Raw genomic sequence first — 223,356 nt, 5'->3', positions numbered from 1 at the left:
CCCTACAAGCCGCGCGTCACCGAGGGCGTGGACCTGATGATCGTCCGCGAGCTGACGGCCGGCACCTATTTCGGCACGCCGCGCGGCATCGAGACGCTGCCCGACGGCACGCGCCGCGGCGTGAACACCCACAGCTACACCGAGGCGGAGATCCGCCGCGCCTTGCGCTTCGCCTTCGAGCTGGCGCGCACTCGGCGCCAGCACGTGACCTCGGTGGACAAGGCCAACGTCATGGAGGCCGGCGCGCTTTGGCGCGAGATCGCCGGGACCATCCACAGGGAGGAATTCCCCGATGTGGGCTTCGAGCACATGCTGGCCGACAACTGCGCCATCCAGCTCGCCCGCAATCCCAGGCGCTTCGACGTGCTGGTGACCGACAACCTCTTCGGCGACCTGCTGAGCGACGCGGCCGGCGCCATCATCGGCTCGCTCGGCATGCTGCCCTCGGCCTCGCTCTCGGAGCCGGACGCCGATGGCCGCCGGCGGGCGCTCTACGAGCCCATCCACGGCTCCGCGCCCGATATCGCGGGGCAGGGCATCGCCAACCCGCTGGGCTCCATCCTCTCGGTCGCAATGATGCTGCGCTGGAGCGCGAACCGGCCGGAAGACGCGGCCCATCTGGAGAGGGCGGTGGAGGCCGCGTTGGCGAAGGGCGCGCGCACGGCGGATATCGCCGCACCGGGCGAGGCGGCGGTCTCGACGAAGGCGATGGGGGATGCGGTGATCGCGGCGCTGTAGGGCGCCCGCATTCAGGCGGAGGCCAGCGGAAACCGCAGGTCCCACGTCACCCCGTCCTCCGGGAAGGCCAGCTCCACCGCGCCGCCCACCGCGCTCGCCACCGCCCATTCGATCACGTCGCGCCCAAAGCCCCGGCGGCTGCTCGGCCGCACCCGCGGCCCGCCCGACTCCCGCCAGGACACGACGCATTCCGTCGCCGTCCTCTCCCAGGCCAGCCGCACGCGCCCGCCGGGCACGGACAGCGCTCCGTACTTCGCCGCATTCGTCGCCAGCTCGTGCAGCGCCATGCCGATATGCAGCACCGCCGCGTTCTCCAATGGCACCGGGGGGCCGGCCAGCTCGATCTGCTCGTCGCGGAAGGGCGCCAGCTGCGAGCGCGCCACCTCGTCCAGCGTGGCGCGCTGCGCGCCCTCGCGCATTAGCAGCTGCTGCGCCTGGGCCATGGACCTCAGGCGCTCGTCGAAGCGCTCGGCCAGCTCCTCGACAGTGGCCGCGCCCTTGGCCGTCTGCCGCAGCACGGCATGCACGACCGCGAGCAGGTTGCCCACCCGGTGCGTCACCTCGTTATGGAGGAAGCGGATGCGCGCCTCGCTCGCCTTCTGCGCCGTGATGTCCACCGCGCCGCCGATCAGCCCCGGGGCCTCGCGCAGCGGCTCGACGATCACGTCGAACCACCGCTCGCCCGCCTGCACCTCCGCGCGCGCCGGCTGGCCGCTCTCGAGCACGCCGCGCTTCAGGGCCAGGACCTGCGAGCGCGGCGGCTCGGGCAGGATCTCGGCGTCGGCGCGGCCGATGACATCGCCGGCGGGACGGCCGAGCTCGCCCTTGCTGATCCAGGTGAAGACGAGATTCTCGTCCTGCGTGAAGACCGTGACGCCGGAGGCCGCCAGCGCCGTCTCGAAGCGGCGGTTCACGGCGGCGAGGCTTTCGGTCCGCTCGGCCACGCGCCGCTCCAGCGTGGCCGCGAGCTCCGTCAGCTCGGCCTCGCGGCGCTCCAGGGCCCGGACCAGCGTGTTGCGCTCGGCGACCTGGCGCTCCAGCGCGGCATTGGCCTCGCGCAGGGCGGAGGGCGAGGGCAGGGCCGTCAGCCTGGGCAGCAGCGGCCAGAGGAGGATGGCCGTGACCAGCGAGACGCCGGCCGTGGCTGCCTTCACCGAACCCTCCAGCCAGTAATAGGGCTGCCAGAGCGTCAGGATGGAGAGCACATGGGTCGTGCCGCAGAACAGGATGAACGCGGCGAAGAGCCAGACGAGCCAGCCGAACTCGATGTCGGGGCGGCGGCGCAGGAAGGCGACCATGGCGATGGGGATGGAGAAGTAGGACAGCGCGATCAGCAGGTCGGAGACCGTGTGGAGCCAGATCAGCCCCGGCTCCCACAGCAGGCAGAAGCCGTGCGGCGTCAGCTCCGACGGCTCGAACAGGCTGCGAATCAGGTGTCCCATGGCTCCCCCGGCGACTCGCTGTTCGTCTGGACCATAGACCAGCGGTCGGGCGCGCCGAGGGTCAATCCGTCAGTCGGCGGCGCCCAGCACGACCGAGACGTTCTGCCCGCCGAAGCCGAAGGAGTTGGAGATCGCGGCGCGAAACCGGTGCGGCCGCGCGACAGGGATCGTGTCGAGGCCGAGCCCCTCGTCCACGTCGTCCTGGTTGATGGTGGGCGGCAGCACCTGGTGCCGCAGCGCCAGGAGGCAGATGGCGGCCTCGATGGCGCCGGCGGCGGAGAGCGTGTGGCCGATCATCGACTTGGTGGAGCTGATGGGCGGCGGGGTCTCCCCAAACAGCATCCGGACGGCCTGCGCCTCCATCTTGTCGTTCTCGGGCGTGGAGGTGCCGTGGGCGTTGATGTAGCCGATCTCGGCCGGCGTCAGCCCGGCATCGTCCAGGGCGCGCTGCATGCAGCGGACGATCGCGGCGCCGTCGGGCGTGGAGCGGGTGCGGTGGAAGGTGTCGGCCGCCTCGCCCGCGCCCAGCACATAGCCGAGGATGGTGGCGCCGCGCGCGCGGGCGTGCTCCTCCGTCTCCAGGATCAGCGCCCCGGCGCCGTCGCCCATGACGAAGCCGTCGCGGCTCAGCGTGAAGGGTCGCGACGCGGCCTCGGGCGGGTCGTTGCGGGTGGACAGGGCCTGGAGCAGGCCGAAGCGGATCAGCGTTTCCGGCTGCAGGCTGGCGTCGGCGCCGGCGGCGATGGCCTTGGGCGTCTCGCCGCGGCGGATCGCCTCGATCGCGAGTTGGATGGCCGAGCCACCGGAGGCGCAGGCGGTGGTGACCACCTGGGGCACGCCGGTCGTGCCGAAGCGCTCGGCGAGCCGGGTGGACGCGCCGCCGAAGAGGAACTCCTCGTAGAGCGGCGCCGCGGCCGGCGCCTTCTCCATCAGCTCGGGATAGGTGGCGGCGCGGAAGGCCAGCCGCTGCGGCCATTCGATCTCGACCGGCGGCATGCCGATGGCCAGCGGCCCGCCGAAGGGCGCCGCCAGGCCGGATTGCGCCAGCGCCTCGGCGATGGCGAGCTGGCCCAGCCGCTCGACGCGTGCGGCGGTCGTGAAGTTGCGGCCGGCGTCCTCGGGGAAATCCACGCAGCCGGCGATGGTGGCGCGCATGCCGGTCGTGTCGAAACGCGTGATGTGCCGGATGCCGGAGGTGCCCGCGGTCAGCGCGGCCCAGTTCGTCCCGGTGCCGAAGCCCAGCGCGGTGACGAGGCCGATGCCGGTGACGGCGATCCTCATGAGGGGGTCTCCAGCAGCGCCACGGCCTCGCCGCGCCACTGGCCGGTGCCGGTGACCAGCACCTGCGGCGCGCCGGCGGCCACGGCAAGGGCGCCAAGGGCGAGGCCGGCCGGGAAGGCGGCCTCGACGGAATGGCCGATCAGGTCGGCCGAGAAGAGGGCCGGCGCGGCGCCGAGGGCCGCCAGCTCGTCGCGCGTCGGTGCCGCGGCGCCCGTCGCGGTCGAGATCACGAGGCAGCCCGGCCGCCGCTCCGGCACGCCCGCCAGCAGCGACGCCAGCCGCGCGGGCCGCGTTTGCGCGCCGCCCTGGTCGGTCGCGATGTGGGAGAGGATCGCGAGCGGCGCGGCGGCCGTCGCCAGCGGCTCCAGCGTCAGGAAGGCGGCGGCGCTGCCGAAGGCGATGCCCTGCCGCTCCGGCAGAGGCGCCCACGGGCCCTGATGCATCGCGCCGCCCATGGCATAGAGCAGCAGCTGGTCCCACCGCTCGGCCACGAAGGCGCCGCCCACGAGGCCGAGATCCGAGCTGCCGGCCGCGATGCGCGCGGCGAGGATCCGCACCGCCTCGGCGCCGGCGATCTCCTCGCCCAGCAGGGTGCGCGAGGAGCCGGCCACGTTGTGGGTGATGGAGATGGAGCCGGCGAGCAGGTTGGAGAGCTGCGCCAGGAAGAGCGTCGGCCGCAGCCCGTCCATCAGCATCCGGTGGCGGGCCGCCTCCTCCGGGCGCAGGGCCAGGATCTGCTCGTCCAGCGCGGTGTCGCGCTCGCCGCCGCCGGCGGCGACGATGAGGTCCATCCCGGCCACGCGGTCGCGCAGCCCCGCATCGTCGATGGCGAGCCCCGCCGCATACACGCCGAGGCGCTGCCAGGTCTCCATCTGCCGGAACTCGCGGCGGGGAATGGCCTTGTCGAAGGGCAGGGGCGCCAGCGGGTGCACGGGGTAGGGCGCGAAGCGCGCCTCCTCCAGCACGGGCGCGACGCCCTTCAGCAGGGCCGCATGCGCGTCGCGGCCCTCCCCTTGGGACGAGGCGAGGCCCAGGCCGGTGATGGCGACGGGACGCCTCACGCCGCGAGGCCGATCGCGGCGGCCCGGGCGCGCACGCCCGCCTCCAGTTCGGGGCTGGGGAAGGCCATGGTGCGGAGCGTCAGCTCCGCCTCGGCGACGCGGGTGTCCCCCTCGGCCAGCGTGCCCTTCAGCACCGCATAGCCCGAGCCGTCATGCACCAGCTCGGCCGTCACGGTCAGGGCGGCGCCCGGCTTCACCATGCCGCGCAGCTTGGCCTCGCCCACCTTGGCGAGCAGCGCCATGCGGGTGAAGCCGCTGCGGGCCAGCATCAGCCAGCCGCAGGCCTGCGCCATGGTCTCGACCATCAGCACCCCGGGCATGAGGGGAAATCCGGGGAAATGGCCCTCGAAGACCGGGCTCGCCTCGGGAACATGCGCATCGGCGGTCAGCCGGGCCTCCTCCCAGGAGGTGACCCGGTCGATCATCTCGAAATATTCCAGGCGCAAGGGTCGGGCCTGCCAATTCTCAGCTTTGCTTCGCGGCCACGAGTTCCTCGATCCGCTCGGCGAGGGGGCCCATGACGAAGAACTGCTCGGCCGGGGCCTTGCCGCTGTTCACCTGCTCGGTCCAGGCCTCGACCGGCACCTTGATGCCAAAGCGCTTGTCGATCTCGAAAACGATGTCGAGGAAATCCAGGCTGTCGATGCCCAGGTCGTTGATGACGTGAGCCTCGGGCGTGATCTTGGCGCGGTCGACATTCGCCGTCTCCGAGATGATGTCGGCGATGGTCTCGAAGGTCTGGTCAGGCGCGGCCGGGCTCATGGCGGCGGACTCCGGGTGGCGAGGGGAGGGCAAGGCGGGGTGGCAGGGTTTGGCGCGGATGGGCGCGGCTGTCCAGACGGGCCCTTCCCAGGGGGGAAGCCAGTCCCGCTCCGGCTGGTCGAGGTGGTCCGGCCGATGCCGCGAACATCTGCCTGCAAAGCGCACAGCCCTCTTGGGCCGGCTGACGCGGAATCGGGCGTGGGGACCCGCATGGCGCGACCGGAGCGCCGGATCGTCCTTGCCGTTCCGGGGCGTGTGGGCAAGTCTTACGCCGAACCACAGCCGGAACGCCGCATGCGCCGCCGTAGCCTCGCCCTCAGCCTTCTCGCCCTCGCGCCGAAGGGCGCCGGCGCGCAGACCGTCACGCGCGACGTCCGGCTGATCGTCCCCTTCGCCCCGGGCGGCACGGTGGACGCCCTCGGCCGCATGGTCGCCGATGCGCTGGGCCAGCGGCTCGGCGGGCGCAACGTGATCGTCGAGAACCGTTCGGGCGGGGGCACCTTCATCGCCATGCAGGCCGTCGCGACCGCGCCTCCCGATGGACACACGCTGGCCCTTTCCGCGACGGCCCTGCTCGCCACGGGGCCGGTCATGCCCGGCTTCGTCATGCCCGTGGACACCGACCAGGCGCTGGCGCCGGTGACGAGCATGATCCGCGTTCCGATGGTCCTGGTCGCCCGGCCGGACGCGCCCTACCGGACCCTGCCCGAGCTCATCGCCTATGGGCGCGCGCATCCGGGCCGGCTCAACATCGGCAATTCCGGCCTGGGCGGGCAGACCCATCTGCTCGCTGCCCGGCTTGCCCACGAGGCGGGCATGGTCGTGGAGCAGGTCCAGTACCGCGGCGGCACCCCCGCGCTGCTCGACATCCTCGCGGGCAATGCGGACATCTATTTCTCCCTACTGCCGGAATCGATGCCCTTCATCCGCGACAACCGGCTGCGCGCCATCGCCTTCGCCTCGCCGGAGCGCTACCCCGCTTTGCCGGACGTGCCGCTGCTGCGCGAGACGCTGCCGGGCTTCACGGGCGATGTCGGCTACGGAATGGTGGTGGCCGCAGCCACGCCGCCCGAATGGATCGCCTTCTGGAACACCCAGCTGAACGGGGTGATGAACGACCCCGCCTTCCGCCGCCGGCTGGAGGAGCGCTTCCTGGTGCCGATGAACGGAACGCCCGGGGCCTATCGCGACGAGATCGTGACCGACCGGCGGATCTGGGGCGAGGTGATCCGCGCCGCGAACATCCGCGCCGGGAGCTAGGTCCTGGGCGCGGCCGGCTGGACCTCCGGGTCCTGTCCCTCCCCGGCATGCGACAGCGGCCGCGCGACATCCTCGAGCGACCGCCCCTCCGCCGCGAAGCCCAGCTTCCACTCGGTCCCGGCGGCCAGAAGCATGAGCGCCGCGCCCAGCAGATAGCCCCACATGATGTCGGTCCTCTGGCCGCCCTCGATCAGCCAGCCGAAGAGCGCCGGCCCCGCCACGCCGCCCACCAGCGTGCCCAGGGCGTAGAACAGGGCGATGCCCATGGCGCGCATCTCCAGCGGGAAGCTCTCGCCCACCGTCAGATAGGCCGCCGAGGCCGCGGCCGAGGCGAAGAAGAAGATCACCGTCCAGGCGGCCGTCTGCTCCCAGGCGGAAAGCCAGCCCTGCGCGAAGGCGAAGCCGGTCAGCGCCATCAGGACGCCGGCTATGCCATAGGTCGCCGTGATCATGATTCGCCGGCCGATGCTGTCGAAGAAGTGCCCCAGCGTCAGCGGCCCGGCGAGGTTCCCCAGCGCGAAGGGCAGCATGAACCAGCCGATGCTCTGGGCCGAGATGCCGTAGAACTTCGTCAGCACCAGCGCATAGGTGAAGAAGACCGCGTTGTAGCAGAAGGCCTGGCAGGCCATGAGCACGACGCCGAGCGTCGCCCGCCGCGGATAGGTGCGGAACAGCGTCGTGGCCACCTCGCCCAGGCTGGTGTGGCTGCGCGGATTGATCGCGATGGGCGCGCCCTCGACCGCGGGCAGGGTCCGGCCCGTGTCGCGCTCCACCCATTCCTCGATCTCGCCGACAATCCGCTCCGCCTCCTCCTTGCGGCCATGGGTCATGAGCCAACGCGGGCTCTCCGGAATCCAGCGCCGCAGGAAGAGCACGATGAGCGAGAGCGAGCCGCCGATGCCGAAGGCCAGCCGCCAGCCGATCTCCGGGTCGATCACCGCCGGGTCGAGCAGGACGACCGAGGAGAGCGCGCCGATCGCCGCTCCGCCCCAGAAGGTGCCGTTCACCGCGAGGTCCGTCGTGCCGCGCCGCCGGGCGGGGATGAGCTCCTGGATCGCCGAGTTCACCGCCGAATACTCGCCGCCGATGCCCGCGCCCGTGAGGAAGCGGAAGAAGGCGAAGGACCAGAAGTCCCAGGAGAAGCCGGTCGCGATGGTGGCCGTCAGATAGACCAGCACGGTCAGGGTGAAGAGCTTCTTCCGCCCCAGGCGGTCGGCCAGCCAGCCGAAGAGCAGCGCGCCGAGCACCGCGCCCAGCAGATAGGCCGAGGCGGTGAGGCCGACCTGGGTTTCAGTCAGCCGCAGGCTCGGCGAATTGTGGATCGCACCGGCGAGCGAGCCGACCAGCGTCACCTCCAGCCCGTCCAGCACCCAGGTGACGCCAAGGGCGACCACCACGAGCCAATGGAAGCGGCCCCAGGGAAGCCGGTCGAGGCGGTGCGGGATGCGGGTGGTGAAGGTGGCGGACATGCTTCGCAGAGAAGCGGCGGAGGCCGCGAAGGTTGCCTGTTACGTGGCCGGCCGGCTTCGCAGGACAGCCCGGCCGCGGGGCGAGAGGCGGTAGCCCACGGCCAAGCTCTCGGTGAGGCCGAGTTCCTTCAGCCGGCGGATCCGTCCCTTGAGCCTGTCGCGATCGATCTCCAGGGCCTCGGCGATCTCCCGCGCGGCGACGCCCTCGCGCGTAGCGATGAGGTGGAGCGTCCGCAGCGTCCAGGGCGCGGTGGCATCCATCCGCGACAGCTTGTCGGTGATGCGGGCCAGCTCGTCCTCGCCGGGCTCCGCCTGCTGCCGAAGGGCGGCGCGCGGGTCGGGGCCGGCCAGGCGGAAGGCGGTGCGGTAGAGCGGCGCCGTGCGCTGGGTCTCCAGGTTCCGCATCAGGGCGGCCAGGTTGGCGAAGCCGGCGCGCCGGGCCTCGGCCTCGCTGGCCGCCTCGACGCGGTCGACGCTCTCGATGGCCAGGATGCCCGCGGCCGTGCGCAGGGTGCCGCCGGCCCTGACGGTCGGCCGCGACCAGCGGCGGAAGGCGAGGGTGACGGTTCCGGTCCGGATGCCTTCCAGCGTCGCGGCCCGGAACAGCATGATCAGAACCGCTCTGGCCGGTACGGCGCCGGATCCACGAAGGGCTTTTCGCCGGTCATCATCTCCGCGACCAGCCGGCCCGTGGTCGGCCCGAGGGTCAGGCCCTGGTGCCCATGCCCGAAGGCGCACCAGACGCTCGCATGTTTCGGCAACGGCCCGATGACGGGCAGCATGTCCGGCATGCAGGGCCGCACGCCCAGCCAGGGCTTGTCCTCCACCCGGTCGGCCAAGGGGAGTAGCTTCCGCGCCACGGGCTCGGCCCGGTCGAGCTGGATGGGGGTCGCCGCCGCGTCGGTGCCGGCAAACTCCGCGCCGGTGGTAAGGCGCACGCCGGCCCGCATGGGCATCAGCGCGAAGCCGGCATCGGTGTCGATGATCGGGCGGTTCAGCACCGCATTGCCCTGCATGCCGTAATGGTAGTGGTAGCCGCGCTTGCCGAAGATCGGCGGCGCATAGCCCAGCGGCTGCGTCACCTTCGGCGCCCAGGCGCCGAGCGCCACGACCGCCCGTGCGGCCTCGACCGGGCCGTCCTGGGCCTGGATCTTCCAGCCGGAGCCGGCGGAAGCGAGCGTCGTGGCATCGCCGGTCATGAAGCTGCCGCCCGCTTCCAGGAAGCGCCGGAAATAGGCGAGGGTGAGGGCGTGCGGGTCGCTGACCGAAAGCGGGTCCGTCCAGTGGAGGGCGCCGGCCCGCTCCACGAGCAGATGCGGCTCGGCCGCGGCCAGCGCCTTGCTATCGAGGATCGAGAAATTCACGTCGTGCTCGCGCTTGCCGATCTCGGCGGCGGCGGCGGCGGCTTCGAGCGCGGCCGGATCGCGGAAGAGGCGCATGAAGCCGATGGGCCGCAACAGCGCCATCGCCTCCGTGTCGCGGGCCAGCGCGAGGTGCTCGTCCAGGCAGGTGCGGATCAGCGCGGACCAGGCCAGCACCACCTGCGCGTAGCGGGCCGGCTCGGAATGCCACCAGTAGCGCAGCAGCGGCGAGGCGTAGCTGGGCAGCGCGAGGGGGTGGTAGGAGACGTCGACCGCGTTGTTGCGCGCGATCCGCAGCAATTCGGAGAAGGAGCGGGGGAAGGCGTGCGGATAGACCGCCTCGCGCTGGATCAGCCCGCCATTGCCGAAGGAGGCGCCCTCGCCGGGGCCCTGACGGTCCACCAGCACCACGTCGCAGCCGCGCCGCCGCAGGTGCAGCGCCACGGAGACGCCGACCATCCCCGCCCCGAGCACTACCACCGAATCCGCCATCAAACCCTTCCCGGCCTTGTCGCGTGACATCCGACGGTTGTTTCCCTGGGCTGGCAAGGCCACATCGGGAGCGAACCGAATTCAGAAGAGGGAAATCCGATGACCGAACGTGCCGTGCTCGCCGGTGGCTGCTTCTGGGGCATGCAGGATCTGATCCGCCGCATGGACGGCGTGGTCTCCACGCGCGTCGGCTATTCGGGCGGCGACGTCCCGAACGCGACCTACCGCAACCACGGAACCCATGCCGAGGCGATCGAGATCGTCTTCGACCCGGCGCGGATCAGCTACCGGCGGCTGCTCGAGTTCTTCTTCCAGATCCATGACCCGACGACGCGCAACCGCCAGGGCAACGATGTCGGCCTGAGCTACCGCTCGGCCATCTACTACACGAGTGAGGAGCAGAGTCGCGTCGCCCTGGACACCATCGCCGATGTCGAGGCCTCGGGCCTCTGGCCGGGCAAGGTGGTGACCGAGGTCGCGCCGGTGGGCCCTTTCTGGGAGGCGGAACCGGAGCACCAGGACTATCTGGAGCGGATCCCCAACGGCTACACCTGCCACTTCATCCGGCCGAACTGGAAGCTGCCGGTGCGCGCCAGCGCCGCGGAGTAGGGCGAGGCGGCCACGCCCGCAGCGCGCCATCCGTCATGGGCGGGCGCGCCGGCTCGGGGGCGCGCCAAGCAAAGTGGTGCGGCTGAGCGGAGCGATGCCGAACCCGCGCGATGGGTTGGCGGGCGGCATCGCGCCAAGCAAAGTGGTGCGGGCGGTCGGAATCGAACCGACACTCCTTGCGGAACCGGATTTTGAGTCCGGCGCGTCTACCAGTTCCACCACGCCCGCAGCGCCGCCGCGATAGCACGCCCCGCGCCATCTTCGCAATTTGCCCCGGGGCGGGACAGCAGGGCGGCGTCCGCCTCAGGGGCAATCCTGTTACAATTCACGACGCACCGAAACCGACGCCGATTGTAACATGCCACGCATGGAACCCACCCCTCACATCCTGGTCCTCGACGACGACCGGGAGATCCGCGAGCTCCTCGGGCGCTTCCTGGAGAAGCAGGGCCTGCGCGTCACCCTGGCCCGCGACGCGCGCGAGGCCCGGCGCGTCTGGCCGCTCGCGCGCTACAGCCTGGTCGTGCTCGACCTCATGCTCCCCGGCGAATCCGGCCTCGACGTCGCGCGCTGGCTGCGCAGCCAGTCCAACGTGCCCATCGTCATGCTGACCGCCATGGGGGAGGAGACCGACCGCATCGTGGGCCTGGAGCTCGGCGCCGACGACTACATGGCCAAGCCCTTCAACCCGCGCGAGCTGCTGGCCCGCATCCGCGCCGTGCTGCGGCGCGCCCAGGGCGGCGGCGACGCCAATGGCCATGGCGAGGAGGCCGGCGGCACGCTCACCTTCGCCGGCTGGATCCTCGAGGCCTCGCGCCGGCGGCTGCTCAACCCGCAGGGCGCCGAGGTGCCGCTCACGGGCGGCGAATACGAGCTGCTGACGACCCTGCTGGAGCGTCCCAACCGCGTCCTGACCCGCGACATGCTCATGGACCTGCTGCACAACCGCCAGCCGGGCCCCTTCGACCGGGCAATCGACGTGGCCGTCTCGCGGCTGCGCCGCAAGCTGGAGGATGACGGGCGCAACCCCTCGGTTATCAAGACGGTCCGCGGCGGCGGCTACGTGCTCTCGGCCAACGTCGAGCGCGCCTGAGTGGCGGCCGGACTGCTCCGCCGCTTCTGGCCCGCGAGCCTCGCCGGCCGCACCGCGCTCGTGCTCATCCTCGGCCTCATGGCGGTGCAGGCGCTTGGCCTCACCATCCACGCCTTCGACCGCGTGGAGCTGCAGCGGGCCTCGGAGGCGCGCGAGAACTCGGTGCGGGCCTTCAACCTCTGGCGCGCGCTGGTGATCTCGCCGCCCGACCGGCGGGCGGCCATCCTCGGCGAGGCCGAGCTCCCCAACACCCTGGCCGCCTCCTATGATGCCCAGGCGACCACGCCCTCGGGCCTGCGGCCCATCCCGCTGCAGATCGCGCGCCTCTTCCGTATCGAGGGCCCCGGCCCCAACGCGCTGCCGGCGCCGCCGCGCCGGTTCCGGCCCGCGGAGGTCCGCACGGGCGAGATCGGCCCCGACAGCTTCGCCATCTCCATGCGCTTCCCGGACCAGGGCTGGCTGAACCTCACCTTTCGCCATCCGCATCCGCGGCCCTGGCATTCCGACACCTTCCTGATCGCCTTCATCGCCATGTCGGTGACGGCGGCGCTGCTGATCCTCTGGGGCGTGCGCCGGCTGACGCGGCCCGTGGCCGACCTCGCCGCCGCCGCCACCCGGCTGGGGCGCGACGTGAACGCGCCGGCGCTGCCTGAATCCGGGCCGGCCGAGATCGCCACCGCGGCGGCCGCTTTCAACACCATGGCGGCCAACATCCGCCGCTTCGTCGCCGACCGCACGCAGATGCTGGCCGCCATCAGCCATGACCTGCGCACGCCGATCACGCGCCTGCGGCTGCGCGCCGAGTTCCTCGAGGATGAGGAGCAACGCGCCAAGATGCTGGCGGACCTGGCCGAGATGGAGGCGATGATCGCCTCGACGCTGGCCTTCGCCCGCGACGATGCGGCCAACGAGCCGGCGGCCTCGGTGGATATCGCGAGCCTCGCGCGCACTGTGCTGGACGAGGCGGCCGACGCGAACCCCGAGCACGCCGCCGGCATCGCCTTCGACGGGCCCGAGCACCTGGTGATGCGCGTCCGGCCGGTGGCGCTGAAGCGGGCGCTCTCCAACCTCGTGGGCAATGCGCTGAAATACGGCGATGCCGCCCGGCTGGCCCTGGAGCGGCGGGGCGAGAGCGTGGTCATGCTGCTGGACGATGCGGGCCCGGGCATCCCGGAGGCCATGCAGGAGAAGGTCTTCCAGCCCTTCCAGCGCCTCGAGGACAGCCGGAACCGCGAGACCGGGGGCACCGGCCTCGGCCTCACCATCGCCCGCAGCATCCTGCGCGCGCATGGCGGCGAGGTGAGCTTGCACAACCGCCGCGAGGGCGGGCTGAGGGTGGCGATCCGGCTGCCCGGGTGATAACCGGAAGCCTGGCGTCTCCGGAGCACCCCATGGCCCTCAAGGCTGGCATCATCCCCGTGACCCCTTTCCAGCAGAACTGCACGCTGGTCTGGGACGACGCGACCCTGGAGGCCACGGTCATCGATCCCGGCGGCGACGTGGACCAGATCCTGGCCCAGCTCGAGAAGCAGGGGCTGAAGCTGGTGCAGATCCTGCTGACGCATGGCCATATCGACCACGCCGGCGGGGCGGACGAGCTGCGCGAGCGGACCGGCGTCGCGGTGATCGGGCCGCATGTCGCCGACAAGATCCTGGTCGACCATCTGGAGAACCAGGGCCGCGCCTATGGCCTCGACGGTGCGCGCAACCTCGTGCCCGACCGCTGGCTGGACGAGGGCGAGACGGTGATGATCGGCGGCGCGGAATTCGCCATCTACCATTGCCCCGGCCATTCCCCCGGCAGCCTCGTCTATGTGAGCACAAGGCTGAGGGTCGCCTTCGTGGGCGACGTGCTGTTCCAGGGCTCCATCGGCCGCACCGACTTTCCCTATGGCGACCACGCCGCGCTGATATCCGCGATCAAGACGAAGCTCCTGCCGCTCGGCGACGAGATCGGCTTCGTCTGCGGCCACGGCCCGAGCTCGGATTTCGGCACGGAGCGGCGGACCAACCCGTTCCTCAACGAATAGAATGGGCCCCAACGAATAGGATGGGCTTCGGCCGCGCCTTCGGACGGGGCTCTGGCGGACGCCGTGCTAGGCTGGCTGGCGATGATCCCCGTCACCGCGGCCGTTGAGCCCCGACTCCTGACTTCAGCGGTGCTGGCCGTGGCGCTCTTTGCGGCATTGCCGCTCTGGTTCCTGTCGATCCACCAGAACAGCGCGCGCCGGTAGCCTTGCCGGCCGCCGCGCCGGCACGCCATTCTGACCCGGAGCAATCCTGGGGAGCCTGGCATGGCGGAGTTCGATCTGGTGGTCCGCGGCGGCGAGGTCGCGACCGGCTTCGGCACCACGCGCTACGACATCGGCGTGAAGAGCGGGCGCATCGTGGCGCTGGCCGAGACGCTGGAGACCTCCGGCGCATCCGTCGATGCCCATGGCCTGCTCGTCCTCCCGGGCGGCGTGGACACGCATTGCCACATCGAGGAGGCGCAGCCCAAGGGCGTCGCCGAGGAAAGCTTCGTCACCGCCAGCCGCTCGGCCTTCGCCGGCGGCACCACCTCGGTCGTCTGCTTCATCCCGCAATGGAAGGGCGGCGGCGTGCTGGAGCGCCACGCCGATGCCGAGGCGCGGGCGCGGAAGGGAATGCTCGACTACAGCTTCCACCAGATCATCGCCGACCCGACCGACGAGGTGATGGAGAAGGAGATCCCGCAGCTCGTCGCCAAGGGCATCCGCAGCCTCAAGGTGTTTCTCACCTATGACGCGGTGCACCTGTCGGACGCGCAGTATCTCAAGGTGCTGACCACGGCGCGCAGGCTCGGCTGCCTCGTCACCGTCCATTGCGAGAATTACGACGCGATCAACTGGCGCACCCAGAAGCTGCTGGAGGCGGGGATGACCGCGCCGAAGTACCACGCCTGGTCGCGCCCGCCCGTCGTGGAGCGTGAGGCCACGCACCGCGCCATCGCGCTAGCCGAGTTCGTGGATCAGCCCATCCAGGTCTTCCATGTCAGCTGCGCCGAGGCGGCCGAGGAGATCGCCCGCGCCCAGGCGCGCGGCGTGAAGGTCTGGGGGGAGACCTGCCCGCAATATATCACGCTGACCGCCGACGACATGGACCGGCCGGGCTTCGAGGGCGCCAAGTTCATGTGCAGCCCGTCGCCGCGCGGTGCCGACGAGCACGCCCGCATCTGGGACATGATCCGGCGCGGCGTGCTGGACGTGGTCTCGTCGGACCACTGCGCCTTCAGCTTCGGGGGCGACAAGGGCAAGGCGCAGAATGGCCGCGACGCGGTGTTCCGCGACATCCCGAACGGCATCCCCGGCCTCGCCGCGCGGCTGCCGCTCCTGTTCAGCGAGGGCGTCTCCAAGGGGCGCATCACGCTGGACGATTTCGTGCGGCTGACCTCGACCAACCCGGCGCGGCTGATGGGTCTGGCGCCGCGCAAGGGCAGCATCGCCGTCGGCGCCGATGCCGATCTCGCGATCTGGGATCCGAAGGCGAAGAAGACGCTGACCAACGCGCTCATGCAGCACGTGGCGGACTACACGCCCTATGAGGGGATGGAGGTCACGGGATGGCCGGTGATGACCATCCGCCGCGGCGAGGTCGTGATGCGCGACGGGGTGGTGCAGGCGGAGGAGGGGACGGCGCAGTTCCTGCCGCGCGGGCCCTATTCGTTCATCGCGCCGCGCGGCGTGCTGGCGAACGACTTCGTGGGTTCGTGAGAGGGCTCTGCCCTCTCACACTCTCCCGCCAGGGCTTTTGGCCCTGGACCCTAGAACTATCGGGGTGCAGGGCATAAAGCCCTGCCGGGGGTTGGCCGCGAAGCGGAGACAACGAGGGGCAGAGCCCCTCAATTCTTCCAGATTTTCGCGCGCAGCGGCCACAGCACCGCCACCACCGTCATCCCCCACAGCACGATCGACACCGGCGACGCCGCCAGTTCCATCACGCTCCCATCCGACAGCGCCAGCGCGCGCCGCAGATTGTCCTCCAGCATCCGCCCCAGCACGAAGCCCAGCACGATCGGCACCAGCGGGATATCCAGCTTCCGGAACAGCCAGCCCATGATCCCGAAGCCGATCGCCATCAGCAGGTCGAAGGCGGAGTTGCTCACCGCGTAGACGCCGCCGAAGCTGAGCGCGAGCACGCCCGGATAGAGCACCCAGGCCGGCACGGACAGCAGCCGCGCGAAGACGCCGACCAGCGGCAGGTTCAGCAGCAGCAGCATCGCATTGCCGATATACATCGAGGCGATGAGGCCCCAGGCCACGTCCGGCCGCTGCGTGAAGAGCAGGGGGCCGGGCGTGATGTTGTACATCAGCAGGGCGCCCAGCAGCACCGCGGTGGTGCCCGAGCCGGGGATGCCCAGCGAGAGCATCGGCACGAGATTGCCGATCTGCGCCGCGTTGTCGGCGGTCTCCGGCGCCGCCACGCCGCGCAGGTCGCCCTTGCCGAAGGTGTCTTTGCTCTCGTGCAGCCGCTTCTCGGCCGTATAGGAAAGGGCCGAGGCCACCGAGGCGCCCGCGCCCGGCAGCACGCCGATGACGAAGCCGATGCCCGTCGCGCGCAGCATGGCCGGCAGGCAGAAGAGGATCTCGCGGAGGGACAGCCGCTTCCCGCCGCCGAGCTTCGCCGCCTCGGTCCGGAGGCTCGTCTCGATCAGCAGCAGGATCTCGCCGATGGCGAAGAGGCCGACCGCCAGCACCGTGAAGTCGACCCCGCCCAGCAGCTCCAGCGAGCCCGCGGTGAAGCGCTCCACCCCCGTGCCGGAATCCACGCCGATGAGTGCCAACAGGATGCCGAGGCATCCCGCCGCCCAGGCCTTGGGCGCGGAGGCCCCGCCGACCGCGCCGAGCAGCGAGAGCGCGAAGGCGATCAGCGCCACGTAGTCGGCCGGCGAGAACGCCACCGCCACCCGCGCCAGCGGCACGGAGAGGAAGCTCATCAGGATGACGGAGAGCGTCGCACCCACGAAGCTGCCGATGCCCGAGATGGCCAATGCCGCACCGCCGCGGCCCTGCCGGGCCAGGGGATGGCCGTCCAGCGTCGTCAGCACGGCCGAGGGCTCGCCCGGCATGTTCAGCAGGATGGCCGTGATGCGCCCGCCATAGCCCGAGCCGTAGTAGACGGCGGCCAGCAGGATCAGCGCGCTTTCGGGCGGCAGCCGCAGGGCGAGGCAGAAGGGCAACAGCAGCGCGATGGCATTGAGCGGCCCGATCCCCGGCAGCACGCCGATCGCGGTCCCGATGACGCAGCCGAGGAAGGCCAGGGCCAGGTTCGTCGGCACCAGCGCCACCGCGAAGCCGCCGCCCAGTGCGGCGAAGGTGTCCATCATGCGCCGAGGAAGCCTCGGATCGGCCCCTGGGGCAGCGGCAGGTCCAGCAGCTTGTCGAAGAGCGCCCAGAGCGCGAGGCCCGTGACCGCGCCGGTCGCCAGCGCCGGCCACGGTCCTGCGCCGAAGAGCAGCGCCACGCCGAGCGCCAGGGCCGTCGTCGCGAGGATGAAGCCCAGCGTCTCCAGCAGCAGCGCATAGGCGACCATCGCGAGGACGAGCAGGAACGGGGCCGCGCGCCGCTCGGGCCAGGCGAAGGCCGGCCCGCGCTCCAGCAGGATGAGCGCGCCGCAGATGGCCAGGATCACGGCGACGGCGTAGGGGAAGCCCTTGGGCCCCAGCGGATCGGCCGCGAAGGGGACGATCAGCGACTGCGCGGACCAGAAGACCAGGGCCGCCAGGATGATCAGCAGGAGGCCGAGGATCCGGTCCGCGGAAACAATGCTGGTGCCTCGCGCGCCTTCGGCGCTGCCGGCACTCATTGGCTGACGAGGCCCACGTCCCGCGCGAGTTGCCGGAACTCCGCCGTTCTGCGCTTGGCCAGCTCCGTGAATTCGGCGCCCACCATGTTGAACTCGAAGAGCCCCTGCGCCGAGCGCTGCGCCGGCCAGTCCGGATGCGCCGTCAGCCGGCGGAGGGCGTCCACCCAGAAGTCGTAGGCGGTGTCGGGCATCTGCGGCGGGCCGTAAAAGCCGCGCACGATGGGCCACTCCACCTGGAAGCCCTGCTCCCTGGCCGTCGGCACCGAGGCCAGCGCGCCTGGCAGCCGCTCGGCCGCGAGCACGGCCAGCAGCCGGATCTCGCCCGCCTCGAACTGGCCGCGCGCCTCGGAGGCATCGGCCGGGGCCATCTGGATATGGCCGCCGAGCAGCGCCGCCAGCGCCTGGCCCCCGCCCTCGAAGGGCACGTAGCGCATGCGGCGCGGATCGACGCCCGCCGCGCGCGCCACCAGCGCGGCCTTGGTCCAGTCCTGGCTGCCGACCGCGCCGCCGGCGCCCATCGGCACGCCGGCCGAATCCGCCTTCAGCGCGTTCACGAGATCGGCCAGCGTCTGGAAGCGGCTGTCCTTCTTCACCGCGATGACGCCGTAATCGGCGCCGATCGCTCCGATCCAGCGCACGTCGTTCTCGCCGAAACGGCCGAAGCGCCCGGTGGCCATATTGACCCAAGAGCCGGTGGAGACGGCCACGATCACGTTAGGATCGGCGCGGCGCTGCGCGTTGATGTGATTGATCGCGACCGCCCCGATCCCGCCCGGCATGTTCTGCGTCCGGATCGACGAGCCCACGATCCCCGTCTGGTTCAGCATGCGCGCGGTGAGGCGGCAGGAGATGTCGAAGCCGCCGCCCGGCGCGGCGCCAGCGATGCATTCCGGATTCTGCGGCGTGAAGCCTTGCGCCTGCGCTGCGACGGGAAGAAGGGTGGAGGCGGCGAGAATCGTGCGGCGTTGCATGGCGTTTCGTCCTGTTATTGGGCGACATCGCGCAGAGCCTGCTGCCCAAGCCCGCGGCATTCCGCCCTCCCTTTGCCTCCGCACAGCGTGCCACGGCCGTAACGTTGTGTGGAAGGGGCGAGCACGCGGTTGACGCAGGGCAGGGGGCGCGTGACCATCCGCGCGACAGGGGTTGAGGATCGGCTTTGGGCGCGGAGATCATCTTCACGGACGGCGCGGTGTTCCGCGGGCTTGCCGGCGGCATGGCCGAGGCCATGGCGGTCGGTGGCGGCAAGGTTCTGGCCGTCGGAACGAAGCCGGAAGTCGAGGCGCTGGCCGGCCCCGGCACGAAGCGGGTGGAGCTGGGCGGCCGCCTCGCGATCCCTGCCTTCAACGAGGCGCATATGCACCTGCTGCCCTTCGGACTGGGGCTGTCGATGGTGAACCTCCGCGCCGAGGAGGTCCGCTCGCTCGACGAGGCGCTGAAGCGGCTGGGCGAAGCGGCCAGATCGCGCCCCAGGGGCGAATGGGTGCTGGGCCGCGGCTACGACCACGGCGCGCTCGACATCGGCCGCCACCCGACCGTCTCGGAACTGGACGCGGCGGTGCCGGACCATCCGGTCTTCATCGTGCGGACCTGCGGCCACATGGGCGTGGCCAATACGGCGGCGCTGCGCGCGGCCGGCATCGGCCACAACACGCCGGACCCCGAGGGCGGCGTGATCGAGCGCAGGGGCGGCGCGCTGACGGGCCTCATCCAGGAACGGGCGATGAGCCTGATCAAGGCCGCCATGCCCTCGCCGACCGAGGACTTCATGGTGGACGCCATCGAGGCCGCCGGGCGCCGGCTGGCCTCGCTCGGCTTCGCCTCCGCCACCGACATGAATGTCGGCATGACCGCCAACCTCGCGGAGGTCGCAGCCTATGAGCGCGCCGTGCGCGAGGGACGCTGCCTGCAGCGCATGTGGCAGGTGCTCGCCGCCAATCCCGAGGGCATCGCCGATGCGGCCTGGGAGGCCGGGCTGCGCCCCTGGCAGCCGGGCGGCGACCTCGACGCGATGCTGCGCTGGGGCGCGGCGAAGGTCTTCGCCGACGGCAGCGCGGGCGGGCTGACGGCGGCCTTCTTCGATCCCTATCTGGCCAGCGCCGGCGGAGGCACCGGCGTCTTCACCTTTCCGACCGACACCATCCACGCCCTGCTGAAGACGTATCACGACCAGGGCTGGCAGCTCGACATCCACGCCATCGGCGATGCCGCGATCGAGCAGGTGCTGACCGGCATGGAGGAGGCCGGCGCCACGCCCGGGCGCCGCCACCGCATCGAGCATTGCGGCTTCGTGACCCGCGACCAGCGCCGCCGCATGCTGGCCCGCGGCATCCTGCCCGTGCCGCAGCCCGTCTTCATGTACGAGTTCGGCGACCTCTACCTGAAGAACCTCGGGCGGCCGCGCACCGAGCACGCCTATCCCATGCGGACCTGGCTGGAGGAGGGGCACCATCCCGCCGCCTCCTCGGATTCGCCGGTCTCCACGGTGGATCCCTTCGCGAACCTCTTCACCATGGTCACCCGCCGGACCAACCAGGGCACGGTCCTCGGCGCGGAGGAGCGGCTCTCCATCCAGCAGGCGCTGCATTGCTACACCTGGTGCGGGGCCTACTCGACCTTCGCCGAATCCGCGCGCGGCACGCTGGAGCCGGGGATGGACGCCGACATCGCGATCCTCTCGCAGGACATCACGGAGGTCGCGCCGGAGGAGTACCTGAAGACCGAGGTCGATCTCACCCTGCGCGGCGGCACGGCGATCTTCGACCGGCACGGGATCCTGGCCTGATGCTCCGCCACGCGGTCCAGCGCATCGGGCTGGCGATCCCGGTGCTCTTCGGCGTGCTGCTGATCGGCTTCCTGCTCATGCAGGTCGTGCCGACGGACCCCGCGACGGTGCGCGCCGGCCCGCAGGCCACGGCCGAGGTCATCGCGGAGATCCGCGCCGAGCTCGGCCTGGACGCGCCGATCTACGTGCAGTTCGGCAAGTACCTCTGGCGGCTGGCCCAGGGCGACCTCGGCGTCTCCATCATCAACAACGTCGCCGTCACGGAGGAGCTGGGGAACACCATCGGCCCGACACTGGAGCTGATGGTCAGCGCGCTCTTCTGGTCCATCCCGCTCGGTATCTTCCTCGGCACGATCGCGGCCTATTGGCGCGGCTCGCTGCTGGACAAGGCGATCATGGCCGTCAGCGTCGCCGGCGTCTCCGTGCCGGTCTTCTTCCTGGGCCTCGTGCTGATCTGGTTCGTCGGCTTCCAGTGGCAGCTGCTGCCCTTCACCGGGCGCGGCGGCCCGCTCTGGAGCATGGACGGAATCCTCGCGATCATCCTGCCGGCGGTGACGCTGGGCGGCGTCTTCATCGGCCCAGTGGCGCGCATGACGCGCACCGCCGTGGTGGACACGCTCTCCGCCGAGCACGTCCGCACCGCGAGGGCCAAGGGGCTGCCCGAGCGGCTGGTCGTCCTGCGCCACGCGCTGCGCAACGCGCTCATCCCCGTGATCACGCTGATCGGACTGCAGATCGGCTTCCTGCTCGGCGGCGCCGTGGTGACGGAGACCATCTTCTCCTGGCCGGGCGTGGGCCGGCTCGCCGTCGGCGCGATCCTCTCCGCCGACTTCCCCATGGCGCAGGGCACCATCATCGTGCTGAGCCTCGGCTTCATCCTGGTGAATCTGGCCGTGGACCTGCTCTATGCAGTGCTCGACCCGCGGGTGCGGCAGGCATGAGCGCCGCCGCCATTCCCGCCATGGACAAGGCGCCGCGCCGCCCGACCGTGCTCCGCATGCTGATGCGCGACACCGGCGGCGCCATCAGCCTCTTCGTCGTGATCCTGATCCTGCTACTGGCCCTTTTCGCGCCCTGGCTCTCGCCGCGCGATCCCTACGAGACCGACCTCCTCGCCATCATGCAGCCGCCGGACGGCCAATACTGGCTCGGCACGGACGGGCAGGGGCGCGACATCCTCGCCCGCATGCTCTACGGCCTGCAGGTGACGCTCTTCATGGGCCTCGCCTCGCTGGTCGTGGGCGGCACGATCGGCGCGCTGGTCGGCTTCCTCGCCGCCTTCTACCGCCGGGTGGACGGGCTGCTGATGCGCCTCATGGACATCATGCTGAGCTTCCCGGCCATCCTCTTCGGCCTGGCGCTGGCCGCCATCTTCGGCCCGGGCCTGACCTCGGTGATCATCGCGCTGTCCATCGCCACCGTGCCGCTGATGGCGCGCATCGTGCGCAGCTCGGCCCTCGTGGTGATGGGCCTGGACTACATCGAGGCCGCCCGCGCCACGGGCATGAGCGACACGCGGCTGATCCTGCGGCACCTGGCGCCCAACTGCCTCTCGGCCATCTTCGTCTTCTCGACGCTGCGGCTCGGGCAGGTGATCCTGCTCGGCTCGGCGCTGTCCTTCCTGGGCCTCGGCGCGCAGCCGCCGGTGGCCGAGCTGGGCGCCATGGCGGCGCAGGGCCGCAGCTTCCTCTTCATCGCCCCGCATATCAGCGTGATTCCCTCGGTCGGAATCTTCGTGATCGTGCTGGCCTTCAACCTGCTGGGGGATGCGCTGCGCGACGCGCTCGACCCGCGGCTCCGCATCTGAACGGGAGAGACCTCGAAAATGATCAAGACATGGCGACGCGCGACCCTCGGCGGATTGGCCGCCCTCGGGCTTGCGATCACTGCGCCCCTTTTTGAGGCTGGGGCCCAGACCCAGCCGCGCAACCAGATCACCTTCATGCGCGAGATCGACAGCGACCGCTACGATCCGCACCGCTCCACCGCCCTGGCCGGCGGCGAGATCATCCAGATGCTCTCCGACACGCTGGTGAGCATGGATTTCGACATGCGCACCATCCGCCCCGGCCTCGCCGAGCGCTGGGAGGTGAGCCCGGACGGCAAGACCTACACCTTCCACCTGCGCACCAACGTCACCTTCTGCGACGGCAAGCCCTTCACCGCCGAGGACGTGGTCTACAGCATCAACCGCTGGATCGGCCGCACCACGCCCCGCGTCGTCTCGCCCGTCGCCTGGCGCGCAGGGCCGGTGAAGGAGATCCGCGCCACCGGCCCGCACACGGTCGAGTATGAGCTGAACGAGCCCTTCGGCGAGCTCCTGCCGCAGCTCAGCCAGTATTTCGGCGTGATGGTCGACCGCGCGACCGTCGAGCGCCTCGGCGACAATTTCGGCGTGCAGGGCTTCAACGGCACCGGCCCCTATTGCTGGGGCAACTGGACGCCGCGCAGCGAATTCGTGATGACGCGCCATCCCACCTATCGCTGGGGCCCGCCCGTCCTGCAGAACCAGGGGCCGGCGCATGTCGAGCGCATCGTCTGGCGCGTGATCCCCGAGGCGGCCGCGCGCGTGGCGGCACTGCAGGCCGGCCAGGCCGACATCACGCAGTTCATCCCGGAAGCCTTCTGGGACACGATGCGCCGCGTGCCGACCATCCGCAGCAGCACCCAGCCCAACTACTTCTGGGACGTCTTCCTGGGCTTCAAGGTCGACAAGCCCGTGGTCAGCGATCCCGTCATCCGCCGCGCCGCCCATATGGCGGTGGACCGCGTGGGCCTGACACGGGCGGTCTGGTCCGGCCACGCGCTGCCGGCGCGCAACATCATCAACCCGAACGCGCTCGACTATGACGCGCAGTCGGACGCGATGGTACCGAACCACGATCCGGCCGCAGCCCGCCGCATGCTGGACGAGGCCGGCTGGCGCATGGGCTCCGACGGCGTCCGCGTGAAGGACGGCCAGCGCGCCAGCTTCCTGATGTACGGCATCACCAACCTCACCAACCAGCGCTCGGCCGAGATCATCCAGCAGGGCCTGCGCCAGGTCGGCATCGAGATGCGGGTGCAGATGTTCGACGCGACGGTGGCCTGGGGCCGGCTCGCGACGCAGGAGTTCGACGCCTATATCCTGAGCTACCCCTATATCTCCGCGACGGACGCGATGTCGCTCTACTGGCATAGCCGCAACCGGCCCTCGCCGAACCGCATGAACTGGAACGACCCCGAGACCGACGCCTGGCTGGAAGAGGCCCGCCGCGGCACCGATCCGGCCCGCCGCGCCGAGGTGACGGCGCTGATCCAGCGGCGCCTGGCCGAGCAGGCGCCCTGGCTCACCCTGGCGCGCACGCAGCTGACGGTCTTCTCGACCCAGCGCGTGGACGGCGTGCGGGCGCATGGCCTCTACGGCATCGGCGTCTATCGCGGGCTCGACCTCCGGGTGGTGCGCTGACCATGGCCGTCACGCTCATCAAGGGCGCCGACCTCGTCGTCGCCTGGGACGCCTCCGAGAAGCGCCACGCCTATATGCCCGGTGGCGACGTCGCCTTCGAGGACGGGGTGATCCGCTTCGTCGGGCGCGGCTACGAGGGCGTGGCGGACGAGGTCATCTCGGGCAGCGGGCTCATGGTCATGCCGGGGCTCGTGAACATCCACTCGCACCCGAGCAGCGAGCCGATGAACAAGGGGCTGATCGACGAGATCGGCAGCCCCGGCCTCTACAATTCGTCGCTCTACGAATACATGCCGATCTTCCGCACGGATGCCGAGGCCGTGCCGGATTGCGTGCGCGTGGCGCTCTCCGAGCTGCTGCTGAGCGGCGTGACGACCCTGGCCGACCTCTCCATGGCGCATCCGGGCTGGCTCGACCTGCTGGCCGATTCCGGCATGCGCGTCTGCATCGCCCCGATGTTCAAGTCGGCGCGGTGGTTCACCCGCAACGGCCATGTCGTCGAATACGAATGGGACGAGGCCGCGGGCGTGAAGGCGATGGAGGAGGCCTTCACCCTTATTCAGCGCGCGGAGCAGCACCCCTCGGGCCGGCTCTTCGGCATGGCCTGCCCGGCGCAGATCGACACCTGCACGCCAGAGCTCCTGCGCGACAGCCGCGCCGAGGCCAAGGCGCGCGGCATCTCCTGGCAGATCCACGCGGCGCAATCCGTGGTGGAGTTCCATGAGATCACGCGCCGCCACGGCTTCACGCCGATCCAGTGGCTGCACGAGATGGGCCTGCTCGACGAGCGTGCCATCATCGGCCACGGCATCTTCCTGGATGACCATTCCAGCACGCCCTGGCACACCAGGAGCGACCTCTCGATCCTGGCCGAGACCGGCACGACGGTCGCGCATTGCCCGACAGTCTTCGCCCGCCGCGGCATCACGCTGCGCGACTTCGGCCGCTATCGCCGCACCGGCGTGAACATGGGCGTGGGCACCGACACCTACCCGCACAACATGGTCGACGAGCTGCGCCTCGTCGCCTATCTGGCGCGGACCCAGGCGAACGACCCGCGCACCACGACGACCTCCGAGATCTTCGACGCCGCCACCATCGGCGGCGCCCGCGCTCTTGGCCGTGACGACATCGGGCGGCTCGCGCCCGGCTGCCGCGCCGACTTCGTGCTGGTGGACGCCACGCATCCCCGCATGCAGCCGAACCACGATCCCGTGCGCGCGCTGATCTACGCCGCCGGCGACCGCGCCATCCGCGACGTCTATGTGGACGGCCTCAAGGTGGTCGGCGATGGCCAGGTGCTGACGATGGACTTCAAGCAGGCGGCGCTGAACCTCTCCGAGGCGCAGAAGCGCGTCGTGGCCAAGGTGCCGCAGCAGGACTGGGCCCATCGCACCGCCGACAAGATCGCGGTCCCGACCTTCAAGTGGCTGTGATGGCGCCGGCCGGTCGCATCGCGGCGTCCGAAGGCCTGTTGCAGCCGGCCGGCGCCGAGCCCCTGCTGCGCGTCGAGGGGCTGCGGACCGTTTTCCGCACCTCCGGCGGCGACGTCACCGCGGTCGACGGCGTATCGATCGAGGTGGAGCGCGGCAAGACCCTCGGCATCGTGGGCGAGAGCGGGTGCGGGAAATCCGTGCTCTCGCTCTCCATCATGCGGCTGGTCGCGCATCCGGGGCGGATCGCCTCGGGGCGCGTGCTGCTGGAGGGGACCGACCTCGCCGGCCTCTCGAACGACGCGATGCGCCAGGTGCGCGGCCGCGACATCGGCATGATCTTCCAGGAGCCGATGACCTCGCTCAACCCGGTCCATACGGTCGGCTTCCAGATCACCGAGGGCATCAAGGTCCACGAGCCCAGGGCCTCCCGTGCCGAGCTGCGCGAGCGCGGCATCGCGGCGCTCAAGCGGGTGCGCATCCCCTCGCCGGAGCGGCGCTTCGACGAGTATCCGCACCAGCTCTCCGGCGGCATGCGGCAGCGCGTGATGATCGCGATGGCGCTGGCCTGCTCGCCGCGCCTGCTCATCGCCGACGAGCCCACGACCGCGCTCGACGTGACCGTCCAGGCCCAGATCCTGGACCTGCTGCGCGATCTCCAGGCGGAGACGGGGATGTCCATCATCCTCATCACCCACGACCTCGGCGTGGTCGCTGAGATGGCCGACGACGTGGCCGTCATGTATGCCGGCCGCGTCGTGGAGCGCAGCTCCGCCCGCGCGCTCTTCGAGGATCCGCAGCACCCCTACACGCTCGGCCTCCTGGGCAGCATCCCGCGGCTGGACGAGGACCGCGAGCGGCTGCTCGCCATCCAGGGCACGGTGCCGCCGCCCTTCGCGCTGCCCCCCGGCTGCCGCTTCAACCCGCGCTGCCCCTTCGCGATCGACGCATGCCGCGCCGAGGTGCCGCTGCTGCGCGAGATCGTCTCCGGCCACGCGGCCGCCTGCCTCCGGGCGCCCGTGGAAGAGAGCGTGGCGGCATGAGCGACACGCTGCTCGAGGTCGAGAACCTCGCCAAGCACTATCCCATCCGCCAGGGCGTGATCCGCGCGAAGCAGATCGGCCTGGTGCGCGCCGTCGACGGCGTCTCCTTCACGGTGAAGCGCGGCGAGACGCTGGCGCTGGTGGGCGAGAGCGGCTGCGGCAAGTCCACCACGGCGCGCCTCGTGCTGCGGCTCATCGAGCCGAGCACGGGCCGCGTCGGCTTCGAGGGGACGGACATCACCCAGCTGAGCGGCGCCGCGTTGAAGGCCTTCCGGCGCCGCGCGCAGATCGTCTTCCAGGACCCCTATGCCTCGCTGAACCCGCGGCTGACGGTGGGCCAGACCATTGTCGAGCCCATGGAGGTCCACGAGATCGGCGACGCCGCCTCGCGCAAGGCCCGGGTGGAGGAGCTGCTGCAGCTGGTCGGACTGGCGCCCTACCACGCGCAGCGCTACGCGCATGAGTTCTCGGGCGGCCAGCGCCAGCGCATCGGCATCGCCCGCGCGCTCTCCGTCGGGCCGGACCTCGTGGTTTGCGACGAGCCGGTCTCCGCGCTCGACGTCTCCATCCAGGCGCAGGTGGTGAACCTGCTGCGCGACCTGCAGCAGCGGCTCGGCCTGTCCTATCTCTTCATCGCGCATGACCTCGCGGTGGTGAAGCACGTCGCCGACCGGATTGCCGTGATGTATCTCGGCCGCATCGTGGAGATCGCGGAGAAGCGCGCGCTCTTCGAGAATCCGCGCCACCCCTATACGCGCGCGCTGCTGGCCGCGATCCCGCATCCCGACCCGTCGCGGCGCGGCCGCGTGCAGCCGCTCGGCGGCGACCTGCCGAGCCCGCTCAACCCGCCCTCCGGCTGCCGCTTCCACACGCGCTGCCCCTATGCCCAGCAAATCTGCAAGGAGAAGGACCCGCCGCTGGCGGACGGGGTTGCGTGCCATTTCGCGGGCCAGCTGCCGCCCGCCGGCCTCGACTTCTCGGGCGGGCTCACGGAGAAGGCCGCGCAGCGCATGGCGCTCTATGCCGCGGCGGCGGAAACCCGCCCGGGGTGATTCCCAGGCCGGGCGGCGGCGGCTAACGTCGTTCCCATGATCCAGTCCATCGTCGCGCCCCGCCAGATGATCATCGGCGGCGGCAGCCTCTCCCGCCTCGGCGAGCTGCTGAAGCAGTTCGGCCTCTCCCGCCCGCTGGTCGTGACCGACCCCTGGATGGTCAGCTCGGGCACGGTGGAGAAATGCCTGGAGCCGCTGCGCGCGGCCGGCATGACGCCGATGGTCTTTCACGAGACCGTGCCGGATCCGACCGACACGGTCGTGGCCTATGGCGTCTCCGTGCTGCAATCGGGCGATTTCGACGTGCTGGTGGGCTTCGGCGGCGGCAGCCCGATGGACACCGCCAAGGCCATGGCGATCCTGGCGGCGGCGCCGTCCGGCACGCCGATGAGCACCTTCAAGGTGCCCTTCGCAGCTGACAAGGGGGCGCTTCCCGTCGTCTGCGTTCCCACGACCGCCGGAACGGGCAGCGAGGCGACGCGCTTCACCGTCATCACGGATGTCGCGCGCGACGAGAAGATGCTGATCGCCGGCCTGGGCGCGCTGCCGCTCGCCGCCGTCGTGGACCACGAGCTGACGCGGACGGTGCCGGCCCGCACCAAGGCCGATACGGGCATCGACAGCCTGACCCATGCGCTCGAGGCCTATGTCAGCAAGCGGGCCAATCCCGTGTCGGACATGTATGCCGAGCGGGCGATGCGGCTGATCGGCCCACATCTGCGCCGGGTCTACAAGGACCCCGAGGATGCGGCGGCGCGCGAGGCGATGATGCTGGGGGCGACACTGGCCGGGCTGGCCTTCTCCAATGCCTCGGTGGCGCTGGTGCATGGGATGTCGCGGCCGATCGGGGCGCATTTCCACGTGCCGCACGGGCTCTCCAACGCGATGCTGCTGCCGGCGGTGACGGGCTTCGGGCTGAACCATGCCCTGCCGCGCTATGCGGAGGCCGCGCGCTGCGTCGGCTGCGCGGCTTCGGGCGATGCCGACCAGCTGGCCGGCGCAAAGCTCATGGAGGAGCTGCGCGCGCTGAACCGGGAGCTGGAGGTGCCCACGCCGGCGGCCTATGGCATCGGCGCCGACAAGTGGAACGGTCTCCTGCCCGTGATGGCCGAACAGGCCCTGGCCTCCGGCAGCCCCGACAACAACCCGCGCGTCCCCACGACCGATGAGATCATGACCCTCTACAGCGAGGCCTACGCCTAAGTTTCGGCAGGGGTCTGGGGAGGAGAGTGTGCCGCCCCGGCGGGGTCCGGAGCAGGGCCCCGATCCTATTCTTTCAGGGCATTGACCGGCGTCTTCCGCCACCGGTCGTTCCAGGCCGCCAGGGCCTCGATGGGCAGTGGCCGCCCGACCAGGAAACCCTGCGCCCGCTCCACTCCCAGGTTCCTCAGCAGCCGGAACAGTGCCGGGCTGGAGACCCCCTCGGCCGTAAGGCAGAGCCCGCGCCGCGCCAGCCTGCGGACCTGCTGCCGCGCCCGGGCCGAGCGGGGCAGCGACTGCACCAGCGAGCGGTCCAGCTTCACGCTGACGAAGGGAAGGCCCAGCAGGTTCCGGCGCGGGTCGTCGAGCAGGAAGTCGTCCAGCATGACGCCGTGCCCGGCGGCATTGAGCCGGCGAAGGGAGCGGCCCAGTCGGCTGCGGTCCTTCACGGGCGCCGTCTCGGTGAGCTCCACCATCAGGCGCCGCCGGGGCAGGCGGGAACGGAGAAGCTGCTGGCCCAGCCAGGCGACCACGTCGCGCTTCTCCATCTCGGGCACGGGCAGGTTCACCGAGACCGGGATGGGCAGGCGCCCGGGCAGGCGCGAGAGGTCACGGGCGGCGATGCGGGTGACGGCCGCGGCGAGCAGGCGCGAGAGGCCCATCTGCTCCATGGCCGGGACGAAGTTGACGGGCGTCAGCGACACCGGCTCGCTCCGCCAGCGGGCCAGGGCCTCGACCATGACCAGGCGCCGGGTGCGGGTGTCGACGATGGGCTGGTAGCGGAGCAGCAGCGAATCGCCCGAGAGCCCGGCCTTCATGCCGCCGGCGCTACGGCCAGCGCGCAGGGCGTCATGGGCGATGAGCCGCGTGCCGTTGAGCAGGCCGAGGAGGAACTCGCCATCCTCGGACAGGGCCGCCAACGCCGTGAGGGGGGAGATGACCGCGCGGGGCGAGGCCTCGGCCAGCGCGTCGACCAGGGAGCGCTGGATCGGCAGCTCGGCGTCTTCGAGGAGGATATGGGCGAAGCCGTTGGTATTGCCCACGACGGCGCTGAGCACCTCCGCCTGGGAGCGCAGGACCAGCGGGGCGGGACCGCGCAGGCGGCCGACGGCACGGGAGGCGGCCTCGATCAGCCCCTCGTCCTGGGCAAGCACCAGAACACGGCCAATTGCGGGGCCTAGCCCAGCGGCGGAGGGGTCGGCCCGCCGCTGGAACGTCTCAAAATCCGACACAGCCGCGAACCGTGATCATAGTTAAGAGACTACACGCAATACGATGCAATCTCAAACGTGGTCTGATCCAAATTGCGAAGGATTTTGACGTGACCCTGCGCCCCTCGGAGCGCCGCGCCGGCCCCCCGGCTCCGGCTCCTAGCGAATGGCCGTCTGTCCCTTGGGGGCGACCGGTTCGCGCTCGCCGCGCCGCAGCGTCTTGCGGCCGCTGAAAAGCACGATCGGCGCCGCGATGAAGACCGAGGAAGAGGCCGAGACCACGATGCCGAAGACCATCACCCAGGCAAAGCCGGCCAGCGTATCACCGCCGAAGAGGGCGAGCGGCAAGGCTGAGAGCAGCAGCGTCATGGAGGTGCCGATGCTGCGGTTCAGCGTCTCGTTGATCGAGAGATCGACCAGCTCCTGCAGGGGCATCGTCTTGAACTTGCGCAGGTTCTCCCGCATCCGGTCGAAGACCACGACCTTGTCGTTGGCGCTGAAGCCGATGACCGTGAGGATGGCCGCGATGGTCGTCAGGTTGAACTCGACCTGGAAGAGAACCATGAAGCCGACGGTCTTCGTGGTGTCCAGGATGAGCGTGATGATGGCCGCGATGCCGAACTGCCATTCGAATCGGACCCAGATGTAGATCAGCATGGCGATCAGGCTGAGGCCGAGTGCCAGCAGCCCGCCGAGGAAGAGCTCGTCCGACACGCGGTTGCCCACCGCCTCCACGCGAAGCACCCGGATGCCGGGCGAGGCCGCCTCCAGCGCGCCGCGGATGCGCGAGACGATCTGCTGGGTCTGCGCCTCCTCGGGCGGCGCCGGCAGGCGGACGAGCAGGGTGCTCTCGTCGCCGAACTGCTGCAGGCCGACATCGCCGAGGTTCAGCGCGCCGGTGGCCGCGCGCAGGGCGTTGATGTCGGCCGGGCCCTGGGTGCGGACCTCCATGATGATGCCGCCCTTGAAGTCGATGCCCTTCTCCAGCCCCGGATAGAAGGCGCCGACCAGCGAGGCGGTGGAGAGCACGCCGGAGATCACGAGGCCCATCACGGCCCCGCGCATGAAGCGGATCTTCGTCACGTCCGGGCAGAGGCGGAAGAGCGGGCGCGCCAGCCGCTGGGCGAAGCTCAGGCCCGGGCGCTCCAGCACGGGCAGCTCGCGCGGCTTGGTCCAGCGGTACCACCAGACGACGAGGAGCCGGGTGAGCACGGTGGCCGTCCACATCTGGACGATGGTGCCGATGGCGACGGTGACGGCGAAGCCCTTCACCGGGCCGGAGCCGAAGCCGAAGAGGCAGGCCATGGCGATCAGATTGGTCAGGTTCGAGTCGAGAATCGTCCCCGAAGCCTTTGTATATCCTGTCTCTAGGGCGCTGATCGGCGATCGGCCGTTCTTCACCTCCTCGCGGATGCGCTCGTTGATGAGGATGTTCGCATCCAGTGCGGTGCCCAGGGTGAGCACCATGCCGGCGATGCCGGGCAGGGTGAGCGTGGCCTCCAGCAGGGACAGGAAGGCCACCAGCAGGATGATGTTCACGGCCAGCGCGATATTCGCGAACCAGCCGAACAGGCCATAGGCGAAGCCCATGTAGAGGAAGACGAAGGCCGTGCCGACCGCCATGCTGATCATGCCCGCCCGGATCGCGTCGGCGCCGAGCTCGGGCCCGACGCTGCGCTCCTCCACCACGGTCAGCGGCGCGGGCAGGGCGCCGGCGCGCAGCAGCACCGCCAGGTCGTTGGCCGAGCGGACGGTGAAATTGCCGCTGATCTGGCCGCGGCCGCCGGTGATGGGCTCGCGGATATTGGGCGCGGTGATCACCTTGTCGTCCAGCACGATGGCGAAGGGCCGGCCCACATTGGCGCGGGTGATCTCGCTGAAGCGGCGGGTGCCGACACTGTCGAAGGTGAAGTTCACCACCCATTCGCCGGAGCGCGTATCCTGGCTGGCGCGGGCATCGGTGAGGTTGGCGCCGTCGACCTCGACGCGGCGGCGGACCGCGTAGCGCTCGCCGGCCTGCTCGCCATTCAGGAAGAGCACGCCGGGCGGGGGCGTCGGCGCCTGGACGTTGGCGGTGTCGTCGAGGAGATGGAAGGTCATGCGGGCGGTGCGGCCCAGCAGGTCCTTGATGCGCCCGGGATCCTCCACGCCGGGCAGCTGGACCAGGATGCGGTTCTGGCCCTGGCGCGCGATCAGCGCCTCGGCGACACCGGTCTCGTCGATGCGACGGCGGACGATCTCGATGGACTGCTCGACGGCGCCGGCCGACTTGGCGCGGATGCCGGCCTCGGTGACGGTGGCGGTCAGCAGCCCGTCGGGGGCGATGGCCACCTCGATGTCCGGCGCCTGGGCGCCGCCGGTGACGGTCACCGGATTGCCCAGCTCGCGCACGATGCGGAGCGCGGAGTCACGCTGGGCCGGATCGGTGATGCGGAGCGACATGCGGCGCTGGTCGGGCTGGGCGGCGAGCCCCGTATAGGCGATGCGCGGATTGGCCTGGGTCAGGCCGCGGCGGGTTGCCTCCACGAGGCCTTCCAGCCGCTCCCGCAGCAGGACGGAGGTGTCGACCTCCAGCAACAGGTAGGAGCCGCCGCGGAGATCGAGTCCCAGCGAGATCTGCCGGATCGGCGCCCAGCTCGGGAAGGCCGAGCGCGGCAGCAGGTTGGGCAGGCTGACGAGCACGCCCAGCAGGCAGACCAGGAGGATGGCGGCCGTCTTCCAGCGCGCGAAATACATCATGAGGGCGGAAAACCTCGAACAGCGATTCGGCCGGAACATGACGAGCGGGCGGGGGGGATGCAAGCCTCGGACGGAGGGAGTAGGGAGCGCGGATGGATTCCCCCCGGATCGGCGTCTTCGGCGCGGGCCATTTCGGCCGCTTCCACACCCTCAAGCTGCGCGCCGCGACCGGCGCGAGCCTGGCCGGGCTGCACGATGCCGACCCGGCCCGCGCCGCGCAGGTGGCGATGGAGGCGGGCTGCCCAGCGCTGCCGGCCGAGGCTCTGCTGGCCGCCTGCGACGCGGTGGTGATCGCCACGCCGACGCTCTTCCACGCCCGTCTGGCCGAGGCCGCGCTGAAAGCGGGCAAGCACGTCTTCGTGGAAAAGCCCATCACGGCGACGCTGGCGGAGGCCGATGCGCTGATCGCGCTCGCGGCCGAACGGCGCCTGGTGCTGATGGTCGGCCAGATCGAGCGCCACTCCGCCGCGATCCGGACCTTGCGGGAAAGCCTGGGCGGCCGCCGGCTGGTCTCGCTCGAGGCGGCGCGCGTGGCCCCTTTCCGGCCGCGCAGCCTGGACGTCTCCGTCGTCCTGGACCTCATGATCCACGACCTCGACCTGATCCTCTCCCTGGTGCCCGCGCCGCTGGCCGAGGTGCGGGCGGTGGGCGGCAGCCTCATGACGGCGCTGCCGGATTGGGCCGTGGCGCAGCTCCGCTTCGAGGACGGTACCCAGGCGCAGGTGACGGCCAGCCGTGTCGCCGTGGGGCTGGAGCGGAAGCTGCGGCTGCTCGGGCCCGAGGGCGAGATGCGGGTCGATTTCCTCGCGCGCAGCCTGGAGTTCCTGGCGCCGGGCGGCGAGGAGCCGGTGGAGGCCATGCCGGGCTGGGGCCTGACCCGCCGGAGCTGGGTGGATCACGACAGCCTGGAGGCCGAGCAGGCCGCATTCGTCGCGGCCATCCGCGACGGAACGCCCCGTGAGGCGAACGGCGCGCAGGGTCGTGCCGCCCTGGATGCGGCGCTGCGAGTCGAGGCGGCGCTAACCTGAGGCAAGGCGCGGGTCACCGATGCCCGCCGGTACACCGCCGAGGATGGCGATCTCTTTGAGACCGGCGCCCGAGCGCCATTCTTCGATGGGCCGATAATCTTGGAAGCCGCGGAGGCGCCGTTTGTCGGGCGGGCTCCGATCAAGAAAACCATTGTTGAACCGGCAGAAGACGAGCCTCAGGCCGGCGGCAAGCAGCGCCGCGGTTTCGAATTCGAGCACGGCCTGAGGCACGTCGGCGTCACGCTTCGAGGCGGCCAGTCCGGCAGCCGCGGTACGATCCGGGAACAGGAAGACGTGGCCGTTGATAAAGACGCGCCAGTCCTCGGGCGAGAGGCCAGGACCAAGGCGGCTCGCAAGACTTTTATCCGGCATCCCCTGGCGGCGCAGCATCTCGCCGCCTGGAACGCACAGCCACCTATCACGGTTGTCCGTGATCGCCTGACCGTGCCGCTCGGCAAGGGCTGCCGCTGGAAGTAATCCCTCATCCAGGATCGGCTTTACCGCCGCGACAGGTGTCGCGTGGTAAAGAAGAGGGACGCGCGCCGCGAAGCCGTTCAATGTCGCCGCAGCAGCTTCCCGGGCAGGGCGCCCGTGGCGATCCCGTTGCGATAGGTCACCACCCCGCGCTTGATCGTCGCGCGATAGCCCCGCGAGCCCTGCATCAGCCGCTTCCCGCCGGCCGGCAGGTCATGGAGCATGCGCGGCGCCTCCAAGCCGAGTTCGTCGCGCGCGATGATGTTCAGGTCGGCCAGCAGCCCGGGCGCCACCACGCCGCGGTCGCGCAGGCCCATGGCGCGGGCGGTGTCGCTCGTCTGGCGGCGGACCAGCTCCTCGATGCGGAAGCCGCGGCTCGGCCAGTGCATCAGCACGAAGGTCGGGAAGGAGCCGTCTGAGATGAAGCCGACATGGGCGCCGCCGTCGGAAAGGCCGATGATGGCGTTGCGGTGCCGCATGCATTCTGCCGATGCATCAAGGGTGTAGTCGGCGAAGTTCGTAAGCGGCGCGAAGAGGAAATTGGCTCCGTCACCCTCGGCGAGATAGTCGTAGGTGAAGTCTTCGGGCTTCTGGCCGGTGCGCTCGGCATGGGCCTCGAGGCTCTTCTCCCGGGGCGGCGCGTAGTCCGGCGGATCGCCGAAGGGGAACATGCGAGCCCAGCTCAGTCGTGTGATGAGCGGGAAATTGGAGCCTACAACGCGATCTTCCGACAGGATTTTCCGGCGGCGCTCCGGGTCGCGCATCGCGGCGGCGCGCACCTTCGGCGGCAGATGCGCGATCTCCTTGTAGGAGGGGCAGCCGGAAAAAGGATTCTGGCTGCCGACGAGGCCGAGCAGGATGCCGATCGGCCGCGGCGGGAAGACCGGCCGGATGTCGAGACCATTGGCCGCCGCCTCGTCCGACAGCGCCAGCAGCTCCTTCCAGGCCTCGGTCCGGTCGTGCCGGGCCGTGAGCGAGAAGAGGATGGGCCGGCCCGACGCCGCCGCCACGCGCCGGACGATGGCGAATTCGGTGGCGGGATCGGGCGTGTTCCAGTCGGAGATCATCTCCAGCAACCCGCCGCCGCCCTCGGTGAGTCCGGCGGCGAGGCCGATCAGCTCCTCCTCCTGGGCCTTGAGCGTGGGGGTGGGATCGCCGGCGAGGGTCTTGTGGCTGATGGTGCGGCTGGTGCTGGCGCCGAAGGCCCCGGCGGCGACGGCCTCGGCCGTCAGGGCGCGCATCGCGTCGATCTCGCTCCGGGTCGCGTTCTCGAGCTCCAGCGCCCGCGCGCCCATCACATGCACGCGGAGCGCGCCATGCGGCAGCAGGGCGCCGATGTCGATGTCGCGCTCCTTCCGCTCCAGGGCGTCGAGATATTCGGGAAAGCTCTCCCAGGACCAGCTCAGCCCCTCGTGCAGGACGGGGCCGGGGATGTCCTCCACGCCCTCCATGAGGGCGATCAGCGTCTCGCGGTCGGCAGCGCGGCAGGGCGCGAAGCCCACGCCGCAATTGCCCATGAGCGCGGTGGTGACGCCATGGATCGAGGAGGGGGCGAGATGGCTGTCCCACACCGCCTGGCCGTCATAATGCGTGTGGATGTCCACGAAGCCGGGGGTCACCATCAGCCCGCGCGCGTCGATCTCCTCGCGGCCGGAGCCGGAGACCGTGCCGACCTGCACGATCTCGCCGTCCTGGATAGCGACATCCGCCTCGAAGCCGGGCGTTCCCGTGCCGTCGACGACATGTCCGCCGCGGATGACCAGATCGTGCTTCATCGCATCGCCTCCGATCGCTGGATAGGGCAGGCCCGAAGGCGTGAATCGGTGGCGTTCATTGCTTTCCTCCCCGGATGAGACGGCCGGGCAGGGCCTCGGTCATCTCGCCATTGCGCTGCGTGACCTGCCCGGAGCAGATCGTCGCGGTGTAGCCCCTGGCGCCCTGGACCAGCCGCTTGCCGCCGGCGGGCAGGTCGTAGCGCATGTCCGGCCGCTCGATAGATAATTCTTGAAAATCAATAATATTGAGGTCGGACTTCAGATTTTCGGCGAGAACGCCGCGATCCTTGAGCCCGAGCGCATGGGCGTTGTCGGCGGAGAGGCGCTTCACCACGAACTCCACCGGCAGCCTATTGCCCCGCGCCCGGTCGCGGGCCCAATGGGTCAACATATGGGTGGTGTAGGAGGCGTCGCAGATATAGCCCACATGGGCGCCGCCGTCGCCGAGCCCCATCAAGGTGTGCGGGTGCGTCACCATCTCCCGGATCGCGTCGAGATTGCCGTCCGCATAATTCAGCAGCGGGCGGTTGAGGATGGCGCGGCCGCCTTCCTCCAGCATCCAGTCGTAGCAGAGGTCCTCGGGGTCGCGGCCCTGGATCCTGGCCTGCTCCAGGACGCTGGCCTCGGGCGGCGGCTCGTAGTCCGGCGTCAGCTTATAGATGCGGGCATAGTTGTTGAGGCGGGCATGCAGCGCCGGGTCCGCGGTGGGCTCGGCCAGGATGCGGGCGCGGCGCTCCGGGTCGCGCAGGGCGGCGGCGCGCTCGGCGATGGGCAGATGCGCCACCTCCCGATAGCCGGTCCGGGTGAGGAAGGGGTGCTGCGAGAGCTCCCAGCCGAACATGAGGCCCACGGGCCGGCCCATCACCTGGCCCGTGATGCGGATGCCCTCGGCATTGGCGTCGCTGACGCGGTCCAGCAGCCAGCGCCAGAAATCCGGGCGAGATTCGCGCTGGAGCAGGGAAAAGGTCATCGGCCGCTTCGCGAGGCGGGCGATCCGCATCAGCCGCTCCCATTCCTCCTCGGCGGGATCGTCGAAGTCGGAGATGAGCTGCATCCAGCCGCCGCCCAGGCCCCCGGCGATCTCCGCCAGCTCGATCTCGGCGGCGCCGAGGGTGGGGGTGGGCTCGCCGGCCAGCGTCCTGTGGGCGATGGCGCGCGAGGTGGAGAAGCCCAGGGCGCCGGCCGCGATCCCCTCGCGCGCCAGCCGGGCCATCTCGGCGCGGTCCTCGGCGGTGGCCGGCTCGCGCTCGAAGCCCCGGCGGCCCATCACGTGCACGCGCAGCGCCGCATGCGGCACCTGGGTCGCGATATCCATGTCGTAGGGGCGGGATTCCAGCGCCTTCAGGTATTCCGGGAAGGTTTCCCAGTTCCAAGGAAGTCCTTCCGTCAGAACCACTTCTGGGAGGTCTTCCACACCTTCCATGAGCTTCACGAGCATGTCGCGGCTCTCCGGCCGGCACGGCGCGAAGCCCACGCCGCAATTGCCGAGCAGCGCCGTGGTCACCCCGTGCAGCGAGGAGGAGAGGATGCGCGAGGTCCAGGTCGCCTGCGCGTCGTAATGCGTGTGGATGTCGACGAAGCCGGGCGTAACGAGCTGGCCGCGCGCGTCGATCTCCTCCGTCCCGCGCGGTACGGAGAGGTTCCTGCCGATGGCGGCGATGCGGGCGCCGTCGAGGGCGATGTCGGCCTCATAGGGCGCGGCGCCGGTGCCGTCGACGATGGTCCCGCCCCGGATGACCAGGCTGGGGTCGTTCATGGACATGTTTCCCGTTGTTTGACCCAGGATGCCACAGCGGCGGCGAAAGGGGGAGATGCGCGCGGCGGGCCGTTGCCGGCAACCTTGCCCGATGCCATGACGTTCACGGCTCCGGACCGGATTTCCCCCGAATGACAAGGGTTTGAGCTTGAGGCGCAGGACCATCGCGATCCTGGTCGCGGTCGCCTCGATCGCGGCCCTGGTGCCGGCTGGCCTGACGGCGGCCTGGTTCCTGCTGCCCGGCATCGAGCTGGCGCCCTATGCCGTGGGCCGCGCCTCGGCCGCGGCCGGTCGGGGCGTGGCGATCGAGAGCCTGCGCGTGACGCCCGGCCGGAACCTTGCCGTGGCGGCGCGCGGCGTGCGGCTCGCCAATATCGAGGGCGGCTCGCGGCCGGACATGATGACGCTGGCCTCCCTAGACCTGGAGCTGGAGCTCTGGCCGCTGCTCATGCGGCGCGAGGTGATCGTCACGCGCGCGGCGCTCGACGGACTGTCGCTGCTGCTGGAGCGCAACGCCGACCGCCAGCGAAACTGGCGCTTCAAGGAGCCTCCGCCCCAGGCTCCGACCCAGCCGGGGCCCGATCCGGAATCGCGGCGCGATTTTCCCATGATCCATGAGCTGCGACTGACGGGGAGCGAGATCGTCATCCGCACCAACAGCGGCCAGGCCCTGCGCGTCCGACTCGACTCCACGCGCCTGGCGGCGCCCGCGCGGGACCAGCCCGTCCGTCTGCTCGCCAACGGCGCCTACAACGAGGTGCCGGTGGTCCTCGACACCACCCTCGGCACCTATCTCCAGTTCTGGGACGTGCCCGAGCCCTTCCCGTTGGACCTCCATGCGACGGCCGGCGGCGACACGGTCCTGACCCTGCGCGGCACGGCGACGGATCCGCTGAACTTCGACGGCATCCAGGCCGACCTGGCCGTGGAAGCGCCCACCCCGGCGACGCTCCTCGCGCTCGGCGGCGGAGGCACGGGGCCCGCCGTGCCTCTCCGGCTCGGCGGGCGGATGGAGCGCCACGGCGACCTCTGGAAGCTCGCCGCGGTGACGGGCGCGATCGACGGCGCGCCGCTCGCCGGCCCTCTGCTCCAGATGGCTGAGGGCGGCGACGGCCATGCGGACCGAATCACCGCTCAGATCAACTTCACGCGGCTCGACCTCAACCGCCTGCTGGGCACGCCGGCCCGCGCCGGCGGGGCCCCCGCGGAGGACGCCGACGTGCCGCTGGTCGTGGAGGAGAAGCCCGACCCGATGGTCGAGGCCCGTCTCACGGCCGGAGACCTGCGCTACGGCCAGCTTCGCGCCTCCGAGGCCCGGATCCAGGCGGCCATCGTCGAGGGCCGGATCGTCGTGGACGAATTCGCCCTCCGGGCCTTCTCGGCGCGCATCTCCGCCCGAGGCCAGCTCGAGCGCCGGGGCCAGGAGGTCGGGGTGCTGGGCATGGTCGCCATGCGCGAGGGCGACGTGGAGACGCTGCGCCGCGCCTTCGGCCTGCGCGCGCTACCGGTCTCGGGGCGGCTGGAGGCGCGCGTCATCGTCCAGGGCCAGGGCCGGACGCTCAATACCGCGGGCCGGATGGCCAATCTCTCGGCCGTGGTCGCGATGAGCGGCGGCCAGATCCAGCGCGAGATCATCGAGATGGCCTCGACCGATATCCGCTCGCTCTTCCGCACGCCGCGCGGGATGACCCCGGTCTCCTGCCTGCTGGCGGTGGCGGAGATCCGGCGCGGGGTGGGGGAGGTGGCGCCGCTGCGCATCGAGGCCGGCACGGGCACCATCGAGGGGATCGCGAGCTTCGACCTGAACCGCCGGCAGCTCGACCTCGTCATCGGCAGCCGGCGCGACACGACCAACTTCTTCGCGCTGGACATCCCGATGCGCGTGAGCGGCAGCTTCGCCGATCCGAGCATCCGCCCGGCGAGCTGGTCGCCGGAGGGGCGGGCGAAGCTGGCGGCCGGCGACACGGTGGCGGCGGTCCCCGCCGAGCTGCGCGATTTCGCGCGCGGGAACCGATGCTTCCGCGTGAGCGAGGGCACGGCGGTGCCGGCCGCCGCTCCGGCGCGTCCCGCCCGGAACACGCGCCGGGCCCCGCCGCCGCAGCGCCGGGGTTCCCGGCGATAGGTCAGCCGGCCCGCACTAGCACGTGCTTCTTCCGCCCGGCCGAAAGCTTCGCCGCCCCGTCCTGCAGGTCCTCGGCCGTCACGGCCCGCTGCGCGTCGCTCACGACATCGTCGTTCAGCCGGATGCCGTTCTGCGCCACCAGCCGCCGCGCCTCGCCCTTGCTGGACGCCAGGCCGGCGCTGACCAGCAGGTCGGCCAGCGAGGCGGGCAGGGCCGACGTGATGCTGGGCAGCGTCTCGGCGGCCGCGCCCTGCTCGAAGGCCTGCCGCGCGGTCTCGGCGGCCGAATCGGCGGCGGCGCGCCCATGCAGCAGCGCGGTCGCCGCCGTGGCGAGGATCTTCTTGGCCTCGTTCACCTCGGCCCCCTGCAGCGCGCCCAGGCGGCGGACCTCGTCCATCGGCAGCTCGGTGAAGAGCGCGAGGAACCTGCCGACATCCGCGTCCTCCGCGTTGCGCCAGAACTGCCAGTAGTCGTAGGGCGAGACGCGGTCGGCGTTCAGCCAAACCGCGCCGGCGGCGGTCTTGCCCATCTTCGCGCCCGAGGCCGTGGTGATGAGCGGCGCGGTGATGCCGAAGGCGTCCTTCTGGTCCATGCGGCGCACGAGGTCGGCGCCGAGCACGATGTTGCCCCACTGGTCGCTGCCGCCCATCTGAAGCGTCACGCCATGGCGCCGGCGCAGCTCCACGAAGTCGTAGCTCTGCAGGAGCATGTAGTTGAACTCGATGAAGGTGAGCGGCTGGTCGCGCTCCAGCCGCAGCCGCACGCTGTCCATGGTCAGCATGCGGTTCACGCTGAAGTGGCGGCCCACCTCGCGCAGGAAGGGGATGTAGCGCAGCCCGTCCAGCCATTCGGCATTGTCGAGCATCATGGCCTTGCCGGGGCCCTCGCCGAATTCGAGCAGGTTGGCGAAGGCGCGGCGGATGCCGGCCTTGTTCTCCTCGATGCGCTCCTCGGTGAGGATCATGCGCGTCTCGTCGCGGCCGGAGGGATCGCCGATCTTGGTCGTGCCGCCGCCCATCAGCGCCACCGGCCGATTGCCCGTCCGCGCCATCCAGCGGAGCATCATGATCTGCACGAGATGGCCGACATGCAGGCTGTCGGCCGTCGCGTCGAAGCCGATATACCCCGCCACCGGCCCCGCCCTGAACGCGGCCGTGAGCGCGGCCTCGTCGGTGACCTGGTGGATGAATCCGCGCTCGCGGATGATCTCGAGGAAGTCGGACATGAAGTTCGGACCCGGTTGGCGTTTGGCCGTGCGGCGTAGCACACTCGGTCCATGTTGAGAATCGTGGGGCTGATGAGCGGCACGTCGCTGGACGGTGTGGACGCGGCCTGGGTGGAAACGGACGGGGAGCGCGTGGGCCAGCTGGGCCCCACCGTGACGCTGCCCTACGAGCCAGCGCTGCGGCGCGACCTGCGGCGGCTGCTGGAACTCGCGCCCGGCATCGCGGCAGAGGATCCCTTCCTGCTCGACTGCACCGCGCGGCTGACGGACCGGCATGCGGCGGCCGTCGCGCGCATCGCGCTGGAGGCGGCGCGGGCCGGGCTGCCGGAGGCGGAGCTCGTCGGCTTCCACGGCCAGACGATCCTGCATCGCCCGGTCCGTCCCGGCGATGGCCGCAACGCACGCGGCTATACGTGGCAGATCGGCGATGCGCGGGCGCTGGCGCAGGCGACCGGCCTCTCCGTCGCCTACGACTTCCGGACCGCCGACGTGGCGGCGGGCGGGCAGGGGGCGCCGCTGGTGCCGGTCGCGCATGCCGCGCTCGCGGCCGGGCTGCCCAAGCCGCTCGCGGTGCTGAACCTCGGCGGGGTGGGCAATGTCACCTGGCTGGGGCCGGAGGGAGAGCTGCTGGCCTTCGACACGGGCCCGGCCAACGGTCCGCTGGACGATTGGGCCAAGCGCTCTCTCGGCAAGGACTACGACAAGAACGGCCATCTGGCGCTGGCCGGCCAGGCCGACGGCGCGGTGCTGGGACGGCTGATGGCCCATCCCTATCTGGCGCAGAAGCCGCCGAAATCGCTGGACCGGCTGGATTTCGACCGGGCCCTGCGCGAGGCGGGGGCGCAAAGCCTCTCGCCGCAGGATGGCGCGGCCACGCTGGTCGCCTTCGCCGCGGTCTGCGTGGCGGCGGCGGCCCGGCACTTCCCCGAGCCGCCGCTGCAATGGCTGGTGGCCGGGGGCGGGCGGCGCAATCCGGCCATGATGCGGGCGCTGGCGGCGACCCTCAGCGAGCCGGTGCGGCCCGTGGAGGTCACCGGCTGGAACGGCGACGCGCTGGAGGCGCAATGCTTCGCCGTGCTCGCGGCCCGCACGGCGCGCGGGCTGCCGATCAGCTTTCCGGGCACGACCGGCGCGCCGCGGCCGCTGCTGGGCGGGCAGGTGCTGGGCGGGCTGCTGTAGCCGTCACCGACGAAAGCTCCAGATCGCCGACCGCAGGCCGCATTCAGAGACAAGAACCGGCGATATTCGCCGTCTCCACGCGACGGCGACTTCGCGTATTCTTGTTGAGGAAGATACTGCCCCACGCCTAGTGTGCCCGCGGGAATAATGGGCGGGACGGAGATGGCCAGACGGGTGGGCTTCGGCGGCATCGCGTTGCTGGTTCTTGCGCTGGGGGTCAGCTGCGCCGACCTGCCCGAGTATCGGCCGCCCAGTACCCTTGCCTTCGCGGAGCAGAACTGGACCGAGGATCAGCGCGCCTGGTTCTACCACGCCTCGCAGGGCACCCGTCTCATGCCCCTGGCCTGGTTCCTGGCGCTGGAGCAACCTGGGGTGAGCCTGGTCGGCTCCCCCCGCTTCGCGGCGCCCGAGTACCTGGCCCGCTTCGGCTTCCTGCCCGATCCCGTCTCGACGGCCAATCCGCATGGCCTGCCGGTGGGCTTCGCCCCGGACGACCGCTTCCCCGCCGCCGACGGGACGCCCGAGACGGTCGTGGGCCTGACCTGTGCCGCCTGCCACACCGGCCAGATCGAGCGGGGCGGCCGCGCCCTTCGCATCGACGGCGGGCCGGCCATGACCAATACGGCCGCCTTTCAGCAGGAGCTCGGGCTGGCGCTGCTGCTGACGCAGCAATCCGAGATCCGCTTCGACCGCTTCGCCACGGCCGTGCTCGGGAGGGGGACGACCTCCGAGGCCCGGCAACGCCTGAAGGACCGGCTGGACCGCGCCGTCGCGGCGGGGCGCAGCGAGCTCGACATCGCGCGCACCGATCGGCTCTATCCGGTCGTGGAGGGCTTCGGCCGCCTCGATGCGCTGGGTCGCGGCGGGAACTTCGTCTTCGGAACCGGGCTGAACGACCGGCGCAACTTTGCCCGGGCGGACGGACCGGTGAGCTTCCCGGCGCTCTGGGACGCGTCCTGGTTCGACTGGGTGCAGTACAACGGCGCCATCCGTCAGCCGATGGGCCGCAATGTCGCCGAGGCGATGGGCGTGCGCGCCGGCACCACGCTCACCGGCTCGCGGGAGGAGCTGTATCGCACCACGGTGCGGCTCGACACGATCCACGAGATGGAGCGCCTCCTGGCCGGACCCGCCCCCCGAGGCGGGCTGCGGCCGCCGGCCTGGCCGGAAGACCTGCTCGGCCCCATCGACCGCGCGGCGGCGTCCCGCGGGGCGGCGCTCTACGGAAACCTTTGCGCCGGCTGCCACACGGGGCGCTGGGCGACGGTGGCGGGCGGCCCCGGCGAGGCGGAGCGCCCGGAGCTGCGCCTGAACATGGTCGCGCTCGGGCATGTCGGCACCGATCCGAAGGCCGCCATGAACTTCGTCCAGCGCCGCGCCTATCCGGACCTGGCCTCGCCTGCGCCGGTTTCCGCCGCCGAGGGCCTGCGGCGCGTGACCACCGAGGTCATCCGGACCTGGTACGAGCAGAACGGCATCCCGCCGGAGCGGCGCCGGGAGATGGACGGCTTTCGCGAGAACGAGTGGCGCGCTCTCGCCGCCTATCGCGCCCGCCCCCTGGACGGCGTCTGGGCGACGGCGCCCTACCTGCACAACGGCTCCGTTCCGAGCCTCTACCAGATGCTGCTTCCCGCCGAGCAGCGCGACAGGACCTTCGTCACCGGCAGCCGCCAGTTCGATCCCCGGAATGTGGGCTTCGAGACCGGCCTCTTCCCGGGGGGCTTCCCCTTCGACACCACCATCCCCGGCAATTCCAACCGCGGCCATGAGTTCCGCGACGGTCCGCGCGGCAACGGCGTCATCGGCCCGGCCCTGACCGAGCCCCAGCGGCGCGATCTCGTGGAGTTCCTGAAGACGCTATAGGCCCATGCCCGTCATCACCGATCCGCCGCCGCCCGATGTCGTCGCCGATCTTGCGGTGCTGAGGGCCGCGCTCGACGACCGGATCCCGAAGCGCAAGCCGGACAACCTCCTGATCGCGACCTGGAACCTCCGCGCCTTCGGCAGCCTGACCCGCAAATGGCACAGCGGCCCGGATGACAGCCCCCGGCGCGACCTGCACAGCGCGCTCGCCATCGCCGAGGTGCTCCGGCGCTTCGACGTCATCGCCATCCAGGAAGTGAAGGCCGACCTCAGGGCCCTGCGCGACGTGCTCAAGCTGCTCGGTCCGCAATGGGCCTTCGCCATGACGGACGTCACCTATGGCCAGGCCGGGAACGCCGAGCGTCTGGCCTATCTCTTCGACACGGAGCGCGTGCGGCTGTCCGGCCTGGCCTGCGAGCTGGTGGTGCCCGACGATCTCGACACGCCCTTCTCGAGCGCGGCCAACGCCTTTCAGCGCCAGTTCGTGCGCACGCCCTACGCGGTGAGCTTCCTGGCCGGGACGAAGACCTTCGTGCTGGTCACGCTGCACGTCATCTACGGCGACCAGAGCGCGAAGCGGAAGGACGAGCTCCTCGCCATCGCGCGCTGGCTCCGCGCCTGGGCCGAGCAGGAGGATGATTTCGGCCATAACCTGATCTGCCTGGGCGACTTCAACATCGATCGCGAGGGCGACCCCCTCTACGAGGCCTTCGTCTCGACGGGGCTGACGCCGGCGCCGGACCATAAGGGCCTGCCCCGCACCGTGTTCGGCGGATCCAGGAACACGAATTTCTTCGATCAGGTCGCCTGGTTCGAGACGGTCCGGAAGAAGCCCTATCTCACCCTCGAATACCGCACCGGCGGCAATTTCGACTTCCGTGGCGTGACGATGCCGGAGCTGACGGTCCAGCAGCTCTCCTACCGGATCTCCGACCATTTCCCGCTCTGGGTGGAATTCGGCCGCTGAACCTTCAGATTCCCGAATTGGGCGCGTCGCACATGTAGCGCGACAGGTGATAGGGCCGCGCCGCGAGGCCCGAGCAGAAGCTCGCCACCACCGGCTCCAGCAGGTCGAACAGCGCCTTCTGCTCGGCATTGGCGGCGTCCAGCCGGTCGCGCGCCTCCTCGGCCTCCGCCGCCAGCTTCGCCATGTCCAGCATGGTGTGCTTCCGGTCGCGATAGACGAAGCGGCCGCCGATCATGACGTGGCGCACGGCCGTCGCATCCTCGGCGTGGATCATCTGGTTCAGCGTCGCGTTGTGCGGCATCCAGTGCGGCGTCGCGAGGTCGAGGAAGACGATGTCCGCCTTCATCCCGGGCTCGATCGCGCCGATATCCGTGAAGCCGGCCGCCCGTGCCGAGCCCAGCGTCCCGGCGTGATAGACCTGCTCCGCCGTCGCCCAGGCCCGCGGATCGGGCGTCTGCACATGCGAGGTGAAGGCGGCCAGCCGCATCGCCTCGTACATGTTGGAATTGTCGCCGCTGGTCACGCCATCGGTGCCGAGGCCCACATTCACGCCGAGGTCCAGCGCCCGCTTCAGCCGGAACATCCCGTTGCCCAGCTTCATGTTCGAGGCCGGGTTGTGCGCGATGGAGGCGCCGCGGTCGGCGAGCATCCGCAGGTCGTCATCGTCCAGCCAGACGCCGTGCGCGACGGTGAACTGCGGCCCGACGAGGCCCAGGCTGTCCATGTAGCGCGCCAGCGTCATGCCGTAGCTCTGCAGGCCGACCAGCGCCTGCACCTTGCTCTCGGCGACATGGCTGTGGAGGCCCACCTCGTACTTCCGGGCGAGGTCGCGGCAGCCACAGAGGAACTCCCGCGTGCAGTGATGCGGGATGGTCGGCGCGACGGCGAAGCGGATGTCCTCCGCGTTCCAGCGCCAGTCGCGGAGCGCCTGCTCCATGACGGCCAGCGTCTCCTGCCAGGGGCGGAGCCTGATCTTCTCGGCCTCGCGGCGGAGCTTGTCGGGCAGGGCGTCCAGCAGGCCGGGGATGGCCTCGTAGAGCGAGCGGTCCGCCACCATGGGCGCGACCACCGCGCGCATGCCCACGGTCGCATAGGCATCGGCCACCGCGTCCAGCCCCTCGACGGAGGGCAGCGGGATCTCGGTGCAGAGGTCGTAGGCGGTGGTGCAGCCCTTGGCGACCATCTCGGCCGCGCAGAGCAGCACCGAGAGCCGCTTGTCGGAAAGCGCGCGGCTGCCGCCGACCCACGGCGCGGAGGCCAGCAGCGTCTCCAGGCTCCAGCGGTCGCCCTGGCCCCGGCCGAGGCCGCCATGGCCGTGGGTATGGGCATTGGTGAGGCCCGGATGCAGCAGGAAGCCGGAGGCGTCGACGACGGCGGCGCCCTCCGGCGCGGCCAGATTCTCGCCGACCTCGCGGATCACGCCGTCCTGGATGACGATGTCGGCATGGCCGGCGCGGCGACGGGTGACCTCCGCCAGCCGCCCGCCGCGGAGGATCTGCCAGCCTGGTTCCGCCTTCGCCATGACGTTCTCCGTGCTTTCGAGGGGGCTCCGCCCTTCGCCTTCAGAACTCCGGGACGAGCTCCAGCGCCTCAATGCTCCAGCTGCCCTGGCCGTCGGGCTTCACCTGCAGCGGCAGCGCATTGGGCGTGCGGACATTGGCCGGCAGGCCCGCCTCGTAGCGGAAGGCACGCCAGAGCGCCCCATGCGCGACCACCAGCACGGGGCCGGGCAGGGCGGTGGCGCGGTTGATGGCGCGGACGCAGCGGGCGCGCAGCTGGGCGAAGGTCTCGGCGCCCTCGGGGGTGAACCTGTCGGCGATCCAGTCGTCATACCAGTCGCCCATGGGCTCGCCCTCCTGGACGCCGAAATTCACCTCGCGCAGATCCTCGTCCACCAGGACGGGGAGCTTGAGCACCTCGGCGGCCATGTCCGCCGTATCCTTGGCGCGGCTGAGCGGCGAGGAGACGATCGTCCTGATCGGCACGGGATGCAGCGTCTTTGCCGCCCGCTTCGCCTGCAGGATGCCGACATGGTTCAGCGGGATGTCCACATTGCCCTGGCTCCGCCCCTCGGCGTTCCAGTCGGTCTCGCCGTGACGGAGGTACCAGAAGGGGATGGGGTTGAGGCTCATGCGGAGAACCCTTCGGCTGCCAGCGTGTCTGCGAGGACGGGGAGGGAGAAGAGGCGCTTCCGGTGGGCCAGGAGCGCATCGGGCGGCGCGACGCCGAGGAAGCCGGCGAGCACGGTAACCAGCGCGATATAGCAGTCGGCGGCGGTCACGGCCTCGCCCACGATCCAGTCCCGGTCCTCCAGGCCCCGGTCGAGGAAGGCCAGCATCTCCTCCACCCGGGCGACGGCCGAGGCGCGGATCTCGCTCTCGGCCGAGGCCGGGCCGAAGCGGCCGGGCGCGAAGCCCGGATGGAAGCTCCGCGGCAGGTGCCAGGCGCACCAGGAGAGCCATTCCATCACCCGCCAGCGCGCCATGCGTTCCGTGGGGATGAGGCCGCTCTCCGGCGCCATCTCGCCGATGGCCAGCAGGATGGCCGGCGTCTCGGTCAGGGCCTGGCCGTCGTCCAGCAGCAGGGTCGGGACCTGGCCCTTGGGGTTGAGGGCGAGGTATTCCGGCGTGCGGCCCTCGCCCTGGCGCAGGCTGATCTCCTGCACGTCTCCCGGCAGGCCGGACAGCGCGAAGGCGAGCCTCGCCGCCAGGCTGGAGCTGCGCGTGGAGACGTAGAGGATCACGCGGCGACCGCCAGGCCTTCGTCGGCCATGACCTTCGCCACCGCCGGCCGCGCCAGCATGCGCTTGTAGAAGGCCGCGACATTGGGCGGCAGCGGCAGGTTCATGCGCTCCTTGGCCCAGAAGGTGACGTAGAAGGGCGCGGCGTCGCCGAAGGAGAATTCGCCGGCGACGTAGTCCTTGCCCTCCAGCGCCTTGTCCAGCCAGGCGAGGCCCTTGAGGAACATCTCGCGGCCCTTGTCTTTCACCGCCTCATGGTCGGCCTCCGACGGCGCGTAGTTGGCGGGGCGGAACATGCGGGAGAAGCCCTGCATGTGGATGGTCGCGACGGCATAGTCGGTCGCTTCCAGCGCCCGGGCCTGGCCGTCCGGCGTGGCGGGCATGAGCTTCGCGGCGGGATTCGTCGCCGCGATCCAGAAGGCGATGGCGGGGAACTCGGTGAGGACCGAGCCGTCGTCCTTCTGCAGCGTCGGCACCTTCGACTTCGGGTTGATCGAGGTGAATTCCGGCTTGAACTGCGCCCCCTCGCGCAGGTTCAGCAACTCGGCCTTGTAGGCGGCGCCGCTCTCCTCCAGCAGGACGTGGATGCCGAGGGAGCAGGCGCCGGGGGCGTAGAAGAGCTTCATGGGACTTTTCCTTCTCGTCGGGATTCAGGCTGCTTCGCGGGCGATCACACGTTGCACGGCGGGGCGGGCCTTCATGGCCTCGAGATGCCTGGCCACCTTGGGCGGCAGGGTCATGCCGGCTCGGCCGGCCGCCCAGTTGGCGAGGAAGAAGAGGGCGGCATCGGCCACCGAATAGCCCGAGGCCAGCAGCCAGGGATCGCCGGCGATCCTGCCCTCGACCAGTTCCAGATAGCCTTGCGCCAGAGCCACGCCCTGTGCGACGACGCGCAGCTTGTCGGCCTCGTCCTTCGCGAAGTTCTCCGGGCGGAACTGCCGGGTGAAGCCCTGCGGGTGCACGGTGCCGCAGAGATAGTCGAGCCATTCCAGAGTGCGCGCCTCGCCCTCGAAATCCGGGGGGATCAGCCCGGCCCCGGGGTGGGACTTGGCCAGCCACCAGGCGATGACCGGGAACTCGGTCAGCACGGAGCCGTCGTCGCGCATCAGCGCGGGCACCTTGGCCTTGGGGTTGATCGCCAGGTAGTCCGGCTTGCGGTTGGAGCCGTCGCGGGTGGAGACGCGCTGGGTCTCGAAGGGGAGGCCCAGCTCCTCCAGGATCACATGGATGCCGATCGAGCAGGCACCGGGTCCGTAGAAGAGCTTCATGTGGTCTCCTGGTTCAGCAGAACAGCGACGAGACCGACCTCTCCTCGCTGATGCGCCGCATAGCTTCGGCGAGAAGCGGCGCGATGGGAAGCTGGCGGATATTGGTCGCCTCCTGCACCGCCGAGGTCGCCGCGATGCTGTCGGTGACGATCATGGTCTCGATGGGCGACTTCTCCACGCGCGCCACCGCGCCACCCGAGAAGACGCCGTGCGTCACATAGGCGCTGACCGAGCGCGCCCCGTGGTCCATCAGCGCCTGGGCCGCGTTGCAATGGGTGCCGCCGCTGTCGATGATGTCGTCGATGATGATGCAGTGCCGGCCCGTCACGTCGCCGATGACGTTCATCACCTCGGAGACGCCGGCCTGGGGGCGGCGCTTGTCGATGATGGCGAGGTCGGAGTGGATCTGCTGGGCGATGGTGCGGGCGCGGACCACGCCGCCCACGTCGGGGCTCACCACCATGAGGTCACGGCCGGCGAATCGGGTCTGGATGTCGCGCGAGAAGAGCGGCGCGGCGTAGAGGTTGTCCACGGGAATGTCGAAGAAGCCCTGGATCTGGCCGGCATGCAGGTCCATCGTCAGCACCCGGTCGGCACCGGCCTGGGTGATGAGGTTGGCCACCAGCTTGGCCGAGATCGGCGAGCGCGGGCTGCTCTTCCGGTCCTGCCGGGCATAGCCGAAATAGGGCAGCACCGCCGTGACCCGCCGCGCCGAGGAGCGGCGCAGCGCGTCCAGGGTGATGAGCAGCTCCATCAGGTTGTCGTTGGCCGGGTAGCTGGTGGACTGGATGACGAAGACATCCTCGCCGCGGATGTTCTCGTGGATCTCGACGAAGACCTCCATGTCGGCGAAGCGGCGGACCGAGGCGTTGGTCAGCGGCATCCCCAGCTTGTCGGCGACGGCCTTGGCCAGCGGCAGGTTGCTGTTGCACGCAACGATCTTCATCGGCCCGGATACCCCTGGTTCGGCTGGCGGGCCGTCGATAGCCCCCCGGCACCGATGTGTAAACTTGCGCTCCGGTTCACCCTGGCGTGCTGGCGTTCCGGATGATGGTCTGCACGCCCCCGGCCGCCTGTTCCGCGGCCACATAGGCGACATCGCCCCAGAAGCGGGAGAGCGAGCCGGCCGGAACCTCGTTGAGCTGCACCACGCGGCCAAGCTCGTGCCCGTCGCGGCGCGAGACGATCCATTGGATCTCCACCCGCTGCGTGGCCGGGTTCACCGGCAGGACGGCGACCTCCGCCGTCACGGCGAAAGCCGCGCCCTCGGCCGTGTCCTGCATGACGTAGCCCAGATTGCCCAGGAAGCCCCGCATCCGGGAGGTCAGCGCCGTGTTGCCGTCGCCCGGGGCACCGGTGATGGGGATGAAGCGCACGCGCGGCGGGCCCGCGGAAATCGCGGAGGGGCTGGCCGCGGCGCGGGCCGCCTGCACCGAGAGCAGCATCTGGGTGACGCGGGGGACCGCCTGGGCGGCCACGGCGCCGATCAGCTCCGGCGTCGCCTCGGCCCAGTTCCGGGCCGCCACCGGCGTGGTCTCCACCACGCCCTGCTCTCGCCCGTCGGCATTGCGGATCGCGAAGCGCGGCTGGACCTGGGCGCCGCTGACCGCGGCGGTGATGTCGAGCTTCCAGTCGAGCGGCAGCGGCGTGACCGTGGAAATGGCCGGGACGTCGGCCGCCTGCAGCCCGTCGGCCACGGCCTCCGCCAGCCGGCGGGCGGCGGTGTCGTCCAGCAGCGCCTCGGGCGGCGGCCGGATGGCGAGCCGGACGGCCAGCGGAATGGCGAGCTGCCGCGAGGCGGCGCCCGGATTGCCCCAATGCGGCGTGATGCTGTTCGAGCAGGCGCCGAGGGCGAGCAGCAGCGCGAGGAGAAGGGGGCTAGGCCAGGACACAGGACGCCATCGCCCCCAGGATCAGCAGCAGCAGGAACAGGAACATGTAGTGCATCGGGCGGTCATAGCACGATCGCGGAGATCTGATGCCCCAGGGGGCCGCCGCCGGCCAGGGTGCGGCGGCGATGGCTGAAGAAGCGGGCCTCGTCGGTCAGGGTGTCCAGGCCGATCGCCGTCGCCGCCACGCCGGCCGCCCGCAGCCGCGCCACGCAATAGCCGGCGAGGTCGAACTGGAAGTGCCCCGCGTCCCGGCCCGGCGCGAAGAAGCGCGGATCGCCCACCGCGTCGCGCAGATCGGCGCGGACCTCGTAGCTCGCCTTGGCGATGCAGGGGCCGATGACGGCGTTGACGCGGTGGCGGTCGGCGCCGAGGGCGACCATGGCCTCGACGGTCGCTTCCAGCACGCCGCCGACGGCGCCGCGCCAGCCTGCATGGGCAGCGCCGATCACCCCGGCCTCGGCATCGTGGAACAGGGCAGGGGCGCAGTCGGCGGTGATGACGCCCAGTGCCAGGCCGGGCGCCCTGGTGACCAGGCCGTCGGCCTCGGGCAGCGCGTCCCAGGCGGCCCCTGTCGCCCCCTCGGCCGCGCCGGTCGCCTCGACGACGCGCGGGCCATGGACCTGGCGGAGCGAGCGCAGATCCGCGGGCTCCACGCCCAGGGCGCGGGCCGCCCGGGCGCGGTTCTCGGCCACGTTCGCCGGCGGGTCGTCGCCGCGCAGCCCGCAGTTCAGCTCGGCATAGGCGCCGGTCGAGACGCCGCCGCGGCGGGTGAAGAAGCCGTGCCGCGCGGCGAGCGCGGGGTGGGTGAGGAACTCCGCCATCAGGTCTCGAATCCGGCCGGGGTGGGGAGGCCAGGGTGGGCGAGGACCAGGGCCTTGAACAGCCGCCCCATGCCCTCGGGCGCCACGAGGCGCTGGGCCGCGGCCAGGATCGGCCCGGCGGAGGCGGGCTTCATGCGAGCCAGCATGGCGCTGCGGGCCATCAGCCCCAGCCGCTGGAGGAACAGCCCCATGGGCAGCGGGCCATGGGCGGCCGCGCCCGCCGCCCGGCCGGCCGCGGCGAGGGCGGCGAAATCCACATGAGCCGTGAGATCGGCCTCGCCCGGCTCGGCGAGCGGCTCGGCCCGCTCGTTGCCGCGCAGGGCCTGGAGCGTGTCGCCGAAGCCGCTCTCGGCGGGGCCGTAGTCGAGGGCGAGCAGCGCGCCGCCCTGGGCCGCGATCCGCGATGCCAGCGCGGCGGCGATGGCCTGGGCCGGCTCGCAGATCTCGCGGACGGCACCGTTCGGAGCCTCTTCATCCCAATCAGATGGTTGCTCGATAAAGTTGCCATCCTGCACGAAGCGCTCGCGCCAGCCTTCCGCGCGCTTCACGAATTGCCGGATCGGCAGCGCGTCGAAGAATTCGTTGGCCAGGAGGATGGCCGGCCCCTCGGGAAGGGTGGAGATCTCCCCGTGCCAGGCGGCCACACGCCCACCCAGCCGGCGGCCCTGCTCGGCCTTCAACACCGGCGAGGTCTCGACCAGATGCAGCTCCGCGGCCCTGGCGAAGGCCGGCGCCATCTCGTCCACCGCGCGCAGCGCATCCGCCATCAGCGTGCCGCGCCCGGGGCCCAGCTCCGCCAGCACCACGCGCTCCGGCGCGCCTATCGCCTGCCAGGTGACCGCGGCCCAGAGGCCCAGGCACTCGCCGAAGGCCTGGCTCATCTCAGGTGCCGTCGTGAAGTCCCGGCCGATGCCCTCGCCCCGGGCGTAATAGGCCGAGGCCGCGCGCGCCATGAAGGCGTCGAGCCGCTCCATCAGCCGGTCCGCTTGGAGCGCCAGATCAGATAGCCTCCGACCAGCAGCATCGGCAGCGACAGGAGTTGCCCCATGGTCGCGCCGGCGAAGAGGAAGCCGAGATTGGCGTCCGGCTCGCGGAAGAACTCGCCGAGGATGCGCGCCACGCCGTAGCCCGCCGCCATGGTGCCGAGGAAGAAGCCGGGGCGCGAGCGGTTCGGCTTGTGGAACCAGAGCGCGATCAGCAGGGCGAAGAGCAGGATGCCCTCCATCCCGGCCTGGTAGAGCTGGCTCGGATGGCGCGGGATCTGCAGCCGGTCACCGGGGAAGACCATGGCCCAGGGCACCTCGGCGGCGCGGCCCCAGAGCTCGCCGTTGATGAAGTTCGCGAGGCGCCCGAAGAACAGGCCGATCGGCGCCACGATCGCCACGCGGTCGCCGAAGGCCAGGGTCGGGATCTTCTGGCTGCGCGTGTAGAGCACCGTCGCCACGACCACGCCCAGCAGCCCGCCATGGAAGGACATGCCGCCCTGCCAGACCATCAGGGCCTCGAGCGGATGGAACAGGTAGTGGCCCGGCCGGTAGAAGAGCACATAGCCGAGCCGCCCGCCGAGGATCACGCCCAGCGTGGCCCAGGTCACGAAATCGTCCACCTGCTCGGGCGTCGCCACCTTCGGCTCGGCCACCACCAGCCGGCGCATGAGCCGCCAGCCCAGCACGATCCCCACGATATAGGCGAGGGCGTACCAGCGGATGGCCAGCGGGCCGAGCTGGATCGCGACGGGGTCGATCAGGGGAAACTGCATGGCCCGAAGGCGTAGCCCGGCCCCGCGCGTCAGGGAAGCCGCAGCAGGGCGGCGCAGGCGGCCGGCAGTTGCGGCCGGGGCCCGGGCGGGCGCGGCGTCGGGCGCCGCGCCGCCTCGCTCAGCCACCAGTCGAGGCCATCGCAGCCGTCGCCGGCCGGGATGGGCGGGCCGGGCCGGCATTCGGGCGAGCCGGCCGGGCAGCGCAGCCGCACATGCATATGGCTGTCATGTCCGAACCAGGGGCGGACGCGGTGCAGCCAGGCCTCGCCGCGATGCATCGCGCAGAGGCTGCGCTTGATGCCGTGGTTGACGAAGATGCGTTCCACGCCGGGCGTCTCGGCCGCGAGCCGGATCAGCCGGGCATGCGCCTCGGTGAAGCGGCGCGGATCCACCGCCGACTGGTCGGGCAGGACCAGCGAGGTCTCCGGGATGCTCTCCCGCGCGGGCCGGCTCATCGCCGGCTTGCGGCTGAGGTCGAGCCAGATGTCCGCGTCGATCCCGGCCTGGTGGCTGGCATGGCCGAAGGGCATGGGCCCGCCGCGCGGCTGGCCGAGGTCGCCGATCCAGAGGTCCTGGCCCGAGCGCGCGGCAAAGGTCTGCACGAAGCGGACGAGGTCCGGATGGCCCCAGTTGCGGTTCCGCGAGAGGCGGACGGCCTGGTAGCCGGGCCCCTCCGGCGGCAGCTCCACGGCCCCGGCGATGCAGCCGAGGCCGGTGCCGCCGATGACGCGGGCCGGCCCGGGCGAGGGGCCACGGACCGTGGACCAGGTCTGCGAATGGGCAGGGAGGAGGAGCGCCACCCAGGCGAGGAAGGTCCAGGAAACGAGTTTCCTGGCGGGGTGAGCGAGGGGCGGCGCCCCTCGCTCACCCACGGGCCTTCTCCAGCAGATGGGTGGTGGACCGCCCCGGCAGCAGCTCCAGCAGCTCCGTCCGCCCGCCCCAGGAGGCGACCTCCCTCGCGCCGACCACCTGCTCGATCCGGTAGTCCGCCCCCTTGAAGAGCCGGTCCGGCCGCAGGGCCAGGATCGCCTCCAGCGGGGTGTCCTCCTCGAAGGCGATCACCGCATCCACCGAGGCCAGCGCGGCGATCACGGCCGCGCGGTCCTCCAGCGGGTTCATTGGCCGCGTCGGCCCCTTCAGCCGGCGCACCGAGGCGTCGGCGTTGAGCGCCACCACCAGCCGGTCGCAATGCCCCCGCGCCGCGCGCAGCATCCGCGTGTGGCCGGCATGCAGCACGTCGAAGACGCCATTGGCGAAGCCCACCACCAGCCCCTGGTCCCGCCAGGACTGCACGAGCCGCTGCGCCGCCGGCCAGGTGAGCACCTCGCCGGTGGCGCCCTCCGCCTCGCGCAGGGCGTGATCCAGCTCCGCCGCGGAGCAGGTCGCGGTGCCCAGCTTGCCCACGACCACGCCCGCCGCCGCATTGGCGGTCCGCATGGCGGCCTCCAGGTCCAGCCCCGCCGCGACGGACAGGGCGAGGGTCGCGATCACCGTGTCGCCCGCGCCCGAGACGTCGAAGACCTCGCGCGCCATGGTCGGCAGGGCGACGGCGGGGGCGTCGCGCCGCACCAGCATCATGCCCTTCTCGCTGCGCGTGGCGAGCACCGCCTCCACCGCCACCTCGGCCAGCACGGCCCGCGCCGCCGCCTCGCATTCCGCGTCGGAGCCGACCGGCCTCCCGGTGGCCTCGGCGAGCTCGCGCGCATTGGGCGTCAGGCAGGTCGCGCCGGCATAGCGGGAGAAGTCTCGCCCCTTGGGATCGACCACGACCGCGATGCCGCGCGACCGCGCAGCCGCGATGGCACCGACGATTACCTCCGGCGTCAGCACGCCCTTGCCGTAGTCGGAGAGGATCAGCGCCTCGGCCTCGGCCAGCACCTGGGCCAGGATGGTGGCGATGGCCTCCGCCTCGGCGCCGCTGGCCTGGGCGACCGCCTCGTCGTCCACGCGGACGATCTGCTGCCGGCCGGCGATGACGCGCAGCTTCACCGTGGTGCGGCGCCCGGGCGTCCGCAGCAGCCGCGCCGCGCCGCCGAGCAGGCCGTCCAGCTCCGCGGCCTCGGCATCCTCGCCGACCAGGCCGATCAGCGCCGGCAGCCCGCCCAGCGCCGAGATGTTGCGCGCCACGTTCCCCGCGCCGCCGGCCATGGATTGAGTGCGCCCGAGCCGCACCACCGGCACCGGCGCCTCGGGCGAGAGCCGGTTCGCGTCGCCGTAGAGGAAGCGGTCGAGCATGACGTCGCCGAGACAGACGATCCGGCGGCCGGAGAGGTCGAGCATGGGAGGCTTCTATACCCGGATGGCCGCCGGCCGAAGAGCCGTCAGTTCAGCGCCAGCCTGAGCCGCTCGGCCGCCGCCTGGAGCGGACCCGAATCGGCCGGCGCCGCGGGCCGGTTCGCGGTCGGATAGGCCACGGCCAGGGCGGCGAGCATGTCCAGCATCGCCTCGTGCACGGGGGCCAGATGGGCCGCCCGCAGCTCCGGCGCGGCGCGCGCGGCGCGGTCGGCGGCGGCGCGGTAGAGGCCGTAGCCGTCGAGATAGGGCTCGAGCTGGTCCGGCTCGCGCAGGGCGGCCTCGTATTGCAGCGCGGCCCGGTCGGCCATGTCGGCGATGACCGCGGCCTGGACCTTGGGCGTTGCGCCGATTCCGGGGGCCTGCGCCTCGGCGGCGTGCAGCGCGGCCCGCACGGCGGCCACCGCCTGCTCGACCTCGGCCAGGGGCGCGCGGTCGAGGGCGAGGGCGGAGGCGCGCTCCATCGCCTCGCGGAAATCCGCGACGCCGAGGCGCGCCAGCACCTCCTCCAGCTCGGCATAGACCTCGGCGATGGGGTGGGCGAACATCTCGCCGGCGGCCTGGGTCTCGCCGAGACGGTAGATGTCCTGCCCGGCGGCATAATGCGCGGCGATGACGTCCATGGCCACGAGGAACTCGACCGGGTCGGTCTCGGCCAGCGCGGGGTCGATGCCGCCCTCGCCGCCGGCCTCGCCGCCTTCGCCGCCCTGGGCGGCCGGCGCGGCGGGGATGGCCGGCGCCGGCTGCGCGGCGGCGGTGCCGCCCACCAGCGTGAAGGCGCCGAGCCCGAGCCACATCTTGGTGGAAACCCGTCGGCCGATCATCGGCACCCTCCTCGCAGCGACACCGGCAGCCTAGCATGGAGGCATGATTCTCTGCCTCGCCCAAATCCTGGACACCGAGCGGCGCGCGCGCATCGACGCGCTGCTCGCGGCGGCGGAGTTCGTGGATGGCGCGCAGACCGCCGGATGGCATGCGAGGCTGGTGAAGGCGAACCGGCAGGCCTCGCCCGGGCATCCCGCGGCGCGGGAGGCGGCGGCGCTGGTCTCCGCCGCGCTGCGCGATCACGCCGTCTTCCGCTCGGCGGTGCTGCCGCGCCGGATCGCGCCGCCGCTTTTCGCGCGCTACGGCGGCGGCGAATCCTACGGGACGCATGTGGACGACGCGCTGATGGGAGGCGACGCGCTGCGCAGCCCCCTCCGCAGCGACGTGGCGGTGACGGTCTTCCTCGCAGATCCTGAGAGCTATGCCGGCGGCGAGCTGGTGATCGAGGATCCGGCGGGCGAGCAGGCCTTCCGGCTCGGCGCGGGCGACGCCATCGCCTATCCCGCGACGAGCCTGCACCGCGTGGCCTGCGTGACCTCCGGCGAGCGGCGCGTGGCGGTGACCTGGGTGCAGAGCCTGGTCCGCGACGCCGCGCAGCGGGAGATCCTCTTCGACCTGGACACGGCGCGCCGCCAGGTCTTCGACCGCGAGGGCAAGAGCGGAACCTTCGATTTGCTGGCCAAGAGCCACGCCAACCTGCTGCGGAGATGGGCCGAGCCCTGAGACGCTGCGCTTGGCGCCTGATGCGTTCGCCTTCGCTCACGCATCACGCTCCAGTCTTCTGTTTTGTCGAGGGATTCAGGCCTGCGGCGCCTTCGCGCCTCCGGTCATCCCGCTCCAGCGGCGAAGGTAGAGGTAGTCGGCCGGCAGCCCGAGCCGGAGGCAGGACTGCACGGCCGGGCTGGAGGGCAGCATGAGCCGGTCGGCGAGGCGCGCGACGGCGCGGACGACCGGCCATTCCCAGCCGCGCAATCCCTGACGGGCCTCCAGGCCGAGCCTTTCGCGCACCCATCCCGGCACGAGCTCCACCCCTGCCCGCACCAGCATGCGCTGCATGGGTCGCGCCGCGGCGGGCAGGGCGGGCGCGCGCCGCATGATGTCGAGGAACTCGTGCACGATCGGCGAGGGCTCCAGCCGGCCGCGCATCTGCTCGAAGAGCGCCTCCAGCTCCGCCTGGCTGGCCGGCGCCTCCAGGGCGCCGTAGAGGCGCGCGGCCGGCGCGCCCTCGGCATAGAGCCGGTCCAGCTCGGCCGGGCTCAACGGGCGCACGAAGCGATGCCAGGCCTCGACGAAGCCGAAGCCCGCCGTTGCCTGCACCCAGCTCAGCAGCTTCACGTCGTTGGCGCGGTAGGCCTCGCCGGCCGGCGTGTGCCCCGCCACCTTGTCGTGCATCCGGACCACGCCCCCGATCATGGATTCCGCGAGGCCGCGCGGGCCAAAGACCGTCACCATGGCGGCCAGGCCGGTGCGCTGGAGGCGCGGCACCGGATCGGTGCGGAAGGAGGAATGCTCCCAGACGCCGGTGCGCACGCCGGGCTCGGCCAGCTCCAGGATCACGGCCGTCACGCCGCCGATGAAGAGTGCCACGGGATTCTTGAAGACCTGCCAGGAGACGGAGTCCGGCGGTACCAGGGCGGCCTCGCCGCGCGGCTGGGAAAAGTCGATCGCGGGACGGCCGGGCGGCTGGACCATCGCCCGGGCGGCGGCGTCCAGCCGATGGCCGAAGGGCAGGGCGGTGGCGAGCATGCGTCCTCCGGGTCAGGCCAGGCGGCGCGCCAGCTCGGCCGCATCGGCCGGGGCACGCACCTTGGCGTCGTTGTCGAAGAAGACGAAGACGTCGCGGCCGGACTTGCGCACGCGTGCTGGCCTGCCGGCGCGCGTGCCGTCCGGCGAGTCCCGGCCCTCGGACCAGGCGCGCACCCGCTTCGCCCAGGCGTCCAGCGCCGCCGCGTCGTAGCCGCTGGTATAGAGCTGCTCCGAGCCGTGCAGCCGGACGTAGACGAAGTCGGCGGTGACATCCATCAGCAGCGGCCACTCCACCGTGTCCGCGCAGACCAGAGCCACCTGATGCTTCCGCAGCAGCTCGACGAACTCCGGCGTGCAGAAGCTTTCGTGCCGGATCTCGATCCCATGGCGCAGCCGGCGATGGCCCTCCGTCGCGAGCCAGCTCCGGCCGTCGAGCCGCGCGTCGTGGCGCCCGGCCAGCGCGGCCGCTTCCTCCGTGTCCTTGGGCAGCAGGGCGAGGAAGGCCCCGAAGCGCTCCGGGTCGAACTTCATCCGCGGCGGGAACTGCCAGAGGAAGGGGCCGAGCTTCGGCCCGAGCCGCAGCACGCCCGAGGCCAGGAAGTTGGCGAGCGGGATCTCGATGTCGCGCAGCCGGAGCATATGGGTGATGTAGCGCGAGCCCTTCACGGCGAAGAGGAAGCCCTCGGGCGTCTCCTCGCGCCAGCGGCCGAAGGCTTTGGGCCTCTGCAGCCCGTAGAAGGTCCCGTTGATCTCGATGGTCCGGAACTTCCCGGCCGCATAGGCGAGTTCCCGCTTCTGCGCGAGGCGCTCGGGATAGAAGACGCCGCGCCAGCCGCCATAGGTCCAGCCCGAGATGCCGATGCGGATGTCGCCCTGGGCCATGGGGGAGCAACGGGGCGGCGAGCGTCCCGTTGCATGGCGCGTCATCGCGCGCGGGCCAACACCTTCCGCGCGCGGTCCACCACCGGCAGGTCGATCATCGCGCCCTCGAAGGCCACCGCGCCCAGCCCCTGGGCCAGCGCCTCCTCGAAGGCCGCGACGAGCCTGCGCGCGCGGTCCACCTCGGCGGGCGAGGGGCCGTATTCCTCGTTGATGATGGGCACGTGGAGCGGATGGATGCAGGCCGTGCAGCCGAAGCCCAGCCCGCGCGAGCGCCGCAGCGAGGCGCGGTAGCCGTCCAGGTCCGAGAAATCGGCGAAGGCGCCGACCGAGCCCATGGGCAGGATGCCCGCGCCGCGCGCCGCGGCCACGACCATCATCCCGAAAACATACATGCTGTCCCCGCCGGGCACCGCCTCCATCTCGGTGCAGAGATCCTCGCTGCCGACCCCGAGGGCGGCCATGCGCGGATCGGCATGGGCGATGGCGTGCAGCTGCGGCAGGGCCTGGGGCGTCTCGACCACGCCGATGAAGCGGGTGTGGCCGCGCGGCAGGTCCAGCAGCGCCTCGCGCGACGCGACCACCTCGCTCAGCAGCTTCACATGCTCGGCGCCCATGAGCTTGGGCAGCATGAGGACCGAGACCTCCGGCATCACGGCGGCCGCGATGTCCAGGACGGACATCTCCATGGGCCGGTTAATGCGCACGCAGACCTGCGCGCCGGCCTGGCTCACCGTCTTCGCGGCGGCGGGCAGGGCGTCGCGCGCGGCCTGCTTCTCGCCGGGCGGGATGCTGTCTTCGAGGTCGAGGATGATGACGTCCGCGCCGCGGGTATGCGCCTTGGCGACGAAGCGCTCGGCGGTGGCGGGGACGAAGAGCAGGGAACGCCAGTTGGGCGTGGACATCGGCTTCACTCCGGTGATGGCGACGGCGGGCTGGGGCATGGCCGCGTCTTGCCGGCCATCCTAGCTTTCGATCCCGCGGGCGGAAGGGTTGGAGGCCGGACCATGCGATGGAGATCGGCGGGAATGCTGCTGCTGGGCCTGATGCTTCCCGGGCCGGGGGAGGTCTGGGCGCAGGGGAAGGAGAGCCCCGCCGCGAAGGCGCCGGCCGGAGCGCCGGCGCCGGGCCGCCCGCGCTCCTGCGCCGCGCCGCTGCGCGCCGGCTGCGAAGCGATGCACGGCTCCTGTCAGCTCGCCTGCCCGCCGATGTGGAGCACGAATCCCGGCGCGCCGGCCTTCACGCCCACGAACCGCGCCGCCTGCCTGCAACGCTGCCTCATGAGCCGGTCGAGCTGCCTGCGGACCTATGGCTGCTGGTGATCAGGACGCGCCTTCGAAGGCGGCGCCGGTCTCCAGCATCGCGGCGATCCGCGCCTCGTCGTAGCCCATCTGCGCCAGGATCTCGCGCGTGTTCCGGCCGAGCTGCGGCGCGGGCAGGGTCTCCTCGCGCATCCCGCCGCTGAAGGTGTTGGCGACGCGGGTGCGGCGGATGCGGCCCTCGGTCGGATGCTCGTCGAAATGCCAGAAGCCGACCTCGTTCAGGTGGGGGTCGTCCATCAGGTCGTCGATGGTGTTGTAGGGGCCGGCAGGGACATCGGCCTTCGCGAAGATCTCCAGCCAGTCGGCGGTGGTCCGCGTGGCCAGCGCCTCGACCTGTATGGTGAAGTAGTCGGCCGCATTCTCCGTGCGGGTGAGCGCGGTGCGGAAGCGCGGGTCGTCCTTCAGCTCCGGCCGGCCGATCGCGTCGAAGAAGGCGAAGGCCTGCTTGTTGTTGTTCGGCCGCACGGTGATGTGGCCGTCCAGCGTCGGCAGCGGGCGGTAGTCGGGCGAGAGGAGGCGCATGTCGCCGGTGGGGCCCTCGGGCGGATCGAAGGTGGAGGCGCCCAGATGCTCGCTCATGACGAAGCTCGCCATGTTCTCGAACATCGGCACCTCGATGGCCTCGCCGACACCGGTCTTCTCGCGGCGGTAGAGGGCGAAGCCCACGCTCTGCGCGGCGATGAGGCCGGTGGTGTGGTCGGTCATCACCATGGGCACGAAGCGCGGCTCGCCGGTCGCGCGCTCGAAGGTGCCGGCCACGCCCGAGAGCGACTGGATGATCGGGTCATAGGCCGGGCGGTTGTAGTAGGGCCCGCCGCGGCCGAAGGCGACGATGCCGCAATGGATCAGCCGCGGATTGATCTTGGACAGCGAGGCGAAGTCGAGCCCCGCCCGCTCCAGCCCCTGGGGACGGACATTGGTGACGAAGACATCGGCCTTTGCGATCAGCGCCTTCATGGCCGCGAGCCCCTCGGGCTGCTTGATGTCGAGGCCGATGCTGCGCTTGTTGCGGTTGAAGTTGATGAACTTGCCGCTCATCGCCGGCGTGCGGCTCCCGGCGGCCAGGTAGCGCAGGATGTCGCCGCCCGGCGCCTCGACCTTGATGACCTCGGCGCCCTGGTCGGCCAGGGTGCGGGTGCAGATGGGGCCGACGACGACGGTGGTGAGGTCCACCACCTTCACGCCGGCAAGCGGGCCGCTCATGCGAATTCCAGCTCCATCTGCGCGCAGAGCTTTTGGCCCGCGTCGGCGACCCAGGCGGTCATCTTTCCATCCTGCACGGCTGAGCCGTTCAGGGTGATGGTGTCGCCCACATAGATCGGCCGCGTCAGCCGAGCGTCGAAACCCGTGAGGCGATGTCCGGGCGCATTCTTCACCGCGGCGTCGAGGAGGAGCTGCATGGTCAGCCCGCCATTCTCCACCGTGGCGGGATAGCCCTCCTCGGCGCGGGCGTAGTCGGCGTCGTAATGGATGCGGTGGGCGTTCCAGGTCACGGCCGAGTAGCGGAAGATCAACGTGGGCGGGAGGTGCTTTTCTTCCGACCATGCCGCATCGGTCGGCGCTGGCGTGCCTGGGTTCACCGGGGATTTCGTGCCGGCGGGAACGGCCTCGCGATAAACCGCGTCGAACTCGTCGACCGCGATCACCTGGCCCTCCACCTCGAAGGTGTTGCGCAAGGTGAGCACGCAGAGGATGCCGGTGCGCGCCTGCTTGGGCTCGATGGCCGCCACCTCGGATTTCTTCACCAGCGCGTCGCCGACGCGAAGCTCGCCCGGGATGCGGACGCGACGGCCGGCGCCCATGCGGCGGGGCAGGGGAATGGGCGGCAGGATCACGCCCTTGTTGGGATGGCCGTCGGGGCCGAGGTCGGACTGCCGCGCGCTCTCGCAGCAGAACATGCCGAACCAGTGCGGCGGCAGCACGGCGCCGCGGGGAAAGCTGTCGGGATCCAGGTCCAGCATGGCCGCGATCCGCCGCAGCATGCTGGGCGACACGTCGTCCTGGGTGACGCGCACATGGCCCAGCCACTCGCGCTGCACCGGCTTGATCGCCTCGAAGAAGTCCATGGTCAGTCGGCCACCAGGTTGAGGCGTCGGATGAGGGGCCCCCAGCGGCCGGCATCGGCGCGAGTGACGCGGTAGAAGTCCTCGGGCGTGTTGCGGGGCGCGGCATCGGCGCCGACGCGGGCATAGCCCGCCTGCACGCGCGGATCCTCCAGCGCCTCGTTCAGCGCCGCCGAGATGCGCGCGACGGCCTCCGGCGGCGTGCCGGTGCGCGCGGTGATCCCGAAATACGCCAGCCCCGTGAAGCCCGGGATGCTCTCGGCGACCGTGGGCACGCCAGGCCAGGCGTCGCGCCGCTCGGCGCTGGTGATGGCGAGCGGGCGGACGCTGGCCACGTTGCGCACCGTCTCGGCCTCGGGCAACCCCATGCAGCGGGCGTGGATGCGGCCGGAGAGCAGGTCCGTCATGGCCTGGGTGCTCTGCCGATAGGGGACATGCACCATGTCGAGCCCGAGATGCGCGCCGATATCCTCCATCAGGAGGTGCGTGCTGGCGCCGACGCCGGCCGAGGCGAAGTTGAACTTTCCGGGGTTGGCGCGGATCCAGCCCACGAGCTCGGAGAAATTCTCGGCCGGGATGGAGCGGTGCACGACGACCGCATGCGCCGTGGAGCAGAACTGGCCGACGGGCAGAAAGTCCTTTTCCCAGTCGTAGGGGAGGTTGCGGTAGAGCAGGGCGTTGAGCCCGCTATTCGTGCCCATGGTCGCGATCATCAGCGTGTAGCCGTCCGCCGGCGCGCGCACGACCGCCTCGGCCGCGGTGTTGCCGGCGCCGCCGGGGCGGTTGTCCACCAGCACGGGCTGGCCGAGCCGCTGCTGCAGCGCGTCGGCCGTGACGCGCGAGACGATGTCGGTCTGGCCGCCGCCGCCATAGGGGACGATCAGCCGGATTCCGCGTTCCGGATAGGCGGCGCGCGCGGGGCCCGGCGCGGCCAGGGCCAGGGCGCCGCCCAGGGCCATGCGGCGTGAGGCGCGGAAGTCGCGATGGCTCATCGGATGTTTCCTCGGGATTGTCTTTGGAGAGCAATCTGTGCCGGAAATCGGCATCGGTCAAAGTGCCGCGGGCGGCTGTTCAAGCCGGCGCGGAACCCGCAGGCTGGGCGGCAAGAATCCTTGGGAGGTTATGATGGCCCGCCTGCCTTATCTCGATCCGAAAGACCTCGCCGAGGCGGATCGCCCGCTGCTCAAGCGCATGATCACGCTGCACCGCTGCCTGGTGAACAGCCCCGGCGCGGCGCGCGCCTTCAGCGGGCTCGGGCAGTATATCCGCTACGGCATGAAGCTCGATGCGCGGCTGCGCGAGCTCGCGATCCTGCAGGTGGGCTGGCTGGCGCGCTCCCCCTATGAATGGTCGCACCATGTGAAGATCGGCTACGATTTCGGCGTCACCGACGAGGACATCGCGGCGCTGATCGCCGAGACGGAGGGCCGGCCGAACGGGCTGGAGCCGCTGGCGAAGCTCGTGCTGAAGGGCGCGCGCGAGGTCTATGCGGGCGGCATGTCGCCGGAGACCTTCGCCGAATTGCAGAAGCATTTCGACAACGAGGCGATGGTGGACCTGACGGTCACGGCGGCCTTCTACTGCGCGGTGGTGCGCACGCTGGCGAGCCTCGCCATCGATGTGGAGCCCGAGTACCAGAAGTACCTGGAGAAGTACCCCTTCCCAGGCTGAGCGAGGCCCCGGGATTCCGGCCTACGCCGCCCGCCGCTATGCTGCCTCCATGGACCAGACCAGCCTCGCCGAGGCCGACCAGCACCATCTCGCGGGCCGCACGCGCGAGGCCATCCTGGCCTATGAGGCCATCCTCGCCACGGAGCCGGAGAGCTTCGACGCTTGGTACGGGCTGGGCCATGCCGCGGCCTCGCGCCTGGAATACGGGCAAGCCGTCCCGGCCTGGCGGCGCGCCCTGCGGCTGCGGCCGGAGCAGGCGCGGTTGCGCGTCAACCTCGCCAAGGCGCTCTTCGCCATCGGCCATGTCTCGGAGGCCGTGCGCGAATACGCCCGGGCGTGGCGGGAGGGCGACGCGACCACCCGCGCCGCGGCGCTGCGCAGCCTCGCCGTGATCGTGCCCGGCGACCCGGAGCTTGGCAATGCCGCGATCCTGGAGATCCGGCGCCACTGGGCGGAGGCCGAGGCGGCCGGCGTCACGCCGCTCGCGCCGGCGCATCGGCCCGGCGCGAAGCTGCGCCTCGCCTATTACGGCGCCTTCTTCCACGAGCGGAACTGGATGAAGATGTACATGGGCGTGCTCAACGCACATGACCGCGACCGTTTCGAGCTCCACCTCATCGCCGACGGCCCGCCGCCCTGTGCCGAGGCCGGCTATCGCGACCATCCCGACGACCGCATATGGGAGGTCGGGGGCCTGCCCAATGCCGAGCTGGCGCGGCTCCTCGCCGAGGCCGGGATCGACGTGCTCGTGGACCTCAACGGCTATAGCCATCAGGCGCGGCTGTCGCTCCTGCTGCACCGCGCGGCGCCGGTGCAGGTCGCCTGGAACGGCATGTACGGCACGACCGGCCTGCCCCATCTCGACGCCCTGGTCGGCGATCGCTGGAGCATCCCGCCCGAGGAGGAGGCGTTCTGCAGCGAGCCCATCCGCCGCGTCGCCCAGACCTATCTGCCCTTCGACGTCTTCTACCCGACCCCGCCGGTCGCCCCGCCGCCCTGCCTGGAGGCCGGCCACATCACCTTCGGCAGCCTGAACTCGGCCTACAAGCTGACGGATCCAACGATCGCGGCCTGGTCGGCCGTGCTGCGGGCCGTACCCGATGCACGGCTGCTGCTGCGCAACCGCGCGCTCGACCAGGCCTCGAACCGGGCGGACCTGCTGTCGCGCCTTGCCGCCCGGGGCGTATCGGACGACCGCATCGCGCTCGAAGGCAGCGGCACGCATGACGACTTCCTGCGGACCTATGCCCGCCTCGACGTCGCCCTCGACAGCTTTCCCTATAATGGCGGCACCACCACGGCCGAGGCGCTGTGGCAGGGCGTTCCGGTGCTGACCACGATCGGCGACCGCTGGGCCGGGCGCACGAGCCGCTCGATCCTCATGGCGGCCGGGCTGGGCGAGTATGTCGCGGCGGATGGGGCGGGCTTCGTCGAGCTGGCGGCGCGCCTGGCGCGGGAGCCGGAAGGTCTCGCCCAGCGCCGTGCCGGTCAGCGCGCCGCGCTCGCCGCCAGCCCGGCCTGCGACCCGGTGGCGCTGTGCCGCGAGCTGGAGGCCATCTACCTCGACGCGGCCGCCCTCAGCCGGGCGTGATCCGGGCCTCGCGCACCACCGTGCCTCTGCGCTGCATCTCCCCGGCGAGGAGGGCGCGGCCTTCGGCCGGGGTGTTGGGGCGGACGGTCATGAAGGCAGCATGGCGCCGCGCCTCAGCCTGGCGAGCCTTGGGGCGCCGCGCGTCCGCGCGCCGCGGCGCCGAGGGCCAGCAACCCGAAGCCCAGCAACGCGATGGTGGCCGGCTCGGGGACCGGGACGAAGGTGAAGTCCAGGGCTACGACGGTGCCATTGGTGTAGCTGAGGCCACCCCAGTCGATGCGGATGTCACTGCCGGTGAAGGCGACCCTGCTGGCATCGAAGCCGGCCATGGTGGTCGTGGCGTTGACGGAAACGCCGGAGATGCCGAGTGGCGCCGTGGCCGTGAACACCGGGCCGTTGAAGGGAACGGAGGCCCAGGTCGGGCCGTCGAGTATCGTCGTGAGGAGAAGCGACAGGGCGCTGGCCGAGAAATTGACGGCGATGCCGGTCACGCCCTCGATGTTGGCCTGGGTTTCAACCCCGCCCCCGACCAGGAAGGTCACCGGCGTCCAGGTGGCCGATCCGTAAATGCTTCCGAGGGTCGGGTACTGATAGGACGCTGTCATCTCGGCGTCGATGAAGGCGGCCCGCGCGGGGACGGTGCCGACCATGACGGCGAGAAGGGCTAGGGCCGAGGTGGTCAGGGCCGCGAATGAAAACTTCATGGAAGACTCTCCCTGCTTGATTCGCTGCCGTTCAGCGCCTCGGCTCTCATAAAGCAATCGGTGTGCCACGGCGCAGGGGAAGAAATTAGCGAGCAACTTGCGTATGTTGTTGAACCCTTCCAACACAGACATTCTCGTGGCGCGCCTGCTGTCACATTTTCCGACTGACGGCGGAGGCCGCGCCTTCCTCGGCTTCGACCCGGCACGGACCCTCGCCTTGTTTCAGCGGCCATACCCGGCTCCCGCCGCGAGAGCGGCGAACTCGGCGGCCAAGACGCTAGAATATGGCCGGCCCCTGGCCGCGGCCTTGATGCCGGGCGCCCCTGAGCACCCTCCGCAGGTCCTCCATTCCACCGCCCGGCACGCCGGGCCAGTCGTTGCTCCTCTCGTAGATGCCCAGCCTCGCATAGGCGGGGACGCCACGCACCCTGAGGGCCAGGAAGAAGGCATCGACGGCCGAGATGCTGGCGCCGAATCCTGCCGCCTCCGTCAGACGGTACCGCGCGGCGACATCGTTGCAGGCGACCATCAGCCGCATGAGAGGGCCGAGCCGCGGATCCAGCGGCGACGGCCGAGGGACAATCGGCGGCGGCATGTTGAGCGTCATGAAGCTCAGCTGCGCCAGGTAGGCCGCGGCTTCCTCCACCAGGGTGACCTCGTTGACCATGTGCAGGTCGTTCATCGCATGGACGCATTCGTGGACCAGCTGTGCCCGATCGCTCAGGTTGAGCGGCGGATTTTTCCGAGGAACCTCGATCGCATTGGTCTTCATGTTGTAGAAGGCGATGTCCTGGTTCTGAGACCCGCTGGGCACCACCGCGATCCGGTCGTTCGCGATCGCGCCGTGAACATCACGGAAGCCGTCGGGGCCGATCATCGTCTGCCCGATGCTGAATTTCAGCCGTTGAAGCGTGGGGTCGTTCAGGGCCGCGAGAACGTCGGTCTTGCCGATGGGCATTCGCCTGCTCCTCCTCGATCGTCGGAGCGCCATGCGCGAGCCTGCGTCTGGCGCCGCCTCACTGAACAGGAGGAGGGGAGAGGCCGGCAAGCAACGTCGCGCCCTGGCGAGTGGAGGTGTAAAGCTCCCCGGCATCGTTGCGCTTCCGGTGCGGATGGCGGCGGCTGGCGGAGGGATGCCAGCGTTTCCCTTGAGATCGGCCTGTATTTCCGGATATGTTACCGGCAACACGTTGAGAACACCCCCATGCCTGCGAAATCCACAGCCAAGCCGCCGTCTGCCGTCGCCGAGCATCGGCGCCGCCTGCGCAGCCGCGGCCTGCAGCGCGTTGAGGTGCAGGTACGCGGCGAGGATGCGCCTCTCGTCCGGGCGGTGGCAGCGGCGCTGGCCGACCCCGACCAGGCCGGCGAGGCGCGGGCCCTCCTCCGTCGCCGCTTTGGGCCGGAGCCGACGCGCAGCCTGAAGGACCTGCTCGCCGCGGCGCCGCTGGACGACATCGATCTCACCCGATCCCGCGATACCGGACGTGCGATCGACCTATGACCTGGCTCGTCGACACCAGCGTCATCTCGGAGATCCGGAAGGGGCCGCGATGCCATGCGAGCGTCGCCTCCTGGTGGGCGGCGGTCGAGGATCGCGACCTGTTCCTCAGCGCGTTGACGCTCGGCGAGGTCCGAAAGGGAATCGAGAGCGTCCGCCCTCGTGATCCGGTGAAGGCGGGAGCGCTGGAGCGCTGGCTTCGCGAAGTGTCCGACGTATTTGGCGCTCGCGTCATCGGCGTGAATCCAGCGGTGGCCGACGCATGGGGGCGGATGTCGGCAGCACGATCCGTCCCGGTCATTGATGCCCTGCTTGCCGCGACAGCGCAGGTCCACGACCTCGTTCTCGTCACGCGCAATACAGCCGATGTCAGTGGGCTCGGCGTGCGGACGTTGAACCCGTTCGACGAGGCGCAGGCGTAGGGCAACCGACCAATGCGGGACCGCGCAACCGATCGGCCGCAAGCGAGGGGACGCCCTGCGACATCAAGAGCGCAGGGCCGACCAAGACGGGTTTTCCTGTCAGGGAGAGCACGTTCCTTCCGTTGTGGAGCGCGAAGGCGCGTGGCGGAGCGGAATTCTGTGGACTGGCGGACAGGGTGGGATTCGAACCCACGGTGGGGTTGCCCCCACGCCGGTTTTCAAGACCGGAGCCTTAAACCGCTCGGCCACCTGTCCCCGTGCCCTGCATGTCGCGAAACAATCGCGGCTGCGCAAGCCCTCAAAGGTTGCGCCGGGTGTTCCGCAGCGTCGGAAGCCCGATCCCGGCCGCCTCGAAGCCGCCATCCACCGCCAGGACCTGCCCGGTGACGTAGCTCGAGGCCTCGCTGCAGAGGAAGAAGATGGCCTCGGCCAGCTCGCCCTCCAGCCCATAGCGGTTGAGCGGGATGGCATCGTGGTAATCCGCGCGGATCTCCGGCGTGTGGACCGCCTTGGCCATGGCCGTGTCGACCGGGCCGGGCGCCACCGCGTTCACCCGGATGCCGAGCCCGGCCAGCTCCACCGCCTGCTGCTTGGTCAGATGGGCCAGCGCCGCCTTGCTCGTCCCATAGGCCACCCGGAGCGTCGAGGCGCGCAGCCCCGAGATGGAGGTGACGTTCACCACCGCGCCGCCGCCCGTCGCGGCCATCAGCGGCGCGGCGGCCTGCACCGCGAGGAAGGGCCCGGTCAGGTTCACGGCCAGCACCCGCGCCCATTCCTCGGGCGTGGTCTCGAGCATGGGCTTGAAGACGGCTGTGCCGGCATTGTTCACCAGCGCGTCGAGCCGGCCGAAATGGTCCGCGGCCCGTCGGATGACGGCGCCGACCTCCGTCGCATCGGCCACGTCGCAACGGAGCGCGAGCGCGTCGCCGGCGAGACCGGCGGCGGCCGCCGTCACGAGCTCCAGGTCGATATCGAGCAGCGCGACGCGCCAGCCCTCGGCCAGGAAGCGCCGCGCGGTGGCGAGGCCGATGCCGCGGCCGGCGCCGGTCACCACCGCGACGCGATCGGTCACGGCCCTATTCGCCGGCGAGCCGCGTCTCCATGCGCGGCACGCCGAGGCGGGTCAGCGCATTCACGTCGGCGGCTCCCGCCAGCCCGATCACGGCATCGGCCAGCTGGGTGGCCTGGGGGGCGCCCAGCACCGCATCCGCCAGGCCGTGGAACTTGGCCCGCAGTTCCGCCTCGGTGAGGAAGTTCGCCGGCTCGCCCTTCGGGATCACCACCTTCTTCGTGAAGACCTGGCCGCGGGCGCGGATCGTCAGCTTGCCCGACATATAGGCCGGGAACTCGGCCTGCACCTCGGGATCCTCCACGCATTCGATCTTCGGCATGAGCGCGCGCAGCTCGGGCGCGTTCATCCTGGGGTAGCTGTCCCAGCCGAAATGCCCGTGCGCCAGCGCGCAGGCGACGACGAAGGGTCCGCTGAACTGGCCGTCCACGACGTTCTGCGGGTTCTGCTTGTAGGCGAGGGGGGCGCCCACCAAAAGCATGCCCTTGTTGGGCAGGCCCATGGTGACCGACTCGATCTCCTCGACCTTGAGGCCGTGCTCGGCCCGGAGCGCCAGCGCCGCGTCCACATTGGCATGGCCGTAGCGGCAAGAGGGATAGGGCTTCACCGCCGTCTCCATCAGCTCGAACTCCTGGCCCAGGCCGCGCACCGCGCGCTCCGGCACGGGGTTGGGCGCATAGGCGCGCAGGAAGCCGGCCTTGCCCTCCAGCGCCTCCCCGGCGCCGCGGAAGGCCTCGCGGGCCAGCAGCGCGGCGGAGAGGCCGGCCATCGCCGCCCAGCCCACCTGGAAGCGCTTCGTCCAGGCGCCGTTCTTGAGGAATTGCAGGCTGCCGGCCGACTGGCTGAGCGCGATGCCGAAGGCGTCCTCGATCTGCGCGGCCGAGAGGCCCATGATCCGCGCCGCCGCGGCAGCGCCGCCGAAGACGCCGCAGGTGGCGGTCGGGTGGTAGCCGCGGTCGTAGTGGTCGCCGCCCGGCAGCGCTACGGCGAGGCGGTTCGTCACCTCGTAGCCGGCCACGATGGCCGCGATCACGTCCTTGCCCGAGGCGCCGGTCAGCTCGGCCGCGGCGAGCGCGGCCGGGATCACCGGCGCCCCTGGGTGCAGCGTGCCGGCGGCATGGGTGTCGTCGAAGTCGAGGCTGTGGGCAAAGGCGCCGTTCAGCAGGGCCGCACCCGCCGGGGACCAGCGGCTCGCCTCGCCCAGGACGGCGTGGTTGCCATGCGCCAGGCCCATGGTCCGGGCGGCGGCCATCAGGGGCGCGCTGCTCTCGGCGTCGTGCCGGCCGCGGACGATGTTGCCGACGAGGTCCAGGATCAGGAAGCGGGTCCGGGTCTCGACCTCGGCCGGCAGGTCCTGGTGACGAATCGCCGCGGCATAGCGCGCGAACTGGGCGGTGACATCGGTCATGGACGCGACCTCCTTGAGGGATTTCCGCTGGGGATTTCGCGCAGTAAACCAGAGCCGTCCGCGTCACGCCAGCATGGCCGCGCCCATTCGCGTTGCAGCGGCGCGCCGGAAGTGCCACTTAGGGCGCCATGTTCACGCGACGTTTCCTGCCAGCCTATGCATCTGCATTGGCGGCGACCCCGGCCTTCGCCCGGAACGCACGCGGGCAGGGGAGCTTCTCCGCCTTCCTGGACGGCGTCCGCACCGAGGCCCGCCGCGCCGGCGTCAGCGCCAACACGCTCAACCGCGCGCTGAACGGCCTCCAGCCGAACGATCGCGTGCTGGAGCTCGACCGCCGCCAGGCCGAGTTCACGCAGACCTGGCCGCAATACCGAGACGCCCGCCTGTCCCAGACCCGGATCGATGCCGGCCGCCGCGCCTTCGCCGAGAACCGCGCCCTCCTGCAGGCCATCGAGGCGCGCTACCGCGTCTCCGCGCGGATCGTGGTCGCCATTTGGGGGATGGAGACGAATTACGGCGGATTCACGGGTAATTTCAACGTGGTTGAAGCGCTGGCCACGCTGGCCTGGGAGGGCCGGCGCGCCACCTTCTTCCGCGCCGAACTGATGGCCGCGCTGCGAATTCTCGACGCCGGCCATGTCCGATTCGAGCGCATGCGCGGCAGCTATGCCGGGGCCATGGGCAATCCCCAGTTCATGCCGACGAGTTTCGAGCGGCTGGCCGTGGACTTCGACGGCGACGGCCGGCGCGACATCTGGGACAACAAGGCCGACGCGCTGGCCTCCATCGCCAATTACCTCGGCCGCTCCGGCCCCGGCTGGCGCGAAGGCGAGATCTGGGGCTTCGAGGTGCTGCTGCCGGCGGGCTTCGACACGACGCTTGCCGATCATCGCCAGACCAGGGCGATGGCCGAATGGGCGCGCATGGGCGTGGCGCGGGCCAGCGGCGGGGGCCTTCCCGGCCATGGCGGCGACTGGGCGGTCGTGATCCCCGGCCTCTCGCGCGGCGACACGCAGGCCTTCATGGTCGGCCAGAACTTCATGCAGATCCGGCGCTACAACCCGTCGAACTTCTACGCGACGGCGGTCGGGCTGCTCTCGGACAGGGTCGCGTGAGGCACGCCTTCCTGGCGGTCCTTCTGCTGGCCGGCTGCGCGCGGACACCGGCCGTCGTGCCGCAGCCGCGCTACGCATTGGGCGAGGGCTATCGCAGCGGCGGGATCTGGTCCTATCCGCGCGAGGAATTCGAGCTCGACGAAAGCGGCATCGCCGCCATCCTTCCCTCGGCCGGGCCGGGACTCACGGCCAATGGCGAGCTGCGCGACAGCCGCGGGATGTTCGCCGCCCACCGCACCCTGCAGCTCCCGGCCATCGTCACCGTCACCCATCTGGAGAACGGCCGCTCGATCCGGCTGCGGGTGAACGATCGCGGCCCGCAGATGGCCGGCCGGGTGATCGGCGTGACGCCCCGCGCCGCCGAACTGCTGGGCGCGCGCGGCCCGTTCCGGGCGCGGGTGGTGATCGACGGACAGGCCTCGCGGGCCGCGATGGAGGGGCTGTCCGGGCAGGACGTGCTGCCAATCCAGGCCGCGCCCGTCGGCCGGGTGGAGCGGGAAGGGCTGGCGCCGCCGACCGGCGCCCGAGGCTCGGCCGGCCCGGCCGCCGCCGCGACGCCGGTGCGCGACGCCGAGGCACCGGCGGCGGCGCGTGAGCCCGAGCGCCTGCCGGAGCAGGTCGTGCAGGGGCCGGTGACCTATGCCGGCTCGATCTGGCTGGAGGCGGGCCGGTTCTTCCGCCGCGACCTCGCTCAGGCCCAGGCCGCCCGCATCGGCGGCCGCGCCGAGCCCTTCGGCCCGCCGGGGCACCAGCAGCAATGGCGCGTCCGTTCAGGCCCATATTCGACCATTCCGGAGGCGGATGCGGCCCTGGCCCGCGCGCTCGCCGCAGGTCAGCCCGACCTGCGGCTTGCGGTGGAATAGCGCCCGGGCGTATGGCCCATCCGTGCCCGTTTCCCAGGGGGATTCCCACATGCTCCGCCGCTCCCTGATCGGGGCTTCCGCCACCCTCGGCCTCGCCGCCCCCGCCGTCGCGCAGCCTCGCCACACGCCCGCGCCCCGTCCGCAGGCCCGTGCCCCCGCCGCGCCGTCCGCGCCTCCGGCCAATTCGCCGATCGGCCCCGTGGAGACGATCGCGCGCAATGTCGTGCTGATCGACTTCGAGACCGGGGCGACGCTGATGAACAAGGGCGGCGACGAGCGCATGCCGCCCGCCTCCATGTCCAAGCTGATGACCATGTATGTGGTCTTCGAGTACATCAGGAATGGCCGGATCCGGGCCGACCAGATGATGCAGGTCAGCGACACGGCCTGGCGCATGGGCGGCTCGCGCATGTTCCTGGACCGCGCCTCCAGCGTCTCCGTCGACGATCTCTCGCGCGGCGTCATCATCCAGTCGGGCAACGACGCCTGCATCACGCTGGCCGAAGGGATCTCCGGCTCGGAGCGCGCCTTCACCGAGGTCATGCAGAACATGGCCCGGGAGATCGGGCTCACCTCCAGCACCTTCCGCAATGCCACCGGCTGGCCCGATCCCGAGCACCGGATGACGCCGCGGGATCTCGCGACGCTCGCCCGGCGGGTGATCCTCGACCATCCGGATTCCTACCGGCTCTACAGCGAGCGCAGCTTCCGCTGGAACAACATCACCCAGGAGAACCGCAACCCGCTGCTCGGCAAGGTGAACGGCGCCGACGGGCTGAAGACCGGGCATACCGAGGAGGCGGGCTACTGCCTGACCGCCAGCGTGAAGCGGGGCGAGAGGCGGCTGATCCTGGTGGTGGGCGGGCTGCCGACCATGCGTGCCCGCGCGGAGGAATCGGAGCGGCTCATCGAATGGGGATTCCGGGAGTTCGACAATGTCGTGCTGTTCCGGGCCGCCGACACCATCGACCAGGTGCCGGTCTATCTTGGTGACCGCCCGACCGTGCCGCTGGTCGGCGGGCGCGAGGTGGTGGCGACGGTCCCGCGCGGCTGGCGCGAGACGCTGCAGGCCAAGGTGCGCTTCGACGCGCCGGTGCCCGCGCCCGTCGTGAAGGGGCAGGAGCTGGGGCGGATCGAGGTGTCCGGCCGCGGCGTGCCGCCGATGACGCTGCCGCTCTACGCCGGGGCGGATGTGGAGCGGCTGGGCGTGGTGGCGCGGATTCCGGCGGTGATCTCGCGCATGATCGGCGGCGGGACTTGATTCCTCGCTTCATCAGCTTCGAGGGCGGCGAGGGCGCAGGTAAATCTACCCAGGTTAGAATTCTTAGCTCTGCCTTAGCGTCACTAGGGCATCCGGTCCTAAGAACCCGGGAGCCCGGAGGATCCGCCGGTGCCGAGGCCGTGCGCGGATTGCTGCTCTCCCGCCCCTGGGATCCGCTTGCCGAGATGGCCCTGCACTTCGCCGCCCGCCGCGAGCACTGGGCCCGCAGCCTCCGGCCCAGCCTCGATGCCGGGAGCTGGGTGGTCTGCGACCGCTTCTTCGACAGCACGCTCGCCTATCAGGTGGGTGGGCAGGGCGCCCCCCGGGAGGTCTGGACGCAGCTGCGCGCCACGCTGCTGGGCGACGTCGCGCCCGACCTGACCCTGCTGCTGGACCTGCCCGTCGAGGCCGGGCTGGCCCGGGCCGGCGCGCGGGGCGAAACCAACCGCTACGAGACGCTCGGGCCGGAGTTCCATGCCCGCGTCAGGCAGACATTCCTGCGGCAGGCGGAGGCCGAGCCGGCCCGCTTCGCGGTGATCGACGCCACGCAGCCGCGGGAGGTCGTGAGCGCGGCCATCCTGGCCGTCTGCCGCGAGAGGCTGGGCCTGTCGTGACGCCGCCGCCGCCCCGCGCCAATCCTACCCTCTTCGGCCATGCTGAGGCCGCCGCCGGCCTCGCGGCCGCTGCGCGCTCCGGTCGTCTGGCGCATGCCTGGCTCTTCACCGGCCCGCCCGGGATCGGCAAGGCGACGCTGGCCTATCGCTTCGCCCGCTGGCTGCTCGCGGGGCAGCCGCGCGAGGCGGAAGGCGCGCCGCCGCTGCAGCTTCCGGACAACGATCCTATCCTGCGCCGGGTGGCCGCAGGCAGCCATGCGGACCTCATGGTGCTGGAGCCGCAGCAGGAGCCGGGCAAGCGTCACATCATCAAGGTGGAGGAGGCCCGGGCCGCGCGCACCTTCCTCAACTTCACGGCGGCCGAGGGTGGCTGGCGCGTCGTGGTGATGGACGAGGTGGAGGCCATGGAAGCGGCCTCGGCCAATACGATCCTGAAGACCCTCGAGGAGCCGCCGCCGCGGACCGTGCTGCTGCTGGTCACTTCCGCGCCCGGCCGGCTGCTGCCCACCATCCGCAGCCGCTGCCGCCGGTTGGAGCTCGTCGGGCTCGAACGGCCGGTGATGGACACGCTCCTGGCCGACTGGCTGCCCGAGATGCCGCGCGGCGAGCGCGACGCCCTGGCCGTCCTGGCCGAGGGCTCGCCGGGGCGGGCGCTGGAGCTGGCGGCGGGCGAGGGGGTGGAGCTGGCCCGCCTGGCCGAGGCGACGCTGAAGAACCTGCCCGGCGCCCAGGGCGCCTATGCCCTCGCGGACCGCATCGGCGGCCGGGAGGCGGCGCTGGCCTTCCCGGCCTTCTTCAACCTGCTGCTGCGCTACCTCTCCCAGGCCCTCCGCGAGGCCGCGCGGGGCGGCGCCGCGCCCGGCTGGCTCGCCGCCCGGCCGCTGGCCGGCTGGGTCGAGGCCTCGGCAGCCGTGCGGAAGCTGGTCCAGGACACCGAGCGCCTGTCGCTCGATCGCCGGCAGGCCGTGCTGGTCGCAATGGACACCTTGCGAGGGCGCTAGAGGCAGCCCATAGGTCGGATCATGCCGATCTACCTCACCACGCCCATCTATTACGTGAACGACAAGCCGCATATCGGCCACGCCTATACGAGCCTGGCGACCGATGTGCTCGCCCGCTGGCACCGGCTGGCCGGCCGCGAGGTCTATTTCCTCACCGGCACGGACGAGCACGGCCAGAAGGTGGAGAAGGCCGCGCAGGATGCCGGCGAGGATCCGCGGGCCTTCACCGACCGCGTGAGCCAGGCCTTTCGCGACCTCACGGTCACCATGGGCTTCTCCAACGACGCCTTCATCCGCACGACGGAGAAGCGGCATTACGAAGCCTGCCAGGCGCTGTGGAAGCGGTTGGAGGAGCGCGGCCACATCTATCTCGGCGCCTACGAGGGCTGGTACGCCGTCCGCGACGAGGCCTTCTACGGCCCGGACGAGCTTACCGAGCGCGACGGCGTGAAATACGCGCCGTCCGGCGCGCCGGTCGAGTGGGTGAGGGAGCCTTCCTACTTCTTCAAGCTCTCCGAATGGGGCGACAAGCTCCTGGAATTCTACGAAGCCAATCCCGATTTCATCGCGCCGCAGAGCCGCCGGAACGAGGTGATCAGCTTCGTGAAGTCCGGCCTGTCGGACCTCTCCATTTCGCGCACCTCCTTCAAATGGGGCGTGCCGGTGCCGGGCGACGACGCGCATGTGATGTACGTCTGGCTGGATGCGCTGACGAACTACATCACCGCGCTGGGCTATCCCGACCCGAAGGCGGAGAACTGGCGCTTCTGGCCGGCCAATGTGCATGTCGTCGGCAAGGACATCCTGCGTTTCCACGCCATCTACTGGCCGGCCTTCCTCATGGCGGCCGACCTCCTGCCGCCGGCGCGCATCTTCGCCCATGGCTGGTGGACCAATGAGGGGCAGAAGATCAGCAAGTCCCTGGGGAATGTGATTGATCCGGTCGCGCTGGTGGAGGAGTTCGGCCTGGACCCGATCCGCTACTTCCTGCTCCGCGAGGTGCCCTTCGGGCAGGATGGCGACTTCTCCCGTTCGGCCCTGGTCAACCGGCTCAATGGGGAGCTGGCGGATGTGCTGGGCAACCTCGCCAATCGCACGCTCTCCCTGATCCAGCGGAACTGCGAAGGCAAGCTGCCCTCGCTGCCGCCGGTCCGCGACATGGACACGACATTGCTGGCGCCGCTCGACACGCTCGTAGAGTCGGTTGACAAGCTGCTGGAATCACAGGAATATCATATCGCCCTGGAAGAGGTCTTCCGGCAGGTCCGCGGCGCCAATGGCTATATCACCGTCCAGGCGCCCTGGGCCCTGAAGAAGACCGATCCCACTCGCATGATGGAGGTGCTGCGCCACCTGCACACCGCCTTGCGCGCCTATGCGACGGTGCTACAGCCCTTCATGCCCGCCACCATGGCCGCGCTGCTCGACCAGCTCGGCGTCCCGGCCGGCTCCCGCGACCTCGCCGCGCTCGCCACGCCGCTGCCCGACGGCATCGACCTGCCGCCGCCGTCGCCGCTCTTCCGCAAGATTGAGATCGCCGCGTGATCGTCGATAGCCACTGCCATCTCGACTATTTCTCCGACGCCGAAGTCGAGGAGATCCTCAAGCGAGCGGCCGAGGCCGGCGTCGAGCGGATGGTCACCATCGGCACCTCCGTGCCGCAGGCCGAGGCGGTGGTCCGGCTGGTGGACCGCTTCCCGCAGGTCTGGGGCACGGTCGGCGTCCATCCGCACCGCGCGGCCGAGGGCACCATGCCGAGCGTCGAGGAGCTGGTGGCGCTGGCCCGGCACCCGAAGGTCATCGGCATCGGCGAGAGCGGGCTCGATTATTTCTACGACAAGTCGCCGCGCGACGTGCAGCAGGAAGGCTTTCGCCGCCACTGCCGCGCGGCCCGCGAGGCCGGCCTGCCGCTGGCCATCCATGCCCGCGACGCCGACACCGACATCGCGCGGATCCTGGCCGAGGAGCGGGCAGGGGGCGCCTTCCCCTTTCTCCTGCACTGCTTCAGCTCCTCCGCCTGGCTGGCCGACCGGGCCGTCGAGATGGGTGGCTATATCTCCTTCTCGGGCATCCTGACCTTTCCGAGGTCCACGGAGCTGCGCGAGGTCGCGGCCCGGCTGCCGGAGGACCGGCTGCTGCTGGAGACGGATTCGCCCTATCTCGCGCCCGTGCCGCTGCGCGGCAAGCGCTGCGAGCCGGCCTATACCGCCCATACGGCCAAGGTCCTGGCCGAATGCCGCGGCGTGAGCCTCGAGCGCATTAGCGAGATCACCACCGCGAACTTCCACCGTCTGTTCGCCAAGGCGGCATGACGCTGCGGATCACGCTGCTGGGCACCGGTCCGTCCCAGGGCGTTCCGGCGGTCGGGGGAGCGGATGGCAGCGGAAACTGGGGCCAGTGCGACCCCGCCGAGCCGCGCAACCGCCGCCGGCGGACCTCGGCCCTGATCGAGGCGGAGGACGGCACGCGGCTGCTGATCGATGCCGGGCCGGACCTGCGGATGCAGCTCCTGGACAACCGGATCGCCGGCTTCGATGCGGTGCTGCTGACGCACGCCCATGCCGACCACATCGCCGGGATCGACGAATTGCGGGGGGTGAACCGCTCCACGGGCCGCATCCTGCCGGTCTTCGCGTCCGAAACGACCCTCCGCGAGGTGCGGGAGCGCTTCGGCTATGCCTTCCGGCCCGCCACCCAGGGCTTCTTCCGGCCGGCGCTTGAGGGCCAGGCCGTGGCGGCCGGGGAGACGGTCCGGATCGGCCCCATGGCCGTCGAGCTCCTCGACCAGGACCATGTGGTGATGCGGACGCTGGGCCTGCGGATCGGCGGCTTCGCCTATACGACCGACGTGCTGCGTTTTCCGCCCGAGACCTTCGAGCGGCTGCGCGGCCTCGACACCTGGGTCGTGGGCTGCATGACGACCGGCACGAACCCGGTGCATGCCAATCTCGACGAGGTGCTCGACTGGGTCGCCGAGCTGCGGCCGCGCCGGACGATCCTGACGCATCAGGGCGACACCATGGATTTCGGCAAGGTCTCGGTACGTCTGCCGGCCGGGGTGGAGATGGGCGTCGACGGCCTCGTCCTGGAGGCGCCGGCCTGATCGGAAGCCTGAATCCACAGGCTTTTCCCCATGTCGATTATTTCCATAATAAATCTTATGCGGTAACTATGCCTGTGGACAACCGGAGAAGCCCGCCTTGGACAAAGTGACCGACGCCCCCTCGATCGATGCCCTCCTCGCGGTCATGGCCCGCCTGCGCGACAAGGACACGGGATGCCCCTGGGACATCGCCCAGGATTTCGCGACGATCGCGCCCTATACGGTGGAGGAAGCCTATGAGGTCGCGGATGCCATCCGCCGCGGCCCGGAGCCCGCGATGCTGATGGACGAACTGGGCGACCTGCTGCTCCAGACCGTCTATCACGCCCGCATGGCCGAGGAGCGCGGCTGGTTCCGCTTCGAGGACGTGGCGGCCGCCATCACGGCCAAGATGATTCGGCGGCACCCCCATGTCTTCGGCGAGGCCGATTCCGCCACGGCCACGGAAGATCTCTGGGAGCAGCGCAAGGATGCCGAGCGCGCCGCCCGGGCCGAGACCGGCGTCCTGGCCGGGATCGCGACCGGCCTGCCGGCCCTCACCCGCGCCGCCAAGATCACCCGCCGCGCCGCCCGGGTCGGCTTCGACTGGCCGGATGCGGCGGCCGTGCTGGACAAGCTGGAGGAAGAGGCCACCGAGCTCCGGGCCGAGCTGCCGCGGGCGGATCGTGCACGGCTGGCCGACGAGGTCGGCGACCTGCTCTTCGTCCTGGCCAACCTGGCCCGGAAGCTCGACCTGGATCCCGAGACCTGCCTCGACGGCGCCAACCGGAAGTTCGAGCGTCGCTTCGGGGCCGTCGAGGCGTCCCTGGCCGCCGAGGGCCTGACACCGGCCGACGCCACGCTGGACGCGATGGAGGAGGCCTGGCGCGAGGCAAAACGCCAGGGCTTGTAAACCTAGGCTATTTCGCCTATATAGAAAATAATCCTAGATACGAGGCAACGGGATAAATTCCTTGTCGTCGCCCGGCACCTTGCCGAAGCGGCCGGCCTCCCAGTCGTCCTTCGCCTGGTTGATCCGCTCCCGGCTGGAGGAGACGAAGTTCCAGAAGATGTGCCGCGGCCCGTCCATGACGGCGCCGCCCAGCAGCAGGAGCCGGGCCCCCGGCCCAGCCCCCTGGCCGGCCTCCTCGACGGCCCGGATCGCCAGCGCGTCGCCCTGGCGAAAAACCAGCATCCGCCCGGCCTCGAAGCGCTGGCCCGCGACCTCCACGGCGCCGGAGACCACATAGGCGCCGCGCTCCTCATGCACGTCCGGCAGCGGCAAGGCGGCGCCCGGCGCCAGTTCCACGTCGGCATAGAAGAGCGGCCAATGGGTCTCGACCGGCGCCCGCGCGCCCCAGGCCTCGCCGGCGACCAGCCGGACGCGCGCCCCGCAATCCTCCAGGATGGGCAGAGCCTCGGCCGGATAGTGGGTGAAGGCGGGCGGCGTCTCCTCGCGATCCCGGGGCAGCGCCGCCCAGGACTGGATGCCGAAGAGCTTGTTGGAATGGCCGCGCAGCGCCGGGTCGGTCCGCTCGGAATGGGCGATCCCCTGTCCGGCCGTCATCCAGTTCAGCGCGCCCGGCCGGATCGGCTGGGAGCTGCCCAGGGTGTCGCGATGATAAACCTCGCCCTCGAAGAGGTAGGTTACGGTGGAGAGACCGATATGCGGATGCGGCCGCACGTCGAGTCCCTTGCCTGTCAGGAACTCCCCGGGCCCCATCTGGTCGAAGAAGATGAAGGGGCCGATCATCTGCCGCTCCTTGGTCGGGAGCGCGCGGCGGACCTCGAAGCCGCCCACGTCATGGGCGCGCGGCAGGATCAGGGTCTCGATCGAGGGCGGGAGGGGTGCGTTGTCCATGCCCCCAGCATGGGAAGCCGCGCCGCGGAAATCCAGTGACGGATTACCTGGGCGGATTGCTCCCCTCTTGGCCCGGCCAGGTCCCGCCGAAGGAGGGGCGGTCCTTCGCCGGCCAGAGGGCCGCGCCGTAGCCGGCCGCCTCGGGGATGCGCAGGTTGGTGCCGCCGGCGCCATCCGGCTCGGGCCGGGGCATCACGGTCACGACCGGCGTCGCCCGGGCCGCCGCGATCGCCTCGCCCGCGGTCGCGTGGCGCGAGAGACGAAGAAGGTTCAGCCGCGTCGGGAAGACCAGCGTGCGGCGGCCGGCCTCGGCCTCCTCGATGACCTGCGCTGGGCGCATCCAGACGGCCTCCTCGGTCTCGCTGCCGTCATGCACGGGCTCCTGCCCCTCGGGCGCCTCGGCCAGGAAGAAATGGGTGTCGAAGCGCTTGGGGCTCTGCTCCGGCGTGACCCAATGGGCGAAATGGGTCAGCGCGGCATGGTCGGGCGCCACGCCCTTCTCGCGAAGATGCGCGTGGAACTCGCTCTCGCCGGTGGCGGCCGGGCCCGAGGGGCGGGCCAGCAGCATGCCGGTCTCCTCCCAGGCCTCGCGGATCGCGCCGATGCGGAAGGCCCCGAGCGGATCGCCCTCCGGGGCCAGCAGCGCATCCGCCTCGTCGACGCGCCCGCCCGGGAAGGCCATCGCTCCGCCGGCGAAGTTCATCGCCTTGGCCCGGCAGATCATCAGCACTTCCAGCCCCCCCTCGTGTCCATGGGGGGCGCCGTCGCGCAGGAGGAGGATGGCGGCGGCGGGGCGGGGCGTGACGGGGATGCTCATGGCGCGCAGTGAAGCCCAGCGCGCGAGTCCCGGCTACTCCGAGCGGATGTTTCCTTCCCGGATGATCGGCGCCCAGGTGTCGTGGTCGCGGCGAATGAAGTCGGAGAACTCCTCCGGCGTGCCGCCCACGATGCGGCCGGCCTGCTGGCGATAGACCGCCTCCGCCACCTCCGGCATGGCCGCGATCTTGCCGAAGACCTCGTTGATCCGCAGCACCAGGCCGCGCTCCATCCCCGCCGGCGCCACGATCCCGTGCCAGACCGAGGTGTCGAAGCCCGGCAGGTCCCGCGCGACCGGCGGCACGCCCGGCAGCAGCGGTGTCCCGTCCGGCCAGCTGACCGCGACCGCCCTCGCCCTTCCGTCCCGGACCATGTTCAGCGCCGAGGAGACGGTCGGGAAGCCGAACTGCGCGTCGCCGCGCACCAGCGCGGTCACCATCTCGGCGCCCGAGCGGTAGGGCACATGGACCATGCGGATGCCGGCCCGCTTCAGGAAGAGCTCCATGAAGAGATGGCTGCCATTGCCGTTGCCGGCGGAGGAGAAGGTGAAGCCCTCCGGCCGCGCCTTCGCCGCGGCGATGATGTCCGGCACGGTGCGATGGGGCACGTCCGGATGGGCGATCAGCCCGCCCGGAAGCTTCACGAGATGGATGATGGGCGTGAAGGCGGTCATCGGGTCGTAGCTCAGCCCCGGATTCATCTCCTTCGCGATGCAGTTGGCGCCCACATCGGCCATCATGAGGGTCAGCCCATCGGGCCGCTGCTGGGCGGTATAGGCCCCGGCGATGGCGCCGCCCGCGCCCGGGCGGTTCTCCACCACGAGGGTCTGCCCGTTGGCATGCTCGGCGAAGCGCGCGGCGACGGTGCGGCTCAGCGTGTCGATGGCGCCGCCCGCGCCGAAGGGCACGATCAGGCGGATGGCCCGGTCGGGCCAGGGGCTCTGCGCGAAAGCGGGCGCGGCAAGGAGCGCGGCCCCTCCGGCAAGCAGGCCGCGGCGCGTCAATGGGCTGGACATCATGGAGCTTCTCCCGAAAGCCTCGTTGTGTTCTTGCAACCGGCTTTGCCCTGCCCGGGCTCCGGGTGCAAGGTTCGGATGCGCGGCCGCCGCGCGCCCGGAGAGGATTCGCCGTGACCTGGTCCCTGCTCGCCCATGAGCCCGAAACGGGCAGCTTCGCCGTGGCGGTGACCACCTGCGCCCTGGCGGTGGGCGCCTCCTGCCCCTTCGTGCGGACGGGGGTGGGCGCGGTCTCCACCCAGTCGATCACCAACCGCTATCTCGGGCCGGCCGTGCTGGACGCCATGGCGCGCGGCCTCTCGCCGACGGCCGCCATCGAGGGCGCGCTGGTGGGCGACGAGGGCAGGCACCTGCGGCAGGTCCACGCGATCGACAGCCATGGCCGCAGCGCGGCCTGGACGGGAAAGAACTGCGTGGAGTGGTGCAGCTCCCGCTCGGGCACGGGGTGGTCGGTGGCGGGGAACATGCTGTTAGGCGAGGAGGTGATCGCCGACACGGTGGCGAGCTTCATCGCGCGTCAGGACCTGGCGCTGCCCGATCGGATGCTCAATGCGCTGCAGGCCGGCGAGGGTGCGGGAGGCGACAAGCGCGGGCGGCAGTCGGCGGCGCTGAAGCTCGTGACCACCGAGGATTTCCCCGACATCGACCTGCGCGTGGACGACCACGCCGCGCCGCTGGACGAGCTGCAGCGGCTGCTGAAGCTCTGGCGGGTCGGGCGGGCGCCGGGGTTGCGGCTGGCCCCGCGCCGGGCCAATCCCTCGGGCAGCACGGATCTGGATGCGATGGAGGCGGCCTGGCGCCGCCAGGGCCTGGACCTGAAGTTCCGCCGCTAGGCACGAAGCTGCGGCGTGTTGCGCACCCGATAGGGCTTGATGGCGCGGATGCCGCCCGCTTCGCCGGGCCCCGCCCAGCGGAGATCCCGGGTCGGGGAAGCCGGCCTGGAAGCCGATGACCACGAGGCCCGGCTTCTCGCCGAAGCCGATCTCGTCGCCCCATGGCCGCGCGTCGCGTGGATGTCCTGTTCCATGAACCCTTCCCCGACGCCGCCTCGCCCGGAGAGTTGCAACATCCGGGTCCGATGCGCGCGGCCGTACTTCACGGCGCAAGGCGGGGGTGAGACGCTGCGCGCTTCCCTGGCCAGGAGATGCCCGTGAGTGAATACGTGTCAGATGCCGGGCGCCTGCGCGACCTCGCCGCCGCGATGCGCTCCGGCGAGCTCACCTCCGAGGCGCTGGTGCGGCGCTGCCTGGATCGGATCGCGGCCGTCGACGGGGCCGTACAGGCCTGGGTCCATGTGCTGGTGGACGAGGCGCTCGCCGCGGCCCGCGCGCTGGACGCCGAGGGCGCGCGGCGCGGCCCCCTGCACGGCATCCCCCTCGCGGTGAAGGACGTGATCGACGTCCGCGGCCTGCCCACCCGAGCCTTCAGCCCCTCGCGCGCCGGGCTGCCGCCGGCCACGGCGGATGCGACGGTGGTGGCGCATCTGCGGGCGGCCGGCGCCGTCGTGCTGGGCAAGGTGCACACGACGGAATATGCCTACTTCTCCCCTGCCCCGCCGACGCGCAATCCCTGGGACCTGCGGCGCACGCCGGGCGGCTCCTCGGCCGGATCGGGGGCGGCCATCGCCGCGGGCACGGTGCCGCTGGCGCTGGGCACGCAGACGGCGGGCAGCGTGAACCGGCCGGCGGCCTATACCGGCACCTGCGCCTTCAAGCCCTCGACGCTGGCGATCGGTGGCGTCGGCATCGTGCCGCTGGCGCCCTCCTTCGACACGGTCGGCGCCTTCGGCGCCTCGGCGCAGGATGCGGCGCTGCTGGCGGCGGGCTATGCGGCCGCGCATCTGCGGCTGGGCGAGGCGACGGCGCCGCCGCCGCGCATCCTGGTGCTGGAGGACGCGCTGATCGCGCGGCTGACGCAGCCCGGCACGGCGGCGCAGCTCGCGGGCTTCGCCGAGAGGCTGCGCGGGGCGGGGCTGCGGGTCAGCCGCGCCGGATCGCCGGTCTCGCTAGAGGCGGTGCTGCTCACCCATCGCCGCGTGCTGCTGGCCGAGGCCGGGCGCACCCACGCGCGCCTGCCGAAGGAGCTGATTTCTCCCCGGCTGGCGGCCGATATCGAGGAGGGACTGGCCATTCCGGAAGAAGCGTATCACGCGGCGCTGCGCGAGCTCGGGCGGTTCCGGCAGGACTTCTGGCGCGGCGTCGGGCCGGACGACCTGCTGCTGCTGCCGGCGGCGCCTGATGTGGCGCCAATGGACGGGACGACGGGCGACCCGTCCTTCGTGATCCCCTTCACGGCGCTCGGCGGGCCGGTCGCCACGCTGCGGGCCGGGTTGGAGGCGGAGAGCGGGATGCCGGTGGGGGCCCTGCTCTGCGCGGCGCCCGGGGGCGATGCGCGGCTGGGCGCCTTCCTGTGCTCGGAGCTGGCGACCCAGCTGGACCTTTGACGCGGCCCTGCCCGCTCCTGCTGTCCCGGGCGGGGATGCCCGCGTGACGAAGCGGCTGCCTTAGCGGCGCTTCTTCTTCTCGGCGATGCGGGCGTCGCGCTCGGCCTTCTGGGCCGCGAGCATGGCCGCGGTGCGGCGACGGGCCTCCTGCGCGGCATTGGCCGCGGCGGCCAGGGCGGCGGCCTTCTTCGCGGCCTCCTCGGCGGCCTTCTCGGCGGCGAGGGCGGCGGCCTTCTCCGCGGCGCGCTGGGCCGCGGCGGCCTCGCGCTGGCGGCGGGCCTCGCCCTGGGCCTTCTGGGCCTCGAGCCGGGCGATCACCTCGGGGGCATCGGCCGGCGGCCGGGCCTTGAATCGCTCGAGGAGCTTCTGGCGCGCGGCAGCGGCGTCCGTGCGGCGTTCGTCGAATGTGTCTTTGCGGGCAGCCATGCGGCGCCTCCTAGCAAAGCTTTTGGCGGGTTGGGAGAGGGCGGAAATGCATGGCGTCTCTTGACGCGGAGCATGGCCCGGGACGAGTGAACGGCGATGTTGCGCCTTCATGAAATCCGCCTGCCACTCGACCACCCGCCCGAGGCGCTGCACGCGGCGCTGGCCGAGCGGCTCGGCGCGCCGGCGCTGGGCTTCACGGTGGTGCGCCGCGGCTACGACGCGCGGAACCCCAGTCGCATCATGCTGTCCTATACGCTCGACGTGGCGGTGGCGGACGAGGCCGCGCTGCTGGGGCGCGGCGGGTCCATGCTCCGGGCCGCGCCGGACATGCGGTACCGCCACGTCGCCCGGGCGCCGGAGCGGCTGGAAGAGCGCCCGGTCGTGGTCGGCACCGGCCCCTGCGGGCTCTTCGCCGCGCTGATCCTGGCGCAGTCCGGCTTCCGGCCGATCATCCTCGACCGCGGCAAGCAGGTCCGCGAGCGGACCAAGGACACCTGGGACCTCTGGCGCCGCGGCATCCTGCATCCGGAGAGCAACGTGCAGTTCGGCGAGGGCGGCGCGGGCACCTTCTCGGACGGCAAGCTGCATTCGCAGATCCGCGACCCCTTCCACTTCGGCCGCAAGGTGCTGGAGGAGTTCGTGAAGGCCGGCGCGCCGGAGGAGATCCTCTATGTCAGCAAGCCGCATATCGGCACGTTCCGGCTGGTGCAGATGGTCGAGGCCATGCGCGCGACCATCGAGGGGCTGGGCGGCGAGTACCGCTTCGGGAGCCGCGTGGATGGGCTGGAGATCGACGCGGCGCGGCGCCTGGCCGGCGTGATCCTGCACACGGGCGAGCGCATCGCCACGCGGCACGTGGTGCTGGCCATCGGCCATTCGGCGCGCGACACCTTCGCCATGCTGCACGGCCAGGGCATCGCGATGACGGCCAAGCCCTTCTCCATCGGCGTGCGCATCGAGCATCCGCAATCCCTCATCGACCGGCAGCGATTCGGGCCCCATGCCGGGCATCCGCTGCTCGGCGCGGCCGACTACCGGCTGGTGCACCACGCGGCCAACGGCCGCTCGGTCTATTCCTTCTGCATGTGCCCGGGCGGGACCGTGGTCGCCGCCGCCTCCGAGCCGGGCCGGCTGGTGACCAACGGGATGAGCCAGTACTCGCGCAACGAGCGCAACGCGAATGCCGGCATCGTCGTCGGCGTCACGCCCGCGGACTATCCGGGCGGGCCGCTGGCGGGCCCCCTCGCCGGCATCGCGTTCCAGCGCCATTGGGAGGAGCGGGCCTTCGCGGCGGGCGGGGGCACCTATGCCGCGCCGGCGCAGCGCGTGGGCGACTTCCTGGCGGGCCGGCCCTCGACGCATCTCGGCGAGGTGGCGCCCTCCTACCGGCCGGGCGTGACGCCCGCCGACCTCTCGACCTGCCTGCCGGATTTCGCCGTCGCTGCGATCCGCGAGGCCCTGCCGGCCTTCGACCGGGACCTGCCAGGCTTCGCCCTGGCCGATGCGGTGATGACCGGGGTGGAGACGCGCACCTCCTCGCCGCTGCGCATCGAGCGCGGCGAGGATTGCCAGAGCGTCAACGTGAAGGGCCTCTTCCCCGCCGGGGAGGGCGCCGGCTATGCGGGCGGGATCCTCTCGGCGGGCGTGGACGGGATCCGCGTGGCCGAGGCGGTGGCGCTGGCGATGACCGATGGCGGCCCCGTGCGCAGCAGTGGCCGGCAGGGCGAGAGCAGCGTGCCCTACGCCTGACGCGCCTCGTCCCGCCGCCAGGCGACGAGGCCGCTGAGCCCGACCAGGATCTCCCGCGTCCGCCGGATCAGCGCCGCGTTGAGCGCGGTCGCCGGCGGCACGCCGATCAGCGCGCCGGCCGCGACGATCGCGCCTTCCTGGATCAGCGCGGCGCCCGGGAGGAGAAATCCCGCGCTGCGGATCACCTGCGCGAAGCTCTCGATCACCAGCGCCTCGGCGAAGGTGACCGGAAAACCGATGATGTGCAGCAGCAGGAACATCTCGACCGCGCCCATCATCCAGGAGCCGAGATGCGCGAGGGTGGAGAGCGCCAGCGCCCGGCGGTCCTCGTGCAGGCGCAGGATCGAGGCCTGGAAGCGGTCCAGCCAGACGGGCTGCAGCCGCGGCCAGCGCCGCGCCAGGCGCTCCAGCACCCGGCGCAGCAGGCCCAGCGCCCAGGGCCGCTGCAGCGCCACCAGCGCGAAGGCCGTGAAGGCGGCGACCGCAGCCCCCACCCAGAATCCCCCCGCCTGCGTCCCGTGGCCCAGGGCCAGGAAGGTCGCCAGCCCGATCAGCGTGAAGAGCGTCTGCGAGACCGCCTCGAGCGTGATGCCCAGCGTCGCCGTCCCGGCGGCGAGATCCCCCGGCATGCCGTCGCGGATCATCAGCCGCGTCACCGCCGCCTGCCCCACCACGGCGCCGGCCGGCACGAGCGAGTCGCAGGCCTCGCGATACCAGCGGAGAAGGAAGATGCGCCCGAAGCCCGGCCGTTCCGCCCGCGGCAGCAGGGCCAGCCAGGCAAGGCCCGTGAAGACCAGCTGCGGCAGATGCGAGGTCAGCGAGGCCGCCAGCGCCAGCGGAAAGGCCGCCAGCACCGTTCCCAGCCCCGCCAGGTCGCGCGCATTCAGCGCCACGATGCCGACGAGCGCGAGGCCGCCCAGCACCAGGCCGTTGCGCAGCCCTCGCTGCACGGGGGGCGCGGCAGGTGCCTCCCCTTGGGCCGCCTCCCCGGGCGGCGTCAGTGGCTGATCGTCGGGAATGTCACGGGCCCTGGCGCTGTCGATGGGCGCCATATAGGGGCTTTGTGCCCGGTCAGAAATCCAGGTCGGCGTAGTGCGGCGGCGGCTCCATGCCGGTGACGCGGTCGGCCAGCAGGGTCCGGAAGGAGGGGCGCGACTTCACGCGGCTGTACCAGTCCCGTGCCGCCGTGTTCAGCGTCCAGTCGACGTCGTTGGCGTAGTCCAGCGCGGAGAGGTGCGCGGCGGCCGCGAAATCGGCGAGGCTGAGCTGCGCGCCGGCCAGCCAGCTCCGCCGCTCGGCCAGCCAGCCGATCACCTCCATATGCGTCTTGAGATGCGCATAGCCCGCGCGGATCGCCGCGCCGTCCGGATTGCCCTGCCCGAGCTGGCGCTTCATGTGCCGCTCCCAGAGCAGGTTCCGGTAGACCTGCTGGCCGAAGTGATTGTCGAACCAGGCGATCAGCCGCCGCACCTCGGCCCGCTCGGCATGGGTGCGGCCGATGAGCGGGACGTCGGGATAGGCCTCGTCCAGGTACTCGCAGATGGCGTAGCTCTCGCAGAGGACGAGGCCGTTCTCCTCCACCAGGACCGGCACCGTGCAGGCCGGATTCATGGCGACGAATTCCGGCCTTCGTTCCCAGACCTTTTCGACTCGGAGCTCGAAGGGAATACGCTTTTCGGCCAGCGCCAGGCGGACCTTCCGTGAGAACGGCGAAAGCGGCAGGTGGTAAAGGATTCGCACGGGCCCCCTATGCCATCCGCCCACGATTCCCGGAAGCCGGCCGCCGACGCGACACACGCGACAGTTGCGGATATTCCATTCCCTCGCGCGCTCCCACAAACATCGCGCACAGAGAAGAGGTGGCGCGCGATGATCACACTCGGGGAGATCATGACCCTGGCCCGCGACCATGAGGCGCGGGCCGGCGGCGTATCGGAGCGGGACATCGAGCTGGGGCGGCAGGCCGGCATGCTGCCGGCCGACGTCGCGGCGATCCGCGCCTTCACGGCGAGCCGGCCCGGCTTCTGCATCGTCGTGCGCTGCCCCAAGGCCGCCGCCTATGCGTGGCAGGGCATGCTGCCGGCCAAGATCGGCGCGCTGTACAAGAAGACCGGGGATTCCGGGGTGGTCTCCATCCACAAGGTCCGGCGCGACGGAAACGGGGCGCCGCTGTTCCGAAACGGCGAGCCGATTATCGATTCCGCGCTCTACGTCTCGGATTACGACCTCATGGGCATCTGGCAGAAGTGGCAGGGCGAGTTCCAGCGCGTCCGCGTCACCGCGCAGAACGGCGGCAAGCGCGGCGGCTACGGCACCCAGGCGACGGAAATCCTGAAGCGGATGAACCGCACGCTGGTCACGAAGATCCAGCACGGCTGCCAGGACGACTGGGTCTCCAAGGACAATCGCGGCGTGGACAAGGACGACCCCTTCGCCGGCTTCTGGGACGGCGATTCCGAGTTCCTGGCCGGAGCCGCGGCCTGCCGCGGCTTTTACGCGACCCGGAACCTGGGGGTGTTTCCCTACAACGAGAAGACGGGGAAGTTCACGGGATAGCGGGACCGCCCGGCGGAACAGCCTCAGGGCTTGAATTCCGCGTCCAGAACATTTAGTGAACATGCATCATGCAACGCACGCTCACGGAACGGCTCGCGATCCTTTCGGACGCGGCCAAATACGACGCCTCCTGCGCCTCGAGCGGCACGGAGAAGCGCGATTCCGCGCGCTCCGGGGGCCTGGGCTCGACCGAGGGCTCCGGCATCTGCCACGCCTATGCGCCGGACGGGCGCTGCATCTCGCTGCTGAAGATCCTGCTGACGAATTTCTGCATCTATGACTGCGCCTATTGCATCAACCGCTCCTCCAGCAACGTCGCGCGCGCCCGCTTCACGGCGGAGGAGGTGATCTGGCTGACCCTGGAATTCTACCGGCGCAACTACATCGAGGGGCTGTTCCTCTCCTCCGGCATCATCCGCTCCTCCGACCACACGATGGAGCAGATGGTCCGCGTGGCGCGCGAGCTGCGCACGACCCATGGGTTCCGCGGCTATATCCACCTCAAGACCATCCCCGAGGCCTCGCCCGCCTTGATCGAGGAGGCGGGGCTCTACGCCGACCGGCTCTCCATCAACATCGAGATGCCGACCGATGCGGGCCTCGCCAGCCTGGCGCCCGAGAAGCGCCCGGCCGGCATCCGGCGCGCCATGGCCGGGCTGCGGACCAAGATCGAGGAGATGGGCGAGCCGACGCTGCGCACCAAGGCGCGGCGGCGCTTCGCCCCCGCCGGCCAGTCCACGCAGGTGATCGTGGGCGCGGATGCCGCCAGCGATGCGACCATCCTCTCCACCAGCGGCCGGCTCTATGGCAGCTACGGGCTGCGGCGCGTCTATTATTCGGGCTTCAGCCCCATCCCCGATGCCTCCTCGCGCCTGCCGCCGCAAAAGCCGCCGCTGATGCGCGAGCACCGGCTCTACCAGGCGGACTGGCTGTTCCGCTTCTACGGCTTCGGCATCGAGGAGATCACCGCGGCGCGGCCCGACGGCATGCTGGACCTCGACCTCGATCCCAAGCTCGCCTGGGCGCTGGCGCATCGCGAGCGCTTCCCGGTGGACGTGAACCGCGCCCCGCGCGAGATGCTGCTGCGCGTGCCGGGCTTCGGCGTGAAGGTGGTGCAGGCGATCCTGGCCGCGCGGCGGCATCGCCGCGTCCGGCTGGAGGATCTCGGGCGGCTGCGCGTCTCGCTGCGCAAGGTGCGGCCCTTCATCGCGACCGCCGACTGGACGCCGCTGCGGCTGATCGACCGGCTGGATCTGGGCGCCCTGTTCCGGCCCGCGCCCGAGCAGATGGCGCTGCTGTGATGCGCACCGTCCGCCTCCGCCACGCGGCCGACTTCCCCGAATGGCGCGACGCCGCGCGCATGCTGCTGCTGGGCGGCGTCGCGCCGCACGAGGTGGATTGGCGGCTCGGCGAGGAAGGGCTGTTCGCGGAGGAGCCGGCGCCGCGCGCGACCGCCTCGCCTCCGGTCACGCCGCTGCCGCGCGTCCCGCCCTCCTTCCTCGAATTGGCGGAGGCGGTGATCTGCCACTCCGATCCGGCGCGCTTCGAACTGCTCTACCGGATGATCGCGCGGCTCCAGGTCGACCGGCAGCTGCTCTCCGACAGGATGGACCGCGACGTCGTGGCCGCGCGGCGGCTGGAGAAGGCGGTCCGCCGCGACGCGCACAAGATGACGGCCTTCCTCCGCTTCCGCGAAGTCCCCGCCGAGGGCGCGCGCCGGCGCTTCGTCGCCTGGTTCGAGCCGGACCACCACATCGTCGGGCGCACCGCGCCCTTCTTCGCGCGTCGCTTCGCCGACATGGACTGGATGATCCTGACGCCGAAGGGCTCCGCCTCGCTGACCGACGGGGCGCTGCGCGTCAGCGAGGCGCCCGCGCAGAAGCCCGACCTTGCCGACCCCACGGATGCGCTGTGGCTCACCTATTACCGCAACATCTTCAACCCGGCCCGGCTGAAGGTGAAGGCGATGATGGCCGAGATGCCGAAGAAGTACTGGGCCAACCTGCCCGAGGCGGCGCTGATCCCCGATCTCATCGCCCAGGCGCCGGCGCGGGTCGCGGCGATGGCGGAGCAGGCGGCGCGCCGGCCGCCCGCCTTCCATGACCGGATCCAGGCGCGCGCGCCGGCCGAGCCGCTGCCGCCCATGGAAGGTCTCGCCGGCCTGCGCGCGGAGGCGCGGGGCTGCACGCGATGCCCGCTGCATTGCCAGGCGACGCAGACCGTCTTCGGCGAGGGGCCCGAGCACGCGTCCCTCATGTTCCTGGGCGAGCAGCCCGGCGACGAGGAGGATTTGGAGGGCCGCCCCTTCGTCGGCCCGGCCGGCCGGATCTTGGACGACACGATGCGCCAGGCCGGCCTCGACCGCTCGGCGGCCTACGTCACCAATGCCGTGAAGCACTTCAAATACGAGCTGCGCGGCAAGCGCCGCATCCACCAGTCGCCGAGCAGCGGCGAGGTGGAGCAATGCCGCTGGTGGCTGGATCGCGAGATGGCGCTGATCCGGCCCAAGCTGGTGGTGGCGATGGGCCGCACCGCCGTTTCGGCGCTGACGGGAAAGGTGCCGAAGCTGGCGGACCTCCGTGGGCGGCTGCATGCGCTGGACGCTGGCCGCGCGATGATCGTGACGGTCCACCCCTCCTATCTGCTGCGCCTGCCCGACGCACGGGCCCGGGGCCGGGAGGCGATCCGCTTCCGCGAGGATCTGGAGGCCGCGCGCGACTGGCTCAGTTCACCGACCAGCTCTCCCGCTCGTTGAGCAGCGCCGGGTCGAAGCCCGCCAGCTTCTTGTAGTTGGCCGAGACCTCCTCCAGCTCCTGCCGGCTGATCACCGCATGCAGGTCGGTGAAGCCCTCCGGCGCGCGGCGGTACACCTCCTCCAGGATGAGGTCCGGCCCCAGCGCGCGATTGGCCAGCGTGAGCTTCGCCGTGGGCGGGCGCCGCGCCGCCTCGTAGGCCAGCAGCCCCTCGGGAATGCCCTCGCGCGCGAGATGCAAGGCGAGCTGCCGTGCGTCCAGGATCGCCTGCGACGCGCCATTGGAGCCGATCGGGTACATCGGATGCGCCGCATCGCCCAGCAGCGTGACGCGGCCCTCCGTCCAGCGCTCCAGCGGGTCGCGGTCCACCATCGGATATTCCAGCACGCGCTCGGCGCCGCGGATCAGTCCGGGCACGTCGAGCCAGCCCCAGTCCCAGGATTCATAGGCGGGCAGGAAGCGGTCGCGGTCGGCCTCGCGGTTCCAGTCCTCGCGGTCGAAGCCCTGCGCGGGATCGACCTTCATCTCGGCGATCCAGTTGGTCAGCACGCGCCCGTCCGGCAGGTGCCGGATCGGGTAGCAGACGAACTTCTGCGAATGATGCCCGGCCTGCACCATGGTCGCGCCGGTCAGGAAGGGCGCGGCCACCGTCGTCGCGCGCCAGAGCAGCGCGCCTTGCCAGGAGGGTGGCCCCTCGCCCGGCGCGAAATGCGCGCGCACCGCGGAATGGATGCCGTCCGCCCCGATCAGCGCATCGCCCTTCGCGGAGCTCGCATTCGCGAAATGCGCCGTGACGCCCTCCGAATCCTGCCCGAAGCGCAGCAGGCGGTGTCCGGCATGGACGGCGATACCGCGCTGCCGGCAGGTCTCGGCCAGCAGCATCTGCAGGGCCCCGCGATGCAGGCTGTATTGCGGCCAGCGATAGCCGGCGGCCAGCCCGCGATCCTCGCGCCAGATCTCCTGCCCATGCGCGCTGACATAGCGCAGCTCGCGCGTGGCGACGCCGATCCCGGCCAGGGCCTCGCCCAGGCCCAGCTCGGTCAGCTCGCGCACCGCATGCGGCAGCAGGTTGATGCCGACGCCGAGCGGCCGCAGCTCCGGCACGGCCTCGAAGACCACGGGCTCGAAGCCGGCGGCGTGCAGCGACAGCGCGGCGGTCAGCCCGCCGATGCCGCCGCCGGCGACGAGGATCCTAGCCATGCAGGGCGCCGCGCAGCCATTCCGCCCACATCAGCGCCGCCGCGTCCTGGCCGCGCGGCGTCACGATCTGCGCGCCGAGCGGCAGGCCCTTCGGCCCCTTTCCGGCGGGAATGGTCACGGCCGGCACATGCAGCAGCGTCCAGAGCGAGTTGAAGGCGGCATCCCCCGTGGAGGCGAGGCCCTCCGGCGCCTCGCCCGGCGCCGAGGGCGTCAGCACCGCATCGTAGCCGGAGATCGCGGCAGCGAAGCCGTCCTGCGCCGCCTGGAAGGCCGCGCGCCCCTCGGCGAGCTTCGCGCGCGGCTCGCCCATCGCCCAGTCCAGCCGCTCGCGCAGCACCGCGCTGAGGCCCTCGCGCGCATGGTCGAGCTCCCAGCCCATGGCCTCGGCGCTCTCCATGTTCATCACATGCGGGTGCAGCTCATAGGCCGTGGCGAAGGGCGCGCCGAGCTCGAGCGGCGTCACGGTCGCGCCCTTGGCCCGGGCGGCGTAGGCGACCTTGTCCATCAGCTCCAGCGTCTCGGGCGCGGCGAGCTTCGCGGAAGGCCCCATCACGAGCGCGAGACGCGGCGCCTTGCCGGGTTGCGGCAGCGCGTGGTCCACGCCGGTCAGCGCCGTCATGGCGAAGGCGATGTCGGCCAGGCTGCCGGCCATGAGGCCGATCGTGTCCAGGCTCTCGCTCATCACCTTCATGCCGGCGCGGTGGAAGGTGCCCCAGCTCGGCTTGAAGCCCACGATGCCGCAATAGGCCGCGGGCCGGACGATGGAGCCGCCGGTCTGAGTGCCATAGGCCAGGTGCAGCAGCCCCGCCCCCACGCCCGCCGCCGAGCCCGAGGAGGAGCCGCCCGGCGAATGCGCCGGATTGTGCGGATTGGTGGTCGGCCCCGGATGGCGCGTGGCGAATTCGGTCGTCACGGTCTTGGAGATGACGGCGCCCGCGCGCCGCGCCAGCGCGACGCTGGCCGCGTCGTTCCTCGGCTTGTGGCCGGCCCAGATGGGCGAGCCGTATTGCGAGGGATGGTCACAGGTGTCCAGCACGTCCTTCACGCCGAGGAAGAGCCCGGCCAGCGGCAGCTTCCGGCCCGCCTTGAGCGCCGCGTCCACATCGGCGGCCTGCTTGCGGATCTGCGCGGGCTTCAGCCAGGCGAAGGCTTGCAGCACCTTCTCCCGCTTGGCGATGCGGGCGAGCATGGCCTCGGCGAGGGCGCTGGCGCTGAGCGTGCCGGCGGCGATCTGGGCGGCGGCTTCGGAGGCGGAGAGGGTCGAGGGATCGGGCATGGCGCGGAGGCTAGGGCGGAACGCGGCATGTTGGAACCGGCCCGAAGCACGCGGTATGGAGGTCCGTGCCGCCGCCATACCGCCTCGACCTGACGCATGACGCCGCCACCGGCGTGGAGGCCCTCCGCGCCCGCTTCCGGCTGGCGCTGCGCGGGCCGCGAAAGGATGTCGACAAGGCGACGAAGGGCCCCTCGCTGCACCCATAGGTGGGCGAGCGCGACCGATGCGACACGGCCGCCCGCCCGGCGGGATCGCACCGCGACCGCAGGACCTTACCAATGCCTGACGGGCGCATGTCGCCGCCGCCATTCAAGGCGCCGTCGGTCTGCCCCCCAACAAGGCCCAGGGAGGCAGGACATGGCTTTCAATTTCGACAGAGGGCGGTTCGACCGGTTCGTGGCGGCTCTCGAACTGAAGCATTTCACGTCCGGCGAGCTGCTGGTCGGGCAGTACCGCAAGCGCAACCACCCGCCGCCCGAAGAGCTGTGGTGCAACATGGTGCCCACCATCATCGTGCTGGACGCGCTGCGCGAGAAGCATGGCGGCAGCGTCCAGCTCATCAGCGGATACCGCTCGGAGGCCTATAACGACCCGGAGGCGTCCAACAACCCCGGCCGCGCGAAGCTCAGCTACCACCAGGCCTATTCCGCCTTCGATTTCCGGATGGAGGGCGTCAAGAAGGACGACCTGGTGAAGACCCTGCAGTCCTGGAACAAGAGCAAGTGGTTCACCTCTCCGGTCGGCTTCGCCCGGAAGAACGCCAACCTGCCCTCCGGGGCGGTGATCCGGATCGGCGTGATGCCCCAGGTCTATTCGCTGGGCGGCTTCACGGCCTGGGGGCTGCTCCCCGCCTGCGCCTTCCAGTTCAAGGGCTGGTGGAAGTCCTATGCCAAGAGCAATTTCGTCCACTTCGACACCCGGGGCGAGAAGCTGGGCAGCGAGACGGACGAAGACGACTGACCGCCCCATCATTCAACCAAATGGTTGACATTTCCGGCGACGCATCTTAATTCAACCAAATGGTTGAATCAGAGCCCCTGCGGTTGAACGCCACCTTCCACGCCCTCGGCGACGCCACGCGTCGCCGGATGCTCCGCGACCTCGCGGCCGGCGAGCGCAGGGTCGGCGAGCTGGCGAAGCCCTTCTCCATCTCGCTCGCCGCTGCCTCCAAGCACATCAAGGTGCTGGAGCAGGCCGGCCTGGTCCGCCGCGAGATCCAAGGCCGTACCCACCTCTGCCGCCTCGAGCCCGGCCCGCTCGCCACCGCCAGCGAATGGCTGGGCTTCTACGAGCGCTTCTGGACCAGCCGCCTCGACGTTCTCGACCGGCTCCTCCGCGAGGAGGACGCCGCAAAGCCCCACCCCCCCGAAGGAGACGATTCATGAACGAGTTCGCGACCCCGGATTCCTATGGCCGGCTGACGGAGCCCATGACGCTGACGATCCAGCGCCTCCTGCCCGGGCCCGTCGAGCGCATCTGGGCCCATCTCACGGAGAGCGAGCTGCGGCGGAAATGGCTGGCGGCAGGCGAGATGGGCGCGACGCCCGGCGCCAGCGTCGAGTTCACCTGGCGCAACGACGAGCTCAACGACCCGCCCAGCCGGCGCCCGGAAGGCCATTCCGCGGAGCACGGCATGACCTGCGAGATCGTCGAGTTCGAGCCGCCCCGCCGCCTTTCGATCACCTGGGGCCGCAGCGGCGGCGTGACCTTCGAGCTGGAGGCCCGAGGCCCGAAGGTTCTGCTCTCCATCACCCACCGCCGCCTGCCGGACCGCGAGACCCTGCTGATGGTCGGCGCCGGCTGGCACGCGCATCTCGACGTCCTGGTCGCCCGCGTCAGCGGCGCGGAGCCGGCGCCCTTCTGGGACGCTTGGGTGCGGCTGCGCGAGGAATACGCCCGGCGGCTGCCGGGCTGAGAATTAAGGATCGCGCGAAGCCCCGCCTCTACCCAAGCCACTCGCCGACGATCCGCCCCACCTCGCGATGCACGCTGTCGCGCTTCGCGCCGGCGGCATTCGCCAGATCGTAGAACGACGCCACCACCGCCGGCGCCCGCCCCGGCGGCCGGACCAGCGCGATCACATTGGCCCAGCTCTCGCCGGTCCCGGTCTTGTCGGCGACCGGCCAGCCCGGCGGGAAGCCGGCGCGAAGCCGCGCACGCCCGGTCGGGCTGGCGGCCATCCAGCCCTCCAGCCGCTCCCGCGAGGCCGGGGCCAGCACCTCGCCCAGCAGGATGCGCCGCAGCGTCATCGCCATCTGCCGGGGCGTGCTCGTGTCCATCTCGCCCGAGGGGCGGTTCAGCCCGGGCTCGTCGCGGTCCAGCCGGGTCAGCGGATCGCCGATCCCGCGCAGCCAGCGCGTCAGCCCGGCCGGCCCGCCGACCCCGGGCAGCAGCAGGTTGGCGGCCGTGTTGTCGCTGAGACCGACCATGCCCTCGGCCAGCACCGCGACGGAGGCGCGGCCCGCGCCGGCATGCGCCCGCGCGACCGGCGCGTAGGCCAGCAGGTCCTCCCCGCGGATCGCGACGCGCCGGTCCAGCGATTCCTGCCCGGCATCCACCCGGGCGAGCACGGCGGCGCCCAGCAGCGCCTTGAAGGTGCTGCACATCAGCACGCGCCCGTCCGCCCGGTGCGCCAGGCTGCGGCCGGACCCTGTGTCGAGCGCGAAGACGTGGAGCCGCCCGCCCTCCCGCCGCTCCAGCGCGGCGAGCGGAGCCTCGGCCGCGAGCGCGGGCGTGGCGGCGAGCACCCCGGCCGCGGCCAGGCCGCGACGGGACAAGGAATGGGACATGGCATTCTCCTCTCCCCGGGCCTCTACACCCGCGCCCGGTCCCGGGCGAGGTGCGCCGCAGCATCGCCCTGCCAGGCTTGCCGGGCGATCGTGAAAGCCATCGCCCCACGCCACCCTGAGGGGCACCGACCGCAGGATCCCGCCCGCGTCCGTCAGGGCCGCGCCGCCCTGACCCGCCTCGCCGCCATCCATGCCGCTGACGGCCGTTCCCGAAAGCTCCCCATGTCCCTCTCCCGCCTGCGGGCCGAATGGGCGCCGAACGTCACCCGCGACCTCCTGGCCGGCACCGTCGTCGCCCTGGCGCTGATCCCCGAGGCCATCGCCTTTTCGATGATCGCCGGGGTGGACCCGAAGTTCGGCCTCTACGCCTGCTCGATCGCGGTGATCACGGCCATCGTAGGGCGGAAGCCCTGTAAATCCGCCCGCCGCGACGCAACATCCGGGCCGTGACCGTCACCACCACAGAACTGCCCTCGGGCGCCCTCCGCCACGAGATCGGCATCGCCGCCGCAGCTTTGCCCGCCGTCTCGCCGAATGCGCTGGAGATCGCCTGGGAGGTCGCGCGCGCGGCCGCCGAGGCCGGGCTCTGGGGCCCGGCCCGCCTGCTCGCCTTCCCCGGCGGCGTGGAGATCGTGCTGACCGACGCCGACGCCGCGAGCTGGGCCGAGGCCATGTCCCGTCATTCCGGTCTCGATTCGCCTTCGGGCGTCGCCCTCTGCCTCCGCCTCCTGGCGCTGGTGGAGCTGCTCGGCCGCGCCGCATGGACGCGCGGTATGTTCACGATCGGCGCGGAGGGCGCGGAATTCCACCCGGCTTTGCTCGCCGCCGCCGCCCGTGCGCCGCTGGACGCCACGGGCCGCTTCGAGGATGCGCCGATGCGTGCCATGCTGTCGCGCACACTTCCCAGGGCCGACCCGCCCGCCTGACGAAAGCCGATCCATGCCGCGCGCCGCCGCCCTCCTCCTGCCGGTCCTCCTGCTGGCCGCCTGCAGCAACACCCCCCTCATCCCGCCCGCCCGGCCGGGCGACGCCGTGCGAACCAACCCGCAGGTCGCCCAGGCCTGCCGGGACCAGACCGCCCGGCGCATCGAGCGGCAGGACCGCGGCCAGCTGATGCGCGAGGACGAGCGCGACAGCCGCCTCGGCTCCGAGACCGTCTTCGCCAGCCAGGCCATGCAGACCGACCGCCTGGGCCGCCAGTTCCAGTTCAGCCGCGAGGTCGACGACTGCATCCGCGCCAATACGCAGCAGGGCATGCCGCGCCCGGCCGCCGCGCCCGCGCCCGACAGCTCCGCTCCCCCGCCGCCCGCCCGCCGCCCGAGGTCCTGACCTGAGGCCCTTCGGCGCGCTCACGCGCGCCCTGTCCCACCGCGACGCCCGGATCTTCTTCACCGCGAGCCTGACCTCCTGGACCGGCCTCTGGATGCACCGCATCGCGGTGATGTGGCTGGCCTGGGAGCTGACGGGCTCGGCCTTCTGGGTGGGCGTCGTCGCCTTCGCGGACCTGGCGCCGGCCGTCATCTTCAGCCCCATCGCCGGTGCCATGGCCGACCGGATGGATCGGGTGAAGCTCACCATGATCGCGCAGGTCGCGGTGGCGGCAGCCGCACTGTGCACCGCCCTGCTGACCGGCTTCGGCCATATGTCCATCGCCCTGCTCATCCTCTTCGAACTGGGCTCGGGCATCGCGCAGAGCTTCGCGCAGCCCGCGCGGCAGGCGCTGATGCCCGGCCTGGTCCCGGCGGCCGACCTGCCGGCGGCCGTCGCCTGCAATTCGCTCTGCTTCAACGTGGCGCGCTTCCTGGGGCCGGCCGTGGCGGGCCCGATGGTGGCGGCCTGGGGGGTGGTGCCCGCCATGCTCTGCAACGCCCTGGCCTATTCGATCGCCTCGCTCACCCTCGTCATGATCCGGGTGAACCCGCTGCATCTGCGCGGCCATGCTCCCGAGGGCTCGCTGCTGTCGGAGATGCGCGAGGGCATCCGCTACGTCGCCTCCCATCCCGGCATCGGTCCCGTGCTCGCCTTCGCGGGCGTCAGCGCCATCCTGTTGCGCGGCGTCCAGGAGGTGCTGCCGCCCTTCGTCGAGCGGCTGTTCCACCAGGGGGCGGGCGGCCTCGCCTTCCTCACGGCCGCGATCGGCGTGGGGGCGCTGATCGGCGGGCTGTCGGTCGCGGCGCGCGGCCGGCTGCAGGGCACGACGCGCGTGACGGTGGTCGCGGTGCTGATCCAGTCCGTCGTGGTGATGGGCTTCGTGGCCACGGGCTCGTTCGCCATGGCGGTCGTCTGCGGCGTGCTCTACGGCGCCTGCGCCTCGGCCCACGGCATCTCGGCGCAGACCCTGGCGCAGTCGGCCTCGCTCACGCGCATGCGGGGGCGGACGCTGGCGCTTTGGGGCCTGATCACCCGCGCCTGCCCCGCGCTCGGCGCCGTGGTGCTGGGCTCGACCGGCGAGGTCTTCGGCATGCGGGCGCCGACGCTGATCTTCGCGGGCCTCGCCTTGCTGGTCGCGGCCTGGGGCGTGACACGGATGCGCGCCTGGGCCAGACATCTGGAGAATCCGACCTAGCGCGCGTGACGACTTGGGGCTGCTCGCCGAAAGTCTGCAACACGCGCGCCAACGACCTTCAGGAGAGTTGCGATGCTCGACGCCGCCATCATCGGTATGGGCCGCTGGGGACGCACGCTGGTCGACAGCGTGCAGGGCCAAAGGGGGGATAACCACGGGGCCGGCATCCGCTTCGTCGCGGGCTGCACGGGCACGCCGGCCAAGGCCGCCGGCTACGCGGCCGAGAAGGGAATCGTGCTGCATGACAGCCTGGCGCCGATCCTGGCCGACCGGTCCATCGGCGCCATCGTACTGGCCACGCCGCATGCCCAGCATGCCGAGCAGGTGATTGCCGCCGCCGCCGCGGGCAAGCACGTCTTCGTCGAGAAGCCCTTCACGCTCAGCCAGGCCAGCGCCGCCGCCGCGGTCGCGGCCTGCCGGAAGGCCGGGGTGGTGATGGCGCTCGGCCACAACCGGCGCTTCCTGCCGGCCGTGGCCGAGATGAAGTCGATCCTCGCCTCCGGCAAGCTGGGCACGCTGCTGCATGTCGAGGGCCAGTTCAGCGGCCCCGGCGGCTTCACCTATCAGCCCGGCGCCTGGCGCGCCGACCGTGCGGAAAGCCCGCTCGGCGGCATGGGCGGCATGGGCATCCACATGATCGACCTGATCATCTCGCTGGCCGGCCGCTTCCGCGACGTGCGGGTGCTGAGCAAGGCGGTGGTGCTCGACACCATCGACGACACGACGGCGATGCTGGCCACGCTCGAGAACGGCGCCACCTGCACCTTCGCCACCCTGGGCGCCGCGACGCGCTACTGGCGCTGCGCCCTCTTCGGCTCGGACGGGCTGGTGGAGCTGCGCGGGCATGAGCAGCTCTTCTTCCGGGCCCGCGAGGGCGGCGAGGAGTGGACCCGCGACTTCGCGCCCGTCGATATCGAGCGCGCCGAGCTGGAGGCCTTCGCCGCGGCCGTGGCGGGCGGGCCGGCCTACCCGCTGCCGCTGGACGAGGCGGTCCATGGCGTGGCCGTCTTCGAGACCATGATCGGCGCCGCCGCCTCGGGCAGTGCCTATGCGGTCCCCGCCTGAGCCGCTACATCGGAACCCGTCCACGGCAGGAGAGCCCGAGAGATGAGCAAGATCAACCGCACCGGCAGCAACCAGATCCTCAGCAGCGCGGTCGAGTACCACAACTTCGTCTATTGCGCGGGCATCACCGCCGACGACCTGAGCCAGGACATCACCGGCCAGACGAAGCAGGTCGTCGCCAAGATCAACGCGCTGCTGGAGGCCAACGGCACGGACAACACGCGCCTTCTCCAGGCGCAGATCTGGCTGAAGGACATTCGCGACCGCGACGCCATGAACAAGGTCTACGTCGAGTGGCTCGGCGAGGTCGGCCGTCCGGCTCGCGCCTGCGTGCAGGCGAACATGGCCGACCCTCGCCACCTGGTCGAGATCATGGTCACCGCCTGCAAGTAATCGGCCGACCCGGAGCAGTAATCCGGGACGGGGAACCGCTGAAGGCGCCGGGCAGCACTGCCCGGCGCCTTTTTCATGCGCCTGCTCCTGGAGGAGCATTGCGGAATCGCGCTTCGCGACTGCATCGGTCTCGGGAAACTACGTAGGACGTGCTGTGGCTAATCTGCCGCAACACTGTGGCACAACCCCTGGTAGGTACCGAAACTAGGATCATCCTCCTGATTTCAGCCGTAGGAGGGACCGCGGATCGACAAATCACGGCGGGTTTCGCGATGTGTCGTTTTGCGGGTTGCGGCGAGGGCACACCGCCGATACCCCGGTTGCACGCCTCGAGGGATTTTTTTGAGGCCTGCCGCACTAGGAGAGTACCGCATGCGACTTCGGATCGCCACGATCGCCATGGGGCTTCTGCTCTGCGCCGCGCCCTTCGCGCAGCAAGCCGAAGCCGCCCGCGGCGACGCACGTTCCGAAGCCCGCTCGCAGCAGCCCCGCAACGCCCGGACCACCGCCCCCGCCCTCAGCAACCGCGCTTCTCGAGCCGGCCGTGGCGCGCGCGCCAGCCAGGCGAGCGGCGGCGGCGGCATCTCCTGCGTTCCCTATGCCCGCTCCGTCACCGGAATGGCGATCTCCGGCAACGGCCGCGACTGGTGGGAGAATTCCGCGGGCCGCTATGCCCGTGGCCAGCGCCCGCAGATCGGGTCCGTCCTCTCCTTCCAGGGCTCGGGCGGCATGCGCTCCGGCCACGTGGCCGTGGTGTCGCGCGTCATGCAGCCGCGCATGATCGAGATCGACCATGCCAATTGGGGTGGTCCGGGCATCCGGCGCGGCACGGTCATGCGCAACGTCCGCGTGATGGATGTGTCCCCCGACAATTCCTGGACGCGCGTGCGCGTGCAGGTGGGCTGGACCTCCGAGAACTTCGGCCGCGAGTACCCGACCGACGGCTTCATCCACAACCGCCCGGCCAACAGCTATGTCGCGGGCGTCGACGACATGATCCGCCCGGTTTCCTACACGACGCGCACCGAAGCGGGCGAACGCCCGGCACGCCGCAGTTCCACGCGCTCCGCCGCGCGTGCGACCCAGCCCCGCCAGGCCCGGGCCCAGTCCCGTCCGTCCGAGAGCCGCACCGCCCGCCGCACGCAGGCCAATGCCGTCTCCGCCCGCACCGGCCAGCCCGTCCGCCTGGCCTCGGCGCCCACCACCCGATAACCCTGGCCCGCCGCCCCGGTTGCGGCGGACTGTCAGATTTTTCGACGCGGCCGTCCTTGACGGCCGCGTTTTCGTATCTGCCTGATACGCCCCATGCCAAGCAAGGCCGGCAATGTCGCGTTGGTCGCGCTCGCGCAGGTGCTGGTCCTGTCGCTCTGGTTCTCCGGCACCGCGGCGGGGCCCGGCATGGCCCGCGAGACGGCGCTGCCGCCGAACTTCCAGGCCCTGCTGACCTCCGCCGTCCAGGCCGGCTTCGTGGCGGGCACCCTGACCAGCGCCGCGCTCGCCTTGCCCGACCGCTTCGATCCACGCCGCGTCTTTGCCGCCGCCGCCCTGCTGGGCGCCGCGGCGAATGCCCTGATCCTCACGCTGCCGCCGGGCTCGGATGCCATCGTCGCGGCTCGCTTCGCGACGGGCGCGGCGCTGGCCGGGGTCTACCCTGTCGGCATGAAGCTGGCGGCGGGCTGGGCCGGCCGCCGGGACATGGGGCTGATCGTCGGCATCTTGGTGGGCGGCCTCACGCTGGGCTCCGCCTCGCCGCATCTCGTGAACGCGCTGGGCGGGCTCGACTGGCGGCTGACGCTGGGCTTCGCGACCACCGCCGCCGTGGCGGGCGCTGCCCTGATCGGCGCCGTGCGCCTCGGCCCCGGGCACGCCCCTGCCCCGCCGTTCCGGCCGGCCGCGGCGCTCGAGCTCTGGCGCAACCGCGGCACCCGGCTCGCGACGCTCGGCTATCTCGGCCATATGTGGGAGCTCTACGCGATGTGGAGCTGGATCGGGCTCTACCTCGCCGCGAGCTTCGCCCTCTGGCGCGGCGAGGCCGACTCCGATCCGGCCGAGGCCGCGCTCGCGACCTTCGCGGTGATCCTGGCGGGCGCGGTGGGCAGCGTGGCGGCCGGGCCCGTGGCCGACCGGCTGGGCCGCGTCGCCGTGACCGTGGCGGCCATGGCGGTCTCTGGCGCCTGCTGTCTCCTGGCCGGCGCCTTCCTCGGGCTCCACCCGGCCTGGACGCTCGGGCTCTGCCTGGTATGGGGCTTCGCCGTGGTGGCGGATTCGGCCCAATTCTCGGCCAGCGTGGCCGAGGGGTCCGAGCCCGGGCTGGTGGGCACGATGCTGACCCTGCAGACGAGCCTCGGCTTCACCCTGACGCTCGTGACCATCCACCTGATGCCGGTGCTGGTGGGGATGCTGGGCTGGGGCGGCGCCTTCGCGGTGCTGGCCATCGGGCCGGCACTGGGCTGCGTGGCGATGCTGGGTCTGCGCCGATGAGGGCCCTTGCCCCCTCGGGCGCTCAGCCCCGCGCCACCTCCGCCGAGCGGTCCCACAGGTTCGGCACCGCGGCGTTGGTATAGCCCGACACGAACCGCTTCGGCTCGCTCGTCGCCGGGTCGAAGGTGTGGCGCTCGATCGCGCCGATATTGCCGCCATAGACATGGATGGAGATCGACGGCCGGTCGGCGATCGCGTTCTCCACCCAATGGACGTCCTCCTCGCCGGAGCCGACGCCGACGACCTCGCCCGGCCGCAGGTGGTCCACCTGGCCCGGGCGCATCGGGCCGCCGGGCTCCGGATGCATGGTCACGCTCACCTCGGCGCCCCGCAGCATGCCGACCAGCCCCCAGACCTTGTGGTTGTGGACCGGCGTGCGCTGGCCGATGCCCCAGACGAAGCTGACCACGCTGAAGCGCTCCAGCGGGTCGCAATGGAGCAGGTACTGCCGGTAGGTGGGACCGGGCTCGGCCAGCGCCTCGGGCAGCCAGTCGTCCTGCCCGACGAGGCCCTTCAGCAGCGCGCCGCCCTCCTCCAGCCAGCGCGCCTCGGAGGGCTGTTCCCCGGCCAGCCGGGTCATGTCCTGGATGAAGCCGCGCAGGCGGGCGATGTTCGTCATTCTACCCCTCTCCAAGCGCCCGCTTCGCCACGGCGGCCAGGAAGCCGGAGGCGGCGGGCAGGATCGCGTCGTTGAAGTCGTAGGACGGGTGGTGCAGCTCGCGGCCGCCCTCGGCCGGGCCGTTGCCGATCCAGACGAAGGCGCCAGGCACCTCGTTCAGATACCAGGAGAAGTCCTCGCCCGTCATGGCCGGGCCCAGCTCGCGCGTGACCTCGGTGACCGTCGCGGCCGCGGCCGCGGCAGTGTCGCGCTCGGCCGGGTGGTTCCGGGTCACCGGCACGCCGCGGTTGAAGTTGACCGTGGCGGAGAGGCCGAAGGCCATGGCGATGCCCTGGGAGATCTCGCGCATGCGGGCCTCGATCAGGTCGCCCACCGCCGTGTCGAGCCAACGGGCGGTGCCCTTCAGCACGGCGCGGGCCGGCACCTGGTTCTGCGCCTCGCCCGAGGTGGCCATGGTGATGCTCACCACGCCGGCCTTCATCGGGTCCACCTCGCGGGAGACGATGGATTGCAGCGCCACGATGGCGTGGCCCGCGCCGAGCATGGGGTCCTTGGTCATGTGCGGCAGGGCGGCGTGGCCGGCATGGCCGTCGAAGGTGATGTCGAAGCGGGCGCCGGCGGCCATGACGGCGCCTTCGTGCACGGCGACGGTGCCGGCCGCGAGTCCGGGCCAGTTGTGCCAGCCGAAGATGCGCTCCATCGGGAAGCGCTGGAACAGCCCGTCGGCGATCATCTTCAGCGCCCCGCCGCCGCCCTCCTCGGCCGGCTGGAAGACCAGCCGCACCGTGCCGGACCAGGAGGTGTCGGCCTGCAGCAGGGCGGCCGCACCGAGCAGCGCGGCGGTATGCCCGTCATGGCCGCAGGCATGCATCACGCCGGGCTTCCGGCTGCGATGCGGCAGGGCCGCATCCGCCTCCTGGATGGGCAGGGCATCCATGTCGGCGCGCAGGCCGACGCTGCGGTTGCCGCCAAGGCCCGGGCGGCGGAGCGTGGCCACCACCCCATGGCCGCCGATGCCGGACTCGATCTCGGCGACGCCCAGCGATTTCAGCTTCTCCACCACGAAGGCGGCGGTGTCGCCCTCGTCGAGGGTGAGGCCCGGGTTCTGGTGGAGGTGGCGGCGCCAGCCGGTGACGGCCGCATGGAGGTCGGGATTCATGCGCGGAGACTAGGCCCAAATCGCGCGATCGGGTATCCGAAGCCGCGTGACGATTTTTGATCCAAGTCTTGCGGGATGATGGCTCATCTCGCTAGACTGGGTTGTGTATTTATTGCAATACCACCTTATGGTTGCGAAAATGCGAGCGGCGAGGTAATTTCATGAAATTCGCAGATATTGGGCAGCAGCTCCGGGCCTATCGCATGGAATCCGGCATGCGCGCCGAGGAGATCGCCGCCCGACTCGGAGTCTCGCGCGCCGCGCTCTACCGCTACGAGAAGGGCGAGGTCATCAAGCTGGAGACCATCCGCCGCCTGGCGGAGCTGCTCAAGGTCTCTCCCCTCTCCCTGCTCGGCATCGGCATCGAATACTTCGCCCGCCCCGCCGCCTTCCAGGAGCGGCTGCGGGGCCTCGAGGAGCAGGCGGACCAGATCCTGCTTGTCGGCGGAGCCTATTGCTGGCCGATCACCGGCGAGGCGCTGGAAGGCGCCCTGGCGGAGGCCTGGACCCAGGCCATCCAGGCCGGGCCCGAGCGCGCGGCCGCCATCTCGCAGGTCGAGCAGGGGCTGGGCGCGCTGACCGCCCGCAAGCGCCTCTATGCCCAGAAGCGCCCGACGATGATCGCGGTGCTCGGCGAGGGCGCGCTGCGCGGCATGCTGGCCGAGGGCGTGGCGCCCGGCCTCAATATTCCCGAAGCCACCCGCACCCGCTCCCGCATCGCCGCCCAGCAGGAGGCGGAAGCCATGGCCGTCCTGATGGAGAGCGTGCCGATCGGGCTGCAGATCGGCCTGGCGACGGGCCCGCAGCCCGCCGCCCCCTTCATGGTCCTGCGCGGGCGGGACCGCGCGCATGTGGTGACCTCGCCCATCCCCGCCGACACGCCCCCCTCGGTCTCGACGGGCGTGGCCGGCATCACGGCGGCCGAGGAGGCCGTGGCGGTCCATCAGCGCGTCGCCGAGGCGATATGGCGGGACTCGATCAAGGGCGCCGAGGCGGCCGCCCGCGTCCGCGAGCTGGTGCGCGCAAGCCGGGGCTGACGCCGCCGGGTCAGCGCATCCGGGCGATGATCTCCGCCGGCTCGGACTGGCGGAGGAAGGTCTCGAAACCCGACGGCTCGATGACCGAGAGGCCCGAGAAGGGCGTCGTGACGTCGTAGGCCAGGTAAAGCACCGCGCCGGTGAAGCCCGCGAAGGTGGCGACGAGCGCATGCGTCGAACGCCGCGGCGGATAGGGGGCGAGGCAGCCGCAGATCACGATCAGGCCCACGACCGCCGCGAACCAGAAGAACGGGTGCGGCGCCTCATGCGCGTCGATGAGCCGCTTCTGCCGCTGCTCCTCCACCAGGTAGACGTTCCGGACCAGCCGCGCGTGGACGAGCTCCTGCCGGCGGTTGGCCGGATCGAGGTCCAGCACGTGCTCGAGGAGTTCGCGCCAGGTTCTCCAGGCCTCCAGGCTGAGCGCGCCACTCCGGTCCAGTTCGGGCCAGTCGCGCCCGATCACCTGCTGCGCGTAGCGCACGGCCAGCCGCTGCTCCGCCGCGGTCTGCTCCCGCCCGTAGCGCTGCAGGTCGTAGAAGACGTCGGCGATCGTCACCGCCTCTTCCGCGACGAGTTGCCGCGTCTGCATCTCGTTCTGCTTCACCTCCGCGAAGGCGAGCGCGACGATGAGCGCGTGCAGGATGCCGACCCGCACGATGACCATGGCCGCCAGATCGGCGCCGTCCTTGTCCGTCACGGGCCAGAAGGCGCGCGCCAACCGGTAGGTGACGACGCCGAGCCCCGCCGAGACGGCGGTGACGGCGAAGGCGAGGAGCAGCGGCAGGAGCATGGCGCGAGGCTGCGCCCTCTCCGGGCCGCGATGCAAGAAAGCTAGCTCCGTGCCAGCGGGTGGTGCTCCTCGACCACCGCGCGCAGCCGCTCCTCCAGCACGCGCGTGTAGATCTGCGTCGTCGCGATGTCCGCATGGCCGAGCAGCGTCTGCAACGCCCGCAGGTCCGCGCCGCGAGACAGGAGATGGGTCGCGAAGGAGTGCCGCAGCACATGCGGGCTCACCTTGCCCGGATCGAGCCCCCCCGCCAGCGCGGCCTGCTTCAGCAGCAGCCCCACCCCCTGCCGCGTCAGATGGCCGTTGGCGCCGCGCGAGGGCAGCAGCCATTTCCGCGCCGAGAGCCGCCCCTTCCCGCGCGGCTTCAGCCCCTCCTGCGCCGCCTGGGCGGCTTCCCGGGCGCGGCGCGAAATGGGGACCAGCCGCTCCTTCGCGCCCTTGCCCCGCACGGCGACCAGCGGCTCCTCGGCGCGCAGCGTGCCGGCGGGCAGCGTGACCAGCTCCGTCACGCGCAGGCCCGAGGCGTAGAGCAGCTCGATCGCCGCGGTCGCGATGGCGTCCTGCGGCGCCTTGAGCGTCCTGGCGCCGGCGATGAGCCGGCCCACCTCCGCCTCGGTGAGCGCCTTGGGCAGCGGCGCGGGGGCCTTGGGGCTGTCGAGCAGCTCGGTCGGGTCGTCGGCCCGGACGCCCTCGCGGGCGAGGAAGCGGTAGAACTGCCGCAGCGAGGACAGCCGCCGCGCCTGGGTGCGCGCCGAGAAGCCGGCCTGGGTCGCGAGCCAGCCCCGCAGTTCATCCGGCCCGACGCGGGCGGCGCCGGCGCCGAGATGGGCCAGCGCGTCCACGAGGTCGGCGCGATAGGCGAGCAGCGTGTTGGGAGAGGCGCCGCGCTCGGCGGACATCATCTCCAGGAAGGCCTCGAGGTGGTGGCTCACCGCACCTGGAAGCGGTCGTTGGGGAGGCTGCGCTCCACCGGCGCGGTGTTCACCGCGGGCGGAAAGGCGCCGAGCGCCAGCAGCCCGAGCCCGCCGAGCACAACCAGGATGAGGAGCAGCGTCAGGAATGGCCGTCGGAACATGGCGAAGAACGCGTCCCCTCGCGCGGATGGGAGGCTGTGCTACCTTCGCGGACCGTGTCACGCAACCTCGTCCAGCCCGAAACCGCATCCACCCACACGCCACGTCCGAAAGGCAGTGTCGTGCTGGTGGGCATGCCCGGTGCCGGGAAATCCTCGATCGGCCGGCGGCTCGCCGCGCGGTGGGGCATGCCCTTCCGCGATGCCGATTCGGAGATCGAGGCGGCGGCCGGCATCCCCGTGGCCGAGATCTTCTCCCGCTATGGCGAGGCGCATTTCCGCGAGGGCGAGCGGCGCGTCATCGCGCGCCTGCTTGCCTCCGCCGAGCCCGTGGTGCTGGCGACCGGCGGCGGCGCCTTCGCCGACCCGCGCACCCGCCAGGCGGTGCGCGATTCGGGCGCCACCTCCGTCTGGCTGAAGTGCCGGCTCTCCACCCTCATGCGCCGCGTCGCCGGCCGCGAGCACCGGCCGATGTTCGTGAACACCGATCCGCGCGAGGTGCTGGAGCGCCTGATGGCCGCGCGCCACCCCGCCTATGCCGAGGCCGATGTGACCCTCTTCTGTTCCGACGAGCATCCCGAAGTCACCACCCGCCGGGCGGCCGACGCCATCACCGGCCACCGCCCGCCCGAGCGGCTGCGCGTGGCGCTCTCGCGCAATGCCTATGACATCGTGATCGGCGAGGGCGTGCTGCGCCGCGCCGGGGCGGAGATGGCGCAGCGGCTCGAAGGCCGGCGCGTGGTCATCGTCAGCGACCAGTCCGTGGCGGCGCTGCATCTGCCCGCTCTGCGCGAATCGCTCGCCGATGCCGGCTTCGCCGTCGCGGCGGAGATCCTCGTGCCGCCGGGCGAGGCCAGCAAATCCTTCGCGCAGTTCGAGCGCGTGGTGGACCAGATCCTTTCCGCCAGGGCGGACCGGCGCCTCGCCGTGCTGGCGCTGGGCGGGGGCGTGGTGGGGGACCTCGCGGGCTACTGCGCCGCCTCGGTGCTGCGCGGGCTGCCCTTCGTGCAATGCCCGACGACGCTGCTCGCCCAGGTGGACAGTTCCGTCGGCGGCAAGACGGGGATCAACACGGCGCAGGGCAAGAACCTCGTCGGCGCCTTCCACCAGCCCAGGCTGGTGCTGGCCGACACGGCCGTGCTGCGCACCCTGCCCGCCCGCGAGCTGCGCGCCGGCTGGGCCGAGGTCGCCAAGCACGGGCTGCTGCAAGGCCCGCTCTGGGACTGGTGCGAGGCCGAGGGGCCCAATGCCATGCGGGGCGATCCGGCGGCGCTGGCCCATGCCGTGCTGGAGAGCTGCAGGCTGAAATCGGCCGTCGTCACCGAGGACGAGTTCGAGACCAAGGCCGAGGGCGGCCGCGCGCTGCTCAACCTCGGCCATACCTTCGGCCATGCGCTGGAGGCCGAGTGCGGCTATAGCGGCCAGCTGCTGCATGGCGAGGCGGTGGCGATCGGGCTCGGGCTGGCGGTGGAGCTCTCCGCGCGCCTTGGCCTCTGCTCGCAGGAGATGCCCGGCCGCGTGCGCGAGCATCTGCGCGAGGTCGGGCTGCCGGTCCGCATCGCCGACCTGCCGCGCGCCTTCTCCATCGGGCGGCTGATCGCCCGCATGCGCGCCGACAAGAAGGCGCGCGACGGGGCCATGCGCTTCGTGCTGCTGCGCGCGCCCGGCGACGTGTTCACCGAATCCGGCGTGACCGAGGATATGGTCCGCGCCCTGCTGACCGAGGAAGGCTGCCTGCCATGAGCGAGACGAATCTCCAGGTCCTGCTGCGCCGCCGCCCGGTGGGCGAGCCGGTGCCGGACGACTTCCAGGTGGTCGAGACGGCGGTGCCGGCGCCCGGCGAGGGCCAGGTGCTGGTGCGCGCGCGCTTCCTCAGCCTCGACCCCTATATGCGCGGCCGGATGAGCGACGCGAAGAGCTACTCCAAGCCCGTGGAGATCGGCGCGGTGATGGAGGGGATGACGGTCGGCGAGGTCGTGGCCTCGAACCACGCGGATTTCGCGCCCGGCGACACGGTGATGGGCGGATATGGCTGGCAGCGCTTCTGCGCGGTCGATGCCGCGCGGCTCCGCAAGGTAGACCTGGCCGAGGCGCCGCTCTCCGCCAATCTCGGCGTGCTGGGCATGCCGGGGCTGACGGCCTGGTTCGGCCTGGAGGATATCGGCGAGCCCAAGGCGGGCGAGACCGTGGTCATCAGCGCGGCGTCCGGCGCGGTGGGCCAGGTGGCCGGGCAGATCGCCAAGGCGCGCGGGGCGCGGGTGATCGGCATCGCCGGCGGCGCCGCGAAATGCGCCTTCGTGACGGACGAGCTCGGCTTTGATGCCTGCCTCGACCACCGCGGCGACCTGAACGCGCAGCTCGATGCGGCCTGCCCGGAGGGGATCGACGTCTATTGGGAGAATGTCGGCGGCCATGTGCAGGAGGCGGTGTTCCCGCGATTCCGCGACTTCGGACGGATGGTGATGTGCGGGATGATCGCCCAGTACAACCAGGCCCCGGGCGCCGATGCGGCGGGCGCGCCGCCGGGGCCGAATCTCGGGCCGGTGGTGCGGAAGCGGCTGCGGATCCAGGGCTTCATCGTGAGTGACAAGGGCTGGCCGCGCTATCCGGAGTTCCGGGCAGAAATGCTGGGGCTGATGAAGTCCGGGCAGATGGTGTGGAAGGAGGACGTGGTGCAGGGCCTTCAGAATGCGCCGGCAGCCTTCATCGGGCTGCTGAAGGGGAAGAATTTCGGGAAGCTGGTGATCGCGATCGACTGACGTCGCGGGACAGGCGGGCCGTGAGGCGCGATATGGCATGCCATCCCGCCTCCGCCTAACCTCGGCCCATGACCCGATACCGCCTTCATTACTTTCCCGAGTCCGGCAACAGCTACAAACTGGCGCTGATGCTCACCCTCTGCGGGCAGTCCTTCGAGCCCGTCTGGACCGATTTCGGCGGCGGCGTCACCCGCACCGAGGCATGGCGCCGCACCGTGAACCCCATGGGCGAGATCCCCGTGCTGGAGGAGGACGGGGAAAAGCTCACCCAGACCGCGCCCATCCTGCTGCGCCTCGCCGGGCGCTACGGCCGCTTCGGCGCGGAGACCGAGGCGGAGCGCTTCGAGATCCTGCGCTGGCTCTTCTGGGACAATCAGAAGCTTACCGGCTTCATGGCCACCTACCGCTTCCGCCGCGCCTTCCTGCCGCCGGGCGACCCCGCGGTGATGGAATTCCTGAAGTCGCGGCTGGAGGATTTCCTCGGCATCCTGGAGCGGCAGGTCGCCGACCGGCCCTTCGTGCTCGGCGAGCGCGCGACGATCCTGGACATCTCGATGTGCGCCTATCTCTCCTTCCCCAGGGAGGAGGCGGGCTTCGACTTCGCCGCCAGCCATCCGGCCATCCAGGCCTGGCTCGGCCGCATCGCCGCCCTGCCCGGCTGGAAATCGCCCTACGAGCTCCTGCCGGGGCAGCGCATGCGCCGCTACGTCTGATGCGCGCGACGATCATCGCCTCGGTGGACGCAGCCGGTGAGGCCCAAGCGGCCGAAGCCTGGCTGGAGGCGGCGAAGGACCGGCTGACCCATGTCTCGGGTCAGCTCGGCTGCGGCTGCTGCGTGGTGTCCTGGGATGTCGAGGGGCCGGCAGAGCTCATCGCGACGCTGCCGGACGACCTGCGCGCCCATGGCGAATGGGATCCCATGCCGAAACAACCGGGTGTGCTGGCGCGGTTGTGCCGCGCGCTCAGGCCATCCAGGGCGGCACGGGCAGGCCCTTCGTCCGGAGGAAATCCGGGTTGAACAGCTTGGACTGATACCGCCCCCCGCCGTCGCAGAGGATGGTCACGATCCGGTGGCCGGGCCCCATCTCGCGCGCCAGCTTCACCGCCGCCGCCACGTTGATGCCCGCGCTGCCACCCACGCAAAGCCCCTCGTTCAGCGTGAGGTCGAAGACCTGTTCCAGCGCCTCCTCGTCGGTCACCTGCAGCGCGTCGTCGATCGGCGCGCCCTCGAGGTTCTCCGGCACGCGCGACTGGCCGATGCCCTCGGTGACCGAGCCGCCCTCGCTCATCACCGGCGCGCCGGTCTTCTTCCAGGCATACAGCGCCGAGCCCATCGGGTCTGCCAGCACGATGCGGGTGGCCGGATCGGCCGCCTTCAAGGCAAAGGCGACGCCCGCCAGCGTGCCGCCGGTGCCGCAGGCGCAGGTGAAGGCATCCACGCGCCCGCCCGCCTGGCGCAGGATCTCGGCGCCGGTGGTCTGGCGGTGGCCCTCACGGTTGTCGAGGTTGTCGAACTGGTTGGCCCAGACTGCGCTGCCGGGATGGGCGGCGTTCATCTCCTCCGCCAGCCGGCGCGAGACATGCACGTAATTGCCCGGATCCTTGTAGGGCTTGGCGGGGATGAGCCGCAGATCCGCGCCGATCATCCGGAGAAAATCGATCTTCTCCTGGCTCTGCGTCTCCGGCATGACGATGACGCTGCGATAGCCCAGCGCATTGCCCACCAGCGTCAGCCCGATGCCGGTATTGCCCGCCGTGCCCTCGACGATGACGCCGCCCGGCTTGAGCTGCCCCTTGGCGATGGCGCCCTCGATGATCGCGAGCCCGGCGCGGTCCTTCACCGAGCCGCCGGGGTTCATGAATTCCGCCTTGCCCAGGATCTCGCATCCCGTGGCCTCGCTCGCCCGCGCCAGGCGGATGAGCGGCGTGTTGCCGATGGAGCCGAGCAGGCCGCGGGCGGGGGAGCTGTTCACGGGGGAGCTGTGCATGGCGTTCATGGACGCAGGATATCAGCCCGGCGCGAACGTGGAACAAGAAGCTTTCCCGTGAGCGATGCGTGAAGCGCAGGGGGAGGATGCAAATTCCCACCCCGGATCGCGGCAAATTCCACGTTGACGTCCAAAGTCCATCCCGCCATATCACGAAACATGATCGTATTTCATGTGGACGGCGCGGCGCGATGTCAGGCGGGGGCCTCCCTCGATCCCCATCACATCCTGCCTGGAGATAGCACCATGCTTCGTCGTCAATTCCTCGCCGCGCTTCTCACCGCCCCCCTGGCCACCCCTGCCCTCGCCCAGCCCGAGCGCTCGATCCGACTGGTCGTCCCCGTGGCGCCGGGAGGCAGCCAGGACGTCGTGGGCCGGCTCATCGCCCGCCATCTCGGCCCGGCCCTCGGCGCGCAGATCGTGGTGGAGAACCATCCCGGCGCCGGCAGCAACATCGGCTACGAGCTCGTCGCCCGCGCCCGGCCGGACGGGCTGACGCTCCTGGCCGGCTCCGACAGCCTGTCGATCAACAAGTCGCTGTTCCGCCGCCTCGCCTTCGACCCCGTCGGCGATTTCGCCCCGATCGCCCAGGCGACCTCCGTGCCGCAGATCCTGGTGGTCCGCGCCGACTTCCCCGCGGCCAGCTTCGCCGATTTCGTGGCCCTCAGCCGCACCAACCCCGCCGCCGTCGGCACGCCGGGGAACGGCAGCCTCTCGCACCTGCTGATCGAGCTGATCCAGCAGGCCACGGAGACGCGCTGGACCCATGCGCCCTATCGCGGCGGCGCGCTGGCGGTGAACGACCTGCTGGGCGGCTCGCTGCAGGGCGTGATGATCAACATCGGCGCGGTGACGCAGCATGTGCAGGCCGGCCGGCTGCGGGGCCTCGCCGTCTCCACCGGCTCGCGCACGGCCGCGCTGCCCGAGGTGCCGACGCTGATCGAGGCCGGTCTGGCCGGCGTCGACGTGGCGGGCTGGCACGGGCTGGTGGCGCCGAAGGGCACGGATCCCGCGCTCTTGACGCGTATCAACGAGGCCGTCCGCCAGGTGCTGAAGCTGCAGGAGCTGCGCGAGCGCCTCGCCGCGCTGGGGATCGAGCCGGTGGACGGGAGCCCCGAGGCGTTGGCGGAAAAGATCCGCGCCGACGCGGCGCGCTGGGCCCCGGTCGTCCAGCGCACCGGCATGCAGGCGGACTGAACCTCGCCGGTCCCGCTACTGGCAGGTGATCCGCACGGTCTCGGCGAGCTCGTTGTCCCGCAGGGGGGAGCGGCCGAGGAGCATCTGCGTGCCGAGGCCGATGGTGGTCCGGCTGCCGGGCGCGAGGCTGCGCGGCGAGGGCACCGGCCGGTCGGTGAACGGCGCCGTCACCACGAGCACGAGCGTGCGGGCCTGCCCGCCCGCATTGCGCAGCGTGACCGAATAGGCCGCCTGGACCCCGGGTATGACCTGCCGGCCGAAGGCTTCCGCCTGAATGACGCCGCCGCAATAGGTCGCCAGCTGCGCGCGCGCCGGCGCCACGGTGGCGAAGGCGACGAGGACCAGTGCGGCGAAAGCGGGGCGGCGGTGCATCTTCGGTGAATCCCTTGGTCTGGGGACCATGACATTCTGTCCGGCCCCCGCCAATCGCGCGCTGCGTCTCGTGTGCCGCCGTCCCGCCGGAGCCTAGCGGCAGGAGATGCGGGTCACCTGCGCGAGCCGGTCGCCGCGCAGGGGCGCCACGCCGGACTGCCAGGCCTGGTAGCCGAGCTCGACCGTGGTCGTGCCGCCGGCCGGGATGGTCCGGGGCGCGCTGGAAGGGCGCTGGAAGAGGGTTGCCGTCACCACCAGGACGAAGCTCCGGTCCTGATCCAGGCCGTTCCGCAGCACGACCGAATAGGTCACGAGCCCGCGTGGCGGCGGCCCCACCTGCGTCTCGAATCGCTCGGCGACCAGCGAGCCGCCGCAATAGGTCGCGGCCGGTTCCTGCGCCGGCGCCGCACCGGGCAGGCAGACGGCCAGCGCCGCTCCGAATGCCAGCCGCCGCATCACATGCAGGCGACCCGGGTAACCTGCGCGAGCTGGTCGCCGCGCAGCGGCGGCACGCCCGGCACGTTCGGCGAATAGCCCAGCGCGACGTTCATCGTGCCGCCCGGGCGGAGGGTCTGCGTCGCCGGCGGCGGGCGGCCGAGGAAGCTGCCGGTCACCACCAGCTGGAAATTCTGGCTCTGCGCGCGGGGGTTGCGCAGCAGGACCGAGTAGCTGGCCCGACCGCCGGGTCCGGGCACGACGCTGGTGACGAAGCGCTCCGCCACCACGGCGCCGCCGCAGTAGCTCGCCTCCTGGGCGAAGGCCGGCGCCGCGGCGGCCCAAAGGAGGAGGCCCGCGAGGGCGAGACGTGGTGGCATGTGCGATTCCCGTTGCCCGCGCAGGATGACAGCTTGCCGTCGCGCGACCAATCGGCGGCCCCGATGCCGTCCATAGACGACGGCCGCGCGCGGCCTAGGATGCGGTTCCATGCCCAGAAAAATGCACCTCGTGGCCTATCTCAAGGCCGGCCCCTCCGCCTCCTATCCCAGCACATGGCGCCACCCCGCGGCGACGCTCGACGACCTCTTCGAGCCGGAGCGCTGGGAGAAGCTGGCGCAGGTCATGGAGGCGGCGCGATTCGACGCCCGCTTCTTCGCCGACGGGCTCGGCATCCCCGACCTCTACAAGGGCAGATACGACGACTATCTCGGCCGCGGCGGGCAGCTTTCGCTGCTCGACCCGATGGCGATCCTGCCGCTGATGGCGCGGGTGACCAGCCACCTCGGCCTGGGCGTCACGCTCTCGACCAGCTTCATGCCCACCTACATGATCGCGCGCTACCTCGGCTCGCTGGACCTGCTGAGCAAGGGCCGCGCGGCCTGGAACGTCGTCACGACCGCGCGCGACTTCGAGGCGCAGAATTGCGGGCATGAGGGCCTGCCGCCCAAGGAGCAGCGCTACGACATGGCCGACGAGGTCATGGAGGCCTGCGACGCGCTGTGGAATGGCTGGGACGAGGACGCGCTGGTCCTCGACAGGAAGGGCGGCCTCTTCGCCGATCCCTCGAAGGTCCGCTACGCGCATTACCGCGGGAAATACGTGAGCGTGCGTGGCCCGCTCTCCATCCCGCGCTCGCCGCAGGTGCGGCCGGCGATCATGCAGGCGGGCTCCTCGCCGCGCGGCCGGGAATTCGCCGCGCGCTGGGGCGAGATGCTCTTCGCGACCCCGGCGACCAAGGCCGATTCGCTGGCCTTCCGGACCGACATCCGCGCGCGCATGGAGGCGATCGGCCGCGATCCGGACGAGTGCAAGATCCTGCCCTCGGTCACCGTCGTGGTCGGCGAGACGGAATCCATCGCGCGCGAGAAGGCCGCCTATCTGGAATCGCTGGTGGATCCCGAACTGGTGATCGCCTCCAGCTCCTGGTCGGTGGTGGCCGACCTCTCGAAGATCGAGGACCCCGACGAGCTCGACAAGCCCGGCAGCAACCAGGGCGTCGCCGGCCATCGCGACCGGATGATGCAGGTGGCGAAGGACAAGGGCATCACCTTCGCCGAGGCGGTGCGCCGGCCGCGCGCGCTCGTCGCCGGCACGCCCGGAATGATCGCCGACATGATGGAGGACTGGTTCGCCTCCGGCGCCTGCCACGGCTTCATCCTGCCGCCGACCGTCTTCCCGACGACCTTCGAGGAATTCGGCCGGATGGTGGTGCCGGAATTGCAGCGGCGCGGGCTGTTCCGGCGCGAATATGCGGGGAAGACGCTGCGCGGGAACCTTCGCGACCCGGGCTGACGCGCGCCGCGCTACCTCGAGGGCCAGAGCGGCGCCTGCCGCGCCTGCGCGATCGTCGTCACCCCCGCCTGCCCCATGCTGCTGCACAGCTCCTCCAGGAAGGAGTCGGCCGCGTGGTCGCCGCCCGCCTCGCCGATTGCCGCCACGGACCAGAGGAAGGCGCGGGCCGCGAAGGTGAATTCCGCGCCGCAGGCCAGCGCGCGCAGAATGTCGAGCCCCGAGCGGATCGAGCCGTCCATCAGGATGCGCGCGCGCCCCGCCACGCGCTCGGCGATGGCCGGCAGCATCTCGATGGCCGAGGGCGCGGCGTCGAACTGCCGCCCGCCATGGTTGGAGACCAGGATGCCGTCGCAGCCCACCTGCACCGCCCGCTCCGCGTCGTCCGGGTGCAGGATGCCCTTCACCACGAGCGCCCGCGGCCAGGCGTCCCGCATCCGGGCGATCCAGTCCCAGTCCATGGCCTGGCCCAGGGCCTGCTGGCCGAAGGCGGCGATGTCGAAGATCGAGGCGCCCTCGGGCACATAGGCGCGCAGCGTCTCGAAGGCCGGGCGGCCCCGGCGCAGCGTCTCGATCGCCCAGGCGGGGGAGAGCGCGATGTCGCGGACGGTGCGGGCGCGCCAGCGGAAGGGCACCTCCAGCCCATTGGCCACGTCGCCCACGCGCTTCGGGCGGCACGGCACGTCGAGCGTGACGACCAGCGCCTTCGCGCCCGCGGCCTCGGCGCGCCGCACCATGTCGAGGGAGTGCTCGTGGCCGTTGGCGGGCGCGGGGTAGAGCTGGAACCAGTAGACGTCAGGCGCGACGCGGCCGAAATGCTCGATGCTCTCGTTCGCAACCGTCGAGCCGATATAGGGGATGCGGGCCTTCTGCGCGGCGCGGGCCAGGATGTCGCCCGTGCCGGGCCAGACCACGCCCGGATTGCCCATCGGCGAGACGCCGACCGGCATGGAATATTCCTGCCCGAAGAGCGTCACCCGCGTGTCGATGCGCGACACGTCCAGCCCGTAGCGCGGGAGGATACGGACGGCGTCCATGGTGCTGCGGTTATGGGCCACATTGGGCGAGCCGTCGCCCACGCCGTTCGCCGCATAGTCATAGGCGAAGCGCGGGACGCGCCGCTTCGCGCGGGCCTGCTTGACCCCGTAATGGGGGTAGAGCCGGCGCAGGCGTTGGCCCTCGGCGTCGAGCTTCGAGGCGGGCGGCGGCGTCAGGGCCCGCGATCGCGAATCGTCATGGGCATCGGGCATCGGACTCTCTCCCAGTCCGGGCGCTCACCGGCCCGGATCGTCGAGGCGCCATAGGACCTCCGCCGCCCGCGGCGGGCAAGACGCACCACAGGGCAACCCGGCCCCATCGTATCGCATTGGAAAGGAAGGTCCGCCCCGGACGGAGGCTTCCCCATGAGTTCCAGCGGCATCGTCGCCGGCAGCCCCCACGAGATGCGCCAGCGCATCCGCGCCATCGTCGGTGCGGCCTCGGGCAATCTCGTCGAGTGGTACGACTTCTACGCCTATGCCTTCACCGCCCTGTATTTCGCGCATGCGTTCTTCCCGGCGGGCGACACGACCGTCCAGCTGCTGAACACCGCCGCCGTCTTCGCCATCGGCTTCCTGATGCGCCCGATCGGCGGCTGGCTCTTCGGCCGCATCGCGGACCGGATGGGCCGGAAGTTCTCGATGCTGGCCTCCGTGCTGCTGATGTGCGGCGGCTCGCTGCTCATCGCCGTCATCCCGACCTACGAGACCATCGGCATCGCGGCCCCCATCCTGCTGCTGCTGGCGCGCATGGCGCAGGGCCTCTCGGTCGGCGGCGAATACGGCACCTCGGCCACCTATATGAGCGAGGTCGCGACCTCCAGGAATCGGGGCTTCTATGCCTCCTTCCAGTATGTGACGCTGATCGGCGGACAGCTGCTGGCCGTGCTGGTCATCGTGGTCCTGGAATTCAGCCTGACGACCGAGGAGATGCGCGCCTGGGGCTGGCGCATCCCCTTCGTGATCGGCGCGCTCGCCGCCGTGGTGGCGCTCTACCTGCGGAGCTCGCTGCACGAGACCACCACGGCGGAGGGCCGCGCCAAGAAGGAGGCCGGCACGATGCGTGCCCTGCTGCAGCATCCGAGCGCGCTGCTGACGGTGATGGGGCTGACGGCCGGCGGCTCGCTCGCCTTCTACACCTTCACCACCTACATGCAGAAATACCTGGTCAACACGGCCGGCCTCGAGGTGAAGACGGTCAGCATCCTGATGGCCGTGGTCCTGCTGCTCTACATGGGGATGCAGCCGATCCTGGGCGCGGTCTCCGACCGGTTCGGGCGGCGCAACCTGCTCTTCGTCTTCTGCATCGGCGGCATACTCTTCACGGTGCCGCTGCTCGGCGCGCTCGGCACGGCGACCTCGGCGGGATCGGCCGGCCTCCTGCTGCTCTGCGCGCTGGCGATCGTGAGCTGCTACACCTCGATCAGCGGCGTGCTGAAGGCCGAGCTCTTTCCCGCAGAGATCCGCGCGCTGGGCGTGGGCCTGTCCTATGCCATCGCCAATGCGCTCTTCGGCGGCACGGCGGAATACGTGGCGCTGCGCTTCAAGGCCGCGGGCAACGAGGGCGCCTTCGCCTGGTACGTGGTGGCGATCCTCTCGGTCTCGCTGGTCGCGGTGCTGTTCATGCCGGACATGCAGAAGCACGGGCATATGCGCGACGAGAACAGCCTGCCCCGGTGAGGCGGGTTGCGACCGACCGACCGGTCGGTTAGCCTCCGCCCACCGTCCCGGCGGTCAAGACCGGGGCGCGTGGAAGGACGCACATGATTTCCGTGAAGACGGGCCGCCGCGCCGCCCTGGCGCTCACCACCGCCGGGCTGGCCTCTCCTGCCCTGTGCCCATCCGCCCGGGCGCAGACCCGTCCGCCCTTCCCGACCCGCCCGATCCGCATTTTCGGAGCCTGGGCGCCCGGACCCAACGTCTACACCCGCGTCCTTGCGGACCTCATGGCGCCGCGCCTGGGCCAGCCCATCGTCATCGAGAGCAAGGCCGGCGCCAACGGCACGCTGGCCGCGCGTGCCCTCGCCACCGAGGCGCCGGACGGCCACAGCCTGGCCCAGATGCCCGGCTCCGTCTTCCGCGTGCCCTTCATGAGCCCGCGCCCGCCCTACGATCCGCTCGCGGATTTCAGCTACATCATCTGCCTCACCGGCTATCCCTTCGGCGTGGTGGTGAATGCGAACTCGCCCTATCGCAGCTGGGCGGATCTCGTGGCCGCGGCGAAGCGGCGCCCCGGCGCCATCTCCTACGGTTCGCCCGGCGCGGGCACCGAGCCGCATGTGGTCATGGACCGCATCGCCGAGCTGGAAGGGATCGAGTGGCTGCATGCGCCCTATCGTGGCGGCAGCGAGCTCACCAGCGCGCTGCTCAGCGGGACCATCGACGCCGTGGCGACGGCGAGCCACTGGTCGCAGCTCGTGCTCGACGGCCGGTTCCGGCTGCTGAACGTCTGGACGCCCGAACGCATCGCCCGCTACCCGGATGCGCCCACGCTGAAGGAGCTGGGCTACGGCATCGTCGCGACCTCGCCCTATGGGATCGCGGGGCCGAAGGGGATGGATCCGGGCGTGGTCCGGCAGTTGCACGACGCCTTCAAGGAGGCGCTGTTCCGGCCGGAATCGCTGTCCTACCTCGCGGGCCTGGACCAGCCCGTCATGTACATGGACAGCGAGGCCTATACCGACTTCGCCCGACGGCAGGTGGCCCAGGAACGTGAGCTGGTGCGCCGGCTGAACCTGCGGATGGAGTGAAGCGCTACTCCGGCCGCAGCCCCATCTTCTGCACGACTTCGGTCCATTTCCGGACCTCCGCAGCGACATAGGCGGCGAATTCCTCGGGCGTGCCGCGCTGCGGCTGGATGCCCTGGCTCTGAAGCTGGGCGGCGATGCGCTCCATCGAGGTCCGCAGCGCCGCGTTCAGACGCTCGACGACCGGCGCCGGCAGATGGGCCGGGCCCATCACGCCGCCCCAGCTCACGGATTCGAAGCCGGGCACCGTCTCCGCGACCGTCGCAAGGTCAGGCGCCTCGGCGATGCGCCGGGCCGAGGTCGCGGCGATTGCCCTCACCCGCCCCGCCGCCGCATGCGGCAGCAGCACCGGCGCGGTGTCGCAGCTCAGCGGCACGACGCCGGCGATGAGGTCAGAGGTCAGCGGGGCGCTGCCGCGATAGGGGATGTGCTGCATCTCGATGCCGGTCAGCGACTTCAGCAGCTCCATGCCCATATGGCCGGCCGAGCCCACGCCCGCCGTGCCGTAGCTGAGCCGGCTGCCCATCTCGCGCGCATAGGCCAGGAATTCCGGGAAGTTCCGCACCGGCACGGAGGGGTTCATGCCCATGATCAGCGGCACGACCGAGACCGCCATGATCGGCGAGAAGTCGCGGATCGGATCATAGGGCGTGCGGCTGCCATAGAGCGCCGGCCCCGTGCCGTTCGGCCCGGCATTGCCCATGAGCAGCGTGTAGCCGTCCGGCGCGGCGCGGGCGACGTGCTCGCCGGCGATGAAGCCGTTGGCGCCTGGCCGGTTCTCGACCACCAGCGTCTGGCCGAGCAGCTCCGTCATGTGCGGCGCCAGCAGCCGCGCGATGATGTCGCTAGCCCCGCCCGGGGGATAGGGGATGACCATGCGGATCGGCCGCGAGGGCCAGGCGGATTGCGCGATGGCCGGCGTGGCCAGGGCGGCCGTGGAGCCGGCGAGCAGCAGCACCTGTCGGCGCGGATATGGCATGGATGTTTCCCTCGTGGCGGGCGTCGGCGCGCCCTGAGGGTCATCGTGTCCGATCCGGCGGCCGGGGGAAAGCGTGGATGCGCCGCGGCCCGGCGCCAGGCCGGGCTGCGGCGCGGTTCTCAGAACGAGGCCTGCATGCGCATGGCCACGGTGTCGAAGCGCTGTCCGATCTGCGTCGTGCCGGACGCATTCAGCCGATCCACGTTCACGTTGTTCCACTGCAGCATGAAGCGCATGTTGTTGTTCGGATACCAGTTGATGCCGGCCCCGATGACCTCCTGCCGGCCGCCGAAGACCCCGCCCGTGGAACTCGCCGACCGGCCACGCGTCACGTGGTCGTTCAGGTCGATCACGGAGTAGCGGCCGACCAGCTCGAAGGCGCCCATGCCGCCGTCGCGGAAGCTGAAGGGGCGGGCCGGGCGGATGCCGCCGAAGGCGGCGCTCGAGGTCGAGTAGCTGCGGCGCTCGCCGGTCATCACCCAGCTGGCCTCCACATAGCCGCCCTCGAAGGCGAGGTCGGGCCGCGGCGCGGCGCCGGCCTTGGCCTGGTCCACGCCGATACGCATGTACTCGCCCTGCAGCATGAAGTTGCGCCAGCGCAGGCCGAATTCGGGGCCCCACTGATAGGCGTTGTCGGCCGCGATGGCCCCGGTGTCGATCAGGCGGTTGTTGTCGATCCGCAGCTCGGGCCGGTCACGCAGCTGGATGGTCTGGCCGTTGGCCGTGCGCCCGATGTCGAAGGCCATCGAGGTCGAGAAGCCCAGGTGCATGTCCCAGTCCTCGCTCGCGATCGGCCGGCCGGCGACGCGAAAGGCGCCGCCCGTCTGCTGCGGGGTCGCAAGCGCCGAACTCTGCGAGCCATAGGCCGCGCCCGTCAGATAGGCCGAGGCGAACCAGCGGCGGTCGGCCCAGCGCGCGCCGAAGGAGGCGCGGGAATCGCCCGCCGCGATGCTGCGGCCGACATCCACGATGCTCGGGCGCTCCATGAACAGGAAGGCGTTCGAGCTCGTGGAATCGCCGAGCGTCAGCCAGGGCTTGAAGTAGCCGGCCGTGATCGTCAGCGGCCGCACCGGGTTCCAGTTGATGTTCGCCTCGTAGAGCGATGGGCTTCCATCCGGCGATCCGCCGAATTCCGGCGTCACGTTCAGCGTGAAGTCGTCGTAGCGGAAGCTGAACGGGATGCGCGCCCGGCGCAGGTTCGTGCCGAAGCTGTTCATCTTCGGCACGCCGCGCGTGTCCGGATTGCCACGGCCGTCCCGGATGTAGCCGCCCATGTCGAAGTGGATCAGCGCGCCGACGGAGGCGGAGAAGCGGCCGTCCGGCGAGGTGAAGGTCGGCCGGCCACCCGGCATGGCCAGGCGCACCGGCGGCTCGGCCGGTGCCGCGGCGGGAGCGGCGGCCACGGCCTGGGCAGCGCTGCGCTGCGCGGCGCTGGCCTCGGCGCGGGCTGTGGCGGCTTCCTCGCGCGCCGCGCGCGCCTCGCCCTCGCGACGCGAGGATTCCCGCCGCATGCGGTTCAATTCGCCCTGCAACGAGCGGATCTGTGCCTCGATCGCCTGAAGCCGGCCGGCATCCTGGGCTTGGGCCGGCTGCGCGGCGCCCATCGCCATCAGACTCACGCTCGCCAGCAACAGGGCTGAGCGGCCAAATCGCACGGTTATCGTCATGGTATCTCCAACTCACATCATTCGTGATGCGGGCCGGACACTAGGGAGGGATGGATTCGGGAATGACCACCAAACGATGTTGGTCCGGTGATAAACCGATGACGTTTTCCGATAGAAATATAATGGGTTAGGACAAGTTCCCGGCGTCACATCCCTCCGGATGGTTCCGGGCAGCTTTGGTCGCTGGCTGCTGCGGAACGAACGCCCGGCCGACCGCAGCGGTTGCGAAATCCGACCCGGCTTTTCGGATCACGCGCCTCAGGTCCGGCGGATGGGCGTCCCGCTCGCCTGGCCCGGCGGAGCCGGTAGCCGCAATGGCCGGGCATCGTGGCCCGGGCGAGCATGCGGCATGGGCCGAGCCTGCTGGGCGGATCGCACCTGCCGGTCGGGAGGCGCCTGCCTCGGCGCCGAACGGGTCGCAGGGGCCGCGCGCGCCGGCTGGGTCGCGCGGGCCACGCGCGCCTGCTGGGCCAAGCGGGCCGAACCCGCCTGCTGGCCCGGGCGCACCGGCGCATTCAGCCGCGCCACCTGGGTGGAACGGCCCGGTCGGACAGCCTGGGCCTGCTGCACGGAGCGCGTTGTCCGCGCGGAGCGTGCCTGGCGGAACTGCGGCACGGAACGGACGGAAGCGCGCGCCGAGGCCGCCGGTGGGGCCGCGCGTGCCTCGCGGTACCGATCGTCCGGCGCGGGGCCGATCGCCTGGGACAGGCTCGCCCACCAGGCGCGATAGCCCGCCCCCGTCGGGTGGATGCCGTCGCCCGAGAGGTATCCGCACCGGGCCGTCCGCCCGGAATGGACCCGCATGTACTCGCGCCGGCCGCCCACCCGCACCAGCGGCTCGCGCGCCAACGCGCGGTCCAGCGCCGCGCTGCCCCGCTCCAGGCTCTGGTCGTAGGGGAAGCAGCCGGGCGTCGCCCAGACGATCTGCTGCGCCTGCCAGCGGCCCATGATGGCGGCCAGCCGCTCGGGATAGGCCTCGGCCGACCAGGGATCGATGCCCCGCAGGTCGTTGGTGCCGACCACCACCACCACCCGCCGCGCGCAGCGGGGATTCTGGGCGCGCAGCCAGGAGAGGCCAATGCCCGTCCGCGCGATGACCTCGAATCCCGCGGCCCGCGCATAGGGGCCCATGCCGACGGCGAGGCTGTCGCCCACGAGGATGTCGGGGCAGGACGCGGCCGGAACTGCTGCCCGCGCCGCCGCGGGGGAGGCCAGGAGGAACAGCGCGGCGAGAAGGGCGGCGATTCTCATGCTGGGGCCAGTATCGCCCGGACTGCCGCGTCGCGCATCAGGGTTTCTACCTGTACCCCGCCGCCTGCATCTCGAAGAGTTCGGCATAGCGGCCGCCCTGGGCCATCAGCGCCTCGTGCGTGCCCTCGGCCTCCACCTTGCCGTCGGCCAGCACCAGGATGCGGTCGGCCATTCGCACGCTGGAGAAGCGGTGCGAGATCAGCACCGCCGTCTTGCCCCGGCTCAGCTCCTTGAAGCGGCGGAAAACCTCGAACTCCGCGCGCGCGTCGAGCGCGGCGGTCGGTTCGTCCAGCACCAGCACCTCGGCCTGGCGCATATAGGCGCGCGCGATGGCGATCTTCTGCCACTCCCCGCCCGAGAGCTCGACGCCGTTCTTGAAGCGCTTGCCGATCATCTGCGCGCGGCCCAGCGGCAGCCGGGCGATCACCTCGTCGGCCTGGCTGCGCGCCGCCGCGCCTTCGATGCGGGCCTGATCGCCGCGCGCCTCGATGCGGCCGACGGCGATATTGTCGCCGGCGGTGAGGTTGTAGCGCACGAAGTCCTGGAAGATGACGCCCATGCTGCCCCGCAGGGCGTCGAGGTCGTAGTCGCTCAGGTCGCGGCCGTCGAGCAGGATTCGGCCCTCGTCCGGGTCGTAGAGGCGGGTCAGCAGCTTCACCAGCGTGGTCTTGCCCGCGCCGTTCTCGCCGACCAGGGCCACCACCTCCCCCGCCTTCAGGGCGAAGCTGAGATGGCGCACGGCCCAGCGCCCCGCGCCCGGATAGGCGAAGCCGACATCCTCGAAGACGAAGCCCTCGCGGATCGGCGACGGCAGCGGGACCGGGTTCTCCGGCGAGAGGATCGCGGGCCGCGTCTCAAAGAAGGAGAAGAGGTCGTCGAGATAGAGCGCCTGCCCGGCCATCACCGAGAAGCCGGCGAGCAGCCCCTCCAGCAGCCCGCGCAGCCGCAGGAAGGAGCCCGCGAGGAAGGTCAGGTCGCCGACCGAGAAGACGCCCGCCACCGTCTGCCAGACGATATAGGCATAGGCGAGGTAGTAGCCGGCCGTGCCGATGGCGGTGAAGACGGCGCCCCAGCCCGCCCGGCGCAGCGCGAGCGCCCGGTTGGCCGCGTAGAACTCCGTGGACAGCCGGCGGTAGCGTTCGATGAGGAAGCCGTGGAGGCCGAAGATCTTCACCTCCTTGGCCGTCTCCACGCTGGCGGCGGTCTGGCGCAGGTAGTCGAGCTCGCGCCGCTCCGGCGTGCGGCCGAATTCCAGCGAATAGCCGCGCGCATTGAAATGGGATTCGCCGAGGAAGGCCGGCACCAGGGCCAGCACCAGCAGCAGGATCAGCCAGGGCGCGAAGACCAGCAGGCCGGCGGCGAGGCTCGCCACCGTCACCGCGTCCTGCGCCTGGCCGAAGAGCAGGTTCATCAGGGTGATGCGGCCGCTGGTCTGGCGGCGGGCGCGCTCCAGCTGGTCCTGGAACTCGGCATCCTCGAAATCCTCGAGGTCGAGGGCGGCCGCATGCTCCATGAGGCGGACGCTGGAGGCCGTGGTCACGCGCTCGGAGAGCAGCCCGTCCACCAGGGCCACCACGCGGCCGAGCAGGTCGGCGGCCACGGCCAGGGCGCATTCGGCGGCGAGCAGCCAGGCGATCCGGTCGAGCGTCCCGGCATGCCAGGCGGCGACGAGGCTCTCGGGCCGCTCGGGCGCGCGGAGCAGCAGCACCACGTCGTCGATGATGAGCTTGCCGACGAAGAGCATCGCGATGGGCAGCAGCGCGCGCAGCAGCCGGAGCGCGAGCGCGGCCGCGGTCAGGCCAGGGCTGGTGCGCCAGACCATGGCGAGGAAGGGCCGCAGGTTGCGCAGCGCGCCGACGCGCTCCTTGAGGGAACGGGCGTGTGGCGGCGGCGGCGCCGTCCTGCTCACGGCACCATCGCGATCTTCCCGAAGTGCTGGTTGGCCTTCATATGCGCCAGCGCCTCGGCCACCTGGTCCAGGGAGAACACCTTGTCGATGGGCAGCGCCAGCTTGCCCGCCTCCAGCGCCGGCCAGAGGTCGGCGCGCATCCGGCGCACGATCTCGCGCACCTCCTCATTGCTGCGCGTGCGGAAGGTGACGCCGATATAGCTGATGCGCCGCGCCGCATGCAGGTCGAAGTCGAACTCCGCCTTGGCGCCGCCCAGCCGGCCGACATTCACGATGCGCCCGAGGATCGCCGTCGCCGCCAGGGTCTGCGAGACGAGCGGGCCGCTGATCTGGTCCACCACCGCATCCACGCCGCGCCCGCCCGTCGCGTCCAGCACCTGCTTCACCCAGGCGGGATCACTGGTGTCGACGGCCAGCGTCGCGCCGAATTCCCCGAGCCGCGCGCGCTTGGCCGGATTGGTGGAGGAGCCCACCACGACCGAAGCGCCCATGAGCTTCGCGATCTGCAATCCCATCAGCCCGACGCCGGAGGAGGCGCCCTGGATCATGATCGCCTTGCTCGGCGCGCAGAGCCCATGCGTCACCACCGCGTCATGCATGGTCTGCAGCGCGACGGGCAGCGTCGCCGCGACCTCCCAGGGCATGTTGGTGTCGGGCACCAGGCTCACGCGGCCCCAATCGGCCAGCGCGTATTCGGCGTAGGAGCCGGGCATCCCGCCCATCACACGCATGCCGGGCTGCAGCGCCTTCGGCACCTCGGCGCCGCATTCCACGATCTCGCCCGCGCCCTCCAGGCCCGGGATGGCGCCGATCCCGCCCTGCGCGCCATGCGCATGCCCCGCCGCGACGCCGAGATCGGCCCGGTTCAGCCCGATCGCGCGCAAGCGGACGAGGATTTGCTGCGGCCCGGGCCGCGGCATCGGGACGTCCTGGAGGGCCAGGCCCTGGGCGGTAACGACGGCGGCTTTCATGGTGTCTCTCCGGATGGGCGGCGCAGCTTGGCCCGAACCGCGCCGGCGCGGAACCTCCGGCCGGATTCACCCATGGGTTGCGTTCCGCCTTGCGGCGCAGCAATCTTCGGGTGGCTTCTCGCGAGACGGCCTTGGCGGCAATCCGGAACTTCCATTCGATCCAGCACCTGCGCGCGGTCGCGGCCCTCATGGTCGTCGCCTATCACGCCCATGTGCAGCTGCAGCGCATCGGCTACGAGGGGCCGTGGCTGGCCGGTCTCGCGCGCGGCGTGGACCTCTTCTTCGTCATCAGCGGCTTCATCATGGTCATGGCGACGCGCGACGGGGTGACGCCGCGGCTCTTCCTCCTCCGCCGCTTCCTGCGCATCGCCCCACTCTACTATGCGCTGACGCTGCTGATGCTCGCGATCCACGCGATCGAGCCGCGCCTGCTGCAGTCCTTCGTGCTGGACGCCCGCCACGTTCTCGCGAGCTTCGCCTTCTGGCCCTGGCCCAATCTGGCGACCGGCCTCATGCAGCCGGTGCTCATCCCGGGCTGGACGCTGAACTACGAGATGTTCTTCTACGCGCTCTTCGCGCTCTCCATGCTGGCGGGGAGGCGAAGCCTGGCGGTGCTGGGCGTCATGTTCCTCGGTCTGGTGGCGCTCGGCCGGCTGGTCGATGGCGGCCCGACGCTGGCCTTCTTCGCCGATCCCCTGATCCTGCTGTTCCTGGCGGGCGTCGTGCTCGGCCGTCTCTACCGCCAGGGCTGGCGGATCCCCGTGCCCGTGGCGGCGCCGCTGGCGGTGCTGGCCCTGCCCCTGCTCGCGACCATGCCGCCGCTGCTCGGCGGCGCCTGGGACTCGCTGCTGCCGGGGCTGGTGGCGACGGCGGTGGTCGCCGCCCTCGTCTCGCTCGAAGCGGCGGGCCGGCTGCCGGAATGGCGGACGCTCGTGGCCCTGGGCGATGCCAGCTATGCGATCTACCTGATCCATGGAACGGCGCTCGCGGCCACGGGGCAGGCCTGGCGCGCGCTCGGCATGCCGGCCGACCCCCTGCTGCTGACCCTCGCCTGCATCGGCACCGGCACCGCGGCGGGGCTCGTCGGCTACTGGGCTCTGGAGCGACCCCTGGGGCGCTGGCTCAAGCAGCTCACCGCCACCCGCGCGCCGGCGGCGCTCCCGCAGCCGGCCGGCGGCTGAGGGCGCGTCAGCCCGTCCTGCGAAGGTTGGGCGCGGGCTTGCCCTCGATCACGACATTCACGCAGGCCGGCTTGCCGCTGGCGAAGGCGCGCTCCAGCGCCGCCGGCAGGTCCTCCGCGCGCTCTACGAACTCCCCGTGCCCGCCCAGCGCCCGCGCCACCTGGTCGTAGCGCGTGCCCGGCAGGAGCTCGCAGCCATGGGTGCGGTTGGCGCCGTAGTCGCGCTTCTGGATCTGGTACTCGGCGTTCCATTTCGCGTCGTTGCCGACGACCAGCACGAAGGGCAGCGCGTGGCGGACGGCCGTGTCGAACTCGGCCATGTGGAAGCCGAAGGTGCCGTCGCCCATCACCGCGAGGATGCGCCCGGCGGGCCGCGCGGCCCGGGCGGCGAGGGCGAAGGGAATGGCCGCGCCGATGGAGCCGGCGATGCCGTTCATCACCCGCTCCGGCGCGCTGATCGTGGCCTGCATCCATTGGCCGATCTCGCCGCCATCGGCGACGAGCACGGTGTCCGGCGTGACGAAGCGGGCCAGCGCGGCGCCGAGGGTCGCCGGATGGATGGGCCCGCCCGGCCTGCCGGCGAGAGGGCCCCATTCCGCGGGCCGATGCGCGATGGCCTCGGCGAGGGAGTCCGACCATCCCGCTTCCGGATGCCTCGCCGCCCCGGCCGCCAGGGCGGCCACGGCCTCCAGGGGCGCGGACAGCGCGGAGAAGGCGATCCGCCCGGCCAGGAGCCCGGCGGCGCGGGCCTGCACCTTCGGATCGGGATCGAGCACGATCCAGCGCGCCCTGCCGTCGACGGCGGGCGCGCGGCCGAAGCGCAGCGTGAAGTCGAGCTGCTTGCCAAGCAGCACCACGAGATCCGCCTGGGCCAGCATCTCCGCGAAGGCGCCGAGCGAAGGGTCGCCGAGGCCGCGCGGACTCTCCATCAGCGGCACCGGCAGGCCGATGGCGGCCTCCAGCGCGGCGCGCGCCCGGCGGCCGTCGGGCGTGTTGAGGGCCGGGCCGGCGGCGAGGAAGGGGCGCTTGGCGCCGGCGATCGCGGCGAGGATCGCGGCGGCCGATTCCGCCGCGAGCGGCATCGCGGCCGGGCGGTATTCCGCCTTCTCCGGCAGGGCCGCCGCGGTCTTGGCCTCCAGCACGTCGCTCGGCAGCGAGACATGGACCGGGCCCGGCCGGCCCGCGCGGGCGATGCGGAAGGCCCGGGCCATGTCGGCGGCGAGTCCCTCGGCGGATTGCGCCAGCCAGGCCGCCTTGCAGAGCGGCGCCGCCATCTCGACCTGCGGCGTCTCCTGGAAGGCGCCGAGGCCGAGCTCGCTCAGCGGCGCATGGCCGGAGAGGAGAAGGACGGGCACCTCGCCGGCCAGCGTCGTCGGCAGGGCCGCGATGGCATTGGTGTGCCCCTGCCCGCCCGTGACCAGCGCGACGCCCACCTCCCCGGTGAGCCGCGCCCAGGCGTCGGCCATGTGCAGGGCGGCGGCCTCGTGCCGGGTGTGGACGATCTCGATCCCCTGCCCGAAGGCGGCGTCGTAAACCGGCATGATGTGGTTGCCGGAGAGGCTGAAGACGCGGGTGACGCCGCCGCGCTTCAGGGCGGCCCAGAGAAGGTCGGCGCCGCGGATCTCGTGCTGCATGGTCTCAATCGCTCCCTTTCGGGCAGCCTGCCGCAGACGCGACCAAGATGCGACCCCGCCCCATCGGAACGACGGTCCCTGTCAGCCGGCCGGGCGCCCCGGCCGGTGCACCTTCACCGCGCTCTGCTCGGCCAGGATCTCGCCGATCGACTGCCGCAGCAGCCGGATGTCGCGGATGCGCCCGAAGCTCGGCCGGTGGAACAGCGCCACGTCGCGCATGTGCTGCCCGCCCGCGATCCGCCGATAGGCCACCATGTCGTCCAGCAGCGCGCCCACCTGGATCGCGAGCTGCGGCATGAAGGACACGCCCGAGCCGGCCGCGATCATCTGCCGCATCGTCTCCAGGCTCGCGGCCTGGAGCTCCGTCGCGCCCTCGCGCAGCCGCGAGGGGCAGAGCTGCAGCGCCTGCTCGCGCAGGCAATGGCCTTCGGTGAGGAGGATCAGCTCCGCCATCGGGATGTCCTGCGGATTCACCACCTCGACCTGCGCCAGCGGATGGTCGCGCGGGACGGCCAGGGCCAGCTCCTCGCGGAAGAGCGGCAGCTCGGTCAGCTCGGCCTCGGCGATGGGGCTGGTGGCCAGCAGCGCATCCAGCTCGCCCTCCTCCAACTGCCGCACCAGCACGCGCGTATGCCCCTCGTGCAGCATCAGCTTGAGGTCGGGGTAGCGCGCGCGCAGCGGCTTCAGCAGGAAGGGCACGAGATAGGGACCGAGGGTGGAGATGACGCCGAGGCGCAGCGTGCCGGTCAGCGGCTCGGCACCGATCCGCACGACCTCGAAGAGGCGGCGCGCCTCGGCGATGATGCGCTTGGTCTGGGCGATCACCTCCTCGCCGCGCCGCGTGACGAGGACGCCGCGCGGGCTGCGCTCGAAGATCTCGACGCCGAGGAACTCCTCGAGCTTGCGCAGCTGGCCCGAGAGCGTCGGCTGGCTGACGCCGCAGGCCAGCGCGGCCCGGCCGAAATGCAGGTGCTCGGCCACGGCGGCGATGTATTCGAGGTCGCGAAGGCTCAATCCGGCAAGGTTCATCCCGGCACCCAATCCCGATTCTTGACGTGGAAGAAACTCCCCAGCACTCTGCGCCGCAAGGGGCATTCGCGATCGCCCCGTGAGGCTTCGGCCCAAGCATCGCATCCTGCTCGTATGGATGCCCCATCATGCCCTCACCCCATCTCATCACTCCGGCCCAGCTGGCGCGCCGCATCGGGTTGCCCGACGCGCCGGCGCTGATCGACCTCCGCATCGCGGAGGACGAGGCGGCCGACCCGCGCTTGCTTCCCGGCAGCCGCCGCGCCACCCATGGCGACATCGCGGACTGGGCCCCGACCTGGCGCGGCCGCGCGGTCGTGCTGATCTGCCAGAAGGGCCAGAAGCTCAGCCAGGGCGCCGCCGCCTGGCTGCGGCATCACGGCGCCGGGGCCGAGACGCTGGACGGCGGCTTCCTGGCCTGGGCGCAGGCGGGCCTGCCGCTGGTCTCGCCCGCCCGGATGCCGCCGCGCGACGCGAAGGGGCGCACGCTCTGGGTCACGCGGGCGCGGCCCAAGGTGGACCGCATCGCCTGCCCCTGGCTGATCCGCCGCTTCGTGGATCCGGAGGCGGTCTTCCTCTTCGTAGCGCCATCCGAGGTCGCGGCCGTCGCCGAACGCTTCGGCGCCACGCCCTTCGACGTGGAGGGCGTCTTCTGGTCGCATCGCGGCCCGCTCTGCACCTTCGACGCGATGCTCCAGGAGTTCGGCCTGGAGCTGCCGGCGCTGGACCACCTGGCCCGTATCGTCCGCGGCGCCGACACCGCCGAACCCGGGCTGGCGCCGGAAGCGGCGGGGCTGCTCGCGGCCTCGCTCGGCCTGTCGCGGCTGCACTGCGACGACCTGGCACAGCTCGAGGCCGGGATGACGCTCTACGACGCCTTCTTCCGCTGGTGCCGCGACGCCGCGCAGGAAACCCACAACTGGCCGGCAGGACGCACCGCATGAGCCCCGCCCTCCCCTCCTTCGCCGAGGCGCTGCGCGTCTGGGCCCGGATCGGCTGCCTTTCCTTCGGCGGGCCGGCGGCGCAGATCGCCATGCTCCAGCGCGAGGTGGTGGACAGCCGCCGCTGGGTCTCGGATGCGCGATTCCTGCACGCGCTCAACTTCTGCATGCTGCTGCCGGGGCCGGAGGCGACGCAGCTCGCCACCTATCTGGGCTGGCTGATGCATGGCGTGCGCGGCGGCGTGGCGGCGGGGCTGCTCTTCATCCTGCCCGGCGCCGTGGTGATACTGGCGCTCTCCGCGGTCTATGCCGCGCTCGGCGGCGTGCCGCTCGTGGCCGCGCTGTTCTTCGGGCTGAAATGCGCCGTGCTGGTGCTGGTGATCGAGGCACTGCTGCGCGTGGCGCGGCGGGCGCTGCGGGGCGCCCTGCCCTGGGCGCTGGCGGTCGCGGCCTTCCTCGCGCTCTTCGTCTTCGGCGTACCCTTCCCGATCGTGGTGCTCGGCGCCGGGGCGGTCGGGCTGGCCGCGCCGGGCGTCTTCGCGAATGGCGGGCATGGCACGGCCGGCGCGGACCACGGCTCCGCGCTCGACCGGCTGCTGCTGGCCGAGCCCGGCCGGATCGCCGCCATGTCCGGCGCGGCCCGGCGGGCGGGGCTCGTCGCGCTGGCGCTCTGGGTCTGGCCGGTCGCGCTGCTGATGCCAGCGCGCGGCGTCTTCGCCGACATCGCCTGGCTCTTCTCGAAGATGGCCGTCGTCACCTTCGGCGGCGCCTATGCGGTGCTGGCCTATGTCGCCCAGGAAGCGGTGGAGCGCTACGGCTGGCTCACCGCGCCCGAGATGCTCGCCGGGCTCGGCCTCGCCGAGACCACGCCGGGGCCGCTGATCCTGGTGCTGCAATTCGTGGGCTTCCTCGGCGGCCTGCGCGAGGGCGGGGGCTGGCTCGCGGCGCTGGCGGGCGCGGCGCTGACGCTCTGGGTGACCTTCCTGCCCTGCTTCGCCTGGATCTTCCTCGGCGCGCCCTATGTCGAGCGGCTGCACCATGTGGAGCGACTGCGCGGGGCGCTGGCGGGGGTGACGGCGGCGGTGGTCGGCGTCATCGCCAACCTCGCCTTGTGGTTCGGGCTGCGGGTGCTCTTCGCCCGGATGATGGACGGGCCCTTCGCCCTGCACTGGCCCGATCCGGCGAGCGTCCATTGGCAGGCCCTGGCCCTGACCGCGCTGGCGGCCTTCGGCCTGTTCCGGCTGAAGCTCGGCGTGGTGCCTCTCCTGGGACTTGCGGCCCTGGCCGGGCTGGCGCTGACGCTCGTCGCGCCCTAGCGATCTGCCTCAGGCCCCCCGGGCCGTGATCGCCCGCCACACCTGCCGCAGCCCCGCCGCCTGCTGCGCCAGCCAGCCGCCACGCACATAGGTGGCCGGCGCATCGGGGTCGCCGGTGCGCGGGTAATGATCCCGGCGGAAGTCCGCCGTGCCGAAGATCCAATCCCAGACCGGCAGCAGCACCCCATAATTCTTGCCCAGGTTGCCCACGCTGAGCACGCCGTGGTGCAGCCGGTGGAAGCGCGGGCTGACCAGCAGCCGCTCGCCGAGCCGGCCGAAGTCCAGCCGCACATTCGCATGGCTCAGGCTCTCCGCCAGCCGCAGCACGAGCAGGATGATGGGGAACTGGCCCGGCGGCACCCCGATCGCCACCGCGATGATGCCGAACCAGGCCGCGGCGATGATGTCGTCGAGGATATGGTTCCGGTCGTCCGTCCAGAAGGTCATCTGGGTCTGGGCATGGTGGATGGAGTGCAGCGCCCACCACCAGGGGAAGATGTGCTGGAAGCGGTGCCGCCAGTATTCCGTGAAATCCAGGATGACGATGTAGAGCGCCAGCGCCACCAGCGGCGCCTCGCGCAGCCAGGGCAGCAGCGTTTCCAGCGTGGGCGGCACGAAGCCGCTGTCGGCGATCATCCCCTCGATGCGCGAGGAGGCCGTGTAGAAGAGGATGAAGCCCAGCAGCGGAAGGATCCCGAGCCGCGACAGCAAGGTGTAGAGCACGTCGGTCCAGACCAGCCCGTGGCTTTCCCAGCGCTCGACGGGGCGCCAGCGCTCGAGCGGCAGGCACACCGCGGCCACGACGATCACCTGGATCACGCCGAAGACGAAGAAGTCCATCCACTGGAAGGCCTCGTCGGCCCAGTTCATCAGCCCGAGCGCGTACATCGCGGGCTGCAGCAGGACCTCGAAGAGCCAACTGGTCACGCCGTCATACTGGTCCTGGAGGAAGTCGGTCATGTCTTGCCCTGGGCAGGGAGGGTGGCGAAGCAGAAGCCCCGGTCGAGCAGGCCCGTCACCAGCGCCTCGAAGATAAGGCCGAAGGGCTCGCGGCGCGAGCGCACGCCCCAATGCATGACGAGAACTTCACCATCGCGGATCCGGGCGAGGTTGCGGCGGAGCAGCGCGGCATTGGGGCTGGCCGCGGAATCCAGCTCGTCGCCGAGGAAGCCCTGCGCGGTCCAGCCCTGGTGCCGCAGCCCGCAGGCCTCGGCCATGCGCAGCGCGCCCGGCGTCACGATGCCGCCCGGCGCGCGCCAGAGCGGCAGGATCCGGGCCTGGGGCGCCAGGGCCCGGAGGGCCTCGACCGGCCGCGCGAGCTCGGCGCAGAGGGCCGGCCCGTCCAGCACCTCCCGCCCCTCGCCCCGGTTGGAGAGGTAGGAGGTCCGGCCCGGGCCCGCATCGCCGCGGAAGTACCAGTGCCGCCAGGTGTGGCTCGCGAAGGCATGGCCTTCCGCCGCCCTCGCCCGCCAGAACGGGCCCCAGCCGGGGTCCAGCGATCGGTCGCCGCGAAAGGTCGGCTCATGGGCCACGAAGAGCGTCGCGACGATGCCGTGCCGGGCCATGGCGGCCGCGATCGTCTCCGCCTCGCGCGCCCAGCCGGTGTCGATGGTCAGGTAGACCGTGCCGGCGCAGGCCCGCGCCAGACGGGGGCTCGCCGGCTGCCCCGCGGCCGCCGTCGGCAGCGCCAGCGCGGCGAGGCCGAGGGCGCGGCGTGTCGGCATGCCGGATTCAGCGCAGGGTCGGGCGCGGGGGATGGGTACCGGGCGTGCCTGCATTCACGCGTATCGCGGCATCGGCCCCGACCGGCGCCACGGCTCCCGCGACCGCGCCGCCACCTGCGACCGGCCGCGCCATGGGCCGGCTGCCGCTGACCGCGCCAGGGGCGGCAAAGGCGAAATCGGCGCCGACGCCCTGGCGCTGCGGCATCACGAAGATCCCATGCGGGCTCCGGCCGACGCGGACCTGGGCGTTCTCCCCCGTGCGCGGATCGAAGGCCAGCATCCGACCCGTCCAGCGCAGGGTCGCGAAGATGCGGCCCTCGGGGTCGAAGGCCAGGCAGTCCGGCCCGCCGGGAATGTCGAAGACGCGGCGGACCTCGTAGGTATCGGCGTCCACCTCGGCGATGCGGCTGTCCACGCGCGAGGTGGCCCAGAGCGTCCTGCCGTCGGGCGCCGCGAAGGCCGTATGCGCGCCGCGGCCGACCTGGAAGGCGACGCGCACCTCGCGCGTCTCGGGGTCGAGCGTCACGAAGTCCCTGCGGCCCATCAGCCCGATCACGAGCTTGCCGCGATTCCAGATGATGCCGGCCGGCTCGGGGCCGACATCCTGCACCCAGGCCAGGGAACTCGTGAGCAGGTCCACGGCGGCGACCTGCCCGGTGCCCTGGAGGGTCACGTAGAACCAGCGGCTGTCCGGGCTGAAGGCCACGTGGCTCGGCTTGTCGCGCTGGCGGAAGCGTTGGAGCAGCGTGAGCGAGGCGGCATCGTAGATGTCGATGTGGTCGCGACGGAGCGAGGCCACCACGAGGAAGCGGCCATTGGGGCTGTATTCCAGATGATAGGGGTTGCTGATGCGCTCCCGCCGGCGGATCTCGCCGGTCTGCGGGTCGAGGAAGATCAGCTCGTTGGCCGCGCTGTCGCCCAGGACGAGGTCGCGGCCGTCCGGCGAGAGGACGATGTGGTGCGCCTCGCGCAGCAGCGGGATGCGGCGGGTCTCGGTGAAGGTGGTGACGTCCACGACGGAGATGGAGGCGTCCCCGGAATTGAGGACGTAGACCGTGTCGGCCCGCGCCGGCGCGGCGGCAATGCAAAGGGACAGCAGGGCGGCGCGCCACATGGCGGACGGAGCTTTCACGACAATTCGACGATGGCAATCAAAGGCATAACTCCGGCGAATTCAAGGCGGTCCGCATGGAAGCGCGCCCGTCCCGGCTTGAACCCGGCAAGAATGGATGAAGTTGCAGGCCCGGATCGCCCGCGCGGACAAGGGCGGGCGCCTTGCCCCGCCCGCTGTCCCGGAATTCAGGGACTCCCCGGGGCTCGATGAAGCCGTGCCGCCGCTCCTTCGGCTCGAATTCCGGCGCGGCGTCGAGCCGGGAAACGGGGTCGCCGCGCCGCGCGGAAAAGGCAGCCGTCAGGCGGCCCTCGGGACAGCCCCCATCTCGGCCCAGGCTGCATCCAGGCCCCGGCCGAAGCGCGCGCACATCTCGCCGATCTCGGCCTCGGTGATGATGAGCGGCGGCGTGAAGGCGATGCGGTCGCCGATGGCGCGGACCACGAGCCCGGCCTCGCGGCACTTCTCCTGCACCAGCACGCCCACCTTCTGCGCCGGCGTGAAGGGCGTCCTCGCCGCCTTGTCGGCCATCAGCTCGACGCCGGCGATCAGGCCCACCCCGCGCACGTCGCCCACCAGCGGATGGCCGCGGAACTGTTCCAGGCCCGCGAGGAAGGCCGGCGACACCTTCTTCACATGGCCGATCATGTCGCGCTCGGCATAGATGTTCAGCGTCTCGACGCCGACCGCGCAGGCCACCGGATGGCCGCCATAGGTGTAGCCATGGCCGAAGCTGCCGTTCTTCCTCGAGCCCGCGACCAGCGCCTCGTGGATGGGCCTGGAGATCAGCGTAGCCGAGAGCGGCTGATAGGCCGCCGTCAGCTGCTTCGCGCAGGTCAGGATGTCGGGCTTGATGCCATAGGTGAGGCTGCCCCACATCTCGCCGGTGCGCCCGAAGCCGCAGATCACCTCGTCGGCGACGAAGAGGATGTCGTGCTTCCTCAGGATGGGCTGGATCAGGTCGAAGTAGCCACGCGGCGGGGTGAGCGCGCCGCCGCCGCCCTGCACCGGCTCGGCGAAGAAGGCCGCGATGTTCTCAGCACCTTCCTTCTCGATCAGCGCCTCCAGCTCGTCCGCCATGCGGGCGGAGAACTGCTCCTCCGTCTCGCCGGGCTCGGCGGCGCGGTAATAGTGCGGGTTGCTGACCTTCAGGAAGCGGTCGCCATAGGGCAGGTCGAAATCCGCCTGCATATGCGGCTGTCCGGAGAGCGAGGCGGTCGCGATGGTGTTGCCGTGGTAGCCGCGCACGCGCCCGATGATCTTCTTCTTGGACGGCCGCCCGACCAGGTTGTTGTAGTACCAGATCATCTTGATGGCGGCGTCGTTCGCCTCCGAGCCCGAGCACTGGAAGGCCACGTTGGTCAGGCCTTCCGGCGCCAGCCCGATCAGCTTCTCGGCCAGCACGACGCCCGGCTCATGCCCCTTGGCGAAGAAGGTGTGATAATAGGGCAGCTGCAGGAGCTGCTTGTAGGCGGCATCGGCCAGCCGCTTCTCGGAGAACCCGAGCGAGGTGCACCAGAGCCCTGCCATCGCCTCGATGTATTCGCGTCCCTCCGTGTCCCAGACCCGCACGCCCTCGCCGCGGTCCATCAGGATGGCGCCGTGCTCGGCATGGTCGGCGAGGTCGGTCTGCTGGTGGATGAAATGCGCGATGTCGGCTTCGTGGAGGTTGTTCGGGCGCATGGGGCTCTCCGCGGGATGTCCGGGGGGAGCTTCGCGCGGAGCAGGCGCCCGGCGCAACCTTCCGGGCGGCCCCGCCCGGAAGATCCCGTTAGCCGACGGGGAGCCAGGCGCCGTCCCGCTGCTCGAAGCGGGGCGTCTCGCAGACCGTCACGATGGGGATGTCGGCCGGCCATCCGGCCTCCCAGCGCCGGGTCTGGATCATCGCGACGCAAAGGCCCACCGGCCGCATCCCCGCCGCCGCCAGAAGCCCGAGGCCCGCCACCGCGGAGCTGCCCGTCGAGATCACGTCGTCCACGAGGAGCACGCGCCGCCCCTGCAGCCGCGGCAGCATCCGCGGATCGAGCCAGACGCGGCGCTCGGCGGTGGTGGTGATGGAGCGCATCGGCACGCTCAGCGCCTCGTCGTACCAGAGCTTCCGCGAATAGCCGGCCGCGACCCAGTTGGAATGGCCGAGGCGCTCGGCCAGCAGGGGCGCGAAGACATGGCCCAGGGTGGAAAGGCCGAGCACGACCTCCGGCCGCAAGTCCCGGCAGGCCGCGGCCATCCAGCCGGCCAGCGCGTGGATCACGGGGAAGCTGGCCTGGGTGGCGATCAGCCCGGCGACGCCGATGGGGCGGATCGGCATGTGCAGGAAGGAGCCATCCGGCATGGCGACCGGATAGCGGTCTCGGTAGGGCGGCCCGGGATCAGGAAGGGAGTCGAACTGCTGCCACGGATCCTGCATCCGGCGTCTGTGTCACGCCTGGACGCAGGCGCCAATCCGGGTTCCATCGCGGCCCGTGCCCGGGAGCCGCAGCGGCCCTTCGCCGCAGGAGACGCCGCCCGGGCCGCGCTCCGTCAGAACTCGTAGCGGAGCCGCGCGGTTCCGTTCACCGCATAGCCGTTGGCGGCGAGCTCCGCATCGAGCCGGGTGGTCAGCGTCATCCCCGGGCTGACCCGCCAGTCCACGCCGCCCGAGACCAGCGCCGCATGGGCGTCCGGCCGCGCGCCGCTCAGCGAGAAGCCCGAGCCCGGCAGCCCGATGAAGCGCGCGCTCATCCCCGCATCGCGCTGCAGATAGGCCGCCCAGCCGACCCGGCCGAAGCCCGACAGCGTCGGCGTCAGCGTCATGTCGGCGCGCAGCGACAGCTCCATGCGCGACTGCCCCGTATTGCGCCCGGCGACCGCCAGCGCCGCCGCCCCCTGGCCGCCCGCGGCGGTCTCGCTGAAGCCCGGCGCCGCGTACCAGCTGCCCTGGAAGGCCACCGATGGCGTCAAGGCCACGCGCGGCACGATCCCCTCCAGTCGCCAGCCCGCCTCGAGCCGCGTCGAGACGCCAGAGCTCGTGTAGCGGCCGCGGATGTCGCCCAGCCCCAGGAAGGGCACGCTGCGGCGCGTCGTCACGTCCATGCCGCCATAGGCCACCGCGGCCGAGAGCCGCAGCGCGCCGAAGGTGCCGGTGCCGTAGATCGCGCCCTGGATCTGGCTGGTCTCGGCCCGGCCCATGCTGTCGGACAGCCGCGTCATCGCGCCCGAGCCGGCCAGCGCCATGCCCGCCACCACCTGCGCGTTGAGCCGCACATCCGTGCCCACCGCCACGCCGCCGCCGCTGGCGGTCGCCGCATAGGTGCCGACATTCCCCGAGGAGCCGATGCGCCCGCCGCCGCCGAAGCCGCTGGCCCAGACCGCATAGCGCGGCGCCGCGCCGTCATACCCGTCGCCGAGCCCCTGGCCGCGGCCGGGCTCCAGGATCGTGCCCAGGAACTGATAGGCCGAGCGCGCATGCATGCCCGGCGCGACCGCGTGGATCTGGCCCGAGACCTGGTCCAGCCCGCGCGGCAGTGCCGAAGCCGGCAGGTTGTAGAGCGGGAAGAGCGGCGAGACGTCCGCCCCGCTTGCCACCGCGCGGTCCAGCCCGGCCGCGATGGAAATCTGGTTCGCCGTGCCGCGCGGGCCGATCACCGGCGCGCTGCTGACCGCCGGCGGGGGAACCGGAGGCGGAACCACCGGATCGGTCGGGGTGATGATGGGCACCAGCGGCGCCGGCGTCAGCACCAGCTGCGCCTCGCTGGCGGTGGTGCTGACCGTGCTGGTCACGCCCGCGCCGAAGCTGCCAGTGGCGTTCACCGCCGCGAAATTGCCGGTCACGGCACCCGCCTGCACGATCGTATAGGGCGCGTTGAAGGTATAAGCGCCGCCCTGGGCCAGCAGCTGCAGCGTGCCGCCGAGCGCCGCCGTGCCGGTGACGTTGATGCGGTCGATCGAGGGGCCCTGCACCTCGATTTGCGTGGTCGAGCCGGGCGCGAGGGTCAGGTTGCCCGCGACGCTCAGCGTGCCGATGGAATTGCCCGGCGCGATCGTGCCGCCCGAGAGGACGGAGACGCCCGGCAGGCTGCCCGTGCCGCCCAGCGTAGCGCCCGAGGCCACCGTCACGCCGGAGGAGCTGGCGATCGAGCCGTTCACCGAGAGGCGGCCGGCATTGACGAAGGTCGCACCGGTATAGCTGTTGGTCCCGGTCACGATGAGGTTGCCCGTGCCGGCCTGGGTCAGCGTGCCGCTGCCGCTGATCATTTGGTCCAGCGCCACGGCATCCGAGCGATTGTAGACCAGCGCCGCGTTGTTCACGATGTCGCCGCTGCCCAGCGCGCCCGTCGTGCCCCCATTGCCGACCTGAAGCGTGCCGGCGGAGATGGTGGTGAGGCCGGTATAGGTATTGGCTCCCGTCAGCGTCAGCGTGCCTGCGCCCACCTTGGTCAGTCCGGCGCCGACGCCGCCGAGGACGCCGCCATCCGCGATCACGCCGGCGAAGGTGGTGGAAGTGCCGTCGCCGCCGACCGAAAGCGTGATGCTGCCCACGTCCACGGCTCCCGTCCCGGCGAGGGAGCCGAGGGTCGTGGCAGTGCCCGACATCCAGGAGAAGTCGACCGTGCTGCCGGCCAGGCCGGTATAGGCCGCGGCGCCGCCCGAGGAATCGGCAAGGAAGCGCACGAAGCCCGAATTGGCGATGCTGGCGCCGCCCGCGGTCGAGGTCTCGTCGAAGTCGATATTGCCGGCCGCGCTGTTGGTGATCGCGGCGGTGCCCGCCGTCGCCGAGCCGCTGAAGCGCAGGCAGCAGTTGTTGACGATGGTCGCGCTGCCCGCGGTGGCGGTAAGGCCGACCTCCAGGTTACCGTCGTTTGTGATAGTGCCGCTGCCCAGCGAGCCGTTCTGCAGGCGCAGCGTGCCGGTGGAGGCGATGGTGGCGGCGCCGGGCAAGTTGACGGCGTTCAGCGCGTCGCCGAGGACCAGCGTGCCCGCTTCCACGGAGGTGGTGCCCGTATAGGTCAGCGCCCCGGTCAGCGTGGTGGTGCCGGTGCCGATCTGGCGAATCCGCCCCGTGCCGGAGATGGCATTGGCGACGACCAGCGCGTCGTCGTCCCGGTTGAAGGCCAGGATGTTGCCGAGCACGACAGCGCCGCTGCCCAGCGTGCCGGTCGAGCCGCCATCGCCGATCTGCAGCGTGCCGTTGAGGATCCTCGTGGTGCCGGAATAGGTGTTGGTGCCGGTCAGCACCAGCGTGCCGCCCGCGGTCTTCTGCAGGCCGGCGGCGCCGGTGATGGCGCCGGCGAAGCTGCCGGCCAGGACGGTGATCTCCGCCGTGCTGGTCAGGGTGCCCGCGCCCTGGAGATTGGCGATCGTGCCAAAGTCGCCGGTCCGCCCGTTGACATCCAGCGTCGCGCTGGAATCGATCGTCGTGCCGGAGAAGGTGCTCAACAGGGTGCCGAAAGCGTTGCTGTCCACCCGGAGCGTGCCGCCCGCGACACGCAGGCTGACTGCGGGGGAGCCCTGAGTCGCACTGCCGAAACCGGCCGCGACCACCCCGCTATCGGTCGCGGAGCCAAAGACCAGCGCGGTGCTGCTCGCCACGAGAGCGCCCGTGAGCGTCAGGGTCTGGCCTGCGGCCGCGCTGATCGTCGCGGTCGGAGCCCCGATGACCGCCAGGGTGTTCGACAGGCTTCCGGTGACGTTGGAGCGCAGCGCGCCTCCTCCGAACGTCACGGCGCCGGAGCCGAGCGCGCCGATGTCGCCGATCGCCAGGATGCCCGCATCGATGGCCGTCCCGCCGGAATAGGTGTTGGCGCCGCTGAGTGTCACGACGCCGCTGCCCGCCTGCCGCAGGCCGCCCGAGCCGGAGATGGCGTTGGCGACGACCAGCGCGTCGTCGCTCCGGTTGAAAGTCAGCAAGGAGCTGTTCACCACGGCGCCGCTGCCGAGCGAGCCCTCACTGCCGCCGTTGCCGACCTGCAAAGTGCCGCCGCTGATCGTGGTCGCGCCGGAATAGGTGTTGGCGCCGGTCAGGATGGTGGTGCCGGTCCCGGCCTGCTCCAGGGTGCCCGTGCCCGAGATCGCACCCACGACCGCTAGCGTGCCGGTGCGATTGAAGATCAGCGCCGCGTCGTTGGTCACCGCGCCGCTGCCCAGCGTCCCTGTCGCGCCGCCATTGCCCACCCGCAGCGTGCCCGAGCTGATGATCGTGTCGCCATAGCTGTTGGCGCCGGTCAGGACCAGCGTGCCTGCACCCGACATGATCAGGCCCCGGCCGCTGACGGCGCCCGCGAGCGTCAGCGTCGTGCCGGCGTCCGGGGTGAGGTTGCTGCCGGCCAGCGTCTGCAGTTCGATGGCGCGGGTCATCGTGAGGCTGGCGGTCGTCCGCAGCGCTCCGCCGTTGATATAGAGCCGGGCCCCGCTGCCCAGGGCGTCGTCGGCGGCGATCTGGGTGATGCCCGCGTTGAGCTCGGTATCGCCCGAATAGGTGTTGGCGCCGGTCAGCACCAGTGTCCCGGGGCCGTTGCTGCCAAGGCCGCCCGAGCCAGAGATGACACCGGTGAGCGCCAGGGTGGCCCCGAGCATAGGCTCGAAGGAGGCGCCGCCCGCATTGATCGTGATATCGCGGCTGGAGGTGAATGAGGCGGTGGTGGTGAGGAACCCGCGATCGAAGGTCAGGCGGCCCGCGGCGTCGCCCAGGGCCGAATCCGCGGCGACGAAGAGAAAGCTGTTGATGAAGGTGCCGCCGGAATAGGTGTTGACCCCCGAGAGCGATGTGGAGCCCTGGATCGTGACCGAGCCGGTCCCCGAGATGACGTTCGAGACGTCGATGCTATTGCGGTCGAAGACCAGGGACCCGTTGTTCACCACATTGCCGGTGCCCAGCGTGCCCGTCAGGCCGCCGCCAGCGCCGATCTGCAGCGTGCCGGCGCTGATCGTCGTCGTGCCGGAATAGCTGTTGCCGCCCGTCAGGATCGTGGTGCCCGTGCCGGCCTGCTCCACGGTGCCGCTGCCCGAGATCGCATTCGCGACCGTGACCGAATCGGATCGATCGAAGATCAGGGCCGCGTTGTTCACCACGGCTCCGGTGCCGAGAGTCCCCGTCGTGCCGCCGGCGCCCACCTGCAGCGTGCCCGCGCTGATGGCCGTGGCGCCGTAGCTGTTGGCACCCGAGAGCGTCAGGGTGCCGGCGCCGACCTTTTCCAGGTCGAGCATGTTGCCGCCAGGGCTCAGGATGCTCCCCCCGAAGCTCGTGCTGGTGCCGAGGCTGCCGACCTGGAGCGTGACGTCGCCTCCGGCATAGCTCTGGACCAGCGTTCCGCCGCCACCGCTGAGCGAGCCCATCGCGACGGTGCGCGCAGCGTCGCGGATGGCGACCTGCGAATTGACGACGAAGCTGGAATTGCCGCCGGTCGAGTTGTTATCGAAAATCAAGGCGCCGTCGACGATGTATTCGACGCCCTGGCCAGAGGCAGCCGCCCCCTGGAAGAACAAGGTCGTTCCGTTGGCCACACCGATCGTCTGACCCGCGCCGGAATTGTTCACGACGCTGCCGACCAGCGTCATATCGTTGCCGAGGGTAAGATTGTAGCTCGCCGCCCCCGCATCGAAGCGGATGCCGGCGAGCGAGGTGTTGAGGCTGGTGGATAGCGAGGTGGGGCCGGCGTTCTGGAAGACTGCCGTATCCCCGACGCCGGGAATGGTCCCGGTGCTCCAGTTCGCGCCCGTGTTGAAATCCGTGCCGGGGCCCTGCCAGTTCTGGCCCAGCGCGGGCGCCGCCGCGCCCAGGGTCAGCAGCACGGCGGGGATCAGCGCCGATGAGGATCGCGGAAGGAGATTCGCGCCGATCAGGGCCGTCGAGGCGCGGAGAGCCGCCCCCAGACCGTAGTTTACCGCCAAGACGCTTTCCCCCAGAAAAGTGTGGGGGAATGGAAACTGATCTAAGCGTAATTGGGAAGACGCTCGGCAAAAATTGCTATAAAATCAAAGCGGTTATGAAGCGGAGTGTGGCGCCGAAGCCACGTCCGCCCGTGGGTCACTCCGCCGCGGTCGCCGGTGCCGCGGTATCGCCATGCTTGGCACCGCGCTTCGGTTCATGCGCCAGTTCACCCATGGCTTTCTGGACATGGGCCGAGAACACGTATTCGGCGGGGCGCTGCCGGGTCAGGTCGATCTCGGGCGCCATCGGACCCTGCGTGCGCGGGCCGCGCAGCTGGGCCGCGACCGCCTTCCAGGGCTTGGTGATGGCGTCGATCGCCGCCGTCGCCTCGAAGCCGGAATGGACCATGCAGTCGGCGCATTTCTCGTAGTTGCCGACGCCGTACTTGTCCCAGTCCGTGTCCTCCATCAGCTCCTTGAAGGTCTTCGCATAGCCCTCGCCGAGCAGGTAGCAGGGGCGCTGCCAGCCGAAGATGTTGCGCGTCGGGTTGCCCCAGGGCGTGCAGTGGTAGGTCTGGTTGCCGGCCAGGAAGTCCAGGAAGAGCGGGCTGTTGCCCATGCGCCACTTGGTCTTGCCCGTGTTCCGGGAAAAGACGTCGCGGAACAGCTCCTTGGTGGCCTGGCGGTTCAGGAAGTGCTGCTGGTCCGGCGCCCGCTCGTAGGAATAGCCGGGGCTGAGCATGATGTTGTCCACGCCCAGCGCCGTCACGTCGTCGAAGAACTTGGCGGTGCGCTCGGCATGGGCGTTGTTGAACAGCGTGCAGTTGATGGCGGTGCGGAAGCCCAGCGCCTTCACCTTCTTCAGCGCGGCCACGGCCCGCTCGTAGACGCCCTCCTGGCTCACGGCCCAGTCGTGCTGGGCCTTGTCGCCGTCCAGGTGGATGTCCCAGATGAAGCGCGGATGCGGCTTGTAGGCCTCCATGCGCTTCTCGAGCAGAAGGGCGTTGGTGCAGAGGATGACGATGCGGCCCTGGGCCAGCAGCCCCTCGACGATCTGCGGCATCTCCTTGTGGAGCAGCGGCTCGCCGCCGGCGATCGCCACCACGGGGGCGCCGCACTCCTCGGCCGCGCCCAGGCAGTCCTCGACCGAGAGGCGCTTGTTCAGGATGGCGTCAGGATAGTCGATCTTGCCGCAGCCGGCGCAGGCCAGGTTGCAGCGGAACAACGGCTCCAGCATCAGCACCAGCGGGAAGCGCTTGCGCCCGGCGAGCTGCTGCCGCACCACATAGGCCGCGACCTTCGCCTGCTGCGCGAGGGGAATACCCATACCGAATCCGCTCCGGATCAAACCAAGTGGCAGGGCTTAGCACAGCCCCTGCCGCAATGCGAAGAACCGGAAATCCCATTGCGCCCCTGCGCCTTACGCGCAACGCGGCACCTTGCGGCCGGGTGGGCCCGCCCCATCTGCCCCAGCCGGGACCGCGCCGCCGATCCGGGAGCTTCGCCGGAGCCGTTCCGGAACTTGCCGCACCCGACCGGGACGGATAAGCAACCCCCGCGGCCCCGCCCGGCCGCCCTCAGCAGCCGGAGTCACCCCCGTGTACACCGCCGACGCCGCCACCATCGCCGCGGCCGACCACCGGGCCCGCCACTGGCAGAGCCCCGAGCCGGGCCGGCTCGTCATTGGCTCCGAGGCGCACAAGCACGCCGTCTGCAAGATGTTCGAGGACACCTTCAACCCCTACAAGCCCTCGGTCATCCCCTGGCCGAAGCTGGACGAGGCGACGCTCAACCGCATCACCTCCCTCCCCATCTGGGACATCGCGGTCCAGACCGAGGGCAAGGCCAGGCTGCGCATGGCCGCCTATGCGGCGACCATCACCGACCCCGAGATGCGCGACACCATCGCCCGCAACGGCTGGGAGGAGAACCGCCACAAGGAGGTCCTCTCCAAGCTGGTCGAGGCCTATGGCATCCCCCTCGCCCCGGAGCCCGAATACGTCCAGCCCAAGGATCCGGAATGGGCCTATCTGGTCACCGGCTTCAGCGAGTGCGTGGACAGCTTCTTCGCCTTCGGCCTCTTCGAGATGGCCCGCCGCTCCGGCCTCTTCCCCGAGGAACTGGTCGAGACCTTCGAGCCGGTGATGCAGGAGGAGTGCCGCCACATCCTGCTCTTCGCCAACTGGCTGGCGTGGCACCGGAAGAACATGCCCTTCTGGAAGCGCCCCTTCTTCGAGATGCGCGTCTGGGCCGTCTGGGTCTTCCTCGGCTACGAGCGCATCGGCATGGCCAAGACCGTCGACGGGGCCGGCAACGAGCAGAAGCAGGACAACAACTTCACGGTGAACGGCTCCAAGGCCGTGGCGGACGAGGACATCTCGCTGGCCCAGATCCTGGACCTCTGCCTCGCCGAGAACGACCGCCGTTTCGCCGGCTACGATCGTCGGTTGCTCCGGCCCACCACCGCGCCCTTCCTGGCGCGCATCGCCCGGAAGTTCATGCGCACGCCGCGTCCGAAGGAAGCCTGAGAATGAGCCGACGCATGGTCGCCGGGTCGGAGGAGCACAAGAACCTCTTCTGCCAGCAGTTCATCGACACGCACCTGACCTTCGAGCCGGAGGAGCTGCCCTGGCCGGAGCTGACCGAGGTGGAGCTTCAGCGTCTTCGCGCCGTGCCCTTCTGGCAGGAGGTCTACCACACCGAGCGCCGTGCCGGCGCGATCGTCCACGCCTTCCTGCCGCAGATCGAGGACCCCATCGTGCGCGAGGCCGCGCGCATCCAGGGCATCGAGGAGGCGCGGCACGCCAGGCTGATCCGCGTGCTGATCGACAAGTACCAGCTCAACGCGACCGAGCAGCCCATCGAGGACTTCCCGGCCGACCTCGAGAAGGCCTTCATCGATTTCGGCTTCGGCGAATGCCTCGACGCCTTCCTCGGCTTCGGCGCCTTCAAGACCGCCCGCGAGTCCGAGTTCCTGCCGGAGAAGATGTTCGAGATCTTCGACGTGCTGATGGACGAGGAGACGCGCCACATCGTCTTCTTCATCAACTACATGGCCTGGCGCGAGCGTCAGCGCGGGCTGATCGCGCCGCTGCGCGCTCTCAAGTCCACCATCTTCTACGGCCGCGCGGTGGCGCGCCTGAAGGGCATGGTCGGCCGCGGCCAGGACATGAATGACGGCAAGGACTTCAACGTCACGCAGGCTGGCGTGTTTCTCGATGGCTTCAACTTCACGAAGTTCGTGGAGGATTGCTACCGGGAGAACAGCCGACGCATGGCCATCTTCGACCCCGACCTGATGCAGCCCCGGCTGCTGCCGGCCATGGCCGGCCTCGCCCTTCGCGGGCTGCGGCTCTGGGATCTCGGCGCCCGCCAGCTTCGCCGCAAGCCGGCCTGAGCCCATGGTCCCCGAAGCGATCGCGGGGCTGCTGGCGGCGATCAACCTCGCCGCGCATGCGGGGCTGTTCGGCAGCCTGGCCTTCCTCGCCGTGGTGGCGACGCCGCTCGCGCACCGGCTGCCGGGAGAGCAGTCGCTCACGCTGACCGCGCGGACGCAGTCCGCCATCCGGGCCTTCGCGCTGGTCACGATCGGCTTCGCGCTGGCCGAGGCGGGGGTGATCGGCTTCCTGTTCGCCGTCGTCCCTCCCGTCGCGACGCTGGCGCCCGCGATCGCTGGGCTCATCATCTTCGCGCTCGTGCCGCGCACCGGTCCCTCCCCGGTCCGCGCGGCGCTCCTGGTCCTGCTGGCCGCCGCCGCGATGGTCGCGTCCTTCGCGCAGGATCAGGCGCCCTGGTTCGGCCCGCGCGAGACTGCGGGGCTGCTGGCGGAGGCAGGGCTCGGCCTGTGCCTCGGCGCGCTGCCGGCGCTGTGGATGGCGCTGCGGGCGCCCTGGCCGGCCTCGGTCGCGCAGCTGGTGGGCGCGCGGCATCTCGGGCTCGCCCTGCCGGGCCTGGCCGTGCTGGCCGCGGCCCTTTCGGTGGCCTGGCCGCATCGCGCCCTCTTCCTCGCTCCGGACGCCTTTCCCGTCGCGGCCCTGACCGCGGCGCTGGCCGTCATGGCCCTGCTGGCCCTGGCCGCGCGGGGGGCGCTGCTGGCGCTCGGCTCGCGCGCCGGGGCACCGGCGGGCTGGCTGCCGCGGCTGCGCGTGACGGTCGAGATCGAGATGCTGCTGGGCCTCGCCCTCGCCGCCGCCACGGTGTCGCTGATGATGGCCCAGCCGGGCGCCGGCGGGCCGCCCTCCCTTTGGCCGGTCCTGTCGCTGCGCGCGCCCGGGGTGCTGGCCGCGGCGGGCGCGCTGATCATGCTGATGGCGCCGCTCGCGCTCGTCCGGCGGCCGCGCTTCCGCCGCTTCACGCGCTTCGGCCCGGTCCTGCTGCTGCCCGTCGCCCTTCTCCTGCTGGCCGAGCCCGAGGGCGGGCTGCGCGACGCGCTGGCGGTGCTGGTGCTGATCGCCGGCCTCGGCGAGGCCTGGCGCCTGCTGGGCGGCGAGCGCGGGCGGCTCGCGCTGGCGCCGGCGCTGCTCGGCCTGCTGGGCATCATGCTCGTGCTGGCCGCGCCGCCTTCGCCCGGCCAGGCGGTGCCGCTCCTGCTGGCCTTCGGCGCCGTCTTCGCGCATTGGAAGTCGCTGCGGCTCCCCTCCGAATGGGAGCGGCGCGCCGGCGAGATCGGCCATGCCATCTGTCTCGGCGCCTTCGGCCTCCTGCTGATCCTCACCCATGGCGGCGGCTGATCCGGCCGCCTTCCTCGGCCGGATCGTCGTCGCGCTGGTCCGTGTCTCGATCCGGCGGCCCTGGACGGTGCTGGCGATGCTGGCCCTGGTCTCGGCGGGCGCGCTCTGGCTGACGGCCACGCGCTTCGTCCTCGATTCCGACGTGACGAAGCTCTTCTCGCCCGACCTGCCCTGGCGCGTGGCCGAGCGCACTATGGAGCGCGCCTTCCCGCAGCGGCTCGACCTCATCGTCATCGTCCTGGACGGGCCCGACGCCGCGACCTCCGACCGCGCCGCCGGCGCGCTGGCCGGGGCGCTGCAATCCCGCCCCGAGCTCTTCCGCAGCGTGCGTCAGCCGGGCGGCGGGCCGTTCTGGGCGAGCCACGGGCTGCTTTACCTGGACCGTGCCGAGGTGCAGTCCGTCACCGAGAAGCTGGTCGAGGCGCAGGGGCTGCTCGGCCCGCTCGCCGAGGATCCGAGCCTGCGCGGGCTCGGCCGGCTGCTCGGGCTGATCGCCGAGGGAATCAAGGGCGGCGACGCCAATCTCGGCCAGCTCGCCGGGCCGCTCGGCGCCTTCGCCCAGGCGGCGGAGGGCGCGGTGCAGGGCCGCGTCGCCGCCCCCGACTGGGGCGTGCTGATGACCGGCCGCCCGGCGCGACCGCTGGAGCTGCGACGGCTGATCCTGGTCCAGCCCGCGCTGAACTACGAGCAGCTCTCCGCCGGGGCCGCCGCGACCGAGGTGATCCGTTCCGAGGCGCGGCGCCTCGGCATCGACGGGGAGCACGGGCTTCGGATCCGCCTCACCGGCTCGGTGCCCATGGCGGACGAGGAATTCGCCACCGTCTCCGAGGGCGCGATCGAGAACGCGGTGCTCTCCTTCGTGCTCGTGGCGATCCTGCTCTGGATGGCGCTGCACAGCTGGAAGCTGATCTGGCCGCTGCTGGTGCTGGTGGTCGCCGGGCTGATCTGGACGGCGGGATGGGGCATCCTCTCCGTCGGCAGCTTCAACCCGCTCTCCATCGCCTTCGCCGTGCTGTTCATCGGCATCGGCGTCGATTTCGGCATCCAGTATGCCGTGCAGTACCGGGCCGAGCGCGTCCACCTCCCGGCCCTGCTGCCCGCGCTGGAGCAGGCCGCGCGCACGGCGGGGCCGGGCATGACGCTGGCCGCGCTGGCCGTCACCTTCAGCTTCCTCGCCTTCCTGCCGACCGATTACCGCGGCGTGGCGGAGCTCGGCCTGATCGCCGGCGGCGGCATGGTGATCGGCTGGTTCCTGGCCATGACCCTGCTGCCCGCGCTGATGGTGCTGGCCCGCCCCTCCAGCGAGGCGCGCGAGGTGGGCTATCCCATGCTGCGGCCGGTGGACGAATGGCTCTCGCGCCATGCGCGGCCGGTCGGCATCGGCGTGGCCGTGCTGGCCCTCGCCTGCCTCGGCGCCCTCGCCTGGCTCCGCTTCGACACCAACCCGATCAACCTGCGGGACCCCCATTCGGAATCCGTCGCGACCTGGCGCGACCTGGCGCGCGACCCGGATACGGACCCGAACATCCTGGAGGTGCTGGCGCCGGACCTCATGGCGGCCCAGGCCCTGGCCCGGCGGCTGGCCGCCCTGCCCGAGGTGGCGCGGGCCATGACGCTGGCCGACTTCATCCCCGAGGACCAGGACGCCAAGCTCGCGCTCATCGAGGATGCGGCGATGCTGCTGGGCCCCGCTCTGGCCGCCGAGCCGATGCCGCCGCCCGACGACGCGGCGGTGGTGGCCGCGCTGCGCAAGGCGGCGGCCGATCTCGCGCCGCTCCGCGGCAATGGGCCCGTCCATCGTGACACCGCCCGCCTCGCCGCCGCGCTCGCCCGGCTGGCGGATGGGCCCGTGGCCAACCGGGACGTCTTCGCCAGCGCCACCCTGCCCGGCCTCACCCATCTCGTCGGCCAGGTGCGCGCCCTCCTCGCGGCCCACCGCGTCACGCTGGAGAGCCTGCCGCCCGACCTCATCGCCGACTGGATCACGCCCGACGGCCGCGCCCGCGTCGAGATGGCGCCGGCCCAGACGACCACGGACGAGACCCTGCTCTTCCGCCGCTTCGCCCGGGCCGTGCAGGCGGTGGCACCGGATGCGACCGGGCTCGCCGTCTCGACGCAGGCCTCCTCGGCCACCATCCAGGCGGCCTTCCTCGAATCGGGCGCGCTGGGCGTGGTCTTCGTCTTCGCGCTGCTCTGGCTGATGCTGCGCTCGGTCCGGCTGTCGCTGCTCGCGCTGGCCCCGCTGGCGCTGGCCGGGCTGATGACGCTGGCGCATTGCGCGCTCCTCGGGCCGGACCTGAACCTCGCCAATATCATCGCCATGCCGCTGCTCTTCGGCATGGGCGTGGCCTACGACATCTACTTCGTCGCCGCCTGGCAGCAGGGACGGCGCGACCTGCTGGCCTCGCCGCTCAACCGGGCCGTGATCTATTCGGCGGTGACCAACGCCGCAGCCTTCGGCGCGCTGGCGATCTCGCCGCATCCCGGCACGGCCAGCATGGGCGTCGTGCTCTCGGTCAGCCTGGTCTACTCGCTGGTCTGCGTGATGCTCGTGCTGCCGCCGCTGCTGAAGCTCTTCGCGCCGGGCAAGGATTGAGGCAGGCTCCTCCAAAATCCGGAGGAGAACGACATGACCACCCGCCGCCTCGTATTGACCGCGCCCTTGGCCGCCCCCGCGCTGCTGGTTGCCGCGCGCGCCTCAGCCCAGGGGGCCCCGGCGCCGGCCTGGCAGCCCGATCGCGCCATCACCATGATCGTCGCCTTCGCGGCCGGCGGCGGCACGGACGTCGCGGCGCGCACGCTCGCCCGCTTCATGGAGCGCGAGCTCGGCCAGTCCGTCGTGATCCAGAACCGGGCCGGCGCGGGCGGCGAGATCGGCTGGGCCGAGCTGGCCCGCGCGCGGCCCGACGGCCTCACCATCGGCTTCATCAACACGCCCAACATCGTCACCATCCCGATCGAGCGGCAGGCGCGCTACAAGCTGGAGGACTTCTCACCGATCGCGAATGTGGTGGACGATCCCGGCGGCTTCTGGGTGCTGCCCGACAGCCCCTGGCGCAGGCTGCAGGACCTGGCGGCAGCGGCGCGCGCCGCTCCCGGCCAGATTGCCTATGGCACGACCGGCGTCGGCTCCGACGACCACCTCGCCACCCTCGCCTTCGAGCGCGCGACCGGCACGCGCTTCCTGCACGTGCCCTTCAACGGCTCGGCACAGGTGAAGAACGCCCTGCTCGGACGGCAGATCCAGCTCGCGGCGATGAACATGGGCGAAGGCGTGGGCGACTTCCGCCAGGGGCAGATCCGCCCGCTCGGCCAGATGGCGACGGCGCGCTGGGCCAATACCTCCGAGGTGCCGACCTTTCGCGAGGAGGGCTTCGACGTGGTGGACGGCTCCCTGCGCGGCATCGCCGCGCCGGCCGGGACGCCCCAGCCGGTGCTGCAGCGGCTGGCCTCGGTGGTGAAGTCGGTGATGGAGCATCCGGAATTCGTGACGCTGGCGAACCAGCAGCAGCTGCCGCTGCGCTTCCTCGATCCGGACCAGCATCGGGCCGTGCTGACGGGGATGAACGAGACCTATTCGAGGATGTGGCGGGAGCATCCCTGGCGGGAGTGACCGCGCGATTCACCCATCGCGCGAACTCGCCAGGCCATGCGGGGGATGCTAGTTGCGTCCCCTTCATGCAGCGCTCCCCTTCCTCCATCGGCGGCCTGAGCCCGCCCGCGCCGGGCGGCACCGCCGGTCGTGGCCGTGGCTGACGCGGATCCGCGGCCCGGGGCCGCGCTTCCCATCGTCGCCATCATCGTCTCCTACGGGCGCCGCGCCGATCTCGCGCGCTGTCTCGCCTCGCTGGGCCGCCAGTCCCCCGCCCTCGAAGGGGTGATCGTCGTCGACAACGGCAGCACGGACGGCACGGTGGAGATGGTCCGCCGCGACTTTCCCTGGGTGCGGCTGGTCGCCGCGCCGGAGAATCTCGGCCCCTGCGTCGCGCGCAACCTCGCCGCGCTGATGACGGAGGCGCCCTTCCTCTGGTTCCTCGACAGCGACACCGAGCTCCGCCCCGCCGATGGCGCGGCGCGGATGCACGCCCTTTTCGCCGCGCCGGAGGTCGGCGCCGTCGGCGGCGAGGCGCTGCTCGGCCCAGGGGACGAGATCGTCGGCGTCAAGCGCATGCTGATGCGGCCGAACGGCGTGGTCCAGGGCGATTCCATCTTCGCGGGCGTCGCCGATTGCGAGGTCATCGCGAGCTGCAACCTGATGATGCGCCGCCCGGCCTTCCTGGCGGCGGGCGGCTTCGACCCCTTCTACTTCTTCTTCTACGAGGACATGGACGTCACCTGGCGCGTCGGCCGGCAGGGCTTCCGGCAGCTGGTCCTCGCGCCCATGCCCGTGGTGCACCATTTCTCCGAGCGCATGCGGGTGAAGCGCCTTTGGCTCGAGGCGCGGAACCGGATGTATTTCTGCGTGAAGAACATGGGGCTTCGCAGCGTCCTGCGGATGCCGCTGAACGACCTCGCCTTCCTGCTCGACCCCGACAATCTCCGCCGGCTGTTCCGCCGCGCGGCAAAGTCGGGTGGGGCGAAGAGCCTGATCCAGGTTGCCGGGGCCGCGCCGGCCGGGGGCGGCGGCAAGTTACGGCGGGCCGCGCTGCTGGCCTTCGCGATGGGCGCCAGGATGGTGATGACCTATCTGGCGCTGCCCCTCGTGATCGGCCCGGCCCTGCGCGCGCGGCGGCGGCCGCCGCTCGACGTTTCGGCTCTGCCACCGCATCTGCGCGGCCTGGCGAAGCCGGAAGCCGCCGCTTGAAGGCTCTCCTGCGGCTGGCCGCCACGGCGGCTACGGTCTTCGGCGTGCGCGCCTTCGAGGTCTGCGTGCGCTACGGCTTCACCCTGGCGCTGGCGCTCAGCCTGGGGGCCAGCGGCGCAGGGCAGATCTATCTGGGCCTCGCGATCGTCATCCTCGTCGGCACCTTCGCGCGCTGCGGGCTGGACCAGGCCTCGATGCGCGCGCTCGCCGTCGCCGCCCAGGCCGGGGACCTGCCCGCGGCGCGGGGCATCGTGCTGACGGCGCTCGGCGCCATCGCCCTGCTGGGCGGCCTCCTCTCGCTTCTGCTGTTCCTCGCCGCGCCGCTCCTTTCCGGGCATGTCTTCGGCGAGGGCGTGCCGGCGCCGATGCTCCGCGCCATCGCCTTCGGGGTGATCGGGCTCGCCCTGCAGGTCGCCGCGGGCGCGCAGCTCAGCGCGCTCGGGCGGCCCATCGCCGGGCAGATCGTCTCCTCGGTGCTCTGGCCCATGGTTGCGATGGCCTACCTCGTGCTGCCGGGCGCGACCGCCACCGGGACGGCGCTGACGCTGACGCTGGCGCAGCTCGCCGCGGCGGCACTGGGCTTCTGGCTCATCCGGCAGCGGCTGCGCGGGATGGCGGCCGCCATCCGGCCGGCCCTGGCGCCGATGCGGGCCGTGGCCCTTCCGCTCTTCGGCGCCGATCTGGCGCAGATCCTGATGGGCTACCTGCCGATCCTGGCGCTGGGCCTGGTCGCCAGCGAGGTCGAGATCGGCCAGTTCGGCATGGCCAGCCGCCTCTCGATCCTGCTGACGGTGCTGGCCGTGGCGATGTACGCGGCGCGCGGCCCCCGCTTCGCGCAGCTCTTCGCCGCCGGCGACCTGGCCGGCCTGGAGCGGGCGGCGCGCGCGGCAAGCCATCTCGTCGCCGGCGCCGGCCTCGCCATGGCGTTGGTCCTCTGGTGCTTCCCCGCCACGATCCTCGGGCTGATGGGCCAGGACTTCCGCCCCGCCAGCCCGGTGCTGGTGATCCTGGTGGCCGGGCAATTCGCCATCACGCTCACCTCGCAGGCGCATGCCCTGCTGGTCATGACCCGGCATGAGCGCGATCTCTGGCACAATTCCCTGATCGCGGCGGCGGTGCTCCTGGTGGGCCTCGCCGTCCTGCTGCCACGCTATGAGGGCGTGGGCGCGGCGCTGGCCGCGGCCGGCGCCTATGCCGTCTTCGGGCTGGCCAATGTGCTGCGCGCGCGCCAGCGCCTCGGCATCAATGTGCTGAACGCGTTCCGCCCCTGACCAGGGCGGCGGAACCGCCCCGCCTATCCGATCGGGGCGAAGAGGTAGTTGCCGTCCCGCGCCGCGTCGATCTCCGCGGGAGAGGCCGTGGTGAGGTCGGTGCCGCGGTCCACCGCGCTCATGCGATAGCCGCCATGGCGCAGGATCTGCGCGGCGACCTCCGAGAAGCCGTAGCCGAAGGCCTTCAGGGCCGGGGCGTCCTTCTCCAGCACGATATGCGGCCGGTCCCGCGCGATCAGCCCCTCGCCCCCCTGGAGAACCAGCCGTTCCGCGCCCTCCACGTCGATCTTGATCAGGCGGACGGGCTTGGGCGGCGACAGATAGTCGTCGAGCCGCACGCCCTCGACGGGATGCGCGGTGGTGTTCTCCGACAGCTCGCGCAGGCCGGCGACGCCGTGGCTCTCGGTCTCGAAGATCGTCACCGAAGCCGCCCGGTCCATCAGGGCGACGGGGCAGACGGTGACGTTGCCGCAGCCGTTCTCCGCGATGTTGCGCAGCAGGCGCGCTCGCGTGGTCGGCACCGGCTCGAAGGAGAAGACGCTCCCGCCGGGGCCGACGAGCTGCGAGAAGCGGATGGAGAAATAGCCGATATTGGCGCCGATATCGACGACGACGTCGCCAGGGCGAAGGATCTGCCGCACGGCCCGGACGGTGGCGATCTCATAAGTCCCGTAGAGCATGGCGCCGTCGGGATAGTGCCGCGGATCCAGCTCCATGCGGAAGCCCTCGGCCGTCTGCCAGGGAGCGCGGCCCGCCCGCAGCCCGGTGAGGCGCGCCAGCGCCTCCGCACCGGGCCAGAGGAACCGGTCATGCGGCCAGATGTGGCGCAGCTGCGAAAAGGCCGAGCCGGCAAGGCCCAGCTTCCGGAAGGACACCGGCTGCACGGATGCGCTCACGACATCTCCGCTTCTCTCGCGATGGAATGGGACTTCGGGACGCCGGGGAATCGGCCGCCGCAACCTAGAGCATGATCGCTGCAGGTGAAATCACCCGAAGCGTGACCCATGCTCTCGAACAATGGGCGAGAGGGCTCGGGCTGAGCCCTCGCAAGCGGAAAAGGCGCCGGCGCCGACCTGTCGCGCGTCACAAGGGCAGGCTCTCCTCCCGCGCTCATCCGGCCGCCGCCTCCTTCGCGCTGCGCCGCTGGAGGATCACGGCCATGGCGGTGATGGTGGCGATCTGCCCCGGGGCGGCGGAGGTGGAATAGATGGGCGAGACCAGCAGCAGATAGGTGACGAGGTCGCGCAGCGCGTAGCGGAAGGGCGTGGGATTGGCCTGCGCGGCCCGATGCGTCTCCCGCAGGCCCGCCAGATAGGCCAGGACGATCAGCACCGTGCCGAGGACGCCGTATTCGCCGACCACGCCCAGCCAGCCGAGGTCGGAGAGGAAGAAGTGCGTGTAGCGCATGATGTGGAAGAAGTTGATCTCGGCATAGTCCGTGGCGGCGCCGATCCCGAAGAGCCAGCGCGTGGGGTCCTGGGAGATGAACTCCATCAGCAGGCCCGCCGCCGTCTCGCGCACGGAAAGCGAGCCGCCCAGGCTGTCGCGCAGGGAGCCGCCGAGATTCCCCGCCCCGCCGGCGGTCACCGCCAGGAAGAGGGAGGCGGCCAGCCCCGCGCCCCCCATAACCGTGGCCCAGAACGACAGGGGCGCGCGCTGGCGCCACCCGGCCGTCATCCCGAAGAGCAGGATCAGCGCCGTCGCCGCGATGGCGGTGCGCTGCTTGAAGATGGTGACCATCAGCGTGAGGCCGAGCGCGATCAGCAGCACCGGCCAGACGGCGGGACGATCGCTGAAGCGGCGGGCCAGCCAGAACAGCCCGGTCAGCCCGAAGGCGAGCGGCATCATGATGCGCGGGCCGCGGATCTCGTCGTTGAAGAGCATGCCGGTGCCCGCGCCGTCCCAGGCGAAGGCCTCGAGCGGCAGGAAGACCCAGAGGCCCCAGAGCGCGCTGAAATTGGCCAGGGCCAGGAGGAGCATGGCCCGCTTCAGCGTGGCCTCCGTGGCGCCCAGGAGCGTGAAGGCGGCCGCCGCGCCAAAGTAGAAGGCGAAGGTCAGCGCCTTCACCGTTGCGCCCATGGCCTCCAGGAAGTCGTTCTGCAGGTGCAGGATCGACAGCACGGGCGCGACCAGCAGCGCATAGAGGAAGATCAGCACATAGAGCGGGATGTAAGGCAGGCGCAGCGCGAAGAGCCCGATCACATGCAGGGGCAGCAGCAGCATCGGCGAGAGCTTCGCGAGGATCCAGAGCGCCCGGATGTCGGGAAGGTAGGTGAAGAACTGCATGAAGAGCGGCATCAGGCCCATCAGCACCAGCAACGCCATGGTCTGCCCGGGCTGCATCACCCGCGGCGTCCGCGCCGCCGGCCGCGCCAGCATCAGGGCCGCGTCAGCGCGCACCGCGCCACGCCCTCCAGGCCAGGAGGAAGACCGGTGCCGATTCCACCGCGTAGCGGCGCCACAGCCGCCGCGGCTCGCTGAGCAGCCGGAACAGCCATTCGAGGCCGCTCGCGCGCATCCAGGCGGGCGCGCGCGGCACCTGCCCGACGGCGAAGCGCAGGGCGCTGCCGAAGGCCAGCCCGGTGCCGGTCAGCCCGCCCTCCTGCTTCAGCCGCATCAGCAGCTGCTCCGAGCGGGGCGCCCCCGTCGTGACGAAGACGAAGCGCGCCGGATGCTCCCGCACGAAGCGGATCGCCTCCGCGACCGCCCTGGGCTGGTCCATGTAGCCCATCGGCGGATCGTGGAGGTGGATGTGCCGCACGGCGTAGTGGCGGCGAAGCGCGTCCGGCAGGTCGGGCGAGCCGCCGATGATGGTGACGTGGTCCTCGGCGGTGATGTGGCGCCGCAGCAGCAGGACCGTCATGTCGCTGCCGGTGGCCAGGGCGAAGCGCGCGCCGGTGGCCCAGCGGGCGAGCAGGCGCGGCACCTGCCCGTCGTTGACGCGCAGCCAGGCCGCCTCATAGGCGGGCCGCAGCGCGTTCCCGGGCCGCGCCATCAGCACGAGGTGCTGCGCGTTGGCGGTCACCACGTATTCGAAGGGCGCCTCTGCCGGCCGGGACGCCACCAGCGCCGCGGCCGCCTCCGCGCCGATCGGCGAGAGGCCGATGACGCCCAACATGTCGATGTCGGGCGGCGGCGCCCGCATCAGAAGCCCGCGGTCGGGATGCGGTTGATGGAATAGCCGAAGGAGCGGCTGAACGGCAGCGTGCGGTTGATGGTCTGGTCCACCCAGAGCGCGACCTCGGCGATGCGGCTGCGGGGCACGAAGACGATGTCGCCCGGGTAGAGCGGCACGTCGTCGTTGACCGCCGCGGCCTGCGCGAAGTTCTGCAGGTCCACGGTGCGGAGCATCGGCTGGTTCTGCGGATTGCGGCGGATGAGCACCACCTCGTTCATCCGCGCCTCCGGCTCGAAGCCGCCGGCGAGCAGGACCGCCTCCATCACGCCGCGCCGGCCGGTGAGCGGGAAGGCGCCGGAGCGCTGGACCATGCCGCCGACGAAGATCTGGCTGGCTGCCGCGTCCTCGAAGGTCACCGACACCTCGGGATGCAGCAGCACCCGGCGGGAGGCCTCGGTCACGGCCGCCTCGGCCTGCGGGCCGGTCATGCCGCCGACCGCGACGCGCCCCGCGGCGCGCAGGGCGATCGAGCCGTCAGGCCCGACCAGCACCGTCTCGTTCAGCTCGGGCGTCATCCGGAAGCGCACGTTGAGCTTGTCGTTCGGGCCAATCCTGTAGAGCGGGACCGCGTCGGTCCAGGGCGCGAAGCCCTCGGGCCGGTCGTTGGAGACGCTGATGGACTGTCCGGTGCAGGCCGCGAGGGCGAGCAGCGCCGCCAGGGCAAGGCGCCTCATATCGCGAAGAGCTCCCGCGCGGCGCCGGTGTAGAAGATGCCGAAGAAGCGGCCGCCGCTGGCTTGCACCCGATCGATCATCCCATTCGCCGCCTCGGCCCGCGTCGCGTCTTCCCGCACCACCAGGATATTGCCGTCCACGATCACGGCAAGGCGCCGGCGGACATAGCTCTCCATCTCGTCGGGCCCGATGACCAGGATGAAGTCAAAGGCCTGGCACAGCCGCTCGGCCAGGCGGGTCACGTTCGTCTCCAGCGCATGCGGATTGGCCAGGTCCGAATTCTGGGCCTGATAGGCGATCCAGAGGCGGGGCACCATGGTCTCATGCGCCAGGATGCCCTCGTCGGACGGGCCGGGCTTTTGCTCCGGCGAGCCGACCTCGGCGAAGTGCCGGCTGCCGTCGCCCGCGAGATCGATGAGCAGCACGCGCTTGCGATGGGCCTGCGCCAGCTCGATCGCGAGGGAGCGCGCCAGCCGCTCCCTTTCGTCCCCCTCCCTGGTCCCGAGGAACTGCAGGAGCTGCACGCGCCAGCGCAGCCCGGCATCCAGGAACTGCGCCGCGAGCCCCTCGATGGAGGGCGCGGCATGTCCGGTGCGCACCGGCCAGCGGCCGAGCGGAAGCACGCCCAGGAGCGGCAGGCGCGTGCCGCGCTCGGCCTCGGCCGCGCGGAGCCAGGTGCGCCGCAGGAGGGTCATGAGCAGCGCCGCCGCCGCCGCGAAGCCGAGGCCGGCCAGGATGCCGGCCAGCAGGAAGGTGACCGCCATGTTCCGCGGAATGGGCGAGGCGAAGGGCCGCTGCGCGAGGCTCACGGCCGCGCCGCGGCCCAGCCGCGCCTCCTCGCCCAGCCGGGCCGCGGCCTCGCGCTGGCTGAACTGCCGGAAGTTGACCTCCATCGCCTCCCTGCGCCGCTCCAGCTGCCGCAGGTCGCGCTGGACCTGGAGCAGCAGCATGTTGCGCTGCTCGATCTCGGTCCGCTGGCGGCGTACCTCCTGCTCCTGGCTCGCGATCGAATCGGCGTCCACGCGCGCGGCGAGGAGGCGCGAGGTCAGGAGCTCCAGGGCCGGATTGCGAACCTCCCGCTGGGTCTGGACATTGCCCGTGCCGCTGCGGTTCTCGCGCACCTGCAGGCTCGCGCGCTCGATCTGGCCGTCGAGCTCCACCAGCATGGGCGCGTTGGGCTGGTACTGGGCCGCCATGCGCTGGCGGTCCCGCAGCAGGCGGGAGAGCGTGTTGCGCGCTTCGTCGTTCGGGGGGACGTTGGTCTGCTCGACGGCCGCGACGATGCGCCCGGGCTGCGCCGCCAGCGCCGTCTGGGCCGCCAGGACCGTGGCCTGCGCCGCCTCGCGCTGCTCGCGCAGGCGGTCGAGCCGCTGCACCGTCTGGTCCAGGCGCTGGCTCGCGAGCGTCACCTCCTGGCCGATGTCCAGGACGCCGGTGCGCGTCTTCAGCGCCGTGATCTCGTTCTCGATCTCGGTGAGCTCGCCGCGCTGGCGCTCCAGCTCGGCCGTCAGCACGGCCGTCACCGGATTGGCGAAGACCTCGTTGCGCAGCTCGAAATAGGCGGCCAGGACCGCCTGCAGCAGCTCCAGCGCCAGGGCGCGGTCCGGATGGAAGACGATGAGGCGCACCACGTTGCTGAGCGTGGACTGGGCCTGGGTGAACAGCGTCGAGCGCAGCATGCCCGCGGCCCGCGCCTCCCGGCCCTCCCGCGAGGCCGGCGGGAGCAGGCCGAAGAGGCGCCGCTGGGCCAGCTGCGGGTAGATCCGCTCCGGCGGCAGCTGGGTGAAGACGCGGCGCACCACGGCCTCGCTCGTCATCAGGTCGAGTTCCGACTGCACGAGCTTCTGCACCTCGCCCGGCGGCACGGACGAGCCCCCGCCGGTGATCTCGCCGGCGCTGGAGGTCTCGCGACTGGCGGAGACGACGAGCAAGGTCTCCGCGGTGAAGCGCGGCGGCACGATCCCCGCCAGGACGAGCGCGATCAGCACCGGCACCAGAAAGGCGGCGGCGATCCATCGCCACCTGTGCTGAACCGTGGCCAGGATGCTGCGCAGCCGGGCCCAGGCTTCGGAGGACATCTCGTTCAGCTCGCCGGCGACCCGGGGGGTCACGATCGGCGCAAGCCCGCCCGACCGGCCGGCTCCGCCTGCCGCGACATGATCCCCACTCATCCACGAACCCCGCTGCGCGCCAGGCGCCACCGATACCCGGCGGAAGATGCCCTGACCGGCAACGGAGATCAAATCGGCCTGGCGGGCCGGAACAACATATCCTTGATATTCTGCGACCGGGAGAGGCAGGGATTCCGGCCGCTGCTCCCATTGTGATCAGCCGGATAGGCCGAAATCGAGGAAAATCGACGGCGCCCATCTCGTTTCAAAATGGAGACATATTGCTGCGCAGAAGACGATGCCCTATAGGGGCCTGGGTCCGCCGAGCCCGGCACCGGGAGATTCAGAGATCGAACTGAATACGACATATCCTGTAGCACTGGGGCCCGGCACCGAGCAAGAAAAGCGATCCGGCCCCCCTGCGGGCGGCCTGGCCCCGGTGGTGGCCTTTGCCCAGATCGCGGCGGCCGTGGACCTCATCTGCCTCCTGCTCGCGGGTTGGCTGTGGCTCAATGCCCAGCGGGTGGAGACCTGCTTCACGCCCCTCGAGGCGAGGCTGATCGCCAGCGGCCTCGCGGGGCTGGGCTGGCTCGCCATGCTGCGCCTGGCGCCGACCCGGCTCGGGCGGCTACTCGACATGCCCTGGGCCGTGGCGGACGCGCTCCTGGTGCCGCTCTTCGTGGGCGGCTCCGTCGCCGTCGTGGCGCTGCCGCTGGCCGGGCCGCCCTATGCCTCCGCCCTGCTGCTCTGGCCGATGGCCGCGGTGACGCTGCTCCTCCCCTGCCGGATCTTCCTGTCCGGCATGGCCCGGCGCGGCGTGAAGAGCGGCTGGCTGCGCCGCCGCATCGCGATCGTGGGCGCGACCGAGATGTCCAGCCAGCTCATCGACCGGCTGAACGGCAAGCAGAACCCCGAGACCCCGGACATCGTCGGCATCTTCGACGACCGCGACGCCGCGCGCCGGCCCTCCGCCCTCTCCGACGTGCCCGTGCTGGGCGACATCGCCTATCTCTCCAACCTCGCGAGCGAGGAGCGGCTGGACCTCATCGTCATCGCGCTGCCGCTGAACCGCGCCATCGACATCCTGCGTTCCGTGCAGCAGGTGCAATGGCTGACGGCCGAGGTCGTGGTGCTGCTGGACGGCGCCAACCAGGCGCCGCAGGGCACCAGCCGCTCGGCCATCGCGGGCCAGCCGGTGCTGGAGCTGGTCCGGCAGCCGATGGCCCCCGGCGCGATCGTCGCCAAGGCGGTGATGGACTATGTCCTGGCGAGCGTCGCGCTCATCATCGTCTCGCCGCTCCTGCTGGCGGCCATGATCGCCATCCGGCTGGAAGGGCCCGGCCCGGTCCTGTTCCGCCAGCCGCGCATCGGCCGCAACGGCAAAATCTTCCAGATCCTGAAGCTGCGGACGCTCCGCTACGACCCGACGGACCTGGGCACGCGCGGCGTGCTCTCGCGCGATGACCGCATCACCCGGGTCGGACGCTTCCTGCGACCGACCTGCATCGACGAGCTGCCGCAGCTCATCAATGTGCTGAAGGGCGACATGAGCATGGTCGGCCCGCGGCCTCATGTGGCCCATATGCTTGTGGCCGGCGCGCCCATCGAGGAGGTGGCGCCGGGCTATGGCGCGCGGCATCGCACCAAGCCCGGGATCACCGGCTGGGCCCAGGTGAACGGCCTCTCCGGCACCATGACGGACACGGCCTTCGCGATCGAGGTGACGGCGCACGACCTCGCCTATCTCAGCGAATGGTCCATCTGGCTGGATCTGCGCATCCTGGCCCGCACCGCGGTGGTCTCGCTGTTCGGCCGGAAGGCCTTCGAGGCGCAGAGCTACGAATGGCGCGGGCTTTGACGGGCAACGCCGGGGCCTCCGTCTCCGCCGCGGCGCCGGCCATGGCACGCCATCCCGACGCCGCCATCGCCGTCACGAGGATGCCGCATGTCGGCGTGCTGGACGGCATCCGCGCCGTCGCCTTCGGCCTCGTCTTCCTCGGCCATGCGGGGCTCGGCGCCGTGCTGATCCCCGGCGGCTTCGGCGTGACGCTGTTCTTCTTCCTCAGCGGCTTCCTGATCACCTCGCTGCTGCGCGTCGAGCGGTGGCGCAGCGGAAGGGTCGATCTCAAGCGCTTCTACCTCCGCCGCTTCCTCCGCATCCAGCCGCCGCTCTGGATCACCATGGCGGTGGTCTTCGCGCTCACCGCGGGCGGGCTCACGGCGACGCCCTACGATCCGCTGGGCGTGATCGCCCAGGCGACGCTCTGGATCAACTACGCGCACCTCTTCGGCATCGCCGACGGGCTGCCGGACCTGCCGCTCTGGTCGCTGGCCGTGGAGGAGCATTTCTACCTGATCTTCCCGGCGATCTTCCTGCTCTCGCTGCGCCAGCCGGTGCAGGTGGTGGCCGCCTGGTGCGCCGTCGCCTGCGCCGCCGCGCTGGCCCTGCGCCTGATCTACGTCTTCGGCTTCGGCGAGGTCTATTACACCTACTACTGGAGCCACACCCGCGTGGACTCGATCCTGTTCGGCTGCATTCTCGCGCTGTGGCAGAATCCCGTCCTGGAGCGCCACGCCTGGCGGCCGCGGCCCGCCCATGTCGCGGCGGCCCTGTTCTTCCTCCTGATGACCTTCGCCTATCGCAACGAGGCCTTCCGCGAGACCATCCGCTACACGATCCAGGGCCTGTGCCTCTTCGTGCTGTTCTCGGCGGTCATGCAGACGGGCGGTCCGGTGCGCGCCATCCTGACCTCCTGGCCGCTTCAGCGCATCGGGCTCTATTCCTACACGCTGTACCTGATCCACATGGTCGCGCTGGCGCTCTTCGAGTTCAACATGCCCTGGTTGGGGAGGGTCGGATGGGGCGTGGCGGCGGCCCTCGCCAGCCTCGCCTATGCGGCGGTGCTCTACGCCTGGGTCGAACGCCCACTGGCGCGGATACGCCACCGGATGAACGAGTCCGAGGCCCGGTCCTAGGCGCGCCGCGCGCCGGCCGGCCCGCGCCTTACGTCTTCCGCAGGTTCCAGAAGGTCGGGAAGCCCTTCTGCACGCCGGTGACATTGGCGCGGTAGGCCGTCGGCTGCACATATTGCCCGAGCGGGATGCTCGGCACGTCCTGCATGCACTGGATCTGCATCAGGCGGCAGGCCTCCTGCTGGGCCGCGAGGTCCGGCGCGTCGAACCACTGGTTGCGCAGCTCCTCCAGCCGGGGGCTGACGCACCAGCCGGGCCAGCCGGAGGGCTGGTCGCCATTGCCGCGGATCGCGTAGTGGTTGGCGGGATCCATGTGGTCCACGCCCTCCCAGCCGGTGTTGAAGCAGCTCCAGCCCCCCTGCTCCACCGGCCCGCGGTTGTTGCGCCGCGAGAGCATGGTGCCCCAGTCGGTCGCGACATAATCCACGTTCATGCCGATGCGGCCCATGACATCGGCCATCACCTCGCCGATCGCCTTGAACTGGGCGTAGTCCGTGGCGGCGAGGATCGCGACCTTCTCGTTGGCGTAGCCGGCGCGCTTCAGCATCTCCTTCACGCCCTCGAGGTTGCGCGGCCCCATCAGCGGCTCGAGGCCCGCCTCGCTCGCCATGGGCGTGTTCGGGCAGAAGACGCCGTGCGGCACATGGTACATGGCGGGGTCGTTGCCCACGATCGCCTGCATGAAATCGGCCTGGCTGAAGGCGTGCAGCATGGCCCGGCGGATGGCCGGGTTGTTGAAGGGCGGCTGCAGGTGGTTGGGCCGCATCATGTCGACCGCGCCCGTCGGGTTGTTGACCTCGATCCGGACCTGTCGGTTGCGGCGCAGCAACGGCAGCAGGTCGTGGGTCGGGTTCTCCCACCAGTCCTGCTCGCCCTGGTTCAGGGCCGCCACCTTGGTCGCGGCGTCGGGAATGGTCGTCCAGATCACGCGGTCGAAGTGGACGCGCTTGGGGCCGGCATTCCATTCCATCGGCCCGTCCTCGCGCGGGACGTAGCGCTCGAACTTCGCATAGACGTTGCGCGAGCCGGCCAGGCGCTCATTGGCCACGAAGCGGAACGGCCCGCTGCCCACCATCTCGGTGACCTGCGTGAAGGGGTCGGTGTTGGCCAGCCGCTCGGGCATCATCGCCGGCATGGGCGAGGTGATCTTGCCCAGCGCATCGGGCAGCAGCGGAAAGGGCTTCTTCAGCCGGAAGCGGAGGGTGCGGTCGTCCGGCGCGGAAAGCTCGTCCGTCGCCTCCATGAGCGCCCCGCCCAGCGCGTCGCGCCGCGCCCAGCGCCGGATGCTGGCGACGCAGTCACGCGCCAGGACCGGCGTGCCGTCGTGCCAGAGCAGGCCGGGGCGCAGCGTGAGGTTCCACAGCTTTCCGTCGTTCTCGATCGTGTGGCCCTGCACCATCTGCGGCGAGGGCTTGAAGGCGGCGTCGCAGCCATAGAGCGTGTCGAAGACCATGTGGCCGTGCCCGCGCGTGACATAGGCCGTGGTGAAATGCGGATCGAGGAAGGACAGGTCGATCTGCGGAATGAACCGCATGACGTTGGTGCCCTGCGCCAGGGCCAATCGGGGCGCCGCGATGCTGGCGGCGGCAAGGGCGAGCGTCGAGCGGCGGGTAACGGACATGCGGCTTCCTTTTCCTGGCCGGCGTTCTCGTGCCGATCGGCCTTTTCTCCCCGTGGCGCGAGGCTAGCAGCGGCGCGGCGGCCGTCCATGAAAATCTGCGCGACGGACGCCATCTGGCTGCCCGGGGCGTCCCCGCCTAGGCTTGCCCGCCATGAAGAATATTCCGGAGGAAATGTCGCAGGGCCTGCGGGCCATGGGGCTGCTGGCGCCCGGCGCGCTCGCGCAGGGCGAGCCGCTTTCGGGCGGCGTTTCCTCGGACATCTGGCGCGTGGTACTGCCGGATGGCCGCGAGGCCTGCATCAAGCGCGCGCTGGCGAAGCTGAAGGTGGCCGCCGACTGGTGCGTGCCCGTGGGCCGCAACCGCTACGAGGCGCGCTGGCTGGCCCGCGCGGCCGAGGCGGTGCCCGGCGTGGCTCCCGCGCTGCTCGGCCAGGACGAGGCGACGGGCACGCTGGCGATGGAATGGCTGTCGCCGGCCGACCATCCCGTCTGGAAGGCCCGGCTGCGCGACGGCGAGGCGGATGCGGGCTTCGCGGCCGAGATGGGCCGGCGCATCGCGCGCATCCATGCCTTCGCCGCGAAGCGTCCGGCGCTCGCGGCCGAATTCCCGACGGACGAGCTCTTCCACGCCATCCGTCTCGAGCCCTATCTGATCGCGACCGCGCGCGCGCATCCGGATCTCGCGGAGATGCTGGAAGGCCTTGCCGCGCGCACGGCGGCCACGAAGCGCACGCTGGTGCATGGCGATGTCAGCCCGAAGAACATCCTCGTCGGGCCGAATGGGCCGGTGCTCCTCGACGCGGAATGCGCCTGGTGGGGCGATCCGGCCTTCGACCTCGCCTTCTGCCTGAACCACCTGCTGCTGAAATGCCTCTGGACGCCGCGCGCGGCGAAGGGCTTCCTGGCCTGCTTCGAGGCCATGGGCCAGGCCTATCTCGCCCTCGTGGACTGGGAGGCGCGTGAGGAGATCGAGGGCCGCGCGGCGAGCCTCCTGCCCGGCCTTCTCCTCGCCCGCGTGGACGGCAAGAGCCCGGCCGAGTACCTGACCGGCGAGGACGACAGGAACCGCGTGCGCGGCGTGGCGCGCGCGCTGCTGCAAGCGCCGCCGGCACGGCTCGATGCCGTGCGGCGAGCCTGGGGGGAAGAGATCGGCGCATGACTTCGACAGAGATCACCCACATCCGCGGCCGCCGCGTCTGGGACAGCCGCGGCCGGCCGACCGTGGAGGCGGAAGTGCGCCTCGCCGGCGGCGCGCGCGGCCTCGCCATCGCGCCGGCCGGCGCCAGCACCGGCAGCGGCGAGGCGCTGGACCGCCGCGACGGAGGCACCGCCTTCGGCGGCTATGACGTGACGGGCGCGGTCGCTTCCGTGAACGAGGAGATCGCCCCCGCCTTGCACGGCCTGGACGGCGCCGACCAGAACGCGCTGGATGCGAAGCTGATCGCGTTGGACGGCACGCCGGACAAGTCGCGCCTCGGCGCCAACGCCACGCTGGCCGTCTCCATGGCCGCCGCCCATGCCGCGGCCCATGCCAGGGGTATGCTGCTGTGGCGCCATCTCGGTGGCGACGAGGCCACGCTCATGCCCCTGCCGCAGATCCAGATCCTGGGCGGCGGCGCGCATGCCGGCCGCCGCGTGGACATCCAGGATTTCCTCGTCATCTGCCCCGAGGCGACCTCCTTCGCGCAGGCGCTGGACTGGACGGCCGAGGTCTACCGCGCCGCCGGCTCCCTCATGAAGGAGCGCGGCCTGCTCCAGGGCGTCGCCGACGAGGGCGGCTGGTGGCCCGCCTTCACGGCAAACGAGCAGGCGCTGGAGACGCTGGTGAAGGCCATCGAGCGCGCCGGCTTCACGCCGGGCAAGCAGGTGGCCATCGCGCTGGACATCGCGGCCACGGATTTCGGCAAGGGCGGCAGGTATCGCCTGGGGCTCGAAGGGCGCGAGCTGGATACGGAGGGGATGATCCGCATGCTGCTGGGCTGGATCGACGCCTATCCCATCGCCTCCATCGAGGATCCGCTGGCGGAGGACGATGCCGAGGGCTTCGCCGCCTTCACGCAGGAAGTCGGCGCGCGCATCCAGGTCGTGGGCGACGACTTCCTCGTCAGCGATGCGGCGCGGGTCCACGAGGCGGCGCGGATCGGCGCGGCCAATACCGTCCTCCTCAAGCCCAACCAGCGCGGCACGCTCACCGAGACCAGGGTGGCCTGGGAGGCGGCGAAGGAGGTCGGCTATGCCGGCATCGTCTCCGCGCGCTCGGGCGAGACGGAGGATGTGACCATCGTGCATCTGGCGATCGGCTGGGGCGCGGGGCAGCTCAAGGTCGGCTCCTTCGCGCGCTCCGAGCGCATGGCCAAGTGGAACGAGGCGCTGCGCATCGAGGAGGCGCTGGGCCCGCGCGCACGCTTCCCCGGCGGCGCGGTGCTCGGGCGCTCCCGTCCGTGAGGGTCCTGCTGCACTATCGTGCGGGACCCGGGCTGGCGGCGCGGCTCTCCGCCCTGCCCGGCCTGGACCTGCGGATCGTCTCCGACGCCGATGACGCCGCCTTCGCCGCGGCCCTGCCTGAGGCGGAGGCCATCTGGCACGTGCTGCGGCCGCTGGGCGCCGCCGATATCGCCGCCGCGCCGCGGCTGCGGTTGATCCAGAAGATCGGCGTGGGCGTGAACACCATCGACCTGGACGCCGCCCGCGCGCGCGGCATCGCCGTCTGCAACCTGCCGGGGACGAACAGCCGCGCGGTCGCGGAGCTCACTCTGGCGCTCATGCTGGCCGCGCTGCGGAAGCTCGCCTGGTTCGACGCCGAGACCCGTGCCGGGCGCGGCTGGTCGCAGCCGCCGGAGATCCAGGACGGCCTCTTCGAGCTCGGCGGCCGCACGGTCGGGCTGGTCGGCCACGGCGCCATCCCGACCCTGCTCGCGCCCGTGCTGGCGGCGCTCGGCTGCCGCATCCTCTACACCGCCCGCGCGCCAAAGCCGGAGGCGATCGGCGAATTCCGCACGCTCGACGCGCTGCTCGCGGAGAGCGACGTGGTCTCGCTGCACATCCCCGAGACGCCGGAGACGCGCGGCCTGATCGGCCGGGACGCCCTCGCCCGCATGAAGCGCGGCGCCGTGCTGGTGAACACCGCGCGCGGCGGCCTCGTGGACCAGGCGGCGCTGGTGGAGGCGCTGCGCTCCGGCCATCTCGCCGCTGCCGGCCTCGACGTCTTCGCGGCCGAGCCGGCCGATCCGGACGACGCGCTCTTCGCCCTGCCCAATGTCGTGGTCGCGCCGCATGTCGGCTGGCTGACCACGGGCACCTTCGAGCGGTCCTTCGCCATCGCCGCCGAGAATGTCCGGCGGCTGGCCTCCGGCGAGGCGCTGCTGCACCGGGTCGCCTGAGCGATGGGGGCCCGGGCGATAGGTCCGGCGGATCGGAAGCATCGGAAGCACGGATGCCGCATGGGTCCCGGCGGCCGGTAGCCTCCCCTCATCGAGAAGGAGGGCGACCGATGCCACTGGACACCACGCGATACCCCATCACCCCCGAGGACCAGCTGGCGCTGCTCATCGACGCCTATGGCGACGGGCGGCCGGCCCGGGTCGACGAGGTGCTCAAGGCGGTCTGCCGCGCCCGCGGCCTGATGCCGACCCGCCCGCAGACCGGCCCGGCGCGTCCCGCAGAAGGCATGGAGCCGTTCCTGCCGCGCCGCCCGCTGCGCACGCCTGGCGAGGTGCTGGCCCATCTCTTCATGGCGCCCCTGGGCCTGTCGGGGAAGCGTCTCGCCGCCGAGCTCGGGGTGCCGCGCAGCCGGGTGACCGACATCCTGCACGGCGCGCGCGGCATCACGGCGCGGACCGCCATCCTGCTGGGTCAGCGCTTCGGCAACTCGCCGGAATTCTGGCTGCGACTGCAGATGTACCATGACCTTGCGGTCGCGCGGCGGGCCATGACGCCCCCGCCGATGCCGCGCCCCGCGCCTCGGCCGGAAATCAGACTCGCAGCGCCGCCAGCGGGATGATCTCGACGGCCCCGCCCTTCGCCAGCTTCGGCGCAAAGGGCGGGCGCAGGAGCAGTGCATCGGCGCCGGCGAGCACCGCGAGCATCGAGCTGTCCTGGCGGGCGGCCGGGGTGGCGATCCACTCGCCGGCCTCGCTCTGGACGAGGCTGGCGCGCAGATGGTCGGCGCGCTTGTCGTTCTCGGGCAGGTCCGCCCCGGCCAGGGCCCGGAGGGTGGGAATGGCGGTGTCCGCCAGGCCCTGGAGCCGCGCCAGGGCCGGCAGCAGGAAGATCACCGCGCAGACCAGCGCCGAGACCGGATTGCCGGGCAGGCCCAGCACCGGGACCGCGCCGAGCCGTCCCCAGATCAGCGGCTTTCCGGGACGCATCGCGATCCGCCAGAAGTCGAGCACGAAGCCGTCCCGGCCCAGCGCCTTCTGCACGAGGTCGTGCTCGCCCACGCTGGCGCCGCCCGTGGTCACCAGCAGGTCGAAGCCGCCGCTGCCGGCCAGGGCCGCGATCTCGGCGGGATCGTCCGGCGCGATGGGCAGGATGCTCGCCTCGCCGCCGCCCGAGGCGACCAGCGCGGCCAGGGCATGCGCGTTGGAGCTGACGATGCCGCCCTCGGGCAGCGCCTCGCCCGGCAGGGCGATCTCGTCGCCGGTCGCGAGGATGCCGATGCGCGGGCGCCGCTGCACCGTGAGCCAGGGATGGTTCCCGGCGGCGGCGAGCCCGATGTCGCGCGCGGTCAGCCGGCGCCCGGCGGGCAGCAGCACGGCCCCCTCGGCGAAGTCCAGCCCCCGGCGCCGGATATGGCGCCCGAGGGTGACCGTCTCGTTGACGCGGACGCCCCCCTCCGTCGGCGTGGCGTCCTCCTGGAGCAGGATGGCGTCGGCGCCCTCGGGCACGAAGCCGCCCGTGAAGATGCGCACCGCCTCGCCCGGAGCGACGGAGCCGGCGAAGGGCCTGCCGGCCGGAGCCGCGCCGGAGAGGCGCAGCGCCGCGCCCTCGGCGGCATCGGCCGCGCGCACCGCATAGCCGTCCATGGCGGAGACATCGGCCGGCGGCTGCGTGAGCCGCGCGGCGACCGGCCGCGCCAGCACCCGGTTCCACCCGGCGGCCAGCGGCACCGTCTCGGGGCCGGTCGGCGTGAGCCCGCCGAGAATGCGGGCCCTGGCCTCCTCGACGGAGATCACGCCTCGGCCTCGAAGCGGCCGGACTTGCCGCCTTCCTTGAGGACCAGCCGCACCTCCTCGATGCGCAGGCCGCGATCGACGGCCTTCACCATGTCGTAGACGGTCAGCGCGGCGACGGTGACGGCGGTCAGCGCCTCCATCTCCACGCCCGTGCGTCCGGTGACGCGGACCTGCGCCTCGATCTCCACCGCGTCGGGCTCGGCCACGGTCAGCTCCACCGAGACCTTGGTCAGCATCAGCGGATGGCAGAGCGGGATGAGCTCCGCGGTGCGCTTGGCGGCCATGATGCCGGCGATCCGCGCGACGCCGAGCACGTCGCCCTTCCCCGCCTTGCCCTCGGCGATCAGCGCGAGCGTCGCCGGCTGCATCGCCACCCGGCCGCGGGCGACGGCGACGCGCTCGGTCTCCGGCTTGCCCGCCACATCCACCATGGCGGCGCGGCCGGCCTCGTCGAAATGGGTGAGAGTTGGTTTCATGCCCTCAGACGCCGGGTGGGTTGGGGCTGCTTGCCCCAACCGCCGCCTTGGCTTCGCCGCGCCACGGGCATGCCAGGTCGGCGGGTCGAGCGGGCGGCGCCGGCCGCTGTGCGGCCGGATGGTCCTGGAACGGTCCGCGCCGGCAAATCACGTCCCGAGCAGCGCGCGCGTCGCGGCCGCGACGTCGGGCTGGCGCATCAGATATTCGCCGACCAGGATGCAATGCGCGCCCACGCGGGCCATCCGCGCCACGTCGCCGGGATTGCGCAGCCCGCTCTCCGCCACCGGGATGCGGTCGGCCGGCACCATGGGCACCAGCGCCTCGCTGATCGAGAGGTCGGTCTCCAGCGTCTTGAGGTTGCGGTTGTTGACGCCGATCAGCCGCGTCTGCAGGCCCAGCGCGCGCTCCATCTCGCGGGCGTCGTGCACCTCGGCCAGCACCGCCATGTCGAGGCTGCGGGCGACCTCCTCCAGCTCCTGCGCCCTGGCATCGCTCAGCGCGGACATGATGAGCAGGACGGCGTCGGCGCCCATCGCCCGTGCCTCGAAGACCTGCCAGGGGTGGATCATGAAGTCCTTGCGCAGCACCGGCAGCGAGCAGGCCGCGCGCGCGGCCTTCAGGTGGTCCGGGCTGCCCTGGAACCACTTGGCGTCGGTCAGCACCGAGAGGCAGGAGGCGCCGGCGCTCTCATAGGCCTCGGCCAGCCGGGCCGGCTCGAAGGGGTCGCGGATGAGCCCGCCGGAGGGCGAGGCGCGCTTGATCTCGGCGATCAGCCCCGTGCGGCCCTCGGCCAGCGCGCGGCACAGCGCGCCCATGAAGTCGCGCGGCCCAGGCTGGTCGAGCGCGCGCTTCTCCATCTCGGCGATGGACACGGCGGAGGCACCGGCGGCCACCTCGGCCTGCTTGTCGCGAAGGATCTTCGCGAGCGTGTCGGACATCTCGGGCAGGACATCGATATTCATCTGGGATCAGGCCTCGGAGGTCGCACGGCGCAGGCGGTTTAGAACATCCAGAGCCCGGCCACTGTCAATGCTCTCCCCTGCTAACTCAGTTCCTTCCCGCAGCGTTGCCACGCGCCCGGCGACGAGCAGGGACGCGGCGGCGTTGAGCAGCACCATGTCGCGGTATCCCCCGGCCCGGCCTTCCAGCAGCTCGACCAGCGCGGCGGCGTTCTCCTCGGGCGTGCCGCCGCGGATGCTCTCGATCGGGTGCAGCGGCAGGCCGGCGTCCTCGGGCGTCACGGTGAAGCGGCGGGTGCGGCCCTCGGCCAGCTCCACGACCTCGGTCGGGCCCGAGATCGCCAGCTCGTCCATGCCCTGGCCGTGCACGAGCCAGGCGCGCTCGGTGCCGAGGCGGCCGAGCGCCTCGGCCATGGGCAGCAGCCAGTCGGCCGAGAAGGCGCCTGTGAGCTGCCGCTTCACCCGGGCCGGATTGGCCAGCGGCCCCAGCAGATTGAAGATGGTCCGCGTGCCGAGCTCCACCCGCGCGCCGCCGGCATGGCGCAGCGCCGCATGGTGCCGCGGGGCGAGCAGGAAGATCATGCCCGCCTCCCGCATCACCGCCGGCAGCCGGTCCAGCGGCACGTCGAGGTTGATGCCGAGCGCGGCCATGGCATCCGCGGTGCCGGATTTCGACGACATGGCGCGGTTGCCGTGCTTGGCCACGGGCACGCCGGCGCCCGCCACCACCATCGCCGTCGTGGTGGAGATGTTCAGGCTGCCCGAGGAATCGCCGCCGGTGCCCACGATGTCGATCGCGCCCTCCGGCACCTCGACGGGGATCATCCGGGCGCGCATCGCGCGGACCGCGCCGGTCATCTCGGCCACGGTCTCGCCGCGCACCCGCATGGCCATGAGCATGCCGGCGATCTGCGCCGGCGTGGCCTCGCCCGCCATGATGATGCCGAAGGCCGCCTCGGCCTCGCTTTCCGCCAGGCGTTCCCCCGCGGCAAGGCGGGCCAATATGGGCTTCAGGCCGTTCATGCCGCCGTTCGTAAGGCCTTGTGGCGCCGCCCGCCAGTATGGCCCTGGCGCCCCCTGCCACGCTTCCCGGACAGGCCGGTCATGCGCGGTGGGAGGAATTTCGGCTATTCCCTTCTGATCGCGAATGATTTTCCCTGCCAGCGCGATCCCCCCCGGTCGTGCCCCTCCTGGACGGACCCCCCATGGCCGAGCTCGCCCCGCCCTTCACCGCCCTCGCTGGCCCAAGTCCGATTCCAGCCGGAGACGAAGTGCTGTAGAGTCAGGCGCGTGCGCAACCGCCCTCTCATCTTCCTCGGACTGGGGCTGATCCTCGCCGCCGCCGTGGGAGGCGGCATTGCCTGGTACCGCGACGGAGCGCCCTCCGCCCCGCCCGAAGCGGTCGCCGGCCCGGCCGCGCCCGAGCCGGCGCCCGACCTCCTGCCCCTCCCCCCGGAGATGCCGCGCATCGCCGACGGGCCCGACTACGACCGCTGCCTCACCCTGCTGCGCAACGACCCGGACGAGGCCATGCGCTTCGCCCAGGCCTGGGACGCGACCGGCGGCGGCGACGGCGCGCGCCACTGCATCGCGCTCGCCATGATCGGGCTCGGCGAGGCCGAGCGCGCCGCGGAGCGGCTGGAGCGCCTGGGCAACGGCTCGCGCGCCGGCGGCATCGCGCGCGCCCAGGTCTTCGGCCAGGCCGCCCAGGCCTGGATGATCGCCGGCGACGCCAATCGCGCCTATGGCGCCGCGACCATCGCCCTCACCCTCTCCCCGCAGGACGCCGAGCTGCTGGTGGACCGCTCCGTGATTCTGGCCGCGCTGCGCCGCTTCAACGAGGCGCTGGAGGATCTCGACGCGGCGCTGGCCATCGAGCCCGAGCGCGCCGAGGCCTGGGTGCTGCGCGCCGCCGCGCTGCGCCGGCTCGACCGCGTGGACCAGGCCGTCCAGGCGGTCGAGCGCGCGCTGGTCCTGGCGCCCGACAATGTCGAGGGCCTGCTGGAGCGGGGAATTCTACGCCAGCTCCGCGGCGACGTGGCCGGCGCGCAGACGGACTGGCGCCGCGCGATCGAGCTGGCGCCGGACAGCATGGCGGCCGACCTCGCCCATCAGAACCTGGAGCTCAGCGAGATGGGGCCCTCAAGGCGGTAGGCCCTGAAGGCGGCAGGTCGGCGCGGGGATGCCGCGACTCTCCCACCGGTGATAAGAACGGGGCGCGCCGAACCGGGCGCGACCACAGGAAACGAGCCAGGACCATGACCCCGACCCACCGCAAGGCCGCGCTGATCACCGGCGCCGGGCGCAACATCGGCCGCGCCGTCGCCGTCGCGCTGGCCCGGGACGGCTTCGACATCGTCGTCAACGGCTCGTCGGATCGCGCCGCGGCGGAATCCGTGGCGGCCGAGGCGCGCGGCTGCGGCGCGCAGGCGCTGGTGGCCATGGGCGATGTGGGCTCGCGCGAGGAGTGCCTCCGCATCGCCGCCGAGGCGCTGGCCGCCTTCGGCACGATCGACGTGCTGGTGAACAACGCCGCCCTGCGCCCGGAGAAGCCCTTCCTCGAGATCACGCCGGAGGAATGGGCGCGCGTGATGACGGTGGACCTGGAGGCGGCGGTCTGGCTGTCGCAGGCGCTGCTGCCGGGCATGATCGCCCAGGGCTGGGGCCGCATCGTGAACTTCACCGGCATGAACGCGATGCAGGGCTACACCGGCCGCGCGCCCGTCTCGGTGGCCAAGCACGGCGCCTGGGGGCTGACCAAGGCGCTCGCCAAGGAATTCGCGGCGAAGGGCGTCACGGTGAACGCCATCTCCCCTGGGCCGATCGCGGCGGATGACGACGCCCCCGGCGTCACGACGGACCGCCACGGCTATGTCGCGAAGGTTCCCTCCGGCCGCATGGGCACGCCGTCCGAGATCGCCGCCGTGGTCCGCCTGCTGGCCGGCGAGGGCGGCGCCTATGTGAACGGCCAGATGCTGCAGGTGAACGGCGGCGCGGCGACCTGAGGCTTTCGCCCGTCTCGGGTTTCAGGCCGGCGGCCGCCGGCTCGATCACCGGGCCGCGATGCCCGGATCAGCCCAGATGCTCCTTCAGCCGGGGCATCAGCTCGACCAGGTTGCAGGGCCGGAACCGCGCGTCGAGCTGGAAGACCAGGATGTCGTCCCAGGCGTCCTTGCAGGCGCCGGTGCTGCCCGGCAGCGCGAAGAGATAGGTGCCGCCCGCGACCCCGCCGATGGCGCGGGACTGGATCGTGGAGGTGCCGATCTTCTGGTAGCTCAGCATGCGGAAGAGCTCGCCGAAGCCGGTGATCTCCTTCTCCAGCACGCGGCCGAAGGCCTCCGGCGTCACGTCGCGGCCGGTGATGCCGGTGCCACCGGTGGTGACGACGCAGTCCACCTCCGGATCGGCGATCCAGGTGAGCAGCTTGGCCTCGATCGTGTCCGCCTCGTCCCGGCAGATCTCGCGGCCGACGCAGCGGTGGCCGGCCGCCTCGATGCGGGCCTGCAGCGTCTCGCCGGAGCGGTCGGCGGCGAGGTCTCGCGTGTCGCTCACCGTCAGGACGGCGATGTTGACGGGGACGAAGGCGCGGGCGGGGTCGATGGGCATGGGGGCTCTTCTTCAGGCGGGGCCGGATGCGGCCCCGCATCCCTCAGTTGGAGCGCTGGGGGCGCACCCGCAACATGGCCGTGACCTCCGTCGTGCTCGGGAAGGTCGGAAAATTCCCGCCGGCGATCTGGTCGAGCGAGGGCGTCGGCAGGCCGAGGCGGTTCGCGTAGATCCAGTGATAGGTCAGCACCCGGCTGACGAAGTTGCGCGTCTCGTTGATCGGGATGCTCTCGATGAAGAGCAGCGGGTCGGACCGATGGCGGGTGGCGGGCAGCCAGCGCGTGAGATTGCCGGGCCCCGCATTATAGGCGGCGAGGACGCGGATCAGGTCACCCTGCACCGCATCGTGCCGGACGAGGTAATGGATGTAGCGCTGGCCGATCTCGAGACTGAAGCCCGGATCGTGCAGCCGTCCGACGCCCTCGCCGCGCAGGGAGGGGTCGTTGGCCAGGTAGCTCGCCGTCGCCGGCATGATCTGCAGCAGGCCCCGGGCGCCGGCGCGGCTGATCGCGCTGCTGTCGAAGCGGCTCTCCTGCAGGGCCAGCGCGTAGAGCAGCGAGGGGTCCATGCGGAAGCCGCCATTGGGCAGCAGCGTCGGCAGCGGGAAGCGGGCGGTGTCGCGCGGGCGGCCGTCGTCGCCCTGCGCCTGGGTCGCGACCTGGGCGGAAAGGCCGTTCAGCCCGGCCTGCTGCGCCACACTGAGGATGCCCTGCACCACCTGGGTGTTGCTGCGCGTGCGGCGGTTGAGCAGCCGGAGCTCGGCCTCGGCGCGGTCCTTCTGGCCGAGCTGGAGCAGCGCCAGCGCGCGCCAGCCGCCCGCCGTCTCGGCGATCTGCTGGGCGTGGGATTCATTGGCCTGGTCGCGCTCCCAGACGAGGCCGGGCGGCAGGCCGAGGCTGCGGCGCGCGATCATGCCGTAGAAGGTGCGCGGCTCCTGCGCCGCCTGGAGCATCCAGGGGACGTAGAGGTTCGGCCGGCGGGCCCGCACGGCCGAGCGCGCCACCCAGAAGGCGGCGGCGGAGCGCAGGGTGGGCGGGGCCTTGTCGTTGCGCGCCGCGCGCTCGAAGGCGGCCTGGGCGGCCTCGAACTGCTCGGCGCCCCAGGCGGCGAGGCCGGCCTGGTAGGCGGCGAAGGGATTGTGGGGCGCATGGCGCAGCGCCTCCTGGGCCAGCCGCCAGGCATCCGCGTCGCGGCCGAGGCGGAAGAGGGTCTGCGCCATCTCCGTCTTGAGCTGGGCGAGGTAGGCCGGCGTCAGGCGGCGGGCCTGGATCAGGGCCATGGCCGCGTCCAGCTTGCCCTCGTTGATGCGCTGGAAGACCCCCCGCTCCAGCCCGGCATCCCGGCCGACGCGCGCCCCCTCGGCCGGCGCCCGGTCCTCGGGAAGGAGGTCCGCCTGGATCTCCGGCTGGCTCGGCGGCGGGGGAGCGGCGGCGCCGCGCGGCAGGCGGGCGACCAGGGCCTCGTGGACCGCCGGGGCGTCCGGCAGGTCGGAGAAATCCGCGAGCCAGGCCTGAAGCTCGTAGACCGTGGGCTGGCCGCGCAGATAGCGGTCGGCGAGGAGGTGGCCCATCAGCCGGCGGTCGTCCAGTCGCTCGGACTCCCGCACGGCGGTCGCCATGTCGCCCTTCGCCTGCGCCTCGAAGGCACGGCGGAGCCGGGCGGCGTCCGCAGCCGAGAGCGGCTGCGGCAGTCCGACGGTTTGCGGTCGCGTCCGCGCCTGGGAAGAGGCGGAGGGTTCGTTGGCCCGTTGAGCGGTGGCCGGGGCAAGCCCGGCGCCGAGAAGCAGAAACCCGGCCATCAGGCCGGGTCGAAGTCGGGCCATGAGGCAGATCGCTCGCATGACCAGCCACGGCGTAGCCAGTCCCGGCCGAGCTGGCAAGCGATCATTTCGCGCGCTCATACAACCGGACCAGATGCGGCCGCATCATCAGCGCCGTTTGGCAGTCAGCCTTGATCTAGCCATCTTTGACGCTGCGTCGGAGCAGCAGGAGGTCTGCCCAAGCATCGCGCTTGGCGATAGGATTTCTGAGGAGATAGGCGGGATGCCAAGTCGGCAACGCCTTGAATACTGTTCCGTCAAGTACCGTTACTTCATGCCACCGGCCGCGCAGGCGGGTGATGCCCTCGCGGGCCTGGAGCACGCCCTTTGCCGAGACGCCCCCCGCAAGCACCAGGAAGCGCGGCGCGGCCAGCTGCACATGGCGGAGCACGAAGGGCAGGAAGAGCGAGATCTCGGCATCGGTCGGCGTGCGGTTCCCCGGCGGCCGGAATGGCAGGATATTGGTGATGTAGAGGCTCTCCGCCCGGCTCAGCCCGATCGAGGCGAACATCCGGTCGAGCAGCTGGCCCGAGGCGCCGACGAAGGGCTTTCCCTGCCGGTCCTCCTCGGCGCCGGGCGCCTCGCCGATGATCATGACCGGCGCCCCCGGCACGCCGTCGCTGAAGACGAAATTGGTCGCGGTCTCGCGCAGGGCGCTGCCCTCGAAGGCGGCCATGGCGGCGCGCAGCTCCTCCAGCGTCGAGGCGCCGGCGGCCAGGGCCGCGGCCGCCTCGCCCACGGGCGGCAGCCGGCGCAACGGCACGGGCGCGGAGGGCCTTGCGGCGGGGCGCGCGGCGGGCTCCGGCGGCGGCGCGGCGGCGGCGCGCGCCACGGGGGCGTCGAGCATCGCCTCGTCGGCGCCCATCGCGACCTGCCAGCTCAGGGCGGCGACCAGCGCCTCGCGTTCGGTGGCGGCTTCCATCGCCCCTGTCTAGAGCAGGATCCGTCCCGGCGAAATCGCCGGGCGGCGCACCCTCCCCCGCGCGACCGGGCCGCATTTCGGCCCGGCGCGCGGCGCGGGTTCCGCGAAGCCGCCGCCTCGTCTAGTGAAGGGCTCAGGTCAGCTTTGCGGCGGAAAGGTCCAGGGAATGAGCGAAGAGCGCGAAAGCATGGAGTTCGACGTGCTGATCGTGGGCGGCGGGCCCTCCGGCCTGGCCGCGGCGATCCGCCTGAAGCAGCTCTCGCCCGAGATGAGCGTCTGCCTGGTCGAGAAGGGCAGCGAGATCGGCGCCCATGTGCTCAGCGGCGCCGTGCTGGAGCCGCGGGCGCTGGACGAGCTGCTGCCCGACTGGCGCGACAGCCCGCCGGACCTCGCCACGCCCGCCGGCGACGACCGCTTCATGCTGCTCACCGAGACCAAGGCCTACAAGCTGCCGACGCCGCCGCAGATGAACAACCACGGCAACTACGTCGTCAGCCTGGGCAACGTCGCGCGCTGGCTGGGCGCCAAGGCCGAGGAGCTGGGCGTCGAGATCTATCCGGGCTTCGCGGCCTCCGAGACGATCATCGAGGAGGGTGTCGTGAAGGGCGTCGTGGCCGGCGTCATGGGCATCCAGAAGAACGGCGAGAAGGGCCCGGACTACCAGCCCGGCATGGAGCTGCGCGCCGCCTACACGATCTTCGCCGAGGGCTGCCGCGGCAGCCTGACCAAGCGGCTCTTCGAGACCTACGACCTGCGCGCCGATTGCCAGCCGCAGACCTTCGGCCTGGGCATCAAGGAGCTCTGGGAGATTCCCAGGGAGAAGCATACGCCGGGCCTCGTCTGGCACAGCGCCGGCTGGCCGCTGAAGAGCGACACCTATGGCGGCTCCTTCCTCTACATGTTCGGCGAGAACCTGGTGACGATCGGCTTCGTCGTGGGCCTCGACTACCCGAATCCCTGGCTCTCGCCCTTCGACGAGTTCCAGCGCTTCAAGCAGCACCCGGCGGTGCGGCCCATGCTGGAGGGCGGCAAGCGCGTCAGCTACGGCGCCCGCGCGCTGAACGAGGGCGGTCTGCAGTCGATCCCCAAGCTGGTCTTCCCGGGCGGCCTGCTGATCGGCGACACCGCGGGCTTCCTCAACGTGCCGAAGATCAAGGGCACGCACACCGCGATGAAGTCCGGCATGGTCGCGGCCGAGGCGGTCGCCGCAGCGCTGGCCGGCGACCGTCCGCCGGTGCTCGAATCCTACCCCGCCGCGCTGAAGGCGAGCTGGGTCTGGCCGGAGCTGGAGGGCGTTCGCAACATCCGCCCCGGCTTCGCGAAATGGGGGCTCTGGGGCGGGCTGGTGAATGCCGCGCTCGACACCTACCTCTTCCGCGGCAAGGCGCCCTGGACCATGGCCCACCATGCCGACCACGACAGCCTGAAGAAGGCGGCCGAGGCCACGCGCATCGTCTATCCCAAGCCCGACGGGGTGATCAGCTTCGACCGGCTCTCCTCGGTCTTCCTCTCGAACACCAACCACGAGGAGAACCAGCCCGCGCACCTCGTGCTGCGCGATCCGGGCAAGTGGCGGGGCGTGAACTGGGAGAGCTTCGCAAGTCCGGAGAGCCGCTACTGCCCGGCCGCCGTCTACGAGGCCGTCGGCGCCGAGGAGGGCAACCCGCACCTCGTGATCAACGCGCAGAACTGCGTGCACTGCAAGACCTGCGACATCAAGGATCCGACGCAGAACATCGACTGGAAGACGCCCGAGGGTGGCGGCGGGCCGAACTATCCCGGCGGGATGTGACGCCGGCCGCACCAGGGCCGCGGGAATTCCTTTCGCGCGAATCCGATGCCGGATTATCGATGGCATTCGTCATCCAAAAGGACACGCCATGAGCCTCGATGCCTGGTCCTCCCGCGTTCTCAGCCTCATGCGCTTCGTCGCCGGGCTGCTCTTCCTGATGCATGGAACCCAGAAGCTCCTCGGCTGGCCGGCCCGCGCCAATGCGGGGCCGGAATTCTTCTCCCAGATGGGCCTGGGCGGGATGATCGAGATCGTGGGCGGCACGCTCATCATGATCGGCCTCTTCACCCGGCCGGCCGCCTTCATCTGCTCGGGCATGATGGCCGTGGCCTATTTCCAGTTCCACGCGCCGGGGAACTTCTTCCCCATCCTCAACCGAGGCGAGGGCGCGATCCTCTTCTGCTTCGTCTTCTTCTACCTCGTCTTCGCGGGCCCCGGCCCCTGGAGCCTGGACGCGAAGCGGAAGTAGGCCGGGGGGCCACGCCCGGGCGGGCATCACGGCCCGGGCGCCGGCCGGTTGCGCGGGCATGCCCCGCCACCCATATTGGGCGGCCACCAAGTGAGAGGGCCCTGCGGCCAAATGGACACCATCTTCCGCGGCGACCTGTCCGCGCCGGGCGGCCGCCGCCTGGCCTGGCTCGACGCGCTTTTCGTGGACCACGCGGTGTTCCGCCTGATCTGGACCAACTTCGCCGCCGTGGAGCCCGGGGTCCTGTACCGCTGCAACCACCCCACGCCGGGACGGCTGGCGGAGATGACGCGGCGCTATGGCATCAGGACACTCATCAACCTGCGTGGCCAGGCGAAGAACGGCTCCGACGCGCTCAGCCGCGACATGGCGGAGCGTCTGGGCCTCACCTTCATCGACATGGCGCTGGAAAGCCGCGGCGCTCCGCAGAAGGTCCGGATCGAGCGGATGGCGGCCATCTTCGGCGCGATGGACCGGCCGGCGATCATGCACTGCAAGTCCGGCGCCGACCGGGCGGGCCTCGCCGCCGCGCTCTTCGTGCTGCTGAACGGCGGCACCGGGGCCGAGGCCCTGCGCCAGCTCTCGCTGCGCTTCGGCCATTTCTCCCGCTCCAAGACCGGCATCCTCGACGCCTTCGTCCGCCGCTACATGCGCGACGGCGAGGGCCGCAAGCCCTTCCTGGACTGGGTGCGCGAGGATTACGACGAGGAGGCGCTGCGCCGCGACTTCCGCGCGCGCGGCCTCGCGAGCTTCATCAACGACCGCCTGCTGAAGCGCGAATAGGACAGCCCGCCATGAAGCCGGAGGATGTCGTCGAGACCCTGCCGATCTCCGAATGGAGCGGCGGGATCCCGCCCGAGCTGCAGCGCCGCGCCGCCGACGCGCTGGAGGGCGGGAAGGTGCTGTTCTTCCCGGACCTCCCCTTCCGCCTGGAAGCCGCCGAGACCGGCTTCCTCGACCAGACCGCCGCCAGCGGCGAGCGCAAGAACGTCAGCCTCGACCCGCGGACCGGAAAGCTCGGCGGCGCCGCCTATGAGGGCGAGGAGGCGCGCGCCCTTGCCGCCATGCTGGAGCGGTTCGGCCAGCAGGCGACCGGCTTCGTCCGCGGCCTGATCCCCGCCTATGCGGCAGAGCTCGAGCGGGCGCGCACCAGCTTCCGGCCCGTCGAGGTGAAGGGCCGCAGCTACTCGACGCGCCACGACGACCGGCTGCTGCATGTCGACGCCTTCCCGACACGCCCCCTCGCCGGCCGGCGCATCCTGCGGCTGTTCAGCAACATCGCCCCGGACGGCGCGCTGCGCGAATGGCGGGTCGGCGAGCCCTTCGCCGATCATGCCGCGCGGTTCCTGCCCCGGATCCGGGCGCCCCTGCCCGGCCAGGCGATGGTCATGAACCTGCTCGGCCTGACCAAGGCGCCGCGCACCCGCTACGACCACCTGATGATGGGCCTGCACGACCAGGCCAAGTACGACGGAGACTATCAGGCCAACGGCCCCCGCGCCGACGTGACCTTCCCGCCGAACAGCAGCTGGATGGTCTATACCGACCAGGTCCTGCACGCGGCGCTGGGCGGGCGCTTCGCGCTGGAGCAGACCTTCCACCTGCCGGTCGAGGCGATGCTGCATCCGGAACGGACGCCCCTGCGCGTGCTGGAACGGCTCACGGGGCGGGCACTGGTCTGACGACAGGGGGCGCCGCCGTCCGGCGTCTTTGTCTTGGGCGATCCGAAACGCTAGTCTCGCGCGGGCCGTCGCGAGTCATCCAGGGTGGGCGACGCGCGGGGCCAGAGGACGGGGATACGCCTTGCTGAGACTCCATGGCACGCCGAAGAGCCGCAACTTCCGCTGCATCTGGGCCGCCGAGGAGGCGGGCCTCCCCTACGAGATCGTTCCCGTGGGGCTCGGCGCGCCGGTGAAGGCGCCCTCCCATCTCAAGGTGAACCCGAACGGCAAGGTCCCGGCGATGGAGGACGGCGAGCTGGTGCTCTTCGAGAGCCTCGCCATCAACCTGCACATCGCCGCCAAGGCGGGCGCGCCGCTGAGCCCCGCCGGCGACGACCATAGCCGCGTGCTGCAATGGACGCTCTGGGCCGCGACGGAGGTGGAGCCCTCGGCCGGGCAATGGGCCTACAACGCCTATCTCCGCCCGCCAGAGGAGCGCGACCCGGGCCAGGCCGCCGCCGGCGCCGCGGGCGTGATCGCGCGGCTGGACGTGCTGGAGGGCCAGCTCACGGCCGCGCATGTGGTGGGGCCGGACTTCACGATCGCCGACCTCAACCTCGCCTCGGTGCTGTTCGGCGCCTGGAGCAACAGGTTCGACTTCGGCGGCCATCCGCGGGTGAAGGCCTGGCTGGACCGCTGCTTCGACCGCCCCCGCGCGCTGGCCGCCCGCAAGCTGCGGGATGCGGCCTAGGGGCCGGGGCTTGGGCCAGGACATCATCGACTGCGCCCGGCGCATGGACGCGCTGGGCTTCATGCCGAGCAAGTCCGGCAACGTGTCCGTCCGCACCGAGGGCGGGTTCCGCATCACGCCCTCGGGCCTGCCCTATGCGGCCCTGACCGAGGCCGACCTCGTGGAGGTGGCGCTGGACGGCCACGTGCTCCACGGCCACCGGCGGCCTTCCTCCGAATGGCGGCTGCACGCCGCGATCTACGCGGCGCGGCCGGAGGCGAAGGCACTCGTGCACACGCACAGCCCGCGCGCGACGGCCCTCTCCTGCGCGCGGCGCGGGCTGCCGCCCTTCCACTACATGATCGCGCTGGCCGGCGGGGACGACATCCCCTGCTCCGGCTACGCCACCTTCGGCACGCAGGAGCTGGCCGAGGCCGCGGCCGTGGCGATCGCCGGGCGTCGCGCCTGCCTGCTAGCGAATCACGGCGTGGTCGCGATCGGCTCCGGGCTGGCGGCGGCGGAGACGCTGGCGCGGGAGGTGGAGAACCTCGCCTCCGAATACCTGGACCTGCTGCAGGCGGGGCTGGAGCCGGTGCTGCTGACGGCGGAGGAGATGGTCGCCGTCACGGCGCAGTTTGGGGGGTATGGGAGGTTGGATTGACGGAGATTTCCGCTTCACCTCAGCCGCGCGACGGCGGCCTGCCGCGCAGCCAGGCCGAGGCGATATTGGCATGGTCGGAGAAGGTCATTTCCTGAGCCGTCAGGCTGATCGTGGCCAGAATCTCCGGCAGTTCGGCCTGGAAGTCCCGGTACCGCCGCGCGATCGTCTGCGCGCCGGCAGGATGTCCTGACGCGGCTGAGCCGCCAGCCAGGACCTCAGGGCGTGGATCGCTCGGTCAACGTCGTCCCCATGCTCGCGGATGTCCTGCCCCGCGATATCGGAAATGAAGCGCTGGAAGCGGTAGCGCTCGCGATCCAGGATGAGACAGACTTTCCGGCGCTGCGCGCCCGTGCCGAAGCGGACAGCCCCCATGAAGAGGCCAAGCTCCAGCGGCATGTTGAAGCGCGGCAAGGCGTTCACGTCATCCAGTTCGGTGCGCGAGATGTCGTGCACCGGTCTTCTTCATGAGGCCAATATGGGCGCGCCGACGGGCGCGCCGCAAGTGGGAAGGACCAGAGGAAAGGCCCCGTCAGTAGTCCTCGCCCAGCAGCGGAAACGCGCTGTGCACATGCGGGAAGAGCACCGGCGGCGCGCCGAGATGCACGTGGCTGCGATTGAGCTGCGCGAAGCTGTTCACCCCGGTCAGGCCGAGCGCCTTGATGGTCTCGTCCTCCAGGATCTCGAACATCGTGCGCATGCCCGAGGCCCCGTCCGCCGCCAGCGCGTAGAGGTAGAGCCGCCCGAGCCCGACCCAGTCGGCGCCCAGCGCGATCGCCTTCACGAGATCCGTGCCGCGGGTGAAGCTGCCGTCCACCATGATCTTCGCGCGGCCGGCGACGGCCTCGACGATCTCGGGGACGATGTCGAGCGAGCCGCGCCCGCCATCGAGCTGCCGCCCGCCATGATTCGAGCAATAGACCACGTCCACGCCGTGGTCGCAGGCGATGGCGGCGTCCTCGCCCGTGCCGATGCCCTTGAGGATCAGTGGGATCCTGTACTTGTCCTTGAAGCGCTTCACCTCGCGCCAGGAGAGCGCGGCCTGGTGGTCCATGCCGGAATTGGCGGCGCGCCAGGTCTTCACGAAGCGCTTGGCGATGTCGCGCTCGCGGCGGCTGTAATGGGCGGTGTCCACCGTCATGCAGAAGGCGTCGTAGCCGGCCGCGATGGCGCGCTCGACGATCTCGTCCACCCACTCGTCGCCGCCCCGCACGTAGAGCTGGAAAATCTTCGGGCCTGACGCCGCCTGGGCGCAGGCCTCGAGGCCCGGCTGGCTCACGCTCGACAGCATATAGGGCACGCCGAAGGCGCCGGCGCCCTGCGCCACCGTCGCGCCGCCGCCCGGCTCGAAGCTCTCCAGCGAGCCGACGGGCGCGCAGAAGACCGGCAGGCGGATCCTGTGGCCGAAGAAGTCCACGCTGGCATCGACCTTGGAGACGTCGTTCAGCACGCGCGGGCGCAGCGCCACGGTGTCGATCGCCATGCGGTTGCGGCGCAGCGTCGTCTCCGTCTCGGTCGCGCCCACCAGGTAGTCCCAGATGTTCGGGCTCAGCTTGTGCTTCGCCGCCTTCACGAATTCGTGAAGGCACAGGAAGCGGCCCTCGTTGTCACTGACCATCACGTCTCTCCCACTCGTCGCCGCGGAGGCTAGAGCAGGATCGCCCTGCGCGAAATCACCCCGGGGGCAGGTTTCGCACGGAGCGGCGGCAAGCCGGGGCCGCCCGACTCCTTCCGTCCTTCCGATGATCGGACGCCTGCTCCTGCTGGCCCTGCTGCCGGCCTTCGACACGGGCCACTTGCGCCGCCTCTGCGACACGGGCCGCCGGCTCGCCCGATCTGGCGACGCCTGGCGCGACGGGGTAAGGGTCGGCAGCGCCCCATGATGACGATCGTCCCACCAGCCCCGGTGACCAGGCCGCTTCCGGGGCGTTCCGAAACTGTTGAGCGGAGACGACGGCGGATGCGACTGGGAAGATGGCTTGCGATGGCGGCGATGGCCCCGCTTCTCGCCGGATGCGGATCGCTGCTGGGCGCCGGGACGGAGACCGCGGCGGGCGTCGCCGGAGCCGGCATCGCGACCGCCGCCACCAGCAACGCGACCGTGGCCGCCGGCATCGGCCTCGGCGTCTCGGCCGGCGCGCGGGCCGGGCTGCAATACGCCCAGCGCCGCGTGCACCGGAATGCGCAGAACGCCGTGGCGGAAGCCGCGGGCGCCCTTCGCCCGGGCCAGGTCGGCGCCTGGAGCATCCGGCACAGCGTCCCCATCGAGTCGGACGAGCAGGGCCAGGTGGTGGTCACGCGCGTGATCGGCAACGGCGCCTTCGCCTGCCGCGAGATCGTCTTCTCGGTGGACAAGGAGGAACGCGGCGAGCCCCGGCGCAGCTTCTACACGGCGATGATCTGCCGCGACGCCGCGCGCTGGCGCTGGGCCAGCGCGGAGCCGGCGACGGAGCGCTGGGGATCGCTGCAATGAGGCGCCTGCTGCCCTTGGCGCTCCTGGCGGGACTGCTCGCCGGCTGCGACGCCGTGCGGGCGGCGCCGCAAATTCTCGGCGCGGGCGCGGCGATCGTCAGCGGCGCGGGCACGGTGAATCCCGGCGTGGGCGTGGCGATCGGCCTCGGCGTCACCGCCGCCACGGACTATGCGCTGAAATACTATGGCCGCTCGCGGCAGGATTCGACGCAGGACGCCATCGCCGCGGCGGCCGGAGCGCTGCCGCCCGGCGGCCAGGCGCCCTGGGAGATCCGCCACACCATCCCCATCGGCAACGAGCGCGGCGTGGTGCATCTGGTGCGCGACATCGACAACCCGCTGGCGCCCTGCCGGGAGATCGTCTTCTCGGTCGTGGACGGCGAGACGGTCGACTGGTTCAACGCCAATATCTGCCGCAACGGCGCGCGGTGGCGCTGGGCGAGCGCGGAGCCGGCCGTCGAGCGCTGGGGTGCCCTTCACTAGCCCCCCATCCCGCGCAACACTCGGCGGGACTTGTTTGAGGGCATGATTCACGTCTCCGGCGATGCCGCCTTCGACGATCATGCGCCGAGGGGGAACTGCGTATGAAGACCGTCACCGAACGCCGCCAGCGCGCCCGCGCCGTCCTGGAGGGCCGCGCCTGCGTCCACCCCGCCTCGGTGCACGATCCGCTCTCCGCCCGCATCGCCGAGGAGCTGGGCTTCGAGCTGGGCATGTTCGCCGGCTCCACCGCCTCGCTCGCCATCCTGGGCGCGCCCGACCACATCCTCATCACGCTGACCGAATTCGCGCAGCAGTGCCGCCGCATCACCCGCGCCGGCTCGCTGCCGCTGGTGGTGGATGCCGACCATGGCTACGGCAATGCGCTCAACGTGCAGCGCACGGTCGAGGAATGCGAGGTGGCCGGCATCGCCGCCATGTCCATCGAGGACACGGAGCTCCCCCGCCCCTACGGCGCGCCCCGGCCGCGCCTCATCTCCCTCGAGGAGGGCGTCGGCAAGATGAGGGCGGCGGTGGCGGCGAAGGCCGACAGATCGCTCTGCATCTTCGCGCGGACGGGGGCGATGAACGTCACCTCGAAGGAGGACTGCCTGGCGCGCATCAAGGCCTATAACGGCACGGGCACCGACGGGATCTTCCTCACCGGCGTCACCACGCGCGACGAGCTGGACGCGGCCGCGGAGGTGGCGAAGCAGCCCCTCATCCTCGGCACGCTCTCGCCCGAGATCGCCGACCGCGACTACCTGGCCAGCCGCGGCGTGCGCATCGCGCTGCAGGGCCATGCGCCGAGCCAGGCGGCGGCGCAGGCCATCCACGCGACGCTGAAGGCGCTGCGCGACGGCGTCTCGCCCTCGGCGCTGACCGGGCTGCCGGAGCAGGGCGCCATGGCGCGCTGGACCCGCGAGGAGCCCTATTCGGCGGCGATGAAGGACTATCTGGGGTAGCAGCCCCGGCTCGACAGACCAGCCGGCCGATTCCGCGCTGCCGCGGCGGGAGCCGGTGCCCCGGCGGAGGGCGGCGAGCGCCGCCTCAGCCCATCACGAGGCGGTTGCCGCCCTCGCGCCGCGCCGCGTCCAGCGCGGCACCGGCCCTTTCCAGCAGCTCGGCCACCGATTCTCCAGGCCGGCCCATGGTCATCCCCAGGCTGCAGGTGACGGGCAGCGGCCCCGCCGGGGTGGCGAAGGGCTCGGTCTCGACGATCCGCCGCAGGCGCTCGGCCAGCCCACGCGCCTCGACGAGCCGGATGCCGGGCATGCAGATGGCGAATTCCTCGGCGCCGATCCGGGCCAGCCCATCGCTGCGCCGCAGGCTGGCCGAGAGGATATCCGCGAAGGCCAGCAGGACCGCGTCGCCGACCGGAGGGTCCACCGCCTCGTTCAGCGCGCGGAAATGGTCGACGCCCAGATGGACCAGGCAGAGCTGCGCCGCCGCCTCGCCCCTGAGGTGCCGCAGCACCTCGGCCGCCAGGGCCCGCCGGTCCGACAGGCCGGTCAGCGCGTCGCGGCCGTCCCTGGCCCCGTCGCCATCGCCCCATTCGAGCGTCGGATGACTGGGACGCTGGAAGCCGGCGAATTGCTCGACGGTCCCGTCCGGCGCGCGGAGCGGGGCGATGCGCAGTTCCGCCCAGTAGGGCGTCCCGTCCCGCCCCTGGTTGAGGAGCTTCCATTGCCCGCCCTCCCCGAGCCGCAGGGCCGAGCCGATGGACCGGAGCGTGATGCGGTCGGTGCCCGGTCCCTGCAGCAGGCGAGGGCTGCGGCCGATCACCTCCTCGGGCGCGTAGCCGGTGAGGCGGGTGAAGGCGGGATTCACGTAGAGGATGGTCGGACCCGGCGGCTCGAGCTCCGCGTCGGTCAGGATCACCGCGTGCTGGAGGCCCTCCACGAGGCCGCGGAAGTCCGGCAGGACCGGCCTGCGGGAGGTCGCGCGGGGCAGACGCCGGAGCGCGCCGCCGGCGGTCGGACGGGCGGACACGACCGGCCGGCTCAGAGGGCGGCCGCCAGTTCCGCCGCATGCCGGGCCCGCTTCCGGCGAGCCGACCGGACGGGGCGGTGCCGCCGCAGGCCGGCCCCCCGGCCGGACAGGCTCTCGGCCAGCATCTCCGCGGCGCGGGGCTCGAAATGCGTTCCGGCGCAGGCGGCCACCTCGCGCAGGGCCTCCCTCCGGCCGAGCGGAGCACGATAGGCGCGGCCGGGGTCGGTCATCGCATCGAAGGCATCGGCGACGGCGACGGCACGGACGATCGGCGTCTGGAACCGCGCCGCCAGCCCCGTCGGATAGCCGCCGCCCGACCAGCGCTCGTGATGGCCGCGCGCGACGGCCGCGATGGACTCCGGAAATCCCTGGGCGAGGAGCAGCTCCGCGCCCATCCCGGCATGGGAGGAGATCGCCGCCCGCTCCTCCGGGTCCAGGATCCGCCGGGAGGTCAGGATGGCCCGCGGCACGTGGAGCTTGCCGACATCGTGCAGCAGGCTCCCGAACAGCGCCGTCTCCGGGCTGCCCAGGAGGTCGGGCGCGACGCGCCACATGGCCATGGTGATCTCCGACACGCGGAGGGAGTGGGCGGCGCTGGCGGGGTCGTGATCGTGCAGCCGGCGGATCAGCTCCCGCGCGCGGAGCTCCAGGCAGAGGCCCAGTCGCGCGCCGGGGCCTCGCGCCAGGGCCTCGCCGCTGGCCGGCCGGCCGCGCGGCCTGGCGGCCTCCCGGGCCGGAAGGGCATCTGCGGCAATCCCTGGAAAGCCGATGGGCATCGCGGATTCATCTCGGCGCGGTTGCGATGAACAGGACAGTAAGTGCCGGAACGGGCGCGATGTTGCAGTGAGACGTGCATTAGTGTCGTGGACCTGCACGGCTTTCGCGCCCCGTCCCGGCCGGGCCTCGGGATCCAAGGGGTCCGGCGATGGCGGAGGCCGCTTGCAATCGCCGCGGTCGGTTCGCGGTCCTTCTCGCGAACCCTCCCCATCCGGAATTCTCCATCGGTCTCTCACCAATTGTGGGGAAACGTGGATCGAATGGCAGGGCTCTGTGGAGCATCGGTGTTCGTGAACCTCATTGCAGTATCCGGATTCACACATTAACCGCTCAGCCCCGCAATCAAATCTACAAATAGCGTATCATACCAATTCACCGCTACATTTCACCATACTTCTTACATGGATTGGAGAACCCTCGAATCTTAACTCTTGCGTGTCAGCAAGGCGAGGAATTCAACCATGGACGCGCAAGTCCCCACGCAAGAAGTTCTTGCCGCCGTCACGCGCCGCGCCGTCCTCGGCGCTGCGACGGCGACCGCCCTGCTTCCCGCCGCGGCCGCCGCCCGGGGCTCCGCGCCCGCCGGCGGCGTCGCCGCCCTGATCGAGTGGGATCACTTCAAGACCCGCTTCCTGACCCGCGACGGCCGTGTCGTCGACAACATCAACGGCCATGTCTCGCATTCCGAGGGCCAGGGCTTCGCGATGCTCCTCGCCGTCCGCTTCGACGACCAGGAGACCTTCCGCCGCCTCTTGAACTGGACGCGCGGCAACCTCTCCCGCCCGACCGACAGCCTCTATGCCTGGTGCTTCCGCCCCGGCGAGCCCGGCGGCCGCCCCGGCGACCGGAACAACGCGACCGACGGCGACCTGATGATCGCCTGGGCGCTGACCGAGGCGGCCGAGAAATGGAGCCAGCCCGGCCTGCGCCTGCTGGCCGCCGCCACGGCCCGCGACATCCTGGCCCGCATGACCGTCCAGGCGGGCGAGCGGACCTACCTGCTGCCGGGCTCCGAGGGCTTCCTGGACCACACGGCGGTGACCACCAACCCCAGCTACTACATCTATCCCGCCTTCCAGGCGCTCCGGGCCGTGGCGCCCTCGCCGGTCTGGGCCCAGCTGGAAGCGACCGGCCTGCGCCTCGCCCGGACCGCCCGCTTCGGCCGCTTCGGCCTGATCGCCGACTGGGTCGCCGTGGCCCGCAACGGTTCCGGCCTGCCCGGCCTCGCACCCCGCCACCCCGCGCGCTTCTCCTACGACGCCTGCCGCGTGCCGCTCTACATGGTCTGGGGTGGCTTCGGCGCCGAGCCCATGGTCGAGGCCGCTGCGAAGTTCTGGCACGACCCGTCCTTCCGGCAGATGCCCGCCTGGACCGACCTGCGGACCGGCGTCACCTCCAGCTATGCCGCCGATCCCGGCATCGCCGCGATCGCCCGCCTCGCCGCCATCGGCAGCGGGCAGCGGCAGGTCTCGCGCGGCCCGGAGGCTGCCATCCGCCCGGAGGCCTATTACGCGAGCGTGCTGCGACTCCTGGTCCGCGCGGCGACGGCCGACACCCAGGGCAGCCTGATCATCGCCTCGCGCTGAGCGGGTCGACAGTCGCTCGACAGATCGGCGACCGGGGCGCCGGTCAGGAAGCCCGCGAGTCGAGCGCCTGCCGGATCTTCTCCGCCAGCTCGCGCCGCCGGTACGGCTTCTGCAGCAGCATCACGCCCGGTGCCAACCGGCCCTGCTGCATGATCGCGTTCTCCGTATAGCCGGAGGTGAAGAGCACCGGCAGGCCGGGACGCAGCCGCGTCACCTCCCGCGCCAGCTCCTGGCCGTTCATGCCGCCGGGCATCACCACATCGGTGAAGAGCAGATCGACCTCTCCCGGCGGGGGCAGCGCCGCCAGGGCCTCCGCCCCGCCGGACGCGACGGTGACGCGATAGCCGAGCTCGCGCAGCTGGCGCACCGCATGGGCGCGAACCAGCGGGTCGTCCTCGGCGAGCAGGATGTGCTCCGTCCCGCCCGGAAGACGCTCGGCCTCCGGCGGCGGCGCGCTCCGCAGGCCGGCCTGACGGGCGCGCGGGATGTACATCTTCACCGAGGTGCCGTGCCCCACCTCCGAATAGATCTTCACATGGCCGTTCGACTGCTTCACGAAGCCGTAGACCATCGACAGGCCGAGGCCGCTGCCCGCGCCCACCTCCTTGGTGGTGAAGAAGGGCTCGAAGGCCTGGGCGGCGATCTCGGGGGTCATGCCCGTGCCGGTATCCGTCACCGCCACCGTGACATATTCGCCGGGCGCCATCTCCTCGGCCAGGGCATAGGTGCCGTCGAGGGTCACGTTCTCGGTCTCGATCACCAGACGGCCTCCGCCCGGCATGGCGTCCCGGGCGTTGAGGCAGAGGTTCAGCACCGCGTTCTCCAGCTGCGGCGGGTCGATCAGCGCGCTCCACAGCCCCGGCGCGGCCATGATGGCCAGCTCGACCTCGCCGCCCAGCGTGCGGCGCAGCATCTGCACGAGCGAGGCCAGCAGCTGGTTCAGATCGACCGTCTTGGGATCGAGCGCCTGGCGCCGCGAGAAGGCGAGCAGGCGGCCCGTCAGCGCCGCGCCGCGCTCGGCGGCCGCGGCCACGACCTCGGCCATGCTCCTGAGGGCCGGGTCTGCCTGCGGCCCCTCGCCCAGGCTGTCCGCCAGCATCTCGGCATTGCCGAGGATGACGGTGAGCAGGTTGTTGAAGTCGTGCGCGATGCCGCCGGTGAGCTGGCCCACCGCCTCCATGCGTTGCGCCTGCCGCAGCCTGCCCTCCAGGGCCACGCGCTCGGTGACGTCCGCGTTGACGGCGAGGATGGCGCGCGGCCTGCCGTCCTCGTGGCGCAGCAGGGTCCAGTTGCCCTCGATGACGAGGCGCGCTCCGTCCTTGCGACGCTGCTCGATCCGCCCGTTCCAGAAGCCGTCTTCCATCAGCTGCGCATGGGCGGCCTCGAAGGCGGCCGTCTCGGCATAGAACAGCTCGGCGGCGTCGCGGCCGAGGACCTCTTCCCGCGCCCAGCCATAGATCCGCTCGGCGCTGCGGTTCCAGTACAGGATGCGCTGGTCCAGGCCGCGCACCAGGATGGCGTCGCGCGCCTGCGCCAGCATCTGCGCCTGCTGCTCGAGCTGCTCCTGGGCCCGCCGCCTCTCCGTCACATCGCGCTCGACTGCGACCCATTGGGTGTACCAGCCCTTCGCGTCGGCGACGGGCGCGATGTCCATGTCGAGCCAGAACTCCCCACCGTCCTTCCTGTAGTTCAGCAGCTCGGCGCGGACGGGCTTCCACGCTTCCAGCGCGGCCACGACGCGGTCGAGATCGGGGCGGCTGGTGCCCGGCCCCTGCAGGACGCGCGGGGTCCGGCCGATCACCTCCTCGGCCCGGTAGCCCGTGATGCGCTCGAAGGCCGGGTTCACGTAGACGATGCGCGGCCCCTCCCCCCGGATCGGCTCGGCCTCGGTGATCATGATGATATCGTTGAGGTTCGCGACCGCCGCCTCCAGCACGCGCAGCCGCTCGTTGCGGCGGTGCTCCACGCTCACGTCGCGGAACCAGACCGTGATGCCGCCGCGCGAGGGATAGGCGGCCACCATGTACCAGGCGTCGTAGGCCGGGTAGCGGAAGGCGAAGCGCTCCGTCTCGCGGGTCCGCGCCACGCGACGGAAGCGCTCGCCGAGCTCGCTTTCGACAAGGTCGGGCCAGAGCTCCCAGATGAGCTGACCGACCAGCTCCGGTCCTTCCGGCCGCAGCAGCTTCTGGGCGGTGGCATTCGCATAGGCAAAGCGCCAGTCCCGGTCGAGGGTGTAGAAGCCGTCGTCGATGCTCTCGAAGGTGGCGCGCAGGTCGGCGGCCAGCTCGCGCGCCGCCTTCTCGGCCTCCATGCGCTCCGTCAGGTTCCAGACGGCGACGATCCCGGCCGGGCGCCCGTGATGTTCGGTGACCTGGGAGCGGATCTGCACGAGGCGGATCTCGCCGGACTTCGTGCGGTGGCGCCAGGGCCCGGATTCCGAGAATCCCGCGCGTTCGCCGACCATGAAGGCGCGGGCCGCCTCGCGATCCTCCTCGGGCCGGATGTCGAGCACGGACATGCGGAGCAGCTCGTCCCGCGACCAGCCGTATTCCGCCACCACCGTCCGGTTCACCTCGAGGAATCGCAGAGTCTCCTTGTCGTAGACCCACATGGGCGCCGGGTGCTGCTCGAAGAAGTGGCGGAAGGAGGCCTCGCTCTCCGCCAGCGCCTGGGCCTCGGCCCGGCGGGCCGTGATGTCGCGCCGGATCGCGACCCAGTGGGTGAACCAGCCCGTCTGGTCGAAGAGCGGGGCGATGCTGATCTCGGCCCAGAAGATGCTGCCGTCGCGTCGGCGGTTCCTCGCCTCGCGGTGGACCATGCGGCCCGCCAGCAGCTCCTCCTGGATGCGGTCGTCGAAGTCCGGCTGGGGATCGGGCGGGGCCAGGATGGAGGTGCGCTGGCCGATGATCTCCTCGCGCGCATAGCCGGTCATGCGCAGGAAGGCCTCGTTCACGTAGCGGATGGTAGGCCCCTGCCCCTCCGCATGATCCGTGATTCCGATGACGACCCCGTCATCCGAAGCCTCGGCCGCGCGGCGGAACAGCTCCGTCTCCTCCAGGTCGCGCAGCCGCCGCAGCAGCGGGCGCATGGTGCTGGCCGCCTCGGCCAGCATGTCCCGGGCGACCCGCAGGTCGGTGACCTCGGCGCCGAAGCTCAGGGCCATCGCATACTTGTCGTCGCCCGACAGGACCGGCGTGACGATCTGCGCCCGGCCGCCATGCTCGGCGTTCAGCCGCATGCCGGGGTAGCGGTCGAGCAGCCCGGGGTGAAAATGCTCGAAGACCAGCTGCCTCTCGCTGCGGATGGCCTGGCCGCTGGCCGAGTTCTCGATCGTCATCCCGATCTCGCGGAGCCTTGCCAGATAGGCCTCGTCCACGATTCCGCCGCGGCCCTGGCCGCCCACGATCTGCAGCCGCCGCCCGTCGGGCGCCAGGCGGAAGAGCAGGCAGACCAGTGCGCCCGTCGCCTCCCGCACCGCCGCCATGGCGCCGTCGGTCGCGGCCTTGAAGCCGCCCGCGCCGGCGGTCGCCTCCAGCAGCCGTCCGCGCAGCTCCGAGCGCCGCGCCTCGCGCCGCAGGCCCGCGAGCGCGCATCGAAGCTCCAGCTCGTCGACGACGATGGCCGCCAGCTCGGCCAGGGCATGGTGGTCCTCGGGAGAGAAGTCGGCGCGGGGCTCGGTGTCCAGCACGCAGAGCGAGCCCAGGGCATGGCCATCGGGCGTCACCAGCGGCACGCCGGCGTAGAAGCGGATATGCGGCTGGCCGAGCACGAGCGGGTTGTCCGCGAAGCGCGGATCGAGCGCGGCGTCGGGCACGAGGCAGATCTCCCGCCCCTCGATCGTCCGGTTGCAGAAGGCGATGGCGCGGGGCGTCTCGGCGAGGTCGATGCCGATCCGGGCCTTGAACCACTGCCGCTCGGCGTCGACGAAGGAGATGAGCGCCATGGGCACGCGGAAGAACCGGGCCGCGAGGCGCACGACCCGGTCGTAGGCGGCCTCGGGCACGGTGTCGAGCACGGCGTAGCGGCGGAGCGCCTCGAGCCGGGCGTCCTCCTGCGATCGGGCGTCGGGTTCCGTCTTCAATCGGCGATGCTCGCGCTCTCCTGACCGGGGAACCTTTCCCCGGCGCCGTTTCCTATGCCCTCCCGGGGCATCAGGCTATACGCGGCCCCCGCGCGGTCCAAGCGAAACGGAGGGCGAGGCCGCGCGGAGACGGCCGGCTCAGGGCAAGGCCTGGCTGAGCCGTCCGCCCTGCCGCAGCGGGGCCACGCGTAGGGCGAGGCCCGTCGCGTCGTCGGTCTCGACGAAGAGGCCGCAGAGCGTCGCCTCGCCCTCCGCCGGCGCCAGCCGCTCGCCCGGCATCTTGCGCCAGAAGCGCAGCGCGGCGCCGCCCTTCTGCATGCCGATCACGCTGTCGAAGTCGCCGCACATGCCGGCATCGGTCTGGTAGGCCGTGCCGCCGGGCAGGATCTGGTGGTCCGCCGTAGGGACGTGCGTGTGGGTGCCGATGACGAGGCTCGCGAGGCCGTCGAAGGAATGGCCGAAGGCCTGCTTCTCGCTCGTGGCCTCGCAATGCACGTCGAGGATGGTGGCCTGCACGCTGCGGCCCAGCGGGTGCTTCGCGAGCTCGGCCTGGATGGCGCGGAAGGGGTCGTCCAGCGGGTCCATGAAGAGGCGGCCCATGGCGTTGATCACCAGCGCGCGGCGATGGCCCGGCACCTCGACCACCACCGCCCCATGCCCCGGCGTGCCCGGCGGGAAGTTGATCGGCCGGATGACGCGCCGCTCCTCCTCCAGATAGGGGATGATCTCGCGCCGGTCCCAGGCATGGTTGCCGAGCGTGATGACGTCGGCGCCGGCGGCCAGGAAGGCGCGCGCCATCTCGGGCGAAAGGCCGAAGCCGTGGCTGGCATTCTCCCCGTTCACCACCACGAGGTCGAGCGCCAGCTGCGCGCGCAGGCCCGGCACGCGCTCCACGAAGGCGTCACGGCCCGAGCGGCCGACGATGTCGCCGAGAAAGAGGATCCTCATGGCTCGGTCAGCATGGGCGGACCAGCCCCCGCTCGGTGGCCACGGCGTGGAGCAGCACGTCATGCGGGCCGGTGGGCACTTCGGGGACCTCCTGCGCGGCATAGGCCACGCCGATCGCGACGGCGCCCGGAAGCAGCGCCAGCGTCCGGTCGTAGTAGCCGCCGCCATAGCCGAGCCGCGCGCCGCGCCGGTCGAAGGCGAGCAGCGGCACGATCAGCCAATCGGGCGCCACGGCCTCGCCGCCGGCCGGGTGCTGCGTGCCGAAGACGCCGCGGGCCATGGCTGTCCCCGGCTCCCAGGGGCGGAAGACGAGCGGCTGGCCGCGCGGCGTGGTCACCGGCAGCGCGATGCGGTGGCCGCGCGCATGCAGGGCTTCCAGCAGCGGCCGCGTGTCGATCTCCTCGCCCATGGGCCAGAAGCCGCCGACCAGCGCCCCGGGCGGCGGCGGGGCCTCGCGCAGGATCACGTCGCGCAGCGCCTCGCCGGCGCCGGCCAGCGCCTTGCGCGCGGCCAGGGCGGCGGCGCGCGCATCCGCCTTGCGGGCGAGGAGGGGATGGGACGTCGGCATTGGGGCGCGGTGATACGCCCAAACCCGGCCGGCTGGCGAGCCGGCCAGGCGCATTCTTTGACATGGAAACCAAGGGGAATCCCCGAGTTGAGGCAGGTTTCCATCCGGGAGCAATCTCCCCATCAGTTCGGCGCGGGTCATCTGCCGGCAGGCAATCCGCATGCCAGGGCCGGCGCGGGGAAGCGGCGGCCGGCCGGATAGGAAGGGATCGCTTCGCGTGTTCCGCACGGATGTCTGGCTGAAGGTACAGCGCATCAGCGGCGCGCTCTTCGACTGGCTCGGCGGCGAATACGCCACGGGCGGCCAGCGCTTCGGCGTCCCCGGCGAGCTGACGACGCGCTGCTTTCGCGGGCGCTTCCCGCTCGGCCTCTACGAGCTGCCCGAGCGGCTGCTGCTCTGGCGCTACCTGCGCCGGGGCGCGACGGTGCTGGAGCTCGGCGGGTGCCTGGGCGTGGTCTCCTGCCTGGTGAATACGCGCCTGCGCGATCCGCGCCGCCATGTGGTGGTGGAGGCCAACCCGGCGCTGCTGCCCTGGCTGGAGGCCAACCGCGCGCGCAACCGCGCCCGCTTCGAGATCGAGGACGGCGTCATCGGCCGCCGCGAGGGCGAGCGCGCCTTCTGGGCCGGAGAGGCGATCGTCTCCGGCAGCGCCAGCTTCCGCCATGCCGGCACGCAGCCCGTCCCGGTGCGCGGGCGGAGGCTGGAGGAGCTGGAGGCCCGCCACGGGCTCAGCTTCGACACCTTGCTCCTGGATATCGAGGGCGGCGAGGCGGAGTTCCTGCGCGACCATCCCGCCCTGCTGGCGCGGGCGCGGCTCGTCGTGGTGGAGTTCCATCCGATGTTCATCGGCGAGGCGGCCTGCGCCGAGGGCCGGGCCGCCCTGGCGACGGCGGGGCTGGTGCGGCGCGCGCGGATCGGGCTGGCGGAGGCCTGGACGCGGCGCCGCACCCTGCCCGCACGAAGAGAAAGCGCGAAGCCACCCTGGCCGTTGGCACATGCATCCTCCCAAGGCCTGCCATAAGCAGGTGGGCACCAGGTAGCTGGACCAAGATCCAGCCAGCGCCAGTTCCCGGGAGTTGCGTATTGGCCCTGGGGATGTCTTGCCGGACGCACCGGGCAGCCTCGCCTGGACAAGGTAGGGTGGCGGGGAGGCCGGAACAAGGCCCGCCCGCGGTTTCGCCCTCAGGGCTTCTCGATCGCGCCCGTGATGTTCTCGATGCGCTCGGCGATGCGCGCCAGCCGCTCGGCCAGCCGCGGATCCGGCTCCGGCGGCACCGGCAGCAGGCCCGCGCCCGGCACGCCCTGCGCCATGCCCGGGCCGGCCGCCGCCGCGCTCGCGCCCTGGCTGCGCAGCCTCGCCAGGTCGATGCGCAGGTCCGCGGCCTCGTCGGCGAAGAGCAGCGCCACATGCAGCAGCATGCGCGCCTCCGAGAACTGCCCGCCCATGGAGCGGATGACGCGCACCTTCTCCTCGAGCTGCGCGACGAGGTCGGAGACGTGCTCCTCCTCGCCGTCCTTGCAGCCGATGGTATGGTTGTAGCCGTTCACGCGCACATTGACCTGGCCCATCGGAATCCTCCCTGCGTTAGGTCTCGCTGCCGGCATCGTCGCCGAGCAGCGTGCGCAGCCGCGCCAGCGCCTCGTCGAGCCGCGCGGCCAGCCGTTCCACCTCGGCCCTCGGGACCATGTCGCCGGGCGCCGTCCCGGGCCCGACGGGCGGCGGGGCCGGCGCAGGCTCCGGCATCGCGGCGAAGCGGGCCTCGAGCGCCTCGGCCAGCCGTTCCAGCGCAGCTTCCAGCCGTTCGGCGGCGAGGAGGGTGATGTCGTTCGAGCTCAAATGCGACTCCTGCCGGCGCGCTGGACGGGGCGGCGCGGCGCATGGGAAAGCGTTGGCATGCAGGGCTGCCAGGGTCAACCGCGCGCCGTCATCGTGCATGGCGCGGAAGAGGTGGGAGCGGCGCTGGCCCTGGCCGGAGGCCGGCCGCTGGCGCTGCTGTCCGCGCCCGGGGCGGCGGGATACATCGGCGTCGCCGGCTTCCGCGCGATCCTCGAAGCGCATGACGCCCTGGGCCTCGGGATCCTGGATGCCGCCGACGCCCCCGGCCATGCGCTGGCGGCGCTGAAGGCGGGGTTCGCGGCCGTCGTGCTCTCGCCGGAGGCGCCGGCCTTCGGCGGCCTCCGCCGGATCGCGGCCGGGCTGGGCGCGAGGCTGCTGGAGGCCCCTCCCCCGGCGCTCGACCTGGCGCGGGTCGATCTGGGGAAACCCCAGGGCCGCCGGCACCTGGCCCGCTGGCTGGGCCTTCCGGGCGCGGAGGAACTGCCTTAATCCATCCGGCAACGCCGCACATCGAAAAGGGAGCGCCCGATGAAGCTGACGCGCAAGGTGAAGGACATCCTCTCCTGGTACGAGAGCGACAATCCCGGCACCAAGACGAACCTTGCCCGCATCCTGATGACCGGCAAGCTCGGCGGCTCGGGCCGCATGGTGATCCTGCCCGTCGACCAGGGCTTCGAGCATGGCCCCGCCCGCAGCTTCGCCCCCAATCCCGACGCCTATGACCCGCACTACCATTTCGAGCTGGCGATCGAGGCCGGGCTGAACGCCTATGCCGCGCCGCTGGGCCCGATCGAGGCGGGCGCGGCCAGCTTCGCCGGTTGCATCCCCACCATCCTGAAGGTGAACTCCTCCAACAGCCTGTCCACGACCAAGGACCAGGCGGTCACGGCCTCGGTGGCGGATGCGCTGCGCCTCGGATGCTCGGCCATCGGCTTCACCATCTATCCGGGCAGCGAATACCAGTTCGAGATGATCGAGGAGCTGCGCGAGATGGCCGAGGAGGCCAAGTCGGTAGGCCTCGCGGTGGTCGTCTGGTCCTATCCGCGCGGGCCGATGCTGGACAAGGTGGGCGAGACGGCGCTCGACATCGCGGCCTATGCCGCGCACATGGCCGCGCTCACCGGCGCGCATATCATCAAGGTGAAGCCGCCCACCGACGCGATCTTCCTCGAGGCGGCGAAGAAAACCTACCAGTCCCATCCCGTGGAGGTGAAGGATGCGGCGGCGCGCATCGCGCATATCGTGAAGGCCTGCTTCAACGGCCGCCGCCTCGTGGTCTTCTCCGGCGGCGAGGCCAAGGGCGCGGACGCGCTGCTGGAGGAGGTGCGGGCCATCCATGCGGGCGGCGGCAACGGCTCCATCGTGGGGCGCAACGCCTTCCAGCGGCCGAAGGCCGAGGCGCTGAAGCTGCTGAACGACATCATCGAGGTGTACAGGACGAGGGCCTGAGCCTCCGGCCGCGGCCTGGTCATGGCCTAGGGCGGAAGCTCCTGGCCGTGACTTCGCTCCCTTCCGAAACGTCCCGCGGGAGTCCCGGCTAAGCCCCGCGCATGAACACACCCGATCTTCTCCAGGCCGCCGCGATCGGCCTCGTCTTCCTCCTGGCCGGCGGGGTGAAGGGCCTCATCGGCCTCGGCCTGCCCACCATCGCCATGGCGCTGCTCACCCTGCTGCTGAGCCCGGCCCAGGCGGCGGCGCTGCTGCTGCTGCCGTCGGTCGTCACCAACCTCGTGCAGATGGCGCCGGCCCGCGCCTCCTGGGCGCTGACGCGGCGCTTCTGGCCGATGCTGGCCGGCCTCTTCGCGGGCATTCTCCTGGGCGGCTGGCTGTGGGGCGGCTTCGGCGGGCGATATGGGGCCTTCGTGCTCGGCATCGTGCTCGCCCTCTACGGCGCGGTGGGCCTCGCGGCATGGCGGCCGCTCCTGCCGGAGCGCTGGGGCCTCGCCGCCGGCCTCGCCACGGGCGGGCTCACCTCCGCCACGGGGATCTTCGTGATCCCGGCCGTGCCCTGGCTGCAGGCCCAGGGCCTCGGCAAGGACGAGCTGGTCCGCGCGCTGGGCGTCACCTTCACGGTGGCGACGCTGGGGCTCGGCCTGCTGCTGGGGGGCGCGGGCGAGCTCCGGGCCGGGCTGCTGGGCCAGTCGCTGCTGGCGCTGATCCCCGCGCTGATCGGGCAGTCCATCGGCGCCCGGCTGCGCGGGGCGATGCCGGAGGCGGTCTTCCGCCGGGTGTTCTTCGTCTCGCTCGTGGCGCTGGGGGCCGCCATCGCGCTGAAGGGGTGATGCATCCGGACAGCGCACTCGCGCGTCCTGCCTGCATGATGCTCCGCGCGACGATCTGGCTGGCCTGCTCCGTCCCCATCCTTGCCGGCCTCGCCGGCTGCGTGACGGGCGGGGCCTTCCTGGGCGCCGCCGGCCCGCCCGCCGCGGACAGCCATATCCGCTACCTTTCCGGCCTTCTGCTCGGGATCGGGGTGGCCTTCGCCTGGGCCGCCTTCGACCTGGAGCGCCGGGCCTGGGTCTTCGAGATCCTGGCGCCGATCGTCGCGCTGGGCGGCCTCGCCCGACTGCTCGGGCTGGCCCTCGCCGGGCCGCCCCCGCTGCCGCATCTCCTCGCGCTCGGGATGGAGCTGGTGGTGACGCCCGCGCTCTGGCTCTGGGTGCGCCGGTCGGTGCCCTCCGCCGGATAGCCGCCTTTACTTGCGCGGGGAAGACATCGGCCCCGCTTCGCCGACACCGCGAAGTATGCGGCCAAAAACACATGGACGAAGCCTTCCCGGGTGAACATGATGTCCAGGCATATCATTCCCGCGAAGGAAGCGTCCCCATGGACGACCAGCGGCCGCTGCGCACGGAAATGCCCCCGCCCACCTCCGGCGAGGTGGCCACGGACTATGTCCGCGGCCTGCAGCGCGACGGCCGCCTGCTTCTCCGCTTCGCCGCGCGGCGGCCCGACCGCCCGATCGGCCCGGCGGTGCCTACCCATCAAACGGCCGCGGGGGATCAGGTCGCCGCCTGGTCCGTCCTGACCGCGGAGGCGGCCGTGCTCGCGCAGGACCAGGCGAAGCTCGCCACCCTCGTCGCCTGCGTGGACGATCTAAGCCGCCGGGCCGCGCCGGCCTCCGTCGCCACCATCCGCCTCAGCAGCGCCTATCTGCGCATCCCGCTGGAGGACAACGAGCCCCCGCCCGCCGTGGCCACCCGCGCCGCCACCCTCCGCCGCATCATGGAGTGGATCACCGTCATCGCCGTCCTGGCCACCGGCCTCGGCGTGCTGCTGCTCGCCCATGTGGATGACGGCCGGCGCGCCGTGCAGCAGCTCCAGGAGGTGCGGCGCGAGCTGGCCACCATCTATGGCGAGCTGACGAAGCTGCCGGCCGGGGCCTGGACCACCGTCGCGCCCCCGCCGTTGGACGGAGCGCCGCGGCCGGCCGACCTGTTCGCGGCCTTCTGCACCGGCGAGGACGACCATCGCATCCCGCTCCCCGGCCGCCACCCCTCCTCCGCCCAGACCTCCGGCGCGCAGGCGGCGGCGCTGTGCAGCCAGTGGTCCCAGGCGGCGCTGCGCGAGGAGCTGACCTTCCAGCGGCTGGCCGCCTGGAACCACCGCACGCATCTCCTCGTGCTCGGCGGCGTGGTCGATACGGCCTGCCGCTGGATCTATGGACCGGAGGCCTGCTCCGCCCTTCCGGCGGAGACCGACGACGGCAAGATGCCGCGCCACTGGCAGCGGACGGAGATCCGCACGGCCGGCGCCATCTCGGTGCTGACGGGCTTCGTGCTGCCGCTGCTGCTGGGCTGCGTCGGCGGCTGCGCCTATGCGCTGCGGCGGCTGGACCAAAAGCTCTCGGACTGGACGCTGGAATTCCATGACGGCTCGCACGCCATGCTGCGCATCCTCCTCGCGACGATGCTGGGCGGGCTGCTCGGCGTGCTCTGGACGGGCAACGAGCCGGTGCAGATGGGCGGCTTCACGCTCAGCCTCGCCGCCGCGGCCTTCTTCGTGGGCTTCTCGCTGGAGGTGGTCTTCACCGTCATCGAGGCGATGGTGGACGGCGTGGCCGGCAAGCTGCGCGCGCAGGCCGGCGCGCCCGCACGGCAGGGTGGCTGAAGCGGCACCGCCGCGGGGGCGGCTGACGCCGCTCCGGCGCCCATCGCTTCCCAAAGCCCGCTTCGCGGGCGATGAAGGGCGATGGACGATCGCTGCCGCCTCTACCTCGTCACGCCGCCCGTGCTGCCCACGGGCTTCCCCGACCTCCTCGCCGCGGCGCTCGACGCCGGCGACGTGGCCTGCCTTCAGCTCCGTCTGAAGGACGCGCCGGAGGACGAGATCCGCCGCGCCGTCGAGACGCTGCTGCCCATCGCCCAGGCGCGCGAGGTGGCCCTGATCCTGAACGACGACGCGAAGCTGGCGGCCGCCACCGGCTGCGACGGCGCCCATCTCGGCCAGACGGACGGCGACCATGCCGGCGCCCGCAAGCTGCTGGAGGGGAAGATCCTCGGCATCACCTGCCACGCCTCGCGGCACCTCGCGATGGAGGCGGGCGAGATCGGCGCCGATTACGTGGCCTTCGGCGCCTTCTTCCCGACCTCCACCAAGGAGACGGTCCACCAGGCCGACCCCGAGATCCTGGACTGGTGGAGCGAGATGATGGAGGTGCCCTCGGTCGCCATCGGCGGCATCACCCCGGTGAATTGCGGCCCGCTGGTCCGCGCCGGCGCGGATTTCCTCGCCGTGGTCGGAGCCGTGTGGAACCATCCCGAAGGGCCTGCCGCCGGCGTGCGCGCGATGAACACGGCGATCGGGGAGGCGCTCAAGGGGGGATGAGCTTGGAGCTTGAATTCGCGACGGCCGACGTCTTCACGGAGCGCCGCTTCGCGGGCAATCCGCTGGGCCTGGTCTTCGGCGCGCAAGAGCTGGACACCGCGATCCTGCAGGCCGTCGCGCGCGAGCTCGGCCTGCCCGAGACCGTCTTCGTCCTGCCCGCCGAGGCCGAGGGCGCCGACATCCGCCTGCGCATCTTCACCCCCGCGGTCGAGCTGCCCTTCGCCGGCCATCCCAGCGTCGGCGCCGCCGTGATGCTCGCGCGGCGCCTGAAGCATGCCGGCGAGACGCTCGTGCTGGAGGAGGCGGCCGGACTCGTCCCCGCCCGCCTCACCCGCGACAGCACGGGCCTGCCGGTCGCCGCCGAGATCGAGGCGCCCCTGCCCTTCGCGATGGGCGCCGCGCTGGACCGCGCCGCCATCGCGGCCTGCGCCGCCCTGCCGGAGGAGGCCATCCACGTGAACGGCCATCCGCCGCTGCTGGCCGGCTGCGGCGCCGCCTTCGCCATCGCCGAGGTCGAGGACGCCGAGCTGCTGGCCGCCGCCATGCCGGACCTCGCGGCCATGGCCCGCTACCTGCCGCTGCTGCCCACGCCGCCGATCGGCCTGCTGCTGCACACGCCGCTCGGCATCGGGCGGCGGCGGGCGCGCATGTTCGCGCCGCTCAGCGGCATCGTGGAGGACCCCGCGACGGGGGCCGCGAATATCGCGCTGGCCGGGCTGCTGCTGCATCTGGCGGGCGGCAGCGCCCTGCTGCTGGAGGTGGAGCAGGGCATCGAGATGGGCCGGCCGAGCGAGCTGTATCTCTCCGCCCGGCGCGAGGCGGACGGCGCGATCCGCGTGCGCGTCGGCGGCGGCGTGGTGGCGGTCTCGCGCGGCTTCGTCACGCTCTGATGGAGGAGTGGGATGTCCACCGGGCGCTGCACCGGCCGGGGACGCTGCTCGACATCGGCGCGCATGACGGGCTGCTGACCCTCCCCTTCGCGCGCCTGCCGGATTCGCGCGTGCATGCCTTCGAGCCCCTGCCCGCCGCCATGGCGCGGCTGCGCGACAGGCTGGTCGCGGAGCACGGCGGGGTTCCGCCGCATGTCGTCCTGCATGAGGAGGCCCTCGGCGCGGCCCCTGGCGAGGCCGTGCTTACCCTGCCCGTGCTGGACGGCGTCCGGCAGGAGCAATGGGCGAGCATCGCCAAGAGCTATGCCGAGCACGCCAGCGTCGGCACCGAATCGCATCGGGTGAAGGTCGTGACGCTCGACGGGCTGGGCCTGCGCGGGGTCACCGCCGTCAAGCTCGACGCCGAAGGCGCCGAGCAGGAGGTGCTGGAAGGCGCGCGGGCGACGCTGACGCGGTGCCGCCCGATTCTCTCCGTCGAGATCGAGGAGCGCCACCGCCCCGGCAGCACGCGCGACGTGCCGGCGCTGCTGGCGCAGCTCGGCTACGAGGGCTGGTACTGGCACGCGGGCTGGCACCCGCTGGCCGATTTCGATGCCGCGACCATGCAGGTCGCCAGCTCCGATCCGGCGGTCTTCGGGGCTTCCGATCCCTATGTCTTCAGCTTCTACTTCTTCCCGGTCGAGGCAGCCGCCTCCTGCCTCGCCCGCCTTCGCGCCGCCGCATGACAGCAATCTTTCGCCCCCGGCTTGCCGTGGCCGCGGCACATGGCTAAGAACCCGCCCAACACCGGAGTGTAGCTCAGCCTGGTAGAGCACTGTGTTCGGGACGCAGGGGCCGGAGGTTCGAATCCTCTCACTCCGATATTTCCCGATGGCCCGCCCGGCTCACGCCGTGAAGACGTAGCGCCGCGACAGCCCGAAATTGATGAACATCCCCGCCAGCGATCCCGCGGCCACGCCGATCACGGGATGCGCGGCCACGGTCTGCGTGCCGGCCAGCAGCGCCGCATAGGTCCCGTAATTGGCCACGAATCCGATCAGGTTCAGCAGCACGAAGCGGCCCCATTGCGCCGCCACCGGCGCCTCCCGCGAGGCGGAGCGGAAGGTCCAGGCGCGGTTGAGCCCGAAGGTCGTGCTCGCCGCCGCCAGGTAGGACACCACCCGCCCGGCATAGGGGCCGAGCCCCAGCCAGAGCATCGCCGTCAGCACGCCCGCATCCACCAGGAAGCCGGCCACGCCCACCACGCCGAAGCGCAGGAACTGCAGGAACATCGCTTGCATGGCCGCGCTTTTCCCCACTGCCCGTGGCGCAATTGCGGCCGGAATGCCCCTATGCTGCGCCGCGCCGGGAAGGCAACGCGGAAGGAACTCCCATGATCGGTCTGATCGGGCTCGGCCGGATGGGCGGCGCCATGCTGCGGCGCCTGCGCGCGGAGGGGCAGCCGGTGCTGGCCTATGATCTCGATCCGCGGCTGCGGCAGGCCGCGGCCGAGGCCGGCGCCACCGCCGTCGATTCGCCCGCCGGGGTCACCGCCGCGGTCGTCCTGCTCTCGCTGCCGCAGGCCGCGGCGGTGAGCGCCGTCCTGGACGATCTGCTGCCGGTCCTGCCGCCCGGCGCCGTCATCGCCGACACCTCCACGCTGGAGCCCGTCGCCGCGCGCGGCTTCGCCGCCGACGCGGCCCGGGTCGGCATCGCCTATCTCGACGCGCCGGTCTCCGGCGGCCCGGCGGGCGCGGCCTCCGGCGCGCTCGCCATGATGGTGGGTGGCGACCCCGCCGCCCTGGAGCGGTCGCGGCCGCTGCTCTCGCTGGTCGCCGCGCGGATCGTGCATGTCGGGCCGTCCGGCGCCGGCCAGATCGCCAAGCTCGCGAACAACCTGCTGGTGGCGACGCATCTCGCCGCCGCGGCCGAGGCGCTGCGCATGGCCGACGCGGCCGGCCTGGCTCCCGCGGCGCTCCTGCCCGTCCTCAACGCCGCCTCCGGCCGCTCGGCCGCGACCGAGGTGAACTGGCCGCGCTGGATCGGGACGGGCGCCTTCGATTCGGGCTTCACCGCCGGGCTGATGCGCAAGGACCTGCGGCTGGCCCTCGGCCTCGCCGCCGAGGCCGGCACGCCGCTTTCCGTCTGCGCCGCGGCGGTCGCCGCCTGGGAAGCCTGCCCGGTCGCCGACGCGGAAGAGTTCAACCGCGTCGCCGACGCCCTCTTCGCCAGGCGCTCACCATCCGGTGAAGGCGGGGCCTGAGCCGGGAGGCGCCCGCCCGATGTCACGGAATAGGTGCGGGCGAACGCCGTTGGAGTGGAGACACGGGCCGATCCCCTGCTAAGGATTCCATCACAGACCCTTGGGAGACTTCCGGAAATGATCCAAAGACGTCACGTCCTGGCGGGCGCCGGCGCCCTCGGCGCTGCCTCGCTGGCCGGGCCCGCTTTGTCGCAGCCGGCCAATGCGCGGGTGATCCGCCACATCCCGCACGCCAACCTCTCGACCATCGACCCCTTCTGGTCGTCGGCCTTCATCGTCCGCAACTACGGCTACCTCGTCTATGACCAGCTCTACGGGCTGGACAACGACTTCAAGCCGCAGCCGCAGATGGTCGCGGGCCACACGGTCGAGAATGACGGCCTGCTGTGGAAGTTCACGCTGCGCCCCAACCTGCGCTTCCACGACAACGAGCCGGTGCGCGGCGTCGACGTGGTCGCCTCCATCCACCGCTGGGCGCGGCGCGACGCCTTCGGCCAGCGCCTGCTCACGCAGACGGTGGAGATGCGCGCCCCCAGCGACACCAGCTTCGAGATCCAGCTCAACAAGCCCTTCCCGAAGATGATCGACGCCTTCGCGAAGATCACCACGCCCTGCCTCTTCGTGATGCCCGAGCGCGTCGCGCGGACCGACCCCTTCCAGCAGATCACCGACGTGGTGGGCAGCGGCCCCTACCGCTTCGTGCGCAACGAGTGGAACCCCGGCAGCAAGGCCGTCTTCGAGAAGTTCGCGGGCTACGTGCCCCGCCCCGAGGGCGCCACGCAGCAGACGGCGGGCCCGAAGGTCGCGCATTTCGAGCGCGTCGAGTGGCAGATCATCTCCGACTTCTCCACCGCCGCCGCCGCGCTGCAATCGGGCGAGACGGACTGGTGGGAGCAGCCGACCGGCGACTTCCTGCCGCTGCTCGGCCGCAACCGCAACCTCAAGGTGGAGGTGGCCGACGTGCTCGGCCTCATCGGCATCATCCGGCCGAACCACCTCACCGAGCCCTTCAACAACCCGGCCGTGCGCCGCGCCGTCATCACGGCGCTCAACCAGCTCGACATCATGACGCCGGTGATCGGCAATGCCGAGCTCATCAAGGACAATGTCGGCTTCTTCGCCCCCGCCTCGCCGCTCGCCTCCGATGTCGGCCTCGACCGGCTCAGGAAGTCCGTGGACGCGGCGCGCCGCGAGCTGCAGGCGGCCGGCGCGATGGGCGCCAAGCTGGTGCTGATGAACGCGACCGACCTCGCCTCCATCAACGCCTCCACCCTGGTCGTCGCCGACACCTTCCAGCGGATGGGCTTCAACGTGGACTACGCGGCCACCGACTGGGGCACGGTGCTCCAGCGCCGCGCGACGAAGAACCCGCTCGAGCAGGGCGGCTGGTCGGCCTTCTGCACCTTCTGGTCCGCCTTCGACCACTGGACGCCGGCCGGGCACAATTCGATCCGCGGCAACGGCGCCGAGGCCTGGGTCGGCTGGCCGACCATTCCGGAGATCGAGGCCAAGCGGGACGAATGGTTCGACGCCCCCAACCTCGCGGCCGAACAGGCCGCCACGCGCGAGATGCAGCGCATCGCCTTCGACCAGGTGCCCTACATGCCGACAGGCCAGTACTTCCAGCCGACCGCCTATCGCGCGAACCTCACCGGCGTGCTGCGGGGGCCGCCGCAGTTCCACAACCTGCGGCGAGGCTGAGGCCGAGGGCGGAGGCCGCCCGCGCCGCCGCTGCGGAACGTGGGGCGCGCGGGACGGGCCGGCAGTCTCAGATGCCGGCCCAAGTACAAAGAATGGCCCGGGGGCAGATCATGGCCCCAGGCGTGGTATGCTTCTCGCGTGATCGTGGGACATGGGATGGCCTCTCCACAGCCGGCCGGCACCGGCGACCGCCCGCGCAGCGAGGCGCCGCCGTGAACGAGACGCCGTTCCGTGAGGCCGACCTCGCCACGGCCCGCATCCTGGTGGTCGATGACGAGCGCGCCATCGTCGAGGCGCTGACCTGCTACCTGAAGCGGGTCGGCCTCCAGGCCGATGGCGTCTTCGGCGCGGAGGAGGCCAAGGCCCGCATCGCCGCCGACCCGTCGATCTGCGTCGTCCTGTCCGACATCTCCATGCCCGGCAAGACGGGTCTCGACCTCGCCGCGGAGCTGCTCGCCCAGTCGGAGGAGGCGCGCGCGCTCGAGATCATCATGATCACGGGCTTCGCCGATACCGAGACCGCGATCGCCGCCATGCGGGCCCAGGCCTTCGACCTGGTGCGGAAGCCCTTCCGCTTCGCCGAGATCGCGGATGTGGTGCGGCGCGCCGCCCATTCGGCGCTGGCCCGCCGCGCACGGGCCGCGCGGGAGGCGGAGATCCACCATCGCGGCCGCCTCTCGGAGGAGGAGCGCCAGGGGCTGCTGCGCCGGCTCGTCGAATCCGAGCACGGGCTGCAGCACACCCGCACCGCGCTCGAGCAGAGCGAGCGCGCCCGCTACAACCTGCTGGCCATCGTCTCGCACGAGCTGCGCTCGCCGCTCATCCCGATCATCGGCTTCGCCGAGGTGATCGCCACCTCGCCCGGCCTGCCGCCGGAGGAGCTGCGCGAATACGCCAATCTCATCCGCGCCTCGGGCGACAGCCTGCTGAAGCTCATCGAGGTGGCGCTGGACGTGGTGGCGCTGCAGGACCGGCGGGGGCTGGGCCCGGCGGCCGGGGACTCGGCCGCCTCGATCGCGCAGCGGGCGCGCGCGGCGGCCACCGAGGCGGCACGCGCCCGCAACGTCGTCGTGGTGCCGGAGGGCGGGCCCGAGGTGCGGATCCATGGCGACCTCCATCGCCTCGAGCGCGCGCTGTTCCAGCTCCTGGACAATGCCGTCAAGGCCTCGCCCCCCGGCGGGGTGGTGCGGCTGTGCTGGGAGCCGCAAGGCCCGCACTGGACCCGCTTCGAGGTGATCGACCAGGGGCCGGGCATTCCCGACGAGATCCTGGCGCAGCTCGGCACGCCCTTCCTGCAGAGGGACATGTCGCACAGCCGCGGCTGGGCCGGGGCGGGGCTTGGCCTGGCGCTGGCGCGGCGCGTGGCGGAGGCGCATGGGGGCGAGCTCTGGCTGGCGACGCTGCCGGAGGGCGGCTGCCAGGCAAGCCTGCTCGTGCCGAGCGGAGCCGCGGACTGAACCCGGAAGGGCCGGCCGTGCGGACCCGGGGCCAGCCCCCGGCGCCCGCGCCGCGGGGGTCGCGAACCCGCCCTAGCTGCCGACCTTCAGGGTGCTCGTCAGGCCGCGCAGGCAGGCCAGGATGCTCAGCGGCGTGATCCTGCCGGTGCGGGGATTCTCCACGCTCGGCACGTTCTCGATCGTCATGGTGAGCCGCACCTCGTCGGCCTCCACGCGGATGGTGTGCGTGTTGCGCGTGACGCCCGGGTCCGCCCAGATCTCGACCATCGTGCGCTCGGGCCCGATGCCGGCCAGCGCCAGGGCCGCCGCCACGTTCACATTGGCCGGAAAGCCCTGCGCCGCGTCGAAGGCGTTGCCCTTGAAGACAAGCCTCGGCGAGTCGACGCCCGTCAGGTCGATCTTGTTGATCTCGAGATAGGGCGCGCCCGCCAGGCCCGCCGGCGGCTTGCGCGTCTCGATCGTCACCGAGGAGACCGCGCCCTCCGCCGCGGCCCGCACCGCGTCCAGCCCGAGCAGCGCGCCCGTCGGCACGACGATGCGCGCGCCGTTCTGCCTCGCCCGCTCGACGAGATGCATCCGCGGCAGGAGCGCGCCGACCGAGCTCGGCACGAAGATGCGGCCGCGCATGATGGCGGCGGTCGCCACCTCCTCGAAGACCGCGGCGGGCGCGGCCTCGACCACGATATCCGCATGCTCGGCCAGCTCGGCGAGGCCGGTGATCGCCGGCTTCGCCTGGAAGCCCGCGACATTCGCCGCCGCCTTCGCCTGGTCCTTCGCGCTGACGGCGACGAGCCGGAGCCCGTCCACGCCCCTGTCCAGCGCGCGGGCCAGATGCAGTCCGATCGCGCCGAGGCCGGCGATGCCGACCGTGAGTTCCTGTGCCATCCGCAAGGGATAGCAGAGGGCCGGCCCCCCTTGAAGCCGCGGGGGCGCCCCGATCACACCACGGGGCTGCGCCCGCCATCCACGTTGATCGCCGTTCCCGTGACGTAGCCGCCCTGCTCGCTCACCAGCAGCAGCGCCATGGCGGCGAATTCCTCGGCCCGGCCGATGCGGCCCAGCGGAACCGGGGCGCCCTGCTCCGCCTTCCACTCCTCCCAGGTGATGTTGCGCTTGTCGGCCGCGTGGCGGCGCACCCACTGGTCGCTCTCGATGATGCCGACGAGCATGGCGTTCACCAGGATGTTGTCCGGCGCGAATTCATTGGCCAGCGCCTTGGTCAGCGCCATGCCCGCCGCGCGGCTCACGCTGGTCGGCGCGGAGCCCGCGGCCGGGGCCTTCGCGCCGATGTTCAGCACGTTGATGATGCGGCCCCATTTGCGCGCCTTCATCCCCGGCAGCACGCCCTTGCACAGCCGGACCGCGGCCATGAGCTTGAGGTCCAGGTCGTCCTTCCACAGCTCCTCGCCCACCTCCAGGAAAGGCCCGCGCTGCGAGGTGCCGGCATTGTTCACCAGGATGTCGATGGACCCCAGCGCCTTCTCCGCATCGGCCACGGCCGCGGCGCAGCCCTCGATCGTGCGGATATCGGCCGGCACGGCGGCGACCTTGGCCTTGGGTGCCGCGGCCTGGATCTCGGCCCTGGCGGCCTCCAGCGCCTCGGCGCCGCGCGCCACCAGCGCGACATGGCCGCCGGCCTGCGCGAAGGCCTTGGCCATGGCCAGGCCGAGCCCCTTGGAGCCGCCGGTGATGAGCGCGTTGCGGCCGTCGATGGTGAGGTTCATGCGGATTTCCTTCCCGGGTTCGCGCCGAGACTAACGCCGCCAGGGCCGCCCGGCATAGCTGGAGGCGCGGAAGAGCTCCCCGCGCGTGACGGAGCGCGCGGCGAGGACCTGGGCGCGGCGCTGAAGGAGGCTGGTCAGCCGAGCACGAAATCCGGCCGCGGCAGCGCGAGATAGGCGTCCCGCAGCGCCGCGGACCAGCCGTCGCGCACGGTGCGATAATACGGGTCGTCCTCGGTGATTCGCCGCCGCGTGCAGATCCGCAGCTGATCCACCCGCACCACCGCGAGGTCCAGCGGCAGGGCCACGGAGAGGTTCGAGCGGATGGTGCTGTCCATGCTGACCAGCGTCAGCGCGACGCCCTCGATCAGCGTGGTCCTCGGCGTCAGCACGCGGTCCAGGATGGGCTTGCCGTATTTGTGCTCGCCGATCTGCAGGAAGGGCGTGCCGTCCGTCGCCTCGATGAAGTTGCCGGCGGAATAGACCAGGAAGAGCCGCGGCGCGCCGCCGGCGATCTGCCCGCCGATCAGCAGGCTGCAATCGAAGCCCAGGCCCTGGGCCGCCAGCGCCGCCCTGTCCATCGCGGCCACCTGCCGCACCGCCGCGCCGACGAGCTGCGCCGCGGTGAACATGTCCGGCACGTCGGTGAGCTTCTGCGAGATGCCGTTCAGCCAGACGCCCGCCTGCAGCAGGTTCCACACCGTCTGCGTGATGGCGAGGTTGCCGGCCGTCATCAGCACCAGCGCGCGGTCGCCGGGGTGCTCCACGGTGAGCATCTTGGAGAAGGTCGAGATGTTGTCGAGCCCCGCATTGGTGCGGGTGTCCGAGAGCATGACGAGGCCCTCGTCCAGCAGGAGGCCGACGCAATAGGTCATGATCCGGTCTCCGTCCCAGCCTCTTGCGGGCGCGCCCTACGCCCGGATGTAGAACGCCTCGATCTCGCCGCCCAGCGCCGTGACGCCGTCGATCGCCTGCGTCAGATAGGCGTGCAGCCCCGATGTCAGGATGTCCTCGATGCGCCCGAAGCGCAGCGCGGCCTGGGCCTCCCCGGCCATGCGGTGGCATTCGCCCTTGCGGCCGCCCTGGACCGAGGCGATCAGCTCCAGCACCTCGACGACCCGGTCGTAGCAGGCGGCGAGGCTGCGCGGCATCTCGGGCCTGAGGATCAGGAACTCCGCCACCCGCGCCGGGTCCAGCCGCTCCCGATAGGTCCAGTGATAGGCGCGCAGCGCGGAGACCGATTGCAGCACCGCCTGGCACTGCCCGTGCTGCACAGTGGAGCCCTGCGCCGTGGCGCTCAGCAGGTCGTGCCGCACGTCGAGCAGCCGCGCCGTGTTGTCCGCGCGCTCCAGGGCGGTGCCGAGCTGCACGAACATCCAGGCCTCGCCGCGCAGCATGGTGTCCATGGCGGCGCCGTTGAAGAGCAGCACGCGCTCGCGCACCCATTCGAGGAAGCCGGGCAGCTTCTCGCCCTGGTAGTCCGCCGGCGTCACGTGCCGCAGCCGGGTCCAGCTGTCGCTGAGGGCGCTCCACATGTCCACGGTCAGCGCGGTGCGCACGCTGCGTCCGTTGTGCCGCGCGGCGGAGAAGCAGGGAATGATGCCCGAGAGGTTCGCGGGATCGCGCACCAGGAAATCGACGACCTTCTCCTCCGTCGCCTCCCCGTGATGCTCGAAGAAGGCGGGCTCGCAGCCGGCGGCGACGAGCAGCGGCCGCCACTGGTCGTTCTCGGCGTTCAACTCGTCGGTAAGGCTCGCCATGCGCGAGGCCACCGCGAGGCCCCGCGCCACATTGGCCGCGCGCTCCGTGTAGCGGCCGAGCCAGAAGAGGCTCTCGGCGGTGCGGCTCAGCATGCGGCACCTCCCTGGCCCTGGCCCTGCGTCTGGCCCTGGCTCTGCGTCTGGCCCTGGGTCTGGCCTTGCGTGTGGCTCCGCCCCTCCCCGGCCGGCGGGTCGCGCTCCAGCACCCAGGTGTCCTTGGTGCCGCCGCCCTGCGAGGAGTTCACCACCAGCGAGCCCTCGCGCAGCGCCACGCGCGTGAGGCCGCCGGGAACGATGCGCACCTCGTCCCTGGTGCTGAGCACGAAGGGCCGCAGGTCCACATGGCGCGGCGCGATGCCTTGGTCCACCAGCGTCGGCACGGTGGAGAGCGCGAGCGTGGGCTGGGCGATGTAGTCCTGCGGCCGGGCGCGGATGCGGGCGGAGAACTCGGCGCGCTCGGCCTGCGTCGCGTGCGGGCCGATCATCATGCCGTAGCCGCCCGAGCCCTGGGCCAGCTTCACCACCAGCTCGTGCAGGTGGTCGAGCACATAGGCCCGGTGATCCTCCTGCTCGCAGAGCCAGGTCGGCACGTTGTCGAGCCTCGGCTCCTCGCCGAGATAGAAGCGGATCATCTCCGGCACGTAGGGGTAGATGGCCTTGTCGTCCGCGATGCCGCAGCCGGGCGCGTTGCATAGCGCCACATTGCCGGCCTTGTAGGCGGCGATCAGCCCGGGAACCCCCAGCATGCTGTCGGGACGGAAGACCTTCGGATCGAGGTAGTCGTCGTCGATGCGGCGGTAGAGCACGTCCACCCGCTTCGGCCCCGCGGTCGTGCGCATGTGGACGATGTCGTCCTCCACGCAGAGGTCCGCGCCCTCCAGCACCTCGACGCCCATCTCGTCGGCGAGGAAGCAGTGCTCGTAATAGGCGCTGTTGTAGGAGCCGGGCGTCAGGATCGCGACCGTGGGATTGGGCCCGGCCCGCTCCGGCGCCGCGGCCTTCAGCGTGGCCAGCAGCTCCTCGGGATAGCGGTTCACCGGCGCGACGCGGTGGCGCGCCAGCAGCCTGGGGAAGAGGCGCATCGTCGCCTCGCGGTTCTCCAGCATGTAGGAGACGCCGGAGGGCGTGCGCGCATTGTCCTCCAGCACGTAGAACTGGTCCGGCGCCGTGCGCACCACGTCGATGCCGGCGATGTGGGTGTAGATGCCGCCGGGCGGCAGGAAATCCCGCATCTCGGGGCGGAACTGCTCGTTGCCGTTGACCAGCCGCTCGGGGATCTTGCCCGCCCGCAGGATCTCCTGCCGGCCGTAGACGTCGGCGAGGAAGGCGTTCAGCGCCCGCACGCGCTGCGACAGGCCCGCGCTCAGCCCGTCCCATTCCGACCGGCCGAGGATGCGCGGGATGATGTCGAAGGGGATCAGCCGCTCCGGATCGCCGCCCTCGCCATAGACGGCAAAGGTGATGCCGACGCGGCGGAACAGCACCTCCGCCTCGGCCCGCTTGGCCGCGAGATCGGCCTGCGGCGTGTGCCGCAGCCACTCGGCGATGGCCGCATAGGCGGGGCGCAGCCGGTCGCCCTCGCCCATTTCGTCGAACGCGATTCCCGTCATGCAGAACCCGGCTCCATCCTGCGGGAAGCTTGGGCCCGGCCACGCGCCCTGCGCAAGCCAGACCGGCCGCGAAAGCGAGGCCCCGGCGCGCGCCTGCCCAGGATGCGGGCAGGTCCGCGCCGGCTTGGGTGAAGGCGGAGGCTCGCCTATGATCCTGCCAAGCCTCGGAGAATCCAGAATGAACGACCAGCCGCATGTCGCCGCCGCAGCGTCTACCGGCGCCGACGCCGTGGCGCGGAGCTTTGCCGAGGCCGGGATGCCCGCGATCTTCGGCGTGCCCGGCGGCGGCTCCAGCCTCGACCTCATCTCCTCGGCCAAGGCGGCGGGAATTCCCTTCGTGCTGGCGCGCACCGAGAACGGCGCCGGCATCATGGCGGCCGCCCTGGCCGAGCTGACGCACCGGCCCGTGGGTCTCCTGACCACGCGCGGTCCCGGCGTCTCCAACGCCGCGAACGGCATGGCCAATGCCGATCTGGAGCGCGCCCCGGTGATCCTGGTGGCCGACGGCTTCGGCGCGCGCGAGGCCGCGATCGCCACCCACCAGCTCTTCGACCAGGCGGCGATGATGGCCCCGGTGACCCGCGCCCAGTGCCGCGCCGCGGGCCATCCGGGCGCCGCCGCCGAGGTCCTGGCCGCGGCCATGGCCGCGCCGCGCGGCCCGGCCTATCTGGAGCTCGCCGGGGACGCGGCCCGCGCGCCCACGCCCCCGGCCCCGGCCCTGCGCCTCCCCGTGCTGCCGGCGCCCGCGGAGTCCGACATCGCGGCCGCGCGCCGGCTGATCGCCGCGGCGAAGCGCCCCGCCGTCGTCATCGGGCTGGAGGCGACCGAGCCCGCGCGCTGCGCGGCCACCCGCCGCCTGGTGGAATCGCTCGGCTGCCCGGGCCTCGTCACCTACAAGGCCAAGGGCGTGCTGCCCGACGCGCACCCGCTCTTCGGCGGCATCTTCACCGGCGGCGAGGCGGAGGCGCCGTTGCTGCGCGAGGCCGACCTCATCATCCTCGCCGGCGCCGACCCGGTGGAGTTCATCCCGCAGCCCTGGCGCTTCGACGCGCCGATTCTCGACCTCGCAACCGCCGCGCGGGCGCTGGAATACCGCAGGCCGGCGGTGGCCATCACCGGCGCCTGGGAGATCGCCGCGGCGGCACTCGCCGAGGACGCCCCGCGCCGCGCCTGGCCGGACGGCCGCCTCGTCGCGCTGCGCGAGGCCTGGCTCGCCGCGCTGGAGAACACGGCCAGCGGCAATCGCGGCATGTCGCCCTCCGCGCTGGTGCGCGTCACGCAGGCGGCCTGCCGCAAGCTCGGTGCCGATCCGCGCGTCGCCGTGGATGCCGGGGCGCATATGTTCCCCTGCACCACCTTCTGGCAGGCGGAGCGGCCCTGCGACCTGCTCATCTCCAACGGCCTCGCCACCATGGGCTACGCGCTGCCCGCGGCGATCGCCGCGGCCTGGCACGACCCGGCGCGCGGCGCGATCGCGCTGACGGGCGACGGCGGGCTGCTGATGGCCGTCGGCGAGCTGGCGACCGCGGCCGCCTTGGGGCTGAACCTGACGGTCGTGGTGTTCAACGATGCGACGCTCTCGCTCATCGACATCAAGAAGGGCGATCGCGACCTGCCCGGCGGCGCGCTGGACTGGCCCGAGGTGGACTTCGCGCAGGTGATGCGGGGCATGGGCGGCACGGCCTGGCGCGCGCACGACGCCGAGGGGCTGACGACGGCGCTGGCCGAGGCGCTGGCGACGAAGGGCCCGCGGCTGATCGACGTGCGCGTCGATCCCGGCTCCTATCCGGCGCAGATCAAGGCCCTGAGAGGATAGTCGAATCAAAGATTTGCGATAGCTTCCTCGGCAACCAAACCAACGAGGAAGTCATGCACCGCAGAACTTTGATGGGCGCCGCGCCGGCCGTGCTCGCCACGCCGGCCCTGGCCCAGTCCCAGTCGAACATCCGCCTCGTCGTCGCGAATTCGCCGGGCGGCGGCACGGACCAGATCGCCCGGCTCCTGGCGCCGCAGATGCAGAGCCGCCTCGGCGCGAATGCCGTGGTGGTGGAGAATCGCAGCGGCGCCTCGGGCGTCATCGGCGCCGACCTCGTGGCCAAGTCGCGGCCGGACGGGAACACCCTGCTGGTGACGGCCGCGATCTTCGCCATCACCGGCACGCAGCCCAACCTGCCCTACGACATCCGGCGGGACTTCGCGCCCATCTCGCTGCTGGCCATGCTGCCGACGCTGCTGGTGGTGCATCCGAACTTCCCGGCGCGCACCTTCCAGGAATTCGTGGACTATGCCCGCGCCCATCCGGGCCGCGTGACCTATGCCTCGCTCGGCGCCGCCAGCACCCAGACCCTCGCGGGCGGGCTGATGAAGCTGCGCCTCGGCATCGAGCTGACCAACGTGCCCTATCGCGAGGCCGGGCCGCAGATGGTCGAGCTGATGGCCGGCCAGGTCGACGCCTCCTTCAACAACATCACCACCACGCTGAGCGCCGTGCAGTCCGGCCGCCTGCGGCCGCTCGCGGTGGCGCTGGACGAGCGCTGGCCCGCCTTGCCGGACGTGCCGACCTTCAAGGAGCTGGGCATGCCGGAGCTGCAGGCTTCGAGCTGGGTGGCCCTGCTGGCGCCGGCCGGAACGCCCGCGCCGCTGCTCGCGCGCTATGCCGCGATCGCGCGGGACGCCGTGGCCCTGCCGGAGGTGCGGTCGCGCATCCTGGAGGGCGGCGGCCTGCCGGTCGGCGGCAGCCCGGAGGAGGCGCGCCGCTTCATCAGCTCGGAGATCGACAGCTGGGGCGAGGTCATCCGGACGACGGGCGTGCGGCTGGACTGACCGGATGGCCGGCCGGCAGCGGCCGGCCATCCGTCCTCGCCGCGCTCAGTAGGTCAGCATCACGAAGCAGCGGTTGACCGGCGGGGTGCTTTCGTCGGGGAAGCAGCCGGTCGTGAAGTTCTCCATGGCACCCGACCGGCCATGGCTGGTGATCAGCGTCATCGCCCGGTCGAGATTGGGCGTGTTGGCCGTGGTCAGCACCCGGCGCATGCCGGCGACGAAGGCCGGATCGGCGGTGTCGGCCGCGTCGTAGCGGATCGTGGTGAGGTTCTGATACTGGGAAACCCGCACCTCCTTCGTCCCCAGCCGCATGGTGCAGGCGCGCGCACCCTCGGGCTCCGTGGGGCGGCAGCTCGCCTGGTCAGGCAACGCCTGCATCATGGCGCGACGGGCCGCCGGATCGACAGTGGCGCCCGGGACGGTGGCGCAGGCGGTCGCGAGGGCGAGAAGAGGCAGCAGGGAAAGGCGCTTAAGCATCGGGGACTCCTGATAGCGGAAGTTCATAACGCGATTCTGGGGGACAAGGATGGCCGGAGCGGGGCACGGGGGGCGCCGGCCTGGAAATCAGGCCCGCGGGCGGCCGCGCCAAGGATCGCCCCCGCGACGGCTACCCTTCGGACGGCCTATCGCCGGAGGCGGAGATCCGGCGCGGAACGAGACGGGATAGGGCAGAACGGTGCGTCACGCGCGGGACCATACACCTAACGCTTCCTGGAGAGGAAATGCCCCATCATCGCATTGGGCTCCGGGGTCTCGAAGCTCTTCGCGAAGGCCGTGATGCCGGCCGCGATGGCCTGGCTCATGGGCAGGTCCTCCCATTGCCGGATCAGCGCCTTCTGGTTCGCGATGGCGATGGGCCCGGCCTCGCGGATCAGCCCCACCCATTCCTCCACGGCCGCGTCCAGCGCCTCCAGCGGCACCACGCGCTCCAGGAAGCCCCAGCGCTCGGCCTCCTCCGCGCCGATGGTCTCGGCCAGCAGCAGCAGGCGCCGCGTCCGGCCCCAGCCGATCAGCCCCGGCAGCAGCGCCGCCTCGACCACCGAGGGGATGCCGACGCGCACCTCCGGCATGCCGAACTTCGCGACGGTCGCGGCGATGCGGAGGTCGCAGGCCGCCGCGATCTCGAGGCCGGCGCCCAGGCACCAGCCCTGGATGCGCGCGATCACCGGCACGCGGCAGGCGCGGATCGCGGCGCAGGCGCCATGCACGCGGCGGATGAAGGCCTCGCCGCCGGCCGGGGTGGTCACGGCGCCCATCTCCCTGATGTCGGCGCCGCCGATGAAGGCGCGGTCGCCCTCGCCTGTCAGCACGACGGCCCGAATGTCGTCCTCGACGTCGAAGGCCTTTGCGAGCTCCTCCAGCAGCGGCGAGCCCAGCGTGTTCAGCTTGGCGGGGTTGGCGACGACGACCTGCCGGATGTCGCCCCGGCGCTCGATTGCGATTCTCATCGCGCGAAGCCTGCCACCTGCGCGTAGCCCCGGGCAATGGCGGCCAGCTCGTCGATGGCGATGACCTCCTCCAGCCTGTCGAAGCCGTCCGGCGCCCGCTCGCTGACCACGTCCACGACGCGCTCCGGGCCGCCGCGCCGGTTGGTCAGCACCAGCTCCCGCGTGGCGGGCAGGCGCGCGGCCTCGTAGGCGGCAAGCGCCTCCTCCACCGGCCTCTCCGACAGCAGCGCCGCCAGCGCGCGCGCATCCAGGATCGCCTGCGACGCGCCGTTGGAGCCGACCGGATACATGGGATGCGCGGCATCGCCGAGCAGCGTCACCCGGCCCTGCGACCAGAAGGGCAGCGGGTCGCGGTCGCACATGGGGTATTCCCAGAATTCCGGCGTGGCGCGCACCAGCGCCTCCACGTCGATCCAGGGCACGCGGAAGCGCTGCACATGCGGCAGCACGTCCCCCAGCGCGCCGGGGCGCGACCAGTCCTCGCGGCGCGGCGGCGGCTGGGCCGCGTCGCCGATCTGGGCGCAGACGACCCAGTTGGTCAGCCGCGTCCCGGGCGTGGCGCCCGCGCCGATCGGGTAGAGGACCAGCTTCTCCTTCATGTCGCCCGCGACGACCATCGTGTCGCCGCCCTCGAAGGCGGGCCAGTCCACCGCGCCGCGCCACATCTGGATGCCATTCCAGCGGATGCCGCCATCCGCGGGATGCAGCTTGTGGCGCAGCACCGAATGGATGCCGTCGGCGCCGACCAGCGCCGAGCCACGGATGCTGGAGCCATCGGCGAAATTGGCGGTGACGCTGCCCTGGCCCTGCGCGAAGCCGACCAGCCGCATGCCCGGGACGAGCCGCTTCTCCAGCCGCTCCCGCGCCGCCTGCCAGAGCACGCCGTGCAGCCTTCCGCGATGGATCGAGAATTGCGGCGCGTCGTGCCCCGCATGCAGGCCGCGCATCTCGGTCCAGATGCGGCTGCCGAAGCGGTTGAGGTAGCGCAGCTCGCGCGTGCGGATGCCCGCCCGGTCCAGCGCCGGCAGCAGGCCGAGGGCGGCCAGCTCGCGGATCGCATGCGGCAGCGTGTTGATGCCGACCCCGAGCTCCTTCACCTCGGTCGCCGATTCCAGCACCAGGCAGGGAATGCCGCGCTCGTGCAGCGAGAGCGCGAGCGTCAGCCCGCCGATGCCGCCGCCGGCGACGAGAACGGGGGGCGGGGGAGCCTTGTAGCGCCGGCGCGCGCCGCTCATTCGGCCGCGCGCCCCAGGGGGGCGGGCGCGTGGCTCGCGGGTTTGGCCTTGCGGCGCAGCTCCATCAGATCCTCCCGCGCGCGCTGCGTGTTGCGGAACAGCGCGTCCTTGCCAGGCCCATATTGCACGGGCGTGCTCACGCCGCGCACGCCGTATTCTGCCGCCGCATGGAGCGTGAAGGAAGGGTCCGTCAGATGCGGCCGCGCGAGCGCCACCAAATCGGCGCGGCCTGCCGCGAGGATGGTGTTCACCTGGTCCGCCGTGGTGATGGAGCCCACGCACATCACGGCGAGGCCCGCCTCGTTGCGGAGCATGTCGGCCCAGGGGAGCTGGAACATGCGGCCATAGACGGGCTCGGCATCGTGGACCGTCTGGCCGGTGGAAACGTCGATGAGGTCGGCGCCGGCCGCGTGGAAGGCGCGGGCGACGGCCAGCGCGTCCTCGTCGGTGATGCCGCCATCGGCCCAATCGGTGGCGGAGATGCGGACGGACATGGGCCGGCCCGCCGGCCAGGCCTTGCGCATCGCGGCGAAGACCTCGAGCGGGAAGCGCAGGCGGTTCTCCACCGCGCCGCCATATTTGTCCGCGCGATGGTTCGTCAGCGGTGAGAGGAAGCTCGCCAGCAGATAGCCATGGGCGCAGTGCAGCTCCAGCATGTCGAAGCCGGCCGCGATGCCGCGCCTCGCCGCGGCGACGAACTCCGCGGTGACGCGGTCCATGTCGGCCCGGGTCATTTCGCGCGGCACCTGGCTGTGCGGGTAGTAGGGCAAGGCGCTGGCGGAGACGATCGGCCAGGCGCCGGATTCCAGTGGCTGGTCCATGCCCTCCCACATGAGCTTCGTCGCGCCCTTGCGGCCGGCATGGCCGAGCTGGAGGCACATCTTGGCGCCGTGGGCGTGGGCGATGCCGACGATACGCGTCCAGGCGGCCTGCTGCGCATCGTTCCAGAGGCCGGTGCAGCCCGGCGTGATGCGGGCGTCGGGCGCGGGGCAGGTCATCTCGGTGAAGAGAAGCCCGGCCCCGCCCATGGCGCGGGCGCCGTAATGCACGAGGTGGAAGTCGCCGGGCAGGCCCTCCTCCGCCGAATACATGCACATGGGCGAGACCACGACGCGGTTGGGCAGCGTCATGCCGCGCAGGGCGAAGGGCTGGAACATGGGCGGCCGTGCCGGGTCGCCGCCCGGCGTCTCCGCCGCGACCGCCTGCTGGACCTCGGCCACGAAGTCCGGCGCGCGGAGCAGCAGGTTGTCCCAGGTGATGGCCTTGCTGCGCGTCATCACGCCGAAGGCGAAGCGCGCGGGCGAGAAGTTCCAGAAGCGGCGCACATGCTCGAACCAGACGAGCGAGACATCGGCCGCGTGCTGCGTCTTCTCCACCTCCTCGCGCCGGCCCGTCTCGAAGCGGTTCAGGCAAGTGGCGACATCCCCGCCGGCCAGGAAGGCGCCGTGCAGCGCGATCGCATCCTCCATGGCGAGCTTGGTGCCCGAGCCGATGGAGAAATGCGCGCTGGCCTTGGCGTCGCCGAGCAGGACGAGGTTGTCCTTCACCCATCGCCCGCAGCGGATCGTCGGGAATTGCCGCCAGAGGCTGCGATTGGTGACGAGGCCGTGGCCCCGCAGCGCCTCGGCGAAGACGCCCTCCATGTACCGCGCGCTCTGGGCCTCATCCATGCGGTCCAGGCCGGCGCGCGAGAATGTCTCGGGATCGGTCTCCAGCACCCAGGTGCTGGCGCCGGCCTCGTACTGGTAGGCATGGGCGATGAAGATGCCCTCCGGCCGCTCCTCGAAGAAGAAGTTGAAGGCGTCGAGCGGCCGCGTGCTGCCCATCCAGGCAAAGCGGTTGGGGCGGAGGTCGATCTCCGGCCGGAAGTGGTCCGCATGCGCCGCGCGGATCGGGCTGTTCACGCCATCCGCCGCGACGATCAGGTCGGCCTCCGGAAAATCCTCCGGCCTCGCGTCCCGGCCGAATTCCAGGACCACGCCGAGCTGGCGCGCGCGGTTCTGCAGCAGCGTGAGCAGCGTCCGCCGCGAGCAGCCGCAGAAGCCGTTGCCGCCGATGCGGTGCGTGGCGCCGCGCGCATGGATCTCGATGTCGTCCCAATAGGCGAAGCTGCCGGCGATCGCGCGGTAGGAGGGCTCGTCGGCCTCGCGGAAGGCGTCGAGCGTTGCGTCCGAGAAGACCACGCCGAAGCCGAAGGTGTCGTCGGCCTGGTTACGCTCGACCACCGTGACCTGCGCCGCCGGACGATCGCGCTTCATCAGGATGGCGAAGTAGAGCCCGGCGGGACCGCCGCCGATGATCGCGATGCGCATGGTCGCCTCCATCCTTCGTGACGGCAAATTACGCTTGAAGGACGCCGGCCGGCAATGCTTTAAGCTTAAAATATGCATCGTCTGGCAGGACAGCGGGCCCTGGTGAGCGGCGGCGGGAGCGGCATCGGCTTGGCCTGCGCGCGGGCGCTGACCGCCGCGGGCGCCGAGGTCACCGTGCTGGGCCGGCGGGAGGCGCCGCTGCTCGCCGCCGTCGAGGGCGGCGCGGCCGCCTCGACCCTCGTCGGCGACGCCCGCGAGCCGCCGCCGCTTCCGGGATTCTCCCTGCTCATCAATGCCGCCGGCGCGGCCGGGAGCCTGCCCTTCCTCAAGACCGCCAATGCGGATTTCCGCGCGGCCTTCGAGGCGAATGTGATGACCGCCGTCGCGCTCTCGCGGGCCGTGCTGCCGGGCATGCTGCAT

The 223,356-nt window shown here is 71.5% G+C and carries 211 protein-coding genes, 3 tRNA genes and 1 pseudogene (2 of these 215 running past the window's edge); 108 read left to right on the top strand and 107 right to left on the bottom strand.

Annotated elements, in window-relative coordinates:
* Positions 1–738, top strand: partial view of a 3-isopropylmalate dehydrogenase gene (leuB, locus tag EJV46_RS04490; protein WP_206020699.1) — the 3' portion only. 351 nt of this gene lie to the left of the window's left edge; 738 of the gene's 1,089 nt are visible here — the last part of the coding sequence; its start codon lies beyond the left edge, outside the window; its stop codon occupies positions 736–738.
* A gap of 11 nt (positions 739–749) precedes the next feature.
* Here leuB and EJV46_RS04485 read toward each other — a convergent pair whose 3' ends face one another.
* The 5 genes from EJV46_RS04485 to EJV46_RS04465 all read right to left on the bottom strand — a co-directional run bounded on the left by EJV46_RS04485 (position 750) and on the right by EJV46_RS04465 (position 5,284).
* Entirely contained in the window at positions 750–2,180 is a 1,431-nt protein-coding gene (locus EJV46_RS04485; RefSeq protein ID WP_131547380.1) for a sensor histidine kinase, read from the bottom strand.
* 69 nt (positions 2,181–2,249) lie between these two features.
* Positions 2,250–3,461, bottom strand: coding sequence for a beta-ketoacyl synthase N-terminal-like domain-containing protein (locus EJV46_RS04480; RefSeq protein WP_131547379.1), 1,212 nt, complete (start codon positions 3,459–3,461; stop codon positions 2,250–2,252).
* Complete coding sequence (locus tag EJV46_RS04475; protein ID WP_131547378.1) at positions 3,458–4,522, bottom strand: beta-ketoacyl-ACP synthase; 1,065 nt, start codon at positions 4,520–4,522, stop codon at positions 3,458–3,460. The genes EJV46_RS04480 and EJV46_RS04475 overlap by 4 nt, the downstream gene beginning before the upstream one ends.
* Positions 4,519–4,968, bottom strand: a complete 450-nt coding sequence (locus tag EJV46_RS04470) for a 3-hydroxyacyl-ACP dehydratase FabZ family protein (RefSeq protein WP_131547377.1) — start codon at positions 4,966–4,968, stop codon at positions 4,519–4,521. The genes EJV46_RS04475 and EJV46_RS04470 overlap by 4 nt, the downstream gene beginning before the upstream one ends.
* A gap of 19 nt (positions 4,969–4,987) precedes the next feature.
* Complete coding sequence (locus tag EJV46_RS04465; RefSeq protein WP_131547376.1) at positions 4,988–5,284, bottom strand: acyl carrier protein; 297 nt, start codon at positions 5,282–5,284, stop codon at positions 4,988–4,990.
* 294 nt (positions 5,285–5,578) lie between these two features.
* Between EJV46_RS04465 and EJV46_RS04460 the strand changes: the two genes are divergently transcribed.
* Positions 5,579–6,544 (top strand): tripartite tricarboxylate transporter substrate binding protein, encoded by a 966-nt coding sequence (locus EJV46_RS04460; RefSeq protein WP_165585335.1) that lies wholly within the window; start codon positions 5,579–5,581, stop codon positions 6,542–6,544.
* Here EJV46_RS04460 and EJV46_RS04455 read toward each other — a convergent pair.
* The 3 genes from EJV46_RS04455 to EJV46_RS04445 are packed head-to-tail and all read right to left on the bottom strand — an operon-like array spanning position 6,541 to position 9,896.
* A complete protein-coding gene (locus EJV46_RS04455) occupies positions 6,541–8,013 on the bottom strand; it encodes an MFS transporter (protein ID WP_131547374.1) in 1,473 nt (490 codons plus the stop codon). The two genes, EJV46_RS04460 and EJV46_RS04455, sit on opposite strands and share 4 nt — an antisense overlap.
* 39 nt (positions 8,014–8,052) lie before the next feature.
* Positions 8,053–8,622 (bottom strand): hypothetical protein, encoded by a 570-nt coding sequence (locus tag EJV46_RS04450; protein ID WP_131547373.1) that lies wholly within the window; start codon positions 8,620–8,622, stop codon positions 8,053–8,055.
* Between the two features lie 2 nt (positions 8,623–8,624).
* Positions 8,625–9,896, bottom strand: a complete 1,272-nt coding sequence (locus tag EJV46_RS04445) for an FAD-binding oxidoreductase (RefSeq protein WP_240782397.1) — start codon at positions 9,894–9,896, stop codon at positions 8,625–8,627.
* Positions 9,897–9,965: 69 nt separating this feature from the next.
* Here EJV46_RS04445 and msrA point away from each other — a divergent pair, with 69 nt between their 5' ends.
* Positions 9,966–10,475: a peptide-methionine (S)-S-oxide reductase MsrA gene (gene msrA, locus EJV46_RS04440; protein WP_131547372.1), complete on the top strand. Its 510-nt coding sequence runs from the start codon at positions 9,966–9,968 to the stop codon at positions 10,473–10,475.
* 143 nt (positions 10,476–10,618) lie between these two features.
* Here msrA and EJV46_RS04435 read toward each other — a convergent pair.
* Positions 10,619–10,703, bottom strand: a tRNA-Leu gene (locus EJV46_RS04435).
* Positions 10,704–10,842: 139 nt separating this feature from the next.
* Between EJV46_RS04435 and EJV46_RS04430 the strand changes: the two genes are divergently transcribed.
* The 5 genes from EJV46_RS04430 to hydA all read left to right on the top strand — a co-directional run bounded on the left by EJV46_RS04430 (position 10,843) and on the right by hydA (position 15,299).
* Entirely contained in the window at positions 10,843–11,568 is a 726-nt protein-coding gene (locus EJV46_RS04430; RefSeq protein ID WP_131547371.1) for a response regulator, read from the top strand.
* Complete coding sequence (locus EJV46_RS04425) at positions 11,569–12,927, top strand: ATP-binding protein (protein WP_240782396.1); 1,359 nt, start codon at positions 11,569–11,571, stop codon at positions 12,925–12,927. It begins immediately after the preceding gene.
* A gap of 32 nt (positions 12,928–12,959) precedes the next feature.
* Positions 12,960–13,598, top strand: a complete 639-nt coding sequence (locus EJV46_RS04420; protein WP_131547370.1) for an MBL fold metallo-hydrolase — start codon at positions 12,960–12,962, stop codon at positions 13,596–13,598.
* An 81-nt stretch (positions 13,599–13,679) separates the two neighbouring features.
* The gene (locus tag EJV46_RS23395; protein ID WP_255465952.1) at positions 13,680–13,802 is read left to right on the top strand and encodes a hypothetical protein; all 123 of its coding nucleotides are present in this window, start codon (positions 13,680–13,682) and stop codon (positions 13,800–13,802) included.
* A 60-nt stretch (positions 13,803–13,862) separates the two neighbouring features.
* On the top strand, positions 13,863–15,299 hold the full coding sequence (hydA, locus tag EJV46_RS04415; RefSeq protein WP_131547369.1) for a dihydropyrimidinase: 1,437 nt from the start codon (positions 13,863–13,865) through the stop codon (positions 15,297–15,299).
* A 128-nt stretch (positions 15,300–15,427) separates the two neighbouring features.
* On the opposite strand, the gene EJV46_RS04410 is transcribed toward hydA, so the two are convergent.
* Genes EJV46_RS04410 through EJV46_RS04400 form a run of 3 tightly spaced genes read right to left on the bottom strand, consistent with a single transcriptional unit; the run spans position 15,428 to position 18,362 of the window.
* A complete protein-coding gene (locus EJV46_RS04410) occupies positions 15,428–16,912 on the bottom strand; it encodes a tripartite tricarboxylate transporter permease (protein ID WP_240782395.1) in 1,485 nt (494 codons plus the stop codon).
* Positions 16,909–17,391: a tripartite tricarboxylate transporter TctB family protein gene (locus EJV46_RS04405; RefSeq protein ID WP_131547368.1), complete on the bottom strand. Its 483-nt coding sequence runs from the start codon at positions 17,389–17,391 to the stop codon at positions 16,909–16,911. Before EJV46_RS04405 ends, EJV46_RS04410 begins: the two co-directional genes overlap by 4 nt.
* Positions 17,388–18,362, bottom strand: coding sequence for a tripartite tricarboxylate transporter substrate binding protein (locus tag EJV46_RS04400; RefSeq protein ID WP_131547367.1), 975 nt, complete (start codon positions 18,360–18,362; stop codon positions 17,388–17,390). Before EJV46_RS04400 ends, EJV46_RS04405 begins: the two co-directional genes overlap by 4 nt.
* 185 nt (positions 18,363–18,547) lie before the next feature.
* Here EJV46_RS04400 and EJV46_RS04395 point away from each other — a divergent pair, with 185 nt between their 5' ends.
* From EJV46_RS04395 to EJV46_RS04360, 8 genes are read left to right on the top strand one after another with little or no spacing between them, the layout of a single operon-like run.
* Positions 18,548–20,173 carry an amidohydrolase gene (locus EJV46_RS04395; protein WP_131547366.1) on the top strand — a complete coding sequence of 542 codons (1,626 nt, stop codon included), beginning with the start codon at positions 18,548–18,550 and terminating at the stop codon, positions 20,171–20,173.
* Entirely contained in the window at positions 20,173–21,114 is a 942-nt protein-coding gene (locus tag EJV46_RS04390; RefSeq protein ID WP_131547365.1) for an ABC transporter permease, read from the top strand. Before EJV46_RS04395 ends, EJV46_RS04390 begins: the two co-directional genes overlap by 1 nt.
* The gene (locus tag EJV46_RS04385; RefSeq protein WP_131547364.1) at positions 21,111–21,980 is read left to right on the top strand and encodes an ABC transporter permease; all 870 of its coding nucleotides are present in this window, start codon (positions 21,111–21,113) and stop codon (positions 21,978–21,980) included. Before EJV46_RS04390 ends, EJV46_RS04385 begins: the two co-directional genes overlap by 4 nt.
* 18 nt (positions 21,981–21,998) lie before the next feature.
* Positions 21,999–23,621, top strand: a complete 1,623-nt coding sequence (locus EJV46_RS04380; protein WP_131547363.1) for an ABC transporter substrate-binding protein — start codon at positions 21,999–22,001, stop codon at positions 23,619–23,621.
* A gap of 2 nt (positions 23,622–23,623) precedes the next feature.
* Complete coding sequence (locus tag EJV46_RS04375; protein ID WP_131547362.1) at positions 23,624–25,057, top strand: amidohydrolase family protein; 1,434 nt, start codon at positions 23,624–23,626, stop codon at positions 25,055–25,057.
* Positions 25,057–26,097 carry an ABC transporter ATP-binding protein gene (locus tag EJV46_RS04370; protein WP_131547361.1) on the top strand — a complete coding sequence of 347 codons (1,041 nt, stop codon included), beginning with the start codon at positions 25,057–25,059 and terminating at the stop codon, positions 26,095–26,097. Before EJV46_RS04375 ends, EJV46_RS04370 begins: the two co-directional genes overlap by 1 nt.
* Entirely contained in the window at positions 26,094–27,149 is a 1,056-nt protein-coding gene (locus tag EJV46_RS04365) for an ABC transporter ATP-binding protein (RefSeq protein WP_131547360.1), read from the top strand. Before EJV46_RS04370 ends, EJV46_RS04365 begins: the two co-directional genes overlap by 4 nt.
* Positions 27,150–27,185: 36 nt before the next feature.
* The gene (locus EJV46_RS04360; protein ID WP_131547359.1) at positions 27,186–28,352 is read left to right on the top strand and encodes an iron-containing alcohol dehydrogenase; all 1,167 of its coding nucleotides are present in this window, start codon (positions 27,186–27,188) and stop codon (positions 28,350–28,352) included.
* A 65-nt stretch (positions 28,353–28,417) separates the two neighbouring features.
* Here the strand turns inward: EJV46_RS04360 and EJV46_RS04355 are convergent, their stop codons facing one another.
* Both EJV46_RS04355 and secD read right to left on the bottom strand, forming a co-directional pair.
* Complete coding sequence (locus tag EJV46_RS04355; protein ID WP_131547358.1) at positions 28,418–29,503, bottom strand: EAL domain-containing protein; 1,086 nt, start codon at positions 29,501–29,503, stop codon at positions 28,418–28,420.
* Positions 29,504–29,719: 216 nt separating this feature from the next.
* Positions 29,720–32,299 (bottom strand): protein translocase subunit SecD, encoded by a 2,580-nt coding sequence (gene secD, locus EJV46_RS04350; RefSeq protein WP_131548026.1) that lies wholly within the window; start codon positions 32,297–32,299, stop codon positions 29,720–29,722.
* 92 nt (positions 32,300–32,391) lie between these two features.
* Here secD and EJV46_RS04345 point away from each other — a divergent pair, with 92 nt between their 5' ends.
* Positions 32,392–33,327 (top strand): Gfo/Idh/MocA family protein, encoded by a 936-nt coding sequence (locus EJV46_RS04345; RefSeq protein ID WP_131547357.1) that lies wholly within the window; start codon positions 32,392–32,394, stop codon positions 33,325–33,327.
* Here the strand turns inward: EJV46_RS04345 and EJV46_RS04340 are convergent.
* The 3 genes from EJV46_RS04340 to EJV46_RS04330 are packed head-to-tail and all read right to left on the bottom strand — an operon-like array spanning position 33,319 to position 37,332.
* Entirely contained in the window at positions 33,319–33,885 is a 567-nt protein-coding gene (locus EJV46_RS04340) for a DUF7002 family protein (RefSeq protein WP_131547356.1), read from the bottom strand. The two genes, EJV46_RS04345 and EJV46_RS04340, sit on opposite strands and share 9 nt — an antisense overlap.
* Positions 33,882–35,576, bottom strand: coding sequence for an amidohydrolase family protein (locus EJV46_RS04335; RefSeq protein ID WP_131547355.1), 1,695 nt, complete (start codon positions 35,574–35,576; stop codon positions 33,882–33,884). Before EJV46_RS04335 ends, EJV46_RS04340 begins: the two co-directional genes overlap by 4 nt.
* A 55-nt stretch (positions 35,577–35,631) precedes the next feature.
* On the bottom strand, positions 35,632–37,332 hold the full coding sequence (locus tag EJV46_RS04330) for an amidohydrolase family protein (protein ID WP_131547354.1): 1,701 nt from the start codon (positions 37,330–37,332) through the stop codon (positions 35,632–35,634).
* Positions 37,333–37,480: 148 nt separating this feature from the next.
* On the opposite strand from EJV46_RS04330, the gene EJV46_RS04325 reads away from it, so the two are divergent.
* Positions 37,481–39,454 (top strand): AsmA-like C-terminal region-containing protein, encoded by a 1,974-nt coding sequence (locus tag EJV46_RS04325; protein ID WP_131547353.1) that lies wholly within the window; start codon positions 37,481–37,483, stop codon positions 39,452–39,454.
* Position 39,455: 1 nt separating this feature from the next.
* On the opposite strand, the gene tyrS is transcribed toward EJV46_RS04325, so the two are convergent.
* Complete coding sequence (gene tyrS / locus EJV46_RS04320; protein ID WP_131547352.1) at positions 39,456–40,679, bottom strand: tyrosine--tRNA ligase; 1,224 nt, start codon at positions 40,677–40,679, stop codon at positions 39,456–39,458.
* A 54-nt stretch (positions 40,680–40,733) separates the two neighbouring features.
* Between tyrS and EJV46_RS04315 the strand changes: the two genes are divergently transcribed.
* From EJV46_RS04315 to EJV46_RS04305, 3 genes are all read left to right on the top strand, one after another.
* A complete protein-coding gene (locus EJV46_RS04315) occupies positions 40,734–41,858 on the top strand; it encodes an anhydro-N-acetylmuramic acid kinase (protein WP_131548025.1) in 1,125 nt (374 codons plus the stop codon).
* 162 nt (positions 41,859–42,020) lie between these two features.
* Positions 42,021–43,721, top strand: a complete 1,701-nt coding sequence (locus EJV46_RS04310; protein ID WP_131547351.1) for a di-heme-cytochrome C peroxidase — start codon at positions 42,021–42,023, stop codon at positions 43,719–43,721.
* 4 nt (positions 43,722–43,725) lie between these two features.
* Complete coding sequence (locus EJV46_RS04305) at positions 43,726–44,688, top strand: endonuclease/exonuclease/phosphatase family protein (protein WP_131547350.1); 963 nt, start codon at positions 43,726–43,728, stop codon at positions 44,686–44,688.
* A 4-nt stretch (positions 44,689–44,692) separates the two neighbouring features.
* Here the strand turns inward: EJV46_RS04305 and EJV46_RS04300 are convergent, their stop codons facing one another.
* From EJV46_RS04300 to EJV46_RS04240, 13 genes are all read right to left on the bottom strand, one after another.
* Complete coding sequence (locus EJV46_RS04300) at positions 44,693–46,210, bottom strand: amidohydrolase family protein (protein ID WP_131547349.1); 1,518 nt, start codon at positions 46,208–46,210, stop codon at positions 44,693–44,695.
* A gap of 40 nt (positions 46,211–46,250) precedes the next feature.
* Positions 46,251–46,820 carry a histidine phosphatase family protein gene (locus EJV46_RS04295; RefSeq protein WP_131547348.1) on the bottom strand — a complete coding sequence of 190 codons (570 nt, stop codon included), beginning with the start codon at positions 46,818–46,820 and terminating at the stop codon, positions 46,251–46,253.
* On the bottom strand, positions 46,817–47,431 hold the full coding sequence (locus tag EJV46_RS04290; RefSeq protein WP_131547347.1) for a glutathione S-transferase family protein: 615 nt from the start codon (positions 47,429–47,431) through the stop codon (positions 46,817–46,819). Before EJV46_RS04290 ends, EJV46_RS04295 begins: the two co-directional genes overlap by 4 nt.
* Entirely contained in the window at positions 47,428–48,054 is a 627-nt protein-coding gene (locus tag EJV46_RS04285) for a glutathione S-transferase family protein (RefSeq protein ID WP_131547346.1), read from the bottom strand. The genes EJV46_RS04290 and EJV46_RS04285 overlap by 4 nt, the downstream gene beginning before the upstream one ends.
* A gap of 24 nt (positions 48,055–48,078) precedes the next feature.
* Positions 48,079–48,696, bottom strand: a complete 618-nt coding sequence (locus tag EJV46_RS04280) for a glutathione S-transferase family protein (protein WP_131547345.1) — start codon at positions 48,694–48,696, stop codon at positions 48,079–48,081.
* Between the two features lie 13 nt (positions 48,697–48,709).
* Positions 48,710–49,642: a ribose-phosphate pyrophosphokinase gene (locus EJV46_RS04275; protein ID WP_131547344.1), complete on the bottom strand. Its 933-nt coding sequence runs from the start codon at positions 49,640–49,642 to the stop codon at positions 48,710–48,712.
* A 76-nt stretch (positions 49,643–49,718) separates the two neighbouring features.
* Complete coding sequence (locus EJV46_RS04270) at positions 49,719–50,588, bottom strand: hypothetical protein (RefSeq protein ID WP_131547343.1); 870 nt, start codon at positions 50,586–50,588, stop codon at positions 49,719–49,721.
* 62 nt (positions 50,589–50,650) lie between these two features.
* Positions 50,651–51,409, bottom strand: coding sequence for a peptidoglycan editing factor PgeF (gene pgeF / locus EJV46_RS04265; protein WP_131547342.1), 759 nt, complete (start codon positions 51,407–51,409; stop codon positions 50,651–50,653).
* Positions 51,409–52,383, bottom strand: a complete 975-nt coding sequence (locus tag EJV46_RS04260) for a class I SAM-dependent methyltransferase (protein ID WP_131547341.1) — start codon at positions 52,381–52,383, stop codon at positions 51,409–51,411. The genes pgeF and EJV46_RS04260 overlap by 1 nt, the downstream gene beginning before the upstream one ends.
* Complete coding sequence (gene lgt / locus EJV46_RS04255; RefSeq protein ID WP_131547340.1) at positions 52,383–53,168, bottom strand: prolipoprotein diacylglyceryl transferase; 786 nt, start codon at positions 53,166–53,168, stop codon at positions 52,383–52,385. Before lgt ends, EJV46_RS04260 begins: the two co-directional genes overlap by 1 nt.
* Positions 53,169–53,197: 29 nt before the next feature.
* Positions 53,198–54,040 (bottom strand): penicillin-insensitive murein endopeptidase, encoded by an 843-nt coding sequence (gene mepA / locus EJV46_RS04250; protein WP_240782394.1) that lies wholly within the window; start codon positions 54,038–54,040, stop codon positions 53,198–53,200.
* A complete protein-coding gene (gene rfaE1, locus EJV46_RS04245; RefSeq protein ID WP_131547338.1) occupies positions 54,033–55,448 on the bottom strand; it encodes a D-glycero-beta-D-manno-heptose-7-phosphate kinase in 1,416 nt (471 codons plus the stop codon). Before rfaE1 ends, mepA begins: the two co-directional genes overlap by 8 nt.
* 41 nt (positions 55,449–55,489) lie before the next feature.
* Positions 55,490–56,284 (bottom strand): hypothetical protein, encoded by a 795-nt coding sequence (locus EJV46_RS04240; RefSeq protein ID WP_131547337.1) that lies wholly within the window; start codon positions 56,282–56,284, stop codon positions 55,490–55,492.
* 43 nt (positions 56,285–56,327) lie between these two features.
* Here EJV46_RS04240 and EJV46_RS04235 point away from each other — a divergent pair, with 43 nt between their 5' ends.
* Complete coding sequence (locus EJV46_RS04235; protein ID WP_131547336.1) at positions 56,328–57,008, top strand: Fe2+-dependent dioxygenase; 681 nt, start codon at positions 56,328–56,330, stop codon at positions 57,006–57,008.
* A 75-nt stretch (positions 57,009–57,083) separates the two neighbouring features.
* Here EJV46_RS04235 and EJV46_RS04230 read toward each other — a convergent pair whose 3' ends face one another.
* The 3 genes from EJV46_RS04230 to EJV46_RS04220 are packed head-to-tail and all read right to left on the bottom strand — an operon-like array spanning position 57,084 to position 59,854.
* Positions 57,084–58,031 (bottom strand): oxygenase MpaB family protein, encoded by a 948-nt coding sequence (locus tag EJV46_RS04230; RefSeq protein WP_131547335.1) that lies wholly within the window; start codon positions 58,029–58,031, stop codon positions 57,084–57,086.
* Between the two features lie 12 nt (positions 58,032–58,043).
* Positions 58,044–58,913: a DUF72 domain-containing protein gene (locus EJV46_RS04225; RefSeq protein WP_131547334.1), complete on the bottom strand. Its 870-nt coding sequence runs from the start codon at positions 58,911–58,913 to the stop codon at positions 58,044–58,046.
* 41 nt (positions 58,914–58,954) lie between these two features.
* Positions 58,955–59,854, bottom strand: coding sequence for a CoA ester lyase (locus tag EJV46_RS04220; RefSeq protein ID WP_240782393.1), 900 nt, complete (start codon positions 59,852–59,854; stop codon positions 58,955–58,957).
* An 84-nt stretch (positions 59,855–59,938) separates the two neighbouring features.
* Here EJV46_RS04220 and EJV46_RS04215 point away from each other — a divergent pair, with 84 nt between their 5' ends.
* Positions 59,939–60,232 (top strand): hypothetical protein, encoded by a 294-nt coding sequence (locus tag EJV46_RS04215; RefSeq protein ID WP_131547333.1) that lies wholly within the window; start codon positions 59,939–59,941, stop codon positions 60,230–60,232.
* Here EJV46_RS04215 and EJV46_RS04210 read toward each other — a convergent pair whose 3' ends face one another.
* Genes EJV46_RS04210 through EJV46_RS04200 form a run of 3 tightly spaced genes read right to left on the bottom strand, consistent with a single transcriptional unit; the run spans position 60,233 to position 63,287 of the window.
* Entirely contained in the window at positions 60,233–61,435 is a 1,203-nt protein-coding gene (locus tag EJV46_RS04210; RefSeq protein ID WP_131547332.1) for a CaiB/BaiF CoA-transferase family protein, read from the bottom strand.
* Positions 61,432–62,298 (bottom strand): MaoC family dehydratase N-terminal domain-containing protein, encoded by an 867-nt coding sequence (locus tag EJV46_RS04205; RefSeq protein ID WP_131547331.1) that lies wholly within the window; start codon positions 62,296–62,298, stop codon positions 61,432–61,434. Before EJV46_RS04205 ends, EJV46_RS04210 begins: the two co-directional genes overlap by 4 nt.
* Positions 62,299–62,300: 2 nt before the next feature.
* The gene (locus EJV46_RS04200) at positions 62,301–63,287 is read right to left on the bottom strand and encodes a tripartite tricarboxylate transporter substrate binding protein (RefSeq protein WP_165585334.1); all 987 of its coding nucleotides are present in this window, start codon (positions 63,285–63,287) and stop codon (positions 62,301–62,303) included.
* Positions 63,288–63,420: 133 nt separating this feature from the next.
* On the opposite strand from EJV46_RS04200, the gene EJV46_RS04195 reads away from it, so the two are divergent.
* A complete protein-coding gene (locus EJV46_RS04195) occupies positions 63,421–63,966 on the top strand; it encodes a carboxymuconolactone decarboxylase family protein (protein ID WP_131547329.1) in 546 nt (181 codons plus the stop codon).
* A 49-nt stretch (positions 63,967–64,015) separates the two neighbouring features.
* The gene (locus EJV46_RS04190; protein ID WP_165585333.1) at positions 64,016–65,557 is read left to right on the top strand and encodes a tetratricopeptide repeat protein; all 1,542 of its coding nucleotides are present in this window, start codon (positions 64,016–64,018) and stop codon (positions 65,555–65,557) included.
* Positions 65,558–65,670: 113 nt separating this feature from the next.
* Here EJV46_RS04190 and EJV46_RS04185 read toward each other — a convergent pair whose 3' ends face one another.
* Positions 65,671–66,261 (bottom strand): PEP-CTERM sorting domain-containing protein, encoded by a 591-nt coding sequence (locus tag EJV46_RS04185; protein ID WP_165585332.1) that lies wholly within the window; start codon positions 66,259–66,261, stop codon positions 65,671–65,673.
* A gap of 277 nt (positions 66,262–66,538) precedes the next feature.
* Positions 66,539–67,219, bottom strand: a complete 681-nt coding sequence (locus tag EJV46_RS04180) for a hypothetical protein (protein WP_131547326.1) — start codon at positions 67,217–67,219, stop codon at positions 66,539–66,541.
* 246 nt (positions 67,220–67,465) lie between these two features.
* On the opposite strand from EJV46_RS04180, the gene EJV46_RS04175 reads away from it, so the two are divergent.
* Positions 67,466–67,762, top strand: coding sequence for a hypothetical protein (locus EJV46_RS04175; protein WP_131547325.1), 297 nt, complete (start codon positions 67,466–67,468; stop codon positions 67,760–67,762).
* Positions 67,759–68,181 (top strand): type II toxin-antitoxin system VapC family toxin, encoded by a 423-nt coding sequence (locus EJV46_RS04170; protein WP_131547324.1) that lies wholly within the window; start codon positions 67,759–67,761, stop codon positions 68,179–68,181. The genes EJV46_RS04175 and EJV46_RS04170 overlap by 4 nt, the downstream gene beginning before the upstream one ends.
* A 165-nt stretch (positions 68,182–68,346) precedes the next feature.
* Here the strand turns inward: EJV46_RS04170 and EJV46_RS04165 are convergent.
* The 3 genes from EJV46_RS04165 to EJV46_RS04155 form a co-directional block, all read right to left on the bottom strand.
* A tRNA-Ser gene (locus tag EJV46_RS04165) sits at positions 68,347–68,436 on the bottom strand.
* A gap of 43 nt (positions 68,437–68,479) precedes the next feature.
* Positions 68,480–69,253 carry an SDR family NAD(P)-dependent oxidoreductase gene (locus tag EJV46_RS04160; protein ID WP_131547323.1) on the bottom strand — a complete coding sequence of 258 codons (774 nt, stop codon included), beginning with the start codon at positions 69,251–69,253 and terminating at the stop codon, positions 68,480–68,482.
* A gap of 4 nt (positions 69,254–69,257) precedes the next feature.
* Positions 69,258–70,658 (bottom strand): MmgE/PrpD family protein, encoded by a 1,401-nt coding sequence (locus tag EJV46_RS04155; RefSeq protein ID WP_131547322.1) that lies wholly within the window; start codon positions 70,656–70,658, stop codon positions 69,258–69,260.
* A 167-nt stretch (positions 70,659–70,825) separates the two neighbouring features.
* Between EJV46_RS04155 and EJV46_RS04150 the strand changes: the two genes are divergently transcribed.
* The 9 genes from EJV46_RS04150 (at position 70,826) to mazG (ending at position 79,507) form a co-directional block, all read left to right on the top strand.
* Positions 70,826–71,773, top strand: coding sequence for a lytic transglycosylase domain-containing protein (locus tag EJV46_RS04150; protein WP_240782392.1), 948 nt, complete (start codon positions 70,826–70,828; stop codon positions 71,771–71,773).
* Positions 71,770–72,636 carry an RlpA-like double-psi beta-barrel domain-containing protein gene (locus EJV46_RS04145; protein ID WP_131547320.1) on the top strand — a complete coding sequence of 289 codons (867 nt, stop codon included), beginning with the start codon at positions 71,770–71,772 and terminating at the stop codon, positions 72,634–72,636. Before EJV46_RS04150 ends, EJV46_RS04145 begins: the two co-directional genes overlap by 4 nt.
* A 49-nt stretch (positions 72,637–72,685) precedes the next feature.
* A complete protein-coding gene (locus EJV46_RS04140; RefSeq protein WP_131547319.1) occupies positions 72,686–73,897 on the top strand; it encodes a D-alanyl-D-alanine carboxypeptidase family protein in 1,212 nt (403 codons plus the stop codon).
* On the top strand, positions 73,894–74,511 hold the full coding sequence (tmk, locus tag EJV46_RS04135; RefSeq protein ID WP_206020697.1) for a dTMP kinase: 618 nt from the start codon (positions 73,894–73,896) through the stop codon (positions 74,509–74,511). The genes EJV46_RS04140 and tmk overlap by 4 nt, the downstream gene beginning before the upstream one ends.
* A complete protein-coding gene (locus EJV46_RS04130; protein WP_131547318.1) occupies positions 74,508–75,512 on the top strand; it encodes a DNA polymerase III subunit delta' in 1,005 nt (334 codons plus the stop codon). Before tmk ends, EJV46_RS04130 begins: the two co-directional genes overlap by 4 nt.
* A gap of 21 nt (positions 75,513–75,533) precedes the next feature.
* Positions 75,534–77,057 carry a methionine--tRNA ligase gene (metG, locus tag EJV46_RS04125; RefSeq protein ID WP_131547317.1) on the top strand — a complete coding sequence of 508 codons (1,524 nt, stop codon included), beginning with the start codon at positions 75,534–75,536 and terminating at the stop codon, positions 77,055–77,057.
* Complete coding sequence (locus EJV46_RS04120) at positions 77,054–77,824, top strand: TatD family hydrolase (RefSeq protein WP_131547316.1); 771 nt, start codon at positions 77,054–77,056, stop codon at positions 77,822–77,824. The genes metG and EJV46_RS04120 overlap by 4 nt, the downstream gene beginning before the upstream one ends.
* The gene (locus EJV46_RS04115; RefSeq protein WP_131547315.1) at positions 77,821–78,615 is read left to right on the top strand and encodes an MBL fold metallo-hydrolase; all 795 of its coding nucleotides are present in this window, start codon (positions 77,821–77,823) and stop codon (positions 78,613–78,615) included. The genes EJV46_RS04120 and EJV46_RS04115 overlap by 4 nt, the downstream gene beginning before the upstream one ends.
* A gap of 106 nt (positions 78,616–78,721) precedes the next feature.
* Positions 78,722–79,507 carry a nucleoside triphosphate pyrophosphohydrolase gene (mazG, locus tag EJV46_RS04110; protein ID WP_131548022.1) on the top strand — a complete coding sequence of 262 codons (786 nt, stop codon included), beginning with the start codon at positions 78,722–78,724 and terminating at the stop codon, positions 79,505–79,507.
* Positions 79,508–79,540: 33 nt separating this feature from the next.
* On the opposite strand, the gene EJV46_RS04105 is transcribed toward mazG, so the two are convergent.
* The 3 genes from EJV46_RS04105 to EJV46_RS04095 are packed head-to-tail and all read right to left on the bottom strand — an operon-like array spanning position 79,541 to position 82,286.
* Positions 79,541–80,455: a pirin family protein gene (locus EJV46_RS04105; protein ID WP_131547314.1), complete on the bottom strand. Its 915-nt coding sequence runs from the start codon at positions 80,453–80,455 to the stop codon at positions 79,541–79,543.
* A gap of 43 nt (positions 80,456–80,498) precedes the next feature.
* Positions 80,499–81,272 carry an NUDIX domain-containing protein gene (locus EJV46_RS04100; RefSeq protein ID WP_131547313.1) on the bottom strand — a complete coding sequence of 258 codons (774 nt, stop codon included), beginning with the start codon at positions 81,270–81,272 and terminating at the stop codon, positions 80,499–80,501.
* Positions 81,273–81,305: 33 nt separating this feature from the next.
* Positions 81,306–82,286 carry a tripartite tricarboxylate transporter substrate binding protein gene (locus EJV46_RS04095; RefSeq protein ID WP_240782391.1) on the bottom strand — a complete coding sequence of 327 codons (981 nt, stop codon included), beginning with the start codon at positions 82,284–82,286 and terminating at the stop codon, positions 81,306–81,308.
* A gap of 113 nt (positions 82,287–82,399) precedes the next feature.
* Between EJV46_RS04095 and EJV46_RS04090 the strand changes: the two genes are divergently transcribed.
* Positions 82,400–83,119 (top strand): DUF1028 domain-containing protein, encoded by a 720-nt coding sequence (locus EJV46_RS04090; protein ID WP_131547312.1) that lies wholly within the window; start codon positions 82,400–82,402, stop codon positions 83,117–83,119.
* 317 nt (positions 83,120–83,436) lie between these two features.
* Positions 83,437–84,729: an amidase gene (locus tag EJV46_RS04085; protein ID WP_165585331.1), complete on the top strand. Its 1,293-nt coding sequence runs from the start codon at positions 83,437–83,439 to the stop codon at positions 84,727–84,729.
* A 60-nt stretch (positions 84,730–84,789) separates the two neighbouring features.
* Here the strand turns inward: EJV46_RS04085 and EJV46_RS04080 are convergent, their stop codons facing one another.
* Positions 84,790–85,155: a DUF6481 family protein gene (locus EJV46_RS04080; protein WP_131547310.1), complete on the bottom strand. Its 366-nt coding sequence runs from the start codon at positions 85,153–85,155 to the stop codon at positions 84,790–84,792.
* Between the two features lie 96 nt (positions 85,156–85,251).
* Here EJV46_RS04080 and EJV46_RS04075 point away from each other — a divergent pair, with 96 nt between their 5' ends.
* Entirely contained in the window at positions 85,252–86,904 is a 1,653-nt protein-coding gene (locus EJV46_RS04075) for an NAD(P)/FAD-dependent oxidoreductase (protein WP_131547309.1), read from the top strand.
* On the opposite strand, the gene EJV46_RS04070 is transcribed toward EJV46_RS04075, so the two are convergent.
* Positions 86,895–87,854 (bottom strand): lysylphosphatidylglycerol synthase domain-containing protein, encoded by a 960-nt coding sequence (locus EJV46_RS04070; RefSeq protein WP_165585330.1) that lies wholly within the window; start codon positions 87,852–87,854, stop codon positions 86,895–86,897. The genes EJV46_RS04075 and EJV46_RS04070 overlap by 10 nt on opposite strands.
* A gap of 121 nt (positions 87,855–87,975) precedes the next feature.
* Positions 87,976–88,644, bottom strand: coding sequence for a glutathione S-transferase family protein (locus EJV46_RS04065; protein WP_131547305.1), 669 nt, complete (start codon positions 88,642–88,644; stop codon positions 87,976–87,978).
* 129 nt (positions 88,645–88,773) lie between these two features.
* Here EJV46_RS04065 and EJV46_RS04060 point away from each other — a divergent pair, with 129 nt between their 5' ends.
* From EJV46_RS04060 to EJV46_RS04050, 3 genes are all read left to right on the top strand, one after another.
* Positions 88,774–89,460, top strand: a complete 687-nt coding sequence (locus EJV46_RS04060; protein WP_131547304.1) for a hypothetical protein — start codon at positions 88,774–88,776, stop codon at positions 89,458–89,460.
* 68 nt (positions 89,461–89,528) lie between these two features.
* On the top strand, positions 89,529–90,761 hold the full coding sequence (locus tag EJV46_RS04055) for a putative DNA modification/repair radical SAM protein (protein ID WP_131547302.1): 1,233 nt from the start codon (positions 89,529–89,531) through the stop codon (positions 90,759–90,761).
* On the top strand, positions 90,761–92,215 hold the full coding sequence (locus tag EJV46_RS04050) for a UdgX family uracil-DNA binding protein (RefSeq protein ID WP_131547301.1): 1,455 nt from the start codon (positions 90,761–90,763) through the stop codon (positions 92,213–92,215). The genes EJV46_RS04055 and EJV46_RS04050 overlap by 1 nt, the downstream gene beginning before the upstream one ends.
* On the opposite strand, the gene EJV46_RS04045 is transcribed toward EJV46_RS04050, so the two are convergent.
* Both EJV46_RS04045 and EJV46_RS04040 read right to left on the bottom strand, forming a co-directional pair.
* Positions 92,184–93,413, bottom strand: coding sequence for a flavin-dependent oxidoreductase (locus EJV46_RS04045; RefSeq protein ID WP_131547299.1), 1,230 nt, complete (start codon positions 93,411–93,413; stop codon positions 92,184–92,186). The two genes, EJV46_RS04050 and EJV46_RS04045, sit on opposite strands and share 32 nt — an antisense overlap.
* Positions 93,406–94,689 (bottom strand): amidase, encoded by a 1,284-nt coding sequence (locus EJV46_RS04040; RefSeq protein WP_131547297.1) that lies wholly within the window; start codon positions 94,687–94,689, stop codon positions 93,406–93,408. Before EJV46_RS04040 ends, EJV46_RS04045 begins: the two co-directional genes overlap by 8 nt.
* Positions 94,690–94,754: 65 nt before the next feature.
* Between EJV46_RS04040 and EJV46_RS22675 the strand changes: the two genes are divergently transcribed.
* The 4 genes from EJV46_RS22675 to EJV46_RS04025 all read left to right on the top strand — a co-directional run bounded on the left by EJV46_RS22675 (position 94,755) and on the right by EJV46_RS04025 (position 96,604).
* Positions 94,755–94,895, top strand: a complete 141-nt coding sequence (locus EJV46_RS22675) for a DUF2000 domain-containing protein (protein WP_165585329.1) — start codon at positions 94,755–94,757, stop codon at positions 94,893–94,895.
* Between the two features lie 151 nt (positions 94,896–95,046).
* Positions 95,047–95,649, top strand: coding sequence for a D-Ala-D-Ala carboxypeptidase family metallohydrolase (locus EJV46_RS04035; protein ID WP_165585328.1), 603 nt, complete (start codon positions 95,047–95,049; stop codon positions 95,647–95,649).
* An 83-nt stretch (positions 95,650–95,732) separates the two neighbouring features.
* Positions 95,733–96,074: a metalloregulator ArsR/SmtB family transcription factor gene (locus EJV46_RS04030; RefSeq protein WP_240782390.1), complete on the top strand. Its 342-nt coding sequence runs from the start codon at positions 95,733–95,735 to the stop codon at positions 96,072–96,074.
* A complete protein-coding gene (locus EJV46_RS04025; RefSeq protein ID WP_131547293.1) occupies positions 96,071–96,604 on the top strand; it encodes an SRPBCC family protein in 534 nt (177 codons plus the stop codon). Before EJV46_RS04030 ends, EJV46_RS04025 begins: the two co-directional genes overlap by 4 nt.
* Before the next feature lie 28 nt (positions 96,605–96,632).
* Here the strand turns inward: EJV46_RS04025 and bla are convergent, their stop codons facing one another.
* Positions 96,633–97,478, bottom strand: a complete 846-nt coding sequence (bla, locus tag EJV46_RS04020) for a class A beta-lactamase (protein ID WP_131547292.1) — start codon at positions 97,476–97,478, stop codon at positions 96,633–96,635.
* Between the two features lie 222 nt (positions 97,479–97,700).
* On the opposite strand from bla, the pseudogene EJV46_RS04015 reads away from it, so the two are divergent.
* The 8 genes and pseudogenes from EJV46_RS04015 to EJV46_RS03980 form a co-directional block, all read left to right on the top strand.
* Positions 97,701–97,889: pseudogene (locus EJV46_RS04015) on the top strand (SulP family inorganic anion transporter); the annotation flags it as partial.
* Positions 97,890–97,924: 35 nt separating this feature from the next.
* On the top strand, positions 97,925–98,404 hold the full coding sequence (locus EJV46_RS04010) for a hypothetical protein (protein WP_240782389.1): 480 nt from the start codon (positions 97,925–97,927) through the stop codon (positions 98,402–98,404).
* Positions 98,405–98,417: 13 nt separating this feature from the next.
* Positions 98,418–98,807, top strand: coding sequence for a hypothetical protein (locus tag EJV46_RS04005; protein ID WP_131547290.1), 390 nt, complete (start codon positions 98,418–98,420; stop codon positions 98,805–98,807).
* Complete coding sequence (locus EJV46_RS04000; RefSeq protein ID WP_370323070.1) at positions 98,719–100,044, top strand: MFS transporter; 1,326 nt, start codon at positions 98,719–98,721, stop codon at positions 100,042–100,044. Before EJV46_RS04005 ends, EJV46_RS04000 begins: the two co-directional genes overlap by 89 nt.
* A 72-nt stretch (positions 100,045–100,116) precedes the next feature.
* The gene (locus EJV46_RS03995; protein WP_131547288.1) at positions 100,117–101,109 is read left to right on the top strand and encodes a Gfo/Idh/MocA family protein; all 993 of its coding nucleotides are present in this window, start codon (positions 100,117–100,119) and stop codon (positions 101,107–101,109) included.
* 42 nt (positions 101,110–101,151) lie between these two features.
* Positions 101,152–101,502: a RidA family protein gene (locus EJV46_RS03990; RefSeq protein WP_131547286.1), complete on the top strand. Its 351-nt coding sequence runs from the start codon at positions 101,152–101,154 to the stop codon at positions 101,500–101,502.
* Positions 101,503–101,874: 372 nt separating this feature from the next.
* Complete coding sequence (locus EJV46_RS03985) at positions 101,875–102,714, top strand: CHAP domain-containing protein (protein ID WP_131547284.1); 840 nt, start codon at positions 101,875–101,877, stop codon at positions 102,712–102,714.
* 93 nt (positions 102,715–102,807) lie between these two features.
* On the top strand, positions 102,808–103,983 hold the full coding sequence (locus tag EJV46_RS03980; RefSeq protein ID WP_131547283.1) for an MFS transporter: 1,176 nt from the start codon (positions 102,808–102,810) through the stop codon (positions 103,981–103,983).
* 22 nt (positions 103,984–104,005) lie between these two features.
* Here the strand turns inward: EJV46_RS03980 and EJV46_RS03975 are convergent, their stop codons facing one another.
* The gene (locus EJV46_RS03975) at positions 104,006–104,602 is read right to left on the bottom strand and encodes a cysteine dioxygenase (RefSeq protein WP_131547281.1); all 597 of its coding nucleotides are present in this window, start codon (positions 104,600–104,602) and stop codon (positions 104,006–104,008) included.
* 1 nt (position 104,603) lies between these two features.
* Positions 104,604–105,761, bottom strand: a complete 1,158-nt coding sequence (locus EJV46_RS03970) for an amidohydrolase (protein ID WP_131547280.1) — start codon at positions 105,759–105,761, stop codon at positions 104,604–104,606.
* Between the two features lie 161 nt (positions 105,762–105,922).
* On the opposite strand from EJV46_RS03970, the gene EJV46_RS03965 reads away from it, so the two are divergent.
* The gene (locus EJV46_RS03965) at positions 105,923–106,798 is read left to right on the top strand and encodes a helix-turn-helix domain-containing protein (RefSeq protein WP_131547278.1); all 876 of its coding nucleotides are present in this window, start codon (positions 105,923–105,925) and stop codon (positions 106,796–106,798) included.
* Positions 106,799–106,808: 10 nt separating this feature from the next.
* Here the strand turns inward: EJV46_RS03965 and EJV46_RS03960 are convergent, their stop codons facing one another.
* Genes EJV46_RS03960 through EJV46_RS22670 form a run of 3 tightly spaced genes read right to left on the bottom strand, consistent with a single transcriptional unit; the run spans position 106,809 to position 108,660 of the window.
* Positions 106,809–107,588: a DUF4239 domain-containing protein gene (locus tag EJV46_RS03960; RefSeq protein WP_131547277.1), complete on the bottom strand. Its 780-nt coding sequence runs from the start codon at positions 107,586–107,588 to the stop codon at positions 106,809–106,811.
* A gap of 41 nt (positions 107,589–107,629) precedes the next feature.
* On the bottom strand, positions 107,630–108,517 hold the full coding sequence (locus EJV46_RS03955; protein ID WP_131547276.1) for a tyrosine recombinase: 888 nt from the start codon (positions 108,515–108,517) through the stop codon (positions 107,630–107,632).
* Positions 108,514–108,660 carry a hypothetical protein gene (locus EJV46_RS22670; protein ID WP_165585327.1) on the bottom strand — a complete coding sequence of 49 codons (147 nt, stop codon included), beginning with the start codon at positions 108,658–108,660 and terminating at the stop codon, positions 108,514–108,516. The genes EJV46_RS03955 and EJV46_RS22670 overlap by 4 nt, the downstream gene beginning before the upstream one ends.
* 36 nt (positions 108,661–108,696) lie before the next feature.
* On the opposite strand from EJV46_RS22670, the gene aroB reads away from it, so the two are divergent.
* From aroB to EJV46_RS03935, 4 genes are all read left to right on the top strand, one after another.
* Positions 108,697–110,400 (top strand): 3-dehydroquinate synthase, encoded by a 1,704-nt coding sequence (gene aroB / locus EJV46_RS03950; RefSeq protein ID WP_370323057.1) that lies wholly within the window; start codon positions 108,697–108,699, stop codon positions 110,398–110,400.
* Positions 110,397–111,416: an NADP-dependent oxidoreductase gene (locus EJV46_RS03945; protein WP_131547275.1), complete on the top strand. Its 1,020-nt coding sequence runs from the start codon at positions 110,397–110,399 to the stop codon at positions 111,414–111,416. Before aroB ends, EJV46_RS03945 begins: the two co-directional genes overlap by 4 nt.
* A 68-nt stretch (positions 111,417–111,484) precedes the next feature.
* Entirely contained in the window at positions 111,485–112,129 is a 645-nt protein-coding gene (locus EJV46_RS03940) for a glutathione S-transferase family protein (protein WP_131547274.1), read from the top strand.
* Complete coding sequence (locus tag EJV46_RS03935; RefSeq protein WP_131547273.1) at positions 112,129–112,434, top strand: hypothetical protein; 306 nt, start codon at positions 112,129–112,131, stop codon at positions 112,432–112,434. The genes EJV46_RS03940 and EJV46_RS03935 overlap by 1 nt, the downstream gene beginning before the upstream one ends.
* On the opposite strand, the gene EJV46_RS03930 is transcribed toward EJV46_RS03935, so the two are convergent.
* Positions 112,379–113,404 carry a cysteine synthase A gene (locus tag EJV46_RS03930; protein ID WP_131548019.1) on the bottom strand — a complete coding sequence of 342 codons (1,026 nt, stop codon included), beginning with the start codon at positions 113,402–113,404 and terminating at the stop codon, positions 112,379–112,381. The genes EJV46_RS03935 and EJV46_RS03930 overlap by 56 nt on opposite strands.
* A gap of 246 nt (positions 113,405–113,650) precedes the next feature.
* Here EJV46_RS03930 and EJV46_RS03925 point away from each other — a divergent pair, with 246 nt between their 5' ends.
* Positions 113,651–114,601, top strand: coding sequence for a tripartite tricarboxylate transporter substrate binding protein (locus EJV46_RS03925; RefSeq protein WP_165585326.1), 951 nt, complete (start codon positions 113,651–113,653; stop codon positions 114,599–114,601).
* 15 nt (positions 114,602–114,616) lie between these two features.
* On the opposite strand, the gene EJV46_RS03920 is transcribed toward EJV46_RS03925, so the two are convergent.
* From EJV46_RS03920 to EJV46_RS03910, 3 genes are all read right to left on the bottom strand, one after another.
* Complete coding sequence (locus EJV46_RS03920) at positions 114,617–114,973, bottom strand: hypothetical protein (protein WP_131547269.1); 357 nt, start codon at positions 114,971–114,973, stop codon at positions 114,617–114,619.
* 93 nt (positions 114,974–115,066) lie between these two features.
* The gene (locus EJV46_RS03915; RefSeq protein ID WP_131547267.1) at positions 115,067–115,429 is read right to left on the bottom strand and encodes a hypothetical protein; all 363 of its coding nucleotides are present in this window, start codon (positions 115,427–115,429) and stop codon (positions 115,067–115,069) included.
* Positions 115,429–115,788 (bottom strand): hypothetical protein, encoded by a 360-nt coding sequence (locus tag EJV46_RS03910; RefSeq protein WP_131547265.1) that lies wholly within the window; start codon positions 115,786–115,788, stop codon positions 115,429–115,431. Before EJV46_RS03910 ends, EJV46_RS03915 begins: the two co-directional genes overlap by 1 nt.
* A 109-nt stretch (positions 115,789–115,897) precedes the next feature.
* On the opposite strand from EJV46_RS03910, the gene EJV46_RS03905 reads away from it, so the two are divergent.
* Positions 115,898–117,202, top strand: a complete 1,305-nt coding sequence (locus EJV46_RS03905; protein ID WP_131547262.1) for an NtaA/DmoA family FMN-dependent monooxygenase — start codon at positions 115,898–115,900, stop codon at positions 117,200–117,202.
* A gap of 11 nt (positions 117,203–117,213) precedes the next feature.
* Here the strand turns inward: EJV46_RS03905 and EJV46_RS03900 are convergent, their stop codons facing one another.
* Positions 117,214–118,449 (bottom strand): alpha-hydroxy acid oxidase, encoded by a 1,236-nt coding sequence (locus tag EJV46_RS03900; protein WP_131547261.1) that lies wholly within the window; start codon positions 118,447–118,449, stop codon positions 117,214–117,216.
* 153 nt (positions 118,450–118,602) lie between these two features.
* On the opposite strand from EJV46_RS03900, the gene EJV46_RS03895 reads away from it, so the two are divergent.
* Both EJV46_RS03895 and EJV46_RS03890 read left to right on the top strand, forming a co-directional pair.
* A complete protein-coding gene (locus EJV46_RS03895) occupies positions 118,603–119,916 on the top strand; it encodes an MFS family transporter (protein WP_131547260.1) in 1,314 nt (437 codons plus the stop codon).
* Positions 119,917–119,999: 83 nt separating this feature from the next.
* A complete protein-coding gene (locus EJV46_RS03890) occupies positions 120,000–120,986 on the top strand; it encodes a tripartite tricarboxylate transporter substrate binding protein (protein WP_131547259.1) in 987 nt (328 codons plus the stop codon).
* A gap of 4 nt (positions 120,987–120,990) precedes the next feature.
* Here EJV46_RS03890 and EJV46_RS03885 read toward each other — a convergent pair whose 3' ends face one another.
* The 5 genes from EJV46_RS03885 to EJV46_RS03865 form a co-directional block, all read right to left on the bottom strand.
* Complete coding sequence (locus EJV46_RS03885; protein WP_131547258.1) at positions 120,991–121,962, bottom strand: tripartite tricarboxylate transporter substrate binding protein; 972 nt, start codon at positions 121,960–121,962, stop codon at positions 120,991–120,993.
* 119 nt (positions 121,963–122,081) lie between these two features.
* A complete protein-coding gene (locus EJV46_RS03880; protein WP_131547257.1) occupies positions 122,082–123,629 on the bottom strand; it encodes an OprO/OprP family phosphate-selective porin in 1,548 nt (515 codons plus the stop codon).
* 258 nt (positions 123,630–123,887) lie between these two features.
* The gene (locus tag EJV46_RS03875; RefSeq protein WP_131547256.1) at positions 123,888–124,880 is read right to left on the bottom strand and encodes an SGNH/GDSL hydrolase family protein; all 993 of its coding nucleotides are present in this window, start codon (positions 124,878–124,880) and stop codon (positions 123,888–123,890) included.
* Positions 124,881–124,926: 46 nt separating this feature from the next.
* On the bottom strand, positions 124,927–126,789 hold the full coding sequence (locus EJV46_RS03870; protein WP_240782387.1) for an ABC transporter ATP-binding protein: 1,863 nt from the start codon (positions 126,787–126,789) through the stop codon (positions 124,927–124,929).
* Positions 126,786–127,760: a zinc-binding dehydrogenase gene (locus EJV46_RS03865; RefSeq protein WP_131547255.1), complete on the bottom strand. Its 975-nt coding sequence runs from the start codon at positions 127,758–127,760 to the stop codon at positions 126,786–126,788. The genes EJV46_RS03870 and EJV46_RS03865 overlap by 4 nt, the downstream gene beginning before the upstream one ends.
* Before the next feature lie 131 nt (positions 127,761–127,891).
* Here EJV46_RS03865 and EJV46_RS03860 point away from each other — a divergent pair, with 131 nt between their 5' ends.
* Positions 127,892–128,941 (top strand): acyltransferase, encoded by a 1,050-nt coding sequence (locus tag EJV46_RS03860; RefSeq protein WP_131547254.1) that lies wholly within the window; start codon positions 127,892–127,894, stop codon positions 128,939–128,941.
* Positions 128,942–128,948: 7 nt separating this feature from the next.
* Here EJV46_RS03860 and EJV46_RS03855 read toward each other — a convergent pair whose 3' ends face one another.
* Positions 128,949–130,574: a thiamine pyrophosphate-binding protein gene (locus tag EJV46_RS03855; RefSeq protein WP_131547253.1), complete on the bottom strand. Its 1,626-nt coding sequence runs from the start codon at positions 130,572–130,574 to the stop codon at positions 128,949–128,951.
* An 81-nt stretch (positions 130,575–130,655) separates the two neighbouring features.
* Positions 130,656–131,588, bottom strand: a complete 933-nt coding sequence (locus EJV46_RS03850) for a LysR substrate-binding domain-containing protein (RefSeq protein WP_165585325.1) — start codon at positions 131,586–131,588, stop codon at positions 130,656–130,658.
* Between the two features lie 143 nt (positions 131,589–131,731).
* Between EJV46_RS03850 and EJV46_RS23165 the strand changes: the two genes are divergently transcribed.
* The gene (locus tag EJV46_RS23165) at positions 131,732–132,547 is read left to right on the top strand and encodes a sulfurtransferase/chromate resistance protein (RefSeq protein ID WP_131547251.1); all 816 of its coding nucleotides are present in this window, start codon (positions 131,732–131,734) and stop codon (positions 132,545–132,547) included.
* Positions 132,544–133,860 carry a chromate efflux transporter gene (gene chrA / locus EJV46_RS03840; RefSeq protein ID WP_131547250.1) on the top strand — a complete coding sequence of 439 codons (1,317 nt, stop codon included), beginning with the start codon at positions 132,544–132,546 and terminating at the stop codon, positions 133,858–133,860. Before EJV46_RS23165 ends, chrA begins: the two co-directional genes overlap by 4 nt.
* Before the next feature lie 9 nt (positions 133,861–133,869).
* Here the strand turns inward: chrA and EJV46_RS03835 are convergent, their stop codons facing one another.
* The 7 genes from EJV46_RS03835 to hpnH form a co-directional block, all read right to left on the bottom strand.
* Entirely contained in the window at positions 133,870–134,820 is a 951-nt protein-coding gene (locus EJV46_RS03835; protein ID WP_131547249.1) for a sterol desaturase family protein, read from the bottom strand.
* A complete protein-coding gene (locus tag EJV46_RS03830; RefSeq protein WP_131547248.1) occupies positions 134,817–135,584 on the bottom strand; it encodes a polysaccharide deacetylase family protein in 768 nt (255 codons plus the stop codon). Before EJV46_RS03830 ends, EJV46_RS03835 begins: the two co-directional genes overlap by 4 nt.
* A gap of 7 nt (positions 135,585–135,591) precedes the next feature.
* The gene (locus EJV46_RS03825) at positions 135,592–136,698 is read right to left on the bottom strand and encodes a beta-propeller fold lactonase family protein (protein WP_131547247.1); all 1,107 of its coding nucleotides are present in this window, start codon (positions 136,696–136,698) and stop codon (positions 135,592–135,594) included.
* Positions 136,699–136,995: 297 nt separating this feature from the next.
* Complete coding sequence (locus tag EJV46_RS03820; protein ID WP_131547246.1) at positions 136,996–138,378, bottom strand: aminotransferase; 1,383 nt, start codon at positions 138,376–138,378, stop codon at positions 136,996–136,998.
* 88 nt (positions 138,379–138,466) lie between these two features.
* Positions 138,467–139,102: a phosphoribosyltransferase gene (locus EJV46_RS03815; protein ID WP_131547245.1), complete on the bottom strand. Its 636-nt coding sequence runs from the start codon at positions 139,100–139,102 to the stop codon at positions 138,467–138,469.
* Between the two features lie 113 nt (positions 139,103–139,215).
* Positions 139,216–144,561 carry an autotransporter-associated beta strand repeat-containing protein gene (locus EJV46_RS03810; protein WP_131547244.1) on the bottom strand — a complete coding sequence of 1,782 codons (5,346 nt, stop codon included), beginning with the start codon at positions 144,559–144,561 and terminating at the stop codon, positions 139,216–139,218.
* A gap of 136 nt (positions 144,562–144,697) precedes the next feature.
* Positions 144,698–145,867: an adenosyl-hopene transferase HpnH gene (hpnH, locus tag EJV46_RS03805; protein WP_131547243.1), complete on the bottom strand. Its 1,170-nt coding sequence runs from the start codon at positions 145,865–145,867 to the stop codon at positions 144,698–144,700.
* Positions 145,868–146,138: 271 nt separating this feature from the next.
* Between hpnH and EJV46_RS03800 the strand changes: the two genes are divergently transcribed.
* The 7 genes from EJV46_RS03800 (at position 146,139) to EJV46_RS03770 (ending at position 155,345) form a co-directional block, all read left to right on the top strand.
* Positions 146,139–147,068 carry a ferritin-like domain-containing protein gene (locus EJV46_RS03800; protein WP_240782386.1) on the top strand — a complete coding sequence of 310 codons (930 nt, stop codon included), beginning with the start codon at positions 146,139–146,141 and terminating at the stop codon, positions 147,066–147,068.
* Between the two features lie 2 nt (positions 147,069–147,070).
* Positions 147,071–147,937 carry a hypothetical protein gene (locus tag EJV46_RS03795; protein WP_240782385.1) on the top strand — a complete coding sequence of 289 codons (867 nt, stop codon included), beginning with the start codon at positions 147,071–147,073 and terminating at the stop codon, positions 147,935–147,937.
* A gap of 4 nt (positions 147,938–147,941) precedes the next feature.
* On the top strand, positions 147,942–149,270 hold the full coding sequence (locus EJV46_RS03790) for a hypothetical protein (RefSeq protein WP_131547242.1): 1,329 nt from the start codon (positions 147,942–147,944) through the stop codon (positions 149,268–149,270).
* Positions 149,257–151,866: an MMPL family transporter gene (locus EJV46_RS03785; protein ID WP_131547241.1), complete on the top strand. Its 2,610-nt coding sequence runs from the start codon at positions 149,257–149,259 to the stop codon at positions 151,864–151,866. Before EJV46_RS03790 ends, EJV46_RS03785 begins: the two co-directional genes overlap by 14 nt.
* Before the next feature lie 33 nt (positions 151,867–151,899).
* Positions 151,900–152,883 (top strand): tripartite tricarboxylate transporter substrate binding protein, encoded by a 984-nt coding sequence (locus tag EJV46_RS03780; protein WP_131547240.1) that lies wholly within the window; start codon positions 151,900–151,902, stop codon positions 152,881–152,883.
* A 135-nt stretch (positions 152,884–153,018) separates the two neighbouring features.
* Positions 153,019–154,074, top strand: coding sequence for a glycosyltransferase family 2 protein (locus tag EJV46_RS03775; protein WP_165585324.1), 1,056 nt, complete (start codon positions 153,019–153,021; stop codon positions 154,072–154,074).
* A complete protein-coding gene (locus tag EJV46_RS03770; RefSeq protein WP_131547238.1) occupies positions 154,071–155,345 on the top strand; it encodes a lipopolysaccharide biosynthesis protein in 1,275 nt (424 codons plus the stop codon). Before EJV46_RS03775 ends, EJV46_RS03770 begins: the two co-directional genes overlap by 4 nt.
* Positions 155,346–155,368: 23 nt before the next feature.
* On the opposite strand, the gene EJV46_RS03765 is transcribed toward EJV46_RS03770, so the two are convergent.
* From EJV46_RS03765 to EJV46_RS03745, 5 genes are all read right to left on the bottom strand, one after another.
* Positions 155,369–156,241, bottom strand: a complete 873-nt coding sequence (locus tag EJV46_RS03765; RefSeq protein WP_131547237.1) for an FkbM family methyltransferase — start codon at positions 156,239–156,241, stop codon at positions 155,369–155,371.
* 214 nt (positions 156,242–156,455) lie between these two features.
* Positions 156,456–157,745, bottom strand: coding sequence for a hypothetical protein (locus tag EJV46_RS03760; protein WP_131547236.1), 1,290 nt, complete (start codon positions 157,743–157,745; stop codon positions 156,456–156,458).
* On the bottom strand, positions 157,735–158,490 hold the full coding sequence (locus EJV46_RS03755; RefSeq protein WP_131547235.1) for a WecB/TagA/CpsF family glycosyltransferase: 756 nt from the start codon (positions 158,488–158,490) through the stop codon (positions 157,735–157,737). Before EJV46_RS03755 ends, EJV46_RS03760 begins: the two co-directional genes overlap by 11 nt.
* On the bottom strand, positions 158,490–159,197 hold the full coding sequence (locus EJV46_RS03750; protein ID WP_131547234.1) for a polysaccharide biosynthesis/export family protein: 708 nt from the start codon (positions 159,195–159,197) through the stop codon (positions 158,490–158,492). The genes EJV46_RS03755 and EJV46_RS03750 overlap by 1 nt, the downstream gene beginning before the upstream one ends.
* Positions 159,194–161,308: a Wzz/FepE/Etk N-terminal domain-containing protein gene (locus EJV46_RS03745; RefSeq protein ID WP_165585323.1), complete on the bottom strand. Its 2,115-nt coding sequence runs from the start codon at positions 161,306–161,308 to the stop codon at positions 159,194–159,196. The genes EJV46_RS03750 and EJV46_RS03745 overlap by 4 nt, the downstream gene beginning before the upstream one ends.
* Positions 161,309–161,747: 439 nt before the next feature.
* On the opposite strand from EJV46_RS03745, the gene EJV46_RS03740 reads away from it, so the two are divergent.
* Together EJV46_RS03740 and EJV46_RS03735 are read left to right on the top strand one after the other, a co-directional pair.
* Positions 161,748–163,166: an exopolysaccharide biosynthesis polyprenyl glycosylphosphotransferase gene (locus EJV46_RS03740; RefSeq protein ID WP_165585322.1), complete on the top strand. Its 1,419-nt coding sequence runs from the start codon at positions 161,748–161,750 to the stop codon at positions 163,164–163,166.
* A gap of 41 nt (positions 163,167–163,207) precedes the next feature.
* Positions 163,208–164,284 carry an acyltransferase gene (locus tag EJV46_RS03735; RefSeq protein WP_165585321.1) on the top strand — a complete coding sequence of 359 codons (1,077 nt, stop codon included), beginning with the start codon at positions 163,208–163,210 and terminating at the stop codon, positions 164,282–164,284.
* Positions 164,285–164,312: 28 nt separating this feature from the next.
* Here EJV46_RS03735 and EJV46_RS03730 read toward each other — a convergent pair whose 3' ends face one another.
* Positions 164,313–165,902: an ABC transporter substrate-binding protein gene (locus EJV46_RS03730; protein ID WP_131547230.1), complete on the bottom strand. Its 1,590-nt coding sequence runs from the start codon at positions 165,900–165,902 to the stop codon at positions 164,313–164,315.
* A gap of 151 nt (positions 165,903–166,053) precedes the next feature.
* Between EJV46_RS03730 and EJV46_RS03725 the strand changes: the two genes are divergently transcribed.
* From EJV46_RS03725 to EJV46_RS03710, 4 genes are all read left to right on the top strand, one after another.
* Positions 166,054–167,061 carry a phosphotransferase family protein gene (locus EJV46_RS03725; RefSeq protein WP_131547229.1) on the top strand — a complete coding sequence of 336 codons (1,008 nt, stop codon included), beginning with the start codon at positions 166,054–166,056 and terminating at the stop codon, positions 167,059–167,061.
* Complete coding sequence (gene eno / locus EJV46_RS03720; protein ID WP_131547228.1) at positions 167,058–168,347, top strand: phosphopyruvate hydratase; 1,290 nt, start codon at positions 167,058–167,060, stop codon at positions 168,345–168,347. Before EJV46_RS03725 ends, eno begins: the two co-directional genes overlap by 4 nt.
* Positions 168,344–169,282, top strand: a complete 939-nt coding sequence (locus tag EJV46_RS03715) for an NAD(P)-dependent oxidoreductase (RefSeq protein ID WP_131547227.1) — start codon at positions 168,344–168,346, stop codon at positions 169,280–169,282. Before eno ends, EJV46_RS03715 begins: the two co-directional genes overlap by 4 nt.
* A gap of 110 nt (positions 169,283–169,392) precedes the next feature.
* Complete coding sequence (locus EJV46_RS03710) at positions 169,393–169,902, top strand: HigA family addiction module antitoxin (RefSeq protein ID WP_240782384.1); 510 nt, start codon at positions 169,393–169,395, stop codon at positions 169,900–169,902.
* Here EJV46_RS03710 and glp read toward each other — a convergent pair.
* The 4 genes from glp to trpD all read right to left on the bottom strand — a co-directional run bounded on the left by glp (position 169,874) and on the right by trpD (position 173,535).
* Positions 169,874–171,076, bottom strand: a complete 1,203-nt coding sequence (glp, locus tag EJV46_RS03705; RefSeq protein WP_131547226.1) for a gephyrin-like molybdotransferase Glp — start codon at positions 171,074–171,076, stop codon at positions 169,874–169,876. The two genes, EJV46_RS03710 and glp, sit on opposite strands and share 29 nt — an antisense overlap.
* A complete protein-coding gene (gene moaC, locus EJV46_RS03700; RefSeq protein ID WP_131547225.1) occupies positions 171,073–171,552 on the bottom strand; it encodes a cyclic pyranopterin monophosphate synthase MoaC in 480 nt (159 codons plus the stop codon). The genes glp and moaC overlap by 4 nt, the downstream gene beginning before the upstream one ends.
* 147 nt (positions 171,553–171,699) lie before the next feature.
* On the bottom strand, positions 171,700–172,491 hold the full coding sequence (trpC, locus tag EJV46_RS03695) for an indole-3-glycerol phosphate synthase TrpC (protein ID WP_131548014.1): 792 nt from the start codon (positions 172,489–172,491) through the stop codon (positions 171,700–171,702).
* A gap of 30 nt (positions 172,492–172,521) precedes the next feature.
* The gene (gene trpD, locus EJV46_RS03690) at positions 172,522–173,535 is read right to left on the bottom strand and encodes an anthranilate phosphoribosyltransferase (RefSeq protein ID WP_131547224.1); all 1,014 of its coding nucleotides are present in this window, start codon (positions 173,533–173,535) and stop codon (positions 172,522–172,524) included.
* Positions 173,536–173,802: 267 nt separating this feature from the next.
* Here trpD and EJV46_RS03685 point away from each other — a divergent pair, with 267 nt between their 5' ends.
* Positions 173,803–174,666, top strand: a complete 864-nt coding sequence (locus EJV46_RS03685) for a tetratricopeptide repeat protein (RefSeq protein WP_165585320.1) — start codon at positions 173,803–173,805, stop codon at positions 174,664–174,666.
* 104 nt (positions 174,667–174,770) lie between these two features.
* Complete coding sequence (locus EJV46_RS03680; RefSeq protein WP_131547222.1) at positions 174,771–175,517, top strand: SDR family NAD(P)-dependent oxidoreductase; 747 nt, start codon at positions 174,771–174,773, stop codon at positions 175,515–175,517.
* A gap of 67 nt (positions 175,518–175,584) precedes the next feature.
* Here the strand turns inward: EJV46_RS03680 and moaB are convergent, their stop codons facing one another.
* The 3 genes from moaB to EJV46_RS03665 all read right to left on the bottom strand — a co-directional run bounded on the left by moaB (position 175,585) and on the right by EJV46_RS03665 (position 178,859).
* Positions 175,585–176,118: a molybdenum cofactor biosynthesis protein B gene (moaB, locus tag EJV46_RS03675; protein ID WP_131547221.1), complete on the bottom strand. Its 534-nt coding sequence runs from the start codon at positions 176,116–176,118 to the stop codon at positions 175,585–175,587.
* 43 nt (positions 176,119–176,161) lie between these two features.
* On the bottom strand, positions 176,162–177,736 hold the full coding sequence (locus EJV46_RS03670) for a lytic transglycosylase domain-containing protein (RefSeq protein ID WP_131547220.1): 1,575 nt from the start codon (positions 177,734–177,736) through the stop codon (positions 176,162–176,164).
* A 337-nt stretch (positions 177,737–178,073) separates the two neighbouring features.
* The gene (locus EJV46_RS03665; RefSeq protein WP_131547219.1) at positions 178,074–178,859 is read right to left on the bottom strand and encodes a uracil-DNA glycosylase; all 786 of its coding nucleotides are present in this window, start codon (positions 178,857–178,859) and stop codon (positions 178,074–178,076) included.
* Between the two features lie 166 nt (positions 178,860–179,025).
* Between EJV46_RS03665 and EJV46_RS03660 the strand changes: the two genes are divergently transcribed.
* From EJV46_RS03660 to EJV46_RS03635, 6 genes are all read left to right on the top strand, one after another.
* Positions 179,026–180,651, top strand: coding sequence for an electron transfer flavoprotein-ubiquinone oxidoreductase (locus EJV46_RS03660; RefSeq protein WP_131547218.1), 1,626 nt, complete (start codon positions 179,026–179,028; stop codon positions 180,649–180,651).
* A gap of 88 nt (positions 180,652–180,739) precedes the next feature.
* Positions 180,740–181,120 carry a DoxX family protein gene (locus EJV46_RS03655; RefSeq protein WP_131547217.1) on the top strand — a complete coding sequence of 127 codons (381 nt, stop codon included), beginning with the start codon at positions 180,740–180,742 and terminating at the stop codon, positions 181,118–181,120.
* A gap of 120 nt (positions 181,121–181,240) precedes the next feature.
* Positions 181,241–181,903 carry a fused DSP-PTPase phosphatase/NAD kinase-like protein gene (locus EJV46_RS03650; RefSeq protein WP_165585404.1) on the top strand — a complete coding sequence of 221 codons (663 nt, stop codon included), beginning with the start codon at positions 181,241–181,243 and terminating at the stop codon, positions 181,901–181,903.
* An 11-nt stretch (positions 181,904–181,914) separates the two neighbouring features.
* Positions 181,915–182,802, top strand: a complete 888-nt coding sequence (locus EJV46_RS03645; protein WP_131547215.1) for a Kdo hydroxylase family protein — start codon at positions 181,915–181,917, stop codon at positions 182,800–182,802.
* Positions 182,803–182,923: 121 nt separating this feature from the next.
* Positions 182,924–183,532: a glutathione S-transferase family protein gene (locus EJV46_RS03640; RefSeq protein ID WP_131547214.1), complete on the top strand. Its 609-nt coding sequence runs from the start codon at positions 182,924–182,926 to the stop codon at positions 183,530–183,532.
* 10 nt (positions 183,533–183,542) lie between these two features.
* Positions 183,543–184,172, top strand: coding sequence for a class II aldolase/adducin family protein (locus EJV46_RS03635; RefSeq protein ID WP_240782383.1), 630 nt, complete (start codon positions 183,543–183,545; stop codon positions 184,170–184,172).
* A gap of 99 nt (positions 184,173–184,271) precedes the next feature.
* On the opposite strand, the gene EJV46_RS23000 is transcribed toward EJV46_RS03635, so the two are convergent.
* Together EJV46_RS23000 and EJV46_RS03625 are read right to left on the bottom strand one after the other, a co-directional pair.
* On the bottom strand, positions 184,272–184,625 hold the full coding sequence (locus EJV46_RS23000) for a hypothetical protein (protein WP_206020694.1): 354 nt from the start codon (positions 184,623–184,625) through the stop codon (positions 184,272–184,274).
* A 76-nt stretch (positions 184,626–184,701) separates the two neighbouring features.
* The gene (locus tag EJV46_RS03625; protein WP_131547212.1) at positions 184,702–185,787 is read right to left on the bottom strand and encodes an alpha-hydroxy acid oxidase; all 1,086 of its coding nucleotides are present in this window, start codon (positions 185,785–185,787) and stop codon (positions 184,702–184,704) included.
* Positions 185,788–185,911: 124 nt separating this feature from the next.
* Here EJV46_RS03625 and EJV46_RS22665 point away from each other — a divergent pair, with 124 nt between their 5' ends.
* The 4 genes from EJV46_RS22665 (at position 185,912) to EJV46_RS03610 (ending at position 188,086) form a co-directional block, all read left to right on the top strand.
* Positions 185,912–186,052 (top strand): hypothetical protein, encoded by a 141-nt coding sequence (locus EJV46_RS22665; RefSeq protein ID WP_165585319.1) that lies wholly within the window; start codon positions 185,912–185,914, stop codon positions 186,050–186,052.
* A 110-nt stretch (positions 186,053–186,162) separates the two neighbouring features.
* A complete protein-coding gene (locus tag EJV46_RS03620; RefSeq protein ID WP_240782382.1) occupies positions 186,163–186,642 on the top strand; it encodes a hypothetical protein in 480 nt (159 codons plus the stop codon).
* A complete protein-coding gene (locus EJV46_RS03615) occupies positions 186,639–187,124 on the top strand; it encodes a hypothetical protein (RefSeq protein WP_131547210.1) in 486 nt (161 codons plus the stop codon). The genes EJV46_RS03620 and EJV46_RS03615 overlap by 4 nt, the downstream gene beginning before the upstream one ends.
* 101 nt (positions 187,125–187,225) lie before the next feature.
* Positions 187,226–188,086, top strand: a complete 861-nt coding sequence (locus EJV46_RS03610) for an oxaloacetate decarboxylase (protein ID WP_131547209.1) — start codon at positions 187,226–187,228, stop codon at positions 188,084–188,086.
* A gap of 85 nt (positions 188,087–188,171) precedes the next feature.
* On the opposite strand, the gene EJV46_RS22660 is transcribed toward EJV46_RS03610, so the two are convergent.
* On the bottom strand, positions 188,172–189,113 hold the full coding sequence (locus tag EJV46_RS22660) for a GGDEF domain-containing protein (RefSeq protein WP_165585318.1): 942 nt from the start codon (positions 189,111–189,113) through the stop codon (positions 188,172–188,174).
* 11 nt (positions 189,114–189,124) lie between these two features.
* Complete coding sequence (locus EJV46_RS03600) at positions 189,125–189,889, bottom strand: HD-GYP domain-containing protein (RefSeq protein ID WP_165585317.1); 765 nt, start codon at positions 189,887–189,889, stop codon at positions 189,125–189,127.
* 462 nt (positions 189,890–190,351) lie between these two features.
* Between EJV46_RS03600 and EJV46_RS03595 the strand changes: the two genes are divergently transcribed.
* Positions 190,352–191,476 carry a glycosyl hydrolase family 8 gene (locus EJV46_RS03595; protein ID WP_131547206.1) on the top strand — a complete coding sequence of 375 codons (1,125 nt, stop codon included), beginning with the start codon at positions 190,352–190,354 and terminating at the stop codon, positions 191,474–191,476.
* 43 nt (positions 191,477–191,519) lie between these two features.
* On the opposite strand, the gene EJV46_RS03590 is transcribed toward EJV46_RS03595, so the two are convergent.
* From EJV46_RS03590 to EJV46_RS03580, 3 genes are all read right to left on the bottom strand, one after another.
* On the bottom strand, positions 191,520–195,557 hold the full coding sequence (locus tag EJV46_RS03590; protein WP_131547205.1) for a PAS domain S-box protein: 4,038 nt from the start codon (positions 195,555–195,557) through the stop codon (positions 191,520–191,522).
* A 138-nt stretch (positions 195,558–195,695) separates the two neighbouring features.
* Positions 195,696–196,505 carry a TIGR00282 family metallophosphoesterase gene (locus EJV46_RS03585; RefSeq protein WP_131547204.1) on the bottom strand — a complete coding sequence of 270 codons (810 nt, stop codon included), beginning with the start codon at positions 196,503–196,505 and terminating at the stop codon, positions 195,696–195,698.
* Positions 196,506–196,512: 7 nt separating this feature from the next.
* Positions 196,513–197,073 (bottom strand): 5-formyltetrahydrofolate cyclo-ligase, encoded by a 561-nt coding sequence (locus EJV46_RS03580; protein WP_131547203.1) that lies wholly within the window; start codon positions 197,071–197,073, stop codon positions 196,513–196,515.
* 217 nt (positions 197,074–197,290) lie between these two features.
* Here EJV46_RS03580 and EJV46_RS03575 point away from each other — a divergent pair, with 217 nt between their 5' ends.
* Entirely contained in the window at positions 197,291–198,094 is an 804-nt protein-coding gene (locus EJV46_RS03575; protein WP_165585316.1) for an FkbM family methyltransferase, read from the top strand.
* A gap of 161 nt (positions 198,095–198,255) precedes the next feature.
* On the opposite strand, the gene EJV46_RS03570 is transcribed toward EJV46_RS03575, so the two are convergent.
* Entirely contained in the window at positions 198,256–198,642 is a 387-nt protein-coding gene (locus EJV46_RS03570) for a cell division protein ZapA (RefSeq protein ID WP_131547201.1), read from the bottom strand.
* A 16-nt stretch (positions 198,643–198,658) separates the two neighbouring features.
* A complete protein-coding gene (locus tag EJV46_RS03565) occupies positions 198,659–198,910 on the bottom strand; it encodes a hypothetical protein (protein WP_131547200.1) in 252 nt (83 codons plus the stop codon).
* Positions 198,911–198,967: 57 nt separating this feature from the next.
* On the opposite strand from EJV46_RS03565, the gene EJV46_RS03560 reads away from it, so the two are divergent.
* From EJV46_RS03560 to EJV46_RS03520, 9 genes are all read left to right on the top strand, one after another.
* Positions 198,968–199,399, top strand: a complete 432-nt coding sequence (locus tag EJV46_RS03560; protein WP_131547199.1) for a hypothetical protein — start codon at positions 198,968–198,970, stop codon at positions 199,397–199,399.
* Between the two features lie 39 nt (positions 199,400–199,438).
* Positions 199,439–200,359 (top strand): class I fructose-bisphosphate aldolase, encoded by a 921-nt coding sequence (locus tag EJV46_RS03555; RefSeq protein WP_131547198.1) that lies wholly within the window; start codon positions 199,439–199,441, stop codon positions 200,357–200,359.
* Positions 200,360–200,460: 101 nt separating this feature from the next.
* The gene (locus EJV46_RS03550) at positions 200,461–201,192 is read left to right on the top strand and encodes a sulfite exporter TauE/SafE family protein (protein WP_131547197.1); all 732 of its coding nucleotides are present in this window, start codon (positions 200,461–200,463) and stop codon (positions 201,190–201,192) included.
* Positions 201,192–201,599 (top strand): DUF4345 domain-containing protein, encoded by a 408-nt coding sequence (locus tag EJV46_RS03545; protein ID WP_240782381.1) that lies wholly within the window; start codon positions 201,192–201,194, stop codon positions 201,597–201,599. The genes EJV46_RS03550 and EJV46_RS03545 overlap by 1 nt, the downstream gene beginning before the upstream one ends.
* A gap of 137 nt (positions 201,600–201,736) precedes the next feature.
* Entirely contained in the window at positions 201,737–203,020 is a 1,284-nt protein-coding gene (locus EJV46_RS03540) for a hypothetical protein (RefSeq protein WP_131547195.1), read from the top strand.
* Positions 203,021–203,101: 81 nt separating this feature from the next.
* Positions 203,102–203,737: a thiamine phosphate synthase gene (thiE, locus tag EJV46_RS03535; protein WP_131547194.1), complete on the top strand. Its 636-nt coding sequence runs from the start codon at positions 203,102–203,104 to the stop codon at positions 203,735–203,737.
* Positions 203,734–204,627: a PhzF family phenazine biosynthesis protein gene (locus tag EJV46_RS03530; RefSeq protein ID WP_131547193.1), complete on the top strand. Its 894-nt coding sequence runs from the start codon at positions 203,734–203,736 to the stop codon at positions 204,625–204,627. Before thiE ends, EJV46_RS03530 begins: the two co-directional genes overlap by 4 nt.
* Complete coding sequence (locus EJV46_RS03525) at positions 204,627–205,352, top strand: FkbM family methyltransferase (protein ID WP_131547192.1); 726 nt, start codon at positions 204,627–204,629, stop codon at positions 205,350–205,352. The genes EJV46_RS03530 and EJV46_RS03525 overlap by 1 nt, the downstream gene beginning before the upstream one ends.
* A 62-nt stretch (positions 205,353–205,414) precedes the next feature.
* Positions 205,415–205,488: transfer RNA gene (locus EJV46_RS03520), tRNA-Pro, on the top strand.
* Positions 205,489–205,511: 23 nt separating this feature from the next.
* Here the strand turns inward: EJV46_RS03520 and EJV46_RS03515 are convergent.
* The gene (locus EJV46_RS03515; RefSeq protein ID WP_131547191.1) at positions 205,512–205,907 is read right to left on the bottom strand and encodes a GtrA family protein; all 396 of its coding nucleotides are present in this window, start codon (positions 205,905–205,907) and stop codon (positions 205,512–205,514) included.
* Positions 205,908–205,999: 92 nt separating this feature from the next.
* Between EJV46_RS03515 and EJV46_RS03510 the strand changes: the two genes are divergently transcribed.
* The 3 genes from EJV46_RS03510 to EJV46_RS03500 all read left to right on the top strand — a co-directional run bounded on the left by EJV46_RS03510 (position 206,000) and on the right by EJV46_RS03500 (position 210,027).
* On the top strand, positions 206,000–206,869 hold the full coding sequence (locus tag EJV46_RS03510; protein WP_131547190.1) for an NAD(P)-dependent oxidoreductase: 870 nt from the start codon (positions 206,000–206,002) through the stop codon (positions 206,867–206,869).
* Between the two features lie 120 nt (positions 206,870–206,989).
* Complete coding sequence (locus tag EJV46_RS03505; protein WP_370323069.1) at positions 206,990–208,570, top strand: ABC transporter substrate-binding protein; 1,581 nt, start codon at positions 206,990–206,992, stop codon at positions 208,568–208,570.
* Between the two features lie 212 nt (positions 208,571–208,782).
* Positions 208,783–210,027, top strand: a complete 1,245-nt coding sequence (locus EJV46_RS03500) for a hybrid sensor histidine kinase/response regulator (protein WP_165585315.1) — start codon at positions 208,783–208,785, stop codon at positions 210,025–210,027.
* A 72-nt stretch (positions 210,028–210,099) separates the two neighbouring features.
* Here the strand turns inward: EJV46_RS03500 and EJV46_RS03495 are convergent, their stop codons facing one another.
* The 5 genes from EJV46_RS03495 to EJV46_RS03475 form a co-directional block, all read right to left on the bottom strand.
* A complete protein-coding gene (locus tag EJV46_RS03495) occupies positions 210,100–210,912 on the bottom strand; it encodes an aspartate dehydrogenase (protein ID WP_131547187.1) in 813 nt (270 codons plus the stop codon).
* Between the two features lie 53 nt (positions 210,913–210,965).
* Positions 210,966–211,751, bottom strand: a complete 786-nt coding sequence (locus EJV46_RS03490; RefSeq protein ID WP_131547186.1) for an SDR family NAD(P)-dependent oxidoreductase — start codon at positions 211,749–211,751, stop codon at positions 210,966–210,968.
* A 134-nt stretch (positions 211,752–211,885) separates the two neighbouring features.
* Positions 211,886–212,623, bottom strand: a complete 738-nt coding sequence (locus EJV46_RS03485) for a peptidase (RefSeq protein WP_131547185.1) — start codon at positions 212,621–212,623, stop codon at positions 211,886–211,888.
* 36 nt (positions 212,624–212,659) lie between these two features.
* Positions 212,660–213,601 carry an alpha-E domain-containing protein gene (locus EJV46_RS03480; RefSeq protein ID WP_131547184.1) on the bottom strand — a complete coding sequence of 314 codons (942 nt, stop codon included), beginning with the start codon at positions 213,599–213,601 and terminating at the stop codon, positions 212,660–212,662.
* A complete protein-coding gene (locus EJV46_RS03475; protein WP_206020693.1) occupies positions 213,595–215,118 on the bottom strand; it encodes a circularly permuted type 2 ATP-grasp protein in 1,524 nt (507 codons plus the stop codon). Before EJV46_RS03475 ends, EJV46_RS03480 begins: the two co-directional genes overlap by 7 nt.
* 178 nt (positions 215,119–215,296) lie before the next feature.
* Here EJV46_RS03475 and EJV46_RS03470 point away from each other — a divergent pair, with 178 nt between their 5' ends.
* Together EJV46_RS03470 and EJV46_RS03465 are read left to right on the top strand one after the other, a co-directional pair.
* A complete protein-coding gene (locus EJV46_RS03470; RefSeq protein WP_165585314.1) occupies positions 215,297–216,934 on the top strand; it encodes a thiamine pyrophosphate-binding protein in 1,638 nt (545 codons plus the stop codon).
* A gap of 53 nt (positions 216,935–216,987) precedes the next feature.
* Positions 216,988–217,941: a tripartite tricarboxylate transporter substrate binding protein gene (locus EJV46_RS03465; protein WP_131547182.1), complete on the top strand. Its 954-nt coding sequence runs from the start codon at positions 216,988–216,990 to the stop codon at positions 217,939–217,941.
* A gap of 45 nt (positions 217,942–217,986) precedes the next feature.
* Here the strand turns inward: EJV46_RS03465 and EJV46_RS03460 are convergent, their stop codons facing one another.
* The 4 genes from EJV46_RS03460 to EJV46_RS03445 all read right to left on the bottom strand — a co-directional run bounded on the left by EJV46_RS03460 (position 217,987) and on the right by EJV46_RS03445 (position 222,936).
* A complete protein-coding gene (locus tag EJV46_RS03460; protein WP_131547181.1) occupies positions 217,987–218,418 on the bottom strand; it encodes a hypothetical protein in 432 nt (143 codons plus the stop codon).
* A gap of 224 nt (positions 218,419–218,642) precedes the next feature.
* Positions 218,643–219,389, bottom strand: a complete 747-nt coding sequence (locus EJV46_RS03455; RefSeq protein WP_131547180.1) for an enoyl-CoA hydratase — start codon at positions 219,387–219,389, stop codon at positions 218,643–218,645.
* Positions 219,386–220,624, bottom strand: coding sequence for a flavin-dependent oxidoreductase (locus EJV46_RS03450; protein WP_131547179.1), 1,239 nt, complete (start codon positions 220,622–220,624; stop codon positions 219,386–219,388). Before EJV46_RS03450 ends, EJV46_RS03455 begins: the two co-directional genes overlap by 4 nt.
* Positions 220,621–222,936 carry a bifunctional salicylyl-CoA 5-hydroxylase/oxidoreductase gene (locus EJV46_RS03445; protein ID WP_131547178.1) on the bottom strand — a complete coding sequence of 772 codons (2,316 nt, stop codon included), beginning with the start codon at positions 222,934–222,936 and terminating at the stop codon, positions 220,621–220,623. The genes EJV46_RS03450 and EJV46_RS03445 overlap by 4 nt, the downstream gene beginning before the upstream one ends.
* 102 nt (positions 222,937–223,038) lie before the next feature.
* Between EJV46_RS03445 and EJV46_RS03440 the strand changes: the two genes are divergently transcribed.
* A protein-coding gene (locus tag EJV46_RS03440; protein WP_240782380.1) for an SDR family NAD(P)-dependent oxidoreductase crosses the window boundary here: on the top strand, positions 223,039–223,356 show its start. 381 nt of this gene lie beyond the right edge of the window; only the first 318 of its 699 coding nucleotides appear in the window; the start codon lies at positions 223,039–223,041; its stop codon lies beyond the right edge, outside the window.

The sequence above is a fragment of the Roseococcus sp. SYP-B2431 genome (genome assembly GCF_004336745.1).
In the GTDB taxonomy this organism is placed as follows: Bacteria; Pseudomonadota; Alphaproteobacteria; order Acetobacterales; family Acetobacteraceae; genus Roseococcus.
This window is presented reverse-complemented; position numbering and strand designations above follow the sequence as displayed.

Bases quoted from the DNA above. Each gene is read 5' to 3' on its own strand.
- EJV46_RS04485 (WP_131547380.1), bottom strand. From the start codon at position 2,180: ATGGGACACCTGATTCGCAGCCTGTTCGAGCCGTCGGAGCTGACGCCG.
- EJV46_RS04480 (WP_131547379.1), bottom strand. From the start codon at position 3,461: ATGAGGATCGCCGTCACCGGCATCGGCCTCGTCACCGCGCTGGGCTTC.
- EJV46_RS04465 (WP_131547376.1), bottom strand. From the start codon at position 5,284: ATGAGCCCGGCCGCGCCTGACCAGACCTTCGAGACCATCGCCGACATC.
- EJV46_RS04460 (WP_165585335.1), top strand. From the start codon at position 5,579: ATGCGCCGCCGTAGCCTCGCCCTCAGCCTTCTCGCCCTCGCGCCGAAG.
- EJV46_RS04455 (WP_131547374.1), bottom strand. From the start codon at position 8,013: ATGTCCGCCACCTTCACCACCCGCATCCCGCACCGCCTCGACCGGCTT.
- EJV46_RS04450 (WP_131547373.1), bottom strand. From the start codon at position 8,622: ATGCTGTTCCGGGCCGCGACGCTGGAAGGCATCCGGACCGGAACCGTC.
- EJV46_RS04445 (WP_240782397.1), bottom strand. From the start codon at position 9,896: ATGTCACGCGACAAGGCCGGGAAGGGTTTGATGGCGGATTCGGTGGTA.
- msrA (WP_131547372.1), top strand. From the start codon at position 9,966: ATGACCGAACGTGCCGTGCTCGCCGGTGGCTGCTTCTGGGGCATGCAG.
- EJV46_RS04430 (WP_131547371.1), top strand. From the start codon at position 10,843: ATGGAACCCACCCCTCACATCCTGGTCCTCGACGACGACCGGGAGATC.
- EJV46_RS04420 (WP_131547370.1), top strand. From the start codon at position 12,960: ATGGCCCTCAAGGCTGGCATCATCCCCGTGACCCCTTTCCAGCAGAAC.
- EJV46_RS23395 (WP_255465952.1), top strand. From the start codon at position 13,680: ATGATCCCCGTCACCGCGGCCGTTGAGCCCCGACTCCTGACTTCAGCG.
- hydA (WP_131547369.1), top strand. From the start codon at position 13,863: ATGGCGGAGTTCGATCTGGTGGTCCGCGGCGGCGAGGTCGCGACCGGC.
- EJV46_RS04410 (WP_240782395.1), bottom strand. From the start codon at position 16,912: ATGATGGACACCTTCGCCGCACTGGGCGGCGGCTTCGCGGTGGCGCTG.
- EJV46_RS04405 (WP_131547368.1), bottom strand. From the start codon at position 17,391: ATGAGTGCCGGCAGCGCCGAAGGCGCGCGAGGCACCAGCATTGTTTCC.
- EJV46_RS04400 (WP_131547367.1), bottom strand. From the start codon at position 18,362: ATGCAACGCCGCACGATTCTCGCCGCCTCCACCCTTCTTCCCGTCGCA.
- EJV46_RS04390 (WP_131547365.1), top strand. From the start codon at position 20,173: ATGCTCCGCCACGCGGTCCAGCGCATCGGGCTGGCGATCCCGGTGCTC.
- EJV46_RS04385 (WP_131547364.1), top strand. From the start codon at position 21,111: ATGAGCGCCGCCGCCATTCCCGCCATGGACAAGGCGCCGCGCCGCCCG.
- EJV46_RS04380 (WP_131547363.1), top strand. From the start codon at position 21,999: ATGATCAAGACATGGCGACGCGCGACCCTCGGCGGATTGGCCGCCCTC.
- EJV46_RS04375 (WP_131547362.1), top strand. From the start codon at position 23,624: ATGGCCGTCACGCTCATCAAGGGCGCCGACCTCGTCGTCGCCTGGGAC.
- EJV46_RS04370 (WP_131547361.1), top strand. From the start codon at position 25,057: ATGGCGCCGGCCGGTCGCATCGCGGCGTCCGAAGGCCTGTTGCAGCCG.
- EJV46_RS04365 (WP_131547360.1), top strand. From the start codon at position 26,094: ATGAGCGACACGCTGCTCGAGGTCGAGAACCTCGCCAAGCACTATCCC.
- EJV46_RS04360 (WP_131547359.1), top strand. From the start codon at position 27,186: ATGATCCAGTCCATCGTCGCGCCCCGCCAGATGATCATCGGCGGCGGC.
- secD (WP_131548026.1), bottom strand. From the start codon at position 32,299: ATGATGTATTTCGCGCGCTGGAAGACGGCCGCCATCCTCCTGGTCTGC.
- EJV46_RS04345 (WP_131547357.1), top strand. From the start codon at position 32,392: ATGGATTCCCCCCGGATCGGCGTCTTCGGCGCGGGCCATTTCGGCCGC.
- EJV46_RS04335 (WP_131547355.1), bottom strand. From the start codon at position 35,576: ATGAAGCACGATCTGGTCATCCGCGGCGGACATGTCGTCGACGGCACG.
- EJV46_RS04330 (WP_131547354.1), bottom strand. From the start codon at position 37,332: ATGAACGACCCCAGCCTGGTCATCCGGGGCGGGACCATCGTCGACGGC.
- tyrS (WP_131547352.1), bottom strand. From the start codon at position 40,679: ATGTCCGACTTCCTCGAGATCATCCGCGAGCGCGGATTCATCCACCAG.
- EJV46_RS04310 (WP_131547351.1), top strand. From the start codon at position 42,021: ATGGCCAGACGGGTGGGCTTCGGCGGCATCGCGTTGCTGGTTCTTGCG.
- EJV46_RS04305 (WP_131547350.1), top strand. From the start codon at position 43,726: ATGCCCGTCATCACCGATCCGCCGCCGCCCGATGTCGTCGCCGATCTT.
- EJV46_RS04300 (WP_131547349.1), bottom strand. From the start codon at position 46,210: ATGGCGAAGGCGGAACCAGGCTGGCAGATCCTCCGCGGCGGGCGGCTG.
- EJV46_RS04295 (WP_131547348.1), bottom strand. From the start codon at position 46,820: ATGAGCCTCAACCCCATCCCCTTCTGGTACCTCCGTCACGGCGAGACC.
- EJV46_RS04285 (WP_131547346.1), bottom strand. From the start codon at position 48,054: ATGAAGCTCTTCTACGCCCCCGGCGCCTGCTCCCTCGGCATCCACGTC.
- EJV46_RS04280 (WP_131547345.1), bottom strand. From the start codon at position 48,696: ATGAAGCTCTTCTACGGACCCGGTGCCTGCTCGATCGGCATCCATGTG.
- EJV46_RS04275 (WP_131547344.1), bottom strand. From the start codon at position 49,642: ATGAAGATCGTTGCGTGCAACAGCAACCTGCCGCTGGCCAAGGCCGTC.
- pgeF (WP_131547342.1), bottom strand. From the start codon at position 51,409: ATGGCGGAGTTCCTCACCCACCCCGCGCTCGCCGCGCGGCACGGCTTC.
- EJV46_RS04260 (WP_131547341.1), bottom strand. From the start codon at position 52,383: ATGGAGCGGCTCGACGCCTTCATGGCGCGCGCGGCCTCGGCCTATTAC.
- lgt (WP_131547340.1), bottom strand. From the start codon at position 53,168: ATGCAGTTTCCCCTGATCGACCCCGTCGCGATCCAGCTCGGCCCGCTG.
- rfaE1 (WP_131547338.1), bottom strand. From the start codon at position 55,448: ATGCTCGACCTCTCCGGCCGCCGGATCGTCTGTCTCGGCGACGTCATG.
- EJV46_RS04240 (WP_131547337.1), bottom strand. From the start codon at position 56,284: ATGATCGGCCGACGGGTTTCCACCAAGATGTGGCTCGGGCTCGGCGCC.
- EJV46_RS04235 (WP_131547336.1), top strand. From the start codon at position 56,328: ATGATTCTCTGCCTCGCCCAAATCCTGGACACCGAGCGGCGCGCGCGC.
- EJV46_RS04230 (WP_131547335.1), bottom strand. From the start codon at position 58,031: ATGCTCGCCACCGCCCTGCCCTTCGGCCATCGGCTGGACGCCGCCGCC.
- EJV46_RS04225 (WP_131547334.1), bottom strand. From the start codon at position 58,913: ATGGCCCAGGGCGACATCCGCATCGGCATCTCGGGCTGGACCTATGGC.
- EJV46_RS04220 (WP_240782393.1), bottom strand. From the start codon at position 59,854: ATGCCCCAGCCCGCCGTCGCCATCACCGGAGTGAAGCCGATGTCCACG.
- EJV46_RS04215 (WP_131547333.1), top strand. From the start codon at position 59,939: ATGCTGCTGCTGGGCCTGATGCTTCCCGGGCCGGGGGAGGTCTGGGCG.
- EJV46_RS04210 (WP_131547332.1), bottom strand. From the start codon at position 61,435: ATGAGCGGCCCGCTTGCCGGCGTGAAGGTGGTGGACCTCACCACCGTC.
- EJV46_RS04205 (WP_131547331.1), bottom strand. From the start codon at position 62,298: ATGGACTTCTTCGAGGCGATCAAGCCGGTGCAGCGCGAGTGGCTGGGC.
- EJV46_RS04200 (WP_165585334.1), bottom strand. From the start codon at position 63,287: ATGAGCCATCGCGACTTCCGCGCCTCACGCCGCATGGCCCTGGGCGGC.
- EJV46_RS04195 (WP_131547329.1), top strand. From the start codon at position 63,421: ATGGCCCGCCTGCCTTATCTCGATCCGAAAGACCTCGCCGAGGCGGAT.
- EJV46_RS04190 (WP_165585333.1), top strand. From the start codon at position 64,016: ATGGACCAGACCAGCCTCGCCGAGGCCGACCAGCACCATCTCGCGGGC.
- EJV46_RS04185 (WP_165585332.1), bottom strand. From the start codon at position 66,261: ATGAAGTTTTCATTCGCGGCCCTGACCACCTCGGCCCTAGCCCTTCTC.
- EJV46_RS04180 (WP_131547326.1), bottom strand. From the start codon at position 67,219: ATGCCCATCGGCAAGACCGACGTTCTCGCGGCCCTGAACGACCCCACG.
- EJV46_RS04175 (WP_131547325.1), top strand. From the start codon at position 67,466: ATGCCTGCGAAATCCACAGCCAAGCCGCCGTCTGCCGTCGCCGAGCAT.
- EJV46_RS04170 (WP_131547324.1), top strand. From the start codon at position 67,759: ATGACCTGGCTCGTCGACACCAGCGTCATCTCGGAGATCCGGAAGGGG.
- EJV46_RS04155 (WP_131547322.1), bottom strand. From the start codon at position 70,658: ATGACCGATGTCACCGCCCAGTTCGCGCGCTATGCCGCGGCGATTCGT.
- EJV46_RS04140 (WP_131547319.1), top strand. From the start codon at position 72,686: ATGCTCCGCCGCTCCCTGATCGGGGCTTCCGCCACCCTCGGCCTCGCC.
- metG (WP_131547317.1), top strand. From the start codon at position 75,534: ATGCCGATCTACCTCACCACGCCCATCTATTACGTGAACGACAAGCCG.
- EJV46_RS04115 (WP_131547315.1), top strand. From the start codon at position 77,821: ATGACGCTGCGGATCACGCTGCTGGGCACCGGTCCGTCCCAGGGCGTT.
- EJV46_RS04105 (WP_131547314.1), bottom strand. From the start codon at position 80,455: ATGGACAACGCACCCCTCCCGCCCTCGATCGAGACCCTGATCCTGCCG.
- EJV46_RS04100 (WP_131547313.1), bottom strand. From the start codon at position 81,272: ATGAGCATCCCCGTCACGCCCCGCCCCGCCGCCGCCATCCTCCTCCTG.
- EJV46_RS04095 (WP_240782391.1), bottom strand. From the start codon at position 82,286: ATGTCCAGCCCATTGACGCGCCGCGGCCTGCTTGCCGGAGGGGCCGCG.
- EJV46_RS04080 (WP_131547310.1), bottom strand. From the start codon at position 85,155: ATGGCTGCCCGCAAAGACACATTCGACGAACGCCGCACGGACGCCGCT.
- EJV46_RS04075 (WP_131547309.1), top strand. From the start codon at position 85,252: ATGTTGCGCCTTCATGAAATCCGCCTGCCACTCGACCACCCGCCCGAG.
- EJV46_RS04060 (WP_131547304.1), top strand. From the start codon at position 88,774: ATGATCACACTCGGGGAGATCATGACCCTGGCCCGCGACCATGAGGCG.
- EJV46_RS04055 (WP_131547302.1), top strand. From the start codon at position 89,529: ATGCAACGCACGCTCACGGAACGGCTCGCGATCCTTTCGGACGCGGCC.
- EJV46_RS04050 (WP_131547301.1), top strand. From the start codon at position 90,761: ATGCGCACCGTCCGCCTCCGCCACGCGGCCGACTTCCCCGAATGGCGC.
- EJV46_RS04045 (WP_131547299.1), bottom strand. From the start codon at position 93,413: ATGGCTAGGATCCTCGTCGCCGGCGGCGGCATCGGCGGGCTGACCGCC.
- EJV46_RS04040 (WP_131547297.1), bottom strand. From the start codon at position 94,689: ATGCCCGATCCCTCGACCCTCTCCGCCTCCGAAGCCGCCGCCCAGATC.
- EJV46_RS04035 (WP_165585328.1), top strand. From the start codon at position 95,047: ATGGCTTTCAATTTCGACAGAGGGCGGTTCGACCGGTTCGTGGCGGCT.
- EJV46_RS04025 (WP_131547293.1), top strand. From the start codon at position 96,071: ATGAACGAGTTCGCGACCCCGGATTCCTATGGCCGGCTGACGGAGCCC.
- bla (WP_131547292.1), bottom strand. From the start codon at position 97,478: ATGTCCCATTCCTTGTCCCGTCGCGGCCTGGCCGCGGCCGGGGTGCTC.
- EJV46_RS04005 (WP_131547290.1), top strand. From the start codon at position 98,418: ATGCCGCGCGCCGCCGCCCTCCTCCTGCCGGTCCTCCTGCTGGCCGCC.
- EJV46_RS03995 (WP_131547288.1), top strand. From the start codon at position 100,117: ATGCTCGACGCCGCCATCATCGGTATGGGCCGCTGGGGACGCACGCTG.
- EJV46_RS03990 (WP_131547286.1), top strand. From the start codon at position 101,152: ATGAGCAAGATCAACCGCACCGGCAGCAACCAGATCCTCAGCAGCGCG.
- EJV46_RS03985 (WP_131547284.1), top strand. From the start codon at position 101,875: ATGCGACTTCGGATCGCCACGATCGCCATGGGGCTTCTGCTCTGCGCC.
- EJV46_RS03980 (WP_131547283.1), top strand. From the start codon at position 102,808: ATGCCAAGCAAGGCCGGCAATGTCGCGTTGGTCGCGCTCGCGCAGGTG.
- EJV46_RS03975 (WP_131547281.1), bottom strand. From the start codon at position 104,602: ATGACGAACATCGCCCGCCTGCGCGGCTTCATCCAGGACATGACCCGG.
- EJV46_RS03970 (WP_131547280.1), bottom strand. From the start codon at position 105,761: ATGAATCCCGACCTCCATGCGGCCGTCACCGGCTGGCGCCGCCACCTC.
- EJV46_RS03965 (WP_131547278.1), top strand. From the start codon at position 105,923: ATGAAATTCGCAGATATTGGGCAGCAGCTCCGGGCCTATCGCATGGAA.
- EJV46_RS03960 (WP_131547277.1), bottom strand. From the start codon at position 107,588: ATGCTCCTGCCGCTGCTCCTCGCCTTCGCCGTCACCGCCGTCTCGGCG.
- EJV46_RS22670 (WP_165585327.1), bottom strand. From the start codon at position 108,660: ATGTTCCGACGGCCATTCCTGACGCTGCTCCTCATCCTGGTTGTGCTC.
- EJV46_RS03945 (WP_131547275.1), top strand. From the start codon at position 110,397: ATGAGCGAGACGAATCTCCAGGTCCTGCTGCGCCGCCGCCCGGTGGGC.
- EJV46_RS03940 (WP_131547274.1), top strand. From the start codon at position 111,485: ATGACCCGATACCGCCTTCATTACTTTCCCGAGTCCGGCAACAGCTAC.
- EJV46_RS03935 (WP_131547273.1), top strand. From the start codon at position 112,129: ATGCGCGCGACGATCATCGCCTCGGTGGACGCAGCCGGTGAGGCCCAA.
- EJV46_RS03930 (WP_131548019.1), bottom strand. From the start codon at position 113,404: ATGCACAGCTCCCCCGTGAACAGCTCCCCCGCCCGCGGCCTGCTCGGC.
- EJV46_RS03925 (WP_165585326.1), top strand. From the start codon at position 113,651: ATGCTTCGTCGTCAATTCCTCGCCGCGCTTCTCACCGCCCCCCTGGCC.
- EJV46_RS03920 (WP_131547269.1), bottom strand. From the start codon at position 114,973: ATGCACCGCCGCCCCGCTTTCGCCGCACTGGTCCTCGTCGCCTTCGCC.
- EJV46_RS03915 (WP_131547267.1), bottom strand. From the start codon at position 115,429: ATGCGGCGGCTGGCATTCGGAGCGGCGCTGGCCGTCTGCCTGCCCGGT.
- EJV46_RS03910 (WP_131547265.1), bottom strand. From the start codon at position 115,788: ATGCCACCACGTCTCGCCCTCGCGGGCCTCCTCCTTTGGGCCGCCGCG.
- EJV46_RS03905 (WP_131547262.1), top strand. From the start codon at position 115,898: ATGCCCAGAAAAATGCACCTCGTGGCCTATCTCAAGGCCGGCCCCTCC.
- EJV46_RS03900 (WP_131547261.1), bottom strand. From the start codon at position 118,449: ATGCCCGATGCCCATGACGATTCGCGATCGCGGGCCCTGACGCCGCCG.
- EJV46_RS03895 (WP_131547260.1), top strand. From the start codon at position 118,603: ATGAGTTCCAGCGGCATCGTCGCCGGCAGCCCCCACGAGATGCGCCAG.
- EJV46_RS03890 (WP_131547259.1), top strand. From the start codon at position 120,000: ATGATTTCCGTGAAGACGGGCCGCCGCGCCGCCCTGGCGCTCACCACC.
- EJV46_RS03885 (WP_131547258.1), bottom strand. From the start codon at position 121,962: ATGCCATATCCGCGCCGACAGGTGCTGCTGCTCGCCGGCTCCACGGCC.
- EJV46_RS03880 (WP_131547257.1), bottom strand. From the start codon at position 123,629: ATGACGATAACCGTGCGATTTGGCCGCTCAGCCCTGTTGCTGGCGAGC.
- EJV46_RS03875 (WP_131547256.1), bottom strand. From the start codon at position 124,880: ATGAGAATCGCCGCCCTTCTCGCCGCGCTGTTCCTCCTGGCCTCCCCC.
- EJV46_RS03865 (WP_131547255.1), bottom strand. From the start codon at position 127,760: ATGAAAGCCGCCGTCGTTACCGCCCAGGGCCTGGCCCTCCAGGACGTC.
- EJV46_RS03855 (WP_131547253.1), bottom strand. From the start codon at position 130,574: ATGCAGCACGAGATCCGCGGCGCCGACCTTCTCTGGGCCGCCCTGAAG.
- EJV46_RS23165 (WP_131547251.1), top strand. From the start codon at position 131,732: ATGCCCTCACCCCATCTCATCACTCCGGCCCAGCTGGCGCGCCGCATC.
- chrA (WP_131547250.1), top strand. From the start codon at position 132,544: ATGAGCCCCGCCCTCCCCTCCTTCGCCGAGGCGCTGCGCGTCTGGGCC.
- EJV46_RS03835 (WP_131547249.1), bottom strand. From the start codon at position 134,820: ATGACCGACTTCCTCCAGGACCAGTATGACGGCGTGACCAGTTGGCTC.
- EJV46_RS03830 (WP_131547248.1), bottom strand. From the start codon at position 135,584: ATGCCGACACGCCGCGCCCTCGGCCTCGCCGCGCTGGCGCTGCCGACG.
- EJV46_RS03825 (WP_131547247.1), bottom strand. From the start codon at position 136,698: ATGTGGCGCGCCGCCCTGCTGTCCCTTTGCATTGCCGCCGCGCCGGCG.
- EJV46_RS03820 (WP_131547246.1), bottom strand. From the start codon at position 138,378: ATGCGCCCGAACAACCTCCACGAAGCCGACATCGCGCATTTCATCCAC.
- EJV46_RS03815 (WP_131547245.1), bottom strand. From the start codon at position 139,102: ATGCAGGATCCGTGGCAGCAGTTCGACTCCCTTCCTGATCCCGGGCCG.
- hpnH (WP_131547243.1), bottom strand. From the start codon at position 145,867: ATGGGTATTCCCCTCGCGCAGCAGGCGAAGGTCGCGGCCTATGTGGTG.
- EJV46_RS03795 (WP_240782385.1), top strand. From the start codon at position 147,071: ATGAGCCGACGCATGGTCGCCGGGTCGGAGGAGCACAAGAACCTCTTC.
- EJV46_RS03790 (WP_131547242.1), top strand. From the start codon at position 147,942: ATGGTCCCCGAAGCGATCGCGGGGCTGCTGGCGGCGATCAACCTCGCC.
- EJV46_RS03785 (WP_131547241.1), top strand. From the start codon at position 149,257: ATGGCGGCGGCTGATCCGGCCGCCTTCCTCGGCCGGATCGTCGTCGCG.
- EJV46_RS03780 (WP_131547240.1), top strand. From the start codon at position 151,900: ATGACCACCCGCCGCCTCGTATTGACCGCGCCCTTGGCCGCCCCCGCG.
- EJV46_RS03755 (WP_131547235.1), bottom strand. From the start codon at position 158,490: ATGCGGGCGCCGCCGCCCGACATCGACATGTTGGGCGTCATCGGCCTC.
- EJV46_RS03750 (WP_131547234.1), bottom strand. From the start codon at position 159,197: ATGAGGCGCCTTGCCCTGGCGGCGCTGCTCGCCCTCGCGGCCTGCACC.
- EJV46_RS03735 (WP_165585321.1), top strand. From the start codon at position 163,208: ATGGCACGCCATCCCGACGCCGCCATCGCCGTCACGAGGATGCCGCAT.
- EJV46_RS03730 (WP_131547230.1), bottom strand. From the start codon at position 165,902: ATGTCCGTTACCCGCCGCTCGACGCTCGCCCTTGCCGCCGCCAGCATC.
- EJV46_RS03725 (WP_131547229.1), top strand. From the start codon at position 166,054: ATGAAGAATATTCCGGAGGAAATGTCGCAGGGCCTGCGGGCCATGGGG.
- eno (WP_131547228.1), top strand. From the start codon at position 167,058: ATGACTTCGACAGAGATCACCCACATCCGCGGCCGCCGCGTCTGGGAC.
- EJV46_RS03710 (WP_240782384.1), top strand. From the start codon at position 169,393: ATGCCACTGGACACCACGCGATACCCCATCACCCCCGAGGACCAGCTG.
- moaC (WP_131547225.1), bottom strand. From the start codon at position 171,552: ATGAAACCAACTCTCACCCATTTCGACGAGGCCGGCCGCGCCGCCATG.
- trpC (WP_131548014.1), bottom strand. From the start codon at position 172,491: ATGTCCGACACGCTCGCGAAGATCCTTCGCGACAAGCAGGCCGAGGTG.
- trpD (WP_131547224.1), bottom strand. From the start codon at position 173,535: ATGAACGGCCTGAAGCCCATATTGGCCCGCCTTGCCGCGGGGGAACGC.
- EJV46_RS03680 (WP_131547222.1), top strand. From the start codon at position 174,771: ATGACCCCGACCCACCGCAAGGCCGCGCTGATCACCGGCGCCGGGCGC.
- moaB (WP_131547221.1), bottom strand. From the start codon at position 176,118: ATGCCCATCGACCCCGCCCGCGCCTTCGTCCCCGTCAACATCGCCGTC.
- EJV46_RS03670 (WP_131547220.1), bottom strand. From the start codon at position 177,736: ATGGCGACCGCCGTGCGGGAGTCCGAGCGACTGGACGACCGCCGGCTG.
- EJV46_RS03665 (WP_131547219.1), bottom strand. From the start codon at position 178,859: ATGGAAGCCGCCACCGAACGCGAGGCGCTGGTCGCCGCCCTGAGCTGG.
- EJV46_RS03660 (WP_131547218.1), top strand. From the start codon at position 179,026: ATGAGCGAAGAGCGCGAAAGCATGGAGTTCGACGTGCTGATCGTGGGC.
- EJV46_RS03655 (WP_131547217.1), top strand. From the start codon at position 180,740: ATGAGCCTCGATGCCTGGTCCTCCCGCGTTCTCAGCCTCATGCGCTTC.
- EJV46_RS03645 (WP_131547215.1), top strand. From the start codon at position 181,915: ATGAAGCCGGAGGATGTCGTCGAGACCCTGCCGATCTCCGAATGGAGC.
- EJV46_RS03625 (WP_131547212.1), bottom strand. From the start codon at position 185,787: ATGGTCAGTGACAACGAGGGCCGCTTCCTGTGCCTTCACGAATTCGTG.
- EJV46_RS22665 (WP_165585319.1), top strand. From the start codon at position 185,912: ATGATCGGACGCCTGCTCCTGCTGGCCCTGCTGCCGGCCTTCGACACG.
- EJV46_RS03620 (WP_240782382.1), top strand. From the start codon at position 186,163: ATGGCCCCGCTTCTCGCCGGATGCGGATCGCTGCTGGGCGCCGGGACG.
- EJV46_RS03615 (WP_131547210.1), top strand. From the start codon at position 186,639: ATGAGGCGCCTGCTGCCCTTGGCGCTCCTGGCGGGACTGCTCGCCGGC.
- EJV46_RS03610 (WP_131547209.1), top strand. From the start codon at position 187,226: ATGAAGACCGTCACCGAACGCCGCCAGCGCGCCCGCGCCGTCCTGGAG.
- EJV46_RS03600 (WP_165585317.1), bottom strand. From the start codon at position 189,889: ATGCCCATCGGCTTTCCAGGGATTGCCGCAGATGCCCTTCCGGCCCGG.
- EJV46_RS03595 (WP_131547206.1), top strand. From the start codon at position 190,352: ATGGACGCGCAAGTCCCCACGCAAGAAGTTCTTGCCGCCGTCACGCGC.
- EJV46_RS03585 (WP_131547204.1), bottom strand. From the start codon at position 196,505: ATGAGGATCCTCTTTCTCGGCGACATCGTCGGCCGCTCGGGCCGTGAC.
- EJV46_RS03580 (WP_131547203.1), bottom strand. From the start codon at position 197,073: ATGCCGACGTCCCATCCCCTCCTCGCCCGCAAGGCGGATGCGCGCGCC.
- EJV46_RS03570 (WP_131547201.1), bottom strand. From the start codon at position 198,642: ATGGGCCAGGTCAATGTGCGCGTGAACGGCTACAACCATACCATCGGC.
- EJV46_RS03560 (WP_131547199.1), top strand. From the start codon at position 198,968: ATGCAGGGCTGCCAGGGTCAACCGCGCGCCGTCATCGTGCATGGCGCG.
- EJV46_RS03555 (WP_131547198.1), top strand. From the start codon at position 199,439: ATGAAGCTGACGCGCAAGGTGAAGGACATCCTCTCCTGGTACGAGAGC.
- EJV46_RS03550 (WP_131547197.1), top strand. From the start codon at position 200,461: ATGAACACACCCGATCTTCTCCAGGCCGCCGCGATCGGCCTCGTCTTC.
- EJV46_RS03545 (WP_240782381.1), top strand. From the start codon at position 201,192: ATGCATCCGGACAGCGCACTCGCGCGTCCTGCCTGCATGATGCTCCGC.
- EJV46_RS03540 (WP_131547195.1), top strand. From the start codon at position 201,737: ATGGACGACCAGCGGCCGCTGCGCACGGAAATGCCCCCGCCCACCTCC.
- thiE (WP_131547194.1), top strand. From the start codon at position 203,102: ATGGACGATCGCTGCCGCCTCTACCTCGTCACGCCGCCCGTGCTGCCC.
- EJV46_RS03530 (WP_131547193.1), top strand. From the start codon at position 203,734: ATGAGCTTGGAGCTTGAATTCGCGACGGCCGACGTCTTCACGGAGCGC.
- EJV46_RS03525 (WP_131547192.1), top strand. From the start codon at position 204,627: ATGGAGGAGTGGGATGTCCACCGGGCGCTGCACCGGCCGGGGACGCTG.
- EJV46_RS03515 (WP_131547191.1), bottom strand. From the start codon at position 205,907: ATGCAAGCGATGTTCCTGCAGTTCCTGCGCTTCGGCGTGGTGGGCGTG.
- EJV46_RS03510 (WP_131547190.1), top strand. From the start codon at position 206,000: ATGATCGGTCTGATCGGGCTCGGCCGGATGGGCGGCGCCATGCTGCGG.
- EJV46_RS03495 (WP_131547187.1), bottom strand. From the start codon at position 210,912: ATGGCACAGGAACTCACGGTCGGCATCGCCGGCCTCGGCGCGATCGGA.
- EJV46_RS03490 (WP_131547186.1), bottom strand. From the start codon at position 211,751: ATGAACCTCACCATCGACGGCCGCAACGCGCTCATCACCGGCGGCTCC.
- EJV46_RS03485 (WP_131547185.1), bottom strand. From the start codon at position 212,623: ATGACCTATTGCGTCGGCCTCCTGCTGGACGAGGGCCTCGTCATGCTC.
- EJV46_RS03480 (WP_131547184.1), bottom strand. From the start codon at position 213,601: ATGCTGAGCCGCACCGCCGAGAGCCTCTTCTGGCTCGGCCGCTACACG.
- EJV46_RS03475 (WP_206020693.1), bottom strand. From the start codon at position 215,118: ATGACGGGAATCGCGTTCGACGAAATGGGCGAGGGCGACCGGCTGCGC.
- EJV46_RS03470 (WP_165585314.1), top strand. From the start codon at position 215,297: ATGAACGACCAGCCGCATGTCGCCGCCGCAGCGTCTACCGGCGCCGAC.
- EJV46_RS03465 (WP_131547182.1), top strand. From the start codon at position 216,988: ATGCACCGCAGAACTTTGATGGGCGCCGCGCCGGCCGTGCTCGCCACG.
- EJV46_RS03460 (WP_131547181.1), bottom strand. From the start codon at position 218,418: ATGCTTAAGCGCCTTTCCCTGCTGCCTCTTCTCGCCCTCGCGACCGCC.
- EJV46_RS03455 (WP_131547180.1), bottom strand. From the start codon at position 219,389: ATGAGAATCGCAATCGAGCGCCGGGGCGACATCCGGCAGGTCGTCGTC.
- EJV46_RS03450 (WP_131547179.1), bottom strand. From the start codon at position 220,624: ATGAGCGGCGCGCGCCGGCGCTACAAGGCTCCCCCGCCCCCCGTTCTC.
- EJV46_RS03445 (WP_131547178.1), bottom strand. From the start codon at position 222,936: ATGCGCATCGCGATCATCGGCGGCGGTCCCGCCGGGCTCTACTTCGCC.